The 230686-nt window shown below is 60.4% G+C and carries 207 protein-coding genes, 2 tRNA genes and 2 pseudogenes (2 of these 211 only partly in view); 108 read left to right on the top strand and 103 right to left on the bottom strand.

Going from position 1 to position 230686, the window contains the following annotated elements; genetic code table 11:
* Nucleotides 1-1149: the 3' portion of a glycine--tRNA ligase gene (locus MJQ68_RS10590; protein WP_238751079.1), read on the top strand. It extends 405 nt beyond the left edge of the window; the window shows 1149 of its 1554 coding nt (coding positions 406-1554); its start codon lies beyond the left edge, outside the window; its stop codon occupies nt 1147-1149.
* 100 nt (nt 1150-1249) lie between these two features.
* On the opposite strand, the gene MJQ68_RS10585 is transcribed toward MJQ68_RS10590, so the two are convergent.
* The 8 genes from MJQ68_RS10585 to MJQ68_RS10550 form a co-directional block, all read right to left on the bottom strand.
* The gene (locus MJQ68_RS10585; RefSeq protein ID WP_238751078.1) at nt 1250-2242 is read right to left on the bottom strand and encodes a M28 family peptidase; all 993 of its coding nucleotides are present in this window, start codon (nt 2240-2242) and stop codon (nt 1250-1252) included.
* Between the two features lie 25 nt (nt 2243-2267).
* Complete coding sequence (locus tag MJQ68_RS10580) at nt 2268-2708, bottom strand: hypothetical protein (protein WP_238751077.1); 441 nt, start codon at nt 2706-2708, stop codon at nt 2268-2270.
* Between the two features lie 94 nt (nt 2709-2802).
* A complete protein-coding gene (locus MJQ68_RS10575) occupies nt 2803-3603 on the bottom strand; it encodes a TPM domain-containing protein (protein WP_238751076.1) in 801 nt (266 codons plus the stop codon).
* Nucleotides 3604-3689: 86 nt separating this feature from the next.
* Entirely contained in the window at nt 3690-4121 is a 432-nt protein-coding gene (locus MJQ68_RS10570; RefSeq protein WP_238751075.1) for a TPM domain-containing protein, read from the bottom strand.
* Entirely contained in the window at nt 4121-4708 is a 588-nt protein-coding gene (locus tag MJQ68_RS10565; RefSeq protein WP_238751074.1) for a LemA family protein, read from the bottom strand. The genes MJQ68_RS10570 and MJQ68_RS10565 overlap by 1 nt, the downstream gene beginning before the upstream one ends.
* Nucleotides 4705-5691, bottom strand: a complete 987-nt coding sequence (gene meaB, locus MJQ68_RS10560; RefSeq protein WP_238751073.1) for a methylmalonyl Co-A mutase-associated GTPase MeaB — start codon at nt 5689-5691, stop codon at nt 4705-4707. Before meaB ends, MJQ68_RS10565 begins: the two co-directional genes overlap by 4 nt.
* Nucleotides 5692-5869: 178 nt before the next feature.
* Entirely contained in the window at nt 5870-6913 is a 1044-nt protein-coding gene (locus MJQ68_RS10555) for a potassium channel family protein (RefSeq protein WP_238751072.1), read from the bottom strand.
* Nucleotides 6914-6952: 39 nt separating this feature from the next.
* Nucleotides 6953-8218 carry a glutamate-5-semialdehyde dehydrogenase gene (locus MJQ68_RS10550; RefSeq protein WP_238751071.1) on the bottom strand — a complete coding sequence of 422 codons (1266 nt, stop codon included), beginning with the start codon at nt 8216-8218 and terminating at the stop codon, nt 6953-6955.
* Nucleotides 8219-8341: 123 nt separating this feature from the next.
* On the opposite strand from MJQ68_RS10550, the gene mce reads away from it, so the two are divergent.
* From mce to purN, 3 genes are read left to right on the top strand one after another with little or no spacing between them, the layout of a single operon-like run.
* A complete protein-coding gene (mce, locus tag MJQ68_RS10545) occupies nt 8342-8749 on the top strand; it encodes a methylmalonyl-CoA epimerase (protein WP_238751070.1) in 408 nt (135 codons plus the stop codon).
* Complete coding sequence (locus MJQ68_RS10540) at nt 8746-10002, top strand: MFS transporter (protein WP_238751069.1); 1257 nt, start codon at nt 8746-8748, stop codon at nt 10000-10002. Before mce ends, MJQ68_RS10540 begins: the two co-directional genes overlap by 4 nt.
* A 60-nt stretch (nt 10003-10062) precedes the next feature.
* Nucleotides 10063-10635 (top strand): phosphoribosylglycinamide formyltransferase, encoded by a 573-nt coding sequence (gene purN, locus MJQ68_RS10535; protein ID WP_238751068.1) that lies wholly within the window; start codon nt 10063-10065, stop codon nt 10633-10635.
* Nucleotides 10636-10638: 3 nt separating this feature from the next.
* Here the strand turns inward: purN and MJQ68_RS10530 are convergent, their stop codons facing one another.
* From MJQ68_RS10530 to MJQ68_RS10510, 5 genes are all read right to left on the bottom strand, one after another.
* Nucleotides 10639-11643, bottom strand: coding sequence for a VWA domain-containing protein (locus MJQ68_RS10530; protein WP_238751067.1), 1005 nt, complete (start codon nt 11641-11643; stop codon nt 10639-10641).
* 42 nt (nt 11644-11685) lie between these two features.
* Nucleotides 11686-12234 (bottom strand): hypothetical protein, encoded by a 549-nt coding sequence (locus tag MJQ68_RS10525; RefSeq protein ID WP_238751066.1) that lies wholly within the window; start codon nt 12232-12234, stop codon nt 11686-11688.
* 13 nt (nt 12235-12247) lie between these two features.
* The gene (locus MJQ68_RS10520) at nt 12248-13255 is read right to left on the bottom strand and encodes a VWA domain-containing protein (protein WP_238751065.1); all 1008 of its coding nucleotides are present in this window, start codon (nt 13253-13255) and stop codon (nt 12248-12250) included.
* Nucleotides 13255-14205 carry a hypothetical protein gene (locus MJQ68_RS10515; RefSeq protein ID WP_238751064.1) on the bottom strand — a complete coding sequence of 317 codons (951 nt, stop codon included), beginning with the start codon at nt 14203-14205 and terminating at the stop codon, nt 13255-13257. The genes MJQ68_RS10520 and MJQ68_RS10515 overlap by 1 nt, the downstream gene beginning before the upstream one ends.
* 82 nt (nt 14206-14287) lie before the next feature.
* Entirely contained in the window at nt 14288-15448 is a 1161-nt protein-coding gene (locus MJQ68_RS10510) for a class I SAM-dependent methyltransferase (protein WP_238751063.1), read from the bottom strand.
* Nucleotides 15449-15590: 142 nt separating this feature from the next.
* Between MJQ68_RS10510 and MJQ68_RS10505 the strand changes: the two genes are divergently transcribed.
* Nucleotides 15591-15950 (top strand): nuclear transport factor 2 family protein, encoded by a 360-nt coding sequence (locus MJQ68_RS10505; RefSeq protein WP_238751062.1) that lies wholly within the window; start codon nt 15591-15593, stop codon nt 15948-15950.
* A gap of 9 nt (nt 15951-15959) precedes the next feature.
* Here MJQ68_RS10505 and MJQ68_RS10500 read toward each other — a convergent pair whose 3' ends face one another.
* Nucleotides 15960-17465 carry a M56 family metallopeptidase gene (locus tag MJQ68_RS10500; RefSeq protein WP_238751061.1) on the bottom strand — a complete coding sequence of 502 codons (1506 nt, stop codon included), beginning with the start codon at nt 17463-17465 and terminating at the stop codon, nt 15960-15962.
* On the bottom strand, nt 17458-17850 hold the full coding sequence (locus tag MJQ68_RS10495; protein WP_238751060.1) for a BlaI/MecI/CopY family transcriptional regulator: 393 nt from the start codon (nt 17848-17850) through the stop codon (nt 17458-17460). The genes MJQ68_RS10500 and MJQ68_RS10495 overlap by 8 nt, the downstream gene beginning before the upstream one ends.
* A gap of 135 nt (nt 17851-17985) precedes the next feature.
* On the opposite strand from MJQ68_RS10495, the gene MJQ68_RS10490 reads away from it, so the two are divergent.
* From MJQ68_RS10490 to MJQ68_RS10460, 7 genes are all read left to right on the top strand, one after another.
* Nucleotides 17986-18070 (top strand) — tRNA-Leu (locus MJQ68_RS10490).
* A gap of 44 nt (nt 18071-18114) precedes the next feature.
* Nucleotides 18115-19569: a trigger factor gene (locus tag MJQ68_RS10485; protein ID WP_238751059.1), complete on the top strand. Its 1455-nt coding sequence runs from the start codon at nt 18115-18117 to the stop codon at nt 19567-19569.
* A gap of 169 nt (nt 19570-19738) precedes the next feature.
* Nucleotides 19739-20452: a ClpP family protease gene (locus MJQ68_RS10480; protein WP_264759001.1), complete on the top strand. Its 714-nt coding sequence runs from the start codon at nt 19739-19741 to the stop codon at nt 20450-20452.
* A gap of 132 nt (nt 20453-20584) precedes the next feature.
* On the top strand, nt 20585-21886 hold the full coding sequence (gene clpX, locus MJQ68_RS10475; protein WP_406612902.1) for an ATP-dependent Clp protease ATP-binding subunit ClpX: 1302 nt from the start codon (nt 20585-20587) through the stop codon (nt 21884-21886).
* A gap of 54 nt (nt 21887-21940) precedes the next feature.
* On the top strand, nt 21941-22597 hold the full coding sequence (gene pdxH, locus MJQ68_RS10470) for a pyridoxamine 5'-phosphate oxidase (protein WP_238751057.1): 657 nt from the start codon (nt 21941-21943) through the stop codon (nt 22595-22597).
* A 12-nt stretch (nt 22598-22609) separates the two neighbouring features.
* Nucleotides 22610-22966 carry a hypothetical protein gene (locus MJQ68_RS10465; protein WP_238751056.1) on the top strand — a complete coding sequence of 119 codons (357 nt, stop codon included), beginning with the start codon at nt 22610-22612 and terminating at the stop codon, nt 22964-22966.
* A 122-nt stretch (nt 22967-23088) separates the two neighbouring features.
* A complete protein-coding gene (locus MJQ68_RS10460; protein ID WP_238751055.1) occupies nt 23089-23547 on the top strand; it encodes a hypothetical protein in 459 nt (152 codons plus the stop codon).
* Here the strand turns inward: MJQ68_RS10460 and MJQ68_RS10455 are convergent.
* On the bottom strand, nt 23544-24827 hold the full coding sequence (locus MJQ68_RS10455) for an MFS transporter (protein WP_238751054.1): 1284 nt from the start codon (nt 24825-24827) through the stop codon (nt 23544-23546). The genes MJQ68_RS10460 and MJQ68_RS10455 overlap by 4 nt on opposite strands.
* A gap of 106 nt (nt 24828-24933) precedes the next feature.
* On the opposite strand from MJQ68_RS10455, the gene MJQ68_RS10450 reads away from it, so the two are divergent.
* Together MJQ68_RS10450 and MJQ68_RS10445 are read left to right on the top strand one after the other, a co-directional pair.
* Nucleotides 24934-25806 (top strand): alpha/beta fold hydrolase, encoded by an 873-nt coding sequence (locus MJQ68_RS10450; RefSeq protein ID WP_238751053.1) that lies wholly within the window; start codon nt 24934-24936, stop codon nt 25804-25806.
* 51 nt (nt 25807-25857) lie between these two features.
* Nucleotides 25858-27387, top strand: coding sequence for a hydroxymethylglutaryl-CoA synthase family protein (locus MJQ68_RS10445; RefSeq protein WP_238751052.1), 1530 nt, complete (start codon nt 25858-25860; stop codon nt 27385-27387).
* A gap of 193 nt (nt 27388-27580) precedes the next feature.
* Here MJQ68_RS10445 and MJQ68_RS10440 read toward each other — a convergent pair whose 3' ends face one another.
* Nucleotides 27581-28009 carry a hypothetical protein gene (locus MJQ68_RS10440; protein WP_238751051.1) on the bottom strand — a complete coding sequence of 143 codons (429 nt, stop codon included), beginning with the start codon at nt 28007-28009 and terminating at the stop codon, nt 27581-27583.
* A complete protein-coding gene (locus tag MJQ68_RS10435) occupies nt 28006-28281 on the bottom strand; it encodes a hypothetical protein (protein ID WP_238751050.1) in 276 nt (91 codons plus the stop codon). The genes MJQ68_RS10440 and MJQ68_RS10435 overlap by 4 nt, the downstream gene beginning before the upstream one ends.
* A 75-nt stretch (nt 28282-28356) precedes the next feature.
* Between MJQ68_RS10435 and pdxA the strand changes: the two genes are divergently transcribed.
* Nucleotides 28357-29433, top strand: a complete 1077-nt coding sequence (pdxA, locus tag MJQ68_RS10430; RefSeq protein WP_238751049.1) for a 4-hydroxythreonine-4-phosphate dehydrogenase PdxA — start codon at nt 28357-28359, stop codon at nt 29431-29433.
* Between the two features lie 66 nt (nt 29434-29499).
* Nucleotides 29500-31740, top strand: a complete 2241-nt coding sequence (locus MJQ68_RS10425) for an efflux RND transporter permease subunit (protein WP_238751048.1) — start codon at nt 29500-29502, stop codon at nt 31738-31740.
* Nucleotides 31741-31746: 6 nt separating this feature from the next.
* On the opposite strand, the gene MJQ68_RS10420 is transcribed toward MJQ68_RS10425, so the two are convergent.
* The 3 genes from MJQ68_RS10420 to MJQ68_RS10410 all read right to left on the bottom strand — a co-directional run bounded on the left by MJQ68_RS10420 (nt 31747) and on the right by MJQ68_RS10410 (nt 37121).
* Nucleotides 31747-32394, bottom strand: coding sequence for a class I SAM-dependent methyltransferase (locus MJQ68_RS10420; RefSeq protein WP_238751047.1), 648 nt, complete (start codon nt 32392-32394; stop codon nt 31747-31749).
* A 43-nt stretch (nt 32395-32437) separates the two neighbouring features.
* A complete protein-coding gene (gene dacB / locus MJQ68_RS10415) occupies nt 32438-33832 on the bottom strand; it encodes a D-alanyl-D-alanine carboxypeptidase/D-alanyl-D-alanine endopeptidase (RefSeq protein ID WP_238751046.1) in 1395 nt (464 codons plus the stop codon).
* A 73-nt stretch (nt 33833-33905) separates the two neighbouring features.
* Nucleotides 33906-37121, bottom strand: coding sequence for a proprotein convertase P-domain-containing protein (locus tag MJQ68_RS10410; protein ID WP_238751045.1), 3216 nt, complete (start codon nt 37119-37121; stop codon nt 33906-33908).
* 175 nt (nt 37122-37296) lie between these two features.
* Between MJQ68_RS10410 and rpmH the strand changes: the two genes are divergently transcribed.
* Complete coding sequence (rpmH, locus tag MJQ68_RS10405) at nt 37297-37452, top strand: 50S ribosomal protein L34 (RefSeq protein WP_116107204.1); 156 nt, start codon at nt 37297-37299, stop codon at nt 37450-37452.
* Nucleotides 37453-37557: 105 nt separating this feature from the next.
* Entirely contained in the window at nt 37558-38010 is a 453-nt protein-coding gene (gene dtd / locus MJQ68_RS10400; protein ID WP_238751044.1) for a D-aminoacyl-tRNA deacylase, read from the top strand.
* On the opposite strand, the gene MJQ68_RS10395 is transcribed toward dtd, so the two are convergent.
* On the bottom strand, nt 38011-38745 hold the full coding sequence (locus MJQ68_RS10395; RefSeq protein WP_238751043.1) for a tRNA pseudouridine synthase A: 735 nt from the start codon (nt 38743-38745) through the stop codon (nt 38011-38013).
* A gap of 77 nt (nt 38746-38822) precedes the next feature.
* Between MJQ68_RS10395 and MJQ68_RS10390 the strand changes: the two genes are divergently transcribed.
* The 3 genes from MJQ68_RS10390 (at nt 38823) to katG (ending at nt 44700) form a co-directional block, all read left to right on the top strand.
* The gene (locus MJQ68_RS10390; protein ID WP_238751042.1) at nt 38823-40211 is read left to right on the top strand and encodes an NAD(P)/FAD-dependent oxidoreductase; all 1389 of its coding nucleotides are present in this window, start codon (nt 38823-38825) and stop codon (nt 40209-40211) included.
* 424 nt (nt 40212-40635) lie between these two features.
* Nucleotides 40636-42171, top strand: coding sequence for a 4Fe-4S binding protein (locus tag MJQ68_RS10385; protein WP_406612900.1), 1536 nt, complete (start codon nt 40636-40638; stop codon nt 42169-42171).
* Nucleotides 42172-42369: 198 nt separating this feature from the next.
* Nucleotides 42370-44700 (top strand): catalase/peroxidase HPI, encoded by a 2331-nt coding sequence (gene katG / locus MJQ68_RS10380; protein ID WP_238751040.1) that lies wholly within the window; start codon nt 42370-42372, stop codon nt 44698-44700.
* An 86-nt stretch (nt 44701-44786) separates the two neighbouring features.
* Here the strand turns inward: katG and MJQ68_RS10375 are convergent, their stop codons facing one another.
* The 5 genes from MJQ68_RS10375 to MJQ68_RS17935 form a co-directional block, all read right to left on the bottom strand.
* Nucleotides 44787-44978: a hypothetical protein gene (locus tag MJQ68_RS10375; protein WP_238751039.1), complete on the bottom strand. Its 192-nt coding sequence runs from the start codon at nt 44976-44978 to the stop codon at nt 44787-44789.
* Between the two features lie 113 nt (nt 44979-45091).
* Nucleotides 45092-45817 carry a DoxX family protein gene (locus MJQ68_RS10370; protein ID WP_238751038.1) on the bottom strand — a complete coding sequence of 242 codons (726 nt, stop codon included), beginning with the start codon at nt 45815-45817 and terminating at the stop codon, nt 45092-45094.
* A gap of 50 nt (nt 45818-45867) precedes the next feature.
* Nucleotides 45868-46653 (bottom strand): hypothetical protein, encoded by a 786-nt coding sequence (locus MJQ68_RS10365; protein ID WP_238751037.1) that lies wholly within the window; start codon nt 46651-46653, stop codon nt 45868-45870.
* A 135-nt stretch (nt 46654-46788) separates the two neighbouring features.
* Nucleotides 46789-47784: a Gfo/Idh/MocA family protein gene (locus MJQ68_RS10360; RefSeq protein WP_238751036.1), complete on the bottom strand. Its 996-nt coding sequence runs from the start codon at nt 47782-47784 to the stop codon at nt 46789-46791.
* Nucleotides 47785-48234: 450 nt separating this feature from the next.
* A complete protein-coding gene (locus MJQ68_RS17935; protein ID WP_264759000.1) occupies nt 48235-48366 on the bottom strand; it encodes a hypothetical protein in 132 nt (43 codons plus the stop codon).
* A gap of 15 nt (nt 48367-48381) precedes the next feature.
* On the opposite strand from MJQ68_RS17935, the gene MJQ68_RS10355 reads away from it, so the two are divergent.
* The 5 genes from MJQ68_RS10355 to bglX all read left to right on the top strand — a co-directional run bounded on the left by MJQ68_RS10355 (nt 48382) and on the right by bglX (nt 52339).
* Complete coding sequence (locus MJQ68_RS10355; protein ID WP_238751035.1) at nt 48382-48561, top strand: hypothetical protein; 180 nt, start codon at nt 48382-48384, stop codon at nt 48559-48561.
* Nucleotides 48562-48614: 53 nt separating this feature from the next.
* Nucleotides 48615-49031, top strand: a complete 417-nt coding sequence (locus MJQ68_RS10350) for a hypothetical protein (protein WP_238751034.1) — start codon at nt 48615-48617, stop codon at nt 49029-49031.
* 129 nt (nt 49032-49160) lie between these two features.
* Complete coding sequence (locus MJQ68_RS10345; protein WP_238751033.1) at nt 49161-49601, top strand: hypothetical protein; 441 nt, start codon at nt 49161-49163, stop codon at nt 49599-49601.
* Nucleotides 49602-49651: 50 nt separating this feature from the next.
* Nucleotides 49652-50011 (top strand): DUF1304 domain-containing protein, encoded by a 360-nt coding sequence (locus tag MJQ68_RS10340; RefSeq protein WP_238751032.1) that lies wholly within the window; start codon nt 49652-49654, stop codon nt 50009-50011.
* A 57-nt stretch (nt 50012-50068) separates the two neighbouring features.
* The gene (gene bglX, locus MJQ68_RS10335; RefSeq protein WP_238751031.1) at nt 50069-52339 is read left to right on the top strand and encodes a beta-glucosidase BglX; all 2271 of its coding nucleotides are present in this window, start codon (nt 50069-50071) and stop codon (nt 52337-52339) included.
* Between the two features lie 30 nt (nt 52340-52369).
* Here bglX and MJQ68_RS10330 read toward each other — a convergent pair whose 3' ends face one another.
* Nucleotides 52370-54235 (bottom strand): carbohydrate-binding protein, encoded by a 1866-nt coding sequence (locus MJQ68_RS10330; RefSeq protein ID WP_238751030.1) that lies wholly within the window; start codon nt 54233-54235, stop codon nt 52370-52372.
* Between the two features lie 135 nt (nt 54236-54370).
* Between MJQ68_RS10330 and hflX the strand changes: the two genes are divergently transcribed.
* The 3 genes from hflX to MJQ68_RS10315 all read left to right on the top strand — a co-directional run bounded on the left by hflX (nt 54371) and on the right by MJQ68_RS10315 (nt 57752).
* Nucleotides 54371-55582 carry a GTPase HflX gene (gene hflX, locus MJQ68_RS10325; RefSeq protein WP_238751029.1) on the top strand — a complete coding sequence of 404 codons (1212 nt, stop codon included), beginning with the start codon at nt 54371-54373 and terminating at the stop codon, nt 55580-55582.
* Nucleotides 55583-55711: 129 nt separating this feature from the next.
* Nucleotides 55712-56818, top strand: a complete 1107-nt coding sequence (locus MJQ68_RS10320) for an aminopeptidase (protein WP_238751028.1) — start codon at nt 55712-55714, stop codon at nt 56816-56818.
* A 154-nt stretch (nt 56819-56972) separates the two neighbouring features.
* Nucleotides 56973-57752, top strand: a complete 780-nt coding sequence (locus MJQ68_RS10315) for a hypothetical protein (protein ID WP_238751027.1) — start codon at nt 56973-56975, stop codon at nt 57750-57752.
* 144 nt (nt 57753-57896) lie between these two features.
* On the opposite strand, the gene MJQ68_RS10310 is transcribed toward MJQ68_RS10315, so the two are convergent.
* Complete coding sequence (locus MJQ68_RS10310) at nt 57897-59114, bottom strand: Pycsar system effector family protein (RefSeq protein WP_238751026.1); 1218 nt, start codon at nt 59112-59114, stop codon at nt 57897-57899.
* Between the two features lie 104 nt (nt 59115-59218).
* Between MJQ68_RS10310 and MJQ68_RS10305 the strand changes: the two genes are divergently transcribed.
* Together MJQ68_RS10305 and MJQ68_RS10300 are read left to right on the top strand one after the other, a co-directional pair.
* Complete coding sequence (locus MJQ68_RS10305) at nt 59219-60748, top strand: hypothetical protein (protein WP_238751025.1); 1530 nt, start codon at nt 59219-59221, stop codon at nt 60746-60748.
* Nucleotides 60745-62124, top strand: a complete 1380-nt coding sequence (locus MJQ68_RS10300) for a DUF5723 family protein (RefSeq protein WP_238751024.1) — start codon at nt 60745-60747, stop codon at nt 62122-62124. Before MJQ68_RS10305 ends, MJQ68_RS10300 begins: the two co-directional genes overlap by 4 nt.
* Here MJQ68_RS10300 and mscL read toward each other — a convergent pair.
* The 6 genes from mscL to MJQ68_RS10270 form a co-directional block, all read right to left on the bottom strand.
* Nucleotides 62039-62521 (bottom strand): large conductance mechanosensitive channel protein MscL, encoded by a 483-nt coding sequence (mscL, locus tag MJQ68_RS10295; RefSeq protein ID WP_238751023.1) that lies wholly within the window; start codon nt 62519-62521, stop codon nt 62039-62041. The genes MJQ68_RS10300 and mscL overlap by 86 nt on opposite strands.
* 13 nt (nt 62522-62534) lie before the next feature.
* On the bottom strand, nt 62535-63509 hold the full coding sequence (locus tag MJQ68_RS10290) for a hypothetical protein (RefSeq protein WP_238751022.1): 975 nt from the start codon (nt 63507-63509) through the stop codon (nt 62535-62537).
* A complete protein-coding gene (locus MJQ68_RS10285; protein WP_238751021.1) occupies nt 63509-65236 on the bottom strand; it encodes a BatD family protein in 1728 nt (575 codons plus the stop codon). The genes MJQ68_RS10290 and MJQ68_RS10285 overlap by 1 nt, the downstream gene beginning before the upstream one ends.
* On the bottom strand, nt 65236-66033 hold the full coding sequence (locus MJQ68_RS10280; RefSeq protein WP_238751020.1) for a tetratricopeptide repeat protein: 798 nt from the start codon (nt 66031-66033) through the stop codon (nt 65236-65238). Before MJQ68_RS10280 ends, MJQ68_RS10285 begins: the two co-directional genes overlap by 1 nt.
* Nucleotides 66034-66195: 162 nt before the next feature.
* On the bottom strand, nt 66196-66963 hold the full coding sequence (locus MJQ68_RS10275; protein ID WP_238751019.1) for an alpha/beta fold hydrolase: 768 nt from the start codon (nt 66961-66963) through the stop codon (nt 66196-66198).
* Nucleotides 66964-67092: 129 nt separating this feature from the next.
* Nucleotides 67093-68571 (bottom strand): mechanosensitive ion channel family protein, encoded by a 1479-nt coding sequence (locus MJQ68_RS10270; protein ID WP_238751018.1) that lies wholly within the window; start codon nt 68569-68571, stop codon nt 67093-67095.
* Between the two features lie 86 nt (nt 68572-68657).
* Here MJQ68_RS10270 and ade point away from each other — a divergent pair, with 86 nt between their 5' ends.
* Nucleotides 68658-70304 carry an adenine deaminase gene (ade, locus tag MJQ68_RS10265; protein WP_238751017.1) on the top strand — a complete coding sequence of 549 codons (1647 nt, stop codon included), beginning with the start codon at nt 68658-68660 and terminating at the stop codon, nt 70302-70304.
* 550 nt (nt 70305-70854) lie between these two features.
* Here ade and MJQ68_RS10260 read toward each other — a convergent pair.
* Nucleotides 70855-70929, bottom strand: a tRNA-Val gene (locus MJQ68_RS10260).
* Between the two features lie 141 nt (nt 70930-71070).
* Here MJQ68_RS10260 and MJQ68_RS10255 point away from each other — a divergent pair.
* Together MJQ68_RS10255 and MJQ68_RS10250 are read left to right on the top strand one after the other, a co-directional pair.
* Complete coding sequence (locus tag MJQ68_RS10255; protein WP_238751016.1) at nt 71071-71556, top strand: hypothetical protein; 486 nt, start codon at nt 71071-71073, stop codon at nt 71554-71556.
* 3 nt (nt 71557-71559) lie between these two features.
* Entirely contained in the window at nt 71560-72336 is a 777-nt protein-coding gene (locus tag MJQ68_RS10250) for an SDR family NAD(P)-dependent oxidoreductase (RefSeq protein WP_238751015.1), read from the top strand.
* Between the two features lie 127 nt (nt 72337-72463).
* Here the strand turns inward: MJQ68_RS10250 and lptB are convergent, their stop codons facing one another.
* Entirely contained in the window at nt 72464-73207 is a 744-nt protein-coding gene (gene lptB / locus MJQ68_RS10245) for an LPS export ABC transporter ATP-binding protein (RefSeq protein WP_238751014.1), read from the bottom strand.
* 12 nt (nt 73208-73219) lie between these two features.
* Nucleotides 73220-74365: a S1C family serine protease gene (locus tag MJQ68_RS10240; RefSeq protein WP_238751013.1), complete on the bottom strand. Its 1146-nt coding sequence runs from the start codon at nt 74363-74365 to the stop codon at nt 73220-73222.
* A 156-nt stretch (nt 74366-74521) separates the two neighbouring features.
* Here MJQ68_RS10240 and MJQ68_RS10235 point away from each other — a divergent pair, with 156 nt between their 5' ends.
* Nucleotides 74522-75109 (top strand): hypothetical protein, encoded by a 588-nt coding sequence (locus MJQ68_RS10235; protein ID WP_238751012.1) that lies wholly within the window; start codon nt 74522-74524, stop codon nt 75107-75109.
* Between the two features lie 23 nt (nt 75110-75132).
* On the opposite strand, the gene MJQ68_RS10230 is transcribed toward MJQ68_RS10235, so the two are convergent.
* The 3 genes from MJQ68_RS10230 to MJQ68_RS10220 all read right to left on the bottom strand — a co-directional run bounded on the left by MJQ68_RS10230 (nt 75133) and on the right by MJQ68_RS10220 (nt 78736).
* The gene (locus tag MJQ68_RS10230) at nt 75133-77103 is read right to left on the bottom strand and encodes a stage II sporulation protein M (protein WP_238751011.1); all 1971 of its coding nucleotides are present in this window, start codon (nt 77101-77103) and stop codon (nt 75133-75135) included.
* Between the two features lie 6 nt (nt 77104-77109).
* Nucleotides 77110-77751 (bottom strand): hypothetical protein, encoded by a 642-nt coding sequence (locus MJQ68_RS10225; RefSeq protein ID WP_238751010.1) that lies wholly within the window; start codon nt 77749-77751, stop codon nt 77110-77112.
* Between the two features lie 343 nt (nt 77752-78094).
* Nucleotides 78095-78736 carry a DUF937 domain-containing protein gene (locus tag MJQ68_RS10220; protein ID WP_238751009.1) on the bottom strand — a complete coding sequence of 214 codons (642 nt, stop codon included), beginning with the start codon at nt 78734-78736 and terminating at the stop codon, nt 78095-78097.
* 217 nt (nt 78737-78953) lie between these two features.
* Between MJQ68_RS10220 and MJQ68_RS10215 the strand changes: the two genes are divergently transcribed.
* From MJQ68_RS10215 to MJQ68_RS10195, 5 genes are read left to right on the top strand one after another with little or no spacing between them, the layout of a single operon-like run.
* On the top strand, nt 78954-79187 hold the full coding sequence (locus MJQ68_RS10215; RefSeq protein WP_238751008.1) for a FeoA family protein: 234 nt from the start codon (nt 78954-78956) through the stop codon (nt 79185-79187).
* Nucleotides 79169-81304: a ferrous iron transport protein B gene (gene feoB / locus MJQ68_RS10210; protein WP_238751007.1), complete on the top strand. Its 2136-nt coding sequence runs from the start codon at nt 79169-79171 to the stop codon at nt 81302-81304. Before MJQ68_RS10215 ends, feoB begins: the two co-directional genes overlap by 19 nt.
* Before the next feature lie 50 nt (nt 81305-81354).
* Nucleotides 81355-82233 carry a DUF4271 domain-containing protein gene (locus tag MJQ68_RS10205; protein ID WP_238751006.1) on the top strand — a complete coding sequence of 293 codons (879 nt, stop codon included), beginning with the start codon at nt 81355-81357 and terminating at the stop codon, nt 82231-82233.
* A 44-nt stretch (nt 82234-82277) separates the two neighbouring features.
* The gene (locus tag MJQ68_RS10200; protein WP_238751005.1) at nt 82278-83057 is read left to right on the top strand and encodes a uroporphyrinogen-III synthase; all 780 of its coding nucleotides are present in this window, start codon (nt 82278-82280) and stop codon (nt 83055-83057) included.
* Nucleotides 83058-83696, top strand: a complete 639-nt coding sequence (locus tag MJQ68_RS10195) for an NUDIX hydrolase (protein ID WP_238751004.1) — start codon at nt 83058-83060, stop codon at nt 83694-83696.
* 4 nt (nt 83697-83700) lie between these two features.
* Here MJQ68_RS10195 and MJQ68_RS10190 read toward each other — a convergent pair whose 3' ends face one another.
* The 6 genes and pseudogenes from MJQ68_RS10190 to MJQ68_RS10165 all read right to left on the bottom strand — a co-directional run bounded on the left by MJQ68_RS10190 (nt 83701) and on the right by MJQ68_RS10165 (nt 87566).
* Nucleotides 83701-83925 (bottom strand): hypothetical protein, encoded by a 225-nt coding sequence (locus tag MJQ68_RS10190; RefSeq protein WP_238751003.1) that lies wholly within the window; start codon nt 83923-83925, stop codon nt 83701-83703.
* Nucleotides 83922-84314 (bottom strand): annotated as a pseudogene (locus tag MJQ68_RS10185) (type II toxin-antitoxin system death-on-curing family toxin); the annotation flags it as partial. The pseudogene MJQ68_RS10185 and the gene MJQ68_RS10190, both read right to left, overlap by 4 nt.
* Before the next feature lie 64 nt (nt 84315-84378).
* On the bottom strand, nt 84379-84594 hold the full coding sequence (locus MJQ68_RS10180) for a hypothetical protein (RefSeq protein ID WP_238751001.1): 216 nt from the start codon (nt 84592-84594) through the stop codon (nt 84379-84381).
* Between the two features lie 82 nt (nt 84595-84676).
* Complete coding sequence (locus MJQ68_RS10175; protein ID WP_238751000.1) at nt 84677-85366, bottom strand: rhomboid family intramembrane serine protease; 690 nt, start codon at nt 85364-85366, stop codon at nt 84677-84679.
* A 34-nt stretch (nt 85367-85400) separates the two neighbouring features.
* Nucleotides 85401-86840 carry a hypothetical protein gene (locus MJQ68_RS10170; protein WP_238750999.1) on the bottom strand — a complete coding sequence of 480 codons (1440 nt, stop codon included), beginning with the start codon at nt 86838-86840 and terminating at the stop codon, nt 85401-85403.
* 126 nt (nt 86841-86966) lie between these two features.
* The gene (locus MJQ68_RS10165; protein WP_238750998.1) at nt 86967-87566 is read right to left on the bottom strand and encodes a hypothetical protein; all 600 of its coding nucleotides are present in this window, start codon (nt 87564-87566) and stop codon (nt 86967-86969) included.
* A 66-nt stretch (nt 87567-87632) separates the two neighbouring features.
* On the opposite strand from MJQ68_RS10165, the gene MJQ68_RS10160 reads away from it, so the two are divergent.
* The 7 genes from MJQ68_RS10160 (at nt 87633) to MJQ68_RS10130 (ending at nt 99415) form a co-directional block, all read left to right on the top strand.
* Nucleotides 87633-88526 (top strand): hypothetical protein, encoded by an 894-nt coding sequence (locus tag MJQ68_RS10160; protein ID WP_238750997.1) that lies wholly within the window; start codon nt 87633-87635, stop codon nt 88524-88526.
* Between the two features lie 59 nt (nt 88527-88585).
* Nucleotides 88586-91096 carry a TonB-dependent receptor gene (locus MJQ68_RS10155; protein WP_238750996.1) on the top strand — a complete coding sequence of 837 codons (2511 nt, stop codon included), beginning with the start codon at nt 88586-88588 and terminating at the stop codon, nt 91094-91096.
* A gap of 1030 nt (nt 91097-92126) precedes the next feature.
* Nucleotides 92127-94661 (top strand): M14 family metallopeptidase, encoded by a 2535-nt coding sequence (locus MJQ68_RS10150; protein WP_238750995.1) that lies wholly within the window; start codon nt 92127-92129, stop codon nt 94659-94661.
* A gap of 129 nt (nt 94662-94790) precedes the next feature.
* Nucleotides 94791-97253, top strand: a complete 2463-nt coding sequence (locus tag MJQ68_RS10145; protein WP_238750994.1) for a transglycosylase domain-containing protein — start codon at nt 94791-94793, stop codon at nt 97251-97253.
* A 51-nt stretch (nt 97254-97304) separates the two neighbouring features.
* Nucleotides 97305-98018: a DUF1440 domain-containing protein gene (locus MJQ68_RS10140; RefSeq protein ID WP_238750993.1), complete on the top strand. Its 714-nt coding sequence runs from the start codon at nt 97305-97307 to the stop codon at nt 98016-98018.
* 27 nt (nt 98019-98045) lie between these two features.
* On the top strand, nt 98046-98711 hold the full coding sequence (gene rsmI / locus MJQ68_RS10135; RefSeq protein WP_238750992.1) for a 16S rRNA (cytidine(1402)-2'-O)-methyltransferase: 666 nt from the start codon (nt 98046-98048) through the stop codon (nt 98709-98711).
* Between the two features lie 95 nt (nt 98712-98806).
* Complete coding sequence (locus MJQ68_RS10130; RefSeq protein ID WP_238750991.1) at nt 98807-99415, top strand: hypothetical protein; 609 nt, start codon at nt 98807-98809, stop codon at nt 99413-99415.
* A 53-nt stretch (nt 99416-99468) separates the two neighbouring features.
* On the opposite strand, the gene hemB is transcribed toward MJQ68_RS10130, so the two are convergent.
* Both hemB and MJQ68_RS10120 read right to left on the bottom strand, forming a co-directional pair.
* Nucleotides 99469-100449 (bottom strand): porphobilinogen synthase, encoded by a 981-nt coding sequence (gene hemB, locus MJQ68_RS10125; RefSeq protein ID WP_238750990.1) that lies wholly within the window; start codon nt 100447-100449, stop codon nt 99469-99471.
* Nucleotides 100450-100518: 69 nt separating this feature from the next.
* Complete coding sequence (locus MJQ68_RS10120; protein ID WP_238750989.1) at nt 100519-102774, bottom strand: hypothetical protein; 2256 nt, start codon at nt 102772-102774, stop codon at nt 100519-100521.
* A 438-nt stretch (nt 102775-103212) separates the two neighbouring features.
* Here MJQ68_RS10120 and MJQ68_RS10115 point away from each other — a divergent pair, with 438 nt between their 5' ends.
* Both MJQ68_RS10115 and MJQ68_RS10110 read left to right on the top strand, forming a co-directional pair.
* Nucleotides 103213-105438 carry a patatin-like phospholipase family protein gene (locus MJQ68_RS10115; protein ID WP_238750988.1) on the top strand — a complete coding sequence of 742 codons (2226 nt, stop codon included), beginning with the start codon at nt 103213-103215 and terminating at the stop codon, nt 105436-105438.
* Nucleotides 105439-105469: 31 nt separating this feature from the next.
* Nucleotides 105470-106279: an SDR family NAD(P)-dependent oxidoreductase gene (locus MJQ68_RS10110; RefSeq protein WP_238750987.1), complete on the top strand. Its 810-nt coding sequence runs from the start codon at nt 105470-105472 to the stop codon at nt 106277-106279.
* Here the strand turns inward: MJQ68_RS10110 and MJQ68_RS10105 are convergent.
* From MJQ68_RS10105 to MJQ68_RS10090, 4 genes are read right to left on the bottom strand one after another with little or no spacing between them, the layout of a single operon-like run.
* A complete protein-coding gene (locus MJQ68_RS10105; RefSeq protein ID WP_238750986.1) occupies nt 106257-106958 on the bottom strand; it encodes an endonuclease III domain-containing protein in 702 nt (233 codons plus the stop codon). The genes MJQ68_RS10110 and MJQ68_RS10105 overlap by 23 nt on opposite strands.
* A 49-nt stretch (nt 106959-107007) precedes the next feature.
* Nucleotides 107008-109404 (bottom strand): M56 family metallopeptidase, encoded by a 2397-nt coding sequence (locus MJQ68_RS10100; protein ID WP_238750985.1) that lies wholly within the window; start codon nt 109402-109404, stop codon nt 107008-107010.
* Entirely contained in the window at nt 109401-109763 is a 363-nt protein-coding gene (locus tag MJQ68_RS10095; RefSeq protein WP_238750984.1) for a BlaI/MecI/CopY family transcriptional regulator, read from the bottom strand. The genes MJQ68_RS10100 and MJQ68_RS10095 overlap by 4 nt, the downstream gene beginning before the upstream one ends.
* 50 nt (nt 109764-109813) lie before the next feature.
* Entirely contained in the window at nt 109814-111100 is a 1287-nt protein-coding gene (locus MJQ68_RS10090) for a sensor histidine kinase (protein WP_238750983.1), read from the bottom strand.
* Between the two features lie 207 nt (nt 111101-111307).
* Between MJQ68_RS10090 and MJQ68_RS10085 the strand changes: the two genes are divergently transcribed.
* Both MJQ68_RS10085 and MJQ68_RS18030 read left to right on the top strand, forming a co-directional pair.
* The gene (locus MJQ68_RS10085) at nt 111308-111535 is read left to right on the top strand and encodes a DUF433 domain-containing protein (protein WP_238750982.1); all 228 of its coding nucleotides are present in this window, start codon (nt 111308-111310) and stop codon (nt 111533-111535) included.
* A 1-nt stretch (nt 111536) separates the two neighbouring features.
* A complete protein-coding gene (locus tag MJQ68_RS18030; protein WP_406612828.1) occupies nt 111537-111890 on the top strand; it encodes a DUF5615 family PIN-like protein in 354 nt (117 codons plus the stop codon).
* Here the strand turns inward: MJQ68_RS18030 and MJQ68_RS10080 are convergent.
* The 10 genes from MJQ68_RS10080 to MJQ68_RS10035 all read right to left on the bottom strand — a co-directional run bounded on the left by MJQ68_RS10080 (nt 111887) and on the right by MJQ68_RS10035 (nt 121468).
* Nucleotides 111887-113269 (bottom strand): sigma-54-dependent transcriptional regulator, encoded by a 1383-nt coding sequence (locus tag MJQ68_RS10080; protein WP_238750981.1) that lies wholly within the window; start codon nt 113267-113269, stop codon nt 111887-111889. The genes MJQ68_RS18030 and MJQ68_RS10080 overlap by 4 nt on opposite strands.
* 3 nt (nt 113270-113272) lie before the next feature.
* Nucleotides 113273-113650: a hypothetical protein gene (locus MJQ68_RS10075; RefSeq protein WP_238750980.1), complete on the bottom strand. Its 378-nt coding sequence runs from the start codon at nt 113648-113650 to the stop codon at nt 113273-113275.
* 85 nt (nt 113651-113735) lie between these two features.
* A complete protein-coding gene (locus MJQ68_RS10070) occupies nt 113736-114914 on the bottom strand; it encodes an ABC transporter permease (RefSeq protein ID WP_238750979.1) in 1179 nt (392 codons plus the stop codon).
* Nucleotides 114915-114934: 20 nt separating this feature from the next.
* The gene (locus MJQ68_RS10065; RefSeq protein WP_238750978.1) at nt 114935-116263 is read right to left on the bottom strand and encodes an ABC transporter permease; all 1329 of its coding nucleotides are present in this window, start codon (nt 116261-116263) and stop codon (nt 114935-114937) included.
* Nucleotides 116264-116289: 26 nt separating this feature from the next.
* Nucleotides 116290-116955, bottom strand: a complete 666-nt coding sequence (locus MJQ68_RS10060) for an ABC transporter ATP-binding protein (RefSeq protein ID WP_238750977.1) — start codon at nt 116953-116955, stop codon at nt 116290-116292.
* Nucleotides 116952-118400, bottom strand: a complete 1449-nt coding sequence (locus MJQ68_RS10055; RefSeq protein ID WP_238750976.1) for a TolC family protein — start codon at nt 118398-118400, stop codon at nt 116952-116954. Before MJQ68_RS10055 ends, MJQ68_RS10060 begins: the two co-directional genes overlap by 4 nt.
* The gene (locus tag MJQ68_RS10050; protein WP_238750975.1) at nt 118397-119644 is read right to left on the bottom strand and encodes an efflux RND transporter periplasmic adaptor subunit; all 1248 of its coding nucleotides are present in this window, start codon (nt 119642-119644) and stop codon (nt 118397-118399) included. The genes MJQ68_RS10055 and MJQ68_RS10050 overlap by 4 nt, the downstream gene beginning before the upstream one ends.
* Nucleotides 119645-120042: 398 nt before the next feature.
* Nucleotides 120043-120255, bottom strand: a complete 213-nt coding sequence (locus MJQ68_RS10045; protein WP_238750974.1) for a hypothetical protein — start codon at nt 120253-120255, stop codon at nt 120043-120045.
* Between the two features lie 41 nt (nt 120256-120296).
* Nucleotides 120297-121187 carry an ROK family protein gene (locus MJQ68_RS10040; RefSeq protein WP_238750973.1) on the bottom strand — a complete coding sequence of 297 codons (891 nt, stop codon included), beginning with the start codon at nt 121185-121187 and terminating at the stop codon, nt 120297-120299.
* Between the two features lie 71 nt (nt 121188-121258).
* Nucleotides 121259-121468 (bottom strand): hypothetical protein, encoded by a 210-nt coding sequence (locus MJQ68_RS10035; protein ID WP_238750972.1) that lies wholly within the window; start codon nt 121466-121468, stop codon nt 121259-121261.
* 53 nt (nt 121469-121521) lie between these two features.
* Here MJQ68_RS10035 and bcp point away from each other — a divergent pair, with 53 nt between their 5' ends.
* Together bcp and MJQ68_RS10025 are read left to right on the top strand one after the other, a co-directional pair.
* Entirely contained in the window at nt 121522-121977 is a 456-nt protein-coding gene (gene bcp, locus MJQ68_RS10030; protein WP_238750971.1) for a thioredoxin-dependent thiol peroxidase, read from the top strand.
* A gap of 2 nt (nt 121978-121979) precedes the next feature.
* The gene (locus tag MJQ68_RS10025) at nt 121980-122606 is read left to right on the top strand and encodes a LysE family translocator (protein WP_238750970.1); all 627 of its coding nucleotides are present in this window, start codon (nt 121980-121982) and stop codon (nt 122604-122606) included.
* Here the strand turns inward: MJQ68_RS10025 and ruvC are convergent.
* Nucleotides 122603-123178, bottom strand: a complete 576-nt coding sequence (gene ruvC, locus MJQ68_RS10020; RefSeq protein ID WP_238750969.1) for a crossover junction endodeoxyribonuclease RuvC — start codon at nt 123176-123178, stop codon at nt 122603-122605. The two genes, MJQ68_RS10025 and ruvC, sit on opposite strands and share 4 nt — an antisense overlap.
* A gap of 141 nt (nt 123179-123319) precedes the next feature.
* On the opposite strand from ruvC, the gene MJQ68_RS10015 reads away from it, so the two are divergent.
* Genes MJQ68_RS10015 through MJQ68_RS10005 form a run of 3 tightly spaced genes read left to right on the top strand, consistent with a single transcriptional unit; the run spans nt 123320 to nt 125838 of the window.
* A complete protein-coding gene (locus tag MJQ68_RS10015) occupies nt 123320-124345 on the top strand; it encodes a lysylphosphatidylglycerol synthase domain-containing protein (protein ID WP_238750968.1) in 1026 nt (341 codons plus the stop codon).
* Entirely contained in the window at nt 124342-125217 is an 876-nt protein-coding gene (locus tag MJQ68_RS10010) for a DUF3108 domain-containing protein (RefSeq protein ID WP_238750967.1), read from the top strand. The genes MJQ68_RS10015 and MJQ68_RS10010 overlap by 4 nt, the downstream gene beginning before the upstream one ends.
* On the top strand, nt 125218-125838 hold the full coding sequence (locus MJQ68_RS10005) for a DUF4230 domain-containing protein (protein WP_238750966.1): 621 nt from the start codon (nt 125218-125220) through the stop codon (nt 125836-125838).
* A 6-nt stretch (nt 125839-125844) separates the two neighbouring features.
* Here the strand turns inward: MJQ68_RS10005 and MJQ68_RS10000 are convergent, their stop codons facing one another.
* Complete coding sequence (locus tag MJQ68_RS10000) at nt 125845-126300, bottom strand: TonB-dependent receptor plug domain-containing protein (RefSeq protein ID WP_238750965.1); 456 nt, start codon at nt 126298-126300, stop codon at nt 125845-125847.
* A gap of 72 nt (nt 126301-126372) precedes the next feature.
* On the opposite strand from MJQ68_RS10000, the gene MJQ68_RS09995 reads away from it, so the two are divergent.
* Together MJQ68_RS09995 and thrS are read left to right on the top strand one after the other, a co-directional pair.
* Nucleotides 126373-127953: a glycoside hydrolase family 32 protein gene (locus MJQ68_RS09995; RefSeq protein ID WP_238750964.1), complete on the top strand. Its 1581-nt coding sequence runs from the start codon at nt 126373-126375 to the stop codon at nt 127951-127953.
* Between the two features lie 134 nt (nt 127954-128087).
* Nucleotides 128088-130007 carry a threonine--tRNA ligase gene (gene thrS / locus MJQ68_RS09990; protein WP_238750963.1) on the top strand — a complete coding sequence of 640 codons (1920 nt, stop codon included), beginning with the start codon at nt 128088-128090 and terminating at the stop codon, nt 130005-130007.
* A 91-nt stretch (nt 130008-130098) separates the two neighbouring features.
* Here thrS and MJQ68_RS09985 read toward each other — a convergent pair whose 3' ends face one another.
* From MJQ68_RS09985 to MJQ68_RS09960, 6 genes are all read right to left on the bottom strand, one after another.
* A complete protein-coding gene (locus MJQ68_RS09985) occupies nt 130099-130524 on the bottom strand; it encodes a GtrA family protein (protein ID WP_238750962.1) in 426 nt (141 codons plus the stop codon).
* Complete coding sequence (locus tag MJQ68_RS09980) at nt 130521-131066, bottom strand: 5' nucleotidase, NT5C type (RefSeq protein WP_238750961.1); 546 nt, start codon at nt 131064-131066, stop codon at nt 130521-130523. Before MJQ68_RS09980 ends, MJQ68_RS09985 begins: the two co-directional genes overlap by 4 nt.
* Nucleotides 131067-134255, bottom strand: a complete 3189-nt coding sequence (locus MJQ68_RS09975; RefSeq protein ID WP_238750960.1) for an efflux RND transporter permease subunit — start codon at nt 134253-134255, stop codon at nt 131067-131069.
* 9 nt (nt 134256-134264) lie between these two features.
* Nucleotides 134265-135452: an efflux RND transporter periplasmic adaptor subunit gene (locus MJQ68_RS09970; protein WP_238750959.1), complete on the bottom strand. Its 1188-nt coding sequence runs from the start codon at nt 135450-135452 to the stop codon at nt 134265-134267.
* Nucleotides 135453-135611: 159 nt separating this feature from the next.
* On the bottom strand, nt 135612-136376 hold the full coding sequence (locus MJQ68_RS09965) for a sulfite exporter TauE/SafE family protein (RefSeq protein WP_238750958.1): 765 nt from the start codon (nt 136374-136376) through the stop codon (nt 135612-135614).
* Nucleotides 136373-137110 (bottom strand): RDD family protein, encoded by a 738-nt coding sequence (locus MJQ68_RS09960; protein WP_238750957.1) that lies wholly within the window; start codon nt 137108-137110, stop codon nt 136373-136375. The genes MJQ68_RS09965 and MJQ68_RS09960 overlap by 4 nt, the downstream gene beginning before the upstream one ends.
* Before the next feature lie 85 nt (nt 137111-137195).
* On the opposite strand from MJQ68_RS09960, the gene MJQ68_RS09955 reads away from it, so the two are divergent.
* From MJQ68_RS09955 to MJQ68_RS09935, 5 genes are all read left to right on the top strand, one after another.
* The gene (locus tag MJQ68_RS09955) at nt 137196-138617 is read left to right on the top strand and encodes a sensor histidine kinase (protein ID WP_238750956.1); all 1422 of its coding nucleotides are present in this window, start codon (nt 137196-137198) and stop codon (nt 138615-138617) included.
* Between the two features lie 42 nt (nt 138618-138659).
* Nucleotides 138660-139397, top strand: coding sequence for a response regulator transcription factor (locus MJQ68_RS09950; RefSeq protein WP_238750955.1), 738 nt, complete (start codon nt 138660-138662; stop codon nt 139395-139397).
* A 207-nt stretch (nt 139398-139604) separates the two neighbouring features.
* Nucleotides 139605-140936: a D-alanyl-D-alanine carboxypeptidase/D-alanyl-D-alanine endopeptidase gene (dacB, locus tag MJQ68_RS09945; protein WP_238750954.1), complete on the top strand. Its 1332-nt coding sequence runs from the start codon at nt 139605-139607 to the stop codon at nt 140934-140936.
* A gap of 58 nt (nt 140937-140994) precedes the next feature.
* Nucleotides 140995-142881, top strand: coding sequence for an ABC-F family ATP-binding cassette domain-containing protein (locus MJQ68_RS09940; RefSeq protein ID WP_238750953.1), 1887 nt, complete (start codon nt 140995-140997; stop codon nt 142879-142881).
* 458 nt (nt 142882-143339) lie between these two features.
* Nucleotides 143340-144476: a COX15/CtaA family protein gene (locus MJQ68_RS09935; RefSeq protein ID WP_238750951.1), complete on the top strand. Its 1137-nt coding sequence runs from the start codon at nt 143340-143342 to the stop codon at nt 144474-144476.
* 12 nt (nt 144477-144488) lie between these two features.
* On the opposite strand, the gene MJQ68_RS09930 is transcribed toward MJQ68_RS09935, so the two are convergent.
* Nucleotides 144489-144872, bottom strand: coding sequence for a hypothetical protein (locus tag MJQ68_RS09930; protein ID WP_238750949.1), 384 nt, complete (start codon nt 144870-144872; stop codon nt 144489-144491).
* Between the two features lie 35 nt (nt 144873-144907).
* On the opposite strand from MJQ68_RS09930, the gene MJQ68_RS09925 reads away from it, so the two are divergent.
* Nucleotides 144908-146083 carry an NRAMP family divalent metal transporter gene (locus MJQ68_RS09925; protein ID WP_319937474.1) on the top strand — a complete coding sequence of 392 codons (1176 nt, stop codon included), beginning with the start codon at nt 144908-144910 and terminating at the stop codon, nt 146081-146083.
* Here MJQ68_RS09925 and MJQ68_RS09920 read toward each other — a convergent pair whose 3' ends face one another.
* Nucleotides 146084-147001: a PAS domain-containing protein gene (locus MJQ68_RS09920; protein WP_238750946.1), complete on the bottom strand. Its 918-nt coding sequence runs from the start codon at nt 146999-147001 to the stop codon at nt 146084-146086.
* A 239-nt stretch (nt 147002-147240) separates the two neighbouring features.
* Between MJQ68_RS09920 and MJQ68_RS09915 the strand changes: the two genes are divergently transcribed.
* The 13 genes from MJQ68_RS09915 to MJQ68_RS09855 all read left to right on the top strand — a co-directional run bounded on the left by MJQ68_RS09915 (nt 147241) and on the right by MJQ68_RS09855 (nt 166655).
* Entirely contained in the window at nt 147241-150603 is a 3363-nt protein-coding gene (locus MJQ68_RS09915) for a DUF4175 family protein (RefSeq protein ID WP_238750945.1), read from the top strand.
* A gap of 82 nt (nt 150604-150685) precedes the next feature.
* Nucleotides 150686-151072, top strand: coding sequence for an ATP-binding protein (locus MJQ68_RS09910; protein WP_238750943.1), 387 nt, complete (start codon nt 150686-150688; stop codon nt 151070-151072).
* Nucleotides 151073-151074: 2 nt separating this feature from the next.
* Nucleotides 151075-151530: an rRNA maturation RNase YbeY gene (ybeY, locus tag MJQ68_RS09905; RefSeq protein ID WP_238750941.1), complete on the top strand. Its 456-nt coding sequence runs from the start codon at nt 151075-151077 to the stop codon at nt 151528-151530.
* Nucleotides 151531-151554: 24 nt separating this feature from the next.
* Nucleotides 151555-154011, top strand: coding sequence for a bifunctional aspartate kinase/homoserine dehydrogenase I (thrA, locus tag MJQ68_RS09900; RefSeq protein ID WP_238750935.1), 2457 nt, complete (start codon nt 151555-151557; stop codon nt 154009-154011).
* Entirely contained in the window at nt 154011-154961 is a 951-nt protein-coding gene (locus MJQ68_RS09895; protein ID WP_238750934.1) for a homoserine kinase, read from the top strand. The genes thrA and MJQ68_RS09895 overlap by 1 nt, the downstream gene beginning before the upstream one ends.
* 60 nt (nt 154962-155021) lie before the next feature.
* The gene (gene thrC, locus MJQ68_RS09890; protein WP_238750933.1) at nt 155022-156359 is read left to right on the top strand and encodes a threonine synthase; all 1338 of its coding nucleotides are present in this window, start codon (nt 155022-155024) and stop codon (nt 156357-156359) included.
* 222 nt (nt 156360-156581) lie between these two features.
* A complete protein-coding gene (locus tag MJQ68_RS09885) occupies nt 156582-158927 on the top strand; it encodes a M1 family metallopeptidase (protein ID WP_238750932.1) in 2346 nt (781 codons plus the stop codon).
* Nucleotides 158928-158936: 9 nt separating this feature from the next.
* Entirely contained in the window at nt 158937-160046 is a 1110-nt protein-coding gene (locus MJQ68_RS09880; protein WP_238750931.1) for a diphosphomevalonate/mevalonate 3,5-bisphosphate decarboxylase family protein, read from the top strand.
* An 8-nt stretch (nt 160047-160054) separates the two neighbouring features.
* Nucleotides 160055-160594 carry a rhodanese-like domain-containing protein gene (locus tag MJQ68_RS09875; protein WP_238750930.1) on the top strand — a complete coding sequence of 180 codons (540 nt, stop codon included), beginning with the start codon at nt 160055-160057 and terminating at the stop codon, nt 160592-160594.
* A gap of 2 nt (nt 160595-160596) precedes the next feature.
* A complete protein-coding gene (locus MJQ68_RS09870; RefSeq protein WP_238750929.1) occupies nt 160597-161439 on the top strand; it encodes a purine-nucleoside phosphorylase in 843 nt (280 codons plus the stop codon).
* A 195-nt stretch (nt 161440-161634) separates the two neighbouring features.
* On the top strand, nt 161635-165702 hold the full coding sequence (locus MJQ68_RS09865) for a DEAD/DEAH box helicase (RefSeq protein WP_238750928.1): 4068 nt from the start codon (nt 161635-161637) through the stop codon (nt 165700-165702).
* Nucleotides 165695-166441 (top strand): 6-phosphogluconolactonase, encoded by a 747-nt coding sequence (gene pgl / locus MJQ68_RS09860; protein ID WP_238750927.1) that lies wholly within the window; start codon nt 165695-165697, stop codon nt 166439-166441. The genes MJQ68_RS09865 and pgl overlap by 8 nt, the downstream gene beginning before the upstream one ends.
* A 31-nt stretch (nt 166442-166472) precedes the next feature.
* Nucleotides 166473-166655: a hypothetical protein gene (locus MJQ68_RS09855; RefSeq protein ID WP_238750925.1), complete on the top strand. Its 183-nt coding sequence runs from the start codon at nt 166473-166475 to the stop codon at nt 166653-166655.
* A 31-nt stretch (nt 166656-166686) separates the two neighbouring features.
* On the opposite strand, the gene rsmG is transcribed toward MJQ68_RS09855, so the two are convergent.
* From rsmG to MJQ68_RS09820, 7 genes are all read right to left on the bottom strand, one after another.
* Nucleotides 166687-167322 (bottom strand): 16S rRNA (guanine(527)-N(7))-methyltransferase RsmG, encoded by a 636-nt coding sequence (gene rsmG / locus MJQ68_RS09850; RefSeq protein ID WP_238750924.1) that lies wholly within the window; start codon nt 167320-167322, stop codon nt 166687-166689.
* 3 nt (nt 167323-167325) lie between these two features.
* Entirely contained in the window at nt 167326-168027 is a 702-nt protein-coding gene (locus MJQ68_RS09845) for an RluA family pseudouridine synthase (protein WP_238750922.1), read from the bottom strand.
* A 2-nt stretch (nt 168028-168029) separates the two neighbouring features.
* Nucleotides 168030-168200: a hypothetical protein gene (locus MJQ68_RS09840; protein WP_238750921.1), complete on the bottom strand. Its 171-nt coding sequence runs from the start codon at nt 168198-168200 to the stop codon at nt 168030-168032.
* Nucleotides 168201-168262: 62 nt separating this feature from the next.
* Nucleotides 168263-168718: a GNAT family N-acetyltransferase gene (locus MJQ68_RS09835; RefSeq protein WP_238750920.1), complete on the bottom strand. Its 456-nt coding sequence runs from the start codon at nt 168716-168718 to the stop codon at nt 168263-168265.
* On the bottom strand, nt 168715-169599 hold the full coding sequence (locus MJQ68_RS09830) for a nucleoside hydrolase (RefSeq protein ID WP_238750918.1): 885 nt from the start codon (nt 169597-169599) through the stop codon (nt 168715-168717). The genes MJQ68_RS09835 and MJQ68_RS09830 overlap by 4 nt, the downstream gene beginning before the upstream one ends.
* Nucleotides 169600-169632: 33 nt before the next feature.
* On the bottom strand, nt 169633-170943 hold the full coding sequence (locus MJQ68_RS09825; RefSeq protein ID WP_238750916.1) for a cytochrome P450: 1311 nt from the start codon (nt 170941-170943) through the stop codon (nt 169633-169635).
* 8 nt (nt 170944-170951) lie between these two features.
* Nucleotides 170952-172382, bottom strand: a complete 1431-nt coding sequence (locus MJQ68_RS09820; RefSeq protein WP_238750915.1) for a glycoside hydrolase family 30 protein — start codon at nt 172380-172382, stop codon at nt 170952-170954.
* Nucleotides 172383-172730: 348 nt separating this feature from the next.
* Here MJQ68_RS09820 and MJQ68_RS09815 point away from each other — a divergent pair, with 348 nt between their 5' ends.
* Nucleotides 172731-175481: a 7TM diverse intracellular signaling domain-containing protein gene (locus MJQ68_RS09815; RefSeq protein ID WP_238750914.1), complete on the top strand. Its 2751-nt coding sequence runs from the start codon at nt 172731-172733 to the stop codon at nt 175479-175481.
* A gap of 235 nt (nt 175482-175716) precedes the next feature.
* A complete protein-coding gene (locus MJQ68_RS09810; protein WP_238750913.1) occupies nt 175717-176304 on the top strand; it encodes a hypothetical protein in 588 nt (195 codons plus the stop codon).
* A 224-nt stretch (nt 176305-176528) separates the two neighbouring features.
* Here MJQ68_RS09810 and MJQ68_RS09805 read toward each other — a convergent pair whose 3' ends face one another.
* The 7 genes from MJQ68_RS09805 to MJQ68_RS09775 all read right to left on the bottom strand — a co-directional run bounded on the left by MJQ68_RS09805 (nt 176529) and on the right by MJQ68_RS09775 (nt 184467).
* Complete coding sequence (locus MJQ68_RS09805; RefSeq protein WP_238750912.1) at nt 176529-177149, bottom strand: hypothetical protein; 621 nt, start codon at nt 177147-177149, stop codon at nt 176529-176531.
* A 95-nt stretch (nt 177150-177244) separates the two neighbouring features.
* The gene (locus MJQ68_RS09800) at nt 177245-177793 is read right to left on the bottom strand and encodes a helix-turn-helix domain-containing protein (protein ID WP_238750911.1); all 549 of its coding nucleotides are present in this window, start codon (nt 177791-177793) and stop codon (nt 177245-177247) included.
* A complete protein-coding gene (locus MJQ68_RS09795; protein WP_238750910.1) occupies nt 177771-178256 on the bottom strand; it encodes a hypothetical protein in 486 nt (161 codons plus the stop codon). The genes MJQ68_RS09800 and MJQ68_RS09795 overlap by 23 nt, the downstream gene beginning before the upstream one ends.
* A gap of 325 nt (nt 178257-178581) precedes the next feature.
* Nucleotides 178582-179409, bottom strand: coding sequence for a hypothetical protein (locus MJQ68_RS09790; RefSeq protein WP_238750908.1), 828 nt, complete (start codon nt 179407-179409; stop codon nt 178582-178584).
* Nucleotides 179410-180001: 592 nt separating this feature from the next.
* Nucleotides 180002-181567, bottom strand: coding sequence for a hypothetical protein (locus tag MJQ68_RS09785; protein WP_238750907.1), 1566 nt, complete (start codon nt 181565-181567; stop codon nt 180002-180004).
* Between the two features lie 669 nt (nt 181568-182236).
* On the bottom strand, nt 182237-182908 hold the full coding sequence (locus tag MJQ68_RS09780; RefSeq protein WP_238750905.1) for a hypothetical protein: 672 nt from the start codon (nt 182906-182908) through the stop codon (nt 182237-182239).
* 1079 nt (nt 182909-183987) lie between these two features.
* The gene (locus MJQ68_RS09775; RefSeq protein ID WP_238750904.1) at nt 183988-184467 is read right to left on the bottom strand and encodes a hypothetical protein; all 480 of its coding nucleotides are present in this window, start codon (nt 184465-184467) and stop codon (nt 183988-183990) included.
* A 748-nt stretch (nt 184468-185215) separates the two neighbouring features.
* Between MJQ68_RS09775 and MJQ68_RS09770 the strand changes: the two genes are divergently transcribed.
* From MJQ68_RS09770 to MJQ68_RS17930, 3 genes are all read left to right on the top strand, one after another.
* On the top strand, nt 185216-187654 hold the full coding sequence (locus MJQ68_RS09770; protein WP_238750903.1) for a zinc-dependent metalloprotease: 2439 nt from the start codon (nt 185216-185218) through the stop codon (nt 187652-187654).
* 108 nt (nt 187655-187762) lie between these two features.
* Nucleotides 187763-190429, top strand: a complete 2667-nt coding sequence (locus MJQ68_RS09765; protein WP_238750901.1) for a DNA gyrase/topoisomerase IV subunit A — start codon at nt 187763-187765, stop codon at nt 190427-190429.
* Nucleotides 190430-190568: 139 nt separating this feature from the next.
* Complete coding sequence (locus MJQ68_RS17930) at nt 190569-190703, top strand: hypothetical protein (RefSeq protein ID WP_264758999.1); 135 nt, start codon at nt 190569-190571, stop codon at nt 190701-190703.
* Nucleotides 190704-190773: 70 nt separating this feature from the next.
* Here the strand turns inward: MJQ68_RS17930 and MJQ68_RS09760 are convergent, their stop codons facing one another.
* The gene (locus MJQ68_RS09760) at nt 190774-191358 is read right to left on the bottom strand and encodes a thymidine kinase (RefSeq protein WP_238750899.1); all 585 of its coding nucleotides are present in this window, start codon (nt 191356-191358) and stop codon (nt 190774-190776) included.
* A 50-nt stretch (nt 191359-191408) separates the two neighbouring features.
* Here MJQ68_RS09760 and MJQ68_RS09755 point away from each other — a divergent pair, with 50 nt between their 5' ends.
* Entirely contained in the window at nt 191409-192131 is a 723-nt protein-coding gene (locus MJQ68_RS09755; protein ID WP_238750898.1) for a hypothetical protein, read from the top strand.
* The gene (locus MJQ68_RS09750) at nt 192124-193533 is read left to right on the top strand and encodes a DUF1499 domain-containing protein (RefSeq protein WP_238750897.1); all 1410 of its coding nucleotides are present in this window, start codon (nt 192124-192126) and stop codon (nt 193531-193533) included. The genes MJQ68_RS09755 and MJQ68_RS09750 overlap by 8 nt, the downstream gene beginning before the upstream one ends.
* 6 nt (nt 193534-193539) lie before the next feature.
* Here the strand turns inward: MJQ68_RS09750 and MJQ68_RS09745 are convergent, their stop codons facing one another.
* Together MJQ68_RS09745 and MJQ68_RS09740 are read right to left on the bottom strand one after the other, a co-directional pair.
* Nucleotides 193540-194553 (bottom strand): AAA family ATPase, encoded by a 1014-nt coding sequence (locus MJQ68_RS09745; protein WP_238750895.1) that lies wholly within the window; start codon nt 194551-194553, stop codon nt 193540-193542.
* A 31-nt stretch (nt 194554-194584) separates the two neighbouring features.
* Nucleotides 194585-195496 carry a zinc-dependent peptidase gene (locus tag MJQ68_RS09740; RefSeq protein ID WP_238750894.1) on the bottom strand — a complete coding sequence of 304 codons (912 nt, stop codon included), beginning with the start codon at nt 195494-195496 and terminating at the stop codon, nt 194585-194587.
* On the opposite strand from MJQ68_RS09740, the gene MJQ68_RS09735 reads away from it, so the two are divergent.
* The gene (locus tag MJQ68_RS09735; protein WP_238750892.1) at nt 195495-195920 is read left to right on the top strand and encodes a CBS domain-containing protein; all 426 of its coding nucleotides are present in this window, start codon (nt 195495-195497) and stop codon (nt 195918-195920) included. The genes MJQ68_RS09740 and MJQ68_RS09735 overlap by 2 nt on opposite strands.
* A gap of 125 nt (nt 195921-196045) precedes the next feature.
* Entirely contained in the window at nt 196046-197749 is a 1704-nt protein-coding gene (locus tag MJQ68_RS09730; protein ID WP_238750890.1) for a hypothetical protein, read from the top strand.
* Between the two features lie 88 nt (nt 197750-197837).
* Here MJQ68_RS09730 and MJQ68_RS09725 read toward each other — a convergent pair whose 3' ends face one another.
* From MJQ68_RS09725 to MJQ68_RS09715, 3 genes are all read right to left on the bottom strand, one after another.
* Nucleotides 197838-198209 carry a GxxExxY protein gene (locus MJQ68_RS09725; protein WP_238750888.1) on the bottom strand — a complete coding sequence of 124 codons (372 nt, stop codon included), beginning with the start codon at nt 198207-198209 and terminating at the stop codon, nt 197838-197840.
* Nucleotides 198210-198346: 137 nt separating this feature from the next.
* The gene (locus MJQ68_RS09720) at nt 198347-199612 is read right to left on the bottom strand and encodes an aminotransferase class I/II-fold pyridoxal phosphate-dependent enzyme (protein WP_238750886.1); all 1266 of its coding nucleotides are present in this window, start codon (nt 199610-199612) and stop codon (nt 198347-198349) included.
* A gap of 91 nt (nt 199613-199703) precedes the next feature.
* Nucleotides 199704-200612: a DUF2167 domain-containing protein gene (locus tag MJQ68_RS09715; RefSeq protein WP_238750884.1), complete on the bottom strand. Its 909-nt coding sequence runs from the start codon at nt 200610-200612 to the stop codon at nt 199704-199706.
* A 252-nt stretch (nt 200613-200864) separates the two neighbouring features.
* On the opposite strand from MJQ68_RS09715, the gene MJQ68_RS09710 reads away from it, so the two are divergent.
* The 6 genes from MJQ68_RS09710 (at nt 200865) to MJQ68_RS09685 (ending at nt 206331) form a co-directional block, all read left to right on the top strand.
* Nucleotides 200865-201668: a 3-keto-disaccharide hydrolase gene (locus MJQ68_RS09710; RefSeq protein WP_238750882.1), complete on the top strand. Its 804-nt coding sequence runs from the start codon at nt 200865-200867 to the stop codon at nt 201666-201668.
* A 16-nt stretch (nt 201669-201684) separates the two neighbouring features.
* Nucleotides 201685-203037, top strand: coding sequence for a Gfo/Idh/MocA family oxidoreductase (locus MJQ68_RS09705; RefSeq protein WP_238750880.1), 1353 nt, complete (start codon nt 201685-201687; stop codon nt 203035-203037).
* A 105-nt stretch (nt 203038-203142) separates the two neighbouring features.
* Nucleotides 203143-204669 carry a T9SS type A sorting domain-containing protein gene (locus MJQ68_RS09700; protein ID WP_238750878.1) on the top strand — a complete coding sequence of 509 codons (1527 nt, stop codon included), beginning with the start codon at nt 203143-203145 and terminating at the stop codon, nt 204667-204669.
* Between the two features lie 173 nt (nt 204670-204842).
* Nucleotides 204843-205289 (top strand): DUF2199 domain-containing protein, encoded by a 447-nt coding sequence (locus MJQ68_RS09695; protein WP_238750877.1) that lies wholly within the window; start codon nt 204843-204845, stop codon nt 205287-205289.
* A 243-nt stretch (nt 205290-205532) separates the two neighbouring features.
* The gene (locus tag MJQ68_RS09690) at nt 205533-205811 is read left to right on the top strand and encodes a hypothetical protein (RefSeq protein WP_238750876.1); all 279 of its coding nucleotides are present in this window, start codon (nt 205533-205535) and stop codon (nt 205809-205811) included.
* Between the two features lie 85 nt (nt 205812-205896).
* Complete coding sequence (locus MJQ68_RS09685; protein WP_238750875.1) at nt 205897-206331, top strand: DUF4265 domain-containing protein; 435 nt, start codon at nt 205897-205899, stop codon at nt 206329-206331.
* Between the two features lie 50 nt (nt 206332-206381).
* Here the strand turns inward: MJQ68_RS09685 and MJQ68_RS09680 are convergent, their stop codons facing one another.
* From MJQ68_RS09680 to MJQ68_RS18025, 4 genes are all read right to left on the bottom strand, one after another.
* Entirely contained in the window at nt 206382-206594 is a 213-nt protein-coding gene (locus MJQ68_RS09680; protein WP_264759006.1) for an integrase core domain-containing protein, read from the bottom strand.
* Nucleotides 206595-206645: 51 nt separating this feature from the next.
* Complete coding sequence (locus MJQ68_RS09675; protein WP_238750873.1) at nt 206646-206825, bottom strand: hypothetical protein; 180 nt, start codon at nt 206823-206825, stop codon at nt 206646-206648.
* Nucleotides 206800-207147 carry an IS3 family transposase gene (locus tag MJQ68_RS09670; protein ID WP_238750872.1) on the bottom strand — a complete coding sequence of 116 codons (348 nt, stop codon included), beginning with the start codon at nt 207145-207147 and terminating at the stop codon, nt 206800-206802. The genes MJQ68_RS09675 and MJQ68_RS09670 overlap by 26 nt, the downstream gene beginning before the upstream one ends.
* Nucleotides 207148-207385: 238 nt before the next feature.
* Entirely contained in the window at nt 207386-207517 is a 132-nt protein-coding gene (locus tag MJQ68_RS18025) for a transposase (RefSeq protein WP_406612808.1), read from the bottom strand.
* A gap of 257 nt (nt 207518-207774) precedes the next feature.
* On the opposite strand from MJQ68_RS18025, the gene MJQ68_RS09660 reads away from it, so the two are divergent.
* From MJQ68_RS09660 to MJQ68_RS09630, 7 genes are all read left to right on the top strand, one after another.
* Nucleotides 207775-208233, top strand: a complete 459-nt coding sequence (locus MJQ68_RS09660) for an immunity 26/phosphotriesterase HocA family protein (protein WP_238750869.1) — start codon at nt 207775-207777, stop codon at nt 208231-208233.
* 453 nt (nt 208234-208686) lie between these two features.
* Complete coding sequence (locus MJQ68_RS09655) at nt 208687-209208, top strand: hypothetical protein (RefSeq protein ID WP_238750867.1); 522 nt, start codon at nt 208687-208689, stop codon at nt 209206-209208.
* A 179-nt stretch (nt 209209-209387) separates the two neighbouring features.
* Complete coding sequence (locus tag MJQ68_RS09650) at nt 209388-212624, top strand: DUF1553 domain-containing protein (RefSeq protein WP_238750865.1); 3237 nt, start codon at nt 209388-209390, stop codon at nt 212622-212624.
* 6 nt (nt 212625-212630) lie between these two features.
* Nucleotides 212631-214097: a DUF1501 domain-containing protein gene (locus tag MJQ68_RS09645; protein WP_238750863.1), complete on the top strand. Its 1467-nt coding sequence runs from the start codon at nt 212631-212633 to the stop codon at nt 214095-214097.
* 14 nt (nt 214098-214111) lie between these two features.
* Entirely contained in the window at nt 214112-215506 is a 1395-nt protein-coding gene (locus tag MJQ68_RS09640) for a c-type cytochrome domain-containing protein (protein ID WP_238750862.1), read from the top strand.
* 1 nt (nt 215507) lies between these two features.
* The gene (locus tag MJQ68_RS09635; protein ID WP_238750861.1) at nt 215508-216530 is read left to right on the top strand and encodes a twin-arginine translocation signal domain-containing protein; all 1023 of its coding nucleotides are present in this window, start codon (nt 215508-215510) and stop codon (nt 216528-216530) included.
* 828 nt (nt 216531-217358) lie between these two features.
* Nucleotides 217359-217814, top strand: coding sequence for a hypothetical protein (locus MJQ68_RS09630; RefSeq protein WP_238750860.1), 456 nt, complete (start codon nt 217359-217361; stop codon nt 217812-217814).
* Nucleotides 217815-218004: 190 nt separating this feature from the next.
* On the opposite strand, the pseudogene MJQ68_RS09625 reads toward MJQ68_RS09630, so the two are convergent.
* Nucleotides 218005-219244, bottom strand: a pseudogene (locus tag MJQ68_RS09625) (IS256 family transposase).
* Between the two features lie 99 nt (nt 219245-219343).
* Here MJQ68_RS09625 and MJQ68_RS09620 point away from each other — a divergent pair.
* Nucleotides 219344-219889, top strand: a complete 546-nt coding sequence (locus tag MJQ68_RS09620) for a GNAT family N-acetyltransferase (RefSeq protein ID WP_238750859.1) — start codon at nt 219344-219346, stop codon at nt 219887-219889.
* Here MJQ68_RS09620 and MJQ68_RS09615 read toward each other — a convergent pair.
* Nucleotides 219879-220469: a Uma2 family endonuclease gene (locus MJQ68_RS09615; RefSeq protein ID WP_238750858.1), complete on the bottom strand. Its 591-nt coding sequence runs from the start codon at nt 220467-220469 to the stop codon at nt 219879-219881. The genes MJQ68_RS09620 and MJQ68_RS09615 overlap by 11 nt on opposite strands.
* A gap of 76 nt (nt 220470-220545) precedes the next feature.
* On the opposite strand from MJQ68_RS09615, the gene MJQ68_RS09610 reads away from it, so the two are divergent.
* On the top strand, nt 220546-221367 hold the full coding sequence (locus MJQ68_RS09610; RefSeq protein ID WP_238750857.1) for a sulfurtransferase: 822 nt from the start codon (nt 220546-220548) through the stop codon (nt 221365-221367).
* Here the strand turns inward: MJQ68_RS09610 and MJQ68_RS09605 are convergent.
* Both MJQ68_RS09605 and MJQ68_RS09600 read right to left on the bottom strand, forming a co-directional pair.
* Nucleotides 221359-222267 (bottom strand): nucleotidyltransferase family protein, encoded by a 909-nt coding sequence (locus MJQ68_RS09605; protein WP_238750855.1) that lies wholly within the window; start codon nt 222265-222267, stop codon nt 221359-221361. The genes MJQ68_RS09610 and MJQ68_RS09605 overlap by 9 nt on opposite strands.
* Before the next feature lie 15 nt (nt 222268-222282).
* A complete protein-coding gene (locus tag MJQ68_RS09600; protein ID WP_238750853.1) occupies nt 222283-222957 on the bottom strand; it encodes a hypothetical protein in 675 nt (224 codons plus the stop codon).
* 124 nt (nt 222958-223081) lie between these two features.
* Here MJQ68_RS09600 and MJQ68_RS09595 point away from each other — a divergent pair, with 124 nt between their 5' ends.
* From MJQ68_RS09595 to apaG, 6 genes are all read left to right on the top strand, one after another.
* Nucleotides 223082-223708: an SH3 domain-containing protein gene (locus MJQ68_RS09595; protein ID WP_238750851.1), complete on the top strand. Its 627-nt coding sequence runs from the start codon at nt 223082-223084 to the stop codon at nt 223706-223708.
* Between the two features lie 9 nt (nt 223709-223717).
* Entirely contained in the window at nt 223718-224632 is a 915-nt protein-coding gene (locus MJQ68_RS09590; RefSeq protein ID WP_238750849.1) for a UDP-3-O-(3-hydroxymyristoyl)glucosamine N-acyltransferase, read from the top strand.
* Between the two features lie 115 nt (nt 224633-224747).
* A complete protein-coding gene (locus tag MJQ68_RS09585; protein ID WP_238750848.1) occupies nt 224748-226970 on the top strand; it encodes a RelA/SpoT family protein in 2223 nt (740 codons plus the stop codon).
* Nucleotides 226971-226994: 24 nt separating this feature from the next.
* Nucleotides 226995-227462: a Fur family transcriptional regulator gene (locus MJQ68_RS09580; protein ID WP_238750847.1), complete on the top strand. Its 468-nt coding sequence runs from the start codon at nt 226995-226997 to the stop codon at nt 227460-227462.
* A gap of 80 nt (nt 227463-227542) precedes the next feature.
* Complete coding sequence (locus MJQ68_RS09575) at nt 227543-227932, top strand: DUF3127 domain-containing protein (RefSeq protein WP_238750846.1); 390 nt, start codon at nt 227543-227545, stop codon at nt 227930-227932.
* 17 nt (nt 227933-227949) lie between these two features.
* Nucleotides 227950-228345, top strand: a complete 396-nt coding sequence (gene apaG / locus MJQ68_RS09570) for a Co2+/Mg2+ efflux protein ApaG (RefSeq protein WP_238750845.1) — start codon at nt 227950-227952, stop codon at nt 228343-228345.
* 1 nt (nt 228346) lies between these two features.
* Here apaG and MJQ68_RS09565 read toward each other — a convergent pair whose 3' ends face one another.
* The gene (locus tag MJQ68_RS09565) at nt 228347-229111 is read right to left on the bottom strand and encodes a segregation and condensation protein A (RefSeq protein WP_238750844.1); all 765 of its coding nucleotides are present in this window, start codon (nt 229109-229111) and stop codon (nt 228347-228349) included.
* A 225-nt stretch (nt 229112-229336) separates the two neighbouring features.
* Complete coding sequence (locus tag MJQ68_RS09560; RefSeq protein ID WP_238750843.1) at nt 229337-229858, bottom strand: GAF domain-containing protein; 522 nt, start codon at nt 229856-229858, stop codon at nt 229337-229339.
* Between the two features lie 115 nt (nt 229859-229973).
* Here MJQ68_RS09560 and MJQ68_RS09555 point away from each other — a divergent pair, with 115 nt between their 5' ends.
* A protein-coding gene (locus MJQ68_RS09555; RefSeq protein ID WP_238750841.1) for an SDR family oxidoreductase crosses the window boundary here: on the top strand, nt 229974-230686 show its 5' portion. It continues 301 nt past the right edge of the window; 713 of the gene's 1014 nt are visible here — the first part of the coding sequence; the start codon lies at nt 229974-229976; its stop codon lies beyond the right edge, outside the window.

Here is a 230686-nt window from a genome sequence, read left to right as displayed (position 1 = left end):
TACCGCCGTACCAACGCCAACGTGCTCCGCTACCAGGGGCAGATGGACGATGTGGCCGGCCGCCTGGCCACCGCCATGACCGACGGCGACATGGACGCACTGCGCCAGCTCATCGAAGACCTTGGCATCAGTGAGCCCGACACCGGCAGCAAGAACTGGACCGAGGTGCGGCAGTTCAACCTCATGTTCTCCACCCAGCTCGGCAATATCGCCGGCGAGGAGGGCAAGCTCTACCTACGGCCGGAGACCGCCCAGGGTATCTTCGTCAACTTCACCAACGTACAGAAGACCACGCGGCAGAAACTGCCCTTCGGCATCGCCCAGATCGGCAAGGCCTTCCGCAACGAGATCGTGGCCCGCCAGTTCATCTTCCGGATGCGGGAGTTCGAGCAGATGGAAATGCAGTTCTTCATTGCCCCCGGTACCCAGCAGGACTGGTACGCCAAGTGGAAGGAGGCCCGCCTGAAGTGGCACCTGGCCCTGCACCCGCAGGACAAGCTCCGCTTCCACGACCACGATAACCTGGCCCACTACGCGGATGCGGCCGTCGATATTCAGTTCGACTTTCCCTTCGGCTTCAAGGAGCTCGAGGGTATCCACAGTCGCACCGACTTCGACCTAGGCGCCCACCAGGAGCTGAGCGGTAAGAAGCTGCAGTACTTCGATCCCGAGACCAAGGAGAGCTACGTCCCCTACGTCGTGGAGACCTCCATCGGCGCCGACCGGCTCTTCCTGGCTACCCTCACCCACGCCCTGCGCGACGAGCAGGTGCCCGGTCAGGACGACCCCAATAATACCCGCACGGTCCTGGCTCTGCATCCGGCTCTGGCCCCCACGAAAGCCGCCATCATGCCCCTCAAGCGCAATGACGAACGGCTGGTCGCTATGGCCAAAGACATCTTCGACGACCTCCGCTTTCAGTTCGAGGTGCAGTACGACGACACCGGCTCCATCGGGAAGCTGTACCGGCGGCAGGATGCGGTGGGTACCCCCTTCTGCATTACGGTCGATTTCGATAGTCTGGAGGATGGTACGGTGACCGTCCGCGATCGCGATACCCTGGAGCAGGTGCGGGTGAAGAAGGAGGAGCTGGCCGGGATGATCGGGCCCCGGGTGGATATGGGTACGCTACTTCGCTCCGCTCAGTGAAACACAGATTACACGGATTATAGCACAGATTAGTCACAGATTACATGTCAGGTATCTGTGTTAAATCTGTGCCCTAATCTGTGTAATCCGTGGTGAGTCTCTACAACGTACCAGCCGCCTCCCGAAACACCGTAGCCAGTACCACCTGCCCCGCCGCGCGCAGCGTCCGCTTATCGATCACGTCCATATTGTCGTCGCCGGTGTGCCAGTGGGGGGCGAAGCTGCCCTGACCGTCCTTCTTCAGGTTGATGATGTCGATGGTGGGGATGCCCGCGATGGTATTGATGAAGTAGTGGTCGTCAGTGATGCCGCTACCGCGCTCGTTGACGTAGTAGTTGCCGTAGCCCATCTGATCGGCCAGGCGCCAGACCTTGCGCACGATATCCTTACCGTACTTTTCCGAGTAGCCCTCCACGAGGAAGGTCGCGTCGCGGGCACCCACCATGTCCAGCAGGATACCGAAGCGGGGCTTGGGGGAGGGCACGTTTTTGGCGTAGTACTGCGCACCGAGACCATAGCTATTGGGGTTGCTGGCGTTGGCTTCGCCGTAGTCCTCGGCGTCGAGTAGTACGATGTCTACGCCGATGTCGGGGGTGTTGAGACCGAGCTGGCGGGCTATTTCCAGCAGTACGCCTACGCCGCTGGCCCCGTCGTCGGCACCGTTTACGATGGCATTGGGGTCGTCCTCCAGCTCGCTATCGGCGAAGGGGCGGGTGTCCCAGTGAGCGGCTAGCAGGATGCGGTCTTCCAGCTCCGGAGCGTAGCGGGCGATGATGTTGGTAGCGCTGAGGTTAGTACCGTCGAAGGCCCGGGCCTCAAAGTCTTGCTTAGTGACCTGAGCGCCGAAGCGTTCCAACTGTTCGATCAGCCAGTCGCGGGTCTGGCGGTGGGCGTCGGTGTTTACTACGCGGGGACCGAAATTGACCTGCTGCTCCACGTAGGCGTAGGCGCTGTCGCGGTCGAACTTGGGTACGGGTTTGGTGTCGCGGGCGGGCGGGGTCCCGGTAGCTACCGGGGGGGTGGTATTGGTGGCGTCGTTGTTACAGCCGACCAGGATGCAAAGGGCCAGTACGTAGAGGATACTTCGGGTCAAGGGATTCTATTTCGGGGTAGGCAGACTACTTCGCCACCAGCTCGGCGTCCGTAAGCAGGTACATCAGCTGGTTGATATTGCTGTCGTTAAGGGTGAGCGTGCCGCGTAGGGTGATGCGGCTGGTACTGTACTTGACCGGCTCGGTGGCCGTCACTTCCATCACCGTCTCCGGACCCGCGCCCCCGCAAAAGAAGCACATGTTGTAGGGGTAGGCGCTGAAGACGAATTCGTTGTGGCTCTTGTAGCCCTCCACCGGTACGATGTAGCCGCTGATCTCGATGGTCTTGCCCGCCATGGCCCGGATGTCCTCGCTAAATACTGGCACGTCCACCTTGAAGCCGAGCAGCTCGTCGTACTTCTTTTCGTAGCTGACCTTAGCGAGTTCCTGCCAGGTGGAGGCCGCGGCAGTTTGGGCAAACAGGCCGCCGGTAAATGAGAGAAGACACGTGAGTAACAAATAGCGCATCGGGGAGAGATTAGAGTGACTTAGATAAACGTAACGCGACCAGTCCGGGGAAGGCTGTGAACGCGGCGTTAAAGGCAGTTTGTCGGAGCCTGGTCTACCAGCCGCCGCCCGCACCGCCGCCTCCAAATCCGCCGCCGCCGAAGCCGCCAAATCCACCACCGCCGCCGAAGCCACCGCCACCTCCAAATCCGCCGCCGCCGCCACCGCCGCCGAATGCACCGGGTAGGAAGATCCAGCCCGCGCCGCGCCGACGCCGCCTGCGCCGGGGGTCGTGCTCGTCGTAGCGCCCGTTGCGCCAGTAGCCGCCGTCGTCATCATCGTCATCGTCGTGCCGGTCGCCGAAACGGCTGATGAGCATGAAGACGAGAAAGATGCCGATGAAGACGAAGACGGGGGGGATGCCGGGGCTGGCCTCCGGCACGTCGTCGGCGGTATACTCCCCGCGGCCGGCGTCCATGATGGCCTGCACCGCACCGGCGATGCCGCCGTAGTAGTCGCCCTGCCGGAAGGCCGGGGTCATGATGTTGCGGATGATGCGGCCGGCGCGGGCATCGTTGAGGAAGCCCTCGGCGCCGTAGCCGGTCTGGATGAAGATCTTGCGGTCGTCCCGCGCTACGTAGAGCAGTATGCCATTATCTTTTTGCTCCGAGCCACCTACGCCCCAGGCCGAGGCGATGGCCAGGCTACGGTCGAAGGCGTCCTCGCCCTGCAGCGAAGTCTCGGTGACCACCGCGATCTGGGTAGATGTTTCCTTCGCGTAGGCGTTCAGGGCCTGGGTCAGCTGACTCTGCTGGGCGGAGGTGAGCAGCCCCGCGTAGTCGTTCACCAGCTGATCCGACTTGGGCGGAACGGCGGGCTGCGCGACTACTGCCACGGACAGTAGGAGCAATAGCATCACCGAAACCCACTTTAAATAGCCTTGCATCTTGATAGGATTTGGGTGATTGAAAGTTGAACGTCTGCCCGTGTTTCAAACAGAAACTACTTATTGTAGCTGATTTCGTCAGGCAGCTCGTTGACGTCATCGGTCTGGTAGGGGAAGTACTGCCGGAGCTTCACGCCGATCTGCTGGATGGCCTTCTCGATGCCCGTAGCAAACTCGCCGCGCTTGAAGTGCTGCTGCATCAGGTCGCGCTCGGTGTCCCAGAAATCTTCGGGCACCACCTTATTGATGCCCTCGTCTCCGATGATGGCAAACTCCCGGCGATCTACCGCCAGCAGGATGAGCACCCCGTTGCGGTCCTGAGTCTTTTGCATACCTAGCTCGCCGAACACGCGGGTGGCCACCTGTAGGGCGGGCTTGCGGGCACCTACCTCTACGTGTACGCGGATCTCTCCGGAGGTAGCTAGCTCGGCGGCCTGGATGGCCGCGATGATGGTGGCCTCCTCTTCCTTATTGAAAAAGCGAACCACTAGAATTCGACCGTCGGGGCGTCCTGCGCGCCGGCCTCGGCCTGGAATTGGGGCTTCTGCTCGAACCCGAAGACGGAGGCGAAGAGCGCACCGGGGAAGCGGCGCACCTTGATGTTGTAGTCCGTAGCCGCTTCATTGAAGCGACCGCGGGCCGTAGCGATGCGGTTCTCGGTACCGGCTAGCTCGTCCTGCAGGGCCTGGAACTGCTGGTTAGACTGTAGCTGCGGGTACGCCTCGGCGGTAGCCAGCAAGCGGCCCAGGCCCTGACTGACCTGCGCCTGCGCGGCCTGAAACTGCTCGAGCTTTTCGGGCGTAAGGTCACCGGCGTCGATGTTGATGGAGCTGGCCTTGGCGCGCGCCTCGGTGACAGCCTCCAGGGTGCCCCGTTCGAACTCAGCGGCTCCCTTGACGGTGGCCACCAGGTTGGGGATGAGGTCGGAGCGGCGCTGGTACTGAGTCTCTACGTCCGACCAGACCTTCTCGACGTTTTCCTCGGAGTTGACAAAGCCGTTGTAGCTGGAGCAGCCCGCGATGAGCAGGATAGCCAGGACGGCCACGACAACCGCCAGGGTGGAAAATGATCTCATTGTGTACTGTTTTGTTGAAAGTCCGCCAGTATAACAGCGGCAGTGGCGGGAATGGTGATGTGTTCGTCGAGCCGCGCCCGTAGTTGGTCGTTATCCAGGCCGGCTGCTGCAAGATAACCCGAGAGTCTTCGCAGCAGTTCGCGGCGGAGCTGTTCGTGTAGCCACATAACCCGCTGTTCGCTACGGCGCTGCCGGATGTACGCCCCCTGCTGATCACGGTACAGCGCCATCCGATCGGCCACCTCCCCTACCCCCGCACCGGTGAGTGCGCTGGCGGTGGCTACCTCTACCGTCCAGCCGTCCGGACGGGGCGGTGCCAGGTGCAGCCCACGGCGCAGTTCGGCCGCCGCCAGGCGGGACTGCTTGGGTAGGCTATCGGACTTGTTGACCACCAGATGATCTGCCAGCTCCAGAATGCCGCGCTTGATGCCCTGCAGGTCGTCGCCGCTGGCGGGCTGGGCCAGGAGCAGGAAGGCGTCCGTCATACCGTGCACCTGCCACTCGGCCTGCCCCACGCCTACGGTCTCCACGATGATGTAGTCGTAGCCCGCCGCCTCACACAGGAGCACGGCTGCGCGGCTGGCCGGCCCCACGCCACCGAGTTCTCCGGCGTTAGGACTGGGGCGGATGTATACCTCCGGCAGACGGGTGAGCAGCTCCATGCGGGTCTTGTCGCCCAGGATGCTACCGCCGCTCAGGCTACTGGTGGGATCGATAGCCAGCACGGCCAGTCGGTGACCGCGGCGGACAAGCTCCTGTCCGAAGGTTTCAATGAAGGTAGACTTACCTACCCCGGGCGTACCGCTGACGCCGAGGCGGAAGGTAGGCTTCGGGGGACTGTACTGCTCGGCCAGGGCGATCAGCTCGGCGGCCGGGCCCAGGTCTTCGGGTCGCGTACTTTCTACCAGGGTGATGGCACGGCCCAGGGCACGGCGGTGCGCCGGGGCGGAGGTCAGTTGGCGAAAGAGCTCGGTAGGCGACATACGGGAGGGGGCGGAAGGCGGGGCGGTTAAAGATTACCTAAAGCAGGGGACAGAGCAGTGGATCCAGGTGTAGAAGTGGTTCATTTACTCACCGGCCACCCCCCGCACCGATCGCTTTCTTCCCTTCGTGGTAGTGCGCGAGTCTGCCCCGGGCGGCGTGGGTGTCCGGCTTTATGCTTCAAGTGGGCAGATTGAATAGCTTGCGGAAGGCCGTCAGTTGCTCGGGGTTACCGACTACGATAAAGCTACCCTCCGGTTCCAGGATGGTTTTCGGCCCCGGGTTCACCCGGTACTTGCCGCCCTGCAGGCGGTGACCGATGATGTTGACGCCGGTGCTGGAGCGCAGGTTGAGCTCCATGATCGGTTTATTCCGATACTTACCGGGCATCTGGTCGTACCGCAACTCTTCGAAGCCGATATCGGCCGACAGCTCGTTGGTGATAAAACTGAAGAACTCCACCGCCCCGGGCTTCGAGATCAGCGTGGCCATGTAGAAGCCGCCGATCTGCTCGGGCATGATCACGTGGCTGGCGCCGGCCTTCATCATCTTCTGTCGGCTGCGTACCTCCTTGGCCCGGCTCACGATACGCAGGCCCGGGTTCAGATCCTTGGAGGATAGTACGATGAAGAGGTTGTCGCTGTCGTCGTTGAGGGCGGTGATCAGGGCATTGGCCCGCTCGATACCCGCGGCGAAGAGGGTTTCGTCATGGGTGGCATCATCGACGACGTACAGTGCATCCCGCTCCTCTTCGATCAGGTCCCGCAGCTTTTCCTCGTTTTGCTCGATGACGACGTAGGGGTGGTCGTGTAGCCGCAGATGGCTCACGATCTCCTGCCCGTACTTCCCGTAGCCGCACACGATGGTGTGCCCCTGCATCTTACCGATCTTCGACTGGATCCGGTTGTACTGCATAGTCTCAAAGAGTTTACCGTCAATGACGTAATAAGAAAAGGCCGCCAGCACGTAGGCCACGATGCCGATGTTGAACACTACGAGGGCCGATACGAACATCCGCCCCGCCCCCGACAGCGGCTTCACCTCCCCAAAGCCTACCGTAGAGAGTGTGATCACCGACATATAGAAGGCATCCACCAGCGTATACCCCTCGATCAGCATCAACCCCAGCGTACCGATCGCCATGGCGATCAGCAGCAGCAGCAGGGCCAGCCGCAGGTCCAGCGCCGTACTAGAGAACCCTATCCGCGGAAACCGACGTACCATCGCCCCAAAGTACAACGGTCCCGCCCGACGGCCCGCCGATCACCTCACCTGCCCCGCCCCCACTACGAGCCACTTGTAGCTCACCAGCGCCTCCAGCCCCATCGGCCCCCGCGCGTGCAGCTTCTGCGTACTGATGCCGATCTCCGCCCCCAGCTCGAACTGCCCGCCGTCCGTAAAGGCAGTACTCGTGTTGACGTACACGGCCGCCGCGTCCACCTCCCGCAGGTAGCGCGCCTGCTGCGCCGCGTCGTCGCTTACGATCGCCTCGCTGTGCCGGCTCCCGTAGCGCTCCACGTGCGCCAGCGCCTCGTCGATATCGTCCACCACCCTGACCGACAGGGCCATGCGCAGGAATTCCGTACCGAAGGAGTCCGCCGTAGCGTGGTGCAGCAGGTCGGCGGCGTAGTGGTCCTGTAGCGCGGCGTGGGCCCGCTCATCGGCGTATACCTCGCACCGGCGCTCCCCGCCCAGATCGTGGAGGAGGTAAGGCAGCTGGGGCAGGTGGGTACGGTGAAGGAGCAGACAGTCCAGGGCGTTGCAGACGCTGACGCGGCGGGCCTTAGCGTTGGTGATGATATCGCGCGCCCATTCACGATTAGCCCGCTCGTCGACGTAGGTGTGGCAGATGCCGGCGCCGGTCTCGATCACGGGCACGCTGGCGTGGGCGCGCACGTAGTCGATCAGGCCCTGACTGCCGCGGGGGATGATGACGTCGACCAACCCGTCCGCCGTAAGGATGGGCAGCAGGGCCTCCCGCTCGGCCGGCGCGAGGTAGCAGGCGGGCGGCAGACCGGTCTCCCGCAGTGCCCGGTCGATCAGTTGCTTGATGGCCAGGTTGCTGTCCGCGGCATCGCGGCTCCCCTTCAGCACCGTAGCGTTTCCGGCCTTCAGGTTCAGGGCGAAGACGTCGAAGGTCACATTCGGCCGCGACTCGAACACGATACCCACTACCCCGATGGGCACGGTGATGCGGCTGAGGTGCAGGCCGTTGGCGAGGGTGCGCTGCTCGAGCGTCTTACAGAGTGGGGAGGGCAGGTCGGCTACCCGGCGCAGGTCGGCGGCGATGGCGTGCAGGCGGTCCGCATCGAGCAGCAGGCGGTCGTACTTGGGGTTGGCGGGGTCCATGCGGGCCAGGTCGCGGGCGTTGGCGGCCAGCAGGTCGGGGATGTGGGCCTCCGTCAGGTCGGCGAGGGTGCGCAGGCAGTCATCCAGCCGTGCGGCGGGCAGGCGGTTGATTCCCTGGGCGGCGGCGCGCAGGTGCGTAAGCTGAGCGGAAATAGCGGCGGAAGCGGGGGCAACTGTCATGGCAGCGGGGCGTTGTAGCTTAATTGCGGTCGTACAAGGTAACGTACGTGAGCAGTACGGACCGCGCTACCGAAGGTAGCTTCGAACCCCGCGACCGGGAGGTCGCGCTTGACACCCCCCCCCATGAGACTAGAACACATCGGTATTGCCGTAGCGGATCTGACGCAGAGCGAGGCGCTACTCCAACGCCTGCTCGGCCGCGGCAGCTACAAACGCGAGACGGTCGCTGAGCAGTCCGTCACGACCAGCTTCTTCACCGCCGGTGACGGCGCGGCCAAGCTGGAGCTCGTAGCCCCCGAGGGCCACGCCGGCCCCGTGCAGAAGTACCTCGACAAGCGCGGTCCCGGTATTCATCATCTGGCCTTCGAGGTGGACGATATCGTGGCCGAGATGCAGCGGCTGCGGGAGGACGGCTTCGAACTGCTGCAGGACCAGCCCAGCGAGGGGGCGGACAATAAGCTGGTCTGCTTCCTCCACCCCAAGTCGACGGGCGGCGTACTGGTAGAGATCTGCCAATCGCGCCCGACATGATCAGCGAGAAGCGCCTGCTGTTCATTCTGGCTACGGTACAGTTTTGCCACATCATCGATTTCATGATCATCATGCCGCTGGGCAAGACGATCATGGCCGAGTTTGCCATTACACCGGGACAGTTCGCCTGGGTCGTATCGGCCTATGCCCTGGCTGCCTTTCTGGGCAACCTGGTCAGCACGGTGGTGATCGACCGTTTCGACCGGCGTACGGCGCTGCTCTTTCTGTTTGCCGGCTTTACACTGGGTACGCTGGCCTGTGCCTTTGCGCCTACTTACCTGTTCCTGCTGAGTCTGCGCTTCGCGACCGGCCTCTTCGGGGGTACGCTGGGTGCGCTGGTCCTGGCCATCGTGGGCGACGTTATTCCGCTCGAGCGCAGGGCCTCGGCCATGGGCTGGGTGATGACGGCCTTCTCGGCGGCTTCCGTAGTCGGCGTACCGGCCGGCATCTGGATCGCGGCGGAGTACGGCTGGCATGCCCCCTTCCTGGTCACGGCGGCCATCGCAGCGGCCTTCGTGGCCCTGGCCTTCTTCACCGTACCCTCGATGCGGGGTCATCTGGTGGAGCAGACCATCGTGCCGGCGGGTGAAATGGATGACGTAGGTCGTAACCCGGAAGCCCAGCTACTGCAGCCCACCTCGCTGGTACACCAGGTGGTCGACCCCTTCCGCGCCATTTTTGCCGACCGCAACCAGCGTGCTGCCCTGCTCTTCACGATGACGCTGATGCTGGGTCACTTCACGATCATTCCCTTCATCGCGCCCTATATGCAGATCAACATCGGCTTTGCGGACAAGCAGGTGAGCCTGGTCTACCTCATCGGGGGGCTGCTCACCGTCGTGCTGCTGCCCCTGTTCGGTAAGTTGGCGGATCGCTACGGCCGGCTACGGGTGTTTACGCTTTCGTCGGTACTGGCGCTGTTCAGCATTTACGCGCTGACCAATCTGGACACCGACTCCATCCCCCTGGCCCTGCTGGTGACCAGCTCGTTCTTCGTTGTAGCCAGCGGTCGCAACGTACCGGCCACCACCATGATCACCAGCGTGGTGCGGCCCGAGAACCGGGGGGGCTTCATGAGTATTCGGCAGTCGGTCAACGAGGCGGCGCTGTTCTTCAGCACCATCATCGCTGGCTTCATCATCACGGAGGGGCCAGACGGCAAACTGGAGCACTACGAGATCCTGGGCTACTTTACCATCGTGATGAGCGTGGTCGCCATCTTTACGGCGCGGCGCATTCGGGCTATTGCGTGATCGGTTTAACCACGCTCACGGATGTTCCGTGTCCATCCGTGCATTAAATCCGTGTAATCCGTGGTTAGATCCAAACGCATAGCCATCCTAGTCTCCGGCACCGGCAGCAATGCCCGGATCCTGATCGACCGCTTCCGGCAGCATCCTGAAGATGGCGTGGAGGTCGTACTGCTCATCAGTAATAAGGCGACTGCGGGAGCGCTCACTATGGCGGCGGAACGCGATCTGCCCACACTGGTCGTGCAGCGCGCGGAGTGGAAGGAGGGACAGGAACTGCTGCGCGCCCTCGACGCATACGATATAGACCTGATCGTACTGGCCGGCTTCCTATGGCTCATCCCGGCCTACCTGGTACACGCCTATCCCAATAAGATCGTCAACATTCATCCTGCCCTGCTCCCGAAGTACGGCGGTAAGGGGATGTACGGCCGGCACGTACACGAAGCGGTGCGGGCGGCCGGGGAGGTAGAAAGCGGCATCACCATCCACTACGTCAACGAGAACTACGATGAGGGCAGCATCATCTACCAGGCTGCCGTACGGCTCGATCCGGAAGACACGGCCGAGGTGATCGCCGATCGGGTGCTACGCCTGGAGCACGGAAACTACTGGCGGGTGGTGCGGGGGTTGTAGTAGCTACTCCCCGGCCCGCCAGCCCAGCCCGAACTCCACCAGCAACAGCAGCACCGCCGGAGCCAGGAACCAGTAGAAGTAGCTGTCGTAACTTGAAAACGACTGGGTCTCGAACTCCTGCTTCTCGATACGGTCGACCTGGGCGCGCAGGGCCTGCGCCAAGTTTTCACTATCCCCACTCAGGGCGAAATAGGCTCCTCCGCCGCTCGTGGCGATGTCCTCCAGCGTGGCCTGGTCGGCACTGGTCATGGCGGGACCGCCACCCGACGCGCGGATGTAGTCCTGCCGGCCGTTATTGAGCTGGATCGGCATCATGCTGGCACCGCTCTTCCCTACCCCGACCGTATAGATCAGCAGCCCCTGCGCATTAGCCCGCGCCGCCGCCGCGGCGGCCGCTCCATCGTGGTCCTCTCCGTCCGATACGATGATGAGCGCCCGGTGGTTGGCGCTCTTCTCGTCGAAGGCAGCCTCAGCGACCGTAATGGCTTCCCCCAGATTGGTGCCCTGGGCGCTGATCTGGTAGGGGGCGGCGGTGCTCACTACGCTCTTGACGAAGTTGTAGTCGGTGGTCAGCGGGGCGGACATTACGGCCGTGCAGGTGAATAATTCTACGCCGATGTTGTTACCTGCCAGCTCATCGATCAGGGTGGTGGTGAAGAAGCGCGCCCGATCCATGCGGCTTGGCTTCACGTCTTCGGCCAGCATGGAGTTACTGATGTCCAGGGCTACGATGAGGTCGATGCCGCGGCGCTTCATCTCTTCCCGTTGGGCCGACCACTGCGGATTAGCCAGCGCCAGGATCAGTAGCGGCAGACTGGCCAGCAGCAGCCCGAACTTCGTCCACGGCAGTCGCCGGTTCACCCCCGGGGCCAGGTAGTCGAGGAGTTCGCGGTCGGCAAAGCGGTCCAGGGCCGCCCGCCGCTGCCGCCAGTACCAGAGGAACAGGCCCGCCACCAGGGGCACGAGGACCAGCAGCCAGAGGTATTCGGGATGTTCTACTCTAAACATGGGCGGTTATGGGTCGGGGCGTTGCACGCCGGGGAGTACGTCTTAGCGCAATTTAATGTCCTTAATGATATTGAGGATGCCCGGCGTCATCTCCTTGGGCATTTCGAAGGTCTCCCGGCGGTAGTCTGACCAGGCCTTTTCCTCCTTGATCTGTGCCTTCACTTCCTTGGCCAGGGGTTTGAGGAGGTAGTCGAGATCGGGAAACTGCTTACGCAGTCCCGCGATCACGCGCTCGCTTTCGTCCATGCTGTTGCTGGGGAACAGGTCGACCTGGGTGACCACCTCGATGCGTCGCCGCTGCTTGGTGTAGAACCACTCCTGGATCTCTTCTCCATTGACAACACCACGCGCATCGGCCGACCAGATCAGCACGTTGTACAGCTCGGCCACCTTGATGGCCTCCACCCCGTCGCTCATGCGGAACAGCAGTTCGGTCACCCCCTCCTCCGGCAGCAGATCGAGCAGGTCGGACAGGACGGTGAACATCGTATCGGCAAAGGCCACCTGCTGGTAGCCTGGCTGGCCCTCGATGTACATCAGGCGGTAGACGAGCGCCAGTTGCTCGCGGGCGGCGGTAAGGGATCTGGACACGGGATGGATGGGCTTAGGGGATAGTCTTCAACACCGTATACCGCAGCACGGTTTCCAGTACCAGCAGCAGCAGACCGATCCCCAGGAAGAAACCGAAGCGCTCCTCGTACCGCTTGAATACGGTGGTCTCGATCTCCGTTTTCTCCAGCTCGTCGATGTAGTCGTAGATCGATTCCAGCTCCTCGGTGTCCCGGGCGCGGAAGTAGCGGCCGTTCGTCTCCTCGGCGATGTAGGCCAGCAGCTTATCGTCCACCGTGCCCCGCGTAGGCTTGAAGCGGTAGCGTCCCCCGCCGATCGGCGCAGAGGGCATCAGGGTCTCCTCCCCGCTTCCCACCCCGATCGTGTACACCCGGATGCCGTACTTGCGGGCGATCTCGGCGGCCACTTCCGGTTTGTGGCGGTCGCCGGCGTTGTTCTCGCCGTCCGTGAGCAGGATGATGATCTTGCTAGCCGCCTCGCTGTCCCTGAGCCGGTTGATGGCCGTTTCCAGCCCCAGTCCAATGGCCGTACCGTCGGTGATCTCGCCCATCTGCAGCTCGCTGATGAAGCGGTCGATGATCTGCTTGTCCACCGTGAGGGGCGATTTCGTATAGGCCTCCCCGGCGTAAGCCACCAGCCCGATCCGGTCGAACTCCCGCTGCCGCACGAAGTCGCGGGCCACTTCCTTGGCTACCTCCAGCCGGTTGGGCGAGAAGTCCTGGGCGCCCATACTGGTCGACAGGTCCATCGTGAGCACGATATCGATGCCCTCCGCCGTCACCGATTCTTCACTCAGGTCGAGCCGCGGACGCGCCAGGGCGATCAGCATCAGTACCAGCGCGGCGACCTGTAGCAGTGGTAGCAGTGGACGCAGCGTAGTCCGCCAGCTGCCCAGCTCCCCTACCCCGGCCGTTGTCGGTAGGCGCAGACTCACCAGCCGCTCCCCCAGCCGGCGCTGATTCCATACGTACAGGGCTACCGGTAGCAGCACCAGCGGCAGTACCCAGGGGTATACGAAGCTAAATTGGTTCCACCAGCCCATCAGTCGGTCGTTTCGGTTGGTACCGCTTCCTCCACGGTGGTTTCCCGCACGAAGTCGCGGACCCGGCGCAAGCCCTGCGGATGCAGTTCTTCGGCGGGCGTGGCCTTGGCAAATTTCACGAGGTCGGACAGTTGCAACAGCTCACTGAGTTCGTCCCGCTGCGCACCGTCCAGCCCGGCACGGTCGCTCAGCTGTCGGGTGATCTGGCGGGTGGTCAGCTCGGGGGCCGGGATGTGGAAGCGCTCCGCCAGGTAGGCCCGCAGGATGCGCGTGAGTTCTACGTAGTAGGCATCGGTTTGCCCGGTCTGCCAGAGCCGGCGTTCCTCCAGTGCATCCAGGGCGGTCAGGGCCCGTACGTGGGCGGGCGGAGGGGGCGGGGCCGCGGGTGCGGGGATCGTACGGCGGCGGCGATATTCCCGGTAGCCCAGTGCCAGCAGCGCAAGGGCCAGCAGGGCAAAGACCCACCAGTAGTCCAGCAGGTTGCGCGACTCCTCGATGATGGGCTTGATGGGTAGGATATCGTCTTCGCTGGCTACGACCGCACCGCGCACCGTGAGTAGGAAGTCCGTAGTGTAGGCCGTATCCCGTAGTCCGAAGGCATCCTCGTAGTAGACCGGCAGCGGGGGGATGGTGACGTAGCCCGTATCGAAGCTCGTAAGGAGGAGCCGTTGCTCCAGCAGTAGTTCCGGGTTCTGGGCTACGGTCCGTAACTCCTCATCCTTGATCACCTCCAGCCCCGGCAGCGCATCGATGATGGCCGGATCGAGCGGCAGCACCGTCGTACCGGGGGGGGCAGAGATATTGATATCCAGGTAGATCTGGTCGCCGATGACGATCTCACTGCGGGCTAGCTCGGCGCGTACGTTCACCGTGGCATTGGTGGGGAGCTGCGCCCGTAGAAACGAGACAGCCCCCAGGAAAAGCAGCAGGATAAGCAGTAGGCGATGCATACCGCGGCAAGTTAAGCAAGGTCGAGGCGTTGCACGCCGAGTGTATGCCGCCCGTGACGTACTCGGCGTACAACGCCTCGACCTAATACCGGGCCAGCAGCTCCTCCAAATAGTGCCGCTGTACGCCAAAGGTTGCCTTCAGGGTATCCACCTGCACCTGCGTGCCCGCCGGCTTATGGCCCCGGACGGCGGTGATCATCACGTTCTTTGCGGTGTGCTCTAGGGGGATGAATTCGAATAACTTGGTGGCGTAGCCCGCCCCCTCGAGGTACAGCGCGCGTAGTCCGTCGGTGAGCATGGCGGCCTGCCGCTCCAGGAGGATGCCGTTGTCCAGCAGGGGCTTGAGGGCGGGGGGCACGACCATGTCGCGGCGGACTTGCTTCTGGCAGCAGGGGGCTACGATCAGGATCCGCGCGCCGGCCTGGATGCCCTGGTAGAGCGCGTCGTCGGTGGCCGTATCGCAGGCATGCAGGGCGATGAGCATATCCAGCTGTTCGGGGCGGTAGCTGTCGATGTAGCCCTCTTCGAAATGTAGGTGGGCAAAGGCGTTGTCGGTAGCGATCTGTCGGCATTTTTCCACGAGGGGGGTCCGCAGTTCTACGCCGGTGACGCGCACGTTGAGGCCCAGCGTATTAGTTAGGTGATCATAGAGCGCGAAGGTCAGGTAGCCGCTGCCGGAGCCCATATCCACGACGTGTGCCCCGGGGGGGAGGGGGTGATCGCGCACGAGCCCGTCGACGGTTTCGACGAATCTATTGATCTGCTTGTACTTGCGGCGGCCGGCGGCGGTGACCTCTCCTGTGGCCGTGGTGATGCCGAGGGCGTGCAGGTAGGGCCGGTCGGCGGCGATGGCGCGGAACTTTTCGCGGTTGTGGGTCACCACGGCCTCCCGGTGCTGGGGGGCCTGCTCGCGCAGGCGGGCGTTGCCCTTGCGGGACTGCATGATGGACAGCTGCTCGTCCAGGCTAAACAGATCGGCGTTATAGAAGCTCGTTTCCAGCTCCTGCTGCAGGTACTTCAGGCCTTCTTCGTAGGGGAAGTTCTTGGCCTCCTCCCGGTCGGCGTAGCGGTGGGTGACCTGTAGTATGTGTCCGTCCTTGAGCTCTACGGGGCGGGCGTAGAGGTTGCGGGGCAGCTCTGGATCCTTGCGGCGCGGCTTGCTGAGCGTGAGCTTGACCAGGCGGGCGGTGTTGGTGGCCCGGCGGGCGGCGTTCCAGAAGTGCGTAAGGGGTTCGGCGGTCATGGGCCAAAGGTAGGTCGCCCCGCCAGCTAGCGGGATGGTGCGGTGAATATCAAACAAATATTTTATATAAATAAAGAGATCAAAAAACTTGTTTTGTCCCCGCTCAGATCTTAAGTTTGTTTGAACACTAAATACACTTACTATGGACATCACACAAATTGCCGGCCGCCTGGTCCAACTCGTACGCCAGCAGGACAGCACGGCGGCCTACCGGGAGCTTTTCGCGCCCGAGGCGTCATCCCACGAGATGCCCGGCGTACCGGGCGGCGACATCAGCGGACTGGACAAGCTGATCGCCAAGAGCGAGGCCTACGACGAGGGTATGACCGTACACAGCATCACCGTGACCGACCCCCTGGTGTACCAGCAGTACTTCTGCGTAGGCATGGGCATCGACGTGACCCGCAAGGACGGCTCCCGTACCCAGGAGCACGAGATGTGCGTGTACCAGGTGCGCGATGGGAAGATTGTGGACGAGCGCTTCGTGTACGCGATGGGCTAAAGCACCGTCCTACTCACGCTTTTTCAGCGTGATGATGATAGCCCCCTCGAAGCCGCCACCGTAGCCGACAGAGGCAATGGTTTCAGGGTCTTTATGAACGTCGACGCGTTCGATGTCACCTGGGTCTAGTTGATCAGTCGGGTCGCCCTCGAAGCGCTTACCGTCGACGATGTATAGGATGTTTCCGCTCCTCAGGCGTTTAGGGTTTCCTTCCCCGGTACGGATTACTGTGCTAGTAGTGCTGGCCCCTTCCGGGATATTCCCTCCCTCTTTATCCAACAGTACATCAAGCTGAGTAGTCCCCGCTACCGTAAGCGTGGTCTTGCGAGTAGGATAACCTACGTAGGCGATCTCTACCTGATGCTCACCCGGTGTAAGTATTAGTGCGTAGCGCCCTTCGAAATCCGTGATGGTACCGGCACTGGTGGCCTCGTTTCGTACGGTTACACCGATCAGTGGCTGTAGGGTTACCGCGTCCAGCACCCGCCCCTGTACTGATGACTGCTCTTCAGCTACCGTGGTAGTATTGGTCTGTGCCCAGGAGAGCGTACCGGTAAGTAGTACGAAGAGCCCTACGAGTAGGGCTACCGAGGGATAGGGATAAGGCCAGGACCGGCCAGAGGTCTGTGCGGGAGTAAAGAGTCGGTGCAGGCGCTGGGCAAGGGAATGGATGGCATTCACAGCAAGTGGGTTTGAAGGTTGATGAATAGACTGGGTATAGCGCGCCACCCGCAGGAGGGCACTGGCGTACACGCCTCGCGCTACGCGCTGCCGTACGATGTCGTCGCAGGCAAATTCACGTTCCCGCTCGAGCTGCCGCCCTAGCCAGTAGACGAGGGGGTGGTAGAAAAATAAGTCGCCGACTAGTTGCTGCAGCACTACCCAACGGTGATCGTTGCGCATTAGGTGGGCCAGTTCGTGCAGCAGGATTGCTTCAGTTTCCTGCGGGGTGAGTTGGTTGAGAAGTCCGATAGGGAACAAGATGATGGGGTGTAGAAACCCGATGGCAACGACCGTAGAGATCCGGCGGCTGATGCGCCAACTCGCGTCGACGGTCTTGCTTAGGCTCTCCCGTAGGACACGGAACTGCCGGCGGGCCTGCGGGGGCGGGGGCAGGCCACTCCGACGGAGGCTGCGTCCCCGCACATAGTGGTAGGCGGTACGCAGCCCGAAGGCAACCAGTCCAACTAAGTATCCTATAGTCAGGTAGACCGGCCAGGGGACGGGCGGGACCGTTGGTACTTCCTCATCTGGTATGGCCTGCGGAAAGTCTGACTCCGGCAAAGCGACTGGTAAGCCTGTATCGGCTAAGGGCATGAACCACCACGTGAGGGCGGCAAACGCGAGGGGCAGGCTTACTAAGCAAATGAGGTAGATGCGGTAGCGAACGGCTGCGGAGCGGCTGACCGAGCAGCAGGCATGGGCTAACCCCGTCAGGAGGGCGAACACCCATAGCGTGTGCAGCAGGGCCCGGGCGATCGCCACGCCCCAATCGTAGGGAATGAGCTCAGTCATTTGTGTCGGTTTTCTGCTGCGCTAGCCAGTCCTGCAACGCATCGAGCTCACCGGTGTCGAACTGCCGATGGCTACCCAGCGCACGTAGTGCCAGACGGATCTCTGACCCCCCAAAGGCCGTATCCCGCAGGTGGGCGATCAGTTGAGCTTCTACGGCTACCCGCTCCGGCACCGCCGTATAGAGGTGTTGCTTGCCGTTGCGCTGCCGGTCAACTAGTCCCTTGCGGTGCATGCGTTGCAGTTGAGTAAGCACGGTCGTGTACGCCACTTTCTTGCCCTGCTCCTCTAGCCATGTATGTACTTGCTGTACTGTAGTGACGGGACACTCCCAGAGCGCCTGTAACACTAGGAGTTCCCCTTCGGAAGGAGGCTTGGAATGTGACATACTCCAAATATATACGACAGCTGTAGTAGTTGCAAATTAATCTACTACTATTGTAGTAAATATTTGCAGCGTGAATAGGCTAACCCTTCTCTTGGATGTTCTCTCCAGCGCATGTACCTTTGCGGGCGATTTCACGCGGGTGTGATGAAATTGGTATACATGCTAGATTTAGGTTCTAGTGCCGCAAGGCGTGAAGGTTCGAGTCCTTTCACCCGCACCACTGGCCTACCTTTCCCGGGTAGGCCAGTTTAACGTAGTAGCATTATGGCCGAAGTAACGTACGAAAAGACCGGGCCGGTAACCGGTCGCATCCAACTGGCATTCTCGAAGGAGGAGCTCAGCAAGCACCTTAACGAGGAGCTCAAAAAAGAGAGCAAGCGGGTAAGCATCAAAGGATTCCGGAAGGGTAAGGTGCCCATGTCGGCCCTGCGCAAGCTCATGGGCAATCAGGTCTTCGGCCCCATGCTCGACCGCACCATCCAGGAAGAGCTGTTCGGCTACATCGAGGAGCACGACATTAAGCTCATCTTCAGCCCCGTACCCGACGAGGAGGAGAAGGTGGAAATGATCAGCGCTACTAACATCAAGGACCTCAAGCTGAGCTATGACCTCGGTCTGGAGCCCGACTTCGAGCTGCAACTGCCCGAACAGGCCTTCACCAAGTACGTCCTCGACACCAACAAAGAGTTCATCGACGAGCAGGTAGAAAGCCTGCGCAAACAGCGCGGCACCACCGAAGACGTCGAGGAAGGCACCATCGGGGAGAACGATATCCTGAAGGTCACCATCCAGGAAGTCGACGGACCGATCAGCAACGAGACCTCCCTGTACGTGGATAGTCTGTCCGATACCGTCAAGGAGCAGCTTCTCGAGCAGCCCATCGGGACGAGCATCACTGTGGAGGACCTCACCACCGTCGAAAAGGAAGGCACCGAAGCCAGTGTACGCAAGTACCTGCTGGAGCTGGATAGCGAGAAGGACGAAAGCGACAACGACAACGAGCCGGAAGACGTCGAGATCGATACCGTAGACGACTTCGACGAGGCCGAGCGCCACGAGCATGCCGTAGATCTGAAGGGCAAGTCCTTCACTATCACCGTAAATAAGGTAGCCCGCCTGACCCCCGCCGAGCTCAATGAGGAGTTCTTCATCCAGTTCGACCCCCAGGGCGAGGTCTCTAACGAGGAGCAGCTGCGCGAGCGCCTGGCCGAGAATGCCTCCGAGGGCTTCAACGGTCAGGGTGTATCGATGGCCAACTTCGAGATCCAGCGCGCGCTGGTGGAGGGCAACGACTTCGAGGTGCCGACCGAGCTGATGCGCAAACTCAGCAAGAAGGAGCAGGACTCAGATACCGAATTTGCCCTCTTCGAGCGCAGCGTACGCTGGATGTTGATCCGCAACAAGATCGCCGAGCAGAAGGAGATCGAGCTGCAGTACGAGGACGTCCGCGCCGAAGCCCTGGAATCCCTGCTCCGCATGCTGGGCGGGCAGCGCCCCGACTTCCTTACTGACGAGTTCCTGGACAACTACATCCAGAACATGCTCAAGGACGATAAGCAGCGCGAGGAGATGAGCAGCAACGCCCTGGAGAAGAAGATCATGGCCGCCGTGCGCGAAGACGTGACCCTTGAGGACAAGCCGCTCTCCGTAGAGGAGTTCAACGCCACGATCAAGGCCTTCAATGAGGCGAATACGCCGGCCGGCGAGGAGGAAGAGTAACCTATTACAAGGGTACCACAGCGTACGTCATGGAGGTAGCACGGCGCCATGCCGACGGGCCTCCGTGTTACCTCCGTGCTTCCCCGCCGTGGCACCTCCGTGTTTAACCTCAACCCTAGGGTGACTGGCACGTTTACCGGGAGACTATCCACTACAAATTAAGACGAGTATGACTCCCCAAGTCCCCCAGGATGAATTCATGAAGTACGCGACCCGGCACATGGGTATGAGTACTATGCACCTGGAAAAATACGCCCACGCCATCGGAGGCATGGCCTCCCCCCAGGTCACGGGCTTCTCCCCTAACGTGATCGAAGAGCGGCAGATGAATGTCGCCGCACTGGATGTATTCAGCCGCCTGATGATGGACCGCATCATCTTTATGGGCGTCCAGGTCACCGACTACGTAGCTAACGTCGTACAGGCGCAGCTGCTGTTCCTGGAATCCGTCGACCCCAAGCGCGACGTGCAGATGTTCATCAACAGCCCCGGTGGTAGCGTCATCGCCGGTATGGGCATGTACGATACCATGCAGTACGTCACCCCCGACGTAGCCACGATCTGTACCGGTCTGGCCGCCTCCATGGGCTCCGTGCTCCTGGCCGCCGGCACCAAGGGCAAGCGCTCTATTCTGCCCCACGCCCGGGTCATGATCCACCAGCCTAGTGGTGGCATGCAGGGCCAGTTCTCCGACATGGAGATCAACTACCAGCTGATCTCCAAGCTGCGCGAGGAGCTCTACACCATCCTGGCCAACCATACCGGACAAACCTTCGAGGCCATCGAGAAGGATTCCGACCGTGACAACTGGAAAACCGCCATCGAAGCCGTCGAGTACGGCCTCGTCGACGAAGTACTGAGCCGCGAGAAGGCTGCCGCATAAGATTCGGCTAGCCCGCCCGCGACGGCGGACCGGTAGCGACGCGACATAAGGTGTCGGCGCCGGTCCGCCGTTCTTTATTCGACCGTGAACGCAATACCTTGCGTACGAACAAGTATATACCCCCTACCTATGATGAGAGGTAAACGACAAGATTTCCGCTGCTCCTTCTGTGGCCGCGACAAGAGTGACGCCCTGGTCCTCGTAGCCGGACTGGACGCCCACATCTGTGAGGTCTGCGTAGAGCAGGCCCAGGAAATCGTAGCCGAAGAGCTCTACGGTGGGGTTATGCCGGAAGGACAGAATGCCGGCGCCGCCGGTGAGCAGCCCGCCCAGGACGCCAAGACCCCCGGCTTCGAGTTCAACCTCCCCAAGGGGGTCATCCCCAGCCACATCAAGGAACACCTCGACAAGTACGTGATCGGGCAGGACGCCGCCAAGAAGATCCTCTCCGTAGCGGTCTACAACCACTACAAGCGACTGGCCAACCCGGCTGCGGCCGACGACGAGGTACAGATCGAAAAGAGTAACATCCTGCTGGTCGGACGCACCGGTACCGGCAAGACCTTGCTGGCCAAGACCATCGCCAAATTTCTCCAGGTCCCCTTTGCTATCGTAGATGCCACGGTCTTTACCGAGGCGGGCTACGTAGGTGAGGACGTCGAGAGCATCCTCAGCCGCCTGCTCCAGGTTTGCGACTACAATGTAGCCGCCGCCGAGCACGGCATCGTCTACATCGACGAGATGGACAAGGTGGCCCGCAAGAGCGACAACCCCAGCATCACCCGCGACGTAAGCGGCGAGGGCGTACAGCAGGCCATGCTCAAGATGCTGGAAGGTACCGACGTCAACGTACCCCCCCAGGGCGGCCGCAAGCACCCCGAGCAGAAGCTCGTCAAGGTCAATACCCAGAACATCCTGTTCATCTGCGGCGGAGCCTTCGATGGTATCGAGAAGATCATCGCCCGGCGTACCAACACCAAGGTGATCGGTTACGGCAATGCCAACAAGAAGCAGATCAAGGAGGAGGACATGCTACAGTACGTCACCCACCGCGACGTCAAGCGCTTCGGTATGATCCCCGAACTCATCGGCCGGTTGCCCATTGTGACCTACCTGCGCCCTCTCGACCTGGACGCTATGAAGCGCATCCTCGTAGAGCCCCGCAATAGTCTGATGCGGCAGTACCAGCACCTGTTCCGCCTGGAGGGCATCAACCTGACCTTCACGGACGACGCCGTGCAGTACATCGCCGAGACTGCCCTCGAGTACGAGCTCGGTGCCCGCGGTCTGCGCTCCATCTGCGAAGCCGTCATGACCGACGCCATGTTCGACCTGCCCGGCCGCAAGGAAGTGAAGCACTACACCATCGACGCCCGCTACGCCAAAACCAAGCTGGAAGGCGGCATGCTGGAAGTGCTCCGCGCAGCGGCCTAGGATTCTTCTCCCCAGCCCCTCTTCAGCGGAGGGGGGTGTAAATCCGCGGTTAAAATGCCCATAGACGCCCAAGACCTACGCGTAGACTACCAGGCCGATCAACTCCTGGAGCAGGACGCCCCCGCCACCGACCCCTTTCCGCTATTCAACCAGTGGTTCGAGGCGGCTAAGGACAGCGACGACCCCGAGCCCAACGCCATGGTCGTAGCCACCATCAACGCCCAGGGTCACCCCGCCGCCCGCACCGTACTCCTCAAGGAGGTCAGCGACCGCGGCTTCATCTTCTATACCAACTACGATAGCCGTAAGGGGCACGAGATCAGCGCCCACCCCCACGTGGCCGTAGTGTTCAACTGGCTGCAACTGCAGCGCTCGGTGCGCATCGAAGGACGGGTGGAAAAACTGAGCGAGGAAGCCTCCACGGAGTACTTTCAGAGCCGGCCCAAGAAGAGTCAGATCGGTGCCTGGACCAGTCCGCAGAGCGATGTGATCCCCAGCCGCGAGCTACTCGAGGCACGCCAGGAAGAAATGGAACAGCGCTTCGCGGATCAGGAAAAACTGCCCAAACCCGATCACTGGGGCGGCTTCGTCGTCATCCCTACCCTGATCGAGTTCTGGCAGGGGCGCAGCAGCCGCCTACACGACCGCCTGGCCTACTCCCGCACGGAAGAGACGAGCCCGTCGTGGACCCGCGAACGCCTGGCCCCCTAGATGCCCCCGCCCATGTCAGACACCGCCAACTACCTCCAGCTCCAGACCGACATCAAGGCCTACCACCAGCCCCTGCGGCAGGCGGCCGAGACGGTGCGGGACGAAAAGGTGAGCAACTACCCCATCTTCGTGGCCTACGCCGGCGACGATCCCGATAGCATCCCCGGCATCTTCCTGCTCGAAGTGCCCACCAAGCGGGAGCTGATCTGGACCGTCAACGTCACTACCCTCGAAGAGCTGGTAGCTAAGCAGGTTGTCACCCAGGAAAAGATCGACCCCTTCCGCAAGGTCTATAAGACCAACGGCGACGATTTCTGCTTCCTGGTCTTCGACGATGCGGGTGGCCGATTTGCCTTTGTAAAAGCTTAGCCCCCACGCCCGCCCAGGTCGAGGCCTTGCAGGCCGAGCGTCCAAGCCGTGGAGGCGCGGTAACCATGGCCGTACAGCACACCGCCTATCCTATTTTACCCCGCACCCGCGACCTCGCCCCTATGATTACCGAAGCTACGATCGATCAAGTACTGGAACGCCTGGAACGGAGCCCAGACACCTACGAACGGGAGGTGGACGACTTTGCCGACCGCCAGCCGGAGCTGATGGACTATCTCACGAATGAAGACGTGGAGGCCTTCACGGAACTGGAGCGCGACCTGCTGCTCTTTGCTGCCCTGGTGATCTTTCAGGCCGTGACCGCCGACCAGCCGGAGACCAAGGAAGTGAGTGGCGAGGCCATCGCCACGGCCGAAGAGGCCAACTACCAGCAGCTCTCCCAGTCCAAGGCGCCGACCTTTCGCGACCGGCTGACGCCCTTCTTCGAGCAAACCAAACAGGAGGACCTGCTGGCCTTCGTAGAGGACCTGACGCTGGCCGAGGGCGAGGAGGAAGTATCCGCCGAGGCGCGCGAGCCGTTCTTCGTGACGCTGAAGACCGTAATCGATACGCTGACCTAGACGTAGCCGCCCGCCAGCGTACGTGTACGGGCCTCCCGGGCCCGATCCACGCCAAAGAGCAGCACGATGCCGACCAGCCCGAAGCTGGTCATCCCGTAGATCGAGGTGACGTAGCCGAACCGCTCCGCCAGCTGAAAACCGATCACCGGACACAGAATAAAGGCCAGCGAGTAGCTCGCCGAGAGTACGCCCAGGTACTCCCCCCGCCGTACGGGTGGCGCGTGCTTGGCCACGTAGGTGCTGGTGAAGGGCATGAAGAAGATCTCCCCCAGCGTGATGAGCACGATCCAGACCACCACCAGGGCATAGCCCACGGGCACGGCCAGCGGCAGCATGAAGTAGCCCGCCAGGATGAGGCATACGCCACCCAGCATGACGTACAGTGGCCGGTAGCGGCGATCGGCCAGGTACACCAGCGGCATCTCCACCGCTACGATGAGCACGCCGCTGATCGTGAGCAGCAGACCGAATTCCCCCTCCGTGTAGCCGTTGCTCGTCAGGTAAACGGGAATGGTGCTGAAGAACTGAAAGAAGGCCGTGATGACACAGGTGTTGGCCAGGGCCAGACACACCAGCCAGGGCTGCCGCAGGGCGGAGCGGGTCTCCTTCAGGGGTTGCTGTAGGGCGGGGGCCCCGCTAGCTATCGGGGGTGCGGGGTCTTCTACCAGGGGCCGTGCGGTCTCGTCGGCGGGGAGCATGATGACGAACAGGGCGGCGGCCAGCAGGAAGGTGATGCCATCGGCCCAGAAGAGGCTCTGGTAGCCGTAGAGGGTGATGAGGAGTCCGCCCAGCGCCGGGCCCACGGAGAAGCCCAGGTTGGCGGCCAGGCGCTGCAGACCGTAGGCCTGGGTGAGGTGCTCGGCATCGGCGTATACTGCGATGGCGGCGCGGTTGGCGGGGCGGAAGGCATCGGCGGTCACCGAGGTGAGGAACACCAGGATGCAGAGTGGCCAGAAGGCCGTGACCTGTCCGATCAGGATGTGCAGAAAGCCGGCCCCAATGAGGCTGAAGACCATGATGTGCCAGGAGCCGTAGCGGTCGTTGAGGAGTCCGCCGACGTAGTTGCCCACGATGCCCCCGGCTCCGAAGAAGCCCATGACCCAGCCGGCGTCGGTGGCCGAGTAGCCCATGGAGTTGACCAGGTAGACACTCAGAAAGGCGATGACCATGGCGCCGCTGCGGTTGACCACCATGATCAGGGAGAGCAGCCACACCTTGCGCGGCAGGCCCGCGAAGGCCCTGGCGTAGAGCTGGGTCAGTCGGGGTAGGAAGGCGGCCATGGCGTGGGGTTGGGAGTGGAGATAACCCCCCGCCTGAACGGGAAGTTCCGCGCGGCGGCCTTAAGTTTGCCGCTCTACTGCGCGGACCTAAGGCGCGGGCAGCTGCATGGCAGGAAGAAAGGAACGACTGGTACTGGGAGGCATACGGCGGCTGCTGAACGGTACGGCCAGAATGTCTAAGCGGCAGGCCGGCGCCCTGGGCTACTACTTGCTGAGTAAGCCCCGCCGGGCCGCCGACGAGCCCCTCAGCGATGCATTCATGAAATCGGCCCAGCGGTCGACCGTCGTAGCGGACGGCACCAAGCTGCAGTGCTACCACTGGCCGGGCAAGGGGCCGAGCGTGCTGCTGCTGCACGGCTGGGAGAGCAACAGCGGGCGCTGGTTCGCCTTCTTCGAGCCGCTGCGGCAGGCGGGCTACTCCATCTACGCCTTCGATGCACCGGCCCACGGGCGCAGCGGCGGCAGCCGCTTCACGGCCCTGCTGTACGCCGAAGCGCTGGAGGCCTACCTGGACCGGCTCGGCTTCGCCCCCCACTACTGGATCGCCCACTCGGCCGGCGGCATGGCCGCCATCTGGTACCTCACCGAGATGCGGGCCCGCCACGAGCCCGAGCAGCTCATCAGCATGGCCGTACCGGGCGAGCTGGAAAACTTTATCGACAAATTTTGCGACGTCATCGGAGTGCACGATAAGGTCAAGCGCGGCATCGACGACACCTTCCGCCGCAAGCTGGACGTCAGCTTTACGGACATTTCCTTCATCAATTACGTGAAGAACCTGCGCATACCGGGCCTGATCATCCACGATGAGTGCGACGAGCTGGCCCCCATCACCGGAGCCTACGAGATGCACGCCAACTGGGCGGGCTCCAGCCTGATCACCACGCGCGACTGCGGCCACAGCCTCTCCGGCGAACTCGTGCCCGCCATGATCCTGGAATACCTGCGCCACTGCCGGGTGGCCCGGCGCATGCGCTAAACCCTAGCCGGGGTGCCGTGTTGACGTGGCAGTTCACCCAACCTACTCCCCATGGCAGCTGCTTCCGTCGGTATCGACGATTTTTCCGTTTACATTCCCCGCCTTTACCTGCCGATCGACGTACTGGCCGAACAGCGCGACATCCCCTACGCCAAGCTCAATAAGGGATTAGGACTGGAGCAAATGGCCGTAGCCGACGCCCGCGAAGACGCCGCCACCATGGCCGCCAACGCCGTGCTCGACCTGATGCACAAGAACGACCTCGACCCCTGCACCATCGGCCGGCTCTACCTCGGCACGGAAAGCGCCCTCGACGGCGCCAAACCCACGGCCACCTACATCCTGGATATGCTGCAGGACCACTTCGCTGACGCCTACGGACCGAACTGCTTCCTGCACTGCGATGTAGTAGATCTCACCTTTGCCTGCATCGGCGGCGTGGATGCGCTGCAGAACTCCCTGGAGTGGGCCGCCGCTAAAGCCGACCGGATCGGCGTAGTGGTCGCCAGCGACAGCGCCAAGTACGAGATGGGCAGCACCGGCGAGTACACCCAGGGGGCGGGCGCCGTAGCCATGCTCGTCAAACAGGCTCCCCGCCTGCTGGTGATCGACCCGGACTTCGGCGTAGCCACCCGCCCCGCCCACGACTTCTTCAAGCCCCGCCGCAAGGTGAGCAAGCAGGACCTGATCCGCGAAGTGATCCAGCTGCTGCCCGACCTGTCCACCGATGACTACCAGCTCGACGAGCTGGAGCAGAAGCTATCCGCCGAGCTCAGTGTCAAGGGGATCCTCGACTGCAACGAAAGCTACCTCACCCTACACAAAGACACCCCCGTATTCGACGGCCCGTACAGCAGCGAAGCCTACCAGGCCCGCATCCGGGAGGCCTTGCTCGACTTCCGCCGCCGCAGCGGCACCAAGGCCGGCCAGCTAGACCGCTACGCCGCCCTGGCCTTCCACCTGCCGTACGCCTTCCAGGCCCGCCGCATGTTCTCCGAGCTGTACATGGAGGAGCTCAAGGTGCGCAACGAGTGGATGGACTTCGTCGACCGCAACGGACTGGACGTGCCCTGCGCCGACGACTACGAAGACCGCGAGCACTACATCACCAAGTGCAGCGAGTTTCTCAAGGCCGTCAGTAAGACGGAGGACTACAAGGCCTACGTCACCCAGTACATCGCCCCCGGTGAATGGGCCAGCGCGCGAGTCGGTAACCTCTACGCCGGTAGTGTCTTTCTGAGCCTGGTGGCTATCCTGGAGTCTGCCGTGGAAACCGACACCGACCTATCCGGCAAGGAACTGCTCGTGTTCGCCTACGGCAGTGGATCCAAGTCCAAGGTCTTCGCCGCCACGGTACAGTCTGGCTGGAAGGAGATCGCCAGCGGCTTCGACCTGCGCAAGCGCCTCGACCACCGGCAGGAACTCGACTACGCGACCTACGAAAAGCTGCACCGCTGCGGAATGAACAAGAGCGTGGCCCGGCAGAGCGAGGGGACCTTCTTCCTGGCCGACGTCCACGACCGCCACGATGAGTCGGAGGGCGTGCGCCACTACGGCTACGCCGCCAACGTACACGCATAAAAAAGCCGGGAGCGATCGCTCCCGGCCGTACATAAAAGGTTGCAAAAAATAAAATCGTGTGGGGTTTAGGTATCTATCCGCAGTCTGCGTGCATGGCGTCGTGCTGTCACAAATATAGTTACGCTCGCTGAGTTTTGCAACTATATAGTTACATTTTATACAATATGGCCTGTTTGTAATCTTATAGTTTACACTATTGCAACTGCAGCGAGCTATCCAGCCGTAGACTATCCTGGTATAGGCTGTCCAGTAGCAGACTATCCTGCAGCAGGCTATCGCGCAGTAAGCTGTCCCGGAGCAAGGTATCGAACCGGATCTCGAAGGGGAACAGCGGCCGCAGGGGCAGGGGTTCGGACAGCTCCAGTACGGGGGGTGCGCCGGGGCGGCCGGGTTTGGGTGGTCGGCCAGCGATACGACGCATACGGCGGGCGCGGTCCAGCAGCAGCGAATCGGCCCGCAATACCGCAGCCTCCTGCACGTCCCGCTCACAGTTGCGCAGCACAGTCGCCCGCATTCCCGCTATCTGGCTGGCCGCGCGTTCTTCGATCAGCAGCTGCGGATCGACCTCCTTGCGTCCACAGCTACAGAGTAGGCACAGCAGTACCACTACGCCGGCCCTCATTGCGGTACGCTTTGTCCCAGCCGCCTGCGCAGGCGCAGCTCTTCCTCCAGCCGCAGCTGTACGATACTGTCCGTCGCCGCCGCTACCCGGGCTTCGAAGGTGGCTGCACAGATGCTATCCAGCCGGGGCCGCAGTACGTCGATCTCCTCCCGGGCGATCGCCTGGTACGCATCGATCTGGGCGGGCGTGAGTTGGATACGCACCTCTTCCTCCGGTCCACAGCCCAGGCAGAGGCACAGGCCTAACAACAGAGGAATACACGCACGCTTCACCCCACAAACTTACGCCCCCTTTACCGTTCCCTATCCCCGACAGCCTACCTTCACCCCCCCCTTAACTCCCCCACCATGGCCCCCTTACGCGTAGGTATATCAATCGGAGACGTCAATGGCATCGGCCCGGAGGTAGTAGTCAAGGCCCTCACCCGCGCCACCCTGCTGGAGCTCTTCACCCCCGTCGTATACGCCAGCCCCACCGTATTCGCCGGCTATACGGACGGCAGCCACACCTTCCAATTTACCGCGGTCGCAGGTGCGGAGGATGCCCGGGAAGGCGAGGTGAGTCTGGTCACGGCCTGGGAGGAACCCATCGAGTACACCCCCGGTCAGGCCACCGCGGCGGGCGGACGCGCGGCGGCCCAGTCCCTGGAACGCGCCGTAGCCGACCTGAAGGCCAGCACCATCGACGCCCTGGTCACCGCCCCCATCAACAAGTCGGTGATGCCCGCCGACGACTTCCCCTTCCCCGGCCATACCGAGATGCTCACCACCCGCCTGGAAGCAGACGAAAGCCTGATGTTCCTGGTCACGGACGAGCTACGGGTAGGCGTAGTGACGAATCATATTCCCGTATCCGAGGTCGCCACCGCCGTCACCCAGAAAAAGATTCTGGAAAAGCTGCAGATCATGGACCGTAGCCTGCGGGCCGACTTCGGCATCGTCAAGCCCCTCATCGGCGTGCTGGCCCTCAACCCCCACGCCGGCGACGACGGCCGCATCGGCAATGAGGATGCTACGGTGGTGCGCCCCGCCATCGAGCAGGCGAAGGCGGCCGGCATCATGGCGATGGGCCCCTACCCCGCCGACGGCTTTTTCGGCAGCGGCAACTTCCAGAAGTTCGATGCCGTACTGGCTATGTACCACGATCAGGGCCTTATCCCCTTCAAGGCACTGAGCTTCGGCAAGGGGGTCAATTTCACGGCGGGGCTATCGGCCATCCGCACCTCCCCGGACCACGGTACGGCCTACGACCTGGTCGGTCAGGACAAGGCCAGCCCAGACTCCTTCCTCGCCGCCCTCTTCCTGGCCCGTGAGACCTTCTTCAACCGCCGCCGCTACCTGGAGGATACCGCCAACCCCCTGGAGAGCCGTATGCACCTAGTGTACAAGCGCAAGTCCGGCAAGCCCCCCCGGGGCAAGCGCTAAAGATTACATGCGGCTGTCCAACAATCCGTGCCCGGGGCGCTTGTATGCCGGAACAGTCCCGCCTACATGCGCCGATACCGCCTTCCGGTCTTACTTGGCTTTGCCTTTTATGCTGCCCTAGCGATCTATGGCTGCTTTCAGCTCCAGTTCAGTTTCGACTTCCAGCAGTTCTTCCCGCGCGGCGACGAGGACCTGGATTTCTTTCTTGAATTCATCGAGGAGTTCGACGGGGACGACAACTTCCTACTGGTAGCCCTGGAGCGGGAGCCCTCCGTCTTCGACAGCACCTTTTTGCGGCAGGCCAACGAGTTTGCCATCCAGGTGCGCGACCTGCCGGGGGTGGAGAACGCCCAGTCGCTGACCTCCTTCGGCTACCCCATCAAGACGCCCTTCGCCATCACGACCATTCCGGCCATCCACCTGGATGATCCCAGCCGCTACGCCAGTGACAGCGCGCGCATTATGGCCGACGAGCGCTTCGTGGGTAACCTGATCAACAAGCGCGGCACCGCCCTGGTCACCGTACTCAAGACCCCCAGCCTGATCAACCTCGACCAGAGCCGGGCCCTCATGACGGGCCTGGACAGCCTGATCGCGACCTACGACTTCCCGGCGCACCACTACCTGGGCCCCGCCTACTTCCAGACCGAGCTGGTCGATCTGCAGATCCGGGAGGTGGTGGTCTCGGCCATCGTATCCGGCCTGCTGGTCACCCTGGTCATGTTCTTTCTGTTTCGCCGGCCGCTCGGTATTGCCGTGGCGCTGGTCAGCATTGCCCTGGGCCTGCTGCTATTCATGGGCACGCTGGGTCTGCTGGGTCGCGAGCTCAACGCCATTGCTGCCCTGTACCCCGTACTGATGATCATCGTGGGTACGTCGGACGTGATCCACATCATGTCCAAGTACATCGACGAGCTACGGAAGGGACTCACCAAGGAAGCCGCCATCCGCGTAGCCATGAAGGAGATCGGACTGGCCACCCTACTCACCTCCCTAACCACCGCGGTAGGCTTCGCCAGCCTGCTCACCAGCCGCATCAACCCCATTCGCGACTTCGGCATCAATGCCTCCATCGGCGTGATGATCGCTTACGTCACGGTCATCCTGTTCACCACCTCCCTGCTGAGCTACCTCAGCGTGGACCAGATCGTCAAGATCGGCCGCCAGCAGGCGTTCTGGGACCGGCTGCTCGAAGGCTGGTACCAGTTCACTCAGCGCCGCACGGGCCTCATCAAGTTGGGCGCGGCGGCCACCATTCTGCTGTGCGTCCTGGGCATCTCGATGATCACCACCAACTACCGCATCGAATCCACTCTGCCGACCGACCGCAAGGTCACCGAGGATTTCCTGTTCTTCGAGCGGGAGCTGAGCGGCTTCAGGCCCTTCGAGATGGCCGTGATCACCCGCGACAGCAGCGACCAGGTCACTGATTACGATGTGCTGCGCGAGATCGGTAAGATCGAAGACCACGTCAAGGTATTCCCCTTCGTACAGAGTACGGCCAGCATCACGGCCGTCTACCGCAGCATCAACCAGGCCTTCAACAATAACCGCCCGGACGCCTACGTGCTGCCCGCCGACGAAGGCCGCTACCGCCAGTACCGCGCCCTGGCCGAGCGTGTACCCGACGTCAACCTCAACCTGCTGGTGAGCAAGGACCGCCGCAAGGCCCGCATCACCAGCCGTATGGATGATATCGGCGCCGACAGTATCAAGGTCTTCCTGGAAAACACCACCGCCTGGATCAACACCAACGTAGATACCTCCCTGGTCGAGATCCGCGCTACCGGTACCGGACTCATCATCGACAAGAACGCCGAGTACATCCGGCGCAACCTGCTGCAGGGACTCGGTATCGCTATCCTGATCGTCTGCGTGCTCATGGCCCTGCTGTTCCAGAACTGGCGCATGCTGGTCGTGAGCCTGATCCCCAACCTGCTCCCCCTGCTCATCGCCGGAGCCATGCTGGGCTACCTGGGTATCGAGCTGGAGGCGGGCGTAAGCATCGTGTTTGCCGTCATCTTCGGCATTGCGGTCGACGATACCATCCACTTTCTGTCCAAGTACAAGCTGGCCCGCCGCCGGGGCCTGGACGTAACCGAGTCGATCCACCTCACCTTCCGGGAGACGGGCAAGGCCATCGTGCTCACCTCGATCGTGCTCTTCTTCGGTTTCCTGGTGATGCTATTCAGCGCCAGCCCACCCAGCGTGACGATCGGTCTGCTGATCAGCCTGACCCTGGCCAGTGCGCTGATCAGCGACCTGATGCTGATCCCCCTACTGCTCCGCTGGCTGGACCGGGATTAAGCACAGCTACTTCTTCTCCGCGGTCATGATGTACTGGTAATCCAGCGAGGTGTTATCTGTACTCAGTACCGCAAAGCCGGCCTGCTCCAGCATATGGCCCAGATCCGATAGGCTGATGCGATCGCCCAGGTCAGGACCCAACGCGGTAGCTTCTTTCTTCCAGTCTACGATGACCAGGCGACCGCCCGACCGCAGCCCCGGCAGCAGGCGGTGCACGTATTCCTGACGGTTGTCGATGAGGTAGAGGGTGTTGACGAACAGTACGATATCCACCTCACCGTCTTCCAGCATGGGATCGTCCGGCAGGGCCAGGCGGGGTTCCAGTCTGGAGCGCAGGTTGGTGGGCAGTTCCGTCATCCGCACGGTATCCAGGTAGTCGATCCAGCGCTGATCGATCTCGATGGCAATGACCCGGTCGGCCAGAGGGGCCAGGCGGCGGGCAAAGAAGCCCTCTCCAGCACCGATATCGGCGATCACTTTTTCCTCAATATCGCCCAGCGCGTCGATCACTACCCCCGGCTTCTGCCAGACGTGCCGCTCGCGGGTATCGTCCTCTACCGAGGCCGGAGCGTATACGTCCTCACTGGGTGGGGCAGGCCCGTTCGTCTCCTGGCAGCCCAGACACAGTAAGATCAGCAAGGGGATAAAACGCATACACGGGGAGGGCTAGGGCGTGGTAAGATAAGCCGGGTCCCCCTTAAAGCCCCGCCGTGCACAGCGCACGCATCAGTTCGTAGATCAGCGGGTTGAGCTGGGCGCCGCGCAGCGTATGGTTGTTGACCGCGATATGGTAGACCAGCCGCCGGCCGTCCGGACGGTCCACGTAGCCCGCGTAGGCACGTACCCCGTCTACCGTTCCGCTCTTGCCCCATACGCGACCCTCCGCCACGGTACCCTTCAGTACGTTTTTCAAGCTACCTGAGCGGCCGGCCAGGGGGATGCTCCGCCGCCACCGCGTCGCTCCGGCACGGTCCACCAGCAGGGCCGTCATCAGGGAGGCCGGGAAGTAGTTGCGCGGGGATAGTCCGCTGCCGTCCTGTAGTTGCAAGCCTTCGGTGGCAATGCCACGGGCCTCCAGCCAGTCTACGATCACTTCGGTCAGGTCGTCGCCGGCAGTGGCGCGGGTCCGGTGTACTTCGCGCAGCAGGGTCTCGGCGAATAGGTTGTTGCTCGTCAGGTTGGTGCGATCCACGATCTCGGCCAGGGGTGGGGAGCGCCGTTCGTCCAGTTGCTCACCGGTCCCCTCCGGCAGGGCACCGACGCTCAGGTGGGTAGCGGGCGACTGTACGACCTCCACGCCCGCCTCCCGCAGGGCTACGGTCAGTAGTTGCGCCACCAGCAAGGGCGGATCGGGAATACTGCCCCGGATCCGGAAGCGCCCCGTACCCACCGGTATGCTCCCCCGAATAAAGTAGTGGTACGTAAAGGGTGCTCCGAAGATGTAGGCCTGATCGCCGCTGCCCCGCGGTCCGCTCCGCAACTCATTGGTGAACACCAGACCGGGAATGACGGGGTCGGTGCTGCTCACCGGTGGGGTACTGCCCTCCTGCTGCCGCTGCGTCAGCGACAGCACGTAGCTGTTCTCGTTGATATTGAGCCCGTAGGTGCCCGCCCCATAGTAGTTGCCTAGGTCCGCCCAGGGCCAGCCGCGGCCCGCCCCGTCGGTACCGAAGTAGCTGCCGTCGCCGACCACCGCCCCCGTGATGCGGGTGATGCCCCGCTGCCGGACCGCACGTACCCACCGCTGCACTACCGCATCGATATCGTCTACCCCCTCCATCCGGCTGCTACCCAGGGTGGGGTCCCCGCCGCCCACCACGTAGAGGTGTCCCCGCAGTACGCCCTGCTCCACGGCCCCACCCGTCACCAGACGGGTCACGAAGCGGTGATCAGCCCCTAGTACGTCCATGGCTACCGCCGAAGTGATCAGCTTCTGGGTGGAGGCCGGAATACAGGCCACCTCCGGCTGGTAACTGGCCACCCGCCGTCCCGTAGTGGCATCGCGTACGTCCACCGCCTTCAGGGCATTGCGCAGCACCTGCGACCCCGCAAACTGATCGACGACGTCCTGCATACCGGTTTGGCCGGACACACTACAGGAAATAAGCAGCAGAATACAGAGACGAAGCATAGGCAAATGGGGCGGGGGCGCGGGTGCAAGGTACTTAGCGCGTGAGCAGCATACGGACCGTCTGTGCCCCGCCCGCGCCGCTGAGCCGTAGCATGTATATGCCGGGAGGTAAGTCACCGATCTGAAGGGTTTCCTGCTCGCTGCGCAGCTGAGTCCACGTCCTGAGCTGCCGCCCCGTACTGCTGAATAGTGTACCCGCAAGGACCTCACCGGCCCAGCTCCCCCGCCGGGTCAGGGTGATCGCGCCGCGGGTGGGGTTGGGGTAGACGGCTACGCTGCGGTCGCTACCGAAGCCGCCGCGCAGGGCATTGAGCTTATCTACGACGACTTGCCGGGGCTTGCCCGTGACCGTCCCACAGGCCGAGGTAGTAGTCAGCCGGTAGGAGAAGGTGGGGGGAAGGATCTCGGCGGGTACCAGCAGCGTCGTCTCGGTGGTGCTGGCGGTATAGAAGGGTTGGGCGAAGGATTCATCTTCGGATAGCTCCAGGGTGTAGGTGCCGGCGACGGGCGCGCTCCAGCGGAAGGTCACCCCGGCAGGCTCCAGCTCGACGGACAGCGGCTCGGCCAACGCCGGAGCGGGCAGTACCGTGAGGGTGTGCTGCGCGCGGCGGGCGGTGGCATCTTCGGTGAATACCGTGTAGGACAGGGGGTAGGTACCGGCCCCCACCAGCGTCCAGGCGCTGAAGGTGACGTCGAGCAGCCCCGTAGCCCGATCGAAGGAGAAGGAGTAGTTGTCCAGCGGTTGACCGCCGGCCGTGACCCGCAGGGAGAGCTCGTCGGTGAAGTCCGCCCCGAGCTGTAGCTGGCTCGTGCCGCCGGCATTGGAGCAGGCTACGATGGCCTCGCTGGTGATCCCTACGGCAAGGTCGCGGGTCTCGCTGCTCTTGCCGCACAGCCGGAGCTCGAAGTCGGTGATATCCCCGCCGTCCTGCGGCGCCCGGTCGGTCACCAACAACTGCCAGGTACCCTGGGCGGAGCTGCCGATGAGGCGGTTGAGGGGGTCCAGCGGCTGTACGCTCTGGTAGGTATCCTCCGGTAGGGCCGGGCAGCTGGCTACGAAGTCGGCGGCGGTAGTGGTGCCGTCGTCGGCAAAGTCGACCTGGATGCGTGTACCCGTACAGAGGCCGTTGGACAGCGGGCGGAACAGGCGTATGGTATCCCCCCCCGGACTCACCAGACTGGCGTACAGATCGCCGGTGAAGGTGTGCTCCACCCCGAAGCGCACGGCGATGGAGGAGATCGTGAGGGGGTCGACGACATCCACCTTAGCTACCACCAGTACCGAGTCGCGCCCGGGAATGCCGAGGGGGAGGGAGGGCGGCGTCTGCACCAGGCACTGTTGGGGGGCGGTCGTAAAGGTGGCGGGAGTCGACCAGTCGCCCAGCCCGCACAGGCTGCGGGCCCGCGTACGCCAGTAGTAGGTGGTGCCGCCGGCCAGGGCATCGGACAGCGCGTAGGTCGTATCGCTGATCGCCCGCAGGTCGGCGGTGCGTACGGAGAAGTCCGCAGTAGTAGCGATCTGTAGGTCATAACTCAGACTATTCGCCCGGGCACGCCAGCGGAAGATGGCAAAGGGATCGACCTGCGCCTGCCGGGCGGTGGGGAGGAGTGGCTGGGGGGCGGGAGGCACGCCGCGCAGAAGGGTCAGGCTCAGGGTCAGCGTATCGGACAGGTTCTCCGTCGTGACTACGACCTGCACTGGATAGCTACCCGGCGCTACGTCCGCGTTTCCCGGGTAGCGGATCGTGAACGGGCCGCCGCGGATGACCGTAGCCGGTGCGGTAAGCCCCAGTTCTTCCGGCGCCAGTACCCTGAGGGTGCTTCCCGTTGCAAAGTCCGCCCCCGCCCGCAGGGTGAAGGTGGCGGACTGATCTACACAGCGGGTCAGGCAACTGCGTTCGGCGGCCAGTTGGCGGCGGATGACGGACTGGTCCAGGCCATCGATGGTCCGCTGTCCCGTACCGCAGGGGTCCAGCCAGTCCTTGAGGCGGGTGGCGGGGGTGCCGCCGCCGATCCAGCTGCGGTTGAGGTAGCCGAAGGCGTCGAACTGCTCGTTGCCGCAGCCGGCCAGTCCGCCGAGTAGCTGTCCGCGGGCCCGCCCATCGAGGTCGAACAGCGGCGCGCCGGACGAGCCTCCCTGGGTAGTACCCAGGTCCCAGGAAGGCACCTTGAGGTAGTTGAAGTCGGCCCCGCTCAGGGTACTGCCGAAGGGGTCGGAGCCTACCGTGGGTTTGAAGGAAAGGGAGATGCGCTTTTCGTCCAGCTCCGGGTGGTGCACACAGGCGACCCCCTCGGTGGGCGGCTCGTCTTCGGCCGACCAGCCGGCGAAAAAGGCGTTGGCGGCGGGGTTAACCGGCTCGTCTAGTTCGACCAGGGTCATGTCGGAGGCGGGATAAGTAGCCAGCAGCCGGGCGCCGGAGTTGAAGACCTTGCGGGTACCGTCGCCGTCCTCGCCGCTGCTGACCGAACCGGGCTCGCGGCAGGTACTGTTCTCGAAGTTCCAGTAGGCGACCAGGGAGGGGGCGTTCTCGGCAGTGATCCTGCAGTGCTCGGCGGTCAGGAAGAGGGGGCGGCCGTCCTGGTTGGTGTTGTTGACCAGGAAGCCCGTGCACTGCTCCCGCCCGTTAAGAGTATAGGCGGCTACGCTGCGGATCGCGTCGCGGAAGTCCTCGATCAGGGGGAAGCCATCGGCCACGCCGCAGACCACATCTACGTTGCAACTCCCGGATAGCTGAGCGGCGATGCCCAGGTAGTCGTGGTTGACGGTACGCAGTACCAGGTCGGCCCCGTCGGTAGCCGTGGTGGGCATCACCAGTTCCAGCAGCAGCTCGTCGCCCGGCAGCAGGGGGGACCAGAACTCCGCGTGGTCCGCATTATCGGCGGCGGTGAAGGGACCGTAGCGGGCCGTCTGGGTAGCCAGGTAAAGCTCGGCGCCGGCAGGCAGCCGGTAGTCGGTGAAGCCCAGGTTGAGGGACTTTGCCCCCGGACTCTGTACCCGCAGCTGCCATACTGCCCGGTCGTCCCGGATCGTCCAGCGACCGTCGGTGGCGGGGCGAAGGTCTACTGCCAGACTCACCGCGAACTCTTGGGGCTGGGTGGGGCTTTTCCGGTCTTCGGCGGCGGCCAGCAGGGCGGCGTTGTCCTGTAGGGGCAGCTGGGCGGCGGGTATTTGGGCCAGCGTAGCGCGCGATAGACCGATTTGCGCCTGGGCGGCCGGTAGCACACCCAGTAGAAAAAGTAAGCAGAACAAACGCGTACGCAACATCAGGAACCATTGAGGTCCGGGAAGGTAAGGGACATTTACGGGGCGGGAATAAATTGTCCGCCCCTTTGTAGGTTCGGCGGCAAAGCCGTACCTTTGCCCGACTTTTGCAGCCTGGACCCTCGCGATACGTATCGGGAGACAGTCAAAAAAATGAACCGCGATGAAAAGGACCTTTCAACCCTCCAAGCGTAAGCGCGTCAACAAGCACGGCTTCCGCTCCCGTATGTCGACCAAGAACGGCCGCAAGCTGCTGGCACGTCGCCGCGCCAAGGGCCGTCACAAGCTGACCGTCAGCGACGACACCTACAAGAAGTAAGAAACTGATACCACCGGCGTAAACTCCCGGAAGGTTGCAAAATTCGAGCCCCCGCACTACTCCAGTGTCGGGGGCTTTTTCACGTCCATTCTACCTATCTCTCCCATGCGAGTACTCACCCAACGCGTCACCCAGGCCTCCGTCACCGTAGCCGGCACGTGTACCGGCCGCATCGGGCGCGGCCTGCTGATCCTGCTGGGCATCGAGGCTACCGACACAGCCGAAGACATCGACTACCTCTGCGGCAAGCTCAGCCGCCTACGCATATTCAGCGACGCAGACGGCAAGATGAACCAGAGCGTGGTGGACATAGACGGCGGACTACTGCTCGTCTCCCAGTTCACGCTCTACGCCAGCACGAAGAAGGGCAACCGCCCGGGCTTCACACGCAGTGCCCCGCCGGCGGTAGCGGTACCGCTGTACGAGCGTTTCATCGAGCGACTCGGGGAGGTGGCCGGTCGGCCAGTACAGACCGGCGTATTCGGCGCGGACATGCAGGTAGACCTAACCAACGACGGCCCGGTCACGATCTGGATGGACTCGCGGGCCCGGGAGTAGCTAATATTCCACCCGGCTCAGAAACAGCCCCTCCGGCCTGGCCTGCCCTATACCGACCCGCTCGCCGCTCGCCAGGGCCGTGGCCAGTCGGGCGGGATCCAGCTCGCCCGCCGCCACCCGCAGCAGCTGAAACACCAAGATCCGGATCATACCCCGCAGAAAGCGATCGGCCACGAAGCGAAAGCGGTACCGCCCCTCCCCTTCTTCGTGGAAGCTGGCCTCCCGCAGGGCGCAGGTCGTGGTGTTGTGGCGGTCCGGCGTCAGGCAGAAGGCGCGAAAGTCATGGTCGCCGGTAAGCAGACCCAGCGCGGCGGTAAGGGCAGCGGTATCGAAGGAGTCGATGGCGTAGTAGCTGCTCGTCTGCACCAGGAACGGATCGGGCTGTGTATGCAGGTGGTAGTCGTAGGTGCGGGCCCGGGCGTCGTAGCGCACGTGGGCGGTGGGCCCGACCTCCCAGACGCGGTAGAGTACGATATCGTCGGGCAGCAGCTTGTTCATGATGTAGAGCCATTGGTCCCGCAGCGGCTCGGTGGTGTCGAAGTGCAGGTAGTAGTCCGAGGCGTGCACGCCGGCGTCGGTCCGCCCGCAGCCCACCGCCTTCAGCTCCTGGTGTTGCACCCGCGACCCCGCCCGTTCGATGGTGTCCTGGACGGTGATCACCTCGCCGCGCTGCCGCTGCCAGCCCCGGTAGTGCGTGCCCCGGTAGGCCAAATGAACGAAGTAGCGGTGCCCCATGCCGTAAATGTAGCCCCGCCGCCAGGGACGGCCGAAACACCGTAGTTTACACCCACTCATCCCTCACCCACCCCCCCATGCACGTAGCCATCATAGGTAACGGAATCGCCGGAGTGACCGCCGCCCGCTGGCTACGCAAGCTGAACGACGCGGTCCGCATCACGCTGATCTCCGCCGAGACCGACTACTTCTTCTCCCGCACCGCCCTGATGTACGCCTATATGGGCCACCAGCGCTTCGAAGACCTGATGCCCTACGAGCCCTTCTTCTGGCCCAAGAACCGCATCGATCTGCGCCGGCAGTACGTCGAACAGGTGGAACCTGAGGCCCACCTGCTGCACTTCGGGGACGGCACTACCCTGGCCTACGACAAGCTGATCCTGGCCACCGGCAGCAGCTACAACACCTTCGACTGGCCGGGGCAGGAGCTGGAACGCGTGCGCGGACTGGTCAGCGCCCAGGACCTCCAGTACCTGGAGCGGATCACGCCGGATATCCAGTCTGCCGTAGTGGTCGGCGGCGGACTCATCGGTATCGAGCTGGCCGAGATGCTGCACAGCCGGCAGATCCCCGTGAGCCTGCTGGTGCGCGAGAGCAGCTACTGGAGCAGCGCCCTGCCCCGCGAGGAGAGCGAGCTGGTGAGCCGCCACATCCTGAACCACGGCATCGACCTGCGCCACGACACCGAGCTGCAGGAGATCCACGACGACGGGGGCGGGGCCGCCGGTGCGATCACTACCAAGGGGGGCGAGCGGATCGACTGTCAGTTCGTGGGCCTCACCGCCGGGGTGCACCCCAACATCGATTTCCTGCGTGATACGGAGGGGCTGGAACTGGGCAAGGGGGTGCTGGTGGACGGCTACCTGCGTACCTCGCTGCCGGACGTCTACGCCATCGGCGACTGCGCTGAGGTACGCGAACCGCGGCCGAGCCGCAAGGCGATCGAAGCCGTCTGGTATACCGGCCGCATCATGGGCGAGACCGTGGCCTACACCGTGCTGGGCCGTCCGGTGGCCTATGACCCGGGTATCTGGTTCAACTCCGCCAAGTTCATCGACCTGGAGTACCAGGTCTACGGCGACGTACCGCCGAAGGATGGCCGGGAGGGGCTGGAGAGTCTATACTGGCAGCACCCCACCGAGGACAAGGCCGTGCGCATCAACTACGACGCCGCGGACGGCAGCGTGAAGGGCTTCAACCTGATGGGCGTGCGCTACCGGCACGAGGTCTGTGAAAAGTGGATCGCCTCCGGCACCCACATCGAGCAGGTGCTGCAGCAGCTCGGCATGGCCAACTTCGACCCCGAGTTTTACAAAGAATACGAGGCCGACATCGTGGCGCTATACAACCGGCAGACCGGCAAGAACCTCCAACTAAAGCAGCGGCGCGGCCTGTCGGCAGCCCTTCGCTTCCTTAACTTCAAATCGCGGGCTCCCCGTGCAATCTCTACCCCAGATGCCCAGTAAAAGCACCCCCAAGAGTAGCCTGCAGTACATCGGTTTGGGCCTGTTTTGTCTGGCGCTACTGGTCTTTGCCGGCATGCTGGCCGTAGAGACCTATCAGCTCAGCGAGGAGGACCTCATCGCGGCCGTAGCACCCAATCCGGACGCCCAGCCAGCGCCGGAAGCCAGTGCGGAGGCCGGTGGCGTATCGGCGGGCTCCTCGGGGGAGTCGACCCCGGAATCTGCCGAAGACAGCGCGCCTGACCCCAAGGCCCAGTTGCTTTACGAGGTACAGGGGCCGGCCTTCCGCGAAGCCGGCCGGCAGCTCGGCCTGATCGATCAGCCCTTCGGCAGCAGCTTCAGCTTTGCGGACAAGGTAGACGACGTGCGCGCCGCCGCCAAAGTAGCCGTCGACGAGCGGGTCGATCAGCTCAAGGCCGATGGTGCCCTGCCCGAGGGGGTCTCGGAGTGGGATATCCGCCTATCCGACCCCGTGTACTTCCAGGACAAAGTGGCCGCCCTCACCGCCGCAGCCGAACGGGGGCCGGTCAAGGATAGCCCCCTACTCTTTCTGGGCCTCACGATCGGGCTGGGCCTACTGGGCGGGCTCCTCTACATCCTGCCCAAGTTCGCCACCCACCCCGGCATCAAGAACGACCACCTGTTCCACTCGCCGCTCACCAAGGGGCTTAATCTGGGCTGGCGCAGCGGCATCCTGGGGCTCACTATCGTCGGCGTACTCCTCTACGGCATCCGCTACATGGCGGGCGACTACTTCTGGCCGGCGGTCACGGCGGGCATCGCGGTGCTCATCATCGGCCTGGTGCTGTTCGTGCAGCATTCCTTCGGGCGCGAAGCGCGGGATGCGGGGCCGGAGGGATTGTCGGCCTACCTCGGTATCCTGGGCGGCACCTATCTGATCGGCTTCTACGTGCTCCTATACTGGGCACCGCAGCACGTGACGCCCTGGGTGACGATGGTCAACCCCGTCAAGCAGGGCATCTTCGGCGGCATGGCGAGTCAGTGGTTTTTATACGGCTTGCTGTACACCATTATCATTCTGGTCATGGGCGTGCGTATGATCTCCAAGTACCGCCACAACAAGTACCAGATCGTGCGGACGCTGTCGGTGATGTTCTTCCAGACCGCCTTCGCCTTTTTAATCCCCGAGATCCTCGGTGCGCTCAATAAGCCGCAGCAGGACCTCAAGAACATCTGGCCGCTCGACTACGACTTCTTCTTCGGCTGGCAGTTGGAGCAGTTCCAGAGCGCGGGCGCGCTGGGCACCTTCATGCTGGTATGGGGTATCGTGCTGGTCATCATCGGTGTGCCGCTCATGGTGCACCTGGTGGGCAAGCGCTGGTACTGCAGCTGGGTCTGCGGCTGCGGCGGACTGGCCGAAACCATGGGCGACCCCTGGCGGCAGCTCAGCGACAAGAGTCTGCGGGCCTGGAAGTTCGAGCGCTGGATCATCCACGGCGTACTGGTAGCGGCGGTGCTCATGACGGCCCTGACCCTGTACACCTACTTCTCCGGCAGCGGGGAACTGTTCGGTTTCGAAACCTGGAAGGTGCAGAAGTGGTACGGCTTCCTGATTGGTGCGGGCTTTGCCGGCGTGGTCGGCACGGGCTTCTACCCCCTGATGGGCAACCGGGTGTGGTGCCGCTTCGGCTGTCCGCTGGCCGCCTACCTGGGCCTGGTGCAGCGCTTCCAGAGCCGCTTTCGCATCACCACCAACGGCGGACAGTGCATCAGTTGCGGCAACTGCTCTACCCACTGCGAGATGGGCATCGACGTACGCGCCTACGCCCAGAAGGGGCAGGATATCGTGCGGGCCAGCTGTGTGGGTTGCGGGGTGTGCGCGGCCGTCTGCCCCCGCGGCGTGCTCCGGCTGGAGAACAGCAGCGAGGATGCCGGCTACCGGACGGTGCCCGAGCGGGTGATCCACGTTTCGGAAGAAGCTGGAGTCGTACTAATGGACTGATCTCTCCCACGGGGATTGAATGAGTACACAGCGGTTTTCCCCGGTGGCTATCGGGACGGTGGTACAATGCGGCTTCCGGCCGCGCACCACCCCCCTTCCGTTGAACTAAGCCCCCCCTAAAATCATTTTAAGGAACCCGCCCCGCCGGGTACCCTGGCCGCTTCGCCGGTCCCCTATATATAGCTCAATTAATCGTACATGGATCACTCCAAACCAACCAACGGCCACAGCAATGGCCACCCCGATAACTCCGATATTCTGCACGAAGCCCGTACCCACGGACAGTCGGAGAATGAAAAGAACCAGGCCGACAACGGCAAGGTCTGGGAAGTCAATGAATCGAGCCGGAGCTGCCCCTTTCTGAGTGGCGCCCACTCCGTGACCAGCGCCGGCCCCTCTAACCGCGACTGGTGGCCCAACGCCCTCAACTTGAGTATCCTGCGGCAGCACTCGGATAAGTCTGACCCCATGGGTGACTTCGACTACGCCGCCGAGTTCCAAAGCCTCAACCTGGATGCCATCAAGCAGGACCTGCGCGACCTGATGACCGATAGCCAGGACTGGTGGCCGGCCGACTTCGGTCACTACGGCCCCTTCTTCATCCGTATGGCCTGGCACAGTGCCGGTACCTATCGCATTGCCGACGGACGCGGCGGTGCCGGATCGGGCGACCAACGCTTCGCCCCCCTCAACAGCTGGCCCGACAACGCCAACCTGGATAAGGCGCGCCTGCTGCTGTGGCCCATCAAGAAAAAGTATGGCCGCAAGATCAGCTGGGCCGACCTGCTGGTACTGACCGGCAACATGGCCCTGGAGACCATGGGCGTACAGCCCTTCGGCTTTGCCGGTGGCCGCGAGGACGTCTGGGAGCCCGCCAACGACATCTACTGGGGCAAGGAATCCGAATGGCTCGGCGACGAGCGCTACACCGGTGACCGCCAGCTCGAAAGCCCCCTGGCCGCCGTGCAGATGGGACTGATCTACGTCAACCCCGAGGGACCCAACAGTAACCCCGACCCCCTGCAGTCGGCCCGCGACATCCGCGAGACCTTCGGCCGCATGGCCATGAACGACGAGGAGACCGTGGCCTTGATCGCCGGCGGACACACCTTCGGCAAGGCCCACGGTGCAGCTGACCCCGAGCAGTACGTAGCCGCCGAGCCCGCCGGTGCCCCCATGGAAGCCATGAGCACGGGCTGGAACAGCAGCTACCAGACCGGTAGCGGCCCCGACACCATCACTAGCGGACTGGAGGTAACCTGGACGCGTACGCCCACCCAGTGGAGCAATGACTACTTCGAGTTCCTATTCAAGTACGACTGGGAGCTCTACAAGAGCCCCGCCGGTGCCTGGCAGTGGCGCCCGGAAAACGGCGAGGGACAGGGACTCATTCCCGACGCCCACGACGCGGACAAGAAGCACCACCCCTCGATGTTCACCACCGACATCGCGCTGCGGACTGATCCTTCGTATCTGGAGATCTCCAAGCGATTCCGCGACAACAACGAGGAGTTCAAGGACGCCTTCGCGCGGGCCTGGTACAAGCTGATGCACCGCGATATGGGTCCGCTGAGCCGCCACCTCGGTCCCGACGTACCCAACGAGCAACTGCTCTGGCAGGATCCCCTGCCCAACCGCGAGGGCGAGCTGATCGACGACACGGACGTAGCCAGCCTGAAGGAGAAGATTACGGATACCGGTCTATCGGTCCAGGAACTGGCCTACACGGCCTGGTCGTCGGCCGCCACCTTCCGGGGTTCGGACAAGCGCGGCGGTGCCAACGGTGCCCGCATTCGCTTCGCCCCCCAGAAGAACTGGCCGGTGAACAAGCCACAGCAGCTCGCCAAAGTACTTCAGGCACTGGAGGGCGTGCAGCAGGACTTCAACGGAGCCGGCAGCGGTAAGCAGGTCTCGCTGGCCGACCTGATCGTACTGGGTGGCAACGTCGCCATCGAGCGTGCGGCTAAGGAAGCCGGTAAGGATATCACCGTGCCCTTCTCCCCCGGTCGCGTGGATGCCCGCGAGGACCAGACGGACGTAGAGAGCTTTGAAGCACTGGAGCCCTACGCCGACGGATTCCGCAATTACATCAACAGCAGCAACCCCATCAACGCCACCGGCGAGGAGCTGCTCGTAGACCGTGCCCAACTGCTTACCCTGACCGCTCCCGAGATGACGGTACTGGTCGGCGGCATGCGCGCGCTCGGACTGAACTACGACGACTCCAAGCACGGCGTATTCACCGACCGGCCTGGCGCACTGACGCAGGACTTCTTCGAAAACGTACTCGATCTGCGCACCAAGTGGGCAGCCACCGACGAGGCCGAGACCACCTTCGAGGGCAAGGACCGCCGGACGGGTGACACCAAGTTCACCGGTACGCGTGCCGACCTGGTCTTCGGTTCCAACTCGGAGCTGCGGGCCCTGGCTGAAGTGTACGCGGCGGACGACGCCTCCGACAAGTTCCTGCGCGACTTCGCAGCCGCCTGGACCAAGGTCATGGACGCCGATCGTTTTGATCTGAAGTAAGCACCATGTGCTAAACGTAAGAGAGGGGATCCCGTACGGGGTCCCCTCTTTGTTATTCAGGTACTAGGCGAACGAGAACGCTCGCGTCACTCGCCGCTTATTCGTCGCTGGCGCCCCGGCAGCATCAGTCCGACCAGCAGTAGGCCGACACCGATACCGGTGAGCGCGCCGCCGGCAAAATCAGCTACGGCAGTGAAGTGTATGATCAGCTGGGCCAGTACGGAGATACCGAGACCTGCGATCAGCAGTACGAGGGGAAGGTTGGTGCGGTGTGTCATGATTCTATTGTTTTATACCCCTAACATAGGGGGACCAGACACCCCGCCGCCACTTCTATCGACCAATGTAGGCGTTTTAACGCCTAATTTAATTTGTCGAAAGGTGAATCGGCTTATTGATTGTCCTGCGCCAGTTCGTAGGCGTGCAGGCAGTCCGCCAGGGGGCGACCATTTTCGTGAATACACTCGCAGAAGGCATAGCAGGCGGCGGGGTCTGCGTAGCGGGCACACTGCGACTGACAGGCAGGCAGCCGATTGAAGGGCATCAACGCATACTTCATGGTAAGGTAGACGCTCGCTCCAACAATGCCCACACTACCCACTACCACGGCGGCAAACTTCCAGGGCAGTCGGCTCGTCCGCGCGCTGTCCGACGGCAGCAAGGCGCGGGATTCGGCGGCACTCCAGGGGAAGATGAGCCGGAGCCGGTGGTAGTCCCAGCAGAGTAGGTATAGGTTAGCCAGCACCATCAGGGGCGCGGTGAGCAGCGAGCCCTGAAAGCGAACCGAGAGCGACAAGACCAAAATGTTGACGATGATCGGCAGGTACAGCAGCGCCCCCAGCAGGGCCGTCCGCGGGATCAGGAGCAGCACGGCGGCCGTGACCTGCAATACGCCCACAAAGGTGTAGTAGTAGCCTGTGCGGAAGATAGCATCGAGGTAGTGGCCCAGGGGGTGATTGACGGCCAGGTCGGTAAACCGCTCCCCGAGCACCTTTACCATACCGGAGGGAATAAAACCGGCCGCCAGGGCCACTCTACAAAACACGGTGAAGTAGCCCAGCCAGCGGTTCTGACGGGCGCGCTGGTGCAGGCGGTCTAGGGTCGCGGCAAGCGGCATACCCACAAAACTACGGGTAGGCTGCCGATAGCTACCGAGGGTACGAGGAATTACTCACTCATCCCTTCCAGGCGCCAGCCGCCGGCTTCCAGGGCGTAGGCTAGTACGGCAAGGCTCTTATTGTCGCCGGCCATGTCGCGGGTATCATCGGCCAGGGAGAACAGGATGTCGGATACCTTTTCGCCATCGATGGAGGGGGCCATCAGTTCGGTCTTAAGGTTTTCTAGCTCACCGATCATCTCATCGGTATCGTCCATACCGCGGAGTTCCGTGATCCAGGAGTCGATATTCTTGGTGGCGGTAGGTACTGACAGCGTGGTAATATCGACAGCTTTGGCCTTCACGGCGGCTAGGGTCTGATCCAACAGACTACTGCTGGCAAACGCGCCCTCGGTAAGCTTATTCCCGCCGGCCAGCAGGGCGTCGATGAGGGTAGATACTCCGGGTGCAGTGCCGGCTACCTGCCGGGTGTCTTCGGCCAGGGTGAGGAGGAGCATACCGGCCAGTTCGCCGTTGATGGGGTCTTCGCGGAGCGTCTCGCGGAGGGTTTCCAGGTTGCCGGTCACCTTATCGGCTCCATCCACGTCGTCGAGCTGCTCCATCCAGGTATCGATAGTAGACAGGGCGGTGGCGGCGGGCAGGGCGGTGAGGTCTCCTCCATTGGCCTGTACGGCTGCTACGGTAGCATCCAGGGTGGCGGCGGGGTCACCTGCGGTGGCCGTCGTATTGTCGTCTTCGGTCGGGACTTCGGTGGCGTCGTAGTCTGCATCGGCGTCGGCATTGCCAGTACAGGCGGCCAGTAAGACAGAAAGTAGGAGTAGGCTGAAGTAGCGCATGGTTCGGAGTATTTGCTGAGCGTCGGTGTAACTGCTGTGGCTACAATCGGGTTCACGCGCCCGGGGTAGTTGGCCCGTCGCACGTTGCTGCGCACCTGCGGCCCCGCACTCCGCATCGATGGGGCAAACGCGGCGCTATGTAGTAGGGGGCGGGGCCACGGGTGCAAGGATCTGGTCCATCACCCAACTCGTGTGTAGCGCGGCCACCCCCGAGGCGGGATGGGTATAGTCCTGACCGAGCAACTGCCGGGCCATGGCCCGTACGTGCGGCAGCTGCACCGTGGCCGGGTGCGGGATGTGCTCCTCCTCCTGTCTGCCGTAGGCATCCAGTACTACCGGGGCGTCGGTGAAGACGGAAAAGCGGATCACGCCGGTACGGCCGTACACCTCTACCCGGTCTACGGAGCGGTCGCAGCCGAAGTTCCAGCTGCCCGCGCCGGTGATGCCGTCGTGGTGTAGCCAGCTGGCGGCGAATGCATCTTTGGCACCGTATAGGCCCTGCTGGTTCAGGCTTACGCCGTGTACCCTTTTGATATTCCCGAGGAGGAAGGTGAATAGGTCCAGTCCGTGGCTCGCCAGGTCGTCGAAGTAGCCGCCGGGGGCTACCTGGGGGTCGGTGCGCCAGTTGTCCGCTCCGGATAGGTCCACCGCGCTGGGTGGCTTGTGCAGCAGCCAGTTGACGTGGCGGACCGGCCCGATGGCCTGCTCGTCCAGCCACTGCTTCACCCGTTGGAAGCGGGGCAGCGTGCGCCGGTAGTAGGCCACGAAGAGCGGCACGTCCTGCTCCCGAAACGCCGTACAGATCGCCAGGCTCTCCGCGTAGCTCGGCGCCAGCGGCTTTTCGATGCAGCAGGGCTTACCGGCCGCGGCCACCTTCAGCGCATAGTATTTGTGGGAGTCCGGCGGCGTAGCGATATACACCGCATCGATCGCCGGATCATTGATGAGGGCCTCTGCATCGGTCGTATAGCGTGGCACGCCGTGGCGGGTGGCGTAGTCCTGAAGCTTCTCCGCATCGCGCCGCATCACGGCGGCCAGCCGGAAGCCGGGCGTCTGTTGGTAGGCCGGTCCGGACTTCACTTCGGTGACGTCGCCGCAGCCGATGATGGCCCAGTTGAGGGGGGTTGGCATGGGGGGAAGGTACGGGGCGGGGTGCGCCGGTGCAAGGGTGTAGCACGGGGCGACGGTAGCTGGTTTTGCCATAGGATTCTTTACCCCCGCGGTGACAGTACCGTACTAGATAGTCTATGTTGCTGTGTTCTACCCAAGTACTGTAGGAACGATAGGAAAGGGGGCGATCAGTATTGAGAAGGTTTCTACCCCGTCCTGATGTACCAGTCCACTTAGGAATATCCACGAATACTACTGATTGTGGTGTAGTCTATGCTGACCAGTGGATAGTTGGTTATCGTATGACCCTGCTTGCAGTCTGAAGTTTCATCTCAAAATTAACCCCACTCCACAAATAGTAGAGGGAGGCGGTCCACTTTTGTACTATCGACACTATGAAGCGCTTCCACAGTAGATATCAATAATTCACCTAATCAATTTTCAATTATGCAACCACTTACTATTTCCCACCTAAGCCAGATTGACGGAGGGGCCGACGGCGACGCTGCCTATGGAGTAGGTGTGGTACTTGGCGTAGTCGCAGCAGTGGCTCTTTTCCCGCTCCTGCCCGCAATCGCCTTCTATGACATCTATACTAATCACCTTTAATTAATTGTTATGACACCGCTTAATTTATCCAAAGACCTGCGGAACATAGAGGGAGGATTCGACCCCATCACCTGGACCGTCATCGGCACAACGATCGGTGCCGCAAGTCTACTTATTTACGCTATCGACAACCGCGAAAGTATCGCCGAGGGATTCTCGGACGGCTTCCGCTGGGCTTACGGTAACTAGTCCTTAATTTTGCCCGGGTGGAGTATTCCACCCGGGTTATTTTATCCCTCACCGTGAGACTATTTCGCTTCCGCCCAAGTGGAGTCACCACCGTAATTACGGTACTCTACCTATTACTCGTCACCGCTAGCGTCATTTACATTCAGGAACTTCGTAAGGTAGAGTGGCGCGCGGCGTATGGCTGGCTACCGAGTCTGCTGGCGGCTACGGGCTTTCCACTCATCTTTACGGTGATGCGTATGTATCCCAATGGTACCCGTATCGCGCGCATGGCACTACTTTATGTGTTTACGCTAGGTTGGCATATAGTCTACGAGTTAGTGCTTTATCTCGATGGGCGGACTTTCGACCATATCGATAACTTAGCTGCGGCAATAGGAGCAGTGATCGGGGTAGCGGTGTACGAGCTAATTAACTACCGCGAATTTTCCAGGCTTGCTTTAAAACTGGCAGCGGTGCCGGAGGAGTAAGACAAGCAAATTTCGCGACACGCCAATAATAATGGCCCCCACGCTTCGCCATCCCATTTTCCGCCGCTAAGTTTGCAGCCTACCCGGTCGTAAAGACCTGAATATACACCTAAAACACACCCCCCTGATTTGGACATCATCCTGCGCCACGGCGTCGGTGTCGTGGCCGAGGAGATGACCTTTGGTAGCTGCTACTTCGTGGAGCGGCTACACGACCCCGGTCCCCGGCGCATCGGCAAACCCCGTGAACACCCCAACCGTACGACCGGCTACGGCCGGCTGCTGCGCCACATCGAGCGGCTCCACCAAAACCGGGCCCTACTGAACGGGGCGGCTACCCCCTTCCGCCTGGTCGTGGTGGAGAATGCGTATACCGACGGACTACTCCGCTACCTGGCGGACACCCCCGGACCCATCGGTGAGATCGACCTGCTCACACCAGCAGAAGTACATCTCCTGCTGGCCGACCTGGACTATACCCCCGCCGAAGACACCCTACCCGCCGAGCGCGTAGCCCGCCTGAGCGCCGAACGGCGGCCCTTCGACGAGTGGCTGGCGAGCCTGGCATAGCCCGAGGCCATCAACCCCACCCGCTAACCCGCGTTTTACCGTAAACCGCTATGGGACTGGCAGCGCAACTCCTCATCGGCCTCCTGGCCGTACTTCACCTATATATCATGTGGTTCGAGGCCTTTGCCTGGGAGACGAGGGGGCCTAAGGTATTTCCGACCGTGCCGCGGGAGCTGTTCGCCAAGACCACGGCGCAGGCCGCCAACCAGGGAGTGTACAATGGCTTTCTGGCGGCCGGACTGATCTGGTCCCTCCTCATCGACGGACCGTGGAGCCAGCACATCGCGCTGTTTTTCCTGAGCTGCGTAGCCGTTGCCGGTATCGTAGGTGCTCTGACGGTCGACCGCAAGATCGCGTACGTACAGACCGCCCCCGCCCTGCTGGCGATCGCTTTGCTCCTACTGGATTAACTTTCGGTCCCATTCAGCAGCCCCTACCCCTCACGCTGCTGTCAGCGCCTTCTATCTATGCACTACCTTCTACTCGCCGTTCTGATTTCCTTCACCAGCGTGCTCGCCGCCCAGCAGCCCATTCCCGAAGTGGAGGCCCTGCTGGCGCGCATGACCATCGCCGAAAAGATCGGTCAGCTCAACCTGCTCACTCCGGGCGGCGGAGCCACTACCGGCGCCGTAGTGAGCGATGACGTGGAGACCAAGATCCGCGCCGGCGAGGTGGGCGGACTGTTCGGCCTGGCCGGTCCCGACCGCATCCGCACCGCTCAGAATTTCGCTATCAATGAATCCCGCCTGGGTATCCCGCTCTTCATCGGAGCGGATATCATCCACGGCTACAAGACCACCTTCCCCCTGCCCCTGGGACTGGCCAGTAGCTGGGACATGCAGCTCATCGAGCGCACCGCCCAGGTAGCCGCCCGGGAGGCCACGGCCGATGGCATCAACTGGAACTTCTCCCCCATGGTCGATATCGCCCGTGACCCCCGCTGGGGACGTATCGCCGAAGGAGCCGGAGAAGACCCCTACCTGGGCTCGGCCGTAGCACAGGCTATGGTGCGCGGTTATCAGGGTAGTGACCTAGGAGCCGATACGACCATGCTGGCCACCGTCAAGCACCTGGCGCTGTACGGAGCCGCCGAGGGCGGACGCGACTACGCCTCCGTAGATATGAGCCGCCTCAAGATGTACAATCAGTACCTGCCCCCCTACCAGGCGGCCGTGGATGCTGGGGTAGCCAGCGTCATGACCTCCTTCAACGACGTAGAGGGTATACCCGCCTCGGGCAACAAGTGGCTGCTGACCGAGCTGCTCCGCGACGCCTGGGGCTTCGAGGGCTTCGTCGTCTCCGATTACACCTCGATCAACGAGATGAGCAATCACGGACTGGGCGACCTGCAGGCCGTTTCCGCCCTGGCCCTCGACGCCGGCATGGACATGGACATGGTCGGTGAAGGCTTTCTCACTACCCTACCCGCTTCCCTGGAGGAGGGCAAGGTGACCGAGGAGCAGATCACTACCGCCTGCCGCCGCATCCTGGAAGCCAAGTACAAGCTGGGCCTCTTCGAAGACCCCTACCGCTACCTGGATACGCTGCGGCCCGCCCGCGATATCCTGACCGCGGACAACCGCGCCCTGGCCCGCGCCGCAGCCTCCCGTGCCAGTGTGCTGCTCAAAAACGAGAACGCTACCCTACCCCTGCAACAAGAAACCCGCATCGCGCTGATCGGCCCCCTCGCCGATAGCCAGAACAATATGCTCGGCACCTGGGCACCGACCGGCGAGCTGACCGAGGCCCGCACCATCCGCACGGGCTTCGATAGCGTCGTGCCGGACGTCGCCTACACTTACGCGGCCGGTGCCAACATTACCGACGATACTACCCTGGCCAAGAACGCGAACGTGTTCGGCCCGCGGGTGGTGATCGACGAGCGGAGTCCGGACGTACTACTAGAGGAAGCCCTGACCGCCGCCCGTGCCGCAGATGTGGTGGTCGCCGTAGTGGGTGAGGCTAGCGAGTTTACCGGTGAGGCCGGTAGCCGCACCGATATTCAGATCCCGGCCAGTCAGAAAAAACTCATCCGCGCCCTGGTCGAAACGGGTAAGCCCGTCGTGCTCGTCCTGATGAGCGGCCGCCCCCTGGATATCTCCGAAGAGCTGGCGCTGCCCGTCAGTATTTTACAGGTCTGGCACCCCGGCGTGGAGGCCGGCCCCGGAGTGGTCGACGTGCTGTACGGCAACTACAATCCCGCCGGTCACCTGACCGCCAGCTGGCCGCGCAACGTCGGACAGATCCCCGTCTACCACGCCATGAAACGCACCGGCCGGCCGGCACCGACTAAGGGTGCCCCGTTCCAGAAGTTCGTGTCCAATTACCTGGACGCACCCAATACCCCGCTGCTGCCCTTCGGCTACGGACTCAGCTACACCACCTTCACCTACAGCAACCCACAGATCGAAAGCGAGCAGGTGGCGGCCGGTGATTCGGTGCGCATCAGTATCGAGGTCACCAATACGGGCGACGTGCCCGGGGAGGATGTCGTGCAGCTCTACCTGCGCGACGTGGTCCGCAGCGTCACTCCGCCGGACAAGACCCTGAAGGGCTTCCAGAAGATCGGCCTCACGGCGGGCGAAAGCCGGCGGGTGGAGTTCGTGCTTAGCCCCGACGACCTCAAGTTCTACAACAGCGCGCTGGACTTCGTCGCCGAGCCGGGCGCGTTCGAGGTCTTTGTGGGCGAGGATGCGCACGACGAGCGGTACCGGCTATCCTTCCAATTGGTGGAATAGCGATCCGATGTGTAGCTCGCGGGGAACGTCCTACTGTGCCTTTACGAATTGCCCCGTCAGTAGCTGCGCTCCGCTGACCAGCTGGTAGGCGTAGGTACCCACCGGCCAGTGATCTACCGCAATGCGTAGCTGCGCTCCGGCCCGTGCTTCGAGGCGCTGGCGGTGTACCTCCCGGCCCCGTGCATCTACGATGCGCAGTTCTGCCTGACCGGCCCCCGCTTCCTCCCACCGAAAGGTAAGCGCATGCACCGCAGGGTTAGGAAACACGCTGAGTGAGGCTACCGGAGCCACGTCGCGGTCCAGAAATGCCTGCGGAGGTAGCACCGTCTGCGCCAGTCCGCTAGCGGGGGGTGTGTAGACCGAAGTCGGGGAGAGCTGCAGGTAGTCTACGTTCGGACCACTATCTCCCATAGCCGTCAGACGAATACGGTGGGTACCCGCGGAGAGCAGGACGGACGGACCCATGCTACGGGAAGACCAATTCTTCCAGCTCCCCGTAGGCCGGAAGGATTCCAGGCTCACCGCTTTGCCGTCCACCGAAAGCTGCAGGCTGCGGCCCGCGCTGCTGCCGTTGGCATAGCGCATCAGTAAATTATACGGACTGGTAGCCGGTACGTCGACCGTCCACTCGATGTAATCTTCGGTCGCGGCGATGTAGTCCGCAAAGCCGCTTCCGCTGAAGCCGCGGTGGTCGATCGCCGGACGGGGCCCGCTCAGCAGGGCATCCTCGGCCTCGTAGCGGAAACTGGATGCGATGGGCACCAGGGCTACGAGGTAGTTCATGTTGGCCCCCGCCGCCGGTGCGGCTAGATTGGCCCCCAGCCGGAGCACGTAAGGGGTAGGAGAAAACGCGGCGTAGGGCACCAGCTTGGTGTACAGCTCGAAGTAGTCGGAGCCGGGGTCAGTACTGCCGATGACCTCGTCGATCTTGGTCCAGTCACTCAGCCAGTCGGGCAGCGTACCGGCCCGGGGATCGAAGGCTACGTAGGCCACCGCGCGCTTGCTCAGGTAGGCGGTCAGGAAGTCGGTGGAAGTGCGCCGCTTGTCGTCATTAGCCGTGCGGATAAAGCGGGCATTCTCCAGAAAGTCCGGTACGCTGGTCAGGGTATAGGTGCGGTCGGTATACAGCGGCTCACCGGCAGTGAGTCGGCCGATCTCGTAGGTCCGCTCGCTATCTGCCACCAGGGCGGTGATCAGCCCGTCAGCGGCGGGCTTTTCGGGCTCGGTCTTCTGGGTCACTGGCACATCGGCCCGCAGGTACTCTACGTAGAACGCCTTGCCGGCCGACTGGGTATAGGCCAGCCAGCTCACCTTGCCCAGGGCGGGGTACCGGTCGGTGACGGCCTCCAGGGTAGGCAGGTCGGGGAAGCCGTCCGCATCGCCCACGTACACCTGGACCAGGCCGTTCGTGTACTTCGCTACGCGGATCCGGTGGCTTTGCGTGGGGTCCAGTGTGATGATCTGTCGGTCCAGTATACGGGGGTAGAGGTAGTTCGTATGTGCCTCGCCGAGGATCAGGCTGCCCGCGCCGAGGGGGTCGTAGCGCACCACGTAGCCCGGTTCGCCGCTCTCGTGTTGCTGTCCGAACAGCAGGTAATACGCCCGCTGGTAGCCGTCTACCAGATTGGTCACTTCGGTCTCCAGCACGTAGGTGGTGGCCGCGAAGGATCGGGCGGTGGTCAGGGAGGTCCAGTTATTGTCCGGCCCGTTGTAGGCCTGTCCGTTACGGATGGTCCAGCCGCCGTTGGCGTTCCAGGACGTGCCGAGTTGCACGCGATCGAAGTCGTCCTGAAAGATGGTTTGGGCCCGTAGGCAGGTGCCGGGCAGCAGCAGCACGGCAAACAGGGCAATGAGGGAGCGCACGGTAGCGCCACGTAGGGTAAGGGGTGTACGCATACGGCAGGTTTGTAGGGATAATCCATCCGCCAGTCGCTAAATTTCAGCAGGGCCCGCCTTTAACGTTCCCGCCCGGCACCTGCGTCCGCGCCCGCCCTGGCAACTTCCCGCCACCCTGGGCGGTTAGCTTGGAATATGGCAAATGAATGGACCGTCGGACAGAAGAGTTCCGGCCTGGAGGTGAAGACAGAATATGCCGTCGTGGTGGGCGTAGTGCTCCGCAATGAGACGGAAGAACTGGTCGCCGAGCACCTCGACGAACTGGAGTTTTTGGCGGAGACCGCAGGTGCGAAGACCGTCAAACGCTTCGTGCAGAAGCTCGATCACCCCGACAACCGCACCTTCGTGGGCAGCGGCAAGGCCAGGGAGATCGCCAACTACGTAGACCAGCACGAAGAGATCTCCATGGTTATCTTCGACGACGACCTCAGCGGTAAGCAGGTCAATATTCTGGAGGAAGAAATGAAGGTCAAGATCATCGACCGCTCCACCCTCATCCTCGACATCTTTGCCCGCCGCGCCCAGACCGCCCAGGCCAAAACGCAGGTGGAGCTGGCCCAGATGCAGTACCTCCTGCCCCGCCTGCGCGGACTGTGGACGCACCTGGAGCGGCAGCGCGGTGGTATCGGCATGCGGGGCCCCGGTGAAACGGAGATCGAGACGGACCGCCGGATCGTGCGCGATAAGATCAGCAAGCTCAAAAAAGACCTCGAGAAGATCGACAAGCAGGCCGAAACCCGCCGCAAGGGGCGCGATACCATGGTGCGCGTGGCCCTGGTGGGCTACACCAACGTGGGCAAGTCTACCCTGATGAACCTGCTCACGAAGAGCGACGTATTCGCCGAGGATAAGCTCTTCGCCACCCTGGATACGACGGTGCGCAAGGTTGCCTACGAGGGCGTGCCCTTCCTGCTCACGGATACGGTCGGCTTTATCCGCAAACTGCCGCACCACCTCATCGAGTCGTTCCGCTCCACCCTGGACGAGGTGCGGGAGAGCGATCTGCTGCTGCACGTCGTGGACGTAGCCCACCCGCAGTACGGCGATCAGATCCGTACTGTACAGACCCTGCTCAAGGAGATGAACTGCGAGGAGAAGCCCACGCTCCTGGTCTTTAACAAGATCGACCTGTTCCGCGAGCGCAACTACGACATGTACCTGGATGAGGAAGGCCGCGACGAAGTAGAGAGCGACCTGGTCAACGGCCTGCAGGCGGAGTTCGGTCAGGAAGCCCTGCTGGTGAGTGCCCACACGAAGGAGAACGTAGATAAGCTCCGCTACCGGCTCACGGAGCTGGTGCGCGTAGAGTATCAGCAGACGTATCCTTATGTGGCTAAACAGTGGTAAGGGGGGATCGCCTGCGGCTCATTAGACCGCTGCGTGGGTTAGATCGCCTTCGGCTCGGTAGACCGCTGCGCGGGTAGGGGGTTGAACTTCGTGGGGGTAGGGGGCTTCTAGGTGTATATTCTACGCCCCATGACCGACTACACCCGCTACGCCCATCTTCTCGTCAATTACTGCGTGAGCCTGCAGCCCGGAGAACGGCTGTTCGTGGCCTCCACTACGCTGGCCGAGCCGCTGGTGACGGAGGTGTACCGGGAGGCGATCAAGGCCGGCGGACACTGTGAATTTGCCCTGGGTATGCGCGGACAGGCGGCAGCACTGCGGGATCATGGCAGTGCGGCCCAGTTCGGCTACGTACCCACGCTGTACGCTAAGGCGATCAATGAGTTCGAGGCCTATATCAACATTACCGCACCCTTCGATCTGCGGCAGCCGAGCCCCGCTGCGGAGCTTAAGGCGGCGCGGCGCGAGGCCATGCAGTCGCTGCACAACACCTACTTTGCGCGCACCGCCGACCGGCGGCTGAAGCGCAGCATGTGCATCTTCCCCACCGAGGCCCTGGCAGCGGAGGCGGGCATGAGCCTGCAGGAGTATACCGACTTCGTCTTCCGTGCCTGTAAGCTGGACCAGGACGATCCCCGCGCCGCCTGGCTGGGGGTACGCAAGCGGCAGCAGGCCGTGGTGGATCACCTCAATAGCTGCACCACCTTCCGCTACACCAACGACCGCAGTGACATCAGCTTCACCACGAAGGGACGCACCTGGATCAACAGCGACGGTCAGACCAATATGCCGAGCGGGGAAGTGTACACCAGTCCCGAAGAGCATTCGGTGGAGGGGACCATCTACTTCGACTATCCCGCCATCCGCAACGGACAGGAAGTGCGGGGAGTGACCCTGGAGGTGAAGGACGGGGAGATACAGACGTGGCGGGCGGAATCCGGTCAGGCGATCCTGGACGAGACCTTCGCCATCGACGGGACGCGGCGGTTCGGGGAGGCGGCCATCGGGACCAACTACGACATTGACCGCTTTTCGAAGCATATCCTCTTCGACGAGAAGATCGGGGGCACGGTGCATATGGCGGTGGGACAGAGTTACGCTCAGGCGGGAGGGAAGAACGTGAGTGCTGTCCATTGGGACATGATCGCCAACATGCGCGCGGGGGGCAGGGTGTATGCCGATGGCGAGGTCATCTATGCGGACGGGCGCTTCGTGGAGCGGCTGTGGCCCAGTTAGTACCCTTACAGCATACGGTACGGGGCGATGAGGGCGTTGGACGGCTGGGCGACGTAGGAGGTAGCTACTCCCTACAGAATCCTTATCTTTGGGATCACCTTGAGTTTGCCCTATTAGTGTAGCGGGATCCCCTTATTGACTGAAACCTTAGACCGTGAACGAGAACGTCGCCTTTTTAGAACTGAAATACGGAAACATATACGGTGGTTATCCAAACTTCTACGCCATCTCCGAGATCGCCCTGTTGGTGTTCGAGCGGGGATCGAACAAGATCTTTTTGGAGAGCTGGATCAACCAGGCCAACGTCGATATCGTAGATGTATACGCCGAGACCGATGAACTGGGCCATACCATTCGCCGCGTCCGGGAAGTGCTCAATATGCGCACCAACCGCCGCTTTCCCTACCACGAGGACTTCCGGCTGAGCGAGAACGACCTGCAGTTCGCCTTCCGCAACCTGCGCTCGACCAAGAACGCCATTCGCAACTTCCTCAACAAGAACCTGAATAAGTACCGCTTCCAGGACCTGATCGTCTTTGATGGTCGCCGGGACATCTTCCTGTGCGAGCGCAGCGGCGTCCGCTTCGACTGGGTCAATATCATCGACATCCAGAAGGACCTGAACCGGGAGACCGACTACCTCTTCAGCCTCAATAAGCTGGCCAAGGTGGTCAACTTCAATACCGACCGCTCGTACCTGCGGTCCAACAACCAGGAGTACTGGTTGCACCCCATCGCGGCCCGGCAGATCGTACCTGGCACGGCGGCCTTCGACGCGGCCCGCCTGCTGATGGTCTTCAACGAGTACACGATGTTCCACGACGATTTCCTGATCAAGGCGGCTATCCTGCTCAATAAGGTCAGTAAGCGCAAGGAGGAACAGAAGGAGCGCGAGGCGCAGCTGGCGGCTGAGGAGGAAGAGAAGGAGGATTAATTAGACCGCTTCGCGGGGTAGACGCCTTCGGCTGGTTAGACCGCTTTGCGGGTTAGACGCCTTCGGCTGGTTAGACCCCTTCGGCTGGTTAGACCGCTTTCAGCGGGTTAGACGGCTGCGCAGATAGGCGGCCTGCGGCGGGGGCTAGAGAAGATAGAGGACGATGATGAGGAGTAGGAGGCTGATGGCTAATCCTAGGAGGAAGATGTTGTAGGAGACCTTGAGGAGGTGATACTTGCGGTCGATGGCGCGGCCGAAGCCGTGGAGATCCTGGATGAGGTTGCCGTAGAGGGCATCGGGGTCGAGGAGGGTGGTTTCCATGCGGCGGGTGAACTCGGCGCGGCCCAGCTTGCTGACGGTGCCGTAGAAGGCCAGGTTCTCTTCTTCGTCCTTGCGGTCGTGGGGGCGGGAGGAGATGATGGCGTAGACCAGGCTAGCCAGCGCACAGGTGATGAATACGACGACGGGGAGCAGGATCTCGGGGCGCGTCTGTGCCCAGTTGCGGTAGCTGACGAAGGTGATCAGTGCACCGATGAGCAAGGCATTGACGCTGACCATGATGGCGGCCTTGTGATCGGCCATCCGCTTGAGCTGGATGTTGTTGCGGAAGATGGTGCGGAAGTAGGTCTGGGCGGCCTGGCGGGTGGGGCCTTGCTCTAGCTTCTCCAGGCTCTGTGGGGCGTCGGGGGCTAGGGGTACGGGCAGCAGGGCCGGGCGGGGGGTCTTCTTTTCTAGTCGGTCGACCAGTTTTTGCAGGTCTAGCAGTACGGCACTGTGGGTGTGCTGGTAGCGGCGGCGGAGCTCTCCGTTGCGGAAGCGGGCCTCCCGGAGCTCGTTGAGGTAATGGCCCAGGGAGTCCGTGCGGTTCATGCTGCGCCGGGGGCCTTCGCCGGCGTCGAGGGCGTAGCGGTTTTCCAGCCAGGTGAGTTCGGCGCCCTCGGAGCCGCTGAGCAGTCGCTGGGCGAGCTGGGCGTCGTAGAGGACGTCGGTCACCTCGGCCCGTAGGGAGGAGCTGCCGCGGGGAAGCACGGTACCGAGGGTGAGCTGGAGGTTGAGGTAGTCCGGGCCGGTCCACTCGCGGAACTCCTGATTCACCTCGTCCCAAGGGCGAATCTCACTGCCCTCGCCCCAGTAGCGGCAGGCTTCCAGCAGGGCGACAGTACGGGCCAGGTGGGGTAGATCCGGGGAGACGCCCGGCCGGCGCAGCGCGATTTCAAGGGAATGGGCGGCTAAACTCAGCGCCCAGCTGTCGTTGTGCAATACTAGCGCGCGGGGTAAGCGTTCATAGCTCATGAGCATGAACCGTTCTGCCTGATCGGCCAAGTGGCTGAGGTGGAGGGCGCTGAAGCGGGCAGTGTTCATATCTATCCCAAGGTAGTGCGCCGGGGCGGCTACTGCCAAACCCACCGGACCTTTCCTGTGATTTACTTTGCACCCGCGCCCGCGCCCTACTGACTGCTTTACTTATGCGTGATACTATACTTATTATGGGGGCCTGCCTGCTTATGCTAGGGTGTGAACAGGCCATTGAGGTAGACGGTACACGTTTACGGGCGGAGTATGCCGTGCCCCTGATCGATAGCGAAGTGAAGCTGGCGGAGCTGGTGGGCGACATCGACGAGCGGGTGCGCCTGACGGTGGATCCGGACGGGCTGCTACGCTTTAGCTATACCGATACGGTGCCCGCCGTGACCAGCGATGAGGTATTCGACGAGCTCAACGGCCTGGCCCGGGGCCTGCCCCTGCCCATCACGCGCCGCCGCGAGGCCTACGCCTTTCCCGCTCCCGAGGATACCCGCCTGACGGCCCTGCGCGCAAAGGCCGGTGCCTTCACCTACAGCCTGCCCAACCCCTACGCGCAGCCGGTACGCATCGTGCTTACCCTGCCGGGCATCACGCGTGATGGCGAGCCACTGCAGGTGCGCGGAGAACTTCCCGCCTACTCCGGCACGGGAGACGAGCCGAAGCTCACCAATGTAGACAGCCCCCTGGATTTTACCGGCTACACCTTCGACCTGAGCGGGGGGGAGCTGGTCGTAGAGTACGCGATCGATGGACTGGACGGGGAAGAGCTGGCGCCCGGCCGGGCAACAATCGCCGCGTTTACGGCCCTGGAGTTCGACTTCATCGAGGGTTACTTCGGGCGGACACCCTACCCCGGCGTGAGCGAGCGGCTGGAGATCGACTTTTTCGACAACTACCAGGGGGGGACGATCGACTTCGTAGACCCCCAGATCCGGGTGCAGATCCGCAACGGCTTCGGTATTCCGGCCCGGGCAGTGGTAGATCAACTGAGCGTAGAATCACAGGCCGGCAGCACGGTGGCGGTGACCGGCCGGGTGGTCGACGAGGGCTTCGACTTCGCCTACCCCCGCACGCCGGGCAACACAGCCCTGACCACCTACCTCATCGACGAGACGAACAGTAACCTGAAGGAGCTACTGGCTACCCGCCCCACCGCCCTCAACTACCGCATCAGCGCCCTGCTCAATCCGGAGGCCGACGAGTCGGTGATCGGCTACCTGCTCGATACCAGTACCTACACCGCCACCATCACGGTGGAGCTGCCACTGTATGGGTCCGCGGCCGACTTCCAGCTGCGCGACAGTTTCCCGGTCAATCTGGGGGAACAGTACGGAGAGATCACGGCGGTCACCTTCCGCGTCACTACGGACAACGAGCTACCCTTCGACCTTTCGCTGACCGGCACCTTCCTCGACTCCCTGGGTACTGTAGTGGGTGACCTGACGGACGGGGACCTGCTCGTCATCCGGGCCAGTGTGGTAGATGCGATGGGTAATACCACCGCGGCCACGCAGGCTACGACGGATATACCCCTACAGGGGGAGCGGCTCGCGCAGGTCCGCCGCGCCAGCCGCCTCGTACTGAACATCACCTTTGCCACCAGCGATAAGGGTAGTCAGGCGGTGCGCGTGACCGACCGGCAGAACCTCCGGGTGCGCATCGGGGCCCGCCTAACCGTAAACGACCAATGATGCGCCCGATCTACCTCCTGCTGGGCCTGATACTCTCGCTGGCCGGCCTGCGGGCACAGAACCTGACCGCGCCGCTGCTGTCCGGAAGCTGGCAGAGTACCTACCACAATCCGGCCATGGTGCACTTCCTGCCCCAGCCGGTGACCCTCGGACTGCCCGGTCTGGCCAACGATCTGCGGCTGGAAAACCTACAGTACAAGGATATCTTCGTGGAGGAAGGCGGGCGGCGCATCCTGGACTTTACCGCCTGGTCCGATCTGGTCGATGAGCAGAACACGGTGCAGGACGTCTACAGCTTCGAAACCTTCGGCCTGGCGGTGCAGCGCGGTCGCCTGGGCCTGAGCCTGTACCACCGGCTCCGGGTCGAGGGGGAAGCGCAGTACTCCAGGACGCTGGTCGATCTGATCGCGTTGGGGAATGCCCCCTTCATCGGACAGACCGTCGAACTAGCCCCCCAGGGGGAGGTCGTGAGCTTTCACGAGGTCGGACTAGGACTCAGCTACGCGCTCACCGACAAGATCGCGGTGGGTGGCCGCGTGAAGTACCTGGTGGGTACCAGCGGTGTCCAGCTCGCCGAAGGAGGCAGCATACAACTGCGTACGGCAGAGGAGAGTTTTGCGCTCACCCTGGAGCAGGACGTGCGGGTCAACACGGTCAACGCCCTGGAGTACGAGCGCCTCGACTCGTTCACCCTCGACTACGATCCTACCCGCCTATCGTTCAGTGAGCTGACCGGCGCCAATACCGGTCTGGCCTTTGACTTCGGCATAGCAGTTAATCTGGACCGCCTGCGCCTCAACGCCTCGGTCGTGGACCTGGGGGCAAGCATCGACTGGACGGAGGATGTCAGCAGTTTCCGCTTCACGGGCACCGAGACCTTCGACGGACTGGACCTGCTCGAAGACCTACTGCGCGACACCATCTCGCTGGCCACCGCCGTCGATAGCCTGCTACTGACCTACGAGCCCGAGCGGAGCACAGCGGGTTTCCAGTCGCAGATCGGGGCAAGCGTCTACCTGGGCGGAGAGTACGACATCACCGAGCGGCTTACGGCCGGGGCCATGCTGGTGCTGGAAGACCGGCTGGGCGAACTACAGCCCGCAGTAGCGCTGCTGGGCCGCTACGCCGTGGCGGACTGGCTGCAGGTCGGTATTAACCTCAACCACCGGACGGGCATCCGGACCAACCTGGGTCTGCACCTGTACGCCAGTCCGGGTCGGGTGCGGGTGTTTGCCAGTTCGGACAAGTTCTTCACGCTGCTCTCTACCGGCAACACGGCACTGGCGGGGGTCAGGCTGGGTCTGTCACTGGCGCTGGGTCAGCGGGCTGCGGAGCGGCCGGGGCGGAGCCGTTCATCTTTTGCATCTCTTCCTTGATGTCGGTCAGTAGCTGAATGTCCTTGGGGGTGGGTACGGTCTTATCCCCGGCATCCTCGGCCCTATCGCGCAGCGAGTTGACGAAGCGGATCACGACAAACAGGGTGAAGGCAATGATGAGAAAGTCGATCATAGCCTCCATAAACAGGCCATAGCCGATCACTACGCCGGGGTCGATCACCTCGCCGGCATCGTCCTTCACCGGCTCTTTGAGCACCCAGGCCAGGTCGTGCATCTCGATGCCGGCGGTGAGGTAGCCTAGGGGCGGGGTGATGATCTGCTTGACCAGCACGTCGACGATCTTATTGAAGGCCGCGCCGATCACTACGCCGACCGCCAGGTCGATCATGTTGCCCTTGACGGCAAACTTCTTGAATTCAGCCAAAAATCCAGCCATACGTATTCGTTGCTTAATTCACTAAGGTGACGGACAGCAGGGTCAGCGCCGCCGCAAAGAGGATAAGATGGTAAAACTCCGCCCGTGCCGCCTCCTGCCGCACCAGCCAGAGCCCGAAAAGCACCCCCAGAGGAGCCACCAGCACCTGCGCATCCGCCGCCCGTATACTAGCCATACAGGCTACCACCAGGGGCGCGAACAGCAGCATCCAGTAGACGAAGGATACGTTCTTACTCCCCTCGATGTTGAGCAGCAACCGTCCGCGGTCACTGGTACTCAGTACGATCAGCAGGGGGATAATCAGCACCGCCAGACCACCCAGCACGTAGTGGCTCGTGACGGTAAGCTCCAGCAGTCCGAAGCCCCCCACTTGCAGCTCGTACCACTCCAACAGACCGCCCTGCAGGTACGCATAGGTGCCCGCCAGGAAGTAGGCGATCACTACACCACCCAGCAGCTGCCCCATGGCACGCAGATCGGCCGTCCGAAAAATGCTGATGCCTACAATGAAGCAGGGAATGAACACCAGGTAAGTGGGCACCAGTAGCGAGGCCAACCCTAGCCACCAGCCGGCGTTGAAGCGGGCTACCTCGATGGACTGCCCCTTGTACGTGCTGCTCAGCGCACCCAGGGCCAGTAGCAGGAACAGGTGGTTGAGCAAGATGGGATCGAAGACGTGGAAGGCCGGACAGACCCCCCACAGCAGCACCAGTCCCAGGCCCGGAAACTGGGTCACCGTACGCGAAAACCGGTAGCGGCTGCAGATACTATTGGCGGCGATGCCGGCCAGCGCCACCAGCAGCGGCGGCAGCAGCGTGCTCAGCCAGTAGCTGCGCTGTACGCCCGTGACTAGTAGTCCGCCGTAGTAGCTGTACGTGCCCTCTCCCACCGGTACATCGAGAAAAAACACCGGCAGCTGGAGCAGCAGGGCGTAGACGAACAGCAGCAGGCTCGCGTACGACTGATTGGTGCGGAAGAGCGACAGCATTACGCGCGGAGCTGCCGCTCGGTCTCGGTGATCAGATCGACGGCGGCGGCGTAGGTCTCGCCCAGCTCGGCGGCCGAGTCCTGCCCTGCGTAGAGCGCCATCTCACAGCGGGCCAGTAGCTGGTCGTACCGCTCGGTAAGCGCGCTATCCGCCCCGGCCCCGGCCAGCACCTGCTGGATGTTCTTCCGGCTCAGGTCGGCTACCTGCAGGGAGAAGCGGTCACGCAGGTACCGCAGCAGGGCACCCTCGACCGCGTCGTAGAACGGCCGCGGGGCTACCTGCTGCAAGTGTACGCGGGCCTCCTTGAGTCGGGCGGCGGCCACCTTGCCCGCCCGCTCCCGCAGCGCGATGGCCGGATCGCGAGCATCCCGCTGCTGGCGGTAGCGGGTGTAGCCGATGAGCCCACCGCTCAGCAAGAGAGGCAGAAGGATCAGGGCCCAGTAGGCTGGCTGACTGCCGAGGTCACGTTCGACCCGCACCCGGTCGGTCAGCGGCGGGGCGGGTAGCAGCATGAGTGCTTCTTCGGTCGCCGTCAGGGTATCCACCTGGTAGGTCTTTTGTCCGCTGCCGCCCGCTACGACCACCTCGAAGGTTTCCGGCACGAGGCTGACGTAGCGCTGGCTGTCGGTATTGAAGTAGGTCAGGGCCGGAGCCACGGTGTAGGTGCCGCCCCGCTTCGGCACCAGCTGGTACTGGAAGGCCTTGCGCCCGAACATCCCCGAGGGGCTGTCCATAAACTCCTCCTGGATCACCTGTGGATCGTAGATATTCCAGTTCGCTTCATCTACCGGCGTGGGGGCTTCCAGGCGCTGCACGTCGCCCTGTCCGGTGATCTGTAGCACCATCTTCAGCGCATCGTCGGTGGTCATGCGGTCGCGGTCGATCTGTACACTGGCGGTGTAGGTCCCTACCCCACCGCTGAAGTCAGCCGGACGGGGCTGCGGTAGCTCCTGCACCTCGATGTAAACCGTATCGGAGTTGACGGGGATCTGCTCCGTGTACCGCCGCGTGAAGCTGGAGTTGGTCCGTAGCCGCACCGCGCCGATGACCATCCGGTAAGGGTCGATCGTGAGCCGTCCGCTCTTAATGGGAAACAGCGCCAGGCTGGCCAGGGTACGGCGCTGGTACTCCCGCCCGTTCTCCATTACGTTGACTGGCGAGGCATCGAAGCGGCGGCGCGGACGGGCAAAGAAGCCATCCAGGTCCGGCTCCCGCACCATATTGCGCGAGATGGGGTTGACCGAAGCGTACAGGTTCAGGTTCAGGATGATCTGTTGACCTACATAGGCCCGGTCGGTCGAGACCTCTACGCGCAGGAAGTTTTCCGGTGCGGCGGTCACCCCGTCGTCATCCAGTTCCAATACCTCCACCCGCTGGGAGTTGCTGCGGTAAGTGCGTCCGGCGGCGCGTACACTGGCCGATCCTACGCTCAGCGTACCCGTGCGTTTGGGCTGCAGCATCCAGGACAGCGTCATCTGGCTCGTCGCCACGCCGTTGATGATGGTGGTGCCGATCGAGCGGTTCGGCCCCTGTAGCACCTCGAAGTCCTTGAAGTCGGGCGGCGTGAGTTGTTCGCCCTGCGCGTTGCGCAGTGTCAGATTATACTCTACGGTACTGTTCTTCAGCATCCGCTCCTTGCTCAGCTCGGCGGTGAAAGTGATATCCTGGTGCTGGGCCAGTAGCCCCGTCAGCGACGACAGTAGTATGAGCAGCAGACCTACGCGCATCACCATCCTTTGGTTCCGGTACAGCCTTCGCGGTCGGCCTGCCGCAGCCGGCTCAGGGTACGCTTCTCTTCCTCGGCCGCGATGCCCAGTTGGCGTTCGGCTTCCTCCTGGCTCATCTGGGGATTGGCCCCGGGGTTGGCGGTAGACTGGCCGGGCGTCTCCTGCTCGTTTTTGGCGGCTTGTTGCTGGTCGTCGGGGTCGCCGTCACCGTCCTGCGGTTGCTGATCGGCCTGTTGTTGCTGCTGCTGTTCGCCGTCCTGTCCGTCTTCACCCTGCTGCCCCTGTTGTTGCTGTTGCTGCTCACCGTCCTGCTGCTCCTGCTCCTGGTCTTGCTGATCCTGTTGCTGTTGTTGCTGCTGCTGTTCCTGCAGGTCACGGATCGCTTTGGTCAGGTTATACTTCGTCTCCTGATCGTCGGGCGTGATGCGCAGGCTCTGCTTGTAGGCTTCCACGGCCTGTTCGTAATTCTCCTGCCGGTAGTAACTATCGCCCAGGTTGCGGTAGGCGCGCGAGCGGGTGTCGGGGTCTTCGGCTAGTCCGGCGGCTTCCTCGTAGCGTTTGGCGGCCTCGGCGTACTCCCCGTTCTCGTACAGGGCATTGCCGAGGTTGTAGTTGCCCTTGGCGCTATTGTCGGCCGCTACGGCATCGGCGTACTCCTGCTCGGCCTGGCTATAGTTCTTATCGCGGTAGGCCTGGTCGCCACGGCGCAGGGCCCGGTGTGCTTCCTGTGCGTGCAGGAGGGCGGGGCCACAGGTGCAGAGCAGGATGAACAGGGCGGTGTAGAAGCGGTGGCGCATAGCGGATGCTAAGGTACGGGGGTTGGGGGATATCCGTATAGTTTGGGGGAGCGCCTGGTGGGGGTTGGGGGCTACCACAGAGTACACGCAGTGCGCGAATTTTTGACGCACGTTGATGGTGCTGCTACTATGCGAACTGATGCTGCATCATCCCCTACCAAGCTACCGGAGGAATTCACGCACCAAGCCCTCCAGCTCCCCCGGCCGTTCCGCATGCACCCAGTGCCCGGCCCCAGCTACCGTAGCGAGCTCGGCCTTGGGGAATAAGGAAATTACTCCCGGCCAGTCCTCGTCGCGTACGTAGCCGCTCTTGCCGCCACGTACGAAGAGGGCGGGACCCGGATAGCTCTGTCCCAGCGTACCGATGGGCGCGACCAGCTGGTCGTAGTCGCGATCCAGCACCTCCAGGTTCATGCGCCAGCGGAAGCCGGCATCGTCGCGGCGGGTGAGGTTCTTGAGCAGGAATTGCCGCACGCCGGCATCGGCCATGTGGGGGGCCATCAGGGCATCGGCCTCGCGGCGGTCGGTGAGGGTGGCGGGGTCGAGGGCCTTCAGGGCGGCAAATACGTCGTCGTGGCCCCGGCCGTAGAGGCGGGGGGTCATATCTACTACGATGAGCTTATCTACCAGGGTGGGATACGAGAGCGCGGCCTGCATCGCCACCTTTCCGCCCATGCTGTGGCCCAGCAGGTGACAGCGATCGATCGACCGGGCCTCCAGAAACTCCGCCACGTCCTGCGCCATCAGGGGGTAGGTCATCTCTTCGGCGTGGGGGGAGCGGCCGTGGTTGCGCAGGTCCAGGAGGATGACGGTGTAGTCCGTAGCCCACTTACGGGCCAGGGTCTGCCAGTTGTCGAGGTTACCGAACAGGCCGTGGAGGATGACCAGGGTGGGGCCGCTGCTGCCGTAGGTTTTGTGGTTTAGTTGCATGTCAGGCTTTAAACACGGAGGACGCGGAGGTGGACACGGAGGTTCACGGAGCTGTGTAGCGTTACCTCCGTACAAGCCCTCTGCATACTTCGTATACGCGGCGGTAAACTACCCCGCCCCCCCGGTAAACTACTCCGCACCCGCGGCCCCGCCCTCCTGCTCGGCAGGCTTTTCCGTAGATCCCGCCTGTCCGTTTGAAGATTGGGTGGTGATGAGCCGATCCAGCCCCTTGCCGCCCCGGATCCACAGATCGCGCTGGGGGAAGGGAATCTCTACGCCGCGCTCACGGAACATCTTGTCGATGGCGAAGCGGACGTCGCTCTTAATGTCTTCGATGCGGATCAGGTCGCGCGACCAGAAGAGGACGTCGAAATCGAGCGAAGAGCTGCCGAAGTCGAGAAAGCGCACGATGGGTTTGGGGGTGTCGAGGATGCGCTCGTGATTGGCCACTACGGTGCGCAGGATCTCGCGTACCAGCTCCGTATCCGAACCGTAGGCGACGCCCACCTTGACGTGGAAACGGGCCTTGCGCTCTACGTGACTCCAGTTGACGACGTTCTCGCCGATCAGCTTGGAGTTGGGGACGAAGATGATGATGTCATCGCGGGTCTCGACCGTAGCGGTGCGCGCACCGATCTTGCGCACCGTGCCTACCTCGTGGTCCGATACCTCCACCACATCGCCCACCATCACGCTGCGCTCGAACAGGATGATGATACCGCAGATCAGGTCGTTGAAGGTCTGCTGCAGGCCGATACCGATACCCACCAGCAGGGCTGCCGCACCGGTCCAGAGCACCAGCAGGTCGAAGCCCGCCGCCTGGATCACCAGCAGTACCCCCACTACGTAGACGAAGTAGGTGATGAGCCGGTTGATGGCATACTGGCTGCCGGGGTCCACCTTACTGCGGCGGTAGTAGGTGCCCAGGATCAGGCTGGTGATCGTCATGAGCAGCAGCCGCAGAAACAGGAAGATAGCCAGAGCCTGTACCAGATTGCCCAGGGTGATCAGTACGGCGTCTTCGCGGATGGGCTCGGTGAAGGGGTACAGCAAGTACTTGCTCAGTCCCGTATCCTGTAGCACCACCACCAGGGCCAGGGTGTACATCAGCGGGCGCACGGCGCGGAAGCGCTCCGTGGCCTCCCGCTCATCGGTCAGCGACTGCTGGGTAGCGGTCGCCGAAAGGTGGGTACGGTGGTAGCGTTGCACGAGGAGCTCCTCGATCAGGATGTCGAGCACGTTGGCCACGATGAAAGCCAGCAGCGCCTTAACGATGGTGCTGATACGGATCGTGAGGTATACCGGCGGGCCGTCTTCGGTAGCCGCCTGCTGGATCGCCTCGTCGATGAAGGTGATGTCGATGTTGAGGATCCGCAGGATGGCAATCACCAGCAGGCTCACCAGCGAAAAGCGGACGACGGCGCGTACCCGGTTGCGGTTCTTTTCCGAGACGGATTCCCGGCCGTAGTACCAGGGCAGCACCTTGCGCAGCAGCAGGAAGTTGGCCCCCAGCAGCAGGAAGGCCGCTACGCCGATCAGCAGTAGTTGATAGGCCGTGACGGTGAAGCCGTTCAGGTCCAGTAGGAGGATGTCCCGTAGTCTATCCATGATCGCTCAAAGCTAAGTCGTCTTTCCCGCACCCGGGCGCAACCCCGGACCGCAACAGCCGTTCGCCTGACTAAACACCCGTTTAGATGCAGGAGATCAAAGGCCGCTACGTCGACATCGACGCCCGCGAAGTGTACGGCGCGGTACTGACCATCAACGACGCCGGCCGCATCGAAGGTATCCAGCGCGACCCGAGCCGCGACAAACGCGGCTGGTACATCCTGCCCGGCTTCGTCGACGCCCACGTGCACATCGAGTCCAGCATGCTCCTGCCCGTAGAATTCGCCAAACTGGCCGTAGTGCACGGCACGGTAGCCACCGTATCCGACCCCCACGAGATCGCCAACGTCATGGGCCTGGAGGGCGTAGAGTACATGATCGACAACGCCCGCCACACCCCGCTGTCCATCAACTTCGGCGCCCCCTCCTGCGTACCGGCCACCAGGGCGGAGACCGCAGGTGCGGAGCTGAATGCCGAACACGTCACTGAACTCATGCAGCGCCCCGAGATCCGCTACCTGAGCGAGGTGATGAACTACCCTGGCGTCCTCCACGGCGACCCCGACCTCCTGGCCAAGATCGCCGCCGCCCACGCCGCCGGCAAGGTGGTCGACGGGCACGCCCCCGGACTGCGCGGCGAACAGGCCCGGGCCTACGCCGCGGCCGGCATCAGCACCGACCACGAGTGCACCACCGCCGCCGAAGCCCGCGATAAACTGGCCGCCGGCATGAAGATCCTGATCCGCGAGGGCAGTGCGGCCCGCAACTACGCCGCCCTGGAGGAGCTCATCGACGAGTTTCCGGACCAGCTCATGTTCTGCACCGACGACTGCCACCCCGACGATCTGCTGGCTGGCCACATCAACCGACTGGTCGTACGGGCGGTACGGGGAGGGCACGATGTGTTCGACGTACTGCGCATTGCCTGCCGCAATGCCGTAGACCACTACGGACTAGACATCGGCCAGCTGCGCGTGGGCGATCGGGCCGACTTCATCCAGGTCGATGACCTACGCCACTTCGGTCTCATGGCCACATACATCAACGGACAGCAGGTCGCCGAAGCCGGTGCCCACTTCCTGTCCGACTACCGGCCCGAGCCCATCAATCGCTTTCACTGCAGCCCGAAGACGCCGGAAGACTTCCGTGCCGCCCCCGGTCCCGCAGGAGGCAAGATCCGCGTGATCGAGGTGACCGACGGCGAGCTCACGACCGGCAGTCTGGCCCTGACCCCCGCCCTCGACGAAGACGGCCGCCCGGTCCCCGCCCCCGAGCGCGACCTGCTAAAGATCGTCGTCGTGAACCGCTATACGGATGCTCCGCCGGCGGTGGGCTTCGTCACTGGTATGAAGCTCCAGCGGGGCGCCATCGCCAGCAGCGTAGCCCACGACAGCCACAACATCGTAGCGGTGGGCGTGAGCGACGAAGACATTTGCCGCATGGTCAACGCCGTCATTGCCGAGCGGGGCGGCATCGCGGCCGGCCGCCACGAATACCTGGAGGTACTCCCCCTGCCCGTGGCGGGCATCATGAGTTTGGATACGGGCCCGCGGGTCGCGGCGCGCTATGCGGAGCTGAGTGGCTTTGCCCGCCGCAAGCTGCGCTGCGGGCTGGAGGCCCCCTTTATGACCCTGTCCTTCCTGGCCCTGCTGGTCATCCCCAGCCTGAAGCTCAGCGACCTGGGTGTATTCGACGGCGAGCAGTTCCGACTGGTGGATTTGTGGGTGGAGTAGCGGTTCACATTTCTCAGGCGCAACATACCCTTCGGTTCGTGCCTTCCAGGCGCGGTAGCCAACTGGTCTAGCTAAGTAGCAAATCTTTAAACCAGCATACACCGCACCTAGAAGGTGCGAACCGGTGGCGCGACATACCCTCACGGCTCGTGCCTTGTAGGCGTGGCAGCCAGCTGGTCTCGGCTCGTGCCTTGTAGGCGCGGCAGCTAGCTCGTCTAAATAAGTAGGAGACTTTAAAAACCAGCATACACCGCACCTGCAAGGTGCGAGCCGGTGGCGCGGCATACCCCCGGCTCGTGCCTTGTAGGCGCGGCAGCTAGCTCGTCTAAATAAGTAGCAAATCTTCAAACCAGCATACACCGCACCTAGAAGGTGCGAACCGGTGGCGCGACATACCCTCCGGTTCGTGCCTTCCAGGCGCGGTAGCCAACTGGTCTAGCTAAGTAGTAAACCTTTAAATCAGCGTACACCGCACCTGCAAGGTGCGAGCCGGGTAGTTATTCACGTAAAACGCCCCTCCGTCCGGCTGGACGAAGGGGCGCAATACAAGTGGGCAGTGAGGGGCTCGAACCCCCGACCCCCTCGGTGTAAACGAGGTGCTCTGAACCAACTGAGCTAACCGCCCTTTCCTTTAAGGGACCGCAAATATACAGCCGCCCGCCGGAATCCTGCAAGGTCGCGCCAAACTTTTGCCGATTTCTTGCGCTTGACTCTGCACCTGCGGCCCCGCCCGGGGTTGTACCTGTGTTGAATCGAACTATACCGCATGAAAGCTCTACCCTTCTTCTTTATCCTACTGTGCTGTACCGCCTGCGGCAACGCTGACCAGGACGCTGCCGAGATCGCCCAGGAACAAGCCACCCTAGCCGCCCAGGATGCCGCCTATAAGGCCATGATGGACGGCCACGACCGTGTCATGCCCATGCTGGGACGCATCACTCAGGCCCAGCGTACCATCACCGAACAGCTCACCGCCGGAGGCGTCAGCGAAGACTACCGCGAGCTCCTCCTGGCCGCCAACGAGCAACTGGAAGACGCTGACGACGGCATGAAGAACTGGATGAACAAGATCCGCCCCCTCGACGAGCTGCGCGAAGACAAGGATGCCGAAGAAGTGATGAGCTACATCAAGGAGCAGACCCGCGACATCGCCGACGTGGAGGCCAACATCACCTCCAGCCTGGCCAATGCCGATGAGATCATCCAGGGCGACAGCCACGTACACGACGGCAGCGAAGACCACACCCACTAGGTCGTGGCCGATACACGTATCCGCTCCCGCTTCGACCTGAGCGGCAAGGTCGCCGTAGTGACCGGCTCCTCCAAGGGTATCGGTGAAGCCATGGCCCGCGGGCTAGCCGAGTTCGGTGCCAGCGTCGTCGTGAGTTCCCGCAATCAGGAGTCCATCGACGAAGTAGCCCAGCAGTACCGCGCCGACGGCCTGGACGCCACCGCTATCGCCTGCCACGTAGGCGACGCCGCCGACCGCCAGCGCCTCATCGAGCAGACGATCAGCACCTACGGCCGTCTAGATATCCTGATCAACAACGCCGCTACGAACCCCTACTTCGGTCCCGTAGAAGGGCTCACCACCGCCGCCTACCAAAAGACCCTGGACATCAACCTCACTGCCGCGCTGGAATTGTCCAACCTGGCGCTGCCCCACCTGCGCGCCTCTGGAGCTGGCTGTGTGATTCACATCAGCTCAGTCGAGGGCTTGCACGCCAGTCCGCACTTCGCGGCCTACAACATCTCCAAGGCCGGCCTCATCATGCTTGGCAAGAGCCAGGCCGCCGAGTGGGCCACCGACAATGTGCGCGTCAACGTCATCTGCCCCGGACTGGTCAAGACCAAGCTCAGCCGCGCCCTCTGGGAAGACGAAGCCACGGAGAACCACATGAAAAAACTCATCCCCCTCAACCGCATGGCCACCCCCGACGAAGTAGCCGGCGTAGCGGTCTGGCTAGCCGGCCCGGCCGCGGGTTACGTGACGGGTAGCGTGGTTACTGTGGATGGTGGGATGTTAGGTTAGACCGCTTCGCGGGTAGACCACTGTCGTGGGGTAGACGGTCTACCCGCGTAGCGGTCTACCTAGCCGATAGGCGATCTAACCAGCGTAGCGTCTAATGAGCGAAGCGATCTAACGAGCCGAAGGCGATCTACCCCACCGAAGGTGCCCTACGCCGAAGCACGAAATTCTTACCCAAGTAGACCTTGCGCACCATCTCGTCCGCGGCGAGCTCCTCGGCGGTGCCGGCCTTGAGGATGTTGCCCTCGAACATGAGGTAGGCCCGGTCGGTGATGCTGAGGGTCTCCTGTACGTTGTGGTCGGTGATGAGGATGCCGATGTTCTTGGTCTTTAGCTTGGCTACGATGGACTGGATGTCCTCCACCGCGATGGGATCGATGCCGGCGAAGGGCTCGTCGAGGAGGATGAAGTTGGGATCCGTGGCCAGGGCGCGGGCGATCTCGGTGCGCCGCCGCTCGCCACCGCTGAGGGTATCGCCGTGGCTCTTGCGCACCTTGTGGAGACTGAACTCGTCGAGCAGCGACTCAAGCTTGTGGGTACGCTCGCCCTTAGTAAGCTTGGTCATTTCCAGGACGGCAGAGATGTTATCCTCCACGCTCAGCTTGCGGAACACGGAGGGCTCCTGCGGCAGGTAGCCGATGCCGCGCTGCGCCCGCTTGTACATGGGCAGGGTGGTGATGTCTACGTCGTTGAGGTAGACGCGGCCCGCGTTGGGCTTGATGAAGCCGACGGTCATATAGAAGGTGGTGGTCTTGCCCGCCCCGTTCGGACCCAGCAGGCCCACGATATCCCCCCGGTCGACGTGGATGCTTACGCCCTTAACGACGGTGCGGTTGCCGTACTTCTTTACCAGGTTCTCACTCTTTAGGCGCATGGGCGGGGGGTTCTACTGTAGGTCAATCGGTACGTCGCGGCGTTTATTGTTGCGGACGATGCCCAACTCGAGGCGGTCGCCGGGTCGGGCCCGACCGATGATCTCCGTCAGCTCGGGCAGGTCACGGATCGCCCGGCCGTCTACCGCTACGATCAGATCGTTAACCCTGAGTCCGCCGAGCGCAGCAGCAGCGCCCGGAAACACAGCATCCACCAGTACGCCCTCACTACGGCCGCGCAGCCCCAGCCGCTTGATGTCGCTCTCCGTAAGGGTGGAGATCTCTACGCCCAGCAGGGCCCGGCGGAAGCTCCCGTAGGTGATGATGTCATCCACGATACGCTGCACCAGGTTGATGGGAATGGCAAAGCTGTAGCCCTGAAAGCGGCCCGTTTTGGAGGCGATGGCGGTATTGATACCCAGCAGACGCCCTTCGGCATCGACCAAGGGACCGCCGCTGTTGCCGGGGTTAACGGCTGCGTCGGTCTGAATGAACGATTCGATCGCGTCGGCGTCGCGGAGTATGCTGAGGCTACGCCCCTTGGCGCTCACGATGCCGGCCGTGACGGTGCTGGTGAGTCCGAGCGGACTACCTACTGCCAGTACCCACTGTCCGGGCTCCGCCTCGTCCGAATCGGCAAGCTCCAGGAAGGGGAGGCTGTCCGCTTCGATCTTCAGTACGGCCAGGTCGCTCTTGGGCTCCGTGCCGACGACCGTAGCGGTGTAGCGACGGCGGTCCGAGGTAGTGACCATCACGCGATCGGCGGCCTGGATGACGTGGTAGTTGGTGACGATGTAGCCGTCGGCGGAGTAGATCACGCCACTGCCCTCTCCCCCCGTGGTGCCGCTATTTTCTTCCCGGCCGAAGAGCGCCTTGACCGTCGCCCGGTCGCGCCCAATCACGCGGGCGTCCACGTGTACTACGGCGGGGGTGGTGCGGCGGGCTGCCAGGCGTAGATCTATGGCGGCAGCGGGAAGCGGCGGCAGGGGGGCGGTACGGGCTACGGGTGCATCCGACCGGTAGCGTTCCGCTGTTTCTCCATTTGCCGTGGTGAGCCTAGCGACCGGTTCCTGTTCAGTCGATCCCATTACATAGACCACCAGGGCGGCGGCCACGAGGCCACCCAGCAGGGCAGAGAGTAGGTGGGAGCGAAAGTGCATGCGTAGAGGCAGATTGCAGACTTGAGGTGATCTAGCGTCGCAGTGAGTGAACAGGAGATACCCGTAAATTGGTTAATGCTTCCCCGACTTTCGGGCAATTCGCTATTTTCACGAGCGTTAGCACCTACGGCCTGATCCCCTACCACACGTTTTACTTTGACCACCCAGCAACTTTCCGACCTGCTTCAGCCCGAAACTCCGCTGGAAGCCAGCTTCCTGGAGGATGAAGAATTCAGGCGCGGCCTCCTCTGGGGACTACCCCGCTACGGCCACCCCGAGGGCACCATCTGGCGGCACATCATCGAGGTCAACCGCAATATCGACGCCCTGCCCGTCGACGCCACCACCCGCCGCAAGCTGCGCACCGTCTGTTGGGTCCACGATACCTTCAAGCACCTGGAGCACCGGGGCAGCCCGCGCGACTGGTCCAAGCACCACTCCATCTACGCCCGCCAGTTTCTGGCCCGCTACATCGACGATCCCCTGCTGCTGAATGTCGTCGAACTGCACGACGAGGCCTACTACTGCTGGCGGCTCGCCCACCTGTACGGCAAGCTCAGTGAGAGCGAACGCCGCATCGCCCGCCTGCGCGAACGGGTCGGCGCCTACTGGCAGCTGTATTACCTGTTCTTTAAGTGCGATACTTCTACGGGTGACAAGAATCCCGCCCCCCTGATCTGGTTCGAGCAGCGTATGACGGGCATCGAAGTGGTACACTTTATCCGGGGCACGGCTACGATCTAGCGGGCGCATTCCTGCGGCCTACCCTACTCCCGCTCCAGCCCCTTCAGCCGCCGCTTAGCCCCCAGACCGGCGATCATGTCCCGCAGACCGGCGGCCGAGTCGATCTCCAACCAACTGCCTATGCTGAGGCAAAACCCCACCGCCCAACTGCAGAAGACCAGACCGAATAGCGCATAGTAGCAAAAGGCCTGCAGCATCACGTTGTAGGCATCGATCGTCCGCTCATCGGTGTAGACCACCCAGTCCAGGAAGGTGAATACGAAGCCCCCCACGACCGAGTCGAGCAGGTACACCAGGGGGAAAGCCACCAGCGCGATCAGCACAAACAAGCCGTAGCTCCCCGCCAGGTTGGTGTACACGAGCCGAAAGACGGTAGCGGGAGGGACGTCCGTCACATAACCCGCTACCGCCAGACTGAGCAGAAACGGAAACAGCAGGAAGACCAGCAAAGACACCGCAATCCCCCCGAAGGCCAGACAGAGTGCCAGCAAGCCACTCACCGCCAGTAGCCGCAACTCCCGCGACCAGGAGAAAGCCGGCCAGTCCAGATCCGTACGGCGCACGACCAGACTTAGTGCCAGGCGCAGCATACCGTAAAAGCCCAGCGCTACCAGCACCGTGAACGATAGTGCCCTACCCCGCCCGAAGGAGCTGGTGAGCTCATGTACGTTCTCCACGTCGCCCAGGAAGTAAGACACGAACTGGTAGCGCAGCTCCGCCGGCCCGCCAAATCCGAACGACAATAAACAATAGCCCAGGGCGATCAGGCCCATGCCCCCCAGCAGCCGGCCCAGGCCAGCACGCAGCACGTCAAAGGTGGCGGTAAACTGCTCACCCACCGTACGAATGCGCCCGAACACATACGGTGCGGTCCGGCTAGCCGCCGGCTCCCGGTCGTCGTGTAGCGGCAGACTGCGGCGCTGAACCACCGTACGGGGATACACCACGTAGTACCAGACGATGAAGGCGAAGCACAGGAGGATAAAGGCAAAGCGCAGTCCGTCCGGCAGCTCCGTATGCCGCGTCACGTAGCCCTCCAGGAAGCCGGCCAAAATGAACAGCGGTACGGTCCCGAGCATGATCTTGAGTCCCGCCCGGGCCGAGCGACCGAAGGACTGCATCCGACTCAGGGTGCCGGGGAAGAGCAGCCCGCTCCCCATCGTAAGCCCCGCCCCGCCGGCGATCACGATGCTGCTGATCTCCAGCGCGCCGTGGATCCAGATCGTCAGCAGACTCTCTCGGAACAGCCCCTCGCCGGAGCCCAGATAGATCAGGGAAGCAAAGACCCGCTCCAGTCCATCCCCGCCCGCCGTAAGTACCCAGCTGAGTCCGCGCAGCAGCCAGCCGGTAGCGGGCGTCACCTCCAGCGCGCTGTAGTCGCCCTGGGCGAAGAAAAAGTACTGAAATACCCCCAGCATCACCCCGTTGCGCACCAAGAACACGACGGTACCCACGCAGAAAAAGGCCCCGGAGATAAAGGTGAGAAAGGCGACCAGAATATTATTGAGCGTGATGTGGACGGACATCCCGAAATCGTCCATCGACTTGTACACCGCCATGGGGTCGCCATCCGCGATGTTAGCCTCGGTCATGCGCACGTAGCCCTCACCCAAGATCGTCTCGGCAAAGGCCGGATCGATCCGGTAGCTCAGGATGCCGATCAGCATCGACAGTACGAACGTAACGAGCGCGATCAGCAGCGGCCGCCGGCTGGCGTACACCACGCGGGGCAGCTCGTCCGTCCAGAAGGTAAAGAACGTACCCAGCTCCCCACGCCGCCCGCGGTACACCTGCAGAAAAGTGCGCTGGGCCAGCCCATTGAGGTATACCCGTACCGAGCGATTGGGATAGAAGGTGCGGGAGATCGATAGGTCATCCGTCGTATCGACGTACAACTGGTTGAGCAGATCGGGGTCCTGATCGGTCCGCTTCAGGGATTCCTCGTAGCGGGCCCACTTCTCCTTATTCCGCTCGATGAAGTCGGTCTCCCGCACCCCTACCTAGTTCTGGCCCGAGAGCCGGATGGCTTCCTGCACGTCAATGCGCTGCCCGTCGTTCAGGGCCACCACGAAGGCGCCGGTCACGCCCATTTTCTGCAGCCGGTCGCGCAGATTAGCGGCATTCTGGTAGGTACGGAAGCGGCTCACCACCACCTTCTGCATCCCGTTCTGGTCCGTCAGGTCGAGTGCATCACCGGTCGCCATATCGGACTGCACCTTATTCTGGTCCTTCGCATAGGCACCGAGCTGCACCTGGAACACTACCCCCTTGACCTGCACCGCAGGCTGATCGGTGATCATCTCCTCGGCGGGCCGCTGATTCGCCTCCAGCGTAGTGACCTGCTGGCGCAGCGTCTGGATCTCCTGATACGCCTGCTGCGCACTCGCCTCGGCCGTAGCCAGCTGGTCCTGTGCCTCACTCTGCTGGCTCTCGTAGCTAGCTAGTTGCTGCCGCAGGGTAGTCATATCATTCTGTGCGCGCTCACAGCCCTCCACAAAATCGCGCAGGGCACCAGGATTCTCACGGTATTCCGCCGCGCGGGCACTGTAGTCCGTCCCATCTTCACCCATCACGGGGGCTACTTTAGGCGAGCAAGAGGTAGCCAGTAACAAAAAGGCTAGGGCAGGAAGCAAATGGCGCATGGGCAGGGGGGAGGTAAGGGGTTAAGGGGTTATGGAGTAAAGGGGTTAGGAACCGTCATCGGATGTATGTCCACTCCATTAGCTCTAACAACGGGCGGGGCCGCAGGTGCAAGGTAATAGCACAAACAATAATTCCCCCACCAAAAGCAGTCTACCCCCGAAGGGATCTACCGAGCGAAGCGATCTACCCCCCGAAGGGGTCTAACCCGCGCAGCGGTCTAACAAGCCGAAGGCGATCTACCGAGCGAAGCGATCTACCCCCGAAGGGGTCTAACCCGCGCAGCGGTCTAACAAGCCGAAGGCGATCTACCCCCCGAAGGGGTCTACTAAGCCGCAGGCGAACCTACTTCCCAAACATCTGCATTCCCATCCCCAAAATATCGTCCATGATACTACCGTCGCGGTTGCGGTCGAGCAGCTGACCGGCCAGACCGAGATCGGGGGCCCGGCGGGGCTGCTGGGGGGCCGTACGGTTGCCGTTGAGAAAGTCGGTGAGGGAGCCCGATAGGCCACCGGAATTCGTCGTGCTATTGCGCTTCGCCTTACCCATCATACTCAGCAGGATGGGGGCCAGGGTGATCATGAGCCTAGTGACCTGACCGGAGCTGAGTCCGCTCTTCTGGCTCACCTCCCGCACCGTATCGTCGCGGCGGTTGCCGAGGATGTGATCGAGGATGCCGCCGCCGTTGGTGGTACGGGGAGACAGCGGGCTCTGCTGCCGGCCACTCCCGCCGCCGAGCAGGGCACCGAGATTATCGAGCAGACTGCCGTCGTGGTCGCGCTCCAGGGCCGAGGACAAGGCCTGCTCGCCCTGGGGGTCGGAGGCGTTGCGGGCCATGGCACCCATCAGGGAAGACAGAATGGCACTGGAGGCTACGGTGGTCTTGCGGCGGTCGTTGGCGCCGATCTGCTGGTCTAGCTGGTCCATGAGACCGGCATCTAGGTGGGAGCTGGCTTGTTGCTGGAGAAGGTCGGTGAAGTTCATCGCAGGTAGTTTTAGCGGTGGATGGAGTGGGTATCCGGATATATAAGGCGGCTCGGGGTGGGGATGTTGGTTTGGTGGGAGCAGAACGGAACGACGGGGGAAAACCCTCGCACCAGCGACCGCGCACAACAGCCTACCGCTTTTTATTTAGACTACGTACAGATAACGCAACTTGTGTATCTTTGTCCCGTTACCAGACCGACTAACCGCCCGCGCCATGCCGTTCCCCCTTTCCGCTGCTGCCTCCCTGTTCAAACCCGGCCAGTCGGGCACGATCGAGCGCTTCACCAACGAGGGGCTGGCGTGCAAACTACTGGACATCGGGGTGCGGCCCGGCTCCCGCCTGCGGGTGGTCCGTAAGTCGCCCTTTGGGGGCAGTTGGTACGTCAAGATCGACCGACAGTGCCTGGCGTTGCGCAAGAAAGAGCTGGCATGCATCATGGTCAAGTAACGGCCACCCCCGTCGTCGGTCTGGTCGGTAACCCCAATAGCGGCAAGTCGTCCCTGTTCAATCTCCTCACCGGTCTGCGGCAACGCATCGGCAACTTCCCCGGCGTGACGGTGGAAAAGAAGGCCGGCATGCTCACCCTGCCCGGCCTGCCTACGGTGGAGCTGGTCGACTTCCCCGGCGCCTACAGCTGCTACCCCACCAGCCTGGACGAGCGGCTGGTCGTACAGGAGCTTACCAATCCGGCCGGTGATTTGTTTCCAGACGCCATCATCTACGTGGCCGACATCACCAAGCTCGATAAGCACCTGCTGCTGTTTACTCAGTTGCGGGACCTGGACCTACCCATGATCCTGGTGCTGAACATGGCCGATCTCATGGATACCGACGGCCTCACCGTAGACATCCCCAAGCTCAGCCGGGAGCTCGGCGTACCCGTGCTGGCCGTAAGCAGTCGCGAGAACCGGGGCGTAGGCGAACTGAAGGCCGCTATCGCGGACCTCCTGCGCGCACCGGAAGACTTTCGGCCCCAGCACCCCTTCTACGAGCCCGGTGCCGGCGCCCGTGACGTACTGGCCGAGCTGCGCCGCGAACTACCCGCCCGCAATGACTACCATGCCTTGCTGCTCACCCACCACGCCCCCTGGCTCAAGCACATCCCCGAGCCCCTGCGCCACAAGGTGCAGCAGGCCCGGGTAAGTCACGGCTTCCACAGCCTGCGCGCGCAGGTCGAGGAGACCATGGACCGCTACAACACCTTCGAGCCGATCGTGAAGCGTACCGTCCGCCACGCCGGTGACAGCGACTCCCTGAGCGACCGCATCGATACGGTGGTGACCCACCCGATCTTCGGTCCGCTGCTGTTCTTTGCCATCATGCTGCTGCTGTTTCAGGCCCTGTTCGCCTGGGCTAGCGTGCCGATGGACCTGATCGAGCTGACCTTCGGTACCGTGGGCGAATCGATTCGCACGACCCTCGCCCCGGGCTGGTTTACGGATTTGCTCGTAGATGGGATCATCGCCGGACTGGGTGGCGTGCTCGTGTTCGTGCCGCAGATCGCCATCCTGTTCTTCTTCATCGCTATCCTGGAGGAGGTCGGCTACCTCGCCCGCGCCGTCTACCTGTTCGACAGCCTGATGCAGCGCTTCGGGCTGAACGGTCGCTCGGTGGTGGCCCTGATCAGCGGACACGCCTGCGCCATCCCGGCCGTGATGAGTACCCGTACGATCGCCAACTGGAAGGAACGACTGCTGACCATCCTGGTCACGCCACTTACCTCCTGCTCGGCCCGGATCCCGGTCTACGTGATCCTGATCTCCTTCGCCGTGCCGCAGGTCGCCTACTTCAACGGGCTGATCGGGCTGCAGGGACTGGCCTTTGCCGGGCTGTACTTCCTGGGTATTGCTGGGGCCATGCTTTCGGCCCTGGTGTTCAAGTGGGTGCTCAAGACCCCCGACCGCAGCTTCCTGATGCTGGAGCTGCCGGCCTACCGCACCCCCGTGTGGCGCAATGTAGGGGTCACCGTATTTCAGAAGTCGAAGACCTTCGTCGTGGAGGCGGGCAAGATCATCCTCATCATCAGCATCATCCTGTGGGCCGCCTCTACCTACGGGCCGGCCGAGAGTATGGCTGCCGCCGAGGTGCAGACCCAGGAGCAGACCGTGGCGCGGCAGCTATCACAGGAGGAGTCGGCGGACCTACTGGCCTCCGAGCGGCTCGAGGCCAGCTACGCCGGTCACCTGGGCAAGGTCATCGAGCCGGTCATTCGTCCGCTGGGCTATGACTGGAAGATCGGCATCGCGCTACTGACCAGCTTTGCCGCCCGCGAGGTATTCGTGGGTACGATGGCCACGATCTACAGTGTGGGGAGCGTGGATGACGAGTTCCGCATCCGCGAGCGACTGGCTGAGGAGCGCAATCCCGTCACGGGCGAGCCGGTGTACAATCAGGCGACGGCCTGGAGCTTGCTCATCTTCTACGTATTCGCCATGATGTGTATGTCTACCCTGGCCGTGACCAAGCGGGAGACCAACAGTTGGAAGTGGCCGGTGGTACAGTTCGTGTTCATGACGGCTATGGCTTACGTGGGGGCCATGGTGGTGTACCAACTTCTTTCGTGAGGGGTGTACCGTGGTAGGCGTACCTTCGTAGGCCACCGATTCACTCTAGCTTGCGGCACCTTGTACTTCTTTGCTGGCTGCTCGTATGTTCCGTAACACTTGCGGGCCAAACCCGGGAGAACCCCTTCGAGCTTACGGACCGGCTACCGGCCGAGCAGCAATCCGTACGGGTAGATACGGGTAACCCCTTCGATGTCTATCCCGCTACGGTCGCCGAGGCTACACCCGTAGCACCGGATGTGCCCCCCCCGGCGGCAGCCGCACCGTTGGACGGCCCCGGTACGGAGCGCTCCGGTGTCGTATTTATCCACCTGCTGTTGCTGCTGATGCTAGCCAGCCTCTGGGTGCTGTTTCGCAACCTGCTGCTGCAGTGCCTGTCGGCTACCTTCAACGACAACGTCATGACGCAGCTCTACCGCAGGCGATCGGGCGGACAGGTGGGTGCGCTGTGGCTGTGCTACCTATTCTTCCTTTTTTCGGCGGGCTTCTACCTCTTTCTGCTGGCTGATTACTTTCGGCTCGATCTGGGGGCCGGCCTCTGGGGGGGGTGGCTGACCTATACGTTAGTTATTGCTTCCGCCGTGGGAGTCAAGTTTTTGGTGCTGGGTGTGCTGGGCCGTATCTATCCGCTGCGGAAAGAACTGAGTCAGTACGCCTTTGCACTGATGGTGTTTTCCATACTTACCGGCCTGCTGCTCATGCCGGTGAACCTGTTGGTGAGCTACGCGCCGGAGCCACTGCGTCCGTACTTCCTTTACGGTGGGTTGGCCCTGCTGGTTATTATCTACCTCCTTCATTTGCTGCGTGGGCTCTTCATTGCCAACCGGTATGTTGGTCGTCGGCCCCTACATTTTTTATTATATCTTTGCACAATTGAAATAGCTCCGCTTCTCTTGGTATACCGCTATTTGAGTAGCACGTTGGTCTGAGTGTACACGCCTTACGCATTCACCGTTTTACAATCCTTATGCCTATGGCGGCTGAAAGTCAACTTCCACAAGACACGTACAAACCCGTACGCACTATCCTGGTCTCCCAACCCGAACCCGAGCGCAGTCCCTTCGCTAAGCTAGAAGAGAAGTACGGTCTACAGATCGACTGGCGGCCCTTCATCGAGGTGAAGGGGCTGAGTGAAAAAGAGTTCCGCAAGGAGCGCATCCGCCCGGACGAGTTCACCGCTATCATCTTCACGTCCAAGCTCGCCATCGAGCACTTCTTTCGCCTCTGTAAGGCGCTGCGCGTGGAGATGAGCCAGGACACCAAGTACTACTGCATGACGGAGGCGATCGCCAACTACCTGCAGAAGTTCATCGTCTACCGCAAGCGCAAGGTCTTCTTCGGTCAGCGCACGATCCAGGACCTGGGGCCCACGCTGAAGAAACACCGCAGCAAAGAGAAGTTCCTGCTGCCCACCGGCAACCTCGGCTCCGAGTTCGTCAGCCAGTACCTGGAGGAGAACAACTTCGACTGGACGCCCACACTGATGTACCGCACCGTGTCGGCCGACCTGAGCGACCTGGAGGAGGTATTCTACGACATCCTCATCTTCTACAGTCCCCTGGGTATCGACTCCCTGTACGAGAACTTTCCCGACTTCAAGCAGAAGGACACCCGCCTAGCCGTAGCCGGCCGCAAGACAACCGCCGCGGTAGAAAAGCACGGCCTGAGCGTACACATCGCCCCCAATCCACCGGAAGTGCCCAGTATGGGTATGGCCCTGGAACGCTACCTCAAGAAGTCTAACCCCAAGTAGATGACCGCTTCCGCCGGGGGACCAGACTACCTGGGCCGAATCCGCAGCCGCCTGCAAGGGGGCGACCTGCCGGGCTACGCCGCCCAGGAAGTGATGGGCCACTCCCTGCGGCAGGAGCACTCCACCGCTCCACCCACGGCACGGGCCGCCTCGGTACTCGCTCTGATCTACCCCATCCGGGGCGTACACCACCTGCTGTTCATTCAGCGTACCAGCCCCCCCGGCGACCGGCACGGCGGACAGATATCCTTCCCCGGCGGCTCCGCCGACCCGGGTGATCAGGACGCGGCGGACACCGCCCTACGGGAGGCAGCGGAGGAGGTAGGCATCGACCGGCAGCGGGTCAGCCTGCTTGGTGAACTCACGCCGCTCTACATACCGGTCAGTAATTTCCTGGTCAACCCCTTCGTAGGTTACCTCCCGGAGCAGCCCACCTTTACCCTACAGGAATCCGAGGTGGCGCGGGTACTGGAGCTTCCCCTGGCCGACTTCTTCGCCCACGACGTGATCGCCCAGCGGGACAAGACGCTGTACAACGGACTGGTGCTCAAGGACGTCCCCCACTGGATGGTAGCCGGCGAGGCCATCTGGGGGGCTACCGCGATGATGGTGGGTGAGCTGGTGGCGATCGGGCGCTAGGGGGTCAGGCGAATCCGCGGAAGAAGTCTGCCAGTATTCCCAGGTCCGCTTCCACTTCCGCCCGGAGTTTTTCTCCGTCGGTCGGTTCGTCACTGGCCGCGATTGTACCGTCGGCGTGCATCTCATCGCGCACCTCGCGCAGTACGCTGAAGAAAGTGTCCGGCTCACGCTCGAGCAGGGTGCGGATGGTGTGCTTCAGTTCGGCGCGGGTGACGGTGGGAGTGCTCATGGTATAGGAGTGATGTTTTCGGCGAACCACTGCTGACAGGCGGGAAGGGGGACGGTGCCGGAAGCTACTTCTAGGGTGAAGGCAATCAGATGCTGTACCTTGTCAGTGCCCGCTTGGCTAGGAATGGACCGATGCTCAAATCGAATAGGAGTAAGATAATCGTTCAATCTGCTTCCATTGGCCTGGATGAATACATTGGCTGCCTCTAATCCGGTTCGTTTGTTTCCGTCCTGAAAAATGTGATTGCTCACGATATTGAACATATACAGTGCGGCCTTGTCGGCAAGTGTAGGATACAGCGGAGCTCCGAACATCTCTGCCTGTACCGTTTCTACCAGATATTCCAATGACTCCCCATGCAGCAGGCTCTCTGGGGGCACGTAGTTACCTCCATGCGCTTCGACCGTGAGTCGATTATGAGGATGATGCTGTCCCGCTGCAGATAACGTATACTCACGCTAGTGCACGAAATACGGCATCCAGCTCCTGGAAGTCCTGAGCAACAAGCTTGCGTATCTCGCCCTCACCAATGGTTGAAGATTTACTAGCCTCTTGCTGAGCTGCCTCAGCTTTCAGCTGCTGTAGTGCGGATACGATTAGTCCCGGCTCCTCGATAAATAACTCACGCAGGGCGTCCTTGAGTTCTTGATGATCGATTGGCTTAGTCACGAGGAATGAGTTTGTTTACCAAACCAACGCCCCCCGCTTTTCCAAAGTTCCCCCGCCCCCCGGTAGCCATCGGGGCCGCGCCCTAGAAGGTGATGTCGTCACGCGAAGCATAGCCCTCCGCGTGGCGGGGGATGTGGTGGGTCGCCCGGAAGTAGAAGCCCCCCAGTACCCCGAACACGAAGCCACCGATGTGCGCCCACCAGGCGATGCCGGTGCCCGCCGAATCCTGCAGACTGGCGAAGCCCGCCGTAGACTGCTGGTAAAACCAGAAACCCAGAAAGAGCACCGCCGGCACGTTTACACGGAAGAAGAACAGGTAGCCCTTCACGCGCGAGCGGGGGAAGAGCACCAGGTAGGCGCCCATCACCGCCGAGAGCGCCCCGCTGGCCCCCACCGCCGGGATGGGGCTACCCAGGTTGAAGTAGATATGCACCAGCCCCGCCGCGATGCCGCCAAGCAGGTAAAACACCAGAAACTTGACGTTGCCGATGGTGGCCTCGATGTTGTCGGCAAAGATCCAGAGGTAGAGCATATTGCCCAGCAGGTGCATCCAGCCCCCGTGGAGGAACATGCTGCTGAGCAGCGTCAGGTAGCCGCTGCCCGACTCGATACGCTCCGGGATCGCACCCCAGGCGTAGACAAACTGTTCACCCGCCTCCGGGCCCAAACTGGTCTGGTAGAGAAAGACAAGTACGTTGAGGGCGATGAGGCCGTAGGAAATGTGGGGGCGGTGGCCGCCGCGGACCTGGTCGTCGCCGATGGGAAAAAACATACCCCTGTAACCTGGGGCCGGGGCGAAGGTTCCGCTAGCGGGCCTCGTAGGTCATCTTCACCAGCCGCAGGCGGTTGCGGTGCTCGCTGGGTAGTACCAGCTCGTTGCTGGCTACCTGGATACCGTCGCGGAAGCGCAGTCGCAGCTCCAGGTCGCGGGTACTGAACAGGCTATTGCGGTCGAACTCCCCGCGGCCATTGAGGACATACTCGCTCACCGTATTCTCGAAGCGGATCTCGTCGTTGAACAGAAAGCGCAGCCGGCTGGGGGATTCCATCACGAAGAAGCCGGAGTATACGCCGCCGTCGTCCTGGCTGTACTGCTTCTTGTGCATGATGTTGCTCCAGTGGGGGCTGCCGTCGGGATTTACGGCAATGGCCACGATCTCGTCGAAGTGGTAGTCGATCAGGGCCCGGCCGCTGTAGGTGTTGAGCAGCTGGTTCTGGATAGCCCCGCCCCGGCGCTGCAGCTGGCGGTCGCGCTCGGTGATCATGACCATACCGCCGTCGCGCCGCAACATGGCCTCGCGCACGGTCAGGTCGGTGATACCCGGGTTGCGTTTGTTATACTTCTTACCCTCTACGTTCTTAACCAGGCTGGTGGGAAAGCGCTGGAAGTGGGGCCGCTGCGTAGTGGCCCGGGGGTCGATAGCGACGAAGAAGTAGCCGTCGGCCCGCGAGAAATCCTTGGTGGAGTACAGCCCACCCGCGGTCAGGTGCTTGTTCAGGTTATCGTAGCGGAAGAACACATCGTAGGTCAGACTGTCGCCTAGCCTGACGTCGATCATGTCGGTCTTGGCCCCGTCCGCGACGTGGGTATACACCTCGTAGCGATGCTCCTTGCGCTTACTCTTAAAGTTATCGCGGTCCACCACGAAGTACATGTCGCCGTAGTTGCTGATCTCGGCCTGCAGGAAGTCTTCGCCGAAGAAGAATTTTTCGGGTGCCAGCTCATTATCGTACAGCAGCTGCATGCTGTCGAGGTCTATGCCCAGGTAGCGCGCCTTGCTCTGCTGCTCGACCATCAGCAGTAGTAGCTTGCTCTCATCATCGGAGCGGTACACCTCGTCTTCGGGGGCGGTGGCGAACATGCCGAAGTCGACCAGCGTCACGCTATCCTGCAGGTTGCCGGCCGGGTTGTAGCGGTCGAGCTGCAGGTGGTTGCGGCCCCGCTCACGGTAGAGGTACAGCAGGTGGAAGCCCGTGCCGTCCTGATCGGCTACGGCATCGAGTACGCGCACGTTGCGGCCCCGTAGCTCCAGGTCCTTTTCCCAGCTCTGGTTCATGGTGCGGCCGTAGGCGGTCAGCAGGTGCTTGTTCTCGCGGTCCTGCAGCAGCAGCACCTGTCCGCCGAGCTTCCCGATCAGGCTGTACTCGGTATCGTTGCGCATGGTCAGCTCGTCACTCACCGTCAGCACCTGGGCGCGCACGCCGGTGCAAAGAAGAATGAGGGCAAGCAGGAGCAGGGTACGCATGGGTAAGGAAGTGATCGACTTAGCTAACGCTCAATTTACTAACTAGTCACGAACTGACCCGGGAAGTTTTGGCGGGTGGGGTACAATGGTGGTTGACGTCGTTTACCGAAAGGCCCTCCGGGGAAGCTACGGCTCGAGTACGTCTCCGGAGGAAGAGCCCTCCGACAGCGCCTCCACCACCTCCAGCGCCGCCTCGTCCGGCAAACCCAGGCCGAAGGAGCGCGACTTACCCCCGTAGCTGAACTGCACCTTGCCCGGTCCCATGCCCCAGACCGACCACTTGCTGTTGGCACTGAATACGTCCGTCTTCACCGGACGGAAGCGGAGGTTCTTTACCTCCTGCCGCGAATAGGCTTGCTTAGGTCCCAGACCGAACACGGTGCGCTGCAGCGTAAGCGTGGTCGGTGACTGCGTGACCACCTCCCGCCCGAAGTAGCCCCACAGCAGTACGCCCAGTACGAACACCCCGCCCGCCAGCCAGAGCAGGAGCCAGAAGAGCAAGAAGCCGTCCAGCACCGCGTAGCCGTCCTTACCGAAGCCGATGTTGCCCAGCGCACTGCTCGCCCCGCGCAGGCCGAAGTACCAGGCGATCAACCACAGGGTGCCGCCTACGAGCAGGTAGCGGTGCTTGGGCGTGGGTAGCGACCAGCGGGTGGTGCCGTCCGATTCGTCTACCCGCAGGTAGGTCAGACTAGCGGAAGTGGACGGAGCGGAGGACAGGGGCATACAGTAACTTTGGGACTCATCAAACACCCCCCGGGGGTCAAGTGCTCGGTGAACGGCAGAATAAGTATGGCAAAAGGATGGCTGATCAGCGCGCTGGTCTGCGGACTTCTGCTGCCCCTGCCCGCCCAGGACTTCGGCTGGTGGAACACCATCCACCAGTGGGACGGCCACACACCCTGGACGGACTACCTCACCCTGGCCCCCGCCTACCTGGGGCCCAACGCCCTGCCCGTACCGGACATCCAGAACGGACGCCTCGACACCCGGCCCCGCCTGCGACTAGCCGGTGAGGCACACTTTAGCGACGGCGACGGTACCCAGAATCTCCTGCTGGACCTCAGTCTGCCCCTCTTCTCGGACCGGGTAGCCTTTCGCCTACAGTACGTGCCCCTGGAGTATTACCGTATGGACGTAGCTACCCGCGACCTGCGCGCCGCCCGCGACTTCGACGGCCGGGGCACGGCCAGCGGCGACGTCTACCTGAGCACCTACGTGCAACTGCTGCGCGACCACCCGCGATGGCCCGATGTACTGCTCACCATCAACCTGCGCACGGCATCGGGCAACAAGCTCTCCGCCGCCCGCTTCACCGATACGCCGGGCTACTTCTTCGATGTGTCGGTGGGTAAGGAGATCCCGGTGTCAGAAACCGTGGCCCTGCGGCCGCACCTGATGGCGGGCTTCTACGTCTGGCAGACCTTCACCAGCAACCACTTCCAGAATGACGCCCTCCTCTACGGCCTCGGCGCGGACCTGATCCTCGCGCCCCTTACCCTGACGGGCAGCCTGGGCGGCTACTGGGGTTACCTGGGCGAAGGAGACCGGCCCCTCGTCTGCCGGCTCGATCTGCGCACCACCCAGCCCCGCCGGATAAACTACGTGTTACGTCTCCAGCAGGGCCTGAAGGACTTCGGCTATTCCTCCCTGCGGATCGGACTGGACTACCGGTTGAAAAAGTGACCTATTCCCCTCCTGCTATGGCTCCGCACACTGCGGAATTGCGGTACCTTTAATCTCTTATGCGCCTAATCCCCCTGTTACTGCTTCTGTCCCTCTACTGTGGGGCACAGACCACGGTCACCCTCACCGGTACGGTGGTCGACGAGGCGGGCACCGGGGTAGAGTACGCCACCCTGCGCGCGCTGGATGCCACCGATTCTACCCTGCTCACGGGCGGGGTCGCCGGTGCGGAGGGACGCTGGGAACTGCCGGGGCTGGTGGTGGGTCAGCAGATCCTGCTCAGCGCCAGTTTCGTGGGCTACGCGACGGAGTATCTGGGGGCGTTTACCGTGGAGCGTCGCCCTCCGCCCCGCACCTTGCACCTGCGCACCGCCGCCCGGGTACTCGCCGAGGTGAACGTGACGGGCCGCAAGCTGACGGACCTGCACCGGGTGGATAAGCAAGTCTTCGACGCCCAACAGTTCGAGAATGCGCGAGGAGGGACGGCTACCGACCTACTGCGCAACCTGCCGGCCGTAGCGGTAGGGGTAGATGGCAACATCTCCGTGCGCGGCACCAGCGGCTTTCAGCTCGTGATCGACGGCAAACCCACCCAGGGCGATCCGCTGACGCTCCTGGCCCAGCTGCCCGCCAACGCGATCGAATCGGTGGAATTCATCACCTCCCCCTCGGCGAAGTACGACCCCGACGGTAAGGGCGGTATCCTCAACATTCGTACCCGGCGGGGCAGCCTGAACGGGTGGACGCTGCTAGCCAATAGTAGCATCGGCCTGCCCAGCGTGCGGGACTACGACAACGCCAGCATGCCCCGGCGCGATGGCGCCGACGTGACGGTGGGCTACCGCGACAGCGACTGGACCTACACCCTGGGGCTGGACTACCGCCGCGACGACCAGGCCGGCCGCCGCGAGGGCTACGTGAACACCTACCGGGATGGCGTGCTGACCGAGTTCCCCTCCGACGGTGAACGCAGCTTCGAGCGCGAAAACTACTCGGCCCGTCTGAACGTGACCCACGAGATTACGCCTGACCAACGGCTCAGCGCGGGCCTGTTTGCCGGTAAGCGTACGCAGTTTCGTACGGCCGATATCCTGTACACCAACCAGCGGCGGACGCGGATCGCTCCGGCAGACTTCCTGGGGCCGGGAGCCTACTACGGCCGCTTCCTGGCCACCGGCGACGTACTCACCGACGGCGGGGACGTACTCAGCAACGCTACCTTCTACAATGAGAACCTGCGCGTGCGGCGCGGCGATTTTTTCATCGGTTCATTAGACTACACCCTGGACTTCGCCGATGAGAGCAGCCTGACCCTCAGCGGCCTCTACGAGCGCACCGTGCTCGGTGGGCCGACCGATAATCGCATCCTCTCCTGGCCCAGTCTGCGCGATACCCTCCAACTGCAGCGCAACGACAACGACAACCCCCTCGATGGCCTACGGCTACGGGCTGACTACGTCCGCACCCTCGGCACCGTCAAGTGGGAAAGCGGCTACCAGTACCGCTACCTGAAGCATCCGGGAGACTTCGAGTATTTGGACAAGGACTTTACGACGGGTCAGTTGGTGGTGAATCCGGAATTTACGAACGGTATCCTGCTGCGGCGGGACATTCACGCGCTGTACTCCCAGGTGAGCGGCACGAAGGGTAAGCTACAGTACGGCGGCGGTCTGCGCCTGGAGTACTTCGACCGCCGCGTGACCCTTAACCGGCCGGACACTACCTACCGGCTGGACCGGCTGAACCTGTTCCCCTCCCTCAACCTCAAGTACCAACTGCGCGAAGGCCTGGCCCTGAAGGCGGGCTACAGCCAGCGCATCGAGCGCACCACCACCTTCAAGATGACGCCCTTCCCCGAGCGGGAGCACAACGAGACCCTGGAGCAGGGTGACGCCGAGCTGCTCCCCGAGTTGAGCGACCTGGTCGAGCTGGGGCTGACCGGCAACTGGGGCGACCACTCCGCCTTCGCCAACGTCTACTACCGGCAGGTGAACGATGTGATCAACCGCGTCAATACGATCTACAACGACACCATTCTCAACCGCATATACACCAACGCCGGTGATGCCCGCGCCTTCGGACTGGAGGCGGGTACGACCCTCTACCCCACCCCGAGCTGGCAGCTGTACCTAAGCGGCAACGTGTACAACTACCGCATTCGGGGCCGGCTCTTCGACGCGGCGGTGAATACGGCCACGACAGTTTACTCCATCAGTGCCAACACCGACGTGGCCTTCACCCGGACCTTCAGCGGGCAGCTCGGCATCGACTACCTCTCGGCCCGGGTCACGGCCCAGGGGCGGGACAGTCGCTTTTACTCCCCCTACCTGTCAGTCAAGAAGGAGTTCCCCAAGCGGCGCGTCACCGTTCTCTTCCAGTGGCAAAACATCGGTCTCGGCCTCTGGGACGCCAACGAACGCTCGATCACCACCCAGTCGGCCGACTTCTTCACCACCACCAACTACGTCTACGAGGCGGATATCCTCCGCCTGGCCGTCAGCTACCGCTTCACGCGTGGGCGGCGGGAGGAGAAGCTTCTGGATAGTGAGTTTGGGGGGCGGGAGTTTTGAGATGTGGTGGTTTCTCCCAATAGCTATTGGGCCGGAAGGGCATAGTGGCTTTTGACCGTGAGGTCCGAAGTATCTAATTCCAGCATCTAGTGCTCTCCGGCACATCTTGATCGGCAAATTTATACTAATTACTAAGTGGACTTTATACAGATCACTAAGTAAACTGTATACATTTTGTTGATCCCCTGTATATTTACGCCATGCTTACCCCTCGCCGACTAGTTTCGCACTTAGTAGAATTAGCTTAATACTACCCAGTTATCAGTTTGAAACTGAAGGGTGAGGTAGTAGTGCACAATAAGCGCCGGTAGTGTAAACAGTTACCTTACCTCAAATCTTAGTTTGATTAATTTGAGGAGGAAAAATTAGATGGCTATGGAGGGAATGTCTGATTTATCTACTGCTTTGCTGTACGGTTGTATAGTATTTTCGTCCTTAGGGCTCTTAGCGTACGTATATGCTGGATCTAAGCTTTTCGCTGAGATATTCGAACGTAGTCGTAATAAGTCAAAATTAGCAAGTCCTTATTTGAGTGAGAAGGACAGAAAATACCTGGAGGCAGGTACAATACTAATCTTAATAGGATTTGGTGGATTCGTAATATCTGCGTTACTAGGCCTTTTAAGATGAAATACAATTAATAATAAACATATTTCATGCAGAGTGTATTCTGTGACCCGTACACGGCATATATAGTATCCTAAAAAACACCGACATACAATTATCTCTAAATTACTATCTACGTCTTATGTAATTGTACGATCGTCTCTCGTGACTGATAACTCAAAGCAGGTCCCAACGTCTGCGGCGTAATCCCGGCTTCCGTAAGCAGCGCCGCCCGCGTGTGCTGCAGCGCATGAGGATTCACCCACTGCTAAATTTCTGCAGCCTTAGCCATATCAACACCCTTGTGCTGCGTGCGCTGCCTTATCGTTGCTCCCTCCTTACATCTACTCGTCGAGCAGACGACCTCAGCTTATCAATCCAAGCCCCGCTTTTCAGCTACCTTAACCGGTCAATTCGTTCCCCCATGCATTACCGGTTTCTCTGCCTCTTCTTAGTCCTTTGCACCGGCGCCCGCGCCCAGGATGTCACGTCCCCTTCTGCCTTCCTGCCGCACGAGCTCGGCGAGACCTTCACGCCCCACCACACCCTGGTTGACTACTATCAGTTGGTGGCCGAGCAGAGCCCGCGGGTGAGCCTGGAGCAGTACGGCCTGACCAACGAAGACCGCCCGCTCGTACTGGCCACCATCTCCACGCCCGAGAACCTGGCACGTATCGAGGCCATCCGGGAGAACAACCTGCGGAGGGCCGGGCTGCTCGATGGCAACACCGATCCCGCGCTCGACGATATCGCCATCGTCTGGCTCAGTTACAGCGTGCACGGCAATGAGGCGGCCGGCTCCGAGGCCAGTATGGGCGTACTGTACGACCTGGCCGATCCGAACAACGCCCAGACCAGCGAGTGGCTGCAGAACGTGGTCGTGCTGATCGACCCCAGTGAGAATCCCGACGGCTACAACCGCTACACCAACTGGTTCCGGCAGATGCAGAGCCGGCACGTGAACGCCGATATCGATACCCGCGAGCACCAGGAGCCCTGGCCCGGTGGGCGCGTGAACCACTATATGTTCGACCTCAACCGCGACTGGGCCTGGCAGACGCAGGTGGAAAGCCGCCAGCGCCTGATCAAGTACCACCAGTGGATGCCGCACATCCACGCCGACGTGCACGAGCAGGGGTACACCAGTCCGTACTACTTCGCCCCGGCTGCCAAGCCGTACCACGAGTACATCACCGACTGGCAGGGCGACTTCCAGACCGAGATCGGACAGAACCACGCCAAGTACTTCGACCGCAACGGCTGGCTGTACTTCACCCGCGAGCGCTTCGACCTGCTCTACCCCAGCTACGGCGATACCTACCCCACCTTCAACGGCGCCATCGGTATGACCTACGAGCAGGGCGGCGGCTCCCGCGGCGGCCGGGCCATCGCGCTACCCACCGGCGATACCCTGACGCTCTACGACCGCGTTGCCCACCACCGCGCCACCTCCCTGAGCACCGTAGAGATCGCCGCCCGCGAGGCCGACCGCATCACTTCGGAGTTCGCCAACTACTTCGCCAACGCAAGCGAAAACCCCCAGGGGCCGTACCGGACCTACGTCGTCAAGGGCAGCAACGCCCCCGGCAAACTGCGCGCCCTGACCGAGCTGCTGGACCGCAACGGTATTCGGTATAGTAAGGGGTTAGGGGGGGAAGGGGGTAAGGGGTTAAGGTTGTATGACTATGCGTTGGGTGAAGAGACGGAGGGGGATGTAGCGGCCGGTGACCTGATCATCTCCGCCCACCAGCCCCGCGCGGTGCTCACCCAGGTGCTCTTCGACCCCTCGGCGGTGGTGGAGGATTCGGTGACCTACGACATCACGGCCTGGAGCATTCCGGCCGCCTACGGCCTGGAGACCTACGCCAGCACCGAGCAGCTCGAACTGGACACCGAGCCCTACGAAACCGCCACCTACCGCGACCCCCTGGCTGAAGTGGACATCGCCACCGCCTACGCCTTCGCCGTACCCTGGGAGGGCATGAACAGCGCCCGCTACCTGGCGGCCTTACTGCGGGCCGGCATCCAGGTGCGCACGGCTACGGCCGACTTTACCTTCGGCGAGCGGCAGTACCCCGCCGGCACCCTGGTCGTGAACCGGGGCGACAACCGGGTCACGGACGACTTCGCCACCAAGCTGCGCCGCGTTACGCGCGAGCACGAGGCCAGTCTGAGCGTACTGCAGAGCGGCTTCAGCACCAATATCGGCGGCGACCTGGGCGGCAGCAACTTCGAACTCATCGTAGCGCCTAAGGTGGCTACGGTATCCGGCGACGGGGTGTACAATAACGAGTTCGGCCAGGTCTGGTACTACTTCGAGCAGGCGCTGGACTACCCCGTGAGCGTCTTCCACCGGGAGGATATGGACGATATCTTCGACGGCGACTACGACGTGCTGGTGCTGCCCGAAGGCCGCTACAATTTCACCGATACGGAGCTGGTGGCGCTGACCGGCTGGGTGCGCGCCGGCGGCAAGCTGATCAGTATCGGCGCAGCCAATGGCAGTCTGGCCGATAAAGAAGGCTTCGGTCTGAAGAAAAAGGAACCTAAGGACACGCTCTCCGACGAGGCCAAACAGGAAAAACTGCTACAGCCCTACGCCGGGCAGGAGCGCCGCTTCATCGCCGGCTACATTCCCGGTGCCATCGTGGACGTGGAGCTCGACGCGACCCACCCGCTCAGTTTCGGCATCGGCGCGCGCTACGCCTCCCTCAAGACCTCCGACGATGCCTACGCCTACCTCGAAAAGGGCTGGAACGTAGGTCGCATCCGGGCGGGAACGCAGGTGCAGGGTTTCGTGGGTAATGAAGCCTACACCAAGATTCAGGAGACCCTCAACTTCGGCGTAGAGCCCGTGGGCCGCGGACAGGTCGTCTACCTGGTAGATAACCCGCTCTTCCGGGCCTTCTGGGAGGAGGGGAAGTTCTTGTTTGCTAATGGACTGTTTCAGGTGCAGTAGGTGGTATAAATCGACCGCAGATGACTGCGGATTAGCCGCAGATTTTGCGTCCTAACAGTTTGATAAGGGTGTGGGCAATAAGAACTCTACTGCTGGGGCGTTACAGCCTGGATAACCGTTCATGACACTATGGCCAAAGCGCCCCTGAAAACCTTCCTTGCCTTTCTCCGGGCACAGCCCCGCTGGAAACTGCTCGCCCTGGCCGCCGCCGTACCCGTGCTACTGGTCATGGTGCTCTTCCTGTTCCTCTTCACCGGCGTACTGCTGGGGGCCTACGGGCCGCTGCCCGATGAAGACGAACTGGCCAATGTGGAGAATGCCGATGCCTCCTCCGTCTATGCCGCCGACGGGGTGCTGCTCGGCAAGTACTTCGAGATCAACCGCGTGAGTGTGCCGGCGGAGGCGATCAGTCCCTACGTGACCGAGGCGCTGGTGGCTACCGAAGACGCCCGCTTCTTCGAGCACCAGGGTATCGACGTGCGGGCGCTGTTTCGGGTAGCTATCCGCACCGTACTCATGGGAGACCGCAGTGGCGGCGGTGGCAGCACCATCTCCCAGCAATTGGCCAAGCAGCTCTACCCCCGTCAGCGCTACGACCGGCTCGGCGTGCTGAAGATGAAGCTGCGTGAAATGGTCATCGCCAGCCGCCTGGAGGACGTGTACACCAAACCCGAACTGCTGAACCTCTACCTCAATACCGTCCCCTTCGGCGAGAACGCCTACGGCATCGAGGTGGCCGCCAACCGCTTTTTCGGCAAGCCCGCCCTGCGGCTGAATCTGCAGGAAGCGGCCGTACTGGTGGGTCTGCTCAAGGCTAATACCACCTACAGTCCCCGCAACCATCCGGACAAGAGCACCGGCCGGCGCAATGTCGTGCTCTCGCTCATGGCCAAAAACGGCAGCATAACCCCCACCGTAGCCGATAGCGTAGCCCAGCTGCCCCTCACCCTGAACTACCGCCGCGACAACGACCGCGTAGGCTCCGCCGCCCACTTCCGGCAGCGGCTGCGGCAGGACGTCAAGCAAGCGCTGGCCGACACCCCCCACCCCGACGGCCGGCCCTACGATATCGACCGCGACGGGCTGCGCATCTACACCACCCTCGACTCACGACTGCAGCAGCTGGCCGAGGAATCCGTCCGCGAGCAACTTCCCCGCATCCAGCAGAGCCTGGCCGCCGACTGGCGATCCAGCAAGCAGCCCCCCTGGAACGACGCCTTCTGGGGTGCCCTCAAGCGCAGCACCCACTACCGCAGCCTCGCCGCCGCCGGTCTGGAGAGCGAAGCCATCCTGGACGAACTCCGCCGGCCCCGCCAGATGACCATCTACGATGCGCGCACCGCCGGACCGGTAGATACCCTGATGCGACCCATCGATAGCCTGCGCCACTACTTCACGCTGATGAACGCCGGCCTGCTGGCTACCGACCCGGCCACCGGTACCGTACTGGCCTGGGTGGGCGGGGTGGACTACCGCTTCGTCCAGTACGACCACGTCAGCAGCCGGCGGCAGGTGGGCTCGACCATCAAGCCGGCCGTCTATGCTACGGCCCTTCAGCAGGGCATTCAGCCGTGTGAGTATACCGCCGCCGAGCAGGTTACGTATGCGGAGTACAATGACTACAGTCCCGGCAACCCGGGCAGCATGTACGCAGGGGCCTACTCTATGCGGGGCGGACTGTCCAAGTCCGTTAATACCGTGGCGGTGAATCTGGCCGTGCGCAGCGGACTTCCTAATCTGGCCCGCACCATCAACGCCATGGGCGTAGAGCAGAACGTCCAGAGCATCCCCAGTATCGCACTGGGTACCGTAGAGGCGAGCCTGGTGGAAATGACTACGCTCTACGCTACGCTGGCGAATCAGGGCCGCCGTCCGCCCAGTCCCCATTACCTCACGCGGATCGAGGATGCGGCGGGGCGGGTGCTGGTCACGCTCCCCGCACCCACGGCCACCGATCGGGTGATGGACGAGCGGACCGCCAAGATCACCACCTACCTCCTGGCCGGCGTGGTGAACGGCGGCACGGGTGCCCGCCTGCGCTCGACCTACGGCCTCCGGGGCGCCCTGGCCGGCAAGACGGGCACGACGCAGGACCAGTCCGACGGCTGGTTTCTCGGCTTCACCCCCAAGCTGGTGGTGGGCACCTGGGTCGGCGCGGAGTACCCGGCCGTGCACTTCCGTACGCTGGGCCGGGGTTCGGCTACGGCTACGGCCATGCCCATCTGGGGCACGTTCCTGCGTAAGGTGCAGGATACTAAGGGGCTGGAGACCTTCCGCGGCGGCAGCTTCCCCGCCCTCGACGAGATGACGCTGGCCCTGCTCGACTGCCCCGACTACCTGGACGAGCTGCCGATCATGGCTAACGCTGACGAGTTTGCCCCCGACCGCGACATCACGCGCCGCCTGCGGGAGTTCAGTCGCGAAGAGATCGTGGAGATGGTCAACGACAAGCGGCGACGGAATAACGAATCGGCCCGCGCGTACGCCGACCGCATTGCCCGCGAACTGGAGAAGGAAGACCGCAAGGACGAGCGGCGGGCGGAGCGCAAGGAAAGCTGGGTGAAGCGCCTGTTCGGAAAGAAGCGGGACTAAACCGCCGAACCTGCGGCCCCGCCCCCCCGTTCCACTAGCAAAACCAAGTATATGTCCTTACTAAACACTATTCTGAACGCCATTAAGCATACGGATCTGACCCCCGTAGAAAAGTACGCCGATAGCACCTACCACTCCGCCGCCAGCTCCATCAACAGCCTGCTCGGCTCGTCCGGTAAGAGCGCCTACCACTCCGCCGCCAGTGCCGCGAAGAGTGCCGAAGGCTACGCCGCCGAGACGCTCAATACGGCCGGAGACTACTTCACCCGCACCCGCACCTACCACGAGCCCGACTACGTCCGCGGCTTCGTATCCGGTATGATCGGCGGCCTGGTCGGTACCGGCGTGAAGATGCTAGTAGACCGCAGCATGCCCACCGCCCAGCCCCAGGAGGAGCACGACGCCCGCCTCCAGGTCGTCGAAGGTGCTGAAGAACTCGTCGGCACGGACATCAACCGCAACACGGAAGAAACTGTCCAACAGGCCCTCAACATCGCCTTCGGTGCCATCGTAGGTGGCATCTACGGCGTCATCGCCGAAGCCGCCCCCGCCGTACAGGCCCCCGCCGGTATCCCCTTCGGCGCCGCCCTGTGGACCCTGGCCCACAAAGTAGCCCTGCCCGCCCTCGGACTGGCCCCCAATCCCCTCAAGGAAGACGTAGGCCTGCAGGTCGGTCAGCTCGGTAGCCATATGGCCTACGGTGCGACCGTAGAGATGGTACGCCGCGGCGTCCGCAACGCAATGGAGCAGGAAGATTTGCTGTAACCGGCCGGCGCAGCGACCTTTGCGCCCGTGCTTTACCTCATCCCCACCCCCATCGGCAACCGAGAAGATATCACCCAGCGGGCCCTGCGCCTCCTGGGTGATGTTGATTTGGTACTGGCCGAAGACACCCGTACCTCCCGTCCGCTGCTGCAACATTACGGCATCGAGACGCCGCTGCGCGCCTACCATGCCCACAACGAGCACGCGTTGGTCGAGCAGCTGGTCACGGAGCTGAAGGCCGGCTCCACCTATGCCCTCATCACCGACGCCGGCACCCCGGGCATCAGCGATCCGGGCTTTCTACTGGTACGCGCCTGCCGCGCGGCCGGCGTGGATGTAAGCTGTCTGCCGGGAGCCGCCGCCTTCGTACCCGCCCTGGCCGCCAGTGGCATCCCCTGCGACCGCTTCCACTTCGAGGGCTTCCTGCCGCACAAAAAGGGCCGGCAGACGCGGCTGATCCACCTCGCGGCCCTGCCCAACACCTTCGTGCTCTACGAAAGTCCCCACCGGATCGCCAAATTGCTCGGGCAGCTCGAAGAACACTGCGGCCCCGACCGACAGGCCTGCGTAGCACGCGAGATCTCCAAGCTATACGAAGAGATCACCACCGCCCCCCTGGCCGAGCTGAAGGCCGACTACGCCGCCCGCACCAAGGTCCGCGGCGAGATCGTCGTGGTCGTAGCCGGTCAGTAACGATAAGTCGTCTGCCAAGGCTTGCGTAGCTTGCCTCGTCCGCCGACTGGCACAGGAATCTAGACCATCTCGGCCGACGAGCTTAGCCCTTCTCTATGTTTAACCTTCCCATCCTAGCCTACGGCATCACCCACCTTACCGATGCCCGCTATTTCGCTGCCTGGCACCCCGACTACCTCTGCTTCCCCCTGGGCGACGCGGGCCTCACCCCCGACTACTTTCTGGCCATCCGCGAGTGGGTCGAGGGCCCCGTCTGCGTAGCCGAACTGGGCGCGGACGCCGGTGCGAACTTCCCCCCGGATGTGCTGCACGAACGCGGTATCACCCACGTCATGCTCGATCACGGTAGTAGCTACGTCGCCGGGTCTGACCTGACCGTCCTCACCCGCATCCCGGTAGCCGGCTACCAGTCCGCCGCCGATGTAGCCGAGCAGCTCGGTGAGGTAGCCGGCACCGTAGTACTGGACTTCACGGACGGCGGCATCACCTGGTCCGATTTGCTGGAGGGTCATCCGTTCACCGCCGACATGCTGCAGGCAATGACCGGCGACCGGCAGGCGTACCTGCGTATCGACCTCACGCCGGACGACGTAGCGCAGGCCCGGCAGCTCCTCCCCGGACTAGCCTTTCGCGGAAGCAGCGAGGAGAAGGTGGGCTATAAGAGCTTCGACGAGCTGGATGGTCTGTTCGATGTACTCGTGTAACCTTCACGGCTACTTAGACCAGCGGGCGTAGTCCTTGGCGAAGTAGCTGATGATCACGACCAGCGGGCGTAGTCCTTGGCGAAGTAGCTGATGATCACGTCCGCCCCGGCCCGACGGATACTCAGCAGGGCCTCGGAGGCAGCCTGCTCGTAGTCGAGCCAGCCCCGCTCGGCGGCGGCCAGCAGCATAGCGCACTCACCCGATACGTGATAGGCCGCGATCGGCAGCGGGTGCGCCTCGTGCAGGCGGTAGATGATATCCAGGTAATTCAGGGCCGGCTTCACCATCAGGTAGTCGGCACCCTCTGCGGCATCGTGGGCGGCCTCGCGCAGGGCCTCGCGGGCGTTGGCGGGGTCCATCTGGTAGGTCTTCTTATCGGACGGCACGTCCTGCAGTTGCCGTGGCGCACTATCCAGCGCATCCCGAAACGGACCGTAGAACGCGCTGGCGTACTTAGCGGTATAGGCCATGATACCCGTACCCGTATAGCCTTCCCGATCGAGCGCACGACGGATACTGCCGATGCGCCCGTCCATCATATCGCTGGGCCCGATCACATCGAAGCCCGCCTGCGCCTGAGCTACCGACATCGCATCGAGCAGCTTGAGCGTCTCGTCGTTGTGGATCTCCCCGTCAATCACTACCCCATCGTGGCCGTCAGTACTGTACGGATCCAGCGCCACATCGGAGATCAGGCACACCTCCGGAAAGCGCTCCTTGATCGCGCGGGCCGCGTGGAGGTAGAAGTTCTCCGCGGCCGTCGCGTAGGTACCAGTCTTATCTTTATGCTCTTCGGGTACGGCGGGGAACATCATGTAACTGAGCAGTCCGAACTGCATGCAGTCCTCGATCTCCCGCAGCACCTCATCGATCCCCATCCGAAAGGTCCCCGGCAGACTCGCGATCGGCAACCGCGCATCCGCTTCCGGCATCAAGAAGATCGGCTGCACCAGGTGCCCCGCATTCAGCTCCGTCTCACGGATCAGGTTACGCACGGCGGCGGAGGAGCGGTTTCTTCGGGGACGGGATAACATGGAGGGGTGGTTCTGTAGCTGGGTAGTAAGTGCCTAACGAGCAAAGCGATCTAACCAGCCGCAGGCGATCTATCTACCCACAAACCAGGCAAAGGTTTTACACTCCGCGATCAGGGTATCGTAAAAGTCCGTACTGGCGTAGTTCTCCTGCAGCAGCCGGAAGTAGCTAAAGGGTCGGCTCCCTCCCGGTCGCCCCCGAGCGTAGTATTCGTTGCGCTCGGTCTTGGCGGCATAGTAGGCGGCCATGGCAGCGGCTTCCTTATCCGGGGCCCGCCGCATGGCGCGCTCGAAGTAGTAGCGCGGCTGGTCCATACTGAAGTGCTCACGATTGCCGAGAGGAGCCGTTACGTGGGGGAATACCTCCGTAGGCGGACTACTCGCCGCAGCCCGCGCCGCACTCGTGCCCGACCGGAAGGCATCGGCAAACACCCAGTTGTAGCTGAAGTAGGTCAGGTTGTACAGGGCCAGGCCGATGTTGAAGTAGTTGCGGGCGGCCAGGGTATCGTTGGTGGTGCGGTCGGCTTCTTCTTCCAACTCGTCCAGGCGGGACAGCAGCTGCACCTTGTTGTAGGTGGCCCGGTCGGCGGGGGGCACGTAGCTGACCCGATCACCGAACTGCCGCTCGAAGGGTGCAAAGCGGCCGTAGGCATCGATGCGTCCGGAGGGGATGCGGCGGTACAGCTCCAGGGCGGCCTTCCACTGTCCGCGCTGCAGGTAGTCGTTGGCCAGCAGGTTGGTGATATCGGCTACGGCGTGGGGACCTACGCGATCAGCCAGCAACGCGCGGTCGAAGCGGTTGCGGTTGAGGCTGTCAGCCATACGGTCCAGAGCGCGCAGGGCGTCGACGGAGGGGTTCTTGGCGATGGCATCGAAGCCGTAGCGGAGCAGATCGGCCTTGGCGGCGCGGCCCGTCTGCCGGTATACCGCTTCGAGCTTATCGTTAATCAGTGGACGGAGAGAGGGGTAGCGGCTGCGCAGGGCGTCGTCGGTGAGCAGGGCGTAGTAGTGCAGTTCTACGGAGTCCGTGACGCGACTGAGCTCCAGCACCCCACTCACTTTTTCCAGGATACTTACCTGCTGGCGGATCGTGTCGCTCTCCGTCCGCGCGGACAGAATGGCAAAGGTCTCCCGCGCAAAGAAGTGGTCGCCGGCCAGCAGCTCCAGCACGCCGCGGGCCAGGAGCCAGAAGTCCGGACGGTCCGAGGTACGCTCCTCCACTACCCGATTGATGAACGACTGCAGCGCGATGAGCCGGTCCCGCGTCCCCGCACCCGCCGTCCCCGGCCGCAGGTTTTCTCCCAGCAGCTCCCGTTCCAGTTCCTGCAGTTCACGCATCGTCAGCAGCTCCAGGGCGCGGTTGGTGGGCTCGTAGGCGTAGATGTCGCGCAGCTCCTCCACCACCACCGCCCGGCCGTTATGCGCCCGCAGTACGTGCAGCATGGCCCGCTCGTGGTCGTTTTGACACAGCAGCAGCGCCTCCTGCCACTGGGCGTCGGTCTGTATGCGGAAGCTGTTGTAGGCGCTCTCCCGCTTGCTCGGACTGCGCTCGAAGATGCGGCTGAACAGGTAGGCCGATTCGGCATAGTTACCCAGCGACTGCAGCGCTCCGGCCCGGTGCCCCTCGATCCAGTCGTAGATCAGGCTGGGGTCGGCGTCCACCTTCGGCATCAGGTAGTCGTACAGTTCCAGTACGTAGTCATATTCCCGCAGGTAGTGCGCCAGCCGCAGCAGTTGGTACGCATAGCGCAGCCGTACGTAGTGGCTTTCGGTCTGGGGGAAGGCGGCCAGTCCACGCTCGATCAGCGCCTCCATCTCCGCCCGGGCCGGTACGCGCTCGGCGAACGCACTGGCCGGCCGGGTCACGAAGGGCTCGCACTCTTTAGCAAAGACCAGGTAGTCGATCACCTCCACGCACTTCGCCTCCAGCAGGTGGCGGGCGAAGGCGTTGGTACGCACCGCCTGGGGTAGATCGGCGGCGGTAGCTTCGGGGATGTCCAGCAGGCGGCGCAGCTCCCGGAGCAGGTTCAGGGTATTGCCGTAGACGACCGTCTCGATGTCTGCCGCCGGCGCCTGATCGCAGAAGCGTTCGTGCCACTCCGCTACGTTGGCTGCGCGCTGTAGTTCCGCCGGCTGGCTCAGCTGCTCGCGGTACGCCGCCCCGAAGTGCAGGAAGAAGGGCGCCAGCTGCGAGTCGTAGCCCACCACCCGGGGATTGAGGAAGCGGTAGGTATGCGTCAGCGGCACAGGACACTGGGCGCGCACGCCGGTGCAAAGGCTCAGCCCGAGGGCAAGTAAGAGCAGGTAGCTGTATGGGTGGCGGTTCACTTTCGCAAAGTACGCCGTGGGTGGTACGCGTGTGGGGTGCGTGTAGTGGGTGGGTGGGTGTAGCGGGAGGGGGTGTGCAGCGGGAGGGGTGAGTACAGCGGCTGGAGGCGGTACGCAGCGGTTTCAAACCGCGGGAGACGAGGCACTCTCCGAGTGCGAGAGCCGCTTTAGCGGCGACCGGAGCGGATTAGGGAGCTGTACGTGACACTAGCCGGGCCTCCACGGCCCGGGCACCCCGGCTGGAAGCCGGGAACCGTGGGGAAGCTGTACGTGACACTGGCCGGACCTCTACGGCCCAGGCGCCCCGGCTACAAGCCGGGAACCGCGGGGAAGCTATGCGTGACACTGGCCGGGCCTCCACGGCCCGGGCGCCCCGGCTACAAGCCGGGAACCGCGGGAACGCGGGAACACCTACTTTCGCCCCACACTATCTCTAGTATGCCTCGCCTGCTTTCGTTGCTCCTTATTCTATTGCTCTGCACCTGCGGCCCCGCCCAACTCTGGGGGCAGCAGAATGACCTGAAGGTAGGTCTCGTGCTCAGCGGCGGCGGGGCTAAGGGCTACGCTCATATCGGTGCCCTGCGCGTGATCGAGGAGGCGGGCGTGAAGATCGACTACATCGGCGGTACCAGTATGGGGGCCATCGTGGGCGGACTCTACGCCGCCGGCTACAGCGCTGACCAGCTCGAGGAATTGCTGCGCAGTATCGATATCCTGAGCGAATTGCAGGATGCGATCGCGCGCGAAGACCGCACGATCTACGAAAAGCTGTACCAGGAAAAGTACCTGTTGAGTATCTCCATGCAGAGTTTTGGTATCCAACTGCCGACGGCGCTTTCCGACGGGCAGCGGGTGCATGACCTGTTTGCTAACTGGACGGCCGCAGTGGGGCACGTGCGTGACTTCAGTCAGCTGCCGATCCCCTTCCTGGCCGTAGCGACCGACCTGGAGACCGGCGACGGCGTAGTGATCGAAACCGGTATGCTGGCCGAAGCCATGCGGGCCAGCGCCGCCCTGCCCGGCGTGCTGAGCCCCTTTGAGCTGGACGGCCGCCTGCTGACCGACGGCGGGGTATCCAACAACTACCCCGCCGAGGAAGTGAAGGCCAAGGGGATGGACTACATCCTGGGCATCAGCGTAGAAGCCGACCCCCTCAAGGCGGGCGACATCAAGAGCGTAGGGGATCTGATCATGCAAATCGCTTTCTTCCAGGCCAACCGGCGCAACGTGGAGCAGTACGAAGTGACCGACATGGACATCAAGCCCGAGCTAGACGGCTACTCGGTACTAAGCTTCAGCGACATCGATACGCTGATCAATGCCGGCTACACCGCGGCTCTGGCGATGAAGCCGCAGCTCGATAGCCTGGCCGCACTGCAGGGGAGTGCCTCCACAACCCGCGATACCTCCGCGGCCCGCGTGCCGGAGTATCTGAATGTAGGAAGCCTCACCATCAGTGGTAGCGTAGAGCTCTCCGACCGGCAGATCATGAGCTACTTCCCGGATACCCTGCCCGGGCGCATCAGCTGGGAAGACTTTCGGGAGGGACTCACCGCCCTGCACGTCACCGGCCGCTACGCCAACATCAACTACCAGTGGTCGTACACGGACGACACCGAAGATGAGGTAGACCTGGAGCTGCTGTTCGAGCAGACCCCGGCCTTCGGGCAGCAGCTGCGGCTGGGCCTGCACTACGACCCCGTATACCGCGCCAACGTACTGGTGAACCTGACGCTGTACGACGTGCTGGTCAACAACAGTCAGGCCAGTCTGGACCTGATCGCCGGCAACCGCATCCGCTACCGCTTCGACTACCGGATCAACCGGGTCAATGGCTCGGCCTTCGGACTGCGGAGCAGTCTGGACTACGCCGACGTAGGCTTCGATGTGCCGGAAACCCCCGTAGATCCGCTGCGGGTAGTGCTGGACCGGCTAGACTTCCGCTTCAACGACCTGGACGCCGAGCTGTACTGGGACCTGCGCCAGACCCAGAATAGCTTCACCGGAGTAGCCGCGGGACTCAAGTACTACACCACCAACTCCGACCAGCTGGCCGCAGCGGATACGTCCGGACTGTTCGGCCTCAACGATGAACTGTACTTCGTGAGCAAGACGTACTTCCTGTACGATAAGCTCAGCCAGGCCCACTTTGCCCTGCGGGGGTTCCGCATACGGGCCGAGGCGCGGGCCGTACACCGCATCGGCGGCGACGCCAATGGCTTTTCCCTCAACGGCGATCTTGACGTTCTCGGACTCCTGCCCCTCGGCGAAAAACATAGTCTGGGCCTCGACTTCAGTGCGGGAGGCTTTCTGGATCGGAGCACCCTACCCTACCGCTACTACCTGGGCAGCAATAACCAGAAACTGCTCAATAACTTCAAGGCCTTTCCGGGCATCCCACTGGGGGAAGCATCGGGAAGCAATCTGCTCATGGCCGAGGTATTCTGGCGCCGGCGCCTATTCACCAGCCACTACCTGCACGTAGGTGCCCGAGGGGCACGACTGGGTAACCCCGAGAATTTCCCGAGTTCTATACAGTCCACCTACCTGGGAGCGGGCGTGCTGGGCTACGGACTGAGTACACCCCTGGGGCCGATAGAGCTGACCTACGGCTACGGCACGGAGGGGGGAGCGGTTCACTTCAACCTGGGTCACTGGTTCTAGGCACCCCCCGGCAGCTACCGTACATTACGGCATGCAATTCAACGAAAAAGTCGTGGTGATCACCGGAGCCGGCTCCGGGATCGGCCGCGAACTGGCCTGGCAACTGGCCGCCCGGGGCGCCGTACTGGCCCTCAACGACTACAACGAGACCAGCCTGGAAGAGACCTGGGCCGAACTACCCGAACGCACGCGGGGCCTGCGCAAGGTCTTCGACGTAGGTGACCAGGACGCCATGCGCGCCTTTGCCGACGAGACCCATAAAACCCTCGGCCGGGTAGACGTAGTGATCAACAATGCCGGCATGAGCGTACGCCAGCAATCGGTGACCAAGCTGGACATCGAGGCCTACGAGCGAACGCTGCAGGTCAATCTCTGGGGCGTGATCTACGGCTCGCAGTTCTTCCTGCCCTACCTGCGCCAGCAAGCTGACGCCAGCCTGGTCAATATCAGTAGCGTGTTCGGGCTCTTCGCCTTCCCGGGTTCGGGTCCCTACAACGTGAGCAAGTTCGGCGTGCGCGGCTACACCGAGACGCTGCGCGTAGAGCTGGGCAAGCTGATGCACATCTGCTGCGTCCACCCCGGCGGCATCGCCACCAACATCCACCGCAACGTGGTCATCGACGACGAGCGGGAGCGCGAGCGCTTCATCCGCAACTTCGAAAAGCAGGCCAAGACCACGGCCGCCCAGGCTGCCGGCAAGATCATCAAGGCCATCGAAACGAAGAAGCGCCGGCTCCTCATCGGCCGCGACGCCTACTGGATCGACAAGATCACCCGCCTGATGCCGGGCAATTATGAGCGGGTGCTGGCTAGGTGGTTTAAGCCGGAGCAGTTTTTGTAGCAGCAGATGCATCCTGAACATACCGACACCGCGCACTCACCACGCACTTCCCACACTTTGGGTGGGAGTACGTACACACCCGCTGCCCGTGCTTGAACAGCAGCTTGTGAAAATTTAGTAGCTCATCGGCGTCCTGCGGCAGCATGTCCAGAAGAGCCTTATGGGACTTTGCCTGAGTGATCTTGGCGGGCAGGATACCATAGCGGGTACTCACGCGGTGTACGTGGGTATCGACGGGCAGGGCGGGGCGGCGCAGGGAGAACAGCAGCACGAACGTAGAGGTCTTGAAACCTACGCCGGGTAGCTCCATCAGTAACTCCTGGGCCTCTTCTACCGGCATATCGGCTAGGAACTGCATATCCATCTTACCGTAGCGCTCCAGGATGATGTTGAGCAGCTCCTTGATGCGGGGCGCCTTAATCTCGGGCCAGCGGCTGGTCTGGATGCAGGCCTCGATACCCTCCACGGGGGCGGCGGCTACGCCCGTCCAGTCGCCGTAGGTTTCGAGGAGCTTGTCGTAGGCGGCCTTCTCGTCGGCGTAGTTGGTACGCTGACTGAGGGTGGTGGCGATGAGCTGGTCTACGGCAGACTTCGTACTGTAGCGGGTCTGCCGGCCATATTCCGCTTCGAGGGTGGTGATGAGAAAGTGGAGGTGGGTTTCAGCAGCGGTATCGAGCATCGTCGGGGGGGTGAACTACCCTTAATAGGTTACTTCACCCCCCGGATGTTTAGCGCCGCGAGTGCTTTGCGATCTTGTAGTCGATCAGGTCGCGCAGGTCGTCTCCATCACGCCGGTTATCGCGCACGAACTCGGGTGACACCTGGTGAATCCGCAGGTCGATCAGGGTGCGTAGAGAAATTTTGCCGTACCCCAGATCTGCATAGGACGCCACGAACTCAGGGGTCACGCCATGGATACGTGCATCTACGAAATCGCGTACCCCCATGTCCGTATACCCTAGGTCGCGCATTCCCTCTACCAGCTCGGGGGTCACGCCGTGGATACTAACGTCTTGCAGGTCGCGCAGGCCTTCAAATTGCAGACCCAGCTCTTGCATCTGTTTAGCCCTGCGGGCGCTGACGCCATGGATCTTGGCTGCAACCACCTCGTCGAGGGTCAGGTCAGCAAAACCGAGACTGGCCAATTCAGCGGTATACTCCCTGTCGATACCGTGAACGGAGGCCTGAGTAGCCTCGTCTATGCTCAAGTTATCGAGCCCCGCCTCACGCAGCTCGCGGATCTTGCGGGCACTCACGCCGTGGATCTTTGCACTGACGATCTTCTCGGCGGATAGGTTTTCGTACCCCAGCGAAGCCATTTCCCGCGCATACTCCGCATCGATACCGTGGATGGCGAGCTGGATGATCTCGTCAAAGGCGAGGTTTTCAAAGCCAAGGGAAGCCATTTCCCGCACGAACCCGGCGTCGAGCCCGTGGATCTTGGCCTGCACGACCTGATCCAGGCTGAGGTCGTCGAAGCCGGCATTGGCCAGATCGGTGAAGTAGGTTCGGTCGATGCCAAAGATGCGCAGCTGCACGATCTTTTCTAAATCCGGTTCTCCGAAGCCGGCCTCCTTCAGGTCGTAACTCACCTGGGTCAGGGTGGCCCGGTCGATGCCAAAGATGGCCACTTGTACCAGCTCGTCGTGACTGGGAGCGTAGGTATCCTTCAGGAATGCGACGTAGTCCGCATCGATGTCCGTGAGCAGGAAGTGAATCAGTTCGCGGTCGTCGAAGTCTTCGAACCCGGCCCGGCTTAGCGCGGCGGTGAAGTCGGGGGCGGGGGTGAATGCGTAGGTGCCCACACCGGTAGTACCCTCGAAGATGCCCCGGAAGGTGAGAGTGCCGGCGGCGCGGATCAGGGAGAACTCCCCCATACTGCCCCGCGGCAGACTACCCAGCTCGGCGGTACCGAAGCAGTGGTTGGTATTCATCCGGTAGCTGCCGCGTTCTCCGGATTCGATGAGTGCCATACAAACTTCGTTGCCGTCGATCTCGGCGGTCCAGCTACGGCGAACCTCACCTGCGGGTGCTGGCGCCGGGGGCGGGGGCGGCGGCGGCGGTACCGCGATTGGAGCGGGCGGCGGCGGTGCGGGTGCGGGAGGCGCCGGGGGCGGCGGAGCAGGAACGGTGGCCGCGGGCGCGGGCGCGGGAGGCGGTGCCGGTGCCTGGGCGGTAACGGGATTAAGCCAGCTCAGCGATACCAGCAGCAGGGCGGGCAGGGCGAGGTATTTCCAGCCGGAGCGGGGGGTGGATCTTTTTGCTTTCATCATCAGTATGCGTTGTTCGAGTACGTTTTGGTTGTAGCCGGTTACCAGGCCGTGGGCGTGTCCGGGTACGGCCACCTGCAGCAGGCTCATCTGGTAAGCGACCGGATCGGTGCCCCCGTGCAGCACTTCGCCGTCGGTGAGGTATTCGAGGTTGTTTTCAATGGCCCGGCGGTACCACCAGGCGAAGGGATTCCACCACTGCACTACGATCAGTAATTCGGCCAGTAGCAGGTCGATGCTGTGCCGCTGGGTCACGTGCACGCGCTCGTGGGTGATGATGCTGCGGTAGGTCGCCGGATCGTAGGTGGCGGGGTTGAGGAAGATGTACGTCCAGAACGAATGGGGCGCCAGGTCGCTACTCAGTTCGACGATCCTGACCCCGTCGATCTCGTGTGCGGGGTTCTGCTTAACCCGTCTCGCCAGCACCAGTAGTTGTATCAGAAAATGGAACCCGAAAACGAGCACGCCAAGTAGGTAAGCGTACCAGATCGTGTTTGACCAGTCGATTGTAGTAAGGAGTGTAGCGTTGCCATTAGTCGACACGCTATCCGTATCAGGCGTGTTGCGTGGTGCACTTGCCGCAAGGGAGATGTCTGGACCGAGCTTCTCCGCAGGAGAATGCATCTGCGTCATAGGTGTCGTATGCGCTGTATGTGCCGTAGGGAGGGTGACGTCTATGCTCGTCGCTACGGACAGGTAGGCCGGTACGGTGACCAGCGGCAGTAGAAAACAGGCCACCATACTCCCCAGCAGTACGAAGCGGTTGAGCTCGAAGTGGGTCTCCCGCCGCAGCACGAGCCAGTAGTAGAGGTAGCAGACGGCGAGGAGCAGTCCGGCGTGGAGCAGGTAATTCATCCCTGTTGGTCTTTGATGAGTTTGACGAGCCGCTCCAGTTCCCCGGCATCCAGCTTTTGCTCCCTGGCGAAGTAGTTGACCAACTTCATCGGGGAGTTGTCGAAGAAGCGTTGCACAACGTCGTCGACGGCTTTTTCCTGGTAGGCCTCTTCGGCTATTAGTGGGTAGAATCTGTAGGCGTTACCCAACTTTTCGTGGGCCACGAAGCCCTTTTCTTCCAGGATTTTGACTATGGTGGACACCGTGTTGTAGTGCGGTTTCGGCTCCGGTAACTCCTCGATGATCTCCTTGACGAAGGCCCGCTCCAGTCTCCAGAGCACCTGCATGAGTTGGGCCTCCCGCCTGGCTAATTTTTGCATAACTACTAATTAATTAGTACCAAAGTAGTACTAACCGATTAGTATTACAACTAATTACTTAGTTTTATTTTGAATCGCGTCCATCCGTCCGCTTCCGTGACCAGTTGATACTGGGCACCGTGGGCCTCCAGGACATCACGGGAAAGGGTCAGTCCCACACCCTGTCCGGTACTTTTGGTGCTGAAGAAGGGCGTGAAAATGTTCCCCTTCACCTCTTCCGGAATACCCGGGCCGTCATCGGCCACGGTGATCGACCCCTCGTCGACATTGCTGTTGAGGATGATCCGGCCCCCTTCACCGATGCTTTCCCGGGCGTTGGTCAGGGCGTTGATGATCACTTGCTCCAATTGAGCGGGGTCAACACGGCGCAGCAGGGGCCGGATATCCAGTTGGTAAGTCAATTCGATCGCGGCCCCCTCGAGCAGTGGTTGCATCACCCCGCCGGCGGCCACTAGTATCGCATTGAGATCGACGCGTTGCAGTTTGGGTACCGGCAGGCGCACTACCCGGGCGAAATTACGCATGAAGCCCGTCAGGTTCTCGGCCCTGTTGATGACAGGGGGTAAGTATTCGGAGGCAATTTCTGGCAGATTGGGGTCTTTCTCCGTGGCGATCTCCAGTAGGCTTTTCAGCAGGGAGACGATGGCGGCGTTCGAGTTATTCACCTCGTGGGCCATCATACGGATCACCTTACCGTAAGCTTCTTTCTCAGCCTGTAGGAGATCGGCCGTCACATCTTGCAGCACCACGAAGCCCCGCTCGAAGCCGCGATCAATGAAGGTGGCGTACTCGACGTGGATCCGGCGGTTGTCAGCTGTAGTATACACCCGCTTGTCCCCCGCCTCCTCCACGCCGTTAGCTGATGGGGCAGCCGCTATGACCTTTTCAACGAATTCCTGCTGCTCACCCCGCAATTGCCGCACCCAGGGGTTTTCCGATTCTACCTTTCCATCGAAGTCCAGAATAACGATACCGACCTCCGCGGCGCTCACCAGCCGGTCCAGAAATTCCTGCCGCTGCCGCCCCATTACCCGCTCGGTACGCAGCTGGTCGATCATACGGTTGTAGACCGTACCGAGGCGGTCCATCTCCGGACTGCCGGTAGGGGTCATTTTGATGGAGAAATCCTGATCGGACAGCGCGCCCACCCCCCGGCTCAGCAGATCGAGCGGGGCTACCAGTACCTGATAGAGCCGGTAGCCCAGGTAGGCGGAAAGTAGCAGGATCATCTCCACCAGCAGCAGCACCGGTCCCCGCCCGATCACGAAGTAGGCCATTACCCCCAGCAGCAGGTGCAGCACGGTGAGGTAGGCGACGTACTTGAGGGATGTGGACATGCGGGGGGGAACCTTATCTTTAGGGTACAACGTTACTGGATTGTGGTTACGCTCGCTCGTCTACTCCTACCGATCTTGGCCAACCGGACTTGAGGGGTGCCGTAACTTGAAGCAGATAGGTCAGAAAGTAAGCGCGCTCAACTTCAGCGTTAATTTGACAAAAATGCTTCTTTATCAGTGAATAAGGGCAACTAGATTGTACGATCAATGAATTATAGAGAAAGAATACACTCCGACCCAAACGTAATGCTTGGTAAACCAGTGATAAAGAATACGCGGATCGCTGTAGAGCATATCCTGCAAAAGATGGCTGATGGCTATTCATCGGTCGATCTCGTTGGCATGTATCCCGGTTTAGAACAGGTAGATATAGATGCCTGCTTAAACTACGCAGCGGCGGTGGTAGCTTCGGAAGAGATCATAAAAGCTGCTTGATTTGATTTATTTAGGCGATGAGTGTTTGAATGGATTTCTGGTAGCAGATCTACGAAGTGCAGGCTTCGACCTCGAGTGGATTCGTGAAACCAACCCTGGTATAAAAGATTCTGAAGTTATTGAACTAGCAAAAGCTAGTGGGCGGGTTCTAATCTCAGAAGATAAAGACTTCGGAGAATGGGTCTTTGCTCACCGTGTGTCTGGGCTGACCATCATCTTTCTACGGTATTCTAAAGCAGAGTATTCGACGATTTTAGATTCCCTATTTACTGTGCTCAGCAAACTACCATTTAGTACAAATGAGCACTCGTTTGTTACCATCACGGCAGGTAAGATTAGGCAACGTAACATTTAGCCAATCCCGTACTTCTCCACCCGCCGGTACAGCGCCGCCCGCGTCAGCCCCAACTCCCGCGCCGTAGCGGTGATCTCGCCCCCGTTGCGGCCCAGCGCCGCGCGGATCATCCTGATTTCCATCTGCTCCAGCGTCACCCCCGAGGGAGCGAAGTTCGAGGCCACGGGCCGCTCGCCCGCCTGCCGCTCCAGCTGCTCGGCGCTCAGGGTGTCTGCCGGACTCAGGATGGCCGTACGCTCGATCAAATTCTGCAGCTGGCGCACGTTGCCGGGAAAGGGCTGCCGGCGTAGCCAGCTTACGGCCCCACTATCCAGCATCAGCCCGGTCCGGTCGTAGCGGCGGCGGGCGCTAGCCAGGAAGTGGTCGGCCAGCAGGGCAATGTCGCCGGGCCGTTCGCGCAGGGCCGGCAGGTGGAGGTGGATCAGGTTGATGCGGTACAGCAGGTCTTCGCGGAAGGTACCCGCCGCCACCATCGTATCCAGGTTCCGACTGGTGGCACTGACGACGCGAACGTCCGTGGGCCGAGGCCTACCCTCCCCCAACCGCTCATACTGCCGCTCCTGCAGCACGCGCAGCAGCTTGACCTGGGCGGCGGGGGCCAGATCGCCCACCTCATCCAGAAACAGCGTACCGCCCTCGGCCAACTCAAAGCGCCCCCTGCGGTCACTACGTGCATCGGTAAACGCACCGGCGGTGTGCCCGAACAGCTCCGACTCGAACAGCCCCTCCGGCACGCCGCCCAGGTTTACGGCTACGAAGGGGCCGCCACTGCGTTTACTGGCGCCGTGGATGGCCTCGGCGATAAGCTCCTTACCCGTACCGCTTTCGCCCGTCACGAGTACGGAGGCCTGGGTGGGGGCCACGCGACGAGCCTGGTCGATCACGCCCTGTAGTGCGGAAGAGGTGCCGATGAGGGGGGCGAAGGGGTCCGCTGTTTTAGTGGCTTTCTTTGCACCTGCGTGCTCCGCCAATTCCTCTCCCCCAGCCCCTCTCCAAGGGAGAGGGGAGGTAACCAGTTGTGTTTTGATGGCGTTCAGGAGCTCGTGGTTGTCCCAGGGTTTGGCGATGAAGTCGCGGGCGCCGGCCTTCATGCCCTCTACGGCCAGTTGTACGGTCGCCCAGCCGGTCATCTGGATGACGGGTAGCTCGGGGTAGGCCGCCAGGAGTTCGCCCAGGAGTTTCATGCCGCCGCGGCCGCTGGTCTCGATGGTGAAGTTGAGGTCGAGCAGCACGACATCGGGCGCAAATTCAGCCACGGCCGCCGCCGCCTCCGCCGGGTAGTAGACGCTGCGCACCGTATAGCCCGCCCGCCGCAGCAGGAGCTCCAGGCTGGTACAGACCGTGCGGTCGTCGTCGATGATGAGTACGGAGGCGGCCACTACCTAAATCTTTTTGGGCTCGGGGGCGACCGGGATATTCAGGCGCTTGCGCAGTACCCGGGCCTTTTCCTTGGCACGCTGCATGACCTCCGCGTCGTCGCCCCGATAGTCGATCGACAGGCGGTTGCGCCGGGTGTCCAGGCTGTACGCGATACCGTCGTCGTCGGAGGTGGTCCAGTCGCCGCTGAAGCGGGCGTTGACGGTCACCCCGGCCGCCTGCGCGAAGGCCTGTACCAGGTCGGCCTGATCGACCGTCGTGGTGCGTAGCGAGTAGGTATAGTGGGTGCCGTCCTCGCTTTCCAGCTGTTGGGTACGGCTATCTTCCTGGGCGGGCACGCAGGTGCAAAGCAGAAGGAAAAAGGTAATGAGTAGTGTTTTCATGGTGTGCTGTTAGTTGTGTCGGTAAGGATAGTTGATAGAATATAGCGATGTACGAGCGGCGGACGAGCAAGCCCGGCCGACGAACTTATTCTTCGTGCAGTACCGTAGCGGGATGCAGCCGCGCCGCCTGCCGACTAGGGATCAGCGCGCACAGGGCCACGATCAGCAAGATCGTAGTAATCGCCGCCCCGATACCCAGATAAAAATACTTCCCGGGGATCGGGAGCAGCTCCAGCAGGGGCAGTTGCACGGCAAAGAAGGTACCCAGCAGCAGACCGGCGACCGTCACTACGAGCACCTCACCGACGAACTGGGCGGTGACGGCAGCGGGTGTAGCGCCCATGGCCTTGCGCAGTCCGATCTCGGCGCGGCGGCGGTTGATCTGGGTGAAGAGTACGCCGAATAGGCCGAGGGCGATGTTGATGAGCAGGAAGCCCGAAATGATCGTCATGATGGCCAGTGGGATCACCACCGGTCGATTGGCCTTCTTCCGGTCGGCCTCCATGTTCCAGATCACTACGTCGGTGTTCTTGGTAGCGTCTACCAGCAGGCGGTATAGGGGCTCTTCCGCTTGTGCGGTACGGCCCGGTGCGGTGCGCACGATGAGCTGCTGGAAAGGCTCACCCGTGAAGTTGGACTGCGGCGGCAGAAACACATGGGGGTACGGCTCTTCGAAGTTGCTGTGGTACTTATAGTGGTCCACCACGCCGATGATCTTGTGGGACTCACTGCCGAGGATAAAGATCGTGTCGACGATCGATTCGGCATCCGGGTAGAAGTTGTCGTGGAACGTCCCGTTCACTACGATGGGCGGGTACTTCTCGTTCTCATCGCCCTCCTCAAACCAGCGGCCGTCGCGCAACTTCATGTTCAGGGTGGAGGCGTAATCCCGCTCCGCGAAGGTCAGGGTGACGTGCGCGTCGAAGCCGTTGTCGTCCCCGCCGATGCCCCAGGTAGATCCGCCGAAGGGGTTGACGAAACCCAGGAAGGTCACGTCCTCTACGCCCGGCAACGTGCGGATATCCCGCTTGATGCGCTCCTGTAGGCGGAGCACGTCCAGGGAGTCCATCTCGTCGTCGATATCGATGGCTACGCCGAGCATATGCTCCGTCTGGAAGCCCAGGGGTGCGTTGTAGCGATCCAGGTTGTAGAGCGCAAAGCTGTACACTCCGAACAGGACGATGAAGGCCAGTAGGATCTCCAGAAACAGCAGGCTATTGGTCCGCCGTTTGTTCCACATGAGTTTGAAGAGATGAGTGAGCATAGCTTGTAGTGTTAGTGGCGTTAGCGGAGGGCGTCGGCTACGTTGGTCCGGCTCATCCGCAGCGCGGGTAGGAGGCCGGACAGTAAACCGAATACCGCAATGAGGAGCAGGAAGTAGACGAATACCCTGGCGGAAAAGGCCAGCCGTACGATGCCCAGCAGATCGTTCGCATTGATGTAGCGGATGAGCAGCAGGGCCAGGGCCAGGCCGATCAGCCCCCCGATCACGGTCAGCACCATATTCTCGAAGAGAAACTGGTAGAGGATGCTGCGGCTGTCTGCCCCAAAGGCCTTGCGCACCGCGATCTCCGACCGCCGTTCGTAGACCCGGCTCACGCTCAGGTTGATCAGATTGATCAGGGGTAATGCCACGAAAAGCGTGAGCAGGGTGATCAACGGAATAAACAGCAGCAATTTGGCCTGCCGCAGGTCGTCTTCCTGCATGATCTCGGCAGCCATCTTTTCCGTAGCCGTGGCTGCCGTGAGTTTGAGGATCTCGTAGTCTTCGTCTCCCGACATATCGTAGGTCTCGGCAATGAAATGAATCTCATCGATGATACCGGCCGTATGCGCTTTATCCTCGGCTTTAAATACGGCATTGAAGGGACCCGATATATTATCACTCTGTAGTTTGCGGTTATCGATCGTGGTATAGGGCATGAATACATCTCCGTTGATGGAGTCGTCGTCTTTATAGGGGCGTGCCACGATTCCCGCTACGGTGAAGCGCTCCCGCCCCAGTGCGATCTCACGGCCGATCACGTCCGCCGTTACCTCCCCGAAGTACTCCCGTGCAACGACCTCGGTGATGACAACCACCTTATCCGCCCCCGCGACCGCGTCGGCCGTGAAGGGCTGACCGTACAGAAAATCAAAGTCGAAGACCTCCCAGTAGTCTGCATCCGTGTAGCAGGTTGACATGGTCAGCTTGCGCCCGTCCAGGTACGCATCCACGAATCCATCGTTGCTGTAGAAGGTATAGGACGCTACGCGGTCCAGCCCGCGAAGCGTCTGGTCTAGGAAGTGGAAGGCCAGGTTACCGGTGGAGTTATTCATGCCTCCCTCTCTGACGTTAGCCGTGCTATCGTAGCGCATACGCCCGTCGTCCATCCGCACGCTATCCACCACGTAGGTCGTATCGTAGAACTGCAGGATCCGTTCGGCCTGGGGTAGGAAAACCATCTTGTTTACATCCGTCATCGGCGGGTTCGCCCCGAACATGGCATCGCCCATCGAGGTGATCAGCATCAGGATCATCAGTGTAAAGCTGATGCCGAACAGGCTGACGAAGGTATAGAAGGGCTTGCGGCGCAGCACCTTCAGGGCCAGGGTGAGGTAGTTCTTGATCATGGCGGGTTTGTTTTAGTGGCGTTGGATCAGGATACCCGTTCGCCGTCACTCAGCCGGACCAGCCGGTGCGTCATGCGGGCCATCCGCTCGTCGTGGGTCACCATCACGATGGTGGTACCGAGGTCCGTATTCAGGCGGGTGAGGATATCCATGATCTCTCCGCCCATGTGACTATCGAGGTTACCAGTGGGCTCATCGGCCAGGATGATATTGGGTCGGCCGACGATGGCGCGGGCAATGGCCACCCGCTGCTTCTGCCCCCCGGAAAGCTGGTTCGGGAAGTGGGTGGCCCGGTTGCTCAGCCCCACTCGTTCCAGTGCATCCAGCGCCAGCCGCCGCCGTTCCTTACCGCCCATTTTGCGGTACAGCAGGGGCAGCTCTACGTTATCCACTACCGACAGGTCGTTGATCAGGTGGAAGCTCTGGAAGATGAAGCCCAGCTGCTCGTTGCGGAAGCGGGCCACCTTGCTGCCGTTGTAGCTGGTCACCGGCTGACCGGCCAGCACCACGCTGCCCTCGCTGGGCTCGTCGATCAGGCCCATGATATTGAGCAGGGTCGACTTGCCGCAGCCCGACGGTCCCATGATGCTCAGAAATTCCCCGTCCGGCACGCTCAGGTTCAGGCGCTGCAGGGCCAGCGTCTCGATCGTGTCGGTGCGGTAGGACTTGGATACGTTAGTCAGCTCGATCATCGGTACAAAGGTTTGTCGTTGATAAAATCATAGAGGGTCAGCCGGGCCAGATTCGTGTAGGTGAGCCAGTAGGCGCGTAGGGTCTCGGCGTAAGCGCGGGTATTCTGGTCGCGGTTTTGCTGGGCGAAGGTGAGGTCGGTCAGGGGGATGGCCCCCAGGGTATAGCTTTCCTGACTGATGCGGAAGCGCTCCTCGGCCAGGTCGCGGATACGGGTGGCCAGCAGCAGTTCTTCGCGCACGGTCCGCCACTGGTCGAGAAGCTGGGTGAGCTGGCTCTGCAGGCCGATCTCCGTGCGCTCGCCCAGTTGGCGGGCCAGGGTGATCTCGCTATCCGCCCGCTTGTTCAGGGCGCGGCGCTCCCCCCAGTCGACCAGCGGCACGGCGAAGGTCAGGCTCACGATGCGTTCGTTCTGGGGGTCGCGGTACACGGGTTCCAGCTCGTCGGCATTGCGGATCAGGCCGATGCTGGCGTTCAGGTCTAGCCGCGGACCCAGCTCGCGCCGCGTACGGTCGGCTTCCCGTTCGGCGGCGAGCGTACGCCGCGTGATCTCCAGCAGCTCGGGGCGCTCGGCGAGCAGCGCGGTCGCCCGGGCGGCGGTGACCTCCAGGTCGGTCAGTATAGTAGTGGTTTCCGGGGCTTCGGGCTCCAGGAGCTGGCCGGTATACAGTTCCCCCAGGTACTGCAGGATAGCAGCCGAGGCGGCCCCCACCAGCCGCTCGGCCCGCAGCAGATTCTGTTCGGCGCTGGCCTGCTCCAGTTCGAGCTGCACGAGGTCGCCGCGGTTGATCTTGCCCAGCTCGAAGCGCTCCTCCGCGATTCGGTAGAGCGTCGCGTTGGCCGCCCGGTTGGTTTCGGCGATGCGGCGCTCCTGGTCAGCGCTCACCAGATCGAAGAACAGCACCGTGGCGTCCAGGGCGGCATCAGCCCGGGCGGCATCCAGGGCCCGATCGGTCACCAGGGCCTGCAGGGGCAGCAGGCGGCGGTCCCACTTCCAGGGATTAAAGGCTAGCAGCGGCTGCTGGAAGGTGAGTCGCACCGGCGCGCCGTTGTAGCTTTTGGTCGACTGGGCGAAGTTGTCGGTGCGCTGCAGGCGGGTTTCTAGTCCGATCAGTCCGCCCGTAGCCCCGATGCGCTGGTTGGCCAGCAGCGAGACGGAGGAGTTATTCAGCTCGATCTCCCGGAAGGCGATCGTGCCGTCATCCTGCGTCACCTCGGTGGAGGTACGGAAGTAGTTCGGCAGGCTGGCCGCCAGGTCCAGGCGGGGTTTGAGGCTGGCTTGATAGGCCGTGAGTTCCAGCTCCGCCGCTACAGCCTGCTGGCTGGCGACGAGTACATTTTCAGCGCGTTCGGCAGCCCGTACCTGCAGTTCGTTCAACGATATGCCCTGGGCGCGTACGCAGGTGCAGAGTAATACCAGGAGGGGGATCAGGTAGGACCGGCTCATTCGTCTAGTTTGAAGGCGGTGACCCGTTCCAGCTCTTCGCTGTCGGAAATGATGATCCGGTCGCCGGCGGATAGCCCGCTGGTCACCTCTACGAAGTCGCCGTTACGCATGCCTACCCCGATCTCTCTGCGCACCGCCTCGTCTCCATCGACTACGAAGACAGACTGTAGCCGTCCGCCCCGGAAGGCCGGTCCGTTCTTGACGCGCAGTACGTCTTCTACTTTGTTGGTGATCACGAAGAGCTCGGCCCGCAGATTGGGTCGCAGTTCGAGGTGGCTGGGATCGTCCAGCTCTACCCGGAAGCGGACTAGGTTGTCGGTCACCTCGGGGAGGATAGCGGTCACCGTACCCGGCAGACGGGTGGTAGCCGTGCGTAGCTCGACGGGCAGGCCCACCGCGAGCTGATCGGCGTAGCGGTCGGAGGCACTGCCTTCCACCTTATAGCGGCCGAGATCGGCGATGCGGGCCAGGGCCGTACCCTCCGTCACCTGCTGCCCGATGTTCTCATTCACCCAGGTGACCACCCCGGCGCGGGGGGCGCGTACCTCGGTTTCCCGCAGGCGGCGGCTGAGCTGACTCACTTCCTTTTCCTCCATGCCTACCTCCAGCTGCAGGGCGCGTTTGCGGCCGGCCAGGCTGTTCTGGCTGTAGGCGAGCTGGTTGTCCAGCTTCTTGGCTTCCAGCTCACTGATCTTCACGGCCAGCTCGGCGGATTCTACTTCTTCCTGGGTAGCTCCGCCGATCTCCTGCAGGCGGCGGGCATCGGCGAGTTGGGCGCGGGCGGCGGCCAGCTCCAGCTTCTTGATCTCGGCGTCGTAGGTGAGTTCCTGCAGGTCACGTTCGTACTCCAGGCCCAATAGTCCGATGCTGTTTTCCTTTACGGCCAGCTGATCGCGGCGCCCATCGAGTTGGAGCTGTACGTAGTCGCGGTCGAGCCGCATCAGCAGGGCGCCGGCCGCCACTTCGGTACCGGCCGTGAGCAGGACTTGGGAGATCGTGGTGGCTACTGGGCTATTGAGCTGCTCCTCGAAGGCGGGCAGGACCAGAGCGGTCGCATTGATAGTATTGACCACTTCCCCCCGTTCCACCGTAGCAAAGCGCAGTGTATCCTCATCCGCAGAGGGGCGCAGCAGACGCAGGCCGTACCATACGGCGCCCCCCACGAGCAGGAGGATAGCCAGCCAGCGAAGGAGCTTTCCACGCTTGCGGCGCGTGACGGCCTTGGTGTCTAGGGTACGGTCCATGCCGGGAGTCGGGCAGGAACCGTGCCAAGAAATTTAGGTGCTGATAATCAGATTATTACGTAGGATGTAAAACTAGATGTGTTCGATATCGGACACTAGTCTGTGCGGTTTTAAACCAGGTCGAGGCGTTGTACGCCGAGTGCATGCTCCATCAGCCCTTACACTCGGCGTGCAACGCCTCGACCTTGATTACAGCAGAGCAGCACAGAACACACCCGCAGAATCACCCAACTGCGGCCGTAGGATCGGTGTATCCCGCCGGGGGTTGAAGAGGTGCTCTTCGATCTGGTTAATTACTGAGGTATAGATCGACCCTTCGCTAATAGTATGATCTATCCATTCGGCACCCTCCTTTGGGAGCCGCCCGGCAATAAGGTCGATAGCTACGTTGGTATCGATTAAGAACGGTGACTCCACTCTCCCCGAACTTTATCCGCATGATCAAGTAACTCCTGACTCGGCGTATCAATAATCCCAATCCAGGATTTTCGGCTTTTCGTACCGCTCTTTTGAGTTGCCCCTTCCTGAACTATCTCTATATCCTTGACCGATTCGAGATAGCGGATCACCTCCATTGCGCGCTCGTGCAGTATGTTCAGTCGGATAGTCATGACGAAATGTTTAGCTATAAACGAGTATTTAGCACCGATAGTTACAGCAGAGCAGCACCGAACACACCCGCAGAATCCCCCAACTGCGGCCGCAGGATCGGTGTATCCCGCCGGGGGTTGAAGAGGTGCTCCTCGATCTGGTCGATGCCCTGGGTATACAGCTCTTCGATGTTGCTGAGTCCGCCGCCGAGGACGATGGCGTCGGGGTCCAGTACGTTGATGATGTTGGCGATCCCCTTGGCGAAGAAGTGGAAGAAACGCTCCAGGGTACGGGTGGCGGCCGGGTCGTCTCCGCTGCGGAAGCGGTCCACGATCTCGCGCATGCCCCGGGAGGTGCCGCTCATGCGCAGGTAGTAGCGCTCCAGGGCGGGTCCGGCCAGGATCTGCTCCGTGCACCCTACCCGACCGCAGTAGCAGTAGGCGCCGGAATGGTCCAAAAAGGTATGGCCCCACTCTCCGCCGATGCCCTGGGCGCCGCCGATGACGCGTCCGTCTACCACCACGCCGCCGCCGGTGCCGGTGCCCAGGATCACGCCGAAGACGACCCGGGCGTCGGGTACTTCGTCCGGCACGGCACCGAGCAGGGCTTCGGCGATGGCCAGGCAGTTGGCGTCGTTGGCCAGGGTGAAGCGCTTGCCGGTGAGGCGCTCCAGGTCGCGGCCGAGGGGATGGCCGTTCAGGACGACGGTATTGCTGTTCTTCATCAGGCCCGTCGGGGGGTCGATGGTACCGGGGGTACCCATCCCAACGTGCTCAGCCGTGAGGCCGGTAGCTTGTTCCAACTCAGTCACGACCCGGGCGATGCGCTGCACGATGTGGTCGTAGCCGCCCTCCCGCTCGGTGGGGATGCGGCGGCGCTCGAGCACCTTACCGTTGTCGTCCAGGACGGCGCCCTCGATCTTTGTTCCCCCCAGGTCGATGCCGAATTTCATAGTGGCTTGCTTTGCGGCAAAGTACGCCACCCTCCGCGAAGATCCTGCGCACCAGCGGCCCCGCCCCGTACTTAGGTCTGCGGCAGCAGTAACCGGCGTACCAGCAAGTATACCAGCGGACCCAGAATAGGAAAGAGCAGAATGGCGTATACGTAAGAATTGCTGTATCCGGCCTGCTTGCGGGCGGCCATATCTTCGCGGGCGATGCGGAGGATGGGGCGGTAGATGAGCACAGCCACGATGATGACGGCAATGCCGAGTAGAAGGGTGGTGGTGGGCATAGGGGGGCCTTTGCCCTTCTGAACCCCGTGTGCGGGTCCTTGTTTGAGTCGGTATGATCACACTGCAAGCGGGCGACCAAGCGCCGGATTTTACCGGCACCCTACAGGACGGGGCAACTACTTCTCTGGCCGACTATGCGGGCAAGCGTCTGGTCCTCTTTTTCTACCCCAAGGACGACACACCGGGCTGTACGGCCGCCGCCTGTAGCCTGCGGGATCACTACGGGGAGCTGGAGCAGGAAGGCTATTCCCTACTGGGTGTGAGCCCCGACAGCCCCAAGAAGCACCAGAAGTTTATCGATAAGTACGGGCTACCCATGCCGCTGATCGCCGACGAGGACCATAGCATCATGCAGGCTTACGGCGTGTGGGGACCGAAAAAATTCATGGGCCGGGAATACGACGGCGTGCACCGCACGACCGTAGTCATCGATGCAGCCGCTAAGATCGAGCGGGTCATCGCGAAGGTGAACACCAAGGACCACGCCGCGCAGCTACTCTCCGCCTAGCTTTGCTGAGTTACGTCTTCGAGGGTATACGGGCGGGCCTGCTGCTGTCGCTGATCGTGGGGCCGCTGGTGGTGCTGCTGATCCAGCTGAGTCTGCGGCGCGGTACGCTCGCTAGCTTTGCGGCAGCCACCGGCATCTGGACCAGCGACCTGCTGTACGTCGCCGCCTCCCACCTTGGTCTGGAGGGGCTGGAGCGGATCCTGGACCACCGACACATCAACGAGATCTTCGGTACGGTAGGCGCGGTGCTGCTGATCGGTGTAGGGCTGGCCATGTGGTACCGCAAGCCACCGAGTCTGAAGGGTAAGAAGATGATGCCCTCCCGGCGCGGTCTCCTCAGTGCCTGGGGACAGGGCTTTCTACTCAATATGCTGAACCCCTTTACGGCCTTTTTCTGGTCGACCTTCGTGGTGACGCAGGTGCATAACCGGGAGCTACTATCCGCGGAGGCCCTGGCGATCTACGGCGGCATTGTAGGCACGATCATGCTAGTGGACTCGGCGAAGGTGCTGGGAGCACGCAAGCTCCGCGAGTTTCTGAAGCCGGCTACGATGCTGCGTGTACAGCGGGTGGGGGCGGTGGCGCTGGGACTGTTCGGGCTGGGGCTGGCGGTGCGGGTGTGGTTTTAACGCACGCGGCCGGCATTAGCCTGGATGAATCCTTCCCAGCCGCTGAAGCGTTTGCCGCCGGGGATGGCCGTACGGTTCTGGTAGAAGTGGCACATGGCCGCGCCGAGCGCGTCAGTGGCATCGGTGAGGTGGCGGCTGCCGTCGAGGTCGAACTCAGTTTCGAGCATGGCGGCAACCTGTTCCTTGCTGGCGTTGCCGTTGCCGGTCACGCTCTGCTTGATCTTGCGGGGGGCGTACTCGGTGACTTCGAGGCCCTGCCCGATCGCGGCGGCCATACAGACGCCCTGGGCCCGGCCTAGCTTGAGCATCGACTGGGCATTCTTACCGAAAAAAGGCGCTTCGATGGCCATCATGCTCGGCTTATGCTCGCAGATGACCTGGGTGAGCCGGCGGTGGATGAGCTCCAGGCGGCGGCTGTGGTCCTTGAACTGGGCCAGTTTGAGCACGCCGAGCTCGATGATACGGCGGCTGCGGGGATGTATCTCGACTACGGCGAAGCCCAGGACCACCGTACCGGGGTCGACCCCCAGGATGCGGTATACGGCTGGTTCGGAAGCAGGTGTCGGAGCCACGGGGGCACGGGGGATTTGAGTGAGTAAGTACGGAATTTGCAACGCGGACGCCGCAGCCGAGGGATACATAACGCAGGCCCAAGGTAAGCGGAATTTACTGAGGCCAACAAATTTTTTGCTTTTCGGCCGGCCTACAACTATTTGGAGGGTTCGCCGCCGTGGCGGCCCCGTGCGCTACTTTCGTGCATCGACCAGCGCTACATAGACCGCCTCCTACCCGCCCCGGCCGTACGCACCTGGGCCCTGCGCCTGCTGGTGGCCGCCGCCCTGTTGGTATTCGCCTACCAGTGCATCAGCGTGGGCCGGCGGCTAGACTGGCCGGCCTTTGTACTGGCCCTGGGCCGACCAGGCAACTGGCGCTACCTGCTCCTGGCCGTAGCCATGATGCCCCTCAACTGGCTGCTGGAGGCACGCAAGTGGCAACTGCTCCTGCACGCCTTTCTGCCGTGGTCGTTCGGCAAGGTCGTGCGCGCTACCCTGGCCGGAGTGAGCCTGAGCGCGGCTACCCCCAACCGGATCGGGGAGATCGGCGGACGGCTCCTCCTGGCCCGGCGGGGGGAGTATACGGGCGTCGTAGCCTCCTCGCTACTGGGCAGCGCATGTCAGTGGGTGGCCTTCCTGCTGCTGGCCTGGCCGGCGCTGGTGGTCACGGTGGGGGGCGTGGTACAGGGGCCGTGGCAGGTGCTGGGGGGGTGGCTGCTGCCGCTCGGTCCGCTGCTCGTCGTCGTGCTCGCGGTGGGCGGACGGCCCCTCATTCTGCGGTTGCTCCGCTGGATCGAAGGGCGCTTCCACCGGCCCACGGCGGAGCTGCGGGCCTCGCTGGTGAACGTTAAGTATACGCTAATGCTGCGCAGTAGCGCCTACGCTTGCCTGCGGTTCAGCGTTTACTGTGTACAGCTCTACCTGCTGCTGTGGTTCTTCGGACTGGAGCTGCCGTGGTGGACGGGGCTGGCGGGGATCGCGGCGATCTACCTGGTGCAGGCGGGCATTCCGCTACCGCCGGGGCTCAATTTCGTAACCCGCACCGAGCTGGGCTTGTTACTCTGGCAGGTGGACGCGGCGGACGGTGTAGCGGTACTGGCCGCATATACCGCCCTGTTTAGCGTTAATGTATTACTGCCCGCGCTACCCGGCTACTGGCTGATCGTGCGGAAAAACAGATCATGATGAACTCGGTCCTCCTCAAATGCTGCATGCTCTTCCTGCTGGCGCTCCCGGCCGGAACCGCTGAACCCACCCCGGCCACTAATCCCCAGGCCCCCGCACCCGCGGCCCCGCCCGCTGCACACACTACCGACGTTTGCAGCATCCGCAACACTACCTTTCAGTCCGGCGAGCAGATCGTCTATAAGCTGTACTACAACTGGAACTTCGTGTGGCTGGCCGCCGGGGAGGTCACCTTCGACGTACATGATCTGCCGGAGCAGTACCGGGTCACGGTGCGCGGACAGACCTACCCCAGCTACGAGTGGTTCTATAAGGTGACGGACAACTACACCAGCTACCTCGACAAGGAAACGCTGCTGCCGCAGCTACACATCAAGGACATTCAGGAGGGCGGCTACCAGAAGTACGACCGCACCAAGTTTTACCAGGACGAGCAGCGCATCGTCAGTCACCGCGGCCGTACGGCCCAGGAAACCAAGCCGAAGTACATGAACGTGGACCCCTGCATGCACGACCTGATCTCCATCGTCTACTTTGCGCGCAACCTCGACTACGACCGCCTGAACAAGAACCAGGAGATCCCCATCAATATATTGATGGACCAGGAGATCCACCCCCTCAAGATCCGCTACCTGGGGCCCGAGGAGGACGTGAAGATCAAGGGCAGCGGCCGCTACAATACGCTTCGCTTCAGCCCCCAACTCATCACCGGCGAGCTGTTTAAGGAGGGCGACGAGATGAAGATCTACGTGAGCGACGATGAGAATAAGATCCCGCTGCTGATCGAATCGCCCGTCTCGGTCGGCAGCGTCAAGGCGGTGCTCCACTCCTACCGCGGCCTCCGCTACCCCATGCAGGCCAAACTCGACTAGATGAACCGCACCGTACTCACCCTGCTGGTCTTCGTGCTCGCATTCGCACTCGGCATCGCGTCGCTCGCGCTGTGGCAGTCGCGGCAGCAGGATCAGCGGGTGCACGAGGAGGCCACCATCCTGCTGGATCGGGTGCGCAACGTCATGAAAATGGTGACCGTGGAGGGCGACGTGAGCGAGCTATTCAGCTCTACCTCCTCGCGCGATGTCACGCTGTACCTGCCCCTCCCCTCCCGCTTTTCGTTCGATAAGAAGGCCACGGTAGAAGTGCGCGGCACCGTACTGGTGGGCTACGACCTGGAGCAACTGGACATCTCCGTAGACCCCGACCGGCGCATCCTCACCCTGCGCAACCTGCCCGAGCCGGAGATCCTGGCCATCGACCACGAGTTGGTGTACCGCGACCTCAACGAGAGCTGGTTCAACTCCTTTAGCACCGAAGACTACAGCCGCCTCAACCGGCGGGCCAAGGAGCGGCTGCGGGACGAGGCCCTGGAAAGCGACCTACTGGCGCGGGCGCGGGTGCAGGGCAATGCCGTGATCGAAGGCATCGAGTACCTGGCCCGTAGCGCGGGCTACGAGGTCGTGGTGGTCGAGGGTGAGCGACCCATCCGGCAGTAAGTATTACTACTTCTTCAGTTTGATCTCGATCACCCCGTTGGCACCCTGCATGCCGTAGCGGTTCGTGTCGCTGACGTTTTTGAGCACCTGGACGCGGGCGATCTCGTTGACGTCGACGGTGGAGTAAACGTTGCTGAAGTTGTTGCCGATGGGGGTGCCGTTGACCACGAACAGGGGGGTGGAGTCGGAATTGAAGTTCACGTCACCCCGAATACGCACCGTAGCGCCGGGTCCGCTGCCCCGTACCGAAACGCCGGCTACGCGCCGGAGGTAGGAGGTCAGATCAGTGCCGGTCTCGGCCGCGTCCACCTCCACGGAATTGCTGCCCCGCGATGATCGGATGGCCCGCGTGGCGGTATCGGAGTCCTGCTGGGCAGCAGTACGGGAGGCCGTGGGTGTGCAGGCGCTGATGCTCAGGCACAGAAAAGTGAAGCAAAGGAGCCGTATCAGTAGGTGTTGCATGACCGAGGTTTTTAAGATAACGATGGAGGGGGTAGCTTTGTGAACGTCCCGTCACGTACAAAACAAGCGTATATGAAAGTGTTTTGCGTCCTACTGTCCTGCATATTACTCACGGGCTGTAGTACCAATGGCGTGCAGGATGTGGGGTCCTCTCCAACTAGCACACCGGCAGACACCTACGACGAGACCTACCGCCCCCAGGTCCACTACTCCCCCCCCACCCAGTGGATGAACGACCCAAACGGCATGGTCTACTTCGAGGGCGAGTACCACCTGTTCTACCAGTACTATCCCGACAGCAACGTCTGGGGACCCATGCACTGGGGCCACGCCGTGAGCCCGGACCTGCTGGAGTGGGAAAACCTTCCTATCGCCCTCTACCCTGACTCCCTGGGCTGGATCTTCTCCGGCAGCGCCGTGGTGGATCATGACAATACCAGCGGGCTGGGTACGGACGATCAGCCGCCCCTGGTGGCCATATTCACCTACCACAACGACCCACTGGAAAAGGCCGGGCGCGACGACTTCCAGTACCAGGGCATTGCCTACAGCACCGACCGGGGCCGGACGTGGACCAAGTACGCCGGCAACCCCGTCGTGCCCAACGAAGAGCCCATCCGCGACTTCCGCGACCCGAAGGTGATCTGGGATGCGGAGCGCGAACAGTGGCTCATGGTCTTTGCCGCTCAGGACCACGTGATGTTCTGGCGCAGCGACAACCTGATCGACTGGGAGCACCTGAGCGACTTCGGCAAGACGTACGGTGCCCACGGCGGCGTGTGGGAGTGCCCCGACATCTTCCCCCTGCAGGTGGAGGGCAGCGACGAGACCAAGTGGGTGCTGCTGCTGAGCATCAATCCCGGCGGACCCAACGGCGGCTCGGCCACCCAGTACTTCGTGGGCGACTTCGACGGCACTGACTTCACCCTCGATCCCGACTTCGCGACGGAGGTAAGCGACAGCGCGGCCGTATGGCTGGATTACGGGCGCGACAACTACGCTGGCGTCACCTGGTCGGACGTACCGAAAGAGGATGGACGCCGGATCTTCATCGGCTGGATGAGCAACTGGGACTACGCCCGCGACGTACCCACCACCGTCTGGCGCAGCGCGATGACCGTGCCGCGCACCCTGAGTCTACAGCAGACAGCGGAGGGCTACCGCCTATTCTCCAACCCGATTGCGGAGCTGACCCAGCTCCGCGGTGCACCGGAGATGTTCCACGGGGAACCCTCCCTGGAGCTCACCACCGCCTCCGGGGCGCACGAGCTGGAGCTGGTCTACGCACTGGACGAGTCGGTCACTACCCCCTTCGGCGTCGCGCTGCGCAATGCGGAGGGCGATGCCCTGGAGATCGGCTACGATCCGGAGCGAAAGGCGTTCTACAGTGACCGGCGGGGCGCGGGTGCGAATGACTTTGCCGACTCCTTTGCCCCCGACCGCACGTGGGCACCCCGCCTCAGTAGCTCCGATACGCTGCGCATGCACCTCATCTTCGACCGGGCCTCGGTCGAGCTGTTCGCGGATGGGGGATCTACGGTGGTCACGGAGATCTTTTTCCCCATCGAGAGCCTCGACCAACTTACTGCCGTCGGAGATAATCCGGTGATCGAGGGAACTAGCTATCCCCTGCGGAGCATTTGGAAGGAATAGCTCTAGAACTACCGCAGTGTACGCTGAGTATGCGGAGGTATACCGGTAAACCTCTGCGCTCCTCCGCGTGCTCCGCGGTTCGTACTTTTGCCGCCCGAACCTGCGCCCGTAAGCAGGTGAAAGTGTACTCCCTAATGATCAATATTACCCTCCCCGACGGCAGTGTGCGCCAGTACGAAGCCGGCAGCAGCGCCATGGATGTAGCCCAGAGTATCAGCTCCGGTCTGGCCCGTAACGTACTCAGCGCACGTGTCAATGGCGTCATCATCGACGCCGACCGGCCTATCAAGACCGACGCTAAGGTGGAACTACTGACGTGGAACGATCAGGGGGGCAAGGAGACCTTCTGGCACTCCACCGCCCACCTGATGGCCGAGGCGCTGGAGGAGCTGTACCCCGGGGTGAAGCTGGGGATCGGTCCGGCCGTAGAGAACGGCTTCTACTACGACATCGACACCGGCGAGCGCTCGATTAGTTCCGAAGACCTGCCCCGCATCGAGGAAAAGATGCTCGAACTGGCCCGCCGCAAGGTCAGCTACGACCGCCGGGAGGTGAGCAAGGCCGAGGCCGTAGCCTACTTCGAGGAAAAGCAGGATCCCTACAAGCTGGAACTGCTGGACCGGCTGGCCGACGGCACGATCACCTTCTACACCCAGGGCAACTTCACCGACCTCTGCCGCGGTCCCCACATCGCCAACTCCGGCGCCATCAAGGCCATCAAGTTGATGAAAGTGGCCGGTGCCTACTGGCTGGGCGATGAGAAGCGGCCGCAGCTCACCCGCATCTACGGCATCTCCTTCCCCAAGGCCAAGGAGCTAAAGGAATACCTCCACCTGCTGGAGGAAGCCAAGAAGCGCGACCACCGCAAGCTGGGCCAGGAGTTGGAGCTGTTCATGTTCTCCGAAAAGGTCGGGGCGGGACTACCCATGTGGCTCCCCAAGGGTACGCAGCTTCGCCAGCGTCTTATCAATTACCTCACCGAGCGGCAGGAGACTGCCGGCTATCAGCAGGTGGCCACTCCCCACATCGGCAAGAAGGAACTATACGTGACCAGCGGCCACTGGGAGAAGTACGGAGAAGATAGCTTCCAGCCCATCAAGACACCACGGGAGGGCGAGGAGTTCCTGCTCAAGCCGATGAACTGTCCGCACCACTGCGAGCTGTACAAATTCCGTCCGCGCAGCTACCGGGAGCTGCCGCTGCGCCTGGCCGAGTTCGGCACCGTCTACCGCTACGAGCAGACCGGCGAGCTCCACGGCCTCAGCCGTGTGCGGGGCTTTACGCAGGACGATGCCCACATCTTCTGCATGCCCGATCAGGTCAAGGGGGAATTTTTGGCCGTAGTCGACATCGTGCGCGAAGTGCTCGGCATGATCGGCTTCGACGATGTAACCGCCCAGATCTCCCTGCGCGACCCCGAAACCCCCGACAAGTACATCGGCTCGGAGGCCAACTGGGAGAGCGCAGAGCAGGCCATTATCGAGGCCTGCGCCGAGATCGACATGAAGACGGTCACCGCCTACGGCGAGGCAGCCTTCTACGGACCCAAGCTCGACTTCATGGTCCGCGATGCCCTGGGACGGCAGTGGCAGCTCGGCACCGTACAGGTCGACTACAACCTCCCCGACCGCTTCGAGCTGGAGTACATCGGGGCCGACAACCAGACGCACCGACCGGTGATGATCCACCGTGCCCCCTTCGGCTCCCTGGAGCGCTTCACGAGCATCCTGATCGAGCACACCGGCGGCAAATTCCCCCTCTGGCTGACGCCCGAGCAACTTACCATCCTGCCCATCAGCGAGAAGTTCAATGACTACAGTCAGGAGGTACTCGCCGAGCTAGCCAAGCACGACATCCGGGGCTCCGTAGACGACCGCAACGAGACCATCGGCCGCAAGATCCGCGACACCGAACTCAAGCGCATCCCCTTCATGCTCATCGTAGGCGAGAAAGAAGCCGAGTCCGGACAGGTAGCCGTGCGGGTGCAGGGCGAGGGAGACCGGGGGGCTATGTCTGTGGGGGAGTTTGTGGAGTTTTTCTCTGCTCAGCTGTGAGTTAGATAAACACGGATTACACGGATTTACTTCACGGATTAGGCACAGATTCTAAGTGGATGTCCCGTCCAATCCGTGACTGATCTGTGCCTTAATCTGAGAAATCTGTGTTTACCCCCCCCTCGAAGACCCTACGCTTACCATAATAATTATAAAAGAACACTATCCCGGTAGCCACCAGCTTGATGCCCCATTCCCGGTCACCGAGCAGGGGGAAGTAGTGCAGGCCCCACACGATGGCCGCATCCAGGGCCAGTCCGCCTACGCTGACGACCATACTGAGCAGGAAGGCCGAGCGCAGCGAGCGCCGCAGCTCGAAGACGAAGTAGCGCTGGAGGAAGAAGTTGAGCACCACGCTGCTCGAATAGGCGATCAGGGTAGCCGGTAGCGGTGGCAGGTAGCGGTGCACCAGGAACAGGTATAGGCCGTAATTGATGACCGTAGCGACCAGGCCGGTCAGCGCGAAGGGCAGCTTTTGGTAGCCGAACGCCCAGAGCCTGCGCGCAGCCCGCTTCACCCTTCCTGGGCGATTTGAGCGTTGCGGAGGGTGCGGAAGTAGTCGCGGATCTCGATCCAGTTATCGAAGCGGGGGTAGCCCTCGTCGTGGAGGTTGTGACTGGCGGTGAACAGTAGCCCCTGCCCGTTGAAGGTCACGAGGTTGCGCACCTTATCGTCGATCATGTAGTCGCCGTGTACGATGCTCTTGTCGCCGCAGAATACGATGCGCTCCCAGTGGATGAAGGGCATATGCTCCTCGAGCCACTCCCATTTGTCGGTAAAGCTGTGCTTAAACTCCATGGAGGCGGTGACGATGTATACCTCATACTGCTCGTACAGCTCGCGCACCACCTCCTGGGCGTCCTTCATGATGGGCAGGTGGCGGAAGAAGCCCGGCTCGTAGAGCGCCTCCCGAATGCCGTCGATGCCGGGCAGGTCGTAGATCTTCATACCGGCGTACTCCGCCGGGTCGATGGACTGGCCGTAGCGGGCCTCGTAGAGTTCGTGGTAGCGGTGGTAGTTGTCTACCATCACCTCATCCATATCGATACAGATCCGCATTTATCGTTCTACTTTAGTTATGCCGACGGGCTTGTCGGGGTCGTAGCCGTCATCGTCCAGTTCCTTGTACGCGGGCTCCACCTCGTGGTAGTCCGGTACCCCGCCCTTCGTCATGCGGTGCCAGGCTACGCGAAAGCGGTTGAGCAGTACCATCAGGGAGGGCAACAGCAGCAATAGTACGACGGTAGAAGCCAGCAGACCGAAGGCCACTGAGATCGCCATAGGAATGAGGAACTGCGCCTGCCGGCTTTTCTCCAGCAGCAGGGGGGCCAGTCCGGCAAAGGTGGTCACGGAAGTAAGCAGGATGGGCCGGAAGCGGCTCCGCCCGGCCTCGTTGAGCGCATCCATCATGCTTGCTCCCCCGCGCAGATTGTCGTTGTAGGTGGCAATGAAGACCAGTCCGTCGTTGACGATAATACCCACCAGCGCGATAATACCCAGGAAGGAAAATAGCGAGATCGGCTTACCCATGAGCCAGTGGCCGAATACCACCCCGATGATGCCGAAGGGCAGCAGAAAGAAGAGTACCGATGCCTGCCCAATGGACCGGAACGTCAGGGCCACCACGAAGAACATCAGGGCAAGCACCACCGGCATCACCAGTTGCACGGAGGCGGCGGTCTTTTCCTGGTTACGCACCTGCCCGTCGGAAACGGTCGATACGCCCGGAAAATCAGCCAGTACGCGGGGGATGATCTCATCCTGCACCAGGGCATTTACGTCCGTGACGGATACCCCGTTGTTCGACACATCCGCCTCCACCTTCACCTCCCGCTTACCGTCGGTATGGTTGATGGCGATTACGCCGCGCTGGGGTTCCAGGTTCACGATCTCGCTGATGGGGTATTCCCCCCCGTTGGGTAGCCGCACGCGCATGCTGTTCAGATCGGCCACGCTGCGGCGGCTGTCCTCTCCGTACCGTAGCCAGACCCGTACCTCGTCTTCCCCACGCTGCAGGCGCTGTGCCTCGGATCCAAAGAAGGCCGCCCGCACCTGACCCACGATATCCTGCAGGTCGAGCCCCAGGTAACGGGCTTTTTCCTTCAGACTGATATTGATCTCGCGCAGGCCCTCCTGATCGTTGTCGACCACGTCGGTGAGCTCGGTCATCTGCTCCAGTTCCGCCTTGACCCGGGCGGTCGCTTTTTCCAGTTCTACGATGTCACTGCCCACCAGACTCACGCTGACGGGCTTACCGAAAAACGAGCGCCCGCCGTAGCTAAGGATCTCCGCCTCGTCGATCTCCCCTACTTCGTCGCGGATGGCGTTCTGTACGTCGCGCAGTGCGATGTCACCGCGGTCCTCCCCCGGTAGCAGGGCAACGGTAGCCGATCCCTGGTAGGTGGTGGGGCCTACCTTGACCTCGATACGCTCCACCAGTTCGCGGCCGTCGCCGAAGAGCTCGGCACTCATGCGTTCGTTGACCCGTTCGGCGGCCTCCCCGATACGCTCCAGGATGGCCTGGGTCTTTTCTTCCGGCGTGCCCGCGGGCAGCTGTAGGGTGATCGATACGTCGTCGCCCTCGATGATGGGAAAGAAGGTCGTTTTCACAAAACCGGCCCGCACCACTCCGACGCTAAGGAACAATGCCGCCAGACAGATCGACAGCGTGATGAATTTATACCGCATCGTCCAGGCCAGCACCGGCGCGTAGAGCGTATCGCGCAGGAAGTTCATCAGCCCGTCGAACTTGCGCTGTATCCAGTTGGGCTCCACGCCCTTATCCAGGGCCCGCGAGTGGGCTACGTGAGTGGGTAGGATCACCGCCCCCTCGACCAGCGAAAAGATCAGCGAGAAGATCACTACAATGGCCATTTCACGGAAGAAATCCCCCAGCGTACCATCGATAAAGAAGAAGCTCGAAAAGGCGATCACCGTAGTCAGGATGGCGGCGAATACCGCACTCAGTACGTCGCTCGTACCGCTGATCGCGGCCTTGACCCGCGGCAGCCCCTTCTCGTGGTAGCTGTAGATATTCTCCCCGATCACGATGCCGTCGTCCACCAGGATACCGATCACAATGATCATACCGAAGAGCGAGATGACGTTCAGCGTCACGTCCAGCGCATTGGCGATGATGAACATCCCCGCAAAGCTGATCGGGATCGACAGGGCCACCCAGAAGGCCAGCCGCCAGTGCAGGAACACGGCCAGTAGCACCGCCACGATCACGAAGCCCTGGATGCCGTTGGTCTGCAGGGTATCCATGCGCTGCCGCAGCGTCACGCTGGCGTCGCTGATCACGGTAGCCTGTATCGTGCTGTTCTCCGCGTTGAACTCCTCGATGTACTCCTTCACCGCGTCGGTGATGAAGAGCATGTCCTCTTCCAGGGTATTCTGCACCTGTACGCTCACGCTCGGCGTACCATCCAGGTAAGCACGGTTGGGCTGATCGGCCCAGCGGTCGCGTATCGTGGCGACCTGGCTCAGGCGCACACTTCCACCCGTCGGGGTGGTTTTCACTACGATATCCTTGAGTCCGTCGGCGTAGTATTCTTTGTTGCGCGCGCGCAGGAGCAGTTCTTCTTCCCGGCCCTTTACGGTACCTCCGGTGATGTCTACATTGGTGCGGCGTACTGCATCGGCTGCCTCCTGGAAGGTAAGCCCGTAGGCCTGCAGATCCGCCTCCCGGAAGGCGATCTCGATCTCCTCGTCCGGGAAGCCGGACAGCTCCACCTTCGACAGCCCGTCGATGGCCAGCAGATCGTCCTCTACCTGCCGGGCAGCCGCCTTCAGGGCGCCCAGGTTGACGCCTTCTCCGGATAGGGCAAAGGTGATGGCCCGCCCCAGTTGCTCCTGCTTGAAGATCACCGGCGGCTCCATACCTACCGGGAAGCTGTTGATGCGGTCCACTTCGTTCTTGACGTCCTGCAGGATCAGGTCCGTATCGTAGCCCTTCAGTACCTCGACGGTCACCCGTCCGCTGTTTTCGGAGCTTACACTAGTGTAGCGCTCTACCCCGGTGAGCCCCTTCAGGTTCTCTTCGATCTTATTGACGATACCCTCCTCGACCTCCTCGGGGCTGGCTCCCGGGTAGATGACCTGAATATTGATCACCCGACTCGGGAACTCCGGGAAGAAGGTGGACTTCATCTGCCACAGACTCAGCCCCCCCATGATGATGAGGCCGAACATGAGCAGGTTAGCTGCTACGGGGTACTTGACGAAGTACTGGATGAATCCTTTCATAGCTGCTACTTACTTGAGGCTTCCGGCCGTAGTGCCCTCTTCCTTGGGGTCCATCCCCGCCTCGACGGTCGGCTTATCGATCTTCACGCGCATCCCCTCGAAGGCTCCGGCTACCGTACCGGTCACCAGCTCGGTGCCGTCGGGCAGGCCGCTCACGAGTACCGTGCTGCGATCCGACTTGCGCACCATCACGGGTTGCAGACTCAGCAGGGTGTCGTCGCGCACTACGTATACCTCCCGCCCGTCGATGAGCAGGCTGCGGTCGATCTCCACCACATCGTCGAGCACCCGCGCCGCCGCCGCGCCACGCATGTACATACCCTCGCGCAGGTCCTTGCCACTCACCCCCACGTAGACCTCCACGGTCTGGGAGCCCGCGTCGATCTGATTACTGATGCGGCGGATCGTGCCCGACCATTCTCCGCTGATATCCTCACTGTACAGTGTCACCTTACTTCCGGTGGTCAGGTAGTCCAGATCCGAAAGGGGCACGGTAGCCACCAGCTCGTAGTAGCCGGTAGCCATCAGTTCGCCCAGGACCTGACCGGGGCGCACCACGGCACCCTCGTTGATACTCACCGAGGTCAGCACCCCGGAGAAGGGGGCGTACAGAACGTACTTGCTCAGCCGTTCTTCGGCGCTCTTGATGGTGTAGTACTGGCTATAGAGATTGCGTCCGGCCACGAACAGTTTTTCCCGCTGATTGACCGCCTCGGGGAGTTCCGGTAGCGGCTTGTCTACGTCGAAGTCCGCCAGGTAACTTTCCCAGGCGGCAAAGCTTTCCGGGTAGTCGATCTTCAGGTCGGGCATGATCTGGGCGATGCTATTCAGCAGCGTGGCCTTTTGTGCCTGTAGGTTCAGACGGGCCTCGTCGTCGTCGATGCGCAGGATCACGCTACCCTTACCGAAGTAGGTGCCCTCCTTAAGCGGCCGGCCGGTTTCCTCTACGGCTCCGCCTACTTCGCTGTACAGTTCAATCTTATTGTAGGCGACCAGTCGGCCCTGTACGTCCAGCGTGGTGGCCAGATCGGCGTTGCTTACCCGGCGGGTCTCTACCGACTTGACGCGTTTAACTACCTCTTTTTTCGGTGCCTCTTCCTTCAGGGAGGCCAGATAACTCATCCCCACGTAGCCCAGGGCAATGATGCCAAGCCCCAGCAATGCCTTCAGGATAGTATCGATCGTCTTGCGTTTCATGCGGAGTCCTTGACAAATACAAAAACAAACCGGTCACTCCGGATACTGTTGCAACGTCCTTCCCTCCAGAAAGATAAATCGGGCGCGTCCGCAGGTGCAGTAGAACACCTCGTCCCGAAAGCGAAGTCCGAAGCGGCCTTCCGGCAGCGCGTACCGATTTCAAAGAAATGCCTTAGCAATAGCCCCCACGATCACTACCACGAGTAGCCGGTACGCCCACACCCCCGCCCGCGGATGATTGGCCGCATACTTCGCCGTCAGGTATCCACCCACCGTCTGCCCTACCGCCATCAGCAGCCCCATGGGCCAGTCGATCAGGTCACGCCAGGCGAAAATAGCCACGGCAATGGCGGTGTATACCGTCACCACGATCCCCTTCACCACGTTGGCCTGGATGATCTCGTACTTCGCGATCAGCACCATCAGGGCCAGGAAGAAGATGCCCATGCCCATCTGAATAAAGCCCCCGTATACCCCCATCGCGAAGAAGGCCGGGATGGCGATCCAGTACGAGAGCGGCCGCTCGTCCTGGGCCGCGATCAGCCAGCGCTTCGGATTCACGAGCACTACGGCCAGCATCACGATGAGCAAGTAGCGAAATATGGTTTTGAAGGTGGCATTATCGACCAGCAGGCTCAGCCAGATCCCTAGAATAGCGCCCAGACTGGTCATACCCACGATGAGCCACATCTCGCGCCGTCGCGCCGCGGTCACCTCCAGTCGGCCGGCCCGGTGAAAGGCCCAGGTACCGGCCGCGCTCTGCGTCACGATACCCACCCGGTTGGTCGCATTGGCTACGTCGGCCGGTAGCCCCAGTACTTCCATCAGGATGGTCAGCGTAATGGCCGAACCGTTGCCCGCCAGCGTATTGATCGCACCGGCCAGGGTGGAGCCCACCAGGGCAATCAGGTAGGCTACGATCATCGGGTCAGTACGATATAATCCAACAGGATAGTTTCCAGAAATTCTTCGTGGGAGCCTTCGATGTCGCGCGGATCGAGCTCGAGCAACCCGGCCATTCGGTCTGCCAGCAACTGCAGGGCCTGCCGGTGCGCCGTATTCCGGTAGCGGCGGTACCGCAGGATGCACTGCTTGACGATCAGCATATCCTCGTCCGTCATCCGCTGCACGGCGGGGTAGCGCGCCTGGTGCTGCGCGCGGTTGCGGATGGTCAGTATATCGGCTAGCGTGACGCCGCCAAAGCCGACCGTATTGATCACCACCGTACCGGCGATAAGGTCACCGAGTCGCTGACTGCGCGCGCCGGTCACGACCAGTAAAATGGCCAGCATTCCCAGGGTGAATACTACGTCTGGCAGCAGGAATACGGCGCGCACCAGGAAGTCGGCCGGGGTGGGATCGCGCCCGTCCAGGCGGATCACCCGCAGCCGCAGCAGTTTCTTGCCGGCCGTCTGTCCCCGGCTCAGCATCTCCCAGCCGAAGAAGTACAACAGCGTATAGAACAGCGGACCGAATACCAGGACTACCTCCTCCCCTACCTCGAACAGGCCTATGGCTTCGTTGAAGAACAGGAGCAGGGCGTAGGAGACGGCTAGTGCTACCAGATCGATCAGAAAGGCCCCGATACGCGAGCCCAGGGAGGCCGTCTCATACTCGATGCGAACGTTCTGGGTGGTATGGATGGTGACGGCGGCCATGGCAGCGGGCAAAGTTACTAAACCCTTAAGGGCCTCCGGCGTATACACTTGTCTATCCGCCCCTACGTTGTAGCTTCTCCGTAGCATGAGCAAGAAATCCATTTACCTGATCATCGGCCTGATCCTGTTCTCCATCGTAGGACTGATCGTGCTACAGCTGCGCCTGATCCAGACGGGCCTGGAGGTGAATAAGGAGCGCTACGACCGCGCCATCCAGAGTGTGCTCAAGCAGGTGGCCGACGAGGTGGAGGACATCGAGGAAGCCGAGATCAACCTGACCCTCAACAACGGCTATGCCGGAGGGGTACCGGGCGGCACGGTATACGGCGAGGTGTACATCGGCAGCCCCACCTCCGGTCTGCTGGCCGGCCGTACCCTACGCACCTATCCTACCTCCTCGCTACGGCTGCGCAATCAGTTTACCAACCGCAACCTGGAGGAGCGGATCGATCGCGAGGCCATTCACAAGAAGATGGTCAAGGAACTGCGTAACGCCGGCATCGAAGACGAGCTGGAATACGGCATCTACGATACCCGCCAACAACGCTTCATCTCCCGCAACGGCCGCTTGCTTTCCGTAGCCGGCTCCGATACCAGCCGCCACCAGGACCTGATGCACGGCGACTACGTCGTCAGCATGTTCGACAACGAGAATACCATACCCGGAGAGATACGCGCCTACAGCCCCGATAAGGACAGCGTAGTGTACAGCTCGCTGTACGGCAACTTCACCATCAGCCTGCTCTTCGTGCTGGTCATCCTGGGGTGTTTCGTCTATACGATCTACGTCATCCTGCGGCAGAAGAAGGTCTCCGAAATGAAGACCGACTTCATCAACAATATGACCCACGAGTTCAAGACGCCGATCGCCACGATCTCCCTGGCTACGGATAGCATCGTGAGCCCCCGCATCAGCAACGACCCGCAGAAGGTGCAGCGCTTCGCCCGCATCATCAAGCAGGAAAATAAGCGCATGAACGATCAGGTCGAGAAGGTGCTGCAAATGGCCAAGCTCGATAAGTCGCGCCTCAACCTCAACCTCACGGCCGTAGACCTGAATGCGGTGGTCCGCAGCGCCGTAGAGTACATCTGTCTGCAGGTAGAGCCGCGGGGCGGTACCGTGACGAGCGAGCTGGCCGCGGATCCTTCCATCGTGGAGGGCGACATGACGCACCTCTCCAGCCTGATCAACAACCTGCTGGATAACGCCAACAAGTATTCCCCCGATCCACCCAAAATTCACGTTGGTACCCGGAATGTACCGCGTGGTGTAGAGGTGACCGTGACCGATCATGGTCTGGGGATGAGCCGCGAAGCACGAAAAAACATTTTCGACCGTTTTTACCGGGTGCATACCGGCGATCGCCACGACGTCAAGGGGTTTGGCCTGGGTCTCTCCTACGTCAAGACCATCACCGAGGTACACAACGGCAGCATCGAGGTGAAAAGCGAGCTCGGCAAGGGCAGCAGTTTCATCGTTACCTTTCCCTACCGCCAGCCCGACTAGGCCGGTTATTAACCTACCACCCGTTACCATATCCCCCCATCTATGAGCGATACTCCTACCCCCGAAGCAAAGATCCTCCTGGTGGAGGACGACCAGAATTTTGGCGACGTACTCCGCTCCTTTCTCGAGGTCCACGACTATGAGGTCACCCTGGCACAGGATGGCATGGCCGGCCTCGAAGCCTACCGCAACGGTAAGTGGGACCTCTGCATTTTCGACGTCATGATGCCCCGCCTCAGTGGCTTCGAACTAGCCAAGAAGGTGCGCGAAACCGATACCCAGACCCCCATCATCTTCCTCACCGCCAAGGCCATGAAGGAAGACGTACTCAGCGGCTTCGAGCTCGGAGCCGACGACTACATCACCAAGCCCTTCAATAGTGAGGAGCTCCTGGCGCGGATCAACGTGATCCTGCGGCGCAGTCAGGTACCTACCGACCCCAAGGAAGAGCAGACCGACTTCGATTTCGGCCAGTTTCACTTCAACTTCCCCCTGCGGATCCTCACGCATACCAGCGAGAAGGGAGAAAAATCAAAGGAAAAACTCAGTCCGAAGGAGGCCCAGCTTATGAAGCTCTTTGCCATCCATAAAAACAACATCCTGAGCCGCAGCGAAGCGCTCACCAAGATATGGGGGGAAGACAACTACTTCACCGCCCGCTCCATGGATGTATTCGTGACCAAGCTGCGCAAGTACCTTAAGCCCGACCCCGCCATCGAGATCGTCAATATCCACGGAAATGGCTTCCAACTGCTGGTAAGTAGTGAGCAGGAAGGTTAAATAGTTTCCCAAGTATACAGAGCGGCAGGTTTTCGGAGTTTAACGGTCAACTGGACATTATATAGTAGTGTAGGTTCGGTAAGCTCCGGACTTATTACCCCGGAAGAATAAACGGTAGGGCCTGCGTCCCTCCGACGACTTAGTTTTTGGGATTATAATTTTCGCCGAAGCCACCGTGCTTCGGCTTTTTTCGTTGTATACACTCCCATGCTCCGTCCCCTCTTTCTACTCCTCGGGCTCGCCCCCCTCCTGCTAGTTGCACAGCGCGCTACCCCCCGCGTGCAGCTGGATCGGCTGGTTGCCGACAATCCCGTCTTCGCGAGTGGGCATACCGGTTTTAGCCTGTACGACCTGGCCACCGAGCAGACCGTGTACAGCTATCAGGCCGACCGCTACTTCGTACCCGCCAGCAACGTCAAACTGCTCACCTTTTACGTAGCGCACCGTATCCTGGACCGATCACTGCCCGCCATCTATTACCGGCGGCAGGCCGACCGTGTGGACATCTGGGGTACGGGCTATCCCCTACTACTCCACCCCGCCTTCTACGGCTACGACGAGCTAGCCCCCTGGCTGGCCCGGCAGCAGCTGCCCATCGTAGTGCAGCAGCCGGAGAATGACACGCCGCCCCGCTACGGAGCGGGCTGGAGCTGGGACGATTTCGACTATGGCTACGTCTACGAGCGCAGTGGCCTGCCGATCTACGGCAATCGCCTGTACCTCGACCTGGACGAAACCGTCACGCCCGTAGCGGATGCCCTGCTCGGCGCGCCCCCCGAGGTGGCTAGGTCCATCGTGCAGGATGCCCGCCAGGAACGGACCATCCGGCGGGCGGAGGAAACCAATAGCTTTACTGTCAATGAATCCATTTACGACCGGCGCAATTTCCCCCTCCAACGCGCCCTGCGCACCAGTGCGGCCTTCACCCTACGGCAGTTGCAGCAGGCCTTTCCCGACCAGACCATCTCCGGCGGACGGCAGCCCCGCCCCACACTAACTGACCTGAGCGCTCACCGGGTAGCGTTCCCGGATACACTTTACCGCAGGCTGCTGCAGGATAGCGACAACTACCTGGCCGAGCAGCTCATCCTGCAGTCCGCAGCGGCCCGCTACGGCACCTTCGATGAATCTACCCTGTTCGACTATGCTACCGATACGCTCTTTGCGGGTATCGGGCTGGGCCGGCTTCGGTTTGCGGACGGCAGCGGACTGAGCCGCTACAATCTGGTCACCCCCAACCAGTTCGTACAGGTACTGGCGGCACTGGATCGGGAGGTAGGTCGTGAGCGGCTACTGTCCTTATTACCTACCGGAGGCAAGACCGGTACCCTCAAGCGCCGCTTCGACGGGGCAGCCGAGCCCTACGTCTGGGCTAAGACCGGCTCCCTGAGTGGGGTGCTGTGTGTATCCGGTCTGCTGCGGACCCGCTCGGGCCGCTGGCTGGCCTTCAGTTTTCTGCACAACAATGTGATGGGCCGTACGTCCGACTACTACCGGGAGATGGAACGGGCCCTGGGCTGGGTGTACGAAAGCCTGTAGCCGCCGGCCCCGTGGCTGCTCCCTGCTTTAGTCCCATCTTTGCGCCAAATTAGCTCTTATGGTCTATCTCGAACTCGAACGGGTCTCTAAAGTATATGGTGAAAAGGTGCTCTTCGACCAGGTAGACCTGCAGGTGGCACAGAACACCAAAGTAGCGCTGGTCGCCAAGAACGGTACCGGAAAATCTACCCTCCTGCGCGTCGCAGCCGGCATCGATCTGCCCGAGGGGATCGGCTCCAGTGTGTACGTACACAAGGACGCCCGCATGGCCTACCTACCCCAGGAACCCGAGTTCGGCGACAACGCCACGGTGATGGACGCGGTCTTCGATAGCGACAACGAGACGGTGCGCGCGGTGCGCGACTATGAAGAGGCGCTGCTACGGAGCGACAAGCCCCAGCTGCTGCAGGATGCACTCGCCCGTATGGAACGGCTGCAGGCCTGGGATATCGAGGCCCGCATCAAGGAAGTGCTCAGTAAGCTCAACATCGACAATGTCGACCAGAAAGTCTCTACCCTCTCCGGCGGACAGCGCAAACGCGTAGCCCTGGCCAAGCTAATCATCGACGAGCCCGACCTGATCATCATGGATGAGCCCACTAACCACCTCGACCTCGACATGATCGAGTGGTTGGAAGAGTGGCTGCAGTCTACCAACCTGACGCTGCTCATGGTCACCCACGATCGCTACTTCCTGGAGCGGGTCTGTAACCGCATCATCGAGCTGGATGGGGGCAACATCTATCACTACACCGGCAACTACTCCGACTTCCTGAGCAAGAAGGCTACCCGCGAGGAGACCGAGAGTGCCGAGCTGGACAAGGACCGCAAGCGCATGAAGCAGGAGCTGGAGTGGGTGCGCCGCATGCCCAGCGGCCGCGGCACCAAGGCCAAGAGCCGCCTGAGTGCCTTTAGCGACCTCAAAAACAAGGTGGGCAGCTTCCGCAAGGACGAGGAGCTCACCCTGGAGATCAAAGGGCAGCGTCTGGGCAGCAAGATCCTGGAGGCCCACAACATCGGGAAGTCATATGGGGGCCGGGAGCTGGTCAAGGGCTTCAGCTACAAGTTTCAGAAGGGCGAGCGGGCCGGTATCGTAGGGCGCAACGGGGCGGGTAAATCTACCCTCCTACACATGCTCACTAAGGAGTTGGAGCCGGACACGGGCAAGGTCGTCCACGGCAGCAATACGGTGTTCGGCTACTACACCCAGGACGGCATCAACCTGGCCAACGATATGCGGGTGATCGACGTGGTGCGTGACATCGCCGAGTTCATCCCCCTGGAGAAGGGCATGAAGCTTACCGCCCGCGGTCTGCTCGAGCGCTTCATGTTCAATTCGAAGCAGCAGCAGGTGTACGTCAGTCAGCTCAGTGGCGGCGAGCGGCGGCGGCTGTACCTGCTCACGATCCTGATGAAGAACCCTAACTTCCTCATTCTGGACGAGCCGACCAACGACCTGGACATCATGACCCTGAACGTACTGGAAGACTTCCTCATGGACTTCCCCGGCTGCGTGCTCATCGTGAGTCACGACCGCTTCTTTCTGGATAAGCTGGCCCACCACCTGTTCATCTTCGAGGAGGAGGGCAACATCCGCGACTGGAACGGACTATACACTGAGTACCGGGAGCAGCGCAAGCTGGAAATGCAGGAGGCCAGCGCTGCCCAATCTGCCAGTACCACCAGTACCACCGCACCGGCGGCCCCGCCCCCCAGTCGCGCTACCGAGGAGGTGGCCCTGACGCAGGAGCAGCGCAAGGCTATCCGCCGCGTAGAGGGACAGATCAGCAAGCTCGAGTCCCGCAAGAAGGACATCAACGGACAGTTCAACAACATGGCCGCACTGACGCCGGAGCGCATTGCCGACCTCGGCCGGGAGCTGGCGGAAGTGAACGAAGCGATCGAGGAAAAGGAGCTGGAATGGATGGAACTGGTGGAGGGCTAGCCCAAATTCCTTTTCCACAGTCCAAATTGACGACAGTGTAGCCGGTTGATCTACAGTAAGTTATAAGGGAGCGTTTTCCACCATAGAGCGGTGGATAAGTGGGGAGAACGGGACGGTTATCCACATAAGTGGGGAGAACGGTGGTGGAAAAGCCTAGTTTATCCACATTTCCACAGCTACTAACAAGTGGTTTCCACCGCTTTTCCCCCGGTCGGTGGGTGGTTTCCCCAGCGGAGTGTCATAAAAGTTATTCTGTGGACTACCGCTCGCAGAATGTGGGAAGCGAACGAATCCCTTTGTTTTGCCTGACGTTAGGATGTGAAGAAGCTGTGGAAAGCGGAGGGGCTGGCGTGGAGACTGTAAAATCAAAGCAGAACGTGTATTCTTTCTCCCGCTTTCCACACCCCTAATAATGATAAAGGGATTTGAAATTTAAAAAAAGATAATAACTATTAGAGATGGGCAAGCCGGTGCTGAAGCGGGACGAATTTTCCAATACCCGACGGGGAGGCCGCTACGCCCGGGCCGTACGGATCTGGCTGATCGTGGGCCTGCTCATGGTAGTGGGCCAGGTCGTCATCGGCGGCATCACGCGGCTGACCGAGTCGGGCCTGTCGATCACCGAGTGGCAACCGCTGAGCGGGGCCATGCCGCCGCTGAACGCCGCGGACTGGGATGTAGAGTTCGAAAAGTACCAGGCCTCGCCGCAGTACGCCAAGATCTTTGCCGACATTTCGCTCGCTGACTTCAAGTTCATCTACTTCTGGGAGTGGTTCCACCGGCAGTGGGCGCGCACCATGGGCCTGGTCTTCGTGGTGGGCTTCCTGGCGTTCTGGCGCAAGAAGTACCTCGACCCCCCGCTGATGCGCCGGCTGGGCGTGGTGGTGCTCCTGGCGGCCCTGGCGGCCAGCTTTGGCTGGATCATGGTGGCCAGCGGACTCATCGACCGGCCCTGGGTGAACGCCTACAAGCTCACGCTGCACCTGGCGCTGGGCATCACGCTGTTCAGTTACCTGCTGTGGGTAACCCTGCAGGTGAGCAAACCTCAGCTACCCGGTTTTCCACATTCCCGGGTGGAAAGGCTGCGCTGGCCCCTCAATATCCTGCTCGGCGTACAGCTGCTACTGGGTGGTGTGATGAGCGGTGCCAAGGCGGCACTCCCCTACCCCAGCTGGCCGGATATGAACGGAAAATTCGTACCTACGGTCCTGACCGACGGCAGTGCGTGGACGGTGGAAAACTTAGTCTACTACGAAGCCAGTTTGTTCCAGCCCGCCCTGTTTCAGTTTCTGCACCGTATGACGGCTTACTCCCTGACTATCATGGTGTTATACTTCGCGTATCGCTGCTGGAAGACTATCCGGAACCGCGATATGCGCCGGGCTAACACCCTGTTAGTAAGTCTGTTGATAACTCAGGTCGTACTGGGCATACTTACGGTTACCAACAGCGTAGGACAGGTGCCCGTAGGCTGGGGGGTAGCCCACCAATTTACCGCTATCGCCCTGGTAGCCACGGTGGTATACATCAACTACTTGCTCCGTCCGGGGCGGCCATTACGCCCTGTGGAAAACACGGTGGAAAACTACCGCTAAAAATAGTTGCATTTAATTGAGCCGTGACCGGTCGGTGTCCCAACTCACTTTGCGGCGACCCAAAAACTGTGCGGTTAGAAAGATCGCCAGCAGAAAGTGCAGCAGGGCGGCGCGCTGATCGGGGTTGTACACGGTCTGTACCAGGATCATGGCGTAGTGGTACGCACTCAGGCTGGCGGTCAGCAGTAGGAAAATCCGGTCGTCCTTTCGCTTGAGGTAGGCGTAGAGGGATAGTCCGGCCAGAAATAGCGCCGCCAGACCGTACATCTTCATCAGTAGTTCGAAGGTGGGTCCCTCCGAGCTGCCGAAGCCAGGGACCAGCTCGCCGGCCCGGGGGTAGAGGAGGAACAGGAGTCCGACGACGGCCTCGATCAGGGTATGGAGCAGCAGAATCATAGGGGGGCAACTCCCCCACCGGGCCGGGGGTTGCAATTCTTCGTAAACTGCGGGTCGTACCAAGCTACTTCGCCATCGCTACTTCATCCTGGGGCCGGGCCCTCGTCTGGTCACTCATCGCCGCGGCCTTCATCGGGCCCGGCACGGTCGCTACGGCCACACGGGCCGGTGCGGTGGGGGGCTACAGTTACCTGCCGGTCGTCCTGCTGGCCGCGGTAGCCGGCTACGTATTTATGGAGATGGCCGCGCGGGTGACCATCGTGAGTGAGCGCTCGCTGGGGGAGTTGTTGCGCGAACGCGGGGGCGGTGTACTTCCCGTGGCACTCTACGCGGCGGTGTGCTTCGGCTGTGCAGCTTATCAGGCGGGAAATCTGCTGGGCGCAGTGGGAGGGCTGGCGCTGTTGCTGCCTACCTCATCCCCATACTGGGTACTGGTACTCGCCGGTGGTATTGCGGCCCTACTCTGGCGGGGCAGCACACAGTCGATTGCCCGCGTGATGGCTTTCATGGTCGTGGGGATGGGGCTGTTGTTCGTCGTAGGAGCACTACGGATCGTCATCGTGGGTAACGATCTCGTACACGCCCCACTGGCCGTAGATACGGGCATTCTGCTCGGACTGCTCGGTACCACCATCGTGCCCTATAATTTTTTCCTGGCCGCGGGGCTGGGTAGCCAGTCTACCCTGGGGGATATGCGTCGGGGCCTGGGACTATCCTTCGGGGTGGGCGCCCTGATCACGGGCTGCATCGTAGTAGTGGGCGGCGCGGCGGCTTCCTTCACCTCGTTTGCGGACCTCAGCCAGATACTGCGTGATGTACTGGGTACGTACGGACAGCTTATCCTGGGGGTTGGGCTTTTCGCGGCCGGATTCAGCTCGGCCACCACGGCACCGCTCGCTGCGGCCGTAGCCGGTAAGGAGTTGCTGGGGTTCGCACCGGATAGCCGAAGCTTTCGGGCTACCTGGCTGATCGTCTTGCTGAGTGGTCTTACCGTAGCGCTTACCGGCTGGAATACGGTCGGCGTGATCGTAGTGGCGCAGATCGTCAACGGTCTACTGCTCCCCTTCATCGCCGCGGTGGTCCTGGTACTGGCTAACCGGCGCAGCCTACTGGGCCAGCGCACTAACACCTGGTGGCAAAATCTACTGGGCGGCGGCGTCCTGGCCTTTATCTTCTACAAGGCGGGGGAGTTCTTCCTCGGCCTGCTCTAGCTAGCGCTGGGCGTAATCTTCCCGATTGATGCGGAGCTTCTTCATGCGGGCGAAGAGTGTCTTCCCGTTGATGTCGAGCAACTTGCCCGCTCCGTTGGGTCCGGTGACTCGGCCGTTGGTGTAGCGCAGGGCCTTGATGATGTGGCGGCGCTGGTTTTCCTCCAGGCTCACCATACGCTCCTTGCGCTCTTCGTCCACTACTTCATACTGGCCGACCAGGCTACTGACCTTACCCTGCTCCATGACGGACCAGATAACTACCCGAATGGTAGCCTGCTGATCGCCGGCGACCCGCATTAAGAACTGCTCGTCCATACGGTGGTATCCGGTGATGAAGTGGATCATCTCGGCGTTCCAGCGGGATACCTCCTCGCGTCCCAGCCGGTCTACGATAACGGAAGGTTTGAGCGATTCGGGATTGTCCGTACCCATGATGGCCAGCAGGTTGTCGCTCACCAGGATACTCTGATCGGTGAGGTTGTAGTCGAAGCTACCGGTGCGGCTGGAGACGCCTACGGTTTCGAGCATCCGCTTGTAGCGCAGACTGTCCTGTGCGTCCTTCACCGTGCTGCAGATGAGCTGCTCGCTGGTCTCGTCTACGGTGTGGGGTACGCTGGTGATCACCACGGGGTAGCGCTTTCCCTTGCAGTTCTGGTGGTAGGTATATACCTGATCGCTGCCGTTAGCGATGGTGCGCTCGCAGTGCTGGCTCCAGAAGGCGTCCGTATAGTTGGGAGAATAATCGGCAATGCACTTATCCAGCATATCCGAAAGCGAGTAGCCGAGTTTGTCGCAGGCCGAGATATTGGCGTAGCGAAGCTGTCCGGATAGATTAGCGCACAGTAGATTTTCAGAGTCTTCCACACTGACCACCTTATTGGCGAGCGCCAGGATTTGGGGCGTAGTAAGGTGGTGCATAGTAGGGTGGTTGGGCGAAAGCGAGGACCTGTTGCGCGCAGCCATCTAGGCGCCGGAATAGGTACCGATGACACTGCTGTAAACAGCCTAACGACTCAGATGTTTGGTTAAACACATATCGGATGAGCGGCAATATATATGTTTTCACATATTTGTTGTGTGCGGGGCCGGCTTAATACATTTGGGGGCTACTGCGTTGTATCATTCTGTAGTCCCTCCACTTTCGTAATTTGTACGCTATGCCAGTCACGCCCCGCAATTCCGATGTACTTCTTGCTAAGTTGGATGAGTTCATCCGTAAGTACTACGTCAACGGAGCAATTCGGGGCCTGCTCTACAGTGTGGGACTGGTTTTACTGCTGTTTCTGGCGATCAGCTTGCTCGAGGCACAGTTCTACTTCTCTCCCCTGACCCGCAAGGTGCTTTGGTACAGCTTTTTAGCCGCAAGTCTGGGGGCTATTGTCTTCTGGATCGTCATGCCTCTGGCGCACTACTTCCGCCTGGGGTCTACGATCAGCCACGAGCGGGCGGCCGAAATCATCGGTGCACATTTTGGTAGCGTAAAGGACAAACTGCTGAATGTCCTGCAGCTGCGCCGGCAGGCCGACTCGGCCGACAGTGCGCTGCTGCTAGCTTCCATCGATCAGAAGGCCGCCGAACTCAGTCCGGTACCCTTCCGCTCGGCGATCGACCTACGCCACAACCGCCGGTACCTGATCAAGTACGCGCTGCCCCCGCTGGCCCTGCTCACCGTGCTGCTACTGGCCGCCCCCAGCCTGATTACCGATAGCACCAGCCGGCTGATCCGCAACTCCGAAGCCTTCGAACGCCCCGCCCCCTTCACCTTCGAGCTGCTGGAAGACCCCGAAGTCGTACAGTACGGTACCTACCTACTCACTGCGCGGGTAGACGGGGACGTGCTGCCCGCCGAGGCCTTTATCGAAGTAGATGGCTACCGCTACCGACTGGAGCGACAGAACGCTACCACCTTTACCTACGCCTTCAACAACGTACAGGAAACCACCGCGTTCCGGCTCGCTACCGAGGAGGTGGTCAGCCCCGAATACCTCCTCACCGTTCTGCCCAAACCAAATATCGCTGGCTTCACCGTCGAGCTAGACTATCCGGACTACCTGGGCCGCCGCGACGAGCAACTCGCCAATATCGGTGATCTCACCGTACCCGTAGGCACCCGCCTGCGCTGGTCCTTCGATACCGAGCACACCGCCCGCATCGACCTGCGCTTTGCCGACGCGGATACCCTGGGGCAGCTGCGCCGGGATGGCACGGACCTCTACAGCTTTGATCACCGCGCCCTGCGCAACGACCGCTATACCCTCTACATCGGCAACGACCGCCTGCCCGTGGCGGACTCGGTCAGCTACGCCCTGTCCGTCATCCCCGATCAGTACCCCCAGATCAGCGTGGAAAGCTTTCAGGATAGTACGGACGCTCAACTCCTCTTCTTCGTCGGTGAAGCCTCCGACGACTACGGGATCAACAAGCTCAATTTCGTTTACCGCCTGCAACGGGGCGGCAGCGAGGCCGATGAAGTACGCACCCCCATCAGCGGTCGCAGCGGCAAGCAGGCCCGGTACGACCACGTGCTCGATCTACGCAGCGATCTCCAGCTGGAACCCGGTGATGAGCTCACCTACTACTTCGAAGTGTACGATAACGACGGCGTGAACGGCAGCAAACGCGCCAAAACCGCCGTGATGGCCTACCGTATGCCCACTGAGGCCGAAATGGAACAGCAGGCCGAGCAGAACGACAGCAAGATCAAGGACCAGCTCAAGCAAGCCCTGGAGGCTACCCGGGAGCTAAAGGACGACACTAAGTCCCTGCGGGAAAAGATGCTGCAGGAAAAAGAGGTTGACTGGAAGCTCAAAAAGGAGGTGGAAAAACTCGCTGAACGCCAGCAGCAGATCCAGGAACAGCTCGAGGAGGCGCAGAAGGCCTTTGAGGAAAATCTGGAAAACCAGCCCCAGCAGAACGAGCAACTCCAGGAAAAGGAAGAGCAGCTCCAGGAAATGTTTCAGGAGTCCGTTAACGAAGAGATGCAGGAGCTCATGGAGGAGATCCAGAAGCTCATGGAAGAGCTCAACAAGGATCAGACCCTGGAGAAGATGGAGGACATGGAGCTGTCCGACGAAGAAGCCGAGGCTAAGCTCGAGCGTATGCTCGAGCTGTTCAAGCAACTGGAAGTAGAAAAGGAGATGCAGGACGCCATCGAGAAGATGGAAGAACTGGCAGAAGACCAGGAGCAACTCGCCGAAGAAACCGAGCAGGAAGAAAAAAGTAACGAGGAACTCCAGCAGGAGCAGGAAAAGCTACAGGAAGAGTTTCAGGACCTTAAGGAAAAGCTGGAGCAGGCCGAGCAGAAGAACGAAGCCCTCGACAAGCCCATGCCCCTGGACACCAAGCCCGAGGAGCAGGAAGCCGTAGAACAGGACATGCAGGACGCCCAGGAACAACTTCAGGAGCAAAAGCCGCAGGAAGCCGCCAAGAAGCAACAGGAGGCTGGCAAGAAGATGAAAAAGATGGCCCAGCAGATGCAGCAGGATATGCAGAGCATGCAGCAAGAGTCGAATAAGGAAGACATGGCCGCCATCCGCCAACTGCTCGAAAATATCGTCGACCTCAGCTTCGACCAGGAGGAAACGATGGACCAGCTCAACCAGACCACCGTCAATACGCCCCGCTACGTCGAACTCGTACAGCAGCAGTTTCAAATCAACGGAGATTTCGAGCTCGTACGAGACTCTCTCCAGGCCCTCGCCAAGCGCAATTTTCAAATCGAATCTTTCGTCACCGAGAAGGTCACCGAGATCCGCGGCAACCTCTCCGAGACCGTCTCCGAACTCGAAGAGCGCCATACCCCCCAGGCCGCCAACCTACAGCAGCGTACCATGACCGGTCTGAACGACCTGGCCCTCATGCTCAACGAGAGTATGGCGCAGATGCAGCAGCAAATGGCCGGCCAGATGCAGGGACAGCAACAGTGTCAGAGCCCCAAGAATCAGGGACAGGGCCAGCAGGGTGGCAAACCCAGTGAGAATCCCGGCAGTGATGGTCAGAAGGGCAGCCAGGAACAGGAGGGTATCGGAGAAGACATGAAGGGGCTGAAGGAAGGCCTCAAACCGGGTGAAGGCCAGGGAGGTACCGGTGGCAACAGCAAGGAATTTGCCGAAATGGCCGCACGCCAGGCCGCCCTGCGTCGTGCCCTGGAGGAAAAACAGCGGGAGCGCCAGCAGAACGGCGAGGGAAAGGACGGCCTGTTGGAGCAACTCATCGATCAGATGAATGAGGCAGAGGAGGATCTGGTCAACAAGCGCCTCACCGAAGAGACGCTGCTGCGGCAGCAGGAGATCCTCACCAAAATGCTCGAGCACGAACGCGCCGAACGCGAACAAAAGATGGACGAGCAACGCAAGTCCGCCACCGCCGAGCAGCAGCGCCGTGAGCTGCCGCCCAGCCTGGAGGAATACATCAAGCAGCGTCGCGCCGAGGTAGAGCGTTTTCAGCGTGTTACGCCCCAGCTACGGCCCTACTACCGCAGCCTGGTCGACGAGTACTTTCGCGCACTGGGTAGCAAGTAAGTTGCGAGATTGAACAATTTCCCGGTGACGTATTGTTGTAATCTAGTCTTGGGAATATCAACACGCGTTTAACACAACCTTAATGCTCACACTCGCTTCGGATCCAACGAATATCGTACAGGTCGAGCAGCTGGTACATCAGCTTGCCAGCCGGTACCAACTCAATCAGGAAAAGCACGACAGCCTCCTGATCAGCCTGACCGAAGCCGTGAACAATGCCATCATCCACGGGAACAAACAGGACCGTTCCAAGACGGTCTGCATCCGCTACGCCCAGGTCACCGACGGACTAGCCGTGCGGGTCTCCGATCAGGGATGTGGATTCAACTACGATAGCCTGCCCGATCCCACCAGTCCGGAACGTATCTGTGAGTGTGGTGGCCGTGGGGTATTTCTCATGCACCAGCTCTGCGACGGCATGCGCTACACCAACGGCGGATCGACCGTAGAAATGCAATTCCGGCTCTGAGCGTGCCTACCCTGGCCTTCCACACTGAGGGTGGTACCCTCCCCGCTGCCCCCACGGACTGGCTTACTGATTGGATCACGGATGTTATCGCGCAACGCGGCGGCCGACTCGGTGAGCTGAACTACATCTTCTGCTCCGACGACTACCTCCACGCGATCAACTTGGAGTACCTCCAGCACGATACACTTACGGATATCATCACCTTCCCCTACGCCGAATTTCCCCTGGTGTCCGGCGACCTGTTCATCTCTACCGAGCGCGTCGCGGAGAACGCCACCGACTTTGACGAGCCGTATGCCGACGAGCTCCACCGTGTCATGATCCACGGCGTGCTACACCTCCTGGGACAGGGCGATAAGACCGATGCACAGGCAAGATCCATGCGTGAGGCCGAGCAGTGGGCCCTTTCCCTCCGTAAAACCGCAGCAAAAGGGGGCGGGGCCGCCGGTGCGGTGTAAATCGGAATTGCGCATCTTTACCGCATGAAAGTGCTCAAGTTTGGGGGTTCTTCGGTGGGGCATCCCGACCGAATACGGGGTATCGTAGAAATTTTAAAGGGATATTATGCCACTGGCGATCACTTTACGGTAGTATTCTCCGCATTTGGTGGCGTGACGGATCAGCTGATCGAAATGAGCGAATTGGCCGAGCAGGGTGACGATCGCTACGGGCAACTCTTCGATGCATTTTCCGAGCGACATCAGACCGCCATTACTACCCTACTGGGCGAAACCGCTCTATACAGGGAGACCAGTCAGCAAATGCGTCGGTCACACGAAGTACTGAAGAACTTGCTCTATGGCATCTTCTTAGTCCGCGAGGCTTCCCCCCGCACGATGGATTATGTACTTAGCTTCGGAGAGCGGTCGTCCGCCTACATCATTTCTCAGGCCCTTCAGCAGGCCGGCGTGCCTACGGAATTCCTGGATGCCCGGCGCATCATCAAGACCGATAAAACCTTCGGAAACGCGAAAGTAAACTTTGAAAAGAGCTACCAGAAGATCAAGCAACACTATGTGGAACACCCTAAGGTTCAGGTAGTTACGGGTTTTATTGCTTCCGCCAAGGGGGGGCTTACTACGACCCTCGGGCGTGGGGGCTCGGACTATACGGCCTCTCTACTTGCGGCCGGTCTGAAGGCCTCGGCCATCGAGATATGGACGGATGTGAATGGAGTCCTCACCGCCGACCCGCGCCGCGTGAAGAAGGCCTTTACGATTCCGACCATGACCTATGCGGAAGCTATGGAAATGTCGCACTTCGGGGCCAAGGTGATCTACCCCCCTACCCTGATGCCGGCCCTACAGCAGCGCATTCCCCTATACATCAAAAATACCTTTGCACCGGAGTTCGAGGGGACCAAAGTGAGCGAGGATAGTAATCCGGAAGGAGCCGCCGTACGTGGTATCAGTTCCATTAATAATGTAGCGCTTTGTACGGTATCCGGTACGGGTATGTTTGGGGTACCGGGTATTGCGGCGCGTATTTTTGGTGCATTAGCGCAGGCAGGTATTAATATTATATTGATTACTCAGGGATCCAGCGAGCACGCTATCAGCTTCGCGGTACAACCAGCCGTAGCGGAAGATGCCAGGTTGGCCGTGGAGGCTGCGTTTGCCTTCGAGATCGAGCGGGGCGTGGTAAATACCGTCAAAGTAGAGCGTGAACTTTGCGTAGTAGCTATTATAGGTGAGAATATGCGCTATCAGCCGGGTATTTCTGGCCGTCTCTTCCGGGCCCTGGGCCAGAACGGTATCAATGCCGTCGCGATCGCCCAGGGTTCCAGTGAGCTGAATGTCTCGGTCGTCATCGCAAAGGAGGATGAGACCAAGGCGCTCAACGCACTCCACGAATCCTTCTTCCTCTCCGACCACAAGACGCTACACCTGTTCATTGTAGGCGTGGGGCTGATCGGAGGTACGCTGCTACAGCAGATACAAAAGCAGAACGAATACCTACGCGAGCGCCGCGGTATGGAGGTGAAGGTCGTAGGCCTGGCCAACTCCAAAAAAATGCTCTTCGATGCGGAGGGTATCGACCTGGCCGACTGGAAAGATCAGTTACGTCAGGCCGATACCGCTATCGACCTGGCGGTCTTCGTAGGTCGTATGCGCGATCTTAACCTTAGCAACAGCATATTTGTCGACAATACGGCCGATAAGAAGATCGCTACGTTCTACGAGCATATCCTTGACGAAAGCATCAGTATATCCACACCCAATAAGATCGCTACCTCCTCCGGGTACTTACAGTACCAACGCCTCAAACGGATCGCGGAAAAGCGTGGGGTACAGTTCCGCTATGAGACGAATGTGGGCGCGGGCCTACCCGTTATCTCTACCCTTCGTGATCTCATCGATAGTGGTGACCGTATCACTAAGATCGAGGGCGTCCTCAGTGGATCCCTGAGTTACATCTTCAACACCTTCGATGGGAGCCGGCCCTTCGCCGCGGTAGTTCGGGAAGCTAAGGAGAAGGGCTTTACGGAACCCGATCCCCGCATCGATCTTTCCGGCAAAGATGTAGCGCGCAAGATCCTTATCCTAGCCCGGGAAACTGGCGTGGCCCTCGACGCGGAGCAGGTGACCATCGACAGTTTTCTCCCCCAAGAAGCCAGCGAAGCAGCCGACGTAAGTGCGTTCTTTACCGTACTGGAAGAGCGAGCAGCCTACTTCGAGCAGTTGCTTCAGCAAGCGCAGCAGGAGGAAAAGGTCTTGCGTATGATCGCTACGCTGGAGGGAGAGATCGCTACCATTGGTATACAGGCAGTCGGTCGGGACAACCCATTCTTCACCCTCAGCGGTAGCGATAACATGATCGTCTTTACGACAGACCGATACAGTGTGCGCCCGCTGGTGGTACGTGGACCCGGAGCAGGTGCTGAGGTAACTGCCGCTGGTGTATTCGCCGAGATCATTCAAATCGGAACCCTAAGTTGATGCAAGAAGTACGTGTATTTGCGCCCGCTACCGTAGCCAATGTAGCCGTTGGTTTTGATATTCTGGGCTTTGCTATCCAGCGACCCGGCGATGAGATCGTTGCCCGTAGATCTACCGAATTTACCGGTGTGCGTATTACTACCATCACGGGTACTGGCGATAAGGTATTGCCCCTGGAGGTGGAGCGAAATACCGCTGGGACAGCCGCTCTGCGCCTGCTAGAGCATCTTGGGCTACAGGATAGCGTTGGCATCGAGCTGGAAGTACATAAACGGATGCCGTTCGGCTCCGGCCTGGGATCCTCTGCAGCCAGCGCTGCCGGTGCTGCGGTAGCGGTAAATACGCTACTTGGTAGTCCCCTTACCCGCGAAGCGATTCTCTACTTCACCGTTCTGGGAGAAGAGGTAGCCGACGGTAGCTTTCACGCCGATAATGTCGCACCCTGTCTCGTAGGTGGCATCACGCTTATTCGCTCAAACGAATCACTGGATATCCAGCACCTCCCCGTCCCGGCTAATCTACACGTCGCCGTAGTACACCCGGAAATAGAGATCCTAACGCGCGACGCCCGTGCGGTACTGAGTGATACGGTCCCCCTCAAGACGGCTATCCACCAATTGGGTAGCCTGGGTAGCTTCGTAGCGGCCCTGTATACGAACGACCTACCGCTACTTGGTCGGTCACTGCGCGATTACATCATCGAGCCTCAGCGTAAGCAGCTGATCACCGGCTTTGATGAAGTGCAGCAGGCCGCTCTGGAGCGCGGTGCGCTGGGGTGTAGCATCAGTGGGGCCGGTCCCAGTATGTTTGCGCTATGCGACAGCGGGTACCTGGCGCAGGCCGTGGGGCAGGCTATGCAGGCTGCCTTTCAGCAGCGGGGGGTGGAGAGTCAGTTGTACGTATCACCCATCAATCAGCAGGGCGTACAGATACTCTCTGAAATCAGCTAGAACGGTCCGGCAGGTCTTTGATCAAATAGTACTACCCTACTTCCATTAAGAATACAGCCAATGCAATTCTACAGTACGAATGATGTAACACACCGGGTAAGCGTCGAAGAGGCTATTTTCCGTGGATTACCGGCCGATAAAGGTCTGTATATGCCGGAGCGGATCGATCCACTGCCTGCGTCCTTCTTTCGTGAGCTACCCGAGCTGTCCTTTACCGAGATCGGATTCCGGGTAACTCGGCAGTTGCTGGGTGATGAGATCAATGATACCGATCTGCGTACGATAGTAGAGGGAGCCATAAACTTCCCCGCACCGGTGGTGCAGCTAGACGAGCAGAAGTACGTGCTGGAACTCTTTCACGGACCCTCCCTGGCCTTTAAGGATTTTGGCGCGCGCTTTATGTCGCGACTAATGGGCTATTACAACCGCGGGAAGGAGCACGAACTGATCATTCTGGTCGCTACCTCTGGTGATACGGGAGGTGCGGTAGCAGCCGGCTTCTACGATACCCCCGGCATCCAGGTGGTGATCCTTTACCCGAGTGGTAAGGTGAGTGCACTACAGGAAAAGCAACTCACTACACTAGGCAAGAACATTCATGCGCTGGAGATCGATGGAACCTTCGACGACTGTCAGGCCATCGTTAAGCAGGCATTTCTGGATGCACCCCTGCGGGAACGCCTCAGACTCAGCTCAGCAAATAGTATCAACATCTCCCGGCTTATCCCCCAGACCTTTTACTATTTCGAGGCAGTAAAGCAACTTGGTATTGCGGGAGATCCCATCGCTTTTTGCGTTCCTAGCGGCAACTTCGGTAACCTCACAGCTGGTCTGATCGCCCGGCAACTCGGCCTACCTATTCATCACTTCATTGCCGCTACCAATCAGAACGATGTAGTACCACGATTCCTAACTAGTGGTACCTACGACGTAAAACCTTCCATCCCTACCCTATCTAATGCCATGGATGTCGGAGCCCCCAGTAACTTCGCCCGAATGGTTAACCTGTTCGGTCATCTGGATGGTAAGCAGACTATTGCGGCGAATACCCACACCGACCTGCAGGACATTCTTTCCGGTTACTCCTTTGATGATCAAACTACGGAATCTGCAGTACGAGAAGTGGAACAACAGTATGGATACACCATAGACCCACACGGAGCAGTGGGATATCTGGCTCTGGATGCTTGGCAAAATACCCACCCTGCCACCCGGGGTGTCATTTTAGAGACGGCCCACCCGAGTAAGTTCAAGCCGGATGTAGAACGTATTCTAGGACACCCTATCCACGTTCCGCAGCGTCTGGCTGAATTGGCTGACAAGGAGAAGGTAGCCCACCCCTTCGCCGCTTCGTACCTCCCGATAAAGGAATGGCTACTCGCTACGTTTGGCGTCTGATCGATCGCGCTACCGCTCATCATTGGAGATAAACCGGACTAAACTTAGCTAATGTTCCACGTGGAACAATACATGCTAATCTCGACACAACCGATGTTCCACGTGGAACAATGGTGCGGTTGATACAAGTAAAATTAGTAGTTGTATCGCACTGGTGACCGCGCCCGGACTGTGTTGCGTACGGTGATTGAGTACCTTAGCGAAAAATTAAGCCAGCATCTTATGAAGTATGTATATCTCGGACTGATCGTGTTCCTCAGTGGACTATCGTACGGTCAGCAGGACAATACGAAGAATCCCTTCCAGCAGCTCGATACGGAACTACCTACGCCCAATGTGTACCGCAATGCGGCCGGTGCTCCGGGACATGCTTACTGGCAACAGCAGGCTGACTATAAAATGGAAATTCGTCTGGATGACGAGCAGCAGCGTATCTACGGTACGGAGCGAATCACCTACCATAACAACTCACCGGACCAGCTCGACTACCTCTGGGTACAGTTGGATCAGAATGTGCGTTCCCTCGACTCGGATACGTACACTACGGAGCGCAGTCGGCTCGATGATCGTATGACGCTGGGCCAATTGTCAGGACTAGAGCCGAGCTTTGACGGGGGCTTTCAGATCGACCACGTGAAGAATGCGGGGGGTAAGGATATGCCCTACTACATCCAGAAGACAATGATGCGTATAGAACTGCCCGCCCCCCTGGCTTCGGGGGAAGAGGTGACGTTCGATATCAAGTTCTGGTACAATATCAATAACCGGCTAGTGGACGGCGGTGGTCGCTCCGGCTCGGAATACTTCGAGGAAGACGATAACTTCCTGTATACCATTGCGCAGTTCTACCCGCGGATGGCACTGTATACGGACAATGAGGGTTGGCAGAATAAACAGTTCCTGGGGCGCGGCGAATTTGCCCTCACCTTCGGTGACTTCGATGTAAAGATCACTGTCCCCGCCGATCACCTGGTGGCTGCTACCGGCACGCTGGAAAACGAGAATGACGTACTGACCCGTCAGCAACGGCAGCGACTGGAGCAGGCGCGGCAGGAACGTGAGCAACCCGTAATCATCGCTAGTCAGGAAGAAGCCATTGAGCGGGAAAAGACCAAGTCGACCAAGGAGAAGACTTGGCACTTCACCGCCGAGAACGTACGCGATTTTGCCTTCGCTAGCTCCCGTAAGTTTATCTGGGATGCCATGGGCGTAGAGCAGGATAACGGTACGGTGGTAATGGCTATGTCGATGTATCCCAAGGAGGGGAATCCCCTCTGGGAGCGCTTTTCTACTAAGGCAGTCGCCCATACGCTGAAGTGGTATACCCACTATACCTTTGACTACCCCTACCCCGCCGCCTGGTCGATCAATGCGGCGGAGATCGGTATGGAGTACCCGATGATCTGCTTCAATTTCGGTCGTACCGAAAGTGATGGGACCTACAGCGACCGCACCAAGTACGGTATGATCGGCGTAATCATTCACGAGGTGGGCCACAACTACTTCCCGATGATCGTCAACAGCGACGAGCGGCAGTGGACCTGGATGGACGAAGGGCTTAATACCTTCCTACAGTACCTCACCGAGCAGCAGTGGGAGCGTGACTACCCCAGTCGGCGCGGACCCGCTAATAAGATCGTCGACTACATGAAGGGCGATAAGCAGTATATCTCCCCCATCATGACCAATTCGGAATCGATCTGGCAGTTTGGCAATAATGCCTACGGAAAGCCGGCCACCGCCCTGAATATCCTGCGAGAAAGCGTCATGGGGCGTGAGCAGTTCGACTACGCCTTCAAGACCTACGCGAATCGCTGGAAATTCAAGCACCCCGCCCCCGCCGACCTATTTCGGACTATGGAAGATGCCTCCGCGATCGATCTGGACTGGTTCTGGCGCGGCTGGTTCTATACCACCGATAATGTCGATATCGCCCTGACCTCCGTTAAGCCCTACCGCATTAATACCCGCAACCCGGTCGCGGAGAATGACCGGCAGCGGAAGCAGCAGCGGGAAGCAGGACGTAATATCAGCAGTATCCGCAATGAAGAGGCTATCGCACAGACCTACGACGAGATCGACACCACCCTGCGCGACTACTATACCGACTACGACCCCCTAGAATCTACCGTACTCGACGAAGAGGAGTACCAGCGCTACCTGGAGGGACTCAGCGACGCAGAACGCGCTACCCTGGAGGCCGATAAGTATTACTACGAGTTGACCTTTAAAAACATCGGTGGTCTGGTGATGCCCATCATCCTGGAGTTCACCTTTGCTGATGGAACCAAGGAGGTCAAGCGCATCCCCGCGGAGATCTGGCGGATGGGTACCGAGGAGGTCAGTAAGGTATTCCCCTTTACAAAGGAGGTCACCGCCGTAGTGCTGGATCCCTTCCTGGAAACTGCCGACGTAGATACCAGTAACAATTACTACCCATCGCGTAGCAGCCAGAGCCGCTTCGACCTGTACCAGCGCGGCGAGCGCAACGGGGAGAATCCTATGCAACGCGATGCCCGGGCGCGCGCCCGTCAGCAGAGTGGCAGCACCGGTTCGCAACGCAAGTAGGTCGATCGAATGAATTACCACAATTCTGCCCTCACCGTCGTCACGGACGAAGTACGCCCCGCTGCCCTCCGCTGGCGGAGTCCTTCGAACATCGCCCTGGTCAAGTACTGGGGGAAGTACGGCGACCAGTTGCCCCGCAATGCATCGGTCAGCTTTACCCTGCAGGGGGCAGCTACCGATACTACGCTGCACTACGGTCCCCGTAAAAGCGTAGGTACCGGAGTAGCGGTACAGCTTTATCTGGACGGTAAGCTTGAGCCAAAATTTACCGAACGTACCCAGGCGTACTTGGAGCGTTTGCTGCCGGTCTATCCCTTTCTTAGGCAACTGGAGATACGGATCGATACGCATAACAGCTTTCCCCATTCGGCGGGCATTGCTAGCTCGGCTTCGGGCATGAGTGCACTGGCCCTCTGTCTGGTCAGTCTGGAGGAGCGGCTGTTCGCTCCCCTGGCGGACCGGGCAGCCTTCTACCAAAAGGCCAGCTACCTGGCCCGCCTGGGATCGGGTAGCGCCTGTAGGTCGGTGTACGGTAGTGCAGCGGTGTGGGGAGAAGTACCGGGTCTGAATGGAAGTTCGGAAGAATATGCCGTCAGTGTAGCTGATCAGCTACACCCCGTATTCCAGACCTACCACGATGATATCCTCCTGGTATCCCGTACCGAAAAAGCAGTAAGTAGCCGGGCGGGTCACGGCCTGATGGAGCAGAATCCCTACGCTGCCCCCCGCTACGTACAGGCGAATGCGCGGACGCGGGAAATGCTGCAGGTACTCCAGCGGGGAGACACCGAACGATTCGGTCAACTCCTTGAGAGTGAGGCACTTACCCTGCATGCACTGATGATGAGTAGTCAGCCTTCCTACACCCTCATCGAGCCTGATACACTACACGTAATCAACCGATTACGGCAATTTCGGACGGAGACGGGCCATCCGGTGTACTTCACCCTGGACGCCGGGCCGAACGTTCACTTGCTTTATCCAGACACAGTAGGTGAACCCACCAAGCGCTTCATCCGGGATCATCTGCTGCCCTACTGCGAGGACCGTATGTACCTGGCCGATCGGATCGGGTCCGGGCCGGAGCAATTGGAGGTGAACGAAACGACGGTAGCCTAAGCGGCGTTATGCTACAGATGCGCTACCTCATTTCTCTTTCCGCCCTGGGGCTGTTCTTGTTCGGCGCGTGCAGATCGACCTACCCCGAAACGCCGGACCGACTACAAACTTCCTACCCGCGGTTGAATAAGCAATTGCAGGGACTGGTCAACGTGGACTCCTTTACCATCAGCCCGGCAGAAGCTACTCAGCTACCGGAGGCGGTCTACCTGGACGCCCGGGAGCGGGTGGAATACGACGTTAGTCACTTACCCGATGCACGGTACATCGGCTTCGGTACGCTCGATACTACTACCCTTCGATCGCTATCATCCGCTACGCCACTCGTCGTATACTGTACGGTCGGCTACCGCAGCGAACGTATCGCTAGGGAGCTTCGCATGCTGGGATTTACCGACGTGTATAACTTATACGGCAGCCTGTACGCCTGGCGACTGGCCGGCCTGCCCCTGGTCGACGCGCAAGGAATGCCGACCGACCTGATTCATACCTACAACCGGAAGTGGGGCACCTTCATTCCCGATACCCTCGGCACTAAAGTATACTGATTATGAGCCTTTACCAGCAGATCCAGGAGTGCGTAGCCTTCATCAAGCAGCGCGCTACGACCGAGCCCCGGGTAGGAATCATCCTCGGTACGGGCCTCAGTTCGCTGGTGGACGAGATCGAAGTGGAGCGGGAATTTGTCTATGGTCTCCTCCCCTACTTCTCGGTGTCTACCGTGGCTACCCACCGCGGTAAGCTCGTGCTGGGTACATTGCGTGGTATTCCGGTAGTGGCTATGGCCGGTCGCCTGCATTATTATGAGGGCTATAGTATGCAGCAGTTGACTTTCCCCGTTCGTGTGCTGCATGCCCTGGGGATCGACCACCTGATCATCTCCAACGCCTCGGGGAGCGTCAATCCCGATATTTGTACCGGTGACGTAGTCTTTGTACGCGATCATATCAATTTGCAGCCCGACAATCCCCTACGCGGGGACAACGATGACCGGCTCGGACCCCGGTTTCCGGATATGCTACACACCTACGACCGGAAGCTGAATGCACGCGCCATGGAACTAGCCAAGCAACGGGATCTCACTACCCATGAGGGTGTTTATCTAGCCCTGGCGGGACCGAATTTAGAGACACCCGCGGAGTACCGCATGGCCAACATCATGGGAGCGGACCTGATCGGTATGTCTACCGTTCCCGAGGTTATCGTGGCCCGGCATGCGGGTCTGCCGGTCTTCGTGGCCTCCGTCGTATCCAATAAATGCTTCCCGATCGCTGATATTCAGCCTACTACGGTGGAAGACGTCATTGCTACCGTCCAGGCGGTCGAGCCCAAGCTGCGCCTGCTGATCGGCGACATGGTGGAAGAGCTGGCCAACGTACCGTCACCGGCCTGATATACCCCGCTATACGACGGGCCACCGTACTGACTAAGGGAACGAATACAGTGGATAAAAAAGAGAGACCCCGGACAACTTAAAAAGGTGGTCGGACCTTTAGAACAAGTTAACCCTGACTGAAACTGAATGAACGGAGCCTTCCGCACCACCTGGAAATCTTTAAGCGCTACCGAGCGTGACGTAGCCATAGCAATGAGCATAGTTTTTGAGGAGCGCTCCGTCCTCGATGCTTCCCGGCTACTGAATAAGATCACTATGCCTCCCCCGGCCGGAGAGTCCCGCTTCACCCATGCGGCGACCGAGGAGATCGTACACCGCCTCTACGAAGCCAAGGTGCTGATCAAGGCCAGCGACCACGGGTGGCGCATCAATCCGGACGTCAGTGAAGCGATCATGCGCCGCGCCGGCCGCCGGCCCGACTTCAGCGCGCTGCTCAACGATATTCGCCGCGAACTACCCTATAAGACATACTGGCAACCCAGTAGTCCGCACGCCCTCATGCGTGAGATCCGGATCGCTTTTTACCTGCAGAATCAGGCGGGCTTCGACCGCCTGCAGCGGGAAACGGAAAGCTTTTACCCCGATCAGGCCCGCACGGGTATATTCATCGACCCACTGTTCGCCGAGTTCGATCCCCGCTGGGTAGAGAGTCTACTGCCCGAGTGGCAGGAGATCAACCTGCGCAAGGCCTTCCGCCGCGCGCTGGTCTCCATGGAATCCCTCGACCCCCTCATCGAGTTCCTGGAGCAGCACGAGCGTATCCGGGAGCCGGAATCCGGTCCCCTACGCGAGCTACTGGCTGAAGCCTTCGTACTGCAGGGTGCCTGGAGCCGCCTGCAACTCTGGGCCGATCTGGAGACCACCGAGTGGCGCAGCAGTGCCAACCACCTTATTTACCACGTTCTACGCGACGATGACGAGGGTGCTAAGAGCCTCATCGAGGAGGTGCGCAAGGGCTACCGCCGCGATCACGACAATAAGTACCCGGCCCACCTGGCGGGCTACCTGTACCTGCTGTCGTTGCTGCGCAACGGCGGTGTAAAGAGCGCCGAAATCATCGGTCACCACCTGGATAACATCGATCCGGTACAAAACCTCCGCCTCGGGGGTACTTTCCTAGTTTTCAAGGCCTTACACGCTTACCTGCGCAACGACGAGAATGCACAGGTCGTAGCACAGCAAGCCCTGGAGCGGATGGAGGCCAATGCCTTCGCGCTCACCTTCTACGCGCTGTACCGGCTGTGGACCGACCCCACCGAGCACCCCGACCCCCAGTACCTGGACGAGATGGAGCAGCTGCGGGAACGGGCACAGGACAACGGCTACCAGTGGGTAGAGATGGAGGTGACCCGCATCCTCTCCCTACGCCACCCCACCGTGGAGGCCCGCGAGGCCTACGCTACCCGCGCCCAGCAGCTCAGTGACCTGCTGCGGATCCACTCCCTCACCGATGCCATGCCACGCATTGAGCCCTGGGAGCGCGCCCTGGAGGTACTGGTAGGTATGGGTACCCCGGACCGCAACGGGGAAAAGCGGAGCAAAAAGACGAGCCGCTTCGTGTGGTTCGTCGATTTCGATAAGCGTGAGCTAGAGCCCCGCGAACAGACGCTGAGTAAGAGCGGCAACTGGTCAAAAGGCCGTAAAGTGGCCCTCAAGCGCGTCAAGCAGGGTGATGTGGAGGGGATGACCCCCCAGGACGTCTCCGTAGCTAAGGCTATCGAAGAAGATTATAGCCGCTACCACCCCAATGGCAGCTTTACGGTCAACTACGAGGATGCCCTGTTGGCCCTTGTCGGCCACCCCAATCTGTACCTGATCAAGAACTCGGCCATCGGGGTCGAACTGGTCCGGCGCAACCCCCAGTTGCTGATCGAAGAGACGGACAGCCGCCTGCACCTGCGGTTCGCGCAGGACTTCATCGGTACCGGCGTACAGGTCGTCAAGGAGACCCCAACCCGCTACCAGGTCATCGAAGTGAACGAAGGCCACGATCAGATCCACCGGCAGATCGGTGAGGGCCTGGAGATTCCCAAGCGTGCACGTCACCGGTTGCTCGAAGTAGCCCGTAACCTGAGCAAGTTCACCGAGGTACAGAATACGCTGGCCGGCGTGATCGACGACCTGGACGAGACCAAGGCCGATAGCCGGACCTACGTGCACCTGCTCCCGGTAGGAGAAACCTTTAAGGTAGAATTCTTCGTGCGGCCGCTGCGGCAGGAAGACCAGTACTTCAAGCCCGGACGGGGCCGCAACAAGGTCATCAGTGAGGTAGACGGACAGCGGCTCCTCGCCGAGCGCGACCTGGCCAAGGAGATCGAACGGGCGGAGGGCATCATCATCGACTGCCCTACCCTACAGAAGATCGTACACCGCGACTACGAGTGGCAGATCGATGAGGTGGAGGACTGCCTCAATATCCTGCTTCAGCTACAGCCGCTGCGTGCCATGGACCGCATCGTTCTGGAGCACCCCCGCGGCGAGCGCATCAAACTGATCGGCAGTGTCGACTTCGGTGACCTCAGCCTGGGCGTGAAGGAGAAGGCCGGCTGGTTCGACGTAGAGGGTACCCTTGCGGTTGACGACCAGCAGGTGATCAGCTTCCGGGAGCTCATCGACAAGGTAAGTGAGAACGAGCAGAGCAACTTCATCCAGCTCAGCGAGGGGCAGTACGTAGCCCTCACCGACCAGCTACGCCGCAAATTGCGCGAGATGGAGGGTCTGATGACCACTACGGCCGACGGCATGCAGCTCCACCCGCTGGCCGGGGGGATGCTCGACGATATCACCGATCAACTCGGCGCCTTCGAGGCCGATATCGCCTGGCGCGATAGCCTGGACCGCATCCATACGGTCAACCAGACGATGGCGCGGGTACCCTCCACCTTCCGGGCGGAGTTACGCCCCTATCAGCTCGACGGATTCCGCTGGTTAATGCGGCTGGCAGACTGGGGCGTCGGAGCCTGTCTGGCCGACGATATGGGACTGGGTAAGACGATCCAGGGACTGGCCATGCTGCAGGCGCGCGCCGAGCAGGGTCCCGCGCTAGTCATCGCACCCGCATCCGTGACCCGCAACTGGATGCGCGAGGCGGCGAAGTTCGCCCCTACCCTGAATCCGATCCTGCTGGAAGGAAACGACCGCCAGGAGATGATCGACCAGGTCGGGCCCTACGATATGCTGGTGGTGAGCTACGGACTGCTGCCCTTCGAGGGAGATGCGCTGGCTAATAAGCGCTTCGGTACCATCATTCTGGACGAGGCCCAGGCCATCAAGAACCGGGGGACCAAGCGCAGTCAGATCGCCATGCGGCTGCAGGGGGATTTCCGCGTCGTCACCACCGGTACGCCGATCGAGAACCACCTCGGTGAGCTCTGGAACCTGTTCACCTTCCTCAATCCGGGGCTACTGGGCAGTTACAACCGCTTCAACGAGAAGTATACCGTCCCGGTCACCCGCAACAACGACAACGAGCGCCGGCAACAGCTGCGCCGCCTGATCCAGCCCTTCATCCTGCGTCGCCGCAAGGAGGAGGTACTGGAAGAACTGCCACCGAAGACCGAGGTTACCCTGACCGTCGAGCTCAGTCAGCCCGAGCGGGCCTTCTACGAAGCACTGCGGCAGCACGCCCTGGAGAGTATCGACGAGAGTGACGGACCGAACCGTCGCTTCCAGATCCTGGCCGAGTTGATGAAACTGCGGCAGGCCGCCTGTAATCCCAAGCTGGTAGATGCCAGTGTGGAGATCGCCAGTTCCAAGCTAGAGCTACTCGCCGAGACCGTACAGGAATTACGCGAGAACGGCCATAAGGCACTGATATTCAGCCAGTTCGTACGCCACCTGAAGATCGTGGAACAGTGGGCGATCGCTAACGACGTTCCCTACCAGTACCTCGACGGCAGCACGCCCGGACCGAAGCGTGACGAGGCCGTACAGGCCTTCCAGCGGGGCGAGGGGGATATCTTCCTGATCAGTCTGAAGGCCGGTGGTACGGGTCTTACGCTTACGGCGGCCGACTACGTACTACACCTCGATCCCTGGTGGAACCCCGCCGTCGAGGACCAGGCCAGCGACCGGGCCCACCGGATCGGACAGCAGCGCCCCGTCACGGTGTACCGCTTCGTCTCGGAGAACACCATCGAGGAAAAAATCGTCAAATTGCACGCCGAGAAGCGCGATCTGGCCGATAGCCTGCTGGCCGGTACCGAACAGAGCGCCAGCCTTACGGCCAATGACCTTTTAGACCTGATCAAGAATGGATAAGTCGATCTACAGCCCCAACCTGCACGTATTTCCTACCGGTCCGGACGTAGCCCGCGCCTTTGCCGATCACCTGGTGGAGAAGCTGGACGCCCTCGACGGCGGACCCCTATTCTGGGCACTCTCCGGCGGCTCTACGCCCAAGTTGCTGTTTCAGCTCCTGGCCGAAGAGTACCGGGACAAGATCGACTGGAGCCGCCTGCACTTCTTCTGGGGAGACGACCGCATGGTCCCCTACGACGATCCGGAAAGCAACTACGGGGAGGTGAAAAAATTACTCTTCGATCACGTTCCCGTGGAGGCCGAGCAGATCCACCCCGTACCCACCGAACTGGAACCGCAGGAAGCCGCCAGAGCCTACGCCGCCACGATCCTGGAGCACCTGCCGCAGAATTCCGACGGGCTGCCCATCTTCGACATCAATATGCTCGGGATGGGTACGGACGGCCACACCGCCTCCATCTTCCCCGATAGTATGGAATTGCTGACCGACGAGCGGGTCTGCGCCGTAGTCAAGCATCCGGAAAGCGGCCAGCTGCGTGTCACCCTTACCGGTCCGGTGATCAATGCGTCGGACGAGGTGGTTTTTCTCATCACCGGCAACTCTAAAACCCTGCGGGTGGCCCAGATCGTGAACCGCGAGCAGCAGGCTACGACTTTCCCCGCCGCCCACATCAATCCCAGCTCGGGCAGGCTGCACTGGTTCCTCGACCAGGCTGCGGCTGCCGAAGTAGGCTATTAGCCCGTATCTTTGCCCTCCAATTGTATCCGATATGACCTCTAAGAAAGCCGTTTCCGCCGAAAGCCAGCCCCACACCTCGCGCCGCAACTACTGGATCTTCTTCCTGATCTCCCTGGTAGTATTTATCCTGATGCTGATCTTTATGAACCAGTGGTTCTGGGTGGCGATGCCCTTTATGCTCACCTTCCTCGTCATGGCCCTCGGCTATATGTAGGGTTTAACGGCTACTACAGTGGCCACCCTAGCTAGTACTGCAGGTACATCACTTCCTTAGCCGCAAAGAACGGCTCGTCGAACCACGCGTCGATGGGGTATTCCTCTACGTAGGCCCCCTTGGGCAGTAGGGCGAGTTCTTCCTTCAGTCCCCTACCCTTCAGGGCCAGAATGCCGTTCGGCAGGCTGTTGCGCTGCTTGCCCGAAATGAGCCGCAGACTCCACTCGGCCAGCTTATCGATCTTGGCTACGGCGCGGGTGACGACAAACTCGTAGTTCGGTCGCTTCAGCTCCTCAGCCCGCTGCTGCTCGGCGCGGCAGTTGGTCAGTCCGAGCGCCGAGATCACCTCCTGACATACCCGGATCTTCTTTGCCGTACCGTCGATGAGGTGAAACTCAGCCTCCGGGAACAGGATGGCCAGCGGGATACCGGGAAAGCCGCCGCCCGTGCCCAGGTCCAGCACCTGCGTCCCCGCCCGAAAACTGATCACCTTGGCGATCGCCAGGGAGTGTAGTACGTGGTGGATGTACAGGTTGTCGATGTCCTTGCGGCTGATCACGTTGATCTTGGCATTCCAATCCCGGTACAGGCCGTCCAGGGCGTCAAACTGTGTGCGCTGCTGCTCCGTCAGAGCGGGAAAATGCGAGTAAATACCTGCTGCATTCATGAATTAGCCCATTACGTCTGCTCCCTTGAATCCTTCCCAGACCGGACCGGTGGGTAGCGGTGCCCGCAGCTCTACGCGCGACCCGCTCACGGGGTGGTCGAAGCTGAGCACGTGTGCGTGGAGATCGATAACGCCGCCTTCGTTGGAGCGCTTGAAACCGTACTTCGTGTCGCCGCGCAGGGGACTGCCGATGGCACCGAGCTGGGCACGGATCTGGTGCTTGCGACCCGTGAGCAGGGTGATCTCCAGTAGGTGGTAGCGATCGCTGCTGGCCAGGTAGCGGTAGCTGAGCTCGGCCCGCTTGGCGGTCTTGTCGGACTGGTCGACGACCTCGGAGACGTTGCCCTTCCCCTCGCGGATGTAGTGGACGAGCGTGGCGGCGTCTTCGGTGGGTCGTTCTCCGACGACAGCCAGGTAGGTCTTGGCTACGCTGCGCGCCTGAAACTGCTCGGAGACCCGGGTCTGGGCGGCGGTCTTCTTGGCAAACAGCACTACGCCGGAGACGGGGCGGTCGAGCCGGTGGATGGGGTACAGATCCTGCCGCACGTAGGCCGCGCCGATCTGGAGCAGGTTGGGGCTCTTCTTCTTGTCGGGTACTACGGGCAGGCCGGCGGGCTTGTTGAAGGCGATGAGTTGGTTGTCCTTATACAGGACCCAGTCTCCGGGGCGACCGGGGAAGCGGGGGGCGGATTCTTCGTTGGGCATACTTACTTGACCTCTTCGTAGTCGATGTAATCGTCGCGCTCCTCGGGCTCGGTGATGTCGATATTGGGCGGAGGAGGGGGCCCGCCCTTGACCTGTTGCTTCACGTGGGTATACCACTGGTAGCCGCGGTAAGCGAAGTAGATCAGGGCGATAGTGAGCAGCAGGTCGAACATGGGGCAAAGATACGAACCGCAGTTTCAGTAGCTGAACGGGGGCGGGGTCGCGGGTGCGGTGCTTAGTCCAGGCGCTTCTCCATACACACGCTTTCCTCCACGCCGGCGTACGGACCATAGTTCTCCGCCATGCGCCGGTAGCCGTGCTTTTCGTAGAGGCGTAGGGCGGCGGTCTGCCGCGTGCCCGTCTCCAGCATCAGGCGCCGGTAGCCCAGTTCGCGGGCCCAGCCCTCGAGTTCGGTGAGGATGCGCCCCGCCAGTCCCCTACCCCGTGCGGATTCGGCCACGTACATGCGCTTCACCTCCGCGGTGCGCGTGGCAAACTCCTTGATGGCCCCACAGCCGACGGCCTTTCCTTGCTCGTCGAGCAGCAGGACGACGTGCTTGATGTCGTCCGAGCCGTTGTACTGGTCGTAGAAGGCGTGGTCATCCCCGTCGGTGACGGCCAGGAAGGCATCCAGCTCCCGGATCAGCTGGGGGTAGGCCGGGTGGGCGGGGGTGGTGCGTAGGAGGGTCATTCGTAAGTAGTAAGTCGGTTCCAGTAGTCGCGCTGCATGGCGTCTTCGTCGATGTCGGTGTACATCCATACCCTACGCTGTACATTTTCGGGGGGCGTGGTCACCTCGATCTCGGTGGCCTGATCGGGGCGCAGGAAGGCCTGCAGGGCGGCTACGTCCCACATGACTCGCTCGCGATCTTCGGTAGCGTTCGTTTCCCAGCGGCGCTTGAGGTACTGTCCGATGGGGCCGCTGCGGTCGAGCCGGGCGAAGGTGGAGTCGCGCTGCCAGGTGTACTGAACGGCTGTAGAGATGGGCATGACGTGCAGCTCCAGCCCCTCAGCGTCGAGCAGATAGTTGGCGGCATTGAGGTCGCGGCGGATGTTGAACTCGTCCTTGTTCCAGTAGCCGCCGGTGGTGTCGTAGCGGAAACCGAGTACGTAGGCCACGATCCGGTCCTTGATGTCGGGGGCCAGTGCAATGGCAGAGGCCAGGTTGGTGCTCGCGCCGATGCACATGACGACCACCTTCTCCGCACCTGCGTCCGCGCCCTGACGGGCCTGCTGGATGATGAACTGCGCGGCCGGACTATCGCGGGGCTGAAACCCGCCCCAGGGTTCACCCATGATGGTATCGGCGCCCAGGGGGTGGGGCACGTCCGTGCGGCCGGCCAGCGTGAGCAGCTCTACGTTCAGGTGCTGGCTCTGGTAGACGGTCTTATCGCCCGAGCGGTAGTGCTGCCACTGGGCGGAGGTGAGGCCTTCCCACGCCACGCCCTCTTCCGCCAGGAGGTAAGCGATGGCGTAGAGGTCGTCGATCTCGTTGGCGGTATCGGCATCGAGGATGAAGCGGGTCTGGGCCTGGAGGGTGCCGCAGAGCAGGAGCAGGAGGACGTAGCGCATGGCTTAAACTTAGGGTAAGTCCGGCACATAGCGCTAGCCTGGAGTACGCGGCCGTAGCCGTACCCGCACCGGCCGGTCCTGGTGCAGCGTCACGTACGGCTTGGGCTCCGGCACGGGCAGCTCCCCGACGGCCTCCACGGTATAGTGATCCACCAGGTGCCGCAGGGCCAGCTGCATCTCCAGCATGGCGAAGTGCTGACCGATACACAACCGCGGCCCCCCGCCGAAGGGCAGGTAGCTGAAGGGGTGGCGCTGCTGCTTGGCGTCGGGGTGCATACGGTCGGGACGAAAGGCCTCCGGCTCGTCGTAGTACTGCGGCGAGTGGTGAATGCCGTAGATGAACAGGCCCAGCGTGACCCCCTTATCGATCGTGAAGCCGTTAGCGGTATCTGGTCCCAGGGCCACGCGGTCGGTGATCCAGGCCGGTGGGTACAGCCGCATGCTCTCCTCGATGACCTGTGTGAGGTAGCCGGGCTCCTCGCTAGTCCGCAAGCGCTCATGCTCTGTCGGGTGGCGCAGGAGCAGCCAGACGGTCCAGGCCAAAGCATTGGCGGTAGTTTCGTAGCCGGCGGCAAAGAGGATCAGGATCTCGTCGACCAGCTGCCGGTCTTCCATGGGCTCGCCGGTATCCTCGTAGCGGCTGTCGAGCAGCATTTGTAGTAGATCGTTCGGGGCAGGATCGCAGGTGCTGCGAAGTTTTCGCCGATCGATGTGCCGTTGCACCAGCTGCCGGCTCTCCCGGGCCAGGGCGAGGTGCTTGCGTTCCAGTCCGGCCCAGCGCAGGGGGCGGCGCAGCATGGGCAGGCGGATAGGATAGATGATGTAGGCCTGCAGCTTATCCAAGATGCTGTGCAGCCGCCGCGTTTCCCGCTCGCCGAAGCCGTCCGTGAACAGGGCCCGTACGATGATGTCGAAGGCCAGCTGCCGCGTGAAGCGGAACAGGTCGATCGACGGCTGCTCGGCGGCCTGCTGGCATTCCTCCGTAATGACCGATTGCATCTCCGTGGTGAGCGCCGCCAGCCGCTTGCGGTGAAAGCCCGGTTGGATCAGCCGCCGCTGCCGCAACCAGTCGTTGCCGCTGTTGGTCAGTAGACCGAAGCCCAGGTAGCGGCCCATCTGGTCGGTCTGGATCTCGCTCTTCTCGTAGTTGCGGTGGTTGCGCTGCAGGACGTGCCGGGCCACCTCCGCATCGGTCGTAAAATGGGTGATGCGCTCACCGCCGACGTGCAGCAGGAAGTTGGCCCCGTACTCCCGCCCGTACTGCGTAAAGGTGGGGATGGGGTGGCGGGCCAGCCGCAGCAGCTTGCGGACTACGGTAGTGCGGGGGATGCGGGGAGCGTACATGGGTTGGCTTAGTTGCGGGGGCGGTACACGAGCGTACCTACGGACTCGGCCGGTAAATGTACCCGCAAGGCCTGCCCCGTATCACTGATCGCTACGATTTTATCGGTAGGATCGTTGTTCTGCAGGATCACCGCCACCTCCCCACCGGGCGTCCGAAATGCCACACTCGGAAAGGGCGTAGCGGAAGACGCGATCCGTACCGAGCCGGCCGGAACGAACTTCGCCGCCTGCGCAATGATGTAGTAGGCCGGATTGCGCACCACCTCGTCGCCGCTGATCGTCAGGGCACCCAGGCAGCGATCGCAGCCCCCGCGGTCGGTGTGGGGGTCCTGCTGGGCGTCCGCCGCCAGGTTCCACTCCAGCACGGTCTTACTCCAGTTGCGGGTGGCGCCGATGATGAGATTTTCGGTGTGCCAGGCAAAGTCGGTAGCGAAGTCGCCCGGTGCGCCGATCCACTGCTCCGTAAAGTAGAGGTGCTTACCGGGGTGCGCGTCGTGTACTTCGGAGAGCGCATCGATCGTACCCCCGTACAGGTGAAAGGCCGACCCATCCACGTAGGCCGCGGCTTCGGGATCGTCCAGGATGGAAATGGGATAGTCCGGCCGGTCCGCATTGTGGTCGTAGACGATGATCTTGGTCTCGATACCCTGCGCGCGGAACACCGGTCCCAGACTGCCCTTGATGAAGTCCGCCTGCTGCTCGGCCAGCATCAGCAGACTCGGATTATTCCCCGGATGCAACGGCTCGTTTTGCACCGTCAGCGCATCGATCCGGATGCCCTCAGCGGCCATCGCCTGTACGTACTTCGCCAGGTACCGCGCGTATACGTCGTGGTAGTCCGGTAGCAGACTCCCCCCACGCGTATCCCCATTATCCTTCATCCACGTCGGCGGCGACCAGGGCGAAGCCATCAGCTTTACGTCCGGCGCGATCACCAGGATCTCCCGCAGCAGCGGGATCAGGTACAGCGTATCGTAGGCCAGGGAAAAGCCGTCCAGCGCCACGTCCGTCGCCCCCGCCGGCAGGTCATCGTACGACCAGGGGTACTCATCCAGGTCCGATCCCCCCAGACTCAGCCGCAGGTAGCTCACTCCGATCCCCCCATCGTCCGCCGGTGCAAACAGTTCGTGCAGTATAGCCGCGCGCGCAGGTGCGGACATCTTACTGAGGTGCAGCGCGCTCCCCCCGGTCAGGGTATAGCCGAATCCGTCGATCTCCTGGTACGCTACCGTAGGGTCGATGCGCAGACTGGCGTCGGCTTGCTCCGTGGTGTCCAGGGACACTGGTTGTGGCTGCAGGAGCCGGGACTGGTCGTAGGTGGTGACGTGGAGGGTGGCTGCCGGGGAGCTTGGGGGGGAGGTTTGGGCGGGTTGTTGTGCGCAGGATATGGTTAGTAGTAGGGGGAGGAGGGCTAGGAGGTAAGTTGCTTGTAGATGCATGGTGTGTTGTTTCCCTACCGACTAGTCTGCACGTGGATATGGTCGTCGTGGCGGACGGCCTGACACCCGTGGTACCGCATCCGCGAATCGGTGTGGCTAAGGTACTGGGTGAAGCTGTACTGAGGGTAGTCCCGTTTCATACAGCGCTCCATCTGATCGAACTCCTTTGGTGCCGGACATTCTCACCCTTTCCAATAAGTAGGAACTAAAGGGTAAACCGCGATTCACCTTACCTAGACCAACTACCTGCATCGATCAGTATCTTAAGTGATCATCGTGTCTGGTATGAGAGCTACGGGGTTTTACTTCTACTTGCATTCGCTGCTACTGTTCGCCCTCGTTTGTAGTATGCAGACGGGCCTTGGTGCGCAACAGCGGATCGAACTACCCGTCCGGGCTGACTGGACCAGGACGCTGATCGATGAGCTAGAGGTCATGAGCGACGAACACCAACAGTGGTCGGCGGAAGCCCTCTTTGCGGCTCCAGACGACATGTTCGGGCCGAATACGGTCCGGGCTAAGCCGACCCTGCACAACTACTGGGCCAGGTTCGTGCTGGTGAATACTACCGATCGTGAGCAGTGGGTCAGTTTCGAGTCCTACTACTGGGACTACGTCACGCTACATTTTCGGGATTCAAGCGGACGGATTGCGGTGGTTCCCTCCGGTATCCTGGCCAGCCCCTACAATAATAAGTTCCTTACCCAACCGGCATCGGAATACGAGGTACTGGCCAATTTTGCGTCAAACGCCCGGTTTCGCAGGGAAGACAATATACACCTCATCATCAGACCGACGCTGCCCACACTGGAGCGGAAAGCATTCACCAACTACCTGGATGGTATCACCTTCGGTATCATGTTCGGCCTGGCGCTGTACAACCTGTTTCTTTACGTTTCCATCAGGGATAGGACCTATCTATGGTATACCCTGTACATCTTCTCCTTTGCGATCAGCTTCATGACCCTGTTTGCATCGGAGCCACCGAAATGGACCCAATTTTTTACGCCAGATTATCCGCTCCTCGCCTTTTACCTCAAAAAGATCTCCGACCCGGTCATTTGGATAGCCTACTTGGGCTTTGTTCGCAGTTATTTGGTGACGCGAGAGCGGCACCCCGCATGGGACAAGATCCTCCAGGTCTGCACTGCCCTGATTGCGCTGCAGTTTTTGCTAAATCTGACGGGAGTATATCACTTCACCGGCGTGGCCCGCCTCCTTACGTGGAATACAGCAGTACTTACGAGTTTCATACTGGGCATCACGAGCTACGTAGCGGGGTACAACCGAGCCAAGTTCTTCGTCCTCGGGCAGCTCTTTCTGGTCGCGGGTATCACTATCACCTCCATGCATTATGCCGGGCTGGATGTCTTAGCCTGGCTACCCGAAACAAACCTGGTCAATTATTTTCGTACCCCTTCCGCCACCTTCGCTTTTGGCGCTGTCGAAGCAGTTGTTTTTTCCCTAGCTCTAGCGGACAAGTACAACACGCTACAGGGGGAGATCACGCGGGTACAGGTCGAACAGGAAAAGGAGCGATCCGAGGCCCTGAGACTACAGGAGCTCGATACCTTCAAGACCCGTTTTTACGCCAACATCACCCACGAGTTCAGAACGCCACTGACCGTCATCGAGGGCATGGCCCTGGAATTGGAACGAGAACCCGAAAAGGAGACCGGCAAACGGCTGGAACTTATCCAAAAAAACAGCAGGAACCTATTGTCCCTCGTCAATCAACTGCTGGATCTCTCTAAGCTTCAGGCCGGAAAAATGGGGTCCGATCTCAGGCAAGCCGATGTCATTCCGTTCGTTCGCTACCTCGTCGAGTTGCATGAGTCGTACGCCACTATGCACAAGCTAAACCTCCAGTTCCATTCAGAACTGCCCGCTCTGCTCATGGACTTCGACGCAAAAAAACTGGAGCGCATACTGACCAATCTGCTGAGTAATGCGATCAAGTTTACGCCGGCATACGGCAGGATATCGGTCGTCGCCAAGAAAGTAAACAGAGACCAGCACGCGCAGTTGCGGCTAATCGTCAAGGATAGCGGCATTGGGATTGCTGAAGAACAGGTCCCGTTTATTTTCGACCGCTTCCATCAGATCGATACCGGTCACGGGAGCCACGGGACCGGTATCGGACTGGCCCTGGTCAATGACCTGGTGGCTACCATGGAGGGACACATCGACGTGGAAAGCGAACTAAATAAGGGCAGCAGCTTCGTTATCGATCTGCCCATTCATACTGATATGCCACTGGACGCGGAGATGGTTCCGTACGACTATGCCACGCCACACCTTCCCGGTGCGAATGGCCTGGAGCATCAGAATACGGACGTGATCGAGGATGGACTGCCCATACTGCTCATTATTGAAGACAACGCGGATGTCGCGTACTACCTCCAAAGCTGTCTGGACGAGGAATACCAAATCCTAATCTGCCGCAACGGAAAACTCGGTGTTGAAAAGGCACTAGCACTCCTGCCCGACATCATCATCTCCGACGTGATGATGCCAGAAATGGATGGCTTTGCGGTCTGTCGCATACTGAAGGAAAACGAACGGACCAGCCATATCCCCATCATACTGCTTACCGCCAAGGCGAGTCCCGAAGACAAGTTAACCGGACTGACGCACGGTGCAGACGCGTACCTGATCAAGCCGTTTGAGAAGGAAGAACTGATGATCCGCCTGCATAAGCTACTGGAGATCCGACAAACGCTACAGCAAAAGTATAGTAGCACCCTGATCAGCCACCAAGCGGTTGAGGCTACCGACAATAAGGAAGATACCTACGTAGCAAAGGTAGAACAGATCGTTCTGCATCACCTGGAGGATGAAGCGTTCTCCATCCATGACCTGGCCCGGGCACTGCACCTCAGTCGCTCCCAGATGCACCGTAAACTGAAGGCCCTAACCGGTATGTCGCCGGCGATATACATCCGGCACGTGCGACTCCAGCAGGCGAAGATCCTGCTGAGCGTTACCGATCTAAGTATTTCGGAAATCGCCTACCGGGTGGGGTTTAAAACGCCGGTCTATTTCTCGCAGGTCTTTAAAGAGACGTTCGGTGAAAGTCCGAGCGCAACACGCAAGTAGCTGATTACAAGCAACTTGCCACTATAATCGCCTCCTGACGCAACTATAGCGTAAGGGCCGCCCACCTGCTTGTTCAACAATGGAGCAAGACTCCGCCTACCTAGCGAAAGTCACGCTACCCGGTGGCCCCTAGGTTTGTACCATCCTTTATATCAGTCCATTACCGTACTGGTGGGTTTGTGCCGTTCCCTGCTACGTGCAAGGGAGTGTCACCTCACCTCAAAAAGAATGTATTATGCTAATCCAAAAACTACTTTTCCCCTTACTCGTACTTTTCGCATTCGCTGCTTGCGAAGATGACGACGACGTAACCCTAGATCCGACGAAGGACAGCGGAGCACCCGTAGCCGTGTACAAAGATTCGAGTGAGGGAAGGACGGTCGTTCAGGGTGCGTACTCCGGCTTGTGCCGTACCGAAGATGGCATCACGGCACACTTTAGAACGGAGGATTTGATCCCCGGTAATGCCTATACGTTATGGTTCGTGGTATTCGATGATGAGCCGGGCCCGCCGTCCTCCACCTACGCTTCAGGCTATGTTGCCGGCGAAAGCGGCGAAGCTACCTTCGCCGGACACCTTCGCGTCGGAGATGGGTTCGATGCGCCGGGCACCCTCACCACCTTCAATACCCCACTGACGGCGGAAGTCCACCTGGCCCTACGCACCCACGGTCCGGTCCAGCCCGGAAAGATTCAGATCCAAACCCAGACCATGGACGGAGGTTGTACATCGGGCTTCCCCTCAGGTCCCCTGCTCCATCCAGACTCGGATGAAGTAGGATATTGTGCGAACGTACAAGTCGCCATTCACCCAGCGCAATAGATAGGTGACGCTCTGTTAGATAGCCGCGGACGCAGGTGCGGATACTTCTCTCACGTGTAGTGCACTCCCCCGGTCAGGGTACACCCGAATCCGTCGATCTCCTGCTACGCTACTAGTTGACTTGTTTCCTTACCGACTAGTCTGCACGTGGATATGGTCGTCGTGGCGGACGGCCTGACACCCGTGGTACCGGATCCGCGAATCAGTAAGGCGGAGGCGCTGCTTCAGGTGTGGCTCATTTGCCCGAGGGTAAGGTACTGGGTGAAGCTGTACTGTGCGTAGCCCTGTCGCACACAGCGTTCGATCTGATCGAGTTCCCCCGGTGCCGGTCCTTCGTACACACCATATCCGCTCGTGGATTTGATGTCGCGGGAGGGTACTCCACTGGCCGTTTCGTACGCCAGGCTGAGGTCTACTTTGCGACCATCGTTATGGCTCAGGTGGGGCAGCAGGGGGAAGCCATCGTAGAAAGGAAAGTTAGCATCCAGGTAGTTGATGTGGCCATTAGGACCAAGCTGGCTGGCGGCCTGACTGAGTGCCCCATCTAGCGTAGGCGTCACGTAGTTCCGATTGAGCAGCACCGAAGTGAAGTAGTTCGCCGGTTGCAGGTTGGCTGCATGCGTGATTCGTACGCGACCGAAGTGGGGAGCTACAGTGGGTAGTACAAGAAAGGTAGTTCCGGTATACAGTAGAAGGAAGACTACCATCGTTTTCCACCATGCCCCCCACCCTATTGTGGTGGCGAGTAGCAGCGCGACCAGGTAGATCAGTCCGCCTACCTGGGTGAGTACCGTGAGGCTTAGGAATAGGGTGATGGAGAGGAGGTAGGCTAGTAGTTTTTTCATGGATGGCGGCTGTGCATGGCTATTTAACGACCGCTATGACTGATGACGACCTCCTCAGTTTCTACCAAAGGAGTTGGTCGCGCCACTTGGGAAGCCTACAGCGACAGCGGGTTGTTTACCCGGTCCGCCTCCTCCTGTTTCTTCCGGTGATCCGTTCTTAGTTTGTACTCCAGTTCCCGAGCTAACAGTCGCCACCAGTAGTAGGCCGGTATCTCCCCGCCACTGTGCCGCTCCAGTCGGTACATTAACTCCGTATTCGGATGCTCTTTACCATTCACGATCCTGCTCAAGCGGGCCTTATGAATATCCAGGTTACTGGCAATCTCACTGTTGCTTCGGTTCGTGATGGCGATGTAGCGTTTGGCCTGCTGACCAAAACTGAACTCCTGGACAAACTTTTTCGTCTGAAAGTAATCCTGCAGCGACAACTTGAAGGCGTACAGTTTTGAGCGCAGTTGTGCCCCCTCATCCATGTTCTCTCGTGCTGCCAGTCGTAGCTTGAGAAATTCAGCGTGTGCCTCCCGCTGCTCTTCTGGATCGGTCAACTCACTACTGAACACGAAGCTTTCGGCGAGCTCCTCCTCACTGTACTGCTCGGACAGCTCACGGTATAGCTTATCCTTATGTTGCATCTTCTGTTTCATCGTATAGATATTCTTCAATCAACTTCCTGGCTAGCTCCTGTTCTACTCCTAAGTAGTGTCCGTACTGACGAAAGTGGTAGCGCTCCTGGTACAGATCGATCAACTTAGTTTTGGGTTGCAACGAGACGAAGCCGTCGTACCTACGTTCAAAAGCTAGTTTACACGCAAAGGCGATCAAGCAGCCGGCAATGTTTGAGATGGTCTTCTTCTCCCCCCGGTGCTCCTCCGATGTCTCGATTAGATCAAGATGAATACGGTACTCCTCAGGACCATCGGTGAGCGAGACTAAATCTAAAATCTCGTCTTCGTCTACCAGGAACATCTTGTACACCTCATTGGCTGACTCTTTTTTCCAGTTAAACCTGAAGTGTGGAGTGTCGGCAATCCAGCGGTAGTCGGCGCCAGAGACTGTTTCAATGGCAGAAGCCAATGTGCGACCACTTGGCTCTTCCTGTAGGGGCATCTTCGTTCTTTGCTGACACAAAGACACGCATAGTTGATGGTATCTGTCAACTTTTGACGAACGTTTTCCAGCCTGCTCAGCACTCTATTGAGTGTTCTCGGTGCCGGCCTGATGCCACTATGTCGCTGAACGCGTACGACCTCGCAGTCGGGGCAGTCAACTAGTCGAAGCAACCAACACTACCCTTTCCACCCACGAAGGGACAGCGCGGCGGCACCGGGCACCTACAATACCCACTAACCTTACTTCCACCCGGCCTCGGTTGATGAGGGTCGTGATGTTAGGCGAGCTTACATTGTACCCCTTGGCTAACATGCATTTATGACTAATAAGGTAATCTACCTGCAAGTGCATTGAACGGATTTAACTTATGAAAAAATTCATTATAAATTTCTTCTATTTTACTATTCGTCATAGTTGCATAACAATTACTTATCCACAATATTTCTGCATCTCCAAATATCCAATCCCCTCCATCCATACCCGCAAAGATAACTATCTCGGTTTCCCAACCGAAATCTCCTCCATAAATCACTGCCCTTTCGGTCTGTCTATCGCCTAAAAATATGAACTGTTCCCCATAGACATTTTCATAATATCCTTTATACTTTCCCTCCGTGTCCACTTTAGGTAATTCGCCACTATCCGGCACATGCTGATTAGTTATAGCAAATACATTTTCAACCAAGCCATTAATGTATTCCGGGTGATGGAAGGCAACAAGACGCGACAATAGCAGTGAATCGATAACTTCTATGTTAACTTCCCGGAAGTATTTAAATATTTTGCGCCTCGCATTTGAAGTAATTGTATCGTTTGATATTAACCATACGGTCTTTAGGTTAACCTCTTTTGAGCCGTTAAAAACGATCTTGGGCATTTTGAATGACTCTCGAATTTGTCGCTCAATTCCCTCTACACTAGACTGTCTGATTTTGCCAGTCTTCACAATGACACCGATATATTTTTCGCTCTTCAGCTTATCGTCCTCTTCTATTAAGATGAAGTCAACTCCGTATTCACTGTTACCGTGTGTGTACTCTACATGCTTGATATGTGGAACTTTCGGCAGAAAATTTTTAAGAAAAGGGTGGAACTCTGTTACCTCCTTCTTATAAGACTTGATCTTCTCTTCCACCATTTGAATGTCCATAAATTAATGATTTAAACGGGTTTGCTTACGATAAATAATAATCCTAGATCCAGTATCAGATCCGAATCTTTACAAGGTTGCTATCAGTGAAGTTGCCGGCTTTAACGCCGGCAATTTTGCCCAACGGGAGACTGTGCAAAAGCTCTCGTCCAAACTAAGCAAATTTCTGCCCACCCAGCTTTACTTCCAGTATTCCCGGATGATGGTCGCAAAAGGCCGTCATGAGGCCCACAAATGCCGCTGCGAACGCCACAAAGGATTCATCTCCCACTAAAGCACGCCCCCTCAACCGCCGCAACAGTTCCAGAATGCCCACAATGACCACACTCCGCCGTAGGTTATAGCAGTAGGCTAGTGAACTATACTTTCCATTTACAGCTGGTAGCCCCTTCACCAAGTGGACTGCGGACGCTACTACCGACTGATCTTAGACAGAGACCAGCCGCGGAGAACACAGGTACTAATTGCCAAACAAACAAAGCAACGGTGACTAAACATTGAAACTCCACCAATATTATGCCTATATTTAGTAATACCAAAAAGTGTTACCAACCTCTCTTGACTTCTGTTTGTAAGGTCTCGGGTATACATATTATTTGGAGATTTTTTCATAATAAACTAATTTGATTTGAGAACCAGTAATGTAAGTGGAAAAGCTTTTGGTATCAATATGAGTTTTGTTTTTACTTGTCATTAAAGCTAAATCTCCCACCATACCAGGGTAAAGAATTGAGCTTTCAAACTCCATTCTAAATTTGGCTTGCAGGAATTTCTGATGAACTTGTTCAATAATGTATCCCTCCGATAGAAGGTGTTGAAAAGCACCTAAGTCGCCCGTTGTCTGTGCCATATAGAGGATAGCCGAGATATAGTGGTTTTTATAAGGATTTGCGTGATTGGCAAGATGCTCATATACAGATTCGTCAATTTTGTCGGCCGTGTAGAAAGTATACCATACCTTTAATAATTCGTGGTAGTATTGAGCAAAAATATTGAGACTGTAGATAGCTAGATTGGCATTGTAATGTTTATTGTAATTTTGGAATACTGACAAGAAACTTTCTTCACTCTCTCTCAATGCGTTTATGACATTATATTGCAATAATTGAGTATAAAAAATATAGTATTGATCTGGCCCAAATTGTTCCAAAACTTTGGCTATGTATTCTATCGAATAAAATTTTTTTTGAAAAAACACTGTTTTAACTATTTGCAACGGTCGGGAAATAGGTTCACTCATAAACCTGCTTCTATACGTATTTAGCTGTTCATTCCAATTTTGAATCGTGTGATCAAGATGAATATGATCTTCTCTCATATTATCTATTAGAGTGGAACTATGCCAAATATATCCCAATGCAACGATGGTCAGAGTTTCGTAAGTTACATGGTTTATTTCTCTGTCAACAGCGCTGTCAAACTGATGGCATAAAAGCTTAATATACTTGATGCAATCATTTATTGACTTTGTATAGTCGTCAATATTTTTCGGATCAAAATTCCTTAGTTCGTTATAATTCGCTCCATCTTCAAAAATTTTCTTCACCCAATGTATACTATCAATTTTCTTGGATAATGGGCTATATAAATAGCATAACAGTTTGTTTTTTAATGCCTCATTGGAAAGTGCGTAAACACTACAATCATCGATCACCTTATAATTAATTTTTTCGATCACTTCAAGATTAACTGCAGAAATATTAAAATCCCTAAGTCTATTCTCAGTATTATCAATGATGAAATCTGCTGAATAAGGTCTCATATTTGGTCGCTTCGGAATTTCTAGGCAGCTATTGTATACGTAATTTAAGTACCCTAATTCTCGAATTTCTTTTCTGCCAGTATTCGTAACCAAAAATTTAGTTTTCGTAATTGCACTTTCTATTTTTGAGATAACTGTGTAGCGATCCTGTCCACGATCTAATCCTTGTAGAATTGAAAGAATTACCTTCTCTTCTAAAATAGACACTTTGGTAAAAAATATAAATACTAAGCCCGCTGCAACAGATATGATTAATGGTAACCAAATGCTGATAGCTAAGTTAGATGAATCTGGCTGAATAGTAAAAACTGTTATGCCAATGAATAAGACAAAACCACAGATTGCCCAAATATTGATTTTATAAATATTTATACCTTTACCTTTAACTAACATCACACGGAATTCTTAGGTCTGCAAAAATTTGCGTTATTGATATTTATAGCATAAATTATTGTCGCTGTCATGTAGTCAAGTTGAGATCTAACGGACCGGTCTAATGCCGGCATTTCGCCCAACGGGAGGCTGTGCAAAAGCTCATTTGAGCTAAGGTTGTACCAACGATCATTTGGATTTTAACTAGCAAAATTCATCTCGCCAATATAACTACATTACTTTGTTTTGGCTGAGCAAAGCTTATACGGCACGCGAAGCGGCCGTTTGAGCTTTTGCCCAGCCTGACGTTTACGCCTACGCAGCCGGGGCTAGCACTGACCGAAGCGATCGGCACTATCTTTTCCACCCATGAGGGGGCGGCGCGGCGGCATGGGCCAAAACCGACCAGCGGGAGCTTTTGGCCCATTGGCGACGTGACGACCCCGGGCACCGCTAGCACTCACCAGCTTCATCCCCACCCAGCCCCGGTTGACGTAGGCGTGGTGTTGGGCGGACTTTTCTTGTATGGAAGAATCAAAATTACCCAATTAGCAGTGTGGTGATTTAATATAGATGCTATCAAAGTCCGTCACCAAGACTTCTTAAAGCAACCACCCATTTGCCACTCCATAATTTTGAGTCAATAGTTCTACCACATCACGTATCGAGATAATTTGATCGATCATTGTCAGTCTATTCAGAACCTGCATTTTGCTGAAGCACTTTCCTTCTAGTAGAACTCAACGCCTCGATAACTTGAGCGTATAACACTGTCAATGCTGATACGCTTTGCTCGTAATCTTTGTAACTAATTTCTTTGCTGATAAGCCTACTGCGGTTTTCACTTGCTTCCTTTACGGCTAGTTCATATTTAGAAACAATATCATTCAGATCGGCGTTGCCAACGCCTACAATCAATATCTTTAAAGTACTAAGCGACCCTCCTAGACGATTATATGCACCTGAAATATCTTCGCCAATTTTGCGGTTTGCCATACTTAACTGAGCAGTAGTAAGACTTTCTCCGTTTTCTATTATTATATCACCAATAGCCATTTGGTTGATTGCGTGCAATATATAACCGTATGCAGTCATGTTGTTTACATAGTCGTCATTCGCTTCTTTGTGTTTATTGATAGCAAAGGTGTACGCATCCTGTATTGGATGAGTAATTTTATCTATAGACAGTGAAAACTGGGACTGCGTGCCATCCAATGTTCTCACAACACCGGAGTCAACTTCGTTTCGAACTATCTGACTTGACGTAGCCTTCGCAGCCTTAGCTGAACATACACCAGCAAGAGCTAGAAATATGAAACCCAACCACGCCCAGAGATTAAGCCCTAAGACAGTACTTTCCATCATTTGATTTATAGAAATTAAGGCCTGCAAGTTTTTATATCATAGTACTATTCACACTGAACAGAAGATCAACGTATATGTTAACTGCTACTCTAGATTTTGGGTTGAGTACATTAGCCTTTAGTTCACAGTAGTTTACAGCGATATATTCTGTCCCGTTCTCACCAATAATCAGCACAACTTTTGTAGTCGCAGCCTTAATAACAGTAATTTTACTCGATTCAGCGGTTTGCCAGCATCACTTTGGGTTGTTCTCGTGCCGGCTTTGATGCCGGCATGTCGCCCAACGGGAGGCCGTGCAAAAGCTCACGTCCAAGCTAAGCAGATTTCCGCCTACCTAGCTTTCCATTTAGTATAGCCAGGTAATGGTCGCAAAAGGCCGTCATAAGGCGCTCAAATGCCCCTGCGAACGCCAAAACGGAGTCATTTCCCGCTAAAACGCGCCCTCTCAACCGCCGTAGCAGTTCCGGAACGCCCACAATGGACACACTCCGCCGTAGGTTATAGCAGCAGGCTAGTAAACTGACCTCCTTGTCTACGGCTACTAGTCCTTCATCGACGTGAAGTAGGCACCCCAACTTCGTTTGATGCTGCCAAACGGGTGTTTCACGATGGCCTGCCGAGTGTGGTACACTTCCGGCCATTACTGCAGCCGCTGGCGGTTGCGCGTCAGTGACCCCTCCCGAGCCGTGTTCGACTAAGATGGATTATGCGCAGCCAGGACCGACATGTGTATGCCGAAGGCCCCGAAGCCTATCGGCAAATTTAACTATCGCTCAGCACGCTGATGGACTATCAAGACAGCAGGTCACGGCACGGGCCACCTCACGGCCGGGCGGGGGCACTATGTCCTAAAGTTACTTTCTAAGCTACCTTGACACAAGAGTAACCGCTAAGCAACCACGGCCAAGGGTTCCAGTATAGTAGGGAAGAGCTTAGCTTAATGGAGTTGAGGCCGTGTTGAGGGTATCCTTTTTCAATTTGACTATAACTTGATAGTCCAAATATTCAAAGTTAAATTACATAATTCAGTTATGTAGCTGGTATTACTATTGCACTATTCACAAAAATCTTATCATACGTCATACACAACTTTTAGCTATAAATAGAAATAACACAATCCAGAATCCAAATACTCCGATTTTCCCAAAAGTGCTTACTTTGGGGGTTTCATCTGAAGTATGAGAATGGTTTACGGTGGTGTTGGTAGACTTACCAGTTTCATCTTTACCGTCGTGACGTTTAGCAAATTGCACACCTTGACTTGAAAGGTATATCTTTCTACCAAACAAGGTAAATGATCGGTCTTTACCTATTGACGTTCCGTATACTGGACATCGACCTGTGTATAGCAATCCTTTATCATCAAGATAGTTATATATCCCCCTATTCATAAGGATGTGAATTTGAAAAAAATCTACAACATTCACTGCGTTGTCGGGTGACCAATCTTGGCCGTCTCTCATTTTTACAGTTGTAGTGTTCATTTCTTTACATATGGCATTCATCCACTCAACAGCATAGGCGCTTGGGTTAGACGTAGTATTGTTACTTATATTCATAGTGAATATTTTTAATTAAGATAGAGGGTGAAATAGTGTTGCGGGTAGGTTATCCTTTAGTCAATCTAGGCTCTAGCAGTTAGCGTTGCCATAGTGGAACTATGACGAACCAAAAAAAATTAATTACAGAAAATGAAATAAATGTTCCGAATATTGTAACAAGCCAGCCTCCGAATGACTCTGGGGTAATGGTTGTAGATAGAATACTACCTAACCCCAGTAAGACTACTATACCTAAGATGAATTCTTTTAGCTCAGGTCTCATACGTTTGCTTTTGGTTGTCGGCAATATAGTAAAACTATAGGACTTTTGTTAGTAAGTGCTAATATAAAAAATACTAGGTCTATAACTGATGGTGTATTTGAATTCCCCTATTTAGTAAGTGGCTCCATATTATTCTAGAACTACCGTTTGGCTTGGTATTTTGATTGCCCCAACACACGGCTACACACATTGCATAAACGCACAATTGTATGCAGCCCCCAATATATACGCCAATCCCTCAAGGTGTACACATCAGGTGTCGGTGTTCCCCACGTGCGTATATACACCACCCAAACGTTGTATCTACGCAATGCCATCCCGTAGCATCACCTCACGCGTCGAACTACCTACCCCACCCCTCACCCCAGTAGTCGTACCCAAACAGGGCGTAGAACTAGCAACTTCCTCCCACCACCCCCGCACCAGCGCCCCCGCCCAAACCCCCAAACACTTTACCTTACACCACCCATCCACCCCACCCCCATGCGCTACCTCCTCCTCCTCACCATCCTCCTCTACCTCCTCCCCCTCCCCGCCCAGGACGCCGATAAACCAAAGCCTACCCCCACCATCGCCGAGAAGACGGCGGAGCTGGAGCGGACTGACGGCTTCTACCCCTATTACTACAGTACCGAGGAGGGGAAGCTGTACCTGCTGATCAGCCGCTGGAACGAGGACTTCCTGTACGTCAATAGCCTGGCGGCCGGACTGGGGAGTAACGACATCGGGTTGGACCGCAACCAGCTGGGAAATACGCGGGTGGTGTTCTTCCGGCGGGTGGGACCGAAGGTGCTGCTGCAGCAGCGGAACCTCGACTACCGGGCCGTGTCCGATAACCCCGCCGAGGCGGCGAGCGTGGAGGAGGCCTTTGCGCAGTCGGTCGTGGAGGGCTTCAAGGTGGTGGCGCGCAGCGGTGACACGGTGCTGATCGACCTGACGCCGCTGCTGCTGAGCGACGCCCACGGCGTAGCCGCCCGCCTCAAGAAGGCCAAGGAGGGGACCTATAAGGTGAGCGACGATCGTAGCGCGCTGTACCCGGAGCGGACGAAGAACTTCCCGAAGAATACCGAATTCGAGGCCACGATCACCTTTACCGGTGAGCCGACCGGGAGTAAGGTGGGGAGTGTAGCACCCAATAACGAGAGCTTTAGCCTGCGGATGCACCACAGCTTCGTGGAACTGCCGGATAGCAACTATACGCCGCGGCGCTTCGACCCGCGCTCGGGCTACTACCCGACGAGCTATGCGGATTACGCCACGCCGATCGATCAGCCGCTGGTGCAACGCTTCATTACGCGGCACCGGCTGGAGAAGCAGGACCCCGCGGCAGCCGTGAGCGAGCCCGTGGAACCTATTGTATACTACCTCGACCGCGGCGCGCCGGAGCCCGTGAAGTCTGCCCTGCTGGAGGGGGCGCGCTGGTGGGACCAGGCCTTCGCAGCGGCCGGCTACCGCAATGCCTTTCGCGTAGAGGTGCTGCCCGAAGACGCCGACCCCCTCGACGTGCGCTACAACGTGATCAACTGGGTGCACCGCAGTACGCGGGGCTGGAGCTACGGCTCCTCGGTCACCGACCCGCGCACCGGCGAGATCATCAAGGGGCACGTGCTGCTGGGCAGTTTGCGCGTGCGGCAGGATTTCCTGATCGCCCAGGGCCTCATCGCCGCCTACGGAGCGGACGGCACCACGCCCGACCCCCGCCTGGAAGCACTCGCCCTGGCCCGTCTGCGGCAGCTGAGTGCCCACGAGGTGGGCCACACGCTGGGACTGGCGCACAACTTCGCCGCCTCGACCAACGACCGCTCCTCGGTCATGGACTACCCCCACCCCTACGTTACGCTGACGGAGGACGAGCAGATGGACTTCAGCCAGGCCTACGCTACCGATATAGGCATGTGGGACAAGCAGACCATCAAGTACGGCTACACCGACTACCCCGATGCTGCGGCCGAAGCGGCCGGTCTGGCCGCCGTGCTCGCCGAGAACGAGCAGCTGGGCCTGCGCTACATCAGTGATGCGGATGCGCGTCCGCAGGGGAGCAGTCAGCCCGAGGCTCACCTGTGGGACAATGGCAGCGACCCCATCGCCGAGATGGATCGCCTGCTGGAATTGCGCGGCGTGGCCCTACGCAAGTTCGGCGTGCAGAACATCCCCCTCGGCGCGCCGCTGTCGGAGCTGGAGAGCGTACTGGTGCCCGTCTACCTTATGCACCGCTACCAGGTCGAGGCCGTCGCCAAGATGATCGGTGGCTACGCCTACGACTACGGTGTGCGCACGACCGGCGTGACGCCCGACTACGCTCCTACCTCACCTGCGCTGCAGCGCCGCGCGACCAGCAAGCTCCTCACTACCCTGTCTCCCCGGACCCTGATGCTACCCGAGCAACTGCGCGCGCTCATCCCCCCGCCCGCCATGGGCTACGGCCGCAACCGCGAGCTGTTCACCACCCAGAACGGCGGTGGACTCGACCCCCTCGGCATGGCACAGTCCGCCGCCGACAATACCCTCACCTTCCTGCTGCACCCCGACCGCCTGGCCCGCGTAGCCGAGCAGCGGGCGCTGTACGGTTCGCCCATGCCGTCCCTGCAGGACTACCTGGCGCAGCTCAGTGAGTTCATCGAGCAGCAGGTCCGCAACAACCGCAAGGAAGACTATTCCTCCGAAGTGGCGCAGCTGGTGCAGCGGCGGTTCGTCCACCACCTGATCCAGCTGGCCGGCAACAAGACCATCAGCGGGGCCGTCGCGGCGGCCGCCCTGTCGCAGTTGATGGAGCTGCGTACCGCGATCGTCAACAGCGCATCCAGCGACACCGGCAACGGCCGCTACCTCCGCCACCTCATCGATACCTACCTCGCCAATCCCAGTACCTACGAGCCCGTTGTCACCCCCGATCTACCCGACGGCTCCCCCATCGGCAACTAAGCCACTTCAAACATTTTGTTAGTTAAATAGGAATGCTTACCTTCGCACGCGGTCATCCCGTCACCACAGGGCGCGGCCGCAGGTGCGTTTAATATTCAGGAGCAGCAGATGGAGAACCAACACGGCGTAGAAACGACTGGCGACGAGCAGATCACCGGACTCAAGGGCATGTACGAGGACTACTTCCTCGACTACGCCAGTTACGTCATCCTGGAGCGCGCCGTACCCGCCATCGAGGACGGGCTGAAGCCCGTGCAGCGCCGCATCCTCCACGCCCTTAAGGAGATGGACGACGGCCGCTACCACAAGGTGGCCAACGTGATCGGTCAGACCATGCAGTTTCACCCCCACGGCGATGCCGCCATCGGTGACGCGCTGGTCAATCTGGGCCAGAAGGACCTGCTGATCGACCCCCAGGGCAACTGGGGCAATACGCTGACCGGAGACTCCGCCGCCGCCAGCCGCTACATCGAGGCCCGCCTGACCAAGTTTGCCCTCGACGTCGTCTTCAATCCCCAGACCACCGACTGGCAGCTCAGCTATGACGGACGTAAGAAGGAGCCCATCAACCTGCCCATGAAGTTCCCCATGCTGCTGGCGCAGGGCGCGGAGGGCATTGCGGTAGGACTGAGCACCAAGATCCTGCCCCACAACTTCATCGAGCTCTGCAAGGCCAGCATCAAGATCCTGGAGGGCAAGAAGGCGAAGATCTACCCCGACTTCCCCACCGGCGGCACGGTCGACGTGAGCGACTACCAGAGCGGCAAGCGCGGCGGGCGGGTCAAAATCCGCGCCACGATCGAGAAGATCGACAGCAAGTTCATCGCCATCAAGGAAGTGCCCTACGGCATGACCACCCAGACCCTGATCGACAGCATCATCAAGGCCAACGACAAGGGCAAGATCAAGATCAAAAAGGTGGTCGACAACACCGCCGCCGAGGTGGAGCTGCTCATCGAGCTGGCCCCGGGCGTGAGTCCCGACGTGACCATCGATGCCCTCTACGCCTTCACGGGCTGCGAGCTGTCGGTCTCCCCCAACGCCTGCGTGATCATTGAGGGCGATAAGCCGCACTTCATCACCGTAGAGGAGATCCTGCAGGTCAATACCGAGCAGACCAAGGAGCTGCTGCGACAGGAGCTGCTGATCCGCCAGAAGGAGCTAGAGGAAAAGATCCACTTCGCCAGCCTGGAGAAGATCTTCATCGAGCAGCGCATCTACCGCGACATCGAGGAGGCCGAAAGCTTCGAGCAGGTGCTGGAGCTGATCCGCGCCGGACTGAAGAAGTACGTGCGGGAGCCAGAGGAAAAAAAGAAGCGCAGCGACCAGCGGCTGCTCCTCCTGCGTGACATCAGCGACGAGGACATTACCCGCCTGACCGAGATCCGCATCAAGCGCATCTCCAAGTACAATAGCTTCAAGGCCGACGAGCTCATGGCCCGCCTGGAGGAGGAACTCGCCCAGGTACGGCACGATCTGGCCCACCTGACCGAATACGCCATCGCCTGGTACCAGAACCTGCTGGACAAGTACGGCAAGGGCCGTGAACGCAAGACTCAACTCGCTACCTTCGAAAAGGTCGTGGTGGCCGCCGTAGCCGCTAACAACACCAAGCTGTACGTAGACCGCAAGGAGGGCTTCGTAGGCCAGTCGCTGAAGAAGGAAGAATTCGTCTGCGACTGCTCGGACGTGGACGATATCATCGTGTTCCGGCAGGACGGCTCCATGCAGGTCACCCGCATCGACGACAAGACCTTCGTGGGCAAGGAGATCATCCACGTCAATGTCTGGAAAAAGGGCGACGAGCGCACGACCTATAATCTGGTCTACCTAGACGGTAAGACCGGCCGGGCCATGGCCAAGCGCTTTAATGTCACCGCCATCACCCGCGACCGCGAGTACAACCTGACCAAGGGGCACAAGGGCTCCAAGATCCTGTACTTCAGCGCCAACCCGAATGGGGAGGCCGAGATCGTCACCGCCCAGATGAGCCAGTCGGCCCGCGCCCGGCAGAAGTCGCTCGACTTCGACTTCGCCGACCTGGCCATCAAGAGCCGTGGCGCGGCCGGCAACATCATGACCCGCTACCCCATCCGCAAGATCACCCTCAAGGAAGTAGGCAAAAGCACCCTGGGGGCCATGAAGGTGTGGATGGACGAGGTCAGCGGACGGCTCAACCTCGACGCCCGTGGACAGTTCCTCGGCGGCTTCGATACCGGCGATTACCTGCTGGCCGTATACCAGGACGGCAGCTACGAGCGCGAGGAGCTCGACCTCACCCGCCGCTATGACCCCAATAACCTTTACTTCATCGGTAAGCACGAGGAGGACATGGTCATCAGCGCGGTCTACTACGAGGGCGAGCGCGGCGTCACCTTGGTCAAGCGCTTCAACATCGAGACCAGCTCGCCCGGGCAGGCCTTCAACTACCTGAGCGATCACAAGCAGACCAAGCTCTACCTGGCCAGCGTACACCCCGCCCCGGAGGTTAAGTACAGCTACCGCGAAAAGCGCGCGAAGGTGGAACGAACCGTCGTACTCAGTAGCTTCATCGACGTCAAGGGCTGGAAGGCCCTCGGCAACAAGCTCCACGACGGCAAGCTGCTGTCCATCAAGGAGCTCACCGAGCCCTTCCTACCGGTAGAGGAGACCGCCCCCCCGAAGAAAGCCCCCTCCTCCAAAGCCGCTAGCAACGGCACTGCCAAGCGTGCCAACGGTACGGCGAACGGTAAGGGAGATATTAAGCCGGGGGATACGATTGAGTTGGATTTCTAGGGGTTTTCCTCTCCCCCGGCCCCTGCTAATCCTTTAGGGCCCCCACCCCAAAGGTCGCAGTGGAGAGGGGAGACGTCTCCGACGTTTCGTAAGTAGTAGCGTATTTACTATCAACACACTCAGCCAGTATCTTTGCCGTATGGGCAAGCAGTCGACCAAGCACAAGTACCGCAGTCGCGGCGATAAGAATCGCGAGACGGCGCGCACCGTCCGGCTGCTGCTACTGGCTGCCGTGCTGTTCGGCCTATTCCTCCTCATTCGGCAACTGGTATAGTACCCGGTAATCTCCAGTACGCAGCGCTCTCCGAGCGCGGTAGTACAAGGCTGCCTCCGGCAGCGCGTGCTCAGCGCAAATCCAGGATGTTCCCCATCCGGAAGCACTTGCGGCAGCGAGCCTCGTACTGATCCCGCTCCCCCAGCACCACCGTATCCGTATCCGGCGTGAGCCGGTAGGAGTGGGTAGCCAGATTCCCACAGTGGCTACAGATCGCGTGCACCTTGGTGATATACTCGGCTACCGCCAGCAGATCCGACATCGGGCCGAAGGGCTGCCCCCGGAAGTCCATGTCCAGTCCGGCGATGATGACGCGCTTGCCGCGGTAGGCCAGCTCCTGTACGTGCTTGACCACCTCGCGATCGAAGAACTGCGCCTCGTCGAGTCCGATGACGGATACCTCGTCGTCGACCTCCAGCAGGCGGGCGGAGGCCGCGATGGGGGTGGCCTGGAAGGAATTGCTGTCGTGCGACACCACCCGCTCGTCGGCGTAGCGGGTATCGATACTGGGCTTGTAGACGGCTACGTGCTGACCGGCAATACGGGCCCGCTTCAACCGGCGGATCAGCTCCTCCGTTTTACCGGAAAACATGGAGCCACAGATAACTTCCAACCAGCCGCTGCGTTGACCGCTGAAGTGAGGTTCTAAAAACATACGCGCCGCCGTAATTTAGCCGGCGAAGGTACCATAAACACCGCAGGTCTATGCCCCCCATCCCGAAAGCCGATCGATTGCTCCGCCGCATCACCACCCTGCACGACCAGCTGCGGCAGGACGACGATGCCCCCTCCCGCCTAGAACAGGATCTCATGCTGGGCTACCTCCGTGAGCTCTACCTGCTGTACGCCGAGCCCACCGAGATCCCGGCCGCCGACCCCAAACCGGAACCTCGCGCTAAGCCGGAATCTCCCCGCACGGCCTTCTCCCCCGCCCGGCCCGAACCGGCACCTACTCCCCCACCCGCTCCCGAGCCGGCCTACGAAGCGCCCCCGCCGGTACCCAGCGTACCCGTGCCCCCGCCGCCCGCGCCCACCCTCACGACCCACACCGCCCGGGTCGAGCCCATGGTGTCTGACCGCCCGGCGCCCAATCCACCGCAGCCTGCGCCCGCGCCGAATATGAGTCCGGACGTAGCCGCTCTCTTTGAGGAACCAGAGCAGAACGGGATGGCCGGTCGCATCATCCGCCAGCGGATCACGGACCTCAACCGGGCGCTGAGTATCAACAACCGGGTGCTGTTCGCCAACAAGTTGTTCGACGGCAATGAATCCCTGACCCAGGCCCTGAAGACCCTCAACCTGCGCGGTAGCATGGCCAATGCCAAGCCGCTGCTCGTGGACCTGGCCCAGCAGCACGACTGGGCGCGCGAAGACCGGCAGGAGACCGCCCGCGAATTCATCAACCTCGTCCGCCGCCGGTATGCTTAAGCGCCTTAGTATTGGCTTGGTCCTGCTGGCCATCGTGGCCTTCGGCTACCTGTACGGACAGGCCGTACGCTCGCAGGAGGAGGCGCCGCCGTCCGTGACCGCGGTAGCTGCCCCCAACAACAGCCTCACCATCGCCTTCGGCAGTTGTAACCGACAGAACGAACCGCAGGACTACTGGGCCACCATCGGCAGTCACGCGCCCGCCGCCTGGCTCTGGCTCGGCGACAATGTATACGCAGACACCGACGATATGGTGCAAATGCGCGCCGACTACGCCACGCTGGAGAACGCCCCGGAGTACCAGGCCTTCCTGGCCGCAACCCCCCTGGTCTACGGTGCCTGGGACGACCACGACTACGGCAAGAACGACGCCGGAAAGGAATGGGCGGCCCGCGACGAGGCCAAGGTGCTGATGCTGGACTTTCTGCAGGTCCCCGACGACGCGGCCGTCCGCCAGCGGGCGGGTACCTATCAGGCGTACGATATCGGGGATATCCGGGTCATCCTGCTCGATACCCGCTACTTCCGCGACGCCCTCGCCCCGCCTACCCGACCGGGCGATCGCTACGGCGCCGATCCCGATGGCGATATACTGGGCGACGCGCAGTGGGCATGGCTGGAAGACCAACTGCGCAATAGCAACGCGAAGGCACACCTCATCGCCAGCAGCATCCAGGTGCTGCCCACCGACCACGGCTACGAAAAGTGGGCCAACTTCCCCACCGCCCGGGCCCGCCTGCTGCACCTGCTGGCGGAGGTGCGCCCGGCCCTGCCCCTGCTGCTGAGCGGCGACCGCCACCTGGCGGAGTTCAGCGTGGATAGCGTCGGAGACTACCCCGTGTACGAACTGACGGCCAGCGGCCTCACCCATACCTACAAGAATGCTAAGGAAGCCAACGACAAGCGGATCGGCTCCCTGATCGCGGAGCGCAACTTCGGTCTGCTGCACTTCACCACTACCCCCGCCGGACTACAGCTCACGGCCGAAGTGCGCGCCATAGACAACAACGCCGTGCTCGCTACGCTTGCACTACCAAACTCCCTCATGCCCCGTACCCTCCAGCCCTGCCCCGACTCCCCGAACTGCGTCAGTACCCAGACCGACCAGCCCAAGAAGAAACGCGATCCCATCCCCTTCACCGGATCGGCCGAAGACGCCATGGCGCGGATCAAGACGGTGGTATCCGCCATGTCCCGCACCACCCTGGTCGAGGAAGATGAGCACTACCTGCACTATACCTTCAAGACCTGGCCCATCCCCTACATCGACGATGTGGAGTTCGTCATCGACCCCGCGGAGCAGGTGATCCACTACCGCAGCGCGAGCCGCGTAGGTCACAGCGACCTGGGTGTGAACGGTCGCCGTATGGCCAAAGTAGTCGCCGCCTTCGCCAGCAATTAAACGCCGCTAGCGGGGGATCTCGATGCCCTGCAGAATTTCCTTGATCACGTCCTTGGTACCGAATCCCTCCATCTCCCGCTCCGGCGTGAGGATGATACGGTGGTTCAGGGCCGGAAAGGCTACCTGTTGGATATCGTCGGGTGTCACGAAGTCGCGGCCCGCCAGGGCAGCCACGGCCTTGGCCAGCCGCAGGATCGCCAGTGAGGCGCGCGGACTGGCCCCCAGGTACAGGTCGGGATGGGTACGCGTGCGGTACACGACCGCGGCAATGTAGTCGAGCAGCTCGTCGCGGATGAATATCCTTTCCACCACCGCGCGGTACTCGGCGATCTGTGCCTTACTTAGCACGGCCTGCACGTCCTCCTGCTGCCGCTGCATGAAATCCGAGCGGAAGCGGTATAGGATATCGCGTTCCTCGGTCTGGTCGGGGTAGTCGACCACGATGCGTACCAGGAAGCGGTCGAGCTGCGCCTCCGGCAGCCGGTAGGTGCCCTCCTGCTCGATGGGGTTCTGGGTGGCAATGACGAAGAAGGGGTCGGGTAGGGTGTGGGTCGTACCGTCTACCGTCACCTGCTGCTCGGCCATCACTTCGAAGAGCGCGGCCTGCGTCTTGGCCGGGGCCCGGTTGATCTCGTCGATCAGGATCAGGTTGCCGAATACGGGGCCGGGATTGAAGATGAAGCGGGCGTCGGCGGTGTGCAGCACGGTGGTGCCCGTCACGTCGCTCGGCATCAGGTCGGGGGTAAACTGAATGCGGCGGTAGGTCGCGTCGATCGTTTTGGCCAGCAGGCGGGCGGTGAGGGTCTTGGCGATACCCGGTACGCCCTCTACGAGCACGTGGCCTCCGGCGAGCAGGGAGACGATCAGCAGGTCGATCAGTTCGCGCTGCCCCACGATGAGCTTACCTACTTCGCTGCGGATGCGGTCGGCGGCGGCGTGGACAGCCTCCAGTTCGAGCCGGTCCTGGGAGGAGGGCGGTGCGGGAATGGGTGCGGGATCGCCGGTGCGGGGTTCTTCCATGGGGCAAAGCCTTAAAGGTACGGTCGCCCGCCTAATCGATAGTCCTCAGCGGGAAGGCGGCCCGCAGGGCCGTGAAACGCTCCGGGTAGCGCTCGGCAAAGTCGGCTGCGTGGGTGTGAAAGAGGGTGTAGGTGATGGCAGCCAGGTCCAGCTCGTCCAGCCCGATGAAGCCTTTCAGGGCTTCCTCACTGAAGTCGCTCAACTGGTAGATCTCGCCGTAGTCCAGTTGCTGGGCCGCGATGGTGGTCCGTACTGCGGGATCGGTATGCATCAGGGCGCGGCTGTATTCGTACAGGCCGAGCTGCAGGTACTTCCGGGGCTCTACAACGGAGCGGATGAGGTAGTTGAGGGTGTAGATGATGGCGCCGTCTGCGGGGTAGAGCTCCGAGGCGTGGAGCCGTTCGTGGACCGGGGTGGGAAACTGGTGCTTGTAGAACAGCACGTTCTCGAATCCTGGGATAAGAAATTCCTCCCGGTAGAAGGTCACCGTAGCAGCCGAGGCGGCCACCATCAGGCGCACATCGGCGGGGATGGTCTCGATGGCCATACCGGTAAACTCGGTGTTCTCGCGGATCAGGAAGGCCCGCCGGCGAAATTCCCGCTTGCCGGCCAGGTCGAGGGCGCGGTAGAGCGGGAAGCGGTCGAGCAGGGGAGCCAGGGCCGGGGGCAGGTCCGGCGGATGGGTCTTCCAGTACCGCCAGCGGATCTGGGGGGCCAGGGTGTAGGCGCCCGCCGCGGCGATGGCAGGCAGCACCAGCAGCCAGCTGTAGGGCGTGTCGGTCTGCCAGGTGAGCACTAGTCCCAGCAGGAGGAGGCAGCCGGCGGCGAGGTAGATGGCGCGTACGGGATCGATGGGTGGGGAATTGTAGGCATTGGTACGCCTGACACTCGGAATATGTTGTATCTTGGGGGAGCCCCGAAGAGCCGCAAATCCTTTCACCATGATGAATGAAGAAGTGCGGACGATCATGACCACCGATATCGTTACCGTTCAACCCTTTCAGTCCGTCGGGGACGTAGCCAGAATCATGCTCCGCGAGCAGCTCCAGCAGCTGCCGGTCGTGGATGCTACCAACCGCTTGGTCGGCCTCATCACCTCCTACGATATGTGGCGCGACGTACGCCGCAACCGCAACAGCGAGAACCGCACCGTTGGCGAGGTCATGAACGTCCACGTCGTCAAGCTCATGCCCAAGGACAAGGTCGGTACGGCCGCCGAGCTGTTCATGGACCGCCGCTTCAAGACCCTGCCGGTCGTCAATCTGCGCGGCGAGCTCAAGGGCGTCGTCACGGCCTTTGACGTGATCCGCTACTCGCTCAAGAAAGAGTACCGCGAGCCGATATTGTACCGGGAAGTGCTGCAATGATCTGCCGATAGCCCAGTGTGCAGCTGCTCTCCCCAGTACGCAGCGGTCTGCGACCGCGGTAGTACAACGCGGCCTCCGGCCGCGCTGACTATCGGCGTATGACAAATAGTGTCATCTTTAACGCCATGCGTACCACCCTCCTTGGCCTTCTGATCACCCTCCTTTGCACCGGCGTCCGCGCCCAAACGACTGTCCACGTTACCCTGCCGCAGGCCCTGGCCGATAGCGCACTGGACGGCCGCCTGCTCCTGCTGCTCTCGCAGGACAGCACCGCCGAGCCCCGCTTCCAGGTCACGGACGGACCGGACACCCAGCTCGCCTTCGGCCGCAACGTAAGCGACTGGGAGCCGGGCACCACGGTGACTATCACCGCCGACGACCGCGGCTACCCCATCGCCTCGCTGGCCGGTGTACCCCCCGGCAGCTACCGCGCTCAGGTACTGCTGCACCGCTACGAGACCTTCCACCGCGCCGACGGACACACCGTACAGCTGCCCATGGACCGCGGCGAAGGACAGCAGTGGAACCGCGCGCCCGGCAACCTGCTAAGCACCCCAGTGACCGTGACCCTGCGCGCCGACCGGAGTGGCCCCATCACCCTGACCCTCGACCAGGAAATTCCAGAGATCGAGGAGCCGGACGATACCGACTACGTCAAGCACATCAAGATCCGCTCCAAGCTGCTGAGCGACTTCTGGGGCCGCGATATGTACCTGGGTGCCCACGTGCTGCTGCCCGAGGGGCACGCCGACCACCCCGAAGTGAAGTACCCCCTGGCGATCATGCACGGTCACTTCCCGGCCGACTTCGGGGGCTGGCGCACTACCCCACCCGATACGACCGAGCCCTGCGTATACAGCGACCGCTTCGGACTGGACTGCTACAACCGTATCGAACAGCAGGAAGCCTACGACTTCTACCGGACCTGGACCGGGCCGGACTTCCCCCGCGTCATCGCCGTGGAGATCCAACACGCTAATCCCTACTACGACGACAGCTACGCGGTGAATTCGGAGAACCTGGGGCCCTACGGCGACGCGATCACCTACGAGCTGATCCCCGAGATCGAGCGGCAGTTTCGCGGCATCGGGGAGGGCTGGGCGCGCTTCGTGTACGGCGGCAGCACGGGCGGCTGGGAGGCCCTGGCGGTGCAGGTGCTGTACCCCGACGACTACGGTACCTGCTACGCGGCCTGTCCCGATCCGATCGACTTCCGGGCCTATACCGTTGTGAACTTGTACGAAGACGCCAACGCCTATACCCTCGATAGCCCCTTCAAGCAGACCGAGCGGCCGGCCCGTCGGGATAGTCTGGGCCACGTCTCCACTACTCTGCGTGAGGCCAATATGCGCGAGCTCGTGCTTGGCGACCGCAGCCGTAGCGGGCAGCAGTGGGATATCTGGGAGGCGGTGTACAGTCCGGTCGGTGACGACGGCTACCCGCAGCGCATTTGGGACAAGGTCTCCGGTCACATTGACCCCCGGGTAGCCGACTACTGGCGCGAGCACTACGACCTCACCCACATCATGCAGCGCGACTGGGCCACGCTAGGTCCGAAGCTGCGGGGCAAGGTTAATATCTACGTTGGCGACATGGACAACTACTACCTCAACAATGCGGTCTACCTCACCGAGCAGTTTCTGCGCTCCAGGGACTTCGGCGGCGAGATCACCTACGGCGACCGGGCGGAGCACTGCTGGAACGGGGATCCGGAGCAGCCCAATGCGATCAGTCGGCTGCGGTATCACCGGATGTTTATTCCTAAGTGGGCGGGGAAGGTGGGGGAGTTGGCGCCTGCTGGGGCGGACCTTAGTTCTTGGCAGTATTAGGTTGTTAAACACAGATTACGCGGATTAAGGCACAGATTGGGCACGGATAGCGTCACCGCTGCGCGGCTCCGCTGTATGGTGTGGGAAGCTATTGGATGTAGCGTTTGATGCCGTGCTGCATGTTGCGGACGTTGAAGTTCATGAGTAGACCGAGGGGCTTGTCCGCCAAACGTAGGTAAGTGAGCAGTTGGGCGGTATGTATGGGATCGAGTGCTTCTACTGCCTTTAATTCCAGAATGATTAGGTCCTCGACTAGGATATCGATGCGGTAGCCACCGTCTACCTTAATCTCATCGTAGGTGATGGGCAACAGCAATTGACTCTCCGCACGATAGCCCTGTTTACGAAGCTCGTGTAGCATACACTTCTCGTAAGCAGACTCCAGTAAGCCCGGCCCTAGACATCGATGTACCGTAAAAGCTGCGCCGCGTATCCCGTAGGTAAGTGTATTTAGATCCATAGCGCAAGTATCCCCCACCCCACTCTACTATTTGTAGAGTCCGGTTAAGTCTACCTCAACCCACGACGTACCGCGCAGCGGTGCAAAGCGAATCTGCGCTTAATCCGTGCCTAAATCCGCGTAATCTGTGTTTAAACCTACACCACATTAATCTCCCCAGCCCGAAACAGCTCCCCCATCTTATCGTAGGTGCCGTCCTCCAGCTTGCTGCGTACGGCCTTGAAGGCGTCCAGGGTAGTCTGGATATCCTCTTCGGTGTGCTCGGCGGTGGGGATGAGGCGTAGGATCAGCTGTCCCTTCGGGATGACCGGCGGCAGCACTACGGAGCAGAAGATGCCGTAGTTCTCGCGCAGGTCGTAGATCAGGGCCCCGGCCTCGTAGGTACTGCCTTCGAGGAAGACCGGCGTCACGCAGGCGCCCGTATTGCCGATGTTGAAGCCCGCTTCGCGCAGGCCGTTCTGGAGGTGGTGGACGTTCTTCCACAACTTCTCGCGCAGCTCCGGTTGTTCGCGCAGGAGGCGCAGACGTACCAGGGCGCCCTTGACCATGGGCATGCAGAGGGTCTTGGCGAAAACCTGACTGCGCAGGTTGTAGCGCATGAACTCGATGATGTCCTTATCGGCACTCACGAAGGCACCGAAGCCGGACATAGCCTTGGCGAAGGTGGAGAAGTATACGTCGATCTCGTCCTGCACGCCCTGCTCCTCGCCGGCACCGGCACCCGTGGCACCCATCGTACCGAAGCCGTGGGCATCGTCGACCAGCAGGCGGAAGCCGTACTGTTCCTTGTACTGCACGATCTCCTTGAGGATACCCTGCTCGCCGCGCATACCGAAGACGCCCTCGGTGATGACCAGGATACCGGAATCACGCTTCTCGGCTTCCTTCTTGGCCTGCTCCATCCGCACCAGGAAGTGATCGATGTCGTTGTGCTTGAAGGAGAACTTGGGGCCCTGGTGCATGCGGATCCCGTCCATGATACAGGCGTGGTCGTCGCGGTCGTAGACCACCACGTCGTGGCGCGTCAGGCAGGCATCCACGATCGACATGATGCCCTGGTAGCCGAAGTTCAGCAGCAGGGCTGCTTCCTTCTGGGTGAAGTCGGCCAGTTCGCGTTCCAGTTGCTCGTGGGCGTCGGTCTCGCCGCTCATGATGCGGGCGCCCATGGGGTAGGCCAGTCCGTACTCGGCCGTGGCGTCGGCGTCGGCCTTGCGCACGTCCGGGTGGTTGGTGATGCCTAGGTAGGAGTTGATGCTCCAGATGATGCATTCCTTGCCGCGAAACGTCATGCGGGGGCCGAGCTCGCCCTCCAACTTAGGGAAGGAGAAGTAGCCGTGAGCCACGTCCTGGTACTGTCCCAGGGGCCCTTTGAATTCACGAAACTTGTCAAATAGATCTTTCATGGTCGGGGGATATGGGCGCAAAGGTACAACGTGAGCCGGAGCTAGACAGGGGGCGGGGCCGCCGGTGCGGAGACCAATCACACAGCCAACGCTACCTGCCCAAAAACTTCTTGAGGCCGGCACCTGCGGCGACCACTGCGATCGCGATCAGCTTCCAGGCTTTGAGCAGGAAGATGCCGATGGTGGCCAGTAGGCCGGTCTTGGCCAGCACCTTGGCGCCGATGAGGGCGGCAATGCCGTAGGCAGCAATATTGTCGGTACTGGCGTCGAAGTCGGCGTAGCGGTTGCCCGTAGTGTAGGTCAGGCTGGCGAGCATATCGTCGAGCTTGGCGTCGACCTCGGGGAGGTCCTGCATGCCGCCGATCACGTTGAAGGTGAGGTAGCCGCGGCGGCCGAGGAAGAGGATGTTGTAGTTCAGGGTTTCCACCGGCATCCCTTCGAACTGTAGGCGCTTGGCCCAGTGCAGGCGTTTATTGGTCTGGTCGTAGTGGGGGGTGGCGGCCCAGCCCAGGAGGTGCATGGCCTGGTAGCCCTGTTCTTCGCGGTATGCATTACCGGCTTCGGTATCCTCCTGTAGCTGCTCGAGGAGTTCGTCGTAGTCGTAGTCGGCCGCATCGTCGTCCGATACGTAGCCCTCTTCGGTGTAGCTGATGTTGATGCCGTAGCCGGCGGGGTTGGCCGGTCCGTACTGCGCGGGGAAGAGCATGCCCAGGGAGGCATCGCCCATTTCCGGCATATTGCCCCAGAGGTCTACGAGTACGGTATAGGCATCGTCGGGGTAGACGAAGGTATAGCCGGGGGGTATGGCTAGATCGGCCAGGCCGTCCCCGATCGTGAGGGTAGTATCTGCGTAGAAGGTAAGGGTTTGCGCTACGCTATCGGCCCATTCCTGGTAGGGGTCGACCACTTCGGCTTCGTCGTAGGCTTCGGTATCTAATAGTTGAGCCTGGGCATAGCCGGAGAGGAGTAGCAGGGCTACCGTCAGAACATTAACTTGCATAGGTAAAAGAGGGGTGAGTGTAAATAGGATATGGGCGGTGCCATTCCGCCGCAGTACGGGACTAGCTAATGCCCGACTGACGACGTACCGTGGTATAAAAATAACTGGTGGTATAGCATTTAAGTCCGTTTCCTGCCACTTTAACAATTATACCCGCCAGCCCGCTCATTCCCAGCCTTTGCACCTGCGGACGCGCCCGTACCGGACGGCGTGCCCTATATTGATCGGACGAACCAAGCCGCCCCGCCGCCCATGAAGCTCCGCCTAGTTACCATCCTGTACAGCACCCTGCTGCTGCTGACCGCCTGCGCCGATCGGGCGGTCGACCGTACGACTGAAGTCGATGAGACCACGGCAGACAGCACCGAAGTCGGTGAGTGGATCACCTTATTCGACGGCAGCTCTACCGACGGCTGGCGGGGCTATAAGTCCGACGTGCTGCCCCCCGGATGGGTCGCGCGCGACGGCATGCTGCTCTTCGACACCGAGGTGCAGCTGGAGCAGGACTATACCGGCGGCCGGGACGTGGTGTACGGCGCACGCGAATTCGACAATTTCGAGCTGGAGCTGGACTGGAAGATCCCCCCCGGCGGCAACAGCGGCATCCTCTACCACGCCAAGGAAGAAGGCTACGACTCGCCCACCGTGATGGCCCCCGAATACCAGCTCATCGACGACGAAGGCTATGCGGAGATACACGACCTGACGGCCTACAACAGCCAGTTCGGCGCCGAGCACCCGGAGCAGCTGCAGGACTGGCAGATGACGGGGGCCGACTACGCCATGCACACCGCAGACCCCACGAAGAAGAAGCTCAACCCCCCGGGCGAGTGGAACAGCAGCCGCATCGTGTTCACCCCCGAGCGGGTCGAGTACTGGCTGAACGGGGAGCTGCTGCTGTCCTTCGTGCCCTGGTCGGAGGACTGGGAGGAAAAGCGCAATTCCGGCAAGTGGAAGGACGCGCCGGACTACGGCAAGTACCGCAGTGGCTACATTGTCCTGCAGGACCACGGTAGCCCCCTCTGGTTTCGCAACATCCGCATCCGGGAACTCTAGTAAACGCTAAGCGACCATGAAAAGAAGAACATTCCTCCAGAGCAGCACCGTACTGGCCGCTGCCGCCCTCCTACCCGGCTGTGCCACACAGAGCGCTATATCCGGCACGCCGGGCCGCCTCCGCACCGCCCACGTCGGCCTCGGCTATCAGGGTCGTGAGGACATGGGTGCCATCGCCTCCCACCCCGCCGTGGATGTGGTGGCCCTCTGCGACGTAGACAGCAAGTTTCTGGCCGAGGCCCAGGCACAGTACCCCAAGGCCCGATCCTATACCGACTACCGCGTCATGCTGGATGAGATGGGTGACGAGATCGACGCCGTCATCGTCGCCACACCCGACCACACCCACGCCCCGGCCTCCCTGCTGGCGATGGGAATGGACAAGCCTGTCTACTGCCAGAAGCCCCTCACCCACCACGTCGCCGAGGCCCGCGAGATGGCCCGCGTGGCCCGCGACCGCAAGCTGGTCACCCAGATGGGTATCCAGGTGCACAGCTTCTACGACTACCGGGTGGCTACCCAGCTGATCCAGTCGGGCCTCATCGGTAAGGTGCGCGAGGTGCGTGCCTGGTCGCCGAAGAACTGGGGCTACAACGGCCCGGCCCCCACCGAATCCGACCCCGTGCCCGAAACCCTGAACTGGGATCTCTGGCTCGGCACCGCTCCCGACCGTCCCTACGTCGAGGAGCGCTACCACCCTTCCAACTGGCGGCAGATCGTCGACTACGGCTGCGGTACCCTGGGCGATATGGGCGTACACATCTTCGATACCCCCTACAATGCGCTGGCGCTGGACGTGCCCTTGACGATCGTGAACGACTGCCGTCCGCCGAGCGGCTACGGCTTCCCCGAGCACAATGTGGTCACCTACGAATTTCCTGGCACGGCATATACGGCGGATACCCTCAAGTGGGTCTGGTACGACGGTCCCGGCGCGCCGGGCGAGCAGCCCGAGCTGGAGCTCCCCAACGGCGATCCCCTCCCCGAACAGGGCGCGATCTTTTACGGCGAGACGGGCAAGCTCCTCCTCCCCCACTTCATGCAGGAGCCTCGCCTCTTTGTCGACGGTGCCTACCGGGAGATCGGTACCGAGATCACCGCTGCCGCCGCCGCCCTCGACCTGGGGGAGCCCGTGCGCAATTACGCCACGGAGAGCCCCAAGCACTACCACCAGTTTGTGGACGCCTGTCTGGGCAAGGACGAGACCAGTGCGCCCTTCAGCTATGCCTCCCGCCTTACGGAGGTGATTCTGCTCGGCGTAGTGGCCGGTCGCTTCCCGGGCGAGACACTGCACTGGGATACCGATACCGCCCGCTTTGCGGAGGATAAGGCGAATGAATTTTTGGCGGGTAGTTATCGGGCGTTTTAGCCCCCAAAAGAAATAAACTTTAACTACCGGCTATACCTACGGTAGTGCATCTTTGTATCGCACCCGCGGCCCCGCCCTCACTAAATCCTGGGGCTACGGTAGATAATGAAGCACACTCTACTTGTACTACTGCTGTCGGCCGTGATGACCGGACAGTCCATCGATTTTACGCTTGGTATTTTGGATCGTAATACCGCAGGTGCTACCATCACCCAGCTCTTCGCCTCAGGTAACGGCAGCATAGTCTGGTCGACCAATGATCAGAATGATGTGACCAATTACTTTTCCGACGGTCAGCTAGCGGGTACACGTCCCATCGAGTTTCCGCAAGATGCCACCCTTATCGGTGCGGTCAATGACCGGTATTACTTTGCCAGTTTTGAGAGTAACGTATCTATCATCACCGAGATCAGCGGCGCGGATGGAGCGGTCCGTACACTGCCGCCTCAGTTATTTACCGCTGCTATAAGCGACTATACCCTGCTCGACCAACGGCTGTACTTTATTCGGCAGGTGCAGTCTAGTTTTGCCCAGCAGGTGCACGAGCTGGTCGCTTTCAATCCCGTGAGCGAGACTACCACGGTCATTAGAAGCGATACCTATATCGGTACACGGAATCAGGGCCGGCAGTATCTGGCTACGGACGGTGCGCTTCTCTACTTTTCCGCCGCGCAGGGAGCGGGATTCGGTCCGGCAGCGTATAGTCCGGCTACGGAAATGGTCACCTTGCTGGGGGAGGTCAATGCCGTCAGTCCGATCGTCTACTTCAGCCGGGGCGGTCAGGTAAGTATCAACTACAACAAATCCACCTTCGGCGAAGCGAACCGCTTGCTCGACGCGACGAGTCTGTCTGCCCCCCTCCCCGAGCTCTTTCCTACGGTTCCCGATGCGGCCGGTCTTATCGCGGCCTGGGTCCAGGTCGGCTTCGACGGCAGAGTGTACGCCGTCGACTATTCCGGTGCCGTAGCTATCCTACTGGAACCAGCTGTTGCTGCAGACGATGCGTACATGGCGCGTGGCGTTACCAAGATCAGTGCGACGGAAGCACTGTTCGTCCGTAGAACCAGCGACACTACCTCAGCGATCTGGCGCACGGACGGTACGCCGGACGGCACCCGTATAGTGACAGAAGCACCCGCCGTGGTCAGTCGGATCGTACCATTCGGCCAGGTATTCGCCATAGTGGCTTCGCAGGAGCTTTACCTGCTCGATCCGGAGCGTAGCGTGCTCACACCCGTCCCCGTCCGCCTGGCCGGTAATCCGGACGCCGAAGTAGTAGTATCCGGAGAACGGCTGTACTTCTCCGCCATCGATCCGGTAGTCGGTGAGGAGGTGCACTATATCACAGTCAGTAGCACGAGCGACGGACCCACCGCCGTACGGAATACGCCATCGCTCGAAGTACAGCTATATCCCAACCCCACGACCGGCCCGGTAAACGTACAGTTGGCGGGCAACGCCAAGCTATCCGTGACACTATTCAACGTCTCCGGCCATCGGCTGCAGCAGCTGCCGTTCGCCCAGGCCGTTCCGCTCGATCTGACGGCCTACCCTCCGGGCGTGTACATCCTTCAACTGGAGGATACGGAATCCGGGGCGCGGGCGGTGCGCAGACTCGTGGTACAGCGGTAGGGCGGGGACGCGGGTGCGAAGATTGATATCAGCAGCCTGACTATACATCGAAGTCCAACAGGCCGCCTGTATGCGCTCCATATCAACAACTCTTTTGAACCTGGCCTGAAATTTCGAGGGGCTAGCTCAGGCGGTGATATATATATATATATAAGGCAGCTAGTAAAATATCAATGAAATACTATTCCAAGGTAGATATGCCAGCGCCAGCTATGCCGCAGCAGTCACATCAGCTTCACGATACGGCCTATATTGTATATGGGTCGAAGATGGTTACTTACGAAATACTGAGCATGCCGATTCAAGACATGGAGGAAAGTTTTGTGTTTGGCCTGTGGGTGGTGATCGAAATGAGTGAAATAGAAGCTATTGCAAAGGAGGGATCTACCTTTATGTGCAGAGGTAAACTGGCAGCGAATATTCCGTTTTATAAAGCCGGTAGGGATAAGGCAATTCAAGTTTATTTTGACCCCAGTAGACCTGACTATAAGAAGCCGACTCTAATCACGACAATGGCTACCCACGAGGCTTATTCTCATCAAAACCACGGGATACCCAAGGATATGTATATTGATTGGATGAAGTCTCTTCACGATGGTGGAGCAGTGCTGGGATTCTAAAAAATGAACAGGTACTATCAAGTTATACTTCCGGAACCCAGGATAATCGCTGACTATAAAGTAGCCGAACGATGCGGCGGCCGATACGAAGTACCGGTTCGGCGGACGACGAGGATCACAGTACTTAAGGCACCCGACTGGGTAGTGGAGTCAGGGTCGGAACCAGAACTGCAAGGGGTTAAATTACAACTGGATGAGATGTGGTCGTTCGTGGAGCGGAAACAAAATAAGCGGTGCATCTGAGTGATCTACTGTCCGGCGATCAAGCAAGTGTTAGCCTTTCACATTGGTGTCCAGAGCAAAGCGGATGCCGAGCGGCTGCAGGACAAACTGCTCGATCGGTTACGCGAAAACTGTGCATTTGCTACGGACTACTTGGAGGCCTACTACCAAACCATCCCGAAGGAACAGCACCGAGCGAGTAAAGCACTGACTTACCCCATTGAAGGCTACTTCACTGGGGTAAGTCAGAGTAAGTCGGCTGGTACGGCGGAGCGTGTCGTTTTCCAAAAAGCTCACTAACCATGTGGCCGCGATCGACTACCTATTCTGGCAGCGCAATCTAACCGCCCACCATTACTTATGATACACTGCCATTAATGTAACTATGGAAGACTATTCAAAAATTCTGTTCCCACATGACTTCTTTGAAGAGCCGGGTGTTGAGTCTGCCTGGGCGAAAAAAGTCAACACCGGGTATCAGTTAGACAACATACTTTTCTACGCAAAAAATTATGCCCTCAATGATATAATTGAGGTAAAAGAGTTAGGTGGTGCCCTTTATGCAAAGGATGTAATACGAGAAAGTGGTCATTCTACCATAAGAGTCTTGGTAGATGATGCGAAGAAAGTGCAAAGTTTGAGAGCAGAATTAGAATCTATGGGGTGTGCTTCAGAACTAAGTAACTTGCCCACTTTAATCGCAGTGGATGTTCCTCCCACAGTGTCATATTCTTTTGTTCAAAATTATCTGAATCAGGGTTTGCAAGATGGTGAATGGGAGTACCAGGAAGCGGCAATTGCCACAAATCGTAAGCCATAGTATAGTACCTCGGGTTTTCAGACCACGGAGCCAAGTTAGTTAGGTGAAAGTTAGGCGGCCTTTCGGTACCGCTGGATAGGCTTTACTCGGTTGATTTCCTGATGATCCCGGTGGTGGTAGCGATACAGCCATTTCTCGATTCCTCGGTACAACTGCCGGCCGTTGGCGGCGGGGTTCAGAAAGATGTGCTGGTACTTAATCATGCGCCAGAAGCGCTCGATGTAGATGTTATCCAGGGCCCTGCCCTTGCCGTCCATGCTGATGGCAATGCCCTGCTCACACAGGTAGGTTACATACTGCGGCGAGCAGGTAAACTAGCAACACTGGTCGGAGTTCAGGATCTGCGGTGCCCCGTGCTCGGCCACCGCCTGGCGAACCACTCCCGGGCTGGCTTCCGCCGCCAGGGTGTTGGCTAGACCCCAGCCTACGATGTAGCTTGAGTACACGTCAATGATCGCCGTGAGGTACTCATAAGCCTTTCTGCAGCGGGACATAGGTGATGTCGATGGCCCAGACCTGCCCCGGTCGGTGGATCTCCAGGTCGCGTAGCAGGTAAGGGTGAACGTACTTCGCCTGCCCCAGTACCGTCAGGTGCCTGCGTGGGTAAATGGCTCGAATACAGGCCTTTCGCATTAATCTACGCACCCGTTCGTAGCCCGCGTGGTACCCTTTATCTCGGAGCATCGACTGCATGGTCAGCACGCCCGCCGTTGGCTCCTCCAGGATGTGGGCATCCATCAGCCGCATCATCGCCAGGTTCTGCTCGTTCTCACCCTTAGGCTCATAATAGACGCTGCCGCGGCTTACCGAAAGCAAGTCGCACTGCCGGCGGATAGACAGGCTAGCCTGGGCCTCTAGTCCGGAACGCCTTACTTAAGGTGATCCCATCTGGCTAAGTTTTTTTTCGAAAGTCGCGTTCCATCTGCAGCTGACCAATCTTGGCGTAGAGTTGCTGCAGCTCGGCTTCGTTGGCGGTGACCGCATCAGATCCGGAAGCCGTCTTGCCCTCGCCGGTCTCGAAGACCTGCTCGGAACCGGCGATAAACTCCTGCTTCTACTGACTAATCTGGTTAGGGTGAAGCTCAAACTTCTTGGCCAGCTCGGCGAGCGTTTGTCTTTCTTTCAAGGCCTCAATGGCGACTTTGGCCTTGAAGGCAGCGGTGAATTTTCTTCTTGATCGCTTCATGGTACAAGGTAAGTTTTCAACTTAGATTGTGGTCCAATTTTGTCGAGGTATTATACTGCCAGGTTGGATCGATCTTCTTCTAACCCAGCCGCAATAAGGGGTAGAGAGCAGCAGCAAATTGAAGCAAATGGGCGTGCTCAATCTCAAGGTGGGACATCGGGAAACGATATAAATGGTGTTAGCCCTACAAACAAAAGAGCATCAGATTACCAAAGAGCAGCCCAAAGTGAGTTTGGCGGGGGTTAAACAACTTGACGATGAAGAAACAACATATGACGACTGGGGCAGTGTTAGAGATACACTCGGGCACAAACTATTATTACGCGCAGATACTAGCCTCCAAAAGCTGTGCATTCTTCGATACTCAACTGGATGAGCCCCTAGAAAACTGTGGCATCTTGTACGGCTCACCAGTTGCCTTTATCGTAAGAGTATATGATGACGTAATAACAAGCGGCTTGTGGCAAAAAAAATGTAAGTTGCCAATTACGGATAGTTTGAAGGATGAGCCGCTGAAATTCATTCAAGATAACTTAAACCCGAATAATCTTGAATTGTATAACCCGGTTACAGGAGCTATTACTAAAGCCACGAAAGATCAGTGCTTAGGTCTTGAAGCTGCTGCTGTTTGGGAAGCTGATCATGTTATAAGTAGGCTTCAAGATCACTTTGCAGATAGACCCAATGTATGGGTGGAGCAGCTGTCTATAAAATAGATTTGCTCCACAGATCCCAGGTAGTTTGGTAGACTCAGTAACAATTTTAGAGTTGTCGCTCGATGCCTAGCGCCCCGCCGTGGCGACGCTATTTGCGGCGGTATAGACGGGGCGCGGCTGTTGGGCGCTACAAAAAGTAGCAAAGCACACAGGTCGGTATCAACTGCATTGGGTATGGCTTTTGGTTTTACCGTAAGGCATCGCACCCGTGGCCCCGCCCCTAACTCCGTTATGCCTACAACGCCCAGGGCTGGCTGACCACCATCAACCAGTCTACCCTGGGGGGCACCAATACCGGTATCAAGGTAGCCCCTACCGCCCCGGTGCTACCTAAATTCGGGTGCACCCGGCGCGACGGCGGATGCCAACGACTTATTTGCACTAGAGCTACGCTACGACCAGCTCCTCAGTGGCCTGGCCGGTACGGCCCGTAAGGACGGCAACATCGCCCAGGTGATCTGGTCCCGACTGAGTCGGGACGAACGCCAGGCCTACAGCGCTACGTATGACTACCTTAGTCGCATGAACGTAGCGAGCTACTACGACATGACGGACGCCGGAGTGGTCTCCTCGGACCAGAAGTTCAAGGAGGAGGTCACTTATGCGGATGCGCGGGGCAACATAAAGACGCTCAAACGCAACGGCCTCTACCTCACCGGCTCGGCCTGGACGGTGGGCCAGATCGACAACCTGACCTACACGACCACCTCCGGTACGAACAAGCTGGCCAGTGTAATCGAGACCGCCCCTACGGCGAGCAAGTCCCTCGGCTTCTCAGCCGGTGCGGGTGGTACGGGCTACGAGTACGACGCCAACGGTAACCTCAAAAAGGACACATACAAGGGCATTACGGCCATCGCGTACAACTACCTGAACCTGCCGGACAAGATCAGCGTAACGAACGTAGCGAGCACGAACGAGGTGCTGCAGGAGAACCTCTACACGCCCTTCGGCCTGGAACTGGGGTATGCGTAGCCGAACGATGCGGCGGCCGATACGAAGTACCGGTTCGGCGGACGACAAGGATCACAGTACTTAAGACACCCGACTGGGTAGTGGAGTCAGGGTCGGGACCGGCGCGGTCTTTACATCGCTTCAACGTATGTGAGATTTACCCTTATCTTACGGGGTAAGCCGCCGACCCGCCCCCCTCCATGTTACCTACCCTCAAGCGCTTTCTGAGCTTTGCCTGTATGGCTTCTCTGCTGACGGCCTGCGGGCCCGACCTGAAGGAGGGGGTGGCGGAAGCCTACGCGACCCTTCCGCAAGACATCGACTTTAACTTTCACGTCAAACCGATCCTGTCGGATCGTTGCTACGCTTGCCACGGCCCCGATGCCCGGCGGCAACAGGCCGACCTGCGACTCGACACCCCGGAGGGGGCGTATGCCTCCCTCAGCTCCGGTCACGGAGTGGCGATCAAGCCCGGTAAACCTGCCGCGAGCGAGATGATCGCCCGGATCAACAGCGAAGACCCGGAGCTGGTCATGCCCACTCCGGAGTCGAACCTCAGCCTCAGCGACTACGAGATCGCTGTATTGACAAAGTGGGTCGAGCAGGGGGCGGAGTACAAGGCGCACTGGGCGTTTGTCGCGCCAACCAGCCCTACCGTACCGGCAGCGGGGGAAGGGTGGGCTACCAACGACATCGATCGCTTCGTGGCCGCTAAACTTTCTCTGGAGAACGTGGCGCCCAGTCAGGAGGCGGAGCGCCCCTACCTGATCCGCCGGGCCTACTTCGACCTTACCGGCCTACCCCCCACCATTGCCGACCTAGACAAGTGGGAGGCGGCCGACATACCGGACTGGTACGAAGCCATGGTAGACGAGCTGATGGCGCGGCCCGCCTACGGGGAGCGGATGGCTAATTACTGGATGGACGTTGCTCGCTTCGCGGACTCCGAAGGCTACTTAGATGATTTTCACCACGAACTGTGGCCCTACCGCGACTGGGTGATCAGGGCCTACAACGAAAATTTACCCTACGACCAATTTCTCCGGTGGCAGATCGCCGGTGACCTCCTGGAGGAGCCGACCCCCGACCAGCTACTCGCCACTACCTTTAACCGGACGCATAAGCAAAACTCCGAGGGAGGCATCATTCCGGAAGAGTTCCGCGTCGAGTACGTAGCCGATCGCGCCAATACGGTAGGTACGGCATTCATGGGGCTTACCGTCGGCTGCGCCCGTTGTCACGATCATAAGTACGACCCCCTCAGTCAGAAGAATTATTACGAGCTGTTCGGCTTTTTCAACAATACCGTCGAGCGGGGAGACGCGATCTTTGGGCTCAACGGGGTCCAGAACAGCATGAAGACCGACAATGCGCTGAGCATGAACGCCGGGCCGACCCTGGCTCTACCGGACGCGGAGACGAGGCGCATTCACGACTATCTACTGCACCTCATCGAGCAGGAAGAGGCCGCACTGACCGGCACGCTCGACAGTGCATCCGCCGACCCACTGCCGGCCCTGCGGGAAACCGAATTGAAGGGCTACATAGCGAGTAAAACGGTCAACCACCTCACCTTCGACGAAACCCCCGTGGTGGAGCACGCAAACGGGTACAAGCTGCGCTGGAATGCGCTGTCGCAGGTGCCGGGAAGAATTGGAAGGGCGGTGGAGCTGGGCCCCGAAGCATTGACCACCGAGGGGGAAGGTAGCCGCTTCGAGCGCAGTGACCCCTTCACCGTTAGCTTTTGGGTGTACACCCCGAAATTTTTCGAGGAAGCCCACGTGCTGTACAACTCCAATACCCGTATCCAGGGGTACCGGGGTTGGGACGCCATCATCGACAGCAACCGGGTGCACCTGCGCCTCAATCACGCCCACCCCTATCAGTCGATCGATCTGCGCATAGATGAGCCCCTGCGCAACGAAACCTGGACCCACTTTACCTGGAGTTATGATGGTAGCAGCGACGCCGGCGGCATGCGCGTCTACGTTGACGGGCAGCTCACCGCCCCGACGGTGCTCCGTAACCATCTCGTCAGAAGCACGCGGCCGTACGGGACGGAAACCGGCGCACTGATCTACGCGCAGTACAACGGCCTCACCGTAGGCAGTCGCTTTTACGATGAAGACTTCGGTGGCGGACGCATCGACGAGCTGCGCGTGCTCAACGTAGAGGCCGGTGACCTGATTGCCCGTTACCTCTACGAAGCGCCCATCGGTGAGTTTACCCTCGGTACCGACGAGCGGGAACGCAGGGAGTACGACGACCTACACCGCAACGAGCGGAGCATCGCGCTGCAACGGTCGCTGCACCGACTCAGGGCCCGCGAGGTAACCACGCTCGACACCGTCAGGGAGGTCATGGTCATGGGCGACGATAGCCACGTGCGGCCCACGTACATCCTAAACCGGGGCGTCTACGACGAGCACGGCGCGGAGGTGAGCCCTGGCGTCCCGGAAAATCTGCTGGTCTGGCCGCAGGGTGCGCCCCGCAATCGCCTCGGGCTGGCCCGGTGGCTGCTACACGAAGACAACCCCCTGACCGCCCGGGTGGCCGTCAATCAGCTATGGTACGTGATGTTTGGTCGCGGACTGGTAGAAACCGTCGAGGATTTCGGCAACCAGGGTGCCCTACCCAGCCACCCCGACTTGCTCGACTACCTGGCAGTTGACTTTAGGGCACACGGCTGGGACGTCAAACGCCTGGTCAAGATGATGGTGATGAGTAGTACGTACCGACAGAGCAGTAGGATACGCGAAGACCTGAGCGAGCGCGACCCGGATAACTACTGGCTGGCGCGGGCACCCCGTTACCGTAGGTCTGCGGAGATGGTACGCGATAATGCACTGGCGGCGGCGGATCTACTAAATACGAAGGTCGGGGGGGCCTCCGTATATCCCTACCAACCCGCCGGGCTGTGGAGGGAAGTGAACGGGCACGGCTTTTCACCGGAATACGTGGTCGATAAAGAAGAAGGGCTGTACCGCCGCAGCCTCTACACGTTCTGGAAGCGCAACTCCCCGCCCCCGGCCATGCTTACCTTCGACGCCAGCCTGCGCAACGAGTGTCAGGTACGGCGGCAGCGGTCGAGCACCCCCCTGCAGGCCCTCGTGCTGCTCAACGATCCTCAGATCTTGGAGGCCTGTAGGGTACTTGCCGCCAACGCACTCGCGGCGACCAGGTCGGAAGTGCAGGCTACGGACCTGATCTTTCGTCGCCTCATCGGCCGTGAGCCGACAACCAACGAGCGGGAGATCATGCTGCAGTACTACGAGGGGGAGCTTAACTACTTCGACGATCACCCCTTCGCCACCCAGGAGTTTCTGGCCACCGGATTTCACGACACCGACCTGGCCGCCGGCCCGACCCGCGTGGCAGCACTCGCCCGGGTAGCGAACAGCGTAATGAATACGCAGGAGGGGTACTACAAGAATTAGCCCACCATGAATGATTTAGTAAAGGCCCGGTTCTTGGCTACCCGCCGAGAGTTCCTACGCACTACCTCGAAGGGGCTGGGCGCCCTGGCGCTCGGTGGGCTGATCGCCCCCGAGCGACTATTAGGGGGGGCACTCACCGGTCCGGCGGGGCCCGGTAACGGAGGTGTCCTACCGGGCTACCACCACCTGCCGAAGGCAAAACGGGTCATCTACTTATTTCAGGCCGGTGCACCGAGTCACCTCGAGACGTTCGACTATAAGCCCTTGCTTAACGAACGGTGGGGGGAGGAAATCCCGGATTCGGTACGGGGTACGCAGCGCCTATCCGGTATGCTCGCCGCCCAGTCGAGCTTCCCCCTCGTAGGCTCCGTATACGACTTCACCCGCAACGCGAAGACGGGAGGCTACTTCAGCTCCATCATGCCCTACACGGCCGCCGTGGCGGAAGACATCTGCGTGATCAACTCCATGTACACCGATGCGATCAACCACGAGCCCGCAACCGTTTTCATGCAGACCGGTAGTCAGCAGGTAGGCCGCCCGGCGATGGGTGCGTGGCTGAGTTATGGTCTGGGCAGTCCCAATAAGAACCTTCCCTCCTTCGTGGTGCTGCTCTCTAAGGGGCGCGACGATGTACAGAACCTGAACATGCAGTCTTGGTCGAGCGGCTTTCTTCCCAGCCACCACCAGGGCGTTCAGTTCCGTAGTGGCAAGGACCCGGTGCTGTTCCTGAACAACCCGCAGGGAATAACGCGGGACCGCCGCCGCAGGGAGCTCGACGTACTCGAAGCGCTGGACCGGGAGCAGCAGCAGCGGTGGGGCGATGCGGAGATAGACTCCAAAATAAACCAGTACGAAATGGCCTACCGGATGCAGGCCAGCGTACCGGAGATCACCGACTTCAGCAACGAGCCGGATCACACCTTCGACCTGTACGGGGAGGAGGCTAAAAAGCCGGGGACGTTTGCGGCAAACTGCCTGCTGGCCCGCCGTCTGGCCGAGCGCGACGTTCCCTTCATCCAGCTGTACCACATGGGTTGGGATCAGCATGGGAACCTGCCGCGAGACATCAAGACGATGGCCAGCAGCGCCGACCGGGCGAGTGCCGCACTGGTCAAGGATCTCAAACAGCGTGGCCTGCTGGAAGATACCCTGGTGGTGTGGGGCGGTGAGTTCGGCAGAACGGCCTTTAGTCAGGGTAAGCTTACAAAGGAAAACTACGGGCGCGACCACCACCCGCGTTGCTTCAGTATGTGGATGGCCGGTGCGGGGGTAAAGCCCGGTATGATCTACGGCAAGACCGATGCGTTCGGCTACAACATCGTCGAAAACGGGGTGCACGTCCACGACCTGCAGGCGACCATGCTCCACCTGCTCGGGGTAGATCACGAAAGGCTGACGTTCAAACACCAGGGCAGGAGGTACCGGCTGACGGACGTGCACGGTCACGTAGTAAAGGGTATTCTGAGTTGAGCACCGTATTCGCCATGCCATCCTTGCTGCTCGCCGATCTCGGCTTATTCGTAGGTCGCTTTCACCCCCTCCTGGTGCACCTGCCCATTGGCTTCCTGATACTGGCGGCGGTGCTGGAGTGGTGGCCGGGTGACCGGGCACGGGCCGCTATCGGGGTCGGCTGGGTACTGGGGGCGGCCTCCGCCGTAGTCGCGGCTTTTTGCGGCTACTTACTCTCCGGCGAAAGCGGTGGTGGCGACACGCTGTTCTGGCACCAGTGGCTGGGCTTCGGTGTGGCCACCCTGGCTGTCATCGGTGTATTCGTTAGCCGTAGGGGAGGAAAAGTAGCCAAGGGCTTCGGCGTGTTAACGGTGGCCCTCCTCGGCCTGGCCGGCCATCAGGGGGGTAACCTCACCCACGGCGAAACGTACCTGTTGGAGCACGCGCCGCCGCTGGTACAGCAGCTCAGCGGGCATGCAGCGGACACCACGGGTCCGGTCGACTGGTCAACCGTCAATACCGACAGCATCAACATCTACGCTTCCTTCCTGCGGCCGGCGCTCGACGAGACCTGCGTCAGGTGCCATAATGCAGGCAAGCAGAACGGCGGGCTGCGTATGGACGAGGCCCGCCTACTATTTGCGGGGGGAGACGGCGGCAGCATCGTCACACCGGGTGACGCACTCGGCAGTCTGTGGTACAAGCGGGTAACGCTACCCCGCAGCAACGCAAAGGCCATGCCCCCCCGGGGGGAGCCCCTCAGCTTCACCCAGGTACGCTTGCTGGAGTACTGGATCGCCGAGGGAGCCGATACCCTGGCGGTATTCGACCCGAAGGACGTACCGGCCGACATCAAGGAATTCCTTGCGCGCGACTACGGGCTGGATCTCCGCCCCAGGCTCTTCGCAGAAACCATCACGGCACCTGCGCTCCCCGCCCAGACACTACAGCTGCTTGCCGACCTTGATTGGGTACTGACGCCCCTGCTGCCCGGCGGCCCCGCCCTGGAGGCCAAGCCAGCACGTGGCGCGACCATCGACCCCGCCGCGCTAGCTACGCTGGCCGAGCTGGCCCACGACCAAATTGCCTACCTGAGCCTCGATCGGCTATCCTTTACCGACGCCGACCTCCTGCCCCTCGCCGCATTCAAGAACCTGAACCGACTGCGGCTCAACGGCACCGGCATCTCCAGCGCTACGATCGAAAGACTGGGCGAACTGCCCCACCTCGAAAGCCTGAACCTTTACGACACGAAGGTAGACGACACCATTTTTGCGCACCTTCAGCACTTTCCCGCCCTCCGGCGTATATATTTATGGCAGACGAACGTCAGTCCCGAAGCCGTCGCCACCTTCGCCAGCGCCCACCCCACCATCGCTATCGATACCGGTTTCACCTTCGGCCCCGACACGGGGGAAAACAGCAAATGACATGCCCACAGCTCCCCGCCGTAATTTCCTCAAGAAAGCCAGCCTCCTCGGGGCCGCGGCCATGACCACCCCCCTGCCCTCCAGGCCGCTGCGGTCGGCGTTGGACGGCCCCACCGTCGGTCAGGGCGACTTCCGCTATACGGTCGACAAGGGCTGGGGTGCCCTCGACCCCGTATCCCAACCCCTGCAGCACTGCCACGAGATGGAGCTCGACGACCGGGGGCGCCTGTTGTGCAGCACCGTGGCCCGCGACTTCAACGTGCTGGCCTATAGTAAAGACGGGAAACTGCTCGACAGCTGGCAGCTCGACCTTACCGAACCCCACGGGTTCAGTAAGGCCGGTCAGGGGAGCGACCAGACGTTCTGGATCACCGACAGCGCCGACGGTCGCGTACTCAATCTAGATCCCGACGGTCGTGTCATTCGGGAGCTTTCCGTTCCACCCGACCTGATCCCCGAAGGCCAGCAGTTCAAGCCTACCGAGACGGCCATTGCCGCTAGTGGAGAGGTCTACGTAGCCGACGGCTACGGCAGCAACCAAATCTTTCACTTCGACGCGACGGGCCGGCTCAAGCAGGTATTCGGCGGCCCGGATCACTTCGACTGTTGCCACGGCATCGTCGTCGACGACCGGCGCGGAGGCGAAGAACTGCTCATCACCAGCCGCGCCAAGCAAGAATTTCAGCGCTGGAGTATGGACGGTAAGTTCCTGAGCACCCGCAAACTGCCCGGCCTGCAGATCTGCCGTCCGGTCATCGCCGGGGAGCACACCCTCTTCGCGGTCATCGTGACCGATAGTTGGTGGAGCTACGACGGTATGATCGCCGTACTCGACAAGGACTTCAACGTGGTTTCCCTCCCGGGCGGCTCGGAAGTCACCAAACAGACGGATTTTACCGACGTCAAACAAGACGGTCAGACCTTCATGAACCCCCACGACGTGTGTGCCGACGGTGACGGTAACCTCTACATACCCCAGTGGTACAGCGGCCGTACGTACCCCATTCGTTTGCGGCGGGTGTAGGGAGGTGGCGGTGCTTCTTTCGGGGCGGGGCCGCGGGTGCGAGGTAATTCAACCGATGATTTGATCTGTAGGTATGTAATATTTGCATTAAAAATATTGATTTGAAGTGGCTCGTAATCATATTGTTGTTTGGTGGCGTAGTGGTAATAAGCATAGCGCAATTGTTCGTCTGGACTGAAAACAGGGAGTTAGAACGGGAAGGGGCCGTTATTGTCTCTAGTATCGAAAGGTATCGTCATGAACGAGGTAAGTTACCTAGAACACTCGGCGATATTGGATATGATGAGAGTATGGGTGCTGGACCACACTACACACTTACTGATAGTTCTAGATATAAAATATATTACGCCTTTGGCTTTGATAATTACTACGAATACCAATCTCAACTGGGGCAGTGGGTTGAGGTGCCGTAACGGCAGTGCTGTGCTACTAATCGATTATATTCCAGATGTATAGATATATACGATAAATTGCGCGCCAGCATATATTGTAAACCCACCTGTCAAAATGTAGTAAATCGAGCATATGAGTTTAGTATTCATATCCGAAGTTACAATCCGTTAGCGGAGGATACGGCATCCGGGGCGCGGGCGGTGCGCAGGCTTGTAGTACAGCGGTAGAGCGGTGACGCGGGTGCGAAGATTGATATCAGCAGACTGACGCTGGTAGGAATAAGGCGATTCAAGTTTGTTTTGACCCCAATAGACCTGACTATAAGAGACCAGTGAAAACAGATCCAGAGACTGGTCAGACGTGAATGAATGATTACGAGCGCCCGAAGTTGCAAAACAACAAAAGCAACATAAACCATCCTTCTGGAAGCTAATTATGGATAAAAAAGCAATCAATCATTTTGGTATTTACTGTGAGGTAAACAATAGCGACTTCCTCATTGAAAGCTTCGCCCGTACTGAGAAGTTCTTACTAGCAGTAAAGGCCTTACGTGATACTTCCAGGCAAATCAGCTATTACTCTGAGAGTAATGCCGAAGTTTGTGCCTTATTTGAATGGATAGGTAAATCGTATCTTAATTCCATTAAGGTTATCACCTCACATTCGTCTGATATCGGTTGCGCGATTTTGCCCAATATGAGTCACTTTAAATGTAATTTCGATCTATCCTTGGATACTTTTGGCATTGTGAGTGTAATGAGCGAAGACATACGGAATGAAATTCTTATAGATTATGAGCTGGTGGAAGATAAAAGATATCTAGTAGAAGTAGAAATTTATGGTCGCGAGTGGAGCAAATTGTTTGATTTGTGGACCGAAGAAAGAAACTAACCCTCCTAAGGTAGCTACCATCTCACTGTATTGGAATACTTCGTTCGAAGGTCCTCTCTCATTAGACCTGGTATGCGGGTTCACCAGTATTGCAACCGAACGTATCTAGCCCATGCAATAATACATTTACAGCCTCAACCACTCCGCACCCCGATAGCAAGGGAGTATTGCATAAAGTGTGTCAAGGTGTTCATAGATCAAGGCGTAAACGGTCATCGTAGAGGATAGCCAGTTGTGACAGAATACGATTCCAGTTGTGCATGGGCTTCTTCCACTCGCTCGTCACGTCGCGCTGGACGAGGAAGAGCAACTTCATCAGCGCCGTATCGGAAGTGAATGAGCCCTTCGTTTTGGTCACCTTGCGCAGCTGACGGTGGAAGGCTTCGATCGAGTTAGTGGTGTACATTACTTTGCGGATCATGGGGCTGTAGGTGAACATCAGTGTCAGATTATCCCAGTTGCGACGCCAGCTCTCGATCACTTTAGGGTAGCGCCTGCCCCACTTCTGCTCCAACCGGTTGAGGGCGTGCTCAGCCTTGTCGCGCGTTGTCGCCTGATAGATCGTTTTGAGGTCGGCCATGAAGTCTTTGCAGTCCGTATGAGCCAGGTACTTTCTCGAGTTGCGGATCTGGTGTACGATACAGAGCTGTACGTCCGTCTGGGGGTAGACTGCGGCGATCGCATCTACAAAGCCCGTCAGGTTGTCTACCGAGGCGATCAGCATATCCTCTAGGCCTCTACTCTGTAGATCAGTCAGTACCTGCATCCAGAACTTGGCCGACTCGTTCTGTCCGATGTACAGCCCTAGAACGTCACGATATCCTTCCTGATTGACCGCCTGCGTCGACCGGGGTAGGGGCCCCGGACGTAAGCCCGTAGACGGCTTTGGTGATCACTCGCCCTTCTTCGCGCACTTTGTAGTGAATAGCATCCATGAACACAAAGGGGTAGACGCTTTCCAGGGGTCGGGTGCGCCACTCCTCGAGTAAGGGAATGACTTTGTCCGTTACCCGCGAGATCGTGGCGGGGCTTACTTCTACGTCATACATCTCTTCCAGAAAGTCGCGGATGTCTCCCAGGGAGCTACCGCGGGCGTAGAGCGTCATGATCTGGCGTTCGATGTCTCGCGGTAGGTTCTTCTGCCGCTTAGGAATGACTTTTGGCTGAAAGCTGCCGTTCCTATCGCGTGGGGTGGCGATCTCTACTTCGCCTAGACTGGTCCGAATGACCTTCTTGCCCTTGCCATTTTTGCGATTAGGGAGGTCTTCTTCGACGATATGAGCGTCGAGTTCTCCTTCCATAGCCTGCTCCAGAAAGGCTTTAAGTAGGGGGGTGAAGGCTCCATCCTTACCCAACAGGCCATCGCCAGCCTGTAGCTTGCTGACCGCTTCTTCGCGGAAGGCTTCTAAATCAAATTCTTGGTCTTGCATCACAAATGTATTGAGGTGAAAAAGTTAGCAACTTCTCTCCTGACACACTTTTTGCAACGGTCTCATAGCAATCGGGGCGATCCCGCCACCCCACCACCCATGTCCACTCCACTCCGCCCAGCCACCCCCGCCGACGCGCCCCGCATCGCCGCCCTCCACACGCGGAGCTGGCAGGAGAACTATACGGCGGACATGTCTGCCGACTACTTGCAGGGGGAAGCGGCGGCGGAACGGCTCGCCGTCTGGACCGAGCGCTTTGCTGCGCCCGACCCCGGTATGCGAGTGCTACTGGCAGAGGAGGGTGATGAGCTACTCGGTTTTGCCTGCATCTTCCTGGATCACGACCCGCAGGCTGGGACCCTGCTTGACAACCTGCACGTGCGGGCTGATCAGCAGGGAAAGGGATTGGGTAAGCAACTGATGCAGGCGGTAGCTACGCTGGCGCAGCAGGAAGCCCATAGCGATCAACTCTACCTCTGGGTGCTGAATAACAACACGCGGGCCCGGACGGTATACCTGCGGCTAGGCGGTAGGGTAGGGCAGTCGAAAAAGCGCCCGCTGCCGGGTACGGGACCGGAGGGGGCCTGGTCCTCCACCGTGCACTGGCCGCTGCACGCGCTGGCGGGTGCTGGATCTAGTGAATGAGGTCGGCTACCGCTAACTCCCCCAGTAGCTCACTTACAAAATTGTCTCCCCTGGCGTAATATGCTACCGTAGCGTACTCGCCTACCTCCGCCCTGGGGTCGGTGTGTACTTCCAGCCGTTCATCGATCAGGTTGATGATCCAGTACTCCCCGATGCCTGCCAGACTGTAGAGCCGGGCTTTGGAGCTCCGGTCGCGGGCCAGGGTAGCGTCCGAGACCTCGATCACTAGTCGTACATCTTCAGCTGTAGGCTTGCGGCCCCGGTAGCGGTCCGGATGGAGAGCCGCCAGCACATAGTCTGGCTCCGGGACGCTGTGACCAAGTAAGCTCACGGGCTTGTTCTGTCTGACAATGAAGTGGTCCCCGTAGCGACGGATCAAAAAGTAAGCCAGTTCCTGTACGCAGAAGCTATGGCGCGTACTACATGCTATCTGCTGAACTACCCTACCAAACAGCAATTCCAACCTGTCTTTGTCACTGAGTATACCGGCGGCTACCATGCCTTCGTACTGTGTCACCGTCCACTGTGGCTGATGAAACAGCAGTTCGACTTCAATGGGTATAGTAGTGGAGGACCTCACGAAGTTAAGTTACGATACATCGCGTGAGTCCTCACCACCTCATACCTAACCCCCTCCCACCCCCTATCTTCACCCCATGACCACCCCACTCGTAACTGTCCAGGACCTGGCCGCGCTGCTGCCCGATCAGCCGCTGCTCCTCGATTGCCGCTTCGACCTGGACGACCTCGAGCAGGGGCGGCAGGAGTACCTCGTCAGCCACATCCCCGGCGCGCACTACCTGCACCTGAACGACGACCTGTCGGGCGAGATCATCGCCGGACAGACCGGCCGCCACCCCCTGCCGGAGCTGACCACCTTCGCCGCAAGGATGTCCGCACTCGGCCTTACCCCCGACCGGCCCGTGGTGGCCTACGACGACAAGGGCGGCGGCATCGCCGCCCGGGCCTGGTGGCTGCTCAAGGCGATCGGGCACCAGCAGGTGGCTGTGCTGGACGGGGGCTTCCCCTTCTGGGTCATTGCCGGACAGGCCACGGCCGCCGGGCAGGAAGAAGCCCAGGCGGCTCCCGCTTACCCCATTGCCCTGGATGCATCCATGTGCACCCGCGACCGCGCCCAGGTGGACGCGCTGCGGCAGGACCCCGACTACGTGCTCATCGACTCGCGCAGCGCCGAGCGCTACCGGGGGGAGAACGAAACGATCGATCCGGTAGCCGGCTGCATCGAGGGGGCCATCAACCTGCCGTGGCCGGAGAATCTGGATGGGCGCACCTTCAAGTCGCCCGCCGAGCTGCGCGAGCGCTTTGCAGCCCTAAAAGAAAAGCCGCAGCAGAACGTGTTCTACTGCGGCTCGGGCGTGACGGCATGTCACAATGTACTGGCCTATTACTACGCCTTCGATGAGATGCCGGCCCTGTATCCGGGCAGCTGGAGTGATTACCTGCTGGGCCTAAAATAGGGGGGTGGGGTAGGTGTTCTCGGCCACCAGCATGGCGAAGGCCTCCTGCACCTTGGGCTTGTCCTCCTGGTAGGTGACGCCGTACCACTTGTCTTCGCTGACCAGCACCTTGACCGTAGCGCTGCCGTCCTTGATCATCCCGTCGACCAGTTCGGGGATGAGGTACTCGGCCTTGGGGTTGTCGGTGTTTTCGCGGGCAAACTGCTGAAAGCCCTTCTCGATGCGGTCGAAGATAGCGGGGTGGAAGCCCCAGAAGTTCATGGATACGACGCTGTCGTCGGCCAGCTCGTACTGGTGGCCGTCTTCGCCGAGGTAGCGGACCTTGCTGTCGTCGCCGCGCTGGATCTTGAGGCGCTCGTTGACGTCCTGCAGCAGGTAGTCTTCGGCTACGACGGTGACGCCGCGGTTGACGTGGCCGTGATCGGAGAGCGTGCGGTGCAGCACGTAGCCCACCATGGCGAAGGTCTTGGGATCGGCCTCGGCGACCAGGAAGGAGGCCATCTTCTGGAAGGCCTCGGTGCCGTAGTAGTCATCGGCATTGATGACGGCAAAGGGCTCCTGGGTCACTTCCTTGGCGACCAGCATGGCGTGGGTGGTGCCCCAGGGCTTTTCGCGCTTGGTGTGGTCGACGTCGGAGGGCACGTAGCTGTCCATGCCCTGGAAGGCGTATTCTACCTTGATCTTATCGCCGAACTTGCCGTCGAATTTTTCGCGGAAGGCCTCCTCGATGTCCTTGCGGATCACGAACACCACCTTGCCGAATCCGGCGCGGATGGCGTCGAAGATGGAGTACTCGATGATGCCCTCTTCACTGGGGCCTACGCCGTCGATCTGCTTGAGTCCGCCGTAGCGGCTGCCCATCCCCGCGGCGAGGATGACTAAGGTAGGTTTGGTTGCCATGTTATTGTTTTACTGCTAGAGCGAATCGGCCCGCCGTTTGTTTGCTTGGGCGGCCCGAAATTGAGTGGCCTCCCGCCGGCAGCGGTAGTAGGCCAGCCCGTAGGCGCCGGCCAGGGCCAGCATCCCCACCAGGAAGATATCGATGCATACCCAGCTCATCAGGGGACCGTAGGCGGGGTAGAAGTTCTGCACCACGAGCAGGTTGATGGTCACGACCAGGGCCGTCAGTAGCAGACAGAAGATGCAGGCCGCCCGCCCGAACTGCAGCGTAGGCTGCTGCTGCCGGAACAGGGTAGTGCGCAGGAAGCGGGCATAGACGGGCTCCTCCGGGTGCATCCGGATCAGCTCGCGCAGCACGTGCTCGGCCGTAGCGTACTCCCCGATCCGGAAGGCACTGGCGGCCTTGCGGAACAGCTGCTGCTCGAATACCTTCTCCTGCCGCCCGGGCATGTAGCGGATGTCGTGCCGGATGCTGGCGTGGATGACCAGGTCCACCATCAGCTGGTGCTCGCGGTAGGCGCCGGTCTCGAAGAGGGCATCGACGTAGTGCACGGTCAGCTCGAAGTGCTCCTCCACGTCGAGCCGACCGATGGCCTGTTCCTGCTCCTCGTACATGCGGATGATGCGGTGGTAATCGCCCGGTTCGACGGCGCGCAGTTCGCGGTACAGTTTGGAGTAGTGACGTGGCATAGCAGGCAGCGATAGATCGGTGGGCGCGGCGTGCATTCCGCACGTACGCTAGATTAACCGCGATTGTCCAGGAAGGGTTGTCATACGAATGCCACGCGGTACGCTAAATAAGTACCTTCACGCCATGGCTAAGCGACCCGCCCGCAGTACTTCCCAGCTCGTCCCCTTCGTCATCGTCTCCCTGGTGACCCTCTTCTTCATGCTCTGGGCCATGCGCCGCTGCAGCGCCAACGACAGCGACTACGCCATGATCGAGGAGCGCAACACCCGCGAAGACTACCTCGAACGCCGCGATAGCCTCCTGCGCGACAGTATCCGCAAGCTCCAGGCCGCCGCCGTACTCGGCACCCCCGGCGAGAGTCTGCTCTCGGAAGCCGAGCAGGAAGTACTGGCCCGCGAGGCCGCCCTGCTGCGCGCCCGCACCCAACCCATGCCCGGCGACAGCGGCGTATACGTAGGTCGGCCCGCCCGCGTGGTGGTAGAAAAAGAAACCACCCTCTACAGCACCATCGACGGACTGAACGTGCGCGTACAGCCCGCCCTGGGCGCCCCGATCCTGGCCCGCCTCAAGCTCTACGAGCCGGTCACCTACATGAACGAGGTGACTGACTCACTCTACACCATCGACCTGGGCGACATCACGCCCACCGAGCCCTGGGTCAAGGTGCGGCTGCAGGACGGCAAGCTGGGCTGGGTCTACGGCGCCGGCGTCCGCTACTACAAGTACAAACTCGAAGGCGTCCTCAACTAAGTCCCCCCCATGCAACTCGCACAGCCCATCACGGCACACGCACTGGCCGAGCGGCTCGGCGCGCAGCTCATCGGCGACGGCAGCCTGCTAGTCACGGGGCTTAACGAGATCCACCACGTCCGGCCCGGCGATCTCTGCTTCGTCGACCACCCCAAGTACTACGCCACCACCCTGGCCTCGGCCGCCTCCGTCATCCTGCTGGATCAAGTGCGTGACTGTCCGCCGGGTAAGGCCCTTCTCATCCACCCCGAGCCCTTCCGCGCCTACAACAGCCTGGTGCAGGGGGCGCGGCCGCAGGTGCAATATGAAGCCCACGAGCAGGCCGCCGTAGTGGGCGCCGGCACCATCGTGGCCCCCGGTGCCCACCTCGGCAGGGGCGTAGTCATCGGCACCGACTGCCTGCTCGAACCCAACTGCGTGATCGGCGACGGCTGCACGCTCGGCCACCGCGTCACGGTGAGCGCCGGGGCAGTCGTAGGCGGCGAGGCCTTTTACTTCAAGCGCACGGCCGACGGACTGACCGCTTGGCGCAGCGGGGGCAGCGTTCGACTGGAGGATGACGTTTTCCTCGGACCCTGCTGCACCATCGCGCGCGGCGTATCGTCGACCACGGTCATCGGCCGCGGCAGCAAGCTCGACGCCCAGGTGCAGATCGGTCACGACTGCCGCATCGGTGCCCACGTGCAGATGGCCGCCCAGGTCGGCGTGGCGGGCAACTGCGTGATCGGCGACTGGTCCATCCTCCAGGGGCAGGCCGGTATCGCACAAAATGTGACCATGGGCGAACGCACGGTCATTATGGCCCAGAGCGGCGTAGGACGCGACCTGCCCCCGGGCAAGAGCTGGTTCGGCTCGCCGGTACAGGAAGCGCGCAAGGCGTTTCGGGATATGGTGGTGTTGCGGCGACTGGGGGAGAAGGGGTAAATGAAAACACGGAAAACATAAGACTTAATCCGTGCAAAATCCGTGAAGTAATCTGAGTAATCCGTGTTTAATAGTCCAATAACCGATAAGTGAAGCGAAGCGTTAGTTCTATAGTATGGCAGAAGTACTAGACATCACGGTAGACGAGCAGCAGGCGATCCAGGAGACCTACGAGTCGATGATCGCCGCCCTGCGTACCCCCTTCTCGCAGGAGGACCGGGAGCAGATGGACCGTGCCTTCCGGCTAGCCAACTTCAGCCACCGGCACCAGCGGCGTAAGTCGAGCGAACCCTATATCCTGCACCCCATTGCCGTAGCCCGTATCTGTGCGGAGGAGATCGGTCTGGGCCCCACGGCGATCTGTGCCGCCCTGCTGCACGACGTGGTGGAGGATACGCCGGTCACGATGGACGAACTGCAGGAGCAGTTTGGCGAGCGGATCGCCCAGATGGTCAACGGGCTGACTAAGCTGGACAGTGCCTACCAATCCGAGAGCCAGCAGGCGGAGAACTTCAAGAAGGTGCTCAGTACGCTGGTGGTGGATGTGCGCATCGTGCTGATTAAGATGGCCGACCGGCTGCATAACATGCGCACCATCAAGAGCATGCCCGAGCACAAGCAGCTCAAGATCGCCGCCGAGACCAGCTACATCTACGCCCCCCTGGCCCACCGGCTGGGACTGTACAACTTCCGCTCCGAATTCCTGGACCTGTGCATGAAGGTGCTGGAGCGCGACGAATACCAGGCCGTAGCCCGCAAGCTGCGGGAGACCAAGGCCGCTCGCGAGAAGTACATCGAATCTTTCATCGCCCCGCTGCGCGAGAAGCTCGACGAACTGGGCTACCCCTACCGCATCTTCGGCCGGCCGAAGTCGATCTACAGCATCGCCAATAAGATCAAGAAAAAGCAGGTCCCCTTCGAGCAGATTTACGACCTGTTCGCCGTGCGGGTCATCCTAGACGTGCCACGCGACAAGGAGAAATTAGCCGCCTGGGCGACCTACAGTACCATCACCGACGCCTACCAGGCCGTGCCCTCGCGCCTGAAGGACTGGATCACGATCCCAAAATCTAACGGCTACGAAAGCCTGCACATCACGCTGGTGGGGCCCGGGGCTCGCTTCGTGGAGGTACAGATCCGCAGCGAGCGCATGAACGAGATCGCCGAGCGCGGCTTTGCCGCCCACTGGAAGTATAAGGGGGTGAGCAACCACCGCGACGTGTACGAGCAGTGGTTCGAGAGTGTGCGCGATATCCTGGAAAACCCGAACAGCGACACCGTTCAGTTTCTGGGCGACTTCCGCGACAACAGTTTCTTCAACGAGGAGGTGTACGTGTATACACCGGATGGAGACATGAAGGCGCTGCCTAAGGGCTCCACGGCACTCGACTTCGCCTTCAGCGTGCACAGTATGGTAGGCTACCACTGCGTGAGTATCCTGTGCGACGAGCGCATCGTACCCATGTCCTACGAGCTGAGCAATGGCGACCGCCTGCGGGTCAATACCAGCCCCAACCAGAAGCCCAATCCGAACTGGTTGGATATGGTGAAGACGGGTAAGGCCAAGGCCAAGATCCGGCAGTCGCTCAAGGAAGAAAAGCGCAAGCAGGGCGAGCTGGCCCGCGAAGCCCTACTGCGCCGGCTGAAGAAGCTGCACGTAGAGGACGAAAAGCTGGCCATCGAGACGCTCGCGCGGCACCACAGCCACGGCAGCCACGTAGACCTGTTTTACGACATCGGCCGGGAGGTGATCTCCATTCCGCAGGTGCTCAAACCCTTTGTGGTGGAGCAGGGCAAATTGGTGCTTCCCGCCGCACCTGCGCCCCCGCAAGAAAAAGATCCGGAAAGCCGGGGGAGGCGCAACGGGGCCAACCGCATCAAGGGCCACACCAAGCTGCTGATCAACGGCGAGCCCGGCGACCAGCTGGAGTACTTCATGGCCAGCTGCTGCAACCCCGTGCAGGGCGACCAGGTGTTTGCCTACCTGACCAGCACGGCCGGACTGAAGATCCACCGCGTGATCTGCCCCAACGCCGAGAATCTGATGGCCAACTACGGCTACCGCATCATGAAGGCCGAGTGGGTGAGCACGACCGAACACAGCTTCGTGGCCGAGCTCAAGCTGACGGGCCTGGACAGCGGCAAGGGCGTAATCGAGCGCATCAGCCACGAGATCGCCGAGATGGACCTGGATATTCGCAGCTTCCAGATCGCGGCGGAGAGCGGTCACTTCACGGCCCGGATCAGCGTACTCGTGCGCAACACCGACCAGCTGCTGCTGGCCCGGCGGGCGCTGCAAAACTTAGATAACGTCTCAACCGTTTCCCGGGTAGAATAGCGCCTCCGTAAGCCCCCCCGATCCATGCAGACCAATCCGACCACCGACATCGAGCAGGTAAAGGAGATCTTCTCCGAGCACCTGCGCGAACGCAAGGCCCGCCGGACGCCGGAACGGTTTGCGATCCTGGAGGAGATCTACAGCCGCGACGACCACTTCGACGCCGAGTCGCTCTACATTCACATGAAGACCAACAACTACCGCGTGAGCCGGGCCACGGTCTACAACACCCTGGAGCTACTGGTGAGCTGCGACCTGGTCAAGAAGCACCAGTTCGGTAAGAACCTGGCGCAGTACGAAAAGAGCTACGGCTACAAGCAGCACGATCACCTGATCTGTAACAGCTGCGGTAAGGTGCTGGAATTCTGCGACCCCCGCGTGCAGCAGATCAAGAACATGATGGGGGATATCCTCAACTTCAAGGTCACGGGCCACAGCCTGAACCTGTTCGGCGAGTGCGCCGGGGCGTGCGAGCGGACGCGGCCGGCGTAGTAAATATTGTAAATTGACGGGCGTCCCTCGAACCGGGGCCGCCTTTGTATTGCTTGGAATAGAAAGAAAACACACAACCTATGTCATTCGAAATTACCGGAACGCTAGTCAAGAAGTACGAAACCGAAACCAAGGGAGAATCCTTCCGGGTACGCGACTTCGTCATCAAAGCCAATGACGGCGGACAGTACGACAATTTCGTGAAGTTTCAGACCACCCAGGATCGCACCGCCATCATCGACGATATGAACGAGGGCGACGAGATCAAGGTCCACTTCGACCTGCGCGGCCGCCAGTGGCAGGATAAGTACTTCACGAACCTCAACGCCTGGCGCGTAGAAGCCATGGACGCTAGCAGTGCGCCCAGTGGCGGCGGCGGCGGCGCTAGTGCCGGCAGCGACAGCCCGGGCAATTTTCCCAAGGCCAGCGACGAGCCCGTGCTCGAGGCTGACGACGACCTGCCGTTCTAAGACACCCCCCCACGCCTATGACCAGCCAGACTACGCAGGACGTCACCGTCAGCGCCCAGAGCTACTACCAGGAGCGCTACTCCCAACCGGAGGACGAGAACTACGTCTACGCCTACCGCATCAAGATCGAGAACAAGGGCCACCTGCCCGTACAGCTGCTCAGCCGCAAGTGGGACGTGATCGATGCGGTCGGCACCCACCGCAAGGTGGAGGGTGAAGGCGTCGTGGGCAAGCAACCCTGGATCGCTCCGGGCGAGGCCTACGAGTACAACAGCTGGGTGCAGTTCGCCACGCCGATCGGGGCCATGCAGGGCAGTTTTGTTATGTACCGCCGGGACAGCGAGGGGGTAGAGAACTACTTCCGCGTGGCGGTGCCCAAGTTCGTGCACGTCAGCACGGCGATGCTCAACTAGCTTACTCCTCTTCGCTACCGCCGGGCTCTTCGAGCCAGAAGTCATTCACGCCCGCCCCGGGGATGACGCGTAGCAGGTGTAGGTTCAGGAGTTCCAACAGGGCCAGGAAGGTGACGATCGCGTGGATGCGCGTTTCGCAGGGACCGAACAGGGCCGTGAAGCTGGGCCGTGCCTTACCCGTCCGGGTACCCTCGACCAGGTCCAGGATCCGCCCCTGCTCCGCCTCGATGGTGAAGGCGAACTGGGCGATCTCGTGTACCATGGGTTTGAAGTTGGCATCCTCCAGGCGGGTGAGCACTCGCTCGTAGGCCCGCAGCAGCTTGAACAGGGTGACGCTTTCGAGTTCGACGTCGACCAGCGCCTTGGTGGCCAGTTGGGTGAGCTCGCTGCTGATGTTGCCGCGGTAGTTGCGCAGCCCGCGCTGCGTTTCCAGCGTACGCAGGTCGTTGAGTACGCTCTTGTAGCGCTTGTACTCCAGCAGTCGGCTCACGAGCTCCTCGCGCGGATCGATCTCGTTGCCCTCCTCGTCGACTGGCTTGCGGGGGATCAGCATCTTGGCCTTGATGCGGCACAGCGTAGCGGCTACGAGTACGAACTCGCTGGCCAGGTCGATATCCATCCGCTCGGCGGCCCGCATGTACTCCAGGAAGTCGTTCGTGACCTCCGAGATGGGGATGTCGTAGATATCCAGCTCGTCCCGCTCGATGAAGAAGAGCAGCAGGTCGAAGGGGCCTTCGAATTGGGGGAGTTGGATCTGGTAGGTCATGTGGAAAGGCTCGCTTCGCTTATTTTCCTCTCCCCCGGCCCCTCTCCAAAGGAGAGGGGTGACTTCTCGATGGGGATCGTCCATGTTCTCCTTAGCTCATTCCTCTGATCCGGCATAAAACTTGAGAAGGGGAAGTATAGGTTGATTATTGCATCATTGCGGGTAAGTCACCCCTCCCCCCTGGGGAGGGGCCGGGGGAGAGGTTGTAAGGTAAGGGGAGCATGACTAGCCAAACACATCCGCCAGTAGCTTCTCCAGGCACCACTGGTCGACCTCATCGAAGGAACCCTCCAGGGTGCTGTCTACGTCGAATACGCCGAGTAGCGAGCCGTCCGCCCGCCGCACCGGCAGTACGATCTCCGAGCGGCTGTTCGGGTCGCAGGCGATGTGCTCTTTGCCCTGCTGCAGGGCGTGGGTGTCGGTGACGATCCTGGTCTGCCCGGATGCAGCCACGGCACCGCAGACACCGCGGCCGAAGTCGATGTGCAGACAGCCCAGCGTACCCTGGTACGGACCTACGACCAGCTTGTCCGGCGCGCGGACCAGGTAAAAGCCCACCCAGTAGTAATAGGGCAGGTGGGTCTTGAGCAGGCAGTTGACGGTGACCATCTTCACCAGCTCATCCGTTTCTCCCTCCAGCGTAGCCGTGATGGCAGCCCAGGCGGCACGGTAGGCCGCCTGCTTTTCCTCCCGTTCGAGCTGGACGGAGGGCCGGATGAAGTAGGGCATTTCGGCGGTGGCGGACATGGGGTAGAATTTGTGTCAAAGGTAAGTAGGATTGCAGGGGCACGGCCCGGTACAACCGAACAAGACCCCCCGCAGCGCTAGTTCTGAAGAGTACTAACCCTACAATGATATCACTATGAGTAAGCAACAATTTGAACGCCCCCGCACCGTCGTTATCACCGGAGCCTCCGCCGGCATCGGTCGGGCCATTGCCCGGGAATTTGCCAAGGAGCACGCCCGGATCGGCCTGATCGCCCGCAACCAGGAAGGCCTGGAGGGCGCCCGCAAGGAGATCGAGAACCTGGGTGGCGAGGCCCTCGTGCTGCCCGTAGATGTGACGGACTTCCGCGCCCTGGACGAAGCCGCCAGTAAAGTAGAAGAAACCTTCGGCCCCATCGATGTATGGGTCAATAATGCCATGACCAGCGTACTCGGCCTATTCAAGGACGTCGATATGGATGAGTTCAAGCGGGTGACCGACGTGACCTACCACGGCACCGTCTTCGGTACCAAGTGCGCCCTCAAGCGCATGCAGCCGCGCAACCGGGGCAGCATCGTTTTCGTCGGTTCGGCACTGGCCTACCGCGGTATTCCCCTGCAGACCGCTTACTGTGGTGCCAAGCACGCCGTAGAGGGCTTCTACGACAGCCTGCGCGCCGAGCTGGTGCACCAGAACAGTAAGATCATGACCACCATGGTGCAGCTGCCCGGAATAAATACCACGCAGTTCAATCTCGTGCGCAACAAGCTCGATAAGCAGCCCCGCCCCATGGGTACGATCTATCAGCCGGAGGTTGCCGCCCGTGCCGTAGTGACCGCCGCGGACACCAACGACCGCGAATACTACGT

The organism is Neolewinella maritima, from assembly GCF_923081025.1.
In the GTDB taxonomy this organism is placed as follows: Bacteria; Bacteroidota; Bacteroidia; order Chitinophagales; family Saprospiraceae; genus Neolewinella; species Neolewinella maritima.
This window is presented reverse-complemented; position numbering and strand designations above follow the sequence as displayed.

Excerpts from the sequence above, each read along its gene's own strand:
- MJQ68_RS10155 (WP_238750996.1), top strand. The coding sequence starts at position 88,586 with ATGCGCCTAATCCCCCTGTTACTGCTTCTGTCCCTCTACTGTGGGGCA.
- MJQ68_RS09805 (WP_238750912.1), bottom strand. The coding sequence starts at position 177,149 with ATGAAAAAACTACTAGCCTACCTCCTCTCCATCACCCTATTCCTAAGC.
- MJQ68_RS10330 (WP_238751030.1), bottom strand. The coding sequence starts at position 54,235 with ATGCGTACACCCCTTACCCTACGTGGCGCTACCGTGCGCTCCCTCATT.
- MJQ68_RS09565 (WP_238750844.1), bottom strand. The coding sequence starts at position 229,111 with ATGACCTACCAGATCCAACTCCCCCAATTCGAAGGCCCCTTCGACCTG.
- MJQ68_RS09940 (WP_238750953.1), top strand. The coding sequence starts at position 140,995 with ATGGTCTATCTCGAACTCGAACGGGTCTCTAAAGTATATGGTGAAAAG.
- feoB (WP_238751007.1), top strand. The coding sequence starts at position 79,169 with ATGCATCATGGTCAAGTAACGGCCACCCCCGTCGTCGGTCTGGTCGGT.
- MJQ68_RS10200 (WP_238751005.1), top strand. The coding sequence starts at position 82,278 with ATGGCGGCTGAAAGTCAACTTCCACAAGACACGTACAAACCCGTACGC.
- MJQ68_RS09590 (WP_238750849.1), top strand. The coding sequence starts at position 223,718 with ATGCAACTCGCACAGCCCATCACGGCACACGCACTGGCCGAGCGGCTC.
- MJQ68_RS09895 (WP_238750934.1), top strand. The coding sequence starts at position 154,011 with ATGCAAGAAGTACGTGTATTTGCGCCCGCTACCGTAGCCAATGTAGCC.
- MJQ68_RS10170 (WP_238750999.1), bottom strand. The coding sequence starts at position 86,840 with ATGCGTACCCTGCTCCTGCTTGCCCTCATTCTTCTTTGCACCGGCGTG.
- MJQ68_RS09975 (WP_238750960.1), bottom strand. The coding sequence starts at position 134,255 with ATGAAAGGATTCATCCAGTACTTCGTCAAGTACCCCGTAGCAGCTAAC.
- MJQ68_RS09620 (WP_238750859.1), top strand. The coding sequence starts at position 219,344 with ATGTCCACTCCACTCCGCCCAGCCACCCCCGCCGACGCGCCCCGCATC.
- MJQ68_RS09995 (WP_238750964.1), top strand. The coding sequence starts at position 126,373 with ATGAAAGTGTTTTGCGTCCTACTGTCCTGCATATTACTCACGGGCTGT.
- MJQ68_RS10150 (WP_238750995.1), top strand. The coding sequence starts at position 92,127 with ATGCATTACCGGTTTCTCTGCCTCTTCTTAGTCCTTTGCACCGGCGCC.
- MJQ68_RS10485 (WP_238751059.1), top strand. The coding sequence starts at position 18,115 with ATGGCCGAAGTAACGTACGAAAAGACCGGGCCGGTAACCGGTCGCATC.
- MJQ68_RS10040 (WP_238750973.1), bottom strand. The coding sequence starts at position 121,187 with ATGAAATTCGGCATCGACCTGGGGGGAACAAAGATCGAGGGCGCCGTC.
- MJQ68_RS10165 (WP_238750998.1), bottom strand. The coding sequence starts at position 87,566 with ATGCCCCTGTCCTCCGCTCCGTCCACTTCCGCTAGTCTGACCTACCTG.
- MJQ68_RS09755 (WP_238750898.1), top strand. The coding sequence starts at position 191,409 with ATGCCCCCCATCCCGAAAGCCGATCGATTGCTCCGCCGCATCACCACC.
- MJQ68_RS10045 (WP_238750974.1), bottom strand. The coding sequence starts at position 120,255 with ATGACTATCCGACTGAACATACTGCACGAGCGCGCAATGGAGGTGATC.
- MJQ68_RS10145 (WP_238750994.1), top strand. The coding sequence starts at position 94,791 with ATGGCCAAAGCGCCCCTGAAAACCTTCCTTGCCTTTCTCCGGGCACAG.
- MJQ68_RS09825 (WP_238750916.1), bottom strand. The coding sequence starts at position 170,943 with ATGTACGCTCCCCGCATCCCCCGCACTACCGTAGTCCGCAAGCTGCTG.
- MJQ68_RS10510 (WP_238751063.1), bottom strand. The coding sequence starts at position 15,448 with ATGACCGCCGAACCCCTTACGCACTTCTGGAACGCCGCCCGCCGGGCC.
- MJQ68_RS10095 (WP_238750984.1), bottom strand. The coding sequence starts at position 109,763 with ATGCAAAAATTAGCCAGGCGGGAGGCCCAACTCATGCAGGTGCTCTGG.
- MJQ68_RS09595 (WP_238750851.1), top strand. The coding sequence starts at position 223,082 with ATGGCTAAGCGACCCGCCCGCAGTACTTCCCAGCTCGTCCCCTTCGTC.
- MJQ68_RS10530 (WP_238751067.1), bottom strand. The coding sequence starts at position 11,643 with ATGTTTAGAGTAGAACATCCCGAATACCTCTGGCTGCTGGTCCTCGTG.
- MJQ68_RS09915 (WP_238750945.1), top strand. The coding sequence starts at position 147,241 with ATGCCAGTCACGCCCCGCAATTCCGATGTACTTCTTGCTAAGTTGGAT.
- MJQ68_RS09910 (WP_238750943.1), top strand. The coding sequence starts at position 150,686 with ATGCTCACACTCGCTTCGGATCCAACGAATATCGTACAGGTCGAGCAG.
- MJQ68_RS09700 (WP_238750878.1), top strand. The coding sequence starts at position 203,143 with ATGAAGCACACTCTACTTGTACTACTGCTGTCGGCCGTGATGACCGGA.
- MJQ68_RS09580 (WP_238750847.1), top strand. The coding sequence starts at position 226,995 with ATGCAGACCAATCCGACCACCGACATCGAGCAGGTAAAGGAGATCTTC.
- MJQ68_RS09800 (WP_238750911.1), bottom strand. The coding sequence starts at position 177,793 with ATGAAACAGAAGATGCAACATAAGGATAAGCTATACCGTGAGCTGTCC.
- MJQ68_RS09965 (WP_238750958.1), bottom strand. The coding sequence starts at position 136,376 with ATGATCGTAGCCTACCTGATTGCCCTGGTGGGCTCCACCCTGGCCGGT.
- MJQ68_RS10550 (WP_238751071.1), bottom strand. The coding sequence starts at position 8,218 with ATGACAGTTGCCCCCGCTTCCGCCGCTATTTCCGCTCAGCTTACGCAC.
- MJQ68_RS09885 (WP_238750932.1), top strand. The coding sequence starts at position 156,582 with ATGAAGTATGTATATCTCGGACTGATCGTGTTCCTCAGTGGACTATCG.
- MJQ68_RS10275 (WP_238751019.1), bottom strand. The coding sequence starts at position 66,963 with ATGCAACTAAACCACAAAACCTACGGCAGCAGCGGCCCCACCCTGGTC.
- MJQ68_RS10225 (WP_238751010.1), bottom strand. The coding sequence starts at position 77,751 with ATGCGCCATTTGCTTCCTGCCCTAGCCTTTTTGTTACTGGCTACCTCT.
- MJQ68_RS10160 (WP_238750997.1), top strand. The coding sequence starts at position 87,633 with ATGGCAAAAGGATGGCTGATCAGCGCGCTGGTCTGCGGACTTCTGCTG.
- MJQ68_RS10285 (WP_238751021.1), bottom strand. The coding sequence starts at position 65,236 with ATGCGCGTAGGTCTGCTGCTCATACTACTGTCGTCGCTGACGGGGCTA.
- MJQ68_RS10190 (WP_238751003.1), bottom strand. The coding sequence starts at position 83,925 with ATGAGCACTCCCACCGTCACCCGCGCCGAACTGAAGCACACCATCCGC.
- MJQ68_RS10115 (WP_238750988.1), top strand. The coding sequence starts at position 103,213 with ATGCCTCGCCTGCTTTCGTTGCTCCTTATTCTATTGCTCTGCACCTGC.
- MJQ68_RS09840 (WP_238750921.1), bottom strand. The coding sequence starts at position 168,200 with ATGTTCGACCTGCTGCTCACTATCGCCCTGATCTACTTCGCTTACCGC.
- MJQ68_RS10130 (WP_238750991.1), top strand. The coding sequence starts at position 98,807 with ATGTTTAACCTTCCCATCCTAGCCTACGGCATCACCCACCTTACCGAT.
- MJQ68_RS10300 (WP_238751024.1), top strand. The coding sequence starts at position 60,745 with ATGATGCGCCCGATCTACCTCCTGCTGGGCCTGATACTCTCGCTGGCC.
- MJQ68_RS10540 (WP_238751069.1), top strand. The coding sequence starts at position 8,746 with ATGATCAGCGAGAAGCGCCTGCTGTTCATTCTGGCTACGGTACAGTTT.
- MJQ68_RS10220 (WP_238751009.1), bottom strand. The coding sequence starts at position 78,736 with ATGAACTTCACCGACCTTCTCCAGCAACAAGCCAGCTCCCACCTAGAT.
- MJQ68_RS10440 (WP_238751051.1), bottom strand. The coding sequence starts at position 28,009 with ATGAGGGCCGGCGTAGTGGTACTGCTGTGCCTACTCTGTAGCTGTGGA.
- MJQ68_RS10375 (WP_238751039.1), bottom strand. The coding sequence starts at position 44,978 with ATGACACACCGCACCAACCTTCCCCTCGTACTGCTGATCGCAGGTCTC.
- MJQ68_RS10480 (WP_264759001.1), top strand. The coding sequence starts at position 19,739 with ATGACTCCCCAAGTCCCCCAGGATGAATTCATGAAGTACGCGACCCGG.
- MJQ68_RS18025 (WP_406612808.1), bottom strand. The coding sequence starts at position 207,517 with ATGAAGCGATCAAGAAGAAAATTCACCGCTGCCTTCAAGGCCAAAGTC.
- MJQ68_RS09735 (WP_238750892.1), top strand. The coding sequence starts at position 195,495 with ATGATGAATGAAGAAGTGCGGACGATCATGACCACCGATATCGTTACC.
- MJQ68_RS09760 (WP_238750899.1), bottom strand. The coding sequence starts at position 191,358 with ATGTTTTTAGAACCTCACTTCAGCGGTCAACGCAGCGGCTGGTTGGAA.
- MJQ68_RS09660 (WP_238750869.1), top strand. The coding sequence starts at position 207,775 with ATGAAGAAACAACATATGACGACTGGGGCAGTGTTAGAGATACACTCG.
- MJQ68_RS10460 (WP_238751055.1), top strand. The coding sequence starts at position 23,089 with ATGATTACCGAAGCTACGATCGATCAAGTACTGGAACGCCTGGAACGG.
- hemB (WP_238750990.1), bottom strand. The coding sequence starts at position 100,449 with ATGTTATCCCGTCCCCGAAGAAACCGCTCCTCCGCCGCCGTGCGTAAC.
- MJQ68_RS09605 (WP_238750855.1), bottom strand. The coding sequence starts at position 222,267 with ATGGCAACCAAACCTACCTTAGTCATCCTCGCCGCGGGGATGGGCAGC.
- hflX (WP_238751029.1), top strand. The coding sequence starts at position 54,371 with ATGGCAAATGAATGGACCGTCGGACAGAAGAGTTCCGGCCTGGAGGTG.
- MJQ68_RS10520 (WP_238751065.1), bottom strand. The coding sequence starts at position 13,255 with ATGGGCTGGTGGAACCAATTTAGCTTCGTATACCCCTGGGTACTGCCG.
- MJQ68_RS10140 (WP_238750993.1), top strand. The coding sequence starts at position 97,305 with ATGTCCTTACTAAACACTATTCTGAACGCCATTAAGCATACGGATCTG.
- thrC (WP_238750933.1), top strand. The coding sequence starts at position 155,022 with ATGCAATTCTACAGTACGAATGATGTAACACACCGGGTAAGCGTCGAA.
- MJQ68_RS09750 (WP_238750897.1), top strand. The coding sequence starts at position 192,124 with ATGCTTAAGCGCCTTAGTATTGGCTTGGTCCTGCTGGCCATCGTGGCC.
- MJQ68_RS09950 (WP_238750955.1), top strand. The coding sequence starts at position 138,660 with ATGAGCGATACTCCTACCCCCGAAGCAAAGATCCTCCTGGTGGAGGAC.
- MJQ68_RS09820 (WP_238750915.1), bottom strand. The coding sequence starts at position 172,382 with ATGCATCTACAAGCAACTTACCTCCTAGCCCTCCTCCCCCTACTACTA.
- MJQ68_RS10090 (WP_238750983.1), bottom strand. The coding sequence starts at position 111,100 with ATGTCCACATCCCTCAAGTACGTCGCCTACCTCACCGTGCTGCACCTG.
- MJQ68_RS09790 (WP_238750908.1), bottom strand. The coding sequence starts at position 179,409 with ATGGACATTCAAATGGTGGAAGAGAAGATCAAGTCTTATAAGAAGGAG.
- MJQ68_RS10360 (WP_238751036.1), bottom strand. The coding sequence starts at position 47,784 with ATGCCAACCCCCCTCAACTGGGCCATCATCGGCTGCGGCGACGTCACC.
- MJQ68_RS10420 (WP_238751047.1), bottom strand. The coding sequence starts at position 32,394 with ATGCGTTTTATCCCCTTGCTGATCTTACTGTGTCTGGGCTGCCAGGAG.
- bglX (WP_238751031.1), top strand. The coding sequence starts at position 50,069 with ATGCACTACCTTCTACTCGCCGTTCTGATTTCCTTCACCAGCGTGCTC.
- MJQ68_RS10100 (WP_238750985.1), bottom strand. The coding sequence starts at position 109,404 with ATGAATTACCTGCTCCACGCCGGACTGCTCCTCGCCGTCTGCTACCTC.
- MJQ68_RS10445 (WP_238751052.1), top strand. The coding sequence starts at position 25,858 with ATGGCAGCTGCTTCCGTCGGTATCGACGATTTTTCCGTTTACATTCCC.
- MJQ68_RS10290 (WP_238751022.1), bottom strand. The coding sequence starts at position 63,509 with ATGCTGTCGCTCTTCCGCACCAATCAGTCGTACGCGAGCCTGCTGCTG.
- MJQ68_RS09675 (WP_238750873.1), bottom strand. The coding sequence starts at position 206,825 with ATGTCCCGCTGCAGAAAGGCTTATGAGTACCTCACGGCGATCATTGAC.
- MJQ68_RS10310 (WP_238751026.1), bottom strand. The coding sequence starts at position 59,114 with ATGAACACTGCCCGCTTCAGCGCCCTCCACCTCAGCCACTTGGCCGAT.
- MJQ68_RS09865 (WP_238750928.1), top strand. The coding sequence starts at position 161,635 with ATGAGCATAGTTTTTGAGGAGCGCTCCGTCCTCGATGCTTCCCGGCTA.
- MJQ68_RS09980 (WP_238750961.1), bottom strand. The coding sequence starts at position 131,066 with ATGCGGATCTGTATCGATATGGATGAGGTGATGGTAGACAACTACCAC.
- MJQ68_RS10555 (WP_238751072.1), bottom strand. The coding sequence starts at position 6,913 with ATGGTACGTCGGTTTCCGCGGATAGGGTTCTCTAGTACGGCGCTGGAC.
- MJQ68_RS09765 (WP_238750901.1), top strand. The coding sequence starts at position 187,763 with ATGGAGAACCAACACGGCGTAGAAACGACTGGCGACGAGCAGATCACC.
- MJQ68_RS10060 (WP_238750977.1), bottom strand. The coding sequence starts at position 116,955 with ATGATCGAGCTGACTAACGTATCCAAGTCCTACCGCACCGACACGATC.
- MJQ68_RS09815 (WP_238750914.1), top strand. The coding sequence starts at position 172,731 with ATGCAGACGGGCCTTGGTGCGCAACAGCGGATCGAACTACCCGTCCGG.
- MJQ68_RS09810 (WP_238750913.1), top strand. The coding sequence starts at position 175,717 with ATGCTAATCCAAAAACTACTTTTCCCCTTACTCGTACTTTTCGCATTC.
- MJQ68_RS09725 (WP_238750888.1), bottom strand. The coding sequence starts at position 198,209 with ATGGATCTAAATACACTTACCTACGGGATACGCGGCGCAGCTTTTACG.
- bcp (WP_238750971.1), top strand. The coding sequence starts at position 121,522 with ATGATCACACTGCAAGCGGGCGACCAAGCGCCGGATTTTACCGGCACC.
- MJQ68_RS09770 (WP_238750903.1), top strand. The coding sequence starts at position 185,216 with ATGCGCTACCTCCTCCTCCTCACCATCCTCCTCTACCTCCTCCCCCTC.
- lptB (WP_238751014.1), bottom strand. The coding sequence starts at position 73,207 with ATGCGCCTAAAGAGTGAGAACCTGGTAAAGAAGTACGGCAACCGCACC.
- MJQ68_RS10010 (WP_238750967.1), top strand. The coding sequence starts at position 124,342 with ATGATGAACTCGGTCCTCCTCAAATGCTGCATGCTCTTCCTGCTGGCG.
- katG (WP_238751040.1), top strand. The coding sequence starts at position 42,370 with ATGGATCACTCCAAACCAACCAACGGCCACAGCAATGGCCACCCCGAT.
- MJQ68_RS09780 (WP_238750905.1), bottom strand. The coding sequence starts at position 182,908 with ATGATGGAAAGTACTGTCTTAGGGCTTAATCTCTGGGCGTGGTTGGGT.
- MJQ68_RS10390 (WP_238751042.1), top strand. The coding sequence starts at position 38,823 with ATGCACGTAGCCATCATAGGTAACGGAATCGCCGGAGTGACCGCCGCC.
- mscL (WP_238751023.1), bottom strand. The coding sequence starts at position 62,521 with ATGGCTGGATTTTTGGCTGAATTCAAGAAGTTTGCCGTCAAGGGCAAC.
- MJQ68_RS09775 (WP_238750904.1), bottom strand. The coding sequence starts at position 184,467 with ATGAATATAAGTAACAATACTACGTCTAACCCAAGCGCCTATGCTGTT.
- pgl (WP_238750927.1), top strand. The coding sequence starts at position 165,695 with ATGGATAAGTCGATCTACAGCCCCAACCTGCACGTATTTCCTACCGGT.
- MJQ68_RS09610 (WP_238750857.1), top strand. The coding sequence starts at position 220,546 with ATGACCACCCCACTCGTAACTGTCCAGGACCTGGCCGCGCTGCTGCCC.
- MJQ68_RS09585 (WP_238750848.1), top strand. The coding sequence starts at position 224,748 with ATGGCAGAAGTACTAGACATCACGGTAGACGAGCAGCAGGCGATCCAG.
- MJQ68_RS10215 (WP_238751008.1), top strand. The coding sequence starts at position 78,954 with ATGCCGTTCCCCCTTTCCGCTGCTGCCTCCCTGTTCAAACCCGGCCAG.
- MJQ68_RS09645 (WP_238750863.1), top strand. The coding sequence starts at position 212,631 with ATGAATGATTTAGTAAAGGCCCGGTTCTTGGCTACCCGCCGAGAGTTC.
- MJQ68_RS10070 (WP_238750979.1), bottom strand. The coding sequence starts at position 114,914 with ATGCTCACTCATCTCTTCAAACTCATGTGGAACAAACGGCGGACCAAT.
- MJQ68_RS09920 (WP_238750946.1), bottom strand. The coding sequence starts at position 147,001 with ATGCACCACCTTACTACGCCCCAAATCCTGGCGCTCGCCAATAAGGTG.
- MJQ68_RS17930 (WP_264758999.1), top strand. The coding sequence starts at position 190,569 with ATGGGCAAGCAGTCGACCAAGCACAAGTACCGCAGTCGCGGCGATAAG.
- MJQ68_RS09830 (WP_238750918.1), bottom strand. The coding sequence starts at position 169,599 with ATGCGCTACGTCCTCCTGCTCCTGCTCTGCGGCACCCTCCAGGCCCAG.
- apaG (WP_238750845.1), top strand. The coding sequence starts at position 227,950 with ATGACCAGCCAGACTACGCAGGACGTCACCGTCAGCGCCCAGAGCTAC.
- MJQ68_RS10575 (WP_238751076.1), bottom strand. The coding sequence starts at position 3,603 with ATGCTATTGCTCCTACTGTCCGTGGCAGTAGTCGCGCAGCCCGCCGTT.
- MJQ68_RS10065 (WP_238750978.1), bottom strand. The coding sequence starts at position 116,263 with ATGATCAAGAACTACCTCACCCTGGCCCTGAAGGTGCTGCGCCGCAAG.
- MJQ68_RS09955 (WP_238750956.1), top strand. The coding sequence starts at position 137,196 with ATGAGCAAGAAATCCATTTACCTGATCATCGGCCTGATCCTGTTCTCC.
- MJQ68_RS09705 (WP_238750880.1), top strand. The coding sequence starts at position 201,685 with ATGAAAAGAAGAACATTCCTCCAGAGCAGCACCGTACTGGCCGCTGCC.
- MJQ68_RS10035 (WP_238750972.1), bottom strand. The coding sequence starts at position 121,468 with ATGCCCACCACCACCCTTCTACTCGGCATTGCCGTCATCATCGTGGCT.
- MJQ68_RS10110 (WP_238750987.1), top strand. The coding sequence starts at position 105,470 with ATGCAATTCAACGAAAAAGTCGTGGTGATCACCGGAGCCGGCTCCGGG.
- mce (WP_238751070.1), top strand. The coding sequence starts at position 8,342 with ATGAGACTAGAACACATCGGTATTGCCGTAGCGGATCTGACGCAGAGC.
- MJQ68_RS09715 (WP_238750884.1), bottom strand. The coding sequence starts at position 200,612 with ATGCAAGTTAATGTTCTGACGGTAGCCCTGCTACTCCTCTCCGGCTAT.
- MJQ68_RS09695 (WP_238750877.1), top strand. The coding sequence starts at position 204,843 with ATGAAATACTATTCCAAGGTAGATATGCCAGCGCCAGCTATGCCGCAG.
- MJQ68_RS09560 (WP_238750843.1), bottom strand. The coding sequence starts at position 229,858 with ATGTCCGCCACCGCCGAAATGCCCTACTTCATCCGGCCCTCCGTCCAG.
- MJQ68_RS10365 (WP_238751037.1), bottom strand. The coding sequence starts at position 46,653 with ATGCGCTACTTCAGCCTACTCCTACTTTCTGTCTTACTGGCCGCCTGT.
- MJQ68_RS09970 (WP_238750959.1), bottom strand. The coding sequence starts at position 135,452 with ATGAAACGCAAGACGATCGATACTATCCTGAAGGCATTGCTGGGGCTT.
- thrA (WP_238750935.1), top strand. The coding sequence starts at position 151,555 with ATGAAAGTGCTCAAGTTTGGGGGTTCTTCGGTGGGGCATCCCGACCGA.
- MJQ68_RS10425 (WP_238751048.1), top strand. The coding sequence starts at position 29,500 with ATGCGCCGATACCGCCTTCCGGTCTTACTTGGCTTTGCCTTTTATGCT.
- MJQ68_RS09880 (WP_238750931.1), top strand. The coding sequence starts at position 158,937 with ATGAATTACCACAATTCTGCCCTCACCGTCGTCACGGACGAAGTACGC.
- MJQ68_RS09730 (WP_238750890.1), top strand. The coding sequence starts at position 196,046 with ATGCGTACCACCCTCCTTGGCCTTCTGATCACCCTCCTTTGCACCGGC.
- pdxA (WP_238751049.1), top strand. The coding sequence starts at position 28,357 with ATGGCCCCCTTACGCGTAGGTATATCAATCGGAGACGTCAATGGCATC.
- MJQ68_RS10105 (WP_238750986.1), bottom strand. The coding sequence starts at position 106,958 with ATGCTCGATACCGCTGCTGAAACCCACCTCCACTTTCTCATCACCACC.
- MJQ68_RS10465 (WP_238751056.1), top strand. The coding sequence starts at position 22,610 with ATGTCAGACACCGCCAACTACCTCCAGCTCCAGACCGACATCAAGGCC.
- MJQ68_RS09575 (WP_238750846.1), top strand. The coding sequence starts at position 227,543 with ATGTCATTCGAAATTACCGGAACGCTAGTCAAGAAGTACGAAACCGAA.
- MJQ68_RS09640 (WP_238750862.1), top strand. The coding sequence starts at position 214,112 with ATGCCATCCTTGCTGCTCGCCGATCTCGGCTTATTCGTAGGTCGCTTT.
- MJQ68_RS09835 (WP_238750920.1), bottom strand. The coding sequence starts at position 168,718 with ATGACCCTCCTACGCACCACCCCCGCCCACCCGGCCTACCCCCAGCTG.
- ade (WP_238751017.1), top strand. The coding sequence starts at position 68,658 with ATGCAGGAGATCAAAGGCCGCTACGTCGACATCGACGCCCGCGAAGTG.
- meaB (WP_238751073.1), bottom strand. The coding sequence starts at position 5,691 with ATGTCGCCTACCGAGCTCTTTCGCCAACTGACCTCCGCCCCGGCGCAC.
- MJQ68_RS10515 (WP_238751064.1), bottom strand. The coding sequence starts at position 14,205 with ATGCATCGCCTACTGCTTATCCTGCTGCTTTTCCTGGGGGCTGTCTCG.
- MJQ68_RS10450 (WP_238751053.1), top strand. The coding sequence starts at position 24,934 with ATGGCAGGAAGAAAGGAACGACTGGTACTGGGAGGCATACGGCGGCTG.
- dacB (WP_238750954.1), top strand. The coding sequence starts at position 139,605 with ATGCTCCGTCCCCTCTTTCTACTCCTCGGGCTCGCCCCCCTCCTGCTA.
- rsmG (WP_238750924.1), bottom strand. The coding sequence starts at position 167,322 with ATGAATGCAGCAGGTATTTACTCGCATTTTCCCGCTCTGACGGAGCAG.
- MJQ68_RS09855 (WP_238750925.1), top strand. The coding sequence starts at position 166,473 with ATGACCTCTAAGAAAGCCGTTTCCGCCGAAAGCCAGCCCCACACCTCG.
- MJQ68_RS09870 (WP_238750929.1), top strand. The coding sequence starts at position 160,597 with ATGAGCCTTTACCAGCAGATCCAGGAGTGCGTAGCCTTCATCAAGCAG.
- MJQ68_RS10495 (WP_238751060.1), bottom strand. The coding sequence starts at position 17,850 with ATGTCACATTCCAAGCCTCCTTCCGAAGGGGAACTCCTAGTGTTACAG.
- MJQ68_RS09875 (WP_238750930.1), top strand. The coding sequence starts at position 160,055 with ATGCTACAGATGCGCTACCTCATTTCTCTTTCCGCCCTGGGGCTGTTC.
- MJQ68_RS09960 (WP_238750957.1), bottom strand. The coding sequence starts at position 137,110 with ATGGCCGCCGTCACCATCCATACCACCCAGAACGTTCGCATCGAGTAT.
- MJQ68_RS10305 (WP_238751025.1), top strand. The coding sequence starts at position 59,219 with ATGCGTGATACTATACTTATTATGGGGGCCTGCCTGCTTATGCTAGGG.
- MJQ68_RS09710 (WP_238750882.1), top strand. The coding sequence starts at position 200,865 with ATGAAGCTCCGCCTAGTTACCATCCTGTACAGCACCCTGCTGCTGCTG.
- MJQ68_RS10370 (WP_238751038.1), bottom strand. The coding sequence starts at position 45,817 with ATGCCGCTTGCCGCGACCCTAGACCGCCTGCACCAGCGCGCCCGTCAG.
- MJQ68_RS10240 (WP_238751013.1), bottom strand. The coding sequence starts at position 74,365 with ATGCACTTTCGCTCCCACCTACTCTCTGCCCTGCTGGGTGGCCTCGTG.
- MJQ68_RS10195 (WP_238751004.1), top strand. The coding sequence starts at position 83,058 with ATGACCGCTTCCGCCGGGGGACCAGACTACCTGGGCCGAATCCGCAGC.
- MJQ68_RS09685 (WP_238750875.1), top strand. The coding sequence starts at position 205,897 with ATGGAAGACTATTCAAAAATTCTGTTCCCACATGACTTCTTTGAAGAG.
- MJQ68_RS10075 (WP_238750980.1), bottom strand. The coding sequence starts at position 113,650 with ATGAAAACACTACTCATTACCTTTTTCCTTCTGCTTTGCACCTGCGTG.
- MJQ68_RS09745 (WP_238750895.1), bottom strand. The coding sequence starts at position 194,553 with ATGGAAGAACCCCGCACCGGCGATCCCGCACCCATTCCCGCACCGCCC.
- clpX (WP_406612902.1), top strand. The coding sequence starts at position 20,585 with ATGAGAGGTAAACGACAAGATTTCCGCTGCTCCTTCTGTGGCCGCGAC.
- MJQ68_RS10055 (WP_238750976.1), bottom strand. The coding sequence starts at position 118,400 with ATGAGCCGGTCCTACCTGATCCCCCTCCTGGTATTACTCTGCACCTGC.
- MJQ68_RS10340 (WP_238751032.1), top strand. The coding sequence starts at position 49,652 with ATGGGACTGGCAGCGCAACTCCTCATCGGCCTCCTGGCCGTACTTCAC.
- MJQ68_RS10395 (WP_238751043.1), bottom strand. The coding sequence starts at position 38,745 with ATGGGGCACCGCTACTTCGTTCATTTGGCCTACCGGGGCACGCACTAC.
- rpmH (WP_116107204.1), top strand. The coding sequence starts at position 37,297 with ATGAAAAGGACCTTTCAACCCTCCAAGCGTAAGCGCGTCAACAAGCAC.
- MJQ68_RS10255 (WP_238751016.1), top strand. The coding sequence starts at position 71,071 with ATGAAAGCTCTACCCTTCTTCTTTATCCTACTGTGCTGTACCGCCTGC.
- MJQ68_RS10580 (WP_238751077.1), bottom strand. The coding sequence starts at position 2,708 with ATGCGCTATTTGTTACTCACGTGTCTTCTCTCATTTACCGGCGGCCTG.
- MJQ68_RS09635 (WP_238750861.1), top strand. The coding sequence starts at position 215,508 with ATGCCCACAGCTCCCCGCCGTAATTTCCTCAAGAAAGCCAGCCTCCTC.
- MJQ68_RS10500 (WP_238751061.1), bottom strand. The coding sequence starts at position 17,465 with ATGACTGAGCTCATTCCCTACGATTGGGGCGTGGCGATCGCCCGGGCC.
- MJQ68_RS09845 (WP_238750922.1), bottom strand. The coding sequence starts at position 168,027 with ATGCCCAACGAAGAATCCGCCCCCCGCTTCCCCGGTCGCCCCGGAGAC.
- MJQ68_RS09600 (WP_238750853.1), bottom strand. The coding sequence starts at position 222,957 with ATGCCACGTCACTACTCCAAACTGTACCGCGAACTGCGCGCCGTCGAA.
- MJQ68_RS10505 (WP_238751062.1), top strand. The coding sequence starts at position 15,591 with ATGGACATCACACAAATTGCCGGCCGCCTGGTCCAACTCGTACGCCAG.
- thrS (WP_238750963.1), top strand. The coding sequence starts at position 128,088 with ATGATCAATATTACCCTCCCCGACGGCAGTGTGCGCCAGTACGAAGCC.
- MJQ68_RS10565 (WP_238751074.1), bottom strand. The coding sequence starts at position 4,708 with ATGAGATCATTTTCCACCCTGGCGGTTGTCGTGGCCGTCCTGGCTATC.
- MJQ68_RS09740 (WP_238750894.1), bottom strand. The coding sequence starts at position 195,496 with ATGGTGAAAGGATTTGCGGCTCTTCGGGGCTCCCCCAAGATACAACAT.
- MJQ68_RS10355 (WP_238751035.1), top strand. The coding sequence starts at position 48,382 with ATGACACCGCTTAATTTATCCAAAGACCTGCGGAACATAGAGGGAGGA.
- MJQ68_RS10270 (WP_238751018.1), bottom strand. The coding sequence starts at position 68,571 with ATGGATAGACTACGGGACATCCTCCTACTGGACCTGAACGGCTTCACC.
- dtd (WP_238751044.1), top strand. The coding sequence starts at position 37,558 with ATGCGAGTACTCACCCAACGCGTCACCCAGGCCTCCGTCACCGTAGCC.
- pdxH (WP_238751057.1), top strand. The coding sequence starts at position 21,941 with ATGCCCATAGACGCCCAAGACCTACGCGTAGACTACCAGGCCGATCAA.
- MJQ68_RS09720 (WP_238750886.1), bottom strand. The coding sequence starts at position 199,612 with ATGAAAGATCTATTTGACAAGTTTCGTGAATTCAAAGGGCCCCTGGGA.
- MJQ68_RS10320 (WP_238751028.1), top strand. The coding sequence starts at position 55,712 with ATGACCGACTACACCCGCTACGCCCATCTTCTCGTCAATTACTGCGTG.
- MJQ68_RS09650 (WP_238750865.1), top strand. The coding sequence starts at position 209,388 with ATGTTACCTACCCTCAAGCGCTTTCTGAGCTTTGCCTGTATGGCTTCT.
- MJQ68_RS10000 (WP_238750965.1), bottom strand. The coding sequence starts at position 126,300 with ATGCAACACCTACTGATACGGCTCCTTTGCTTCACTTTTCTGTGCCTG.
- MJQ68_RS10175 (WP_238751000.1), bottom strand. The coding sequence starts at position 85,366 with ATGTTTTTTCCCATCGGCGACGACCAGGTCCGCGGCGGCCACCGCCCC.
- MJQ68_RS10005 (WP_238750966.1), top strand. The coding sequence starts at position 125,218 with ATGAACCGCACCGTACTCACCCTGCTGGTCTTCGTGCTCGCATTCGCA.
- MJQ68_RS09795 (WP_238750910.1), bottom strand. The coding sequence starts at position 178,256 with ATGCCCCTACAGGAAGAGCCAAGTGGTCGCACATTGGCTTCTGCCATT.
- MJQ68_RS10280 (WP_238751020.1), bottom strand. The coding sequence starts at position 66,033 with ATGCGCCACCGCTTCTACACCGCCCTGTTCATCCTGCTCTGCACCTGT.
- MJQ68_RS09935 (WP_238750951.1), top strand. The coding sequence starts at position 143,340 with ATGGGCAAGCCGGTGCTGAAGCGGGACGAATTTTCCAATACCCGACGG.
- MJQ68_RS10085 (WP_238750982.1), top strand. The coding sequence starts at position 111,308 with ATGAATTATAGAGAAAGAATACACTCCGACCCAAACGTAATGCTTGGT.
- MJQ68_RS09930 (WP_238750949.1), bottom strand. The coding sequence starts at position 144,872 with ATGATTCTGCTGCTCCATACCCTGATCGAGGCCGTCGTCGGACTCCTG.
- MJQ68_RS09630 (WP_238750860.1), top strand. The coding sequence starts at position 217,359 with ATGGATAAAAAAGCAATCAATCATTTTGGTATTTACTGTGAGGTAAAC.
- MJQ68_RS10050 (WP_238750975.1), bottom strand. The coding sequence starts at position 119,644 with ATGGACCGTACCCTAGACACCAAGGCCGTCACGCGCCGCAAGCGTGGA.
- MJQ68_RS10455 (WP_238751054.1), bottom strand. The coding sequence starts at position 24,827 with ATGGCCGCCTTCCTACCCCGACTGACCCAGCTCTACGCCAGGGCCTTC.